This is a genomic window from Streptomyces sp. NPDC005281 (assembly GCF_040607495.1).
Classification (GTDB): Bacteria; Actinomycetota; Actinomycetes; order Streptomycetales; family Streptomycetaceae; genus Streptomyces.
This window is the reverse complement of the sequence record NZ_JBEXGX010000003.1, coordinates 1-228,664: the sequence shown is the minus strand read 5'-3', so window position 1 is coordinate 228,664 and position 228,664 is coordinate 1. Positions and strand designations below refer to the sequence as shown.

General features: G+C 70.4%; 202 protein-coding genes, 4 tRNA genes and 2 pseudogenes (1 of these 208 cut by a window edge). 112 read left to right on the top strand and 96 right to left on the bottom strand.

The window, feature by feature from the left end; translation table 11 throughout:
• Positions 1-185, top strand: partial view of a GNAT family N-acetyltransferase gene (locus ABZV42_RS06190; RefSeq protein ID WP_356050995.1) — the 3' portion only. It extends 682 nt beyond the left edge of the window; only the last 185 of its 867 coding nucleotides appear in the window; the start codon falls outside the window, past its left edge; it ends in the stop codon at positions 183-185.
• Between the two features lie 104 nt (positions 186-289).
• Here ABZV42_RS06190 and ABZV42_RS06185 read toward each other — a convergent pair whose 3' ends face one another.
• Both ABZV42_RS06185 and ABZV42_RS06180 read right to left on the bottom strand, forming a co-directional pair.
• Positions 290-730 carry a heme-binding protein gene (locus tag ABZV42_RS06185; protein ID WP_356050994.1) on the bottom strand — a complete coding sequence of 147 codons (441 nt, stop codon included), beginning with the start codon at positions 728-730 and terminating at the stop codon, positions 290-292.
• A gap of 101 nt (positions 731-831) precedes the next feature.
• Complete coding sequence (locus tag ABZV42_RS06180; RefSeq protein WP_355983565.1) at positions 832-2,040, bottom strand: MFS transporter; 1,209 nt, start codon at positions 2,038-2,040, stop codon at positions 832-834.
• A 138-nt stretch (positions 2,041-2,178) separates the two neighbouring features.
• On the opposite strand from ABZV42_RS06180, the gene ABZV42_RS06175 reads away from it, so the two are divergent.
• Positions 2,179-2,667, top strand: coding sequence for a MarR family transcriptional regulator (locus ABZV42_RS06175; protein WP_355983566.1), 489 nt, complete (start codon positions 2,179-2,181; stop codon positions 2,665-2,667).
• 9 nt (positions 2,668-2,676) lie between these two features.
• Complete coding sequence (locus tag ABZV42_RS06170) at positions 2,677-3,129, top strand: GNAT family N-acetyltransferase (protein WP_356050993.1); 453 nt, start codon at positions 2,677-2,679, stop codon at positions 3,127-3,129.
• Between the two features lie 69 nt (positions 3,130-3,198).
• Here ABZV42_RS06170 and ABZV42_RS06165 read toward each other — a convergent pair whose 3' ends face one another.
• Together ABZV42_RS06165 and dnaB are read right to left on the bottom strand one after the other, a co-directional pair.
• A complete protein-coding gene (locus ABZV42_RS06165) occupies positions 3,199-4,584 on the bottom strand; it encodes a serine hydrolase domain-containing protein (protein WP_355983568.1) in 1,386 nt (461 codons plus the stop codon).
• A gap of 72 nt (positions 4,585-4,656) precedes the next feature.
• Positions 4,657-6,126: a replicative DNA helicase gene (gene dnaB, locus ABZV42_RS06160; protein WP_355983569.1), complete on the bottom strand. Its 1,470-nt coding sequence runs from the start codon at positions 6,124-6,126 to the stop codon at positions 4,657-4,659.
• A gap of 459 nt (positions 6,127-6,585) precedes the next feature.
• On the opposite strand from dnaB, the gene ABZV42_RS06155 reads away from it, so the two are divergent.
• A complete protein-coding gene (locus ABZV42_RS06155) occupies positions 6,586-7,923 on the top strand; it encodes an MATE family efflux transporter (protein ID WP_356050992.1) in 1,338 nt (445 codons plus the stop codon).
• Between the two features lie 153 nt (positions 7,924-8,076).
• On the opposite strand, the gene rplI is transcribed toward ABZV42_RS06155, so the two are convergent.
• From rplI to rpsF, 4 genes are all read right to left on the bottom strand, one after another.
• The gene (gene rplI / locus ABZV42_RS06150; RefSeq protein WP_355983571.1) at positions 8,077-8,523 is read right to left on the bottom strand and encodes a 50S ribosomal protein L9; all 447 of its coding nucleotides are present in this window, start codon (positions 8,521-8,523) and stop codon (positions 8,077-8,079) included.
• A gap of 18 nt (positions 8,524-8,541) precedes the next feature.
• Positions 8,542-8,778, bottom strand: coding sequence for a 30S ribosomal protein S18 (gene rpsR / locus ABZV42_RS06145; RefSeq protein ID WP_003949403.1), 237 nt, complete (start codon positions 8,776-8,778; stop codon positions 8,542-8,544).
• 57 nt (positions 8,779-8,835) lie between these two features.
• Positions 8,836-9,438, bottom strand: a complete 603-nt coding sequence (locus ABZV42_RS06140; protein ID WP_355983572.1) for a single-stranded DNA-binding protein — start codon at positions 9,436-9,438, stop codon at positions 8,836-8,838.
• A gap of 74 nt (positions 9,439-9,512) precedes the next feature.
• Positions 9,513-9,803, bottom strand: a complete 291-nt coding sequence (gene rpsF, locus ABZV42_RS06135) for a 30S ribosomal protein S6 (RefSeq protein WP_037615007.1) — start codon at positions 9,801-9,803, stop codon at positions 9,513-9,515.
• A 287-nt stretch (positions 9,804-10,090) separates the two neighbouring features.
• Between rpsF and ABZV42_RS06130 the strand changes: the two genes are divergently transcribed.
• From ABZV42_RS06130 to ABZV42_RS06120, 3 genes are all read left to right on the top strand, one after another.
• Positions 10,091-10,402, top strand: a complete 312-nt coding sequence (locus ABZV42_RS06130) for a hypothetical protein (RefSeq protein WP_355983573.1) — start codon at positions 10,091-10,093, stop codon at positions 10,400-10,402.
• A 163-nt stretch (positions 10,403-10,565) separates the two neighbouring features.
• The gene (gene femX / locus ABZV42_RS06125) at positions 10,566-11,687 is read left to right on the top strand and encodes a peptidoglycan bridge formation glycyltransferase FemX (RefSeq protein ID WP_355983574.1); all 1,122 of its coding nucleotides are present in this window, start codon (positions 10,566-10,568) and stop codon (positions 11,685-11,687) included.
• Positions 11,688-11,867: 180 nt separating this feature from the next.
• Positions 11,868-12,899 carry an alanine racemase gene (locus tag ABZV42_RS06120; protein WP_355983575.1) on the top strand — a complete coding sequence of 344 codons (1,032 nt, stop codon included), beginning with the start codon at positions 11,868-11,870 and terminating at the stop codon, positions 12,897-12,899.
• A gap of 88 nt (positions 12,900-12,987) precedes the next feature.
• Here ABZV42_RS06120 and ABZV42_RS06115 read toward each other — a convergent pair whose 3' ends face one another.
• The gene (locus ABZV42_RS06115) at positions 12,988-14,502 is read right to left on the bottom strand and encodes a glycosyltransferase 87 family protein (RefSeq protein WP_355983576.1); all 1,515 of its coding nucleotides are present in this window, start codon (positions 14,500-14,502) and stop codon (positions 12,988-12,990) included.
• Between the two features lie 100 nt (positions 14,503-14,602).
• Positions 14,603-17,362: a transglycosylase domain-containing protein gene (locus tag ABZV42_RS06110; protein ID WP_356050991.1), complete on the bottom strand. Its 2,760-nt coding sequence runs from the start codon at positions 17,360-17,362 to the stop codon at positions 14,603-14,605.
• A 375-nt stretch (positions 17,363-17,737) separates the two neighbouring features.
• Between ABZV42_RS06110 and ABZV42_RS06105 the strand changes: the two genes are divergently transcribed.
• The 5 genes from ABZV42_RS06105 to ABZV42_RS06085 all read left to right on the top strand — a co-directional run bounded on the left by ABZV42_RS06105 (position 17,738) and on the right by ABZV42_RS06085 (position 22,566).
• Positions 17,738-18,421, top strand: a complete 684-nt coding sequence (locus ABZV42_RS06105) for a PadR family transcriptional regulator (protein WP_355983578.1) — start codon at positions 17,738-17,740, stop codon at positions 18,419-18,421.
• 44 nt (positions 18,422-18,465) lie between these two features.
• The gene (locus ABZV42_RS06100) at positions 18,466-19,548 is read left to right on the top strand and encodes an inositol-3-phosphate synthase (RefSeq protein ID WP_355983579.1); all 1,083 of its coding nucleotides are present in this window, start codon (positions 18,466-18,468) and stop codon (positions 19,546-19,548) included.
• Between the two features lie 80 nt (positions 19,549-19,628).
• On the top strand, positions 19,629-20,891 hold the full coding sequence (locus tag ABZV42_RS06095) for an MFS transporter (RefSeq protein ID WP_356050990.1): 1,263 nt from the start codon (positions 19,629-19,631) through the stop codon (positions 20,889-20,891).
• Positions 20,892-21,004: 113 nt separating this feature from the next.
• Positions 21,005-21,517, top strand: coding sequence for a hypothetical protein (locus tag ABZV42_RS06090; RefSeq protein WP_355983581.1), 513 nt, complete (start codon positions 21,005-21,007; stop codon positions 21,515-21,517).
• Positions 21,518-21,720: 203 nt separating this feature from the next.
• Complete coding sequence (locus ABZV42_RS06085; protein ID WP_356050989.1) at positions 21,721-22,566, top strand: hypothetical protein; 846 nt, start codon at positions 21,721-21,723, stop codon at positions 22,564-22,566.
• Positions 22,567-22,665: 99 nt separating this feature from the next.
• Here ABZV42_RS06085 and ABZV42_RS06080 read toward each other — a convergent pair whose 3' ends face one another.
• Complete coding sequence (locus ABZV42_RS06080) at positions 22,666-24,132, bottom strand: CCA tRNA nucleotidyltransferase (protein ID WP_355983583.1); 1,467 nt, start codon at positions 24,130-24,132, stop codon at positions 22,666-22,668.
• A gap of 222 nt (positions 24,133-24,354) precedes the next feature.
• Here ABZV42_RS06080 and ABZV42_RS06075 point away from each other — a divergent pair, with 222 nt between their 5' ends.
• The 7 genes from ABZV42_RS06075 to trxA all read left to right on the top strand — a co-directional run bounded on the left by ABZV42_RS06075 (position 24,355) and on the right by trxA (position 34,153).
• A complete protein-coding gene (locus tag ABZV42_RS06075) occupies positions 24,355-26,784 on the top strand; it encodes a DUF6049 family protein (protein WP_355983584.1) in 2,430 nt (809 codons plus the stop codon).
• 46 nt (positions 26,785-26,830) lie between these two features.
• Positions 26,831-29,074, top strand: coding sequence for a murein biosynthesis integral membrane protein MurJ (murJ, locus tag ABZV42_RS06070; RefSeq protein WP_355983585.1), 2,244 nt, complete (start codon positions 26,831-26,833; stop codon positions 29,072-29,074).
• A 118-nt stretch (positions 29,075-29,192) separates the two neighbouring features.
• A complete protein-coding gene (locus ABZV42_RS06065; protein ID WP_356050988.1) occupies positions 29,193-30,911 on the top strand; it encodes a protein kinase family protein in 1,719 nt (572 codons plus the stop codon).
• A 29-nt stretch (positions 30,912-30,940) separates the two neighbouring features.
• On the top strand, positions 30,941-31,672 hold the full coding sequence (gene sigM, locus ABZV42_RS06060) for an RNA polymerase sigma factor SigM (RefSeq protein WP_355983587.1): 732 nt from the start codon (positions 30,941-30,943) through the stop codon (positions 31,670-31,672).
• Positions 31,669-32,568: a hypothetical protein gene (locus ABZV42_RS06055; RefSeq protein WP_356050987.1), complete on the top strand. Its 900-nt coding sequence runs from the start codon at positions 31,669-31,671 to the stop codon at positions 32,566-32,568. The genes sigM and ABZV42_RS06055 overlap by 4 nt, the downstream gene beginning before the upstream one ends.
• A 248-nt stretch (positions 32,569-32,816) precedes the next feature.
• Entirely contained in the window at positions 32,817-33,776 is a 960-nt protein-coding gene (gene trxB / locus ABZV42_RS06050; protein WP_355983589.1) for a thioredoxin-disulfide reductase, read from the top strand.
• Positions 33,777-33,820: 44 nt separating this feature from the next.
• On the top strand, positions 33,821-34,153 hold the full coding sequence (gene trxA / locus ABZV42_RS06045) for a thioredoxin (protein WP_151471039.1): 333 nt from the start codon (positions 33,821-33,823) through the stop codon (positions 34,151-34,153).
• A gap of 148 nt (positions 34,154-34,301) precedes the next feature.
• Here trxA and ABZV42_RS06040 read toward each other — a convergent pair whose 3' ends face one another.
• The 9 genes from ABZV42_RS06040 to rpmH form a co-directional block, all read right to left on the bottom strand.
• Entirely contained in the window at positions 34,302-34,919 is a 618-nt protein-coding gene (locus ABZV42_RS06040; RefSeq protein ID WP_355983590.1) for a GNAT family N-acetyltransferase, read from the bottom strand.
• A gap of 326 nt (positions 34,920-35,245) precedes the next feature.
• Positions 35,246-36,340, bottom strand: coding sequence for a ParB/RepB/Spo0J family partition protein (locus ABZV42_RS06035; RefSeq protein ID WP_355983591.1), 1,095 nt, complete (start codon positions 36,338-36,340; stop codon positions 35,246-35,248).
• The gene (locus ABZV42_RS06030) at positions 36,337-37,410 is read right to left on the bottom strand and encodes a ParA family protein (RefSeq protein ID WP_355983601.1); all 1,074 of its coding nucleotides are present in this window, start codon (positions 37,408-37,410) and stop codon (positions 36,337-36,339) included. The genes ABZV42_RS06035 and ABZV42_RS06030 overlap by 4 nt, the downstream gene beginning before the upstream one ends.
• A 361-nt stretch (positions 37,411-37,771) precedes the next feature.
• Complete coding sequence (gene rsmG / locus ABZV42_RS06025; protein WP_356050986.1) at positions 37,772-38,488, bottom strand: 16S rRNA (guanine(527)-N(7))-methyltransferase RsmG; 717 nt, start codon at positions 38,486-38,488, stop codon at positions 37,772-37,774.
• 118 nt (positions 38,489-38,606) lie between these two features.
• Positions 38,607-39,119: a R3H domain-containing nucleic acid-binding protein gene (locus ABZV42_RS06020; RefSeq protein ID WP_355983593.1), complete on the bottom strand. Its 513-nt coding sequence runs from the start codon at positions 39,117-39,119 to the stop codon at positions 38,607-38,609.
• Positions 39,120-39,134: 15 nt separating this feature from the next.
• Positions 39,135-40,430 (bottom strand): membrane protein insertase YidC, encoded by a 1,296-nt coding sequence (gene yidC, locus ABZV42_RS06015; RefSeq protein WP_356050985.1) that lies wholly within the window; start codon positions 40,428-40,430, stop codon positions 39,135-39,137.
• Between the two features lie 3 nt (positions 40,431-40,433).
• Positions 40,434-40,787 carry a membrane protein insertion efficiency factor YidD gene (gene yidD / locus ABZV42_RS06010; RefSeq protein ID WP_355981756.1) on the bottom strand — a complete coding sequence of 118 codons (354 nt, stop codon included), beginning with the start codon at positions 40,785-40,787 and terminating at the stop codon, positions 40,434-40,436.
• Positions 40,784-41,155: a ribonuclease P protein component gene (rnpA, locus tag ABZV42_RS06005; RefSeq protein ID WP_356050984.1), complete on the bottom strand. Its 372-nt coding sequence runs from the start codon at positions 41,153-41,155 to the stop codon at positions 40,784-40,786. Before rnpA ends, yidD begins: the two co-directional genes overlap by 4 nt.
• Before the next feature lie 21 nt (positions 41,156-41,176).
• A complete protein-coding gene (gene rpmH / locus ABZV42_RS06000) occupies positions 41,177-41,314 on the bottom strand; it encodes a 50S ribosomal protein L34 (protein ID WP_100597229.1) in 138 nt (45 codons plus the stop codon).
• Between the two features lie 397 nt (positions 41,315-41,711).
• Between rpmH and dnaA the strand changes: the two genes are divergently transcribed.
• The 11 genes from dnaA to ABZV42_RS05945 all read left to right on the top strand — a co-directional run bounded on the left by dnaA (position 41,712) and on the right by ABZV42_RS05945 (position 55,875).
• Positions 41,712-43,688, top strand: a complete 1,977-nt coding sequence (gene dnaA / locus ABZV42_RS05995) for a chromosomal replication initiator protein DnaA (protein ID WP_355981758.1) — start codon at positions 41,712-41,714, stop codon at positions 43,686-43,688.
• Positions 43,689-44,803: 1,115 nt separating this feature from the next.
• The gene (gene dnaN / locus ABZV42_RS05990) at positions 44,804-45,934 is read left to right on the top strand and encodes a DNA polymerase III subunit beta (RefSeq protein ID WP_356050983.1); all 1,131 of its coding nucleotides are present in this window, start codon (positions 44,804-44,806) and stop codon (positions 45,932-45,934) included.
• Between the two features lie 189 nt (positions 45,935-46,123).
• The gene (gene gnd, locus ABZV42_RS05985; RefSeq protein ID WP_355981762.1) at positions 46,124-46,999 is read left to right on the top strand and encodes a phosphogluconate dehydrogenase (NAD(+)-dependent, decarboxylating); all 876 of its coding nucleotides are present in this window, start codon (positions 46,124-46,126) and stop codon (positions 46,997-46,999) included.
• A 142-nt stretch (positions 47,000-47,141) separates the two neighbouring features.
• Entirely contained in the window at positions 47,142-48,266 is a 1,125-nt protein-coding gene (gene recF, locus ABZV42_RS05980) for a DNA replication/repair protein RecF (protein WP_356050982.1), read from the top strand.
• Positions 48,263-48,838: a DciA family protein gene (locus ABZV42_RS05975; protein ID WP_355981765.1), complete on the top strand. Its 576-nt coding sequence runs from the start codon at positions 48,263-48,265 to the stop codon at positions 48,836-48,838. Before recF ends, ABZV42_RS05975 begins: the two co-directional genes overlap by 4 nt.
• Positions 48,839-49,523: 685 nt before the next feature.
• Positions 49,524-51,587: a DNA topoisomerase (ATP-hydrolyzing) subunit B gene (gyrB, locus tag ABZV42_RS05970; RefSeq protein ID WP_356050981.1), complete on the top strand. Its 2,064-nt coding sequence runs from the start codon at positions 49,524-49,526 to the stop codon at positions 51,585-51,587.
• A gap of 42 nt (positions 51,588-51,629) precedes the next feature.
• Positions 51,630-54,221, top strand: a complete 2,592-nt coding sequence (gene gyrA / locus ABZV42_RS05965; protein ID WP_356050980.1) for a DNA gyrase subunit A — start codon at positions 51,630-51,632, stop codon at positions 54,219-54,221.
• Between the two features lie 18 nt (positions 54,222-54,239).
• A complete protein-coding gene (locus ABZV42_RS05960) occupies positions 54,240-54,947 on the top strand; it encodes a DUF3566 domain-containing protein (protein WP_355981771.1) in 708 nt (235 codons plus the stop codon).
• 101 nt (positions 54,948-55,048) lie between these two features.
• A tRNA-Ile gene (locus tag ABZV42_RS05955) sits at positions 55,049-55,125 on the top strand.
• A gap of 72 nt (positions 55,126-55,197) precedes the next feature.
• Positions 55,198-55,365, top strand: a complete 168-nt coding sequence (locus ABZV42_RS05950) for a hypothetical protein (protein WP_355981773.1) — start codon at positions 55,198-55,200, stop codon at positions 55,363-55,365.
• Positions 55,366-55,512: 147 nt separating this feature from the next.
• On the top strand, positions 55,513-55,875 hold the full coding sequence (locus ABZV42_RS05945) for a hypothetical protein (protein ID WP_355981775.1): 363 nt from the start codon (positions 55,513-55,515) through the stop codon (positions 55,873-55,875).
• A 140-nt stretch (positions 55,876-56,015) separates the two neighbouring features.
• Here the strand turns inward: ABZV42_RS05945 and ABZV42_RS05940 are convergent, their stop codons facing one another.
• Both ABZV42_RS05940 and ABZV42_RS05935 read right to left on the bottom strand, forming a co-directional pair.
• Entirely contained in the window at positions 56,016-57,239 is a 1,224-nt protein-coding gene (locus ABZV42_RS05940) for an FUSC family protein (RefSeq protein WP_356050979.1), read from the bottom strand.
• Between the two features lie 629 nt (positions 57,240-57,868).
• Positions 57,869-58,291 carry a DUF6344 domain-containing protein gene (locus tag ABZV42_RS05935; RefSeq protein WP_356050978.1) on the bottom strand — a complete coding sequence of 141 codons (423 nt, stop codon included), beginning with the start codon at positions 58,289-58,291 and terminating at the stop codon, positions 57,869-57,871.
• Positions 58,292-58,618: 327 nt separating this feature from the next.
• On the opposite strand from ABZV42_RS05935, the gene ABZV42_RS05930 reads away from it, so the two are divergent.
• Entirely contained in the window at positions 58,619-58,747 is a 129-nt protein-coding gene (locus ABZV42_RS05930; RefSeq protein ID WP_003999697.1) for a DLW-39 family protein, read from the top strand.
• Positions 58,748-59,053: 306 nt separating this feature from the next.
• Entirely contained in the window at positions 59,054-60,550 is a 1,497-nt protein-coding gene (locus ABZV42_RS05925; protein WP_356050977.1) for a hypothetical protein, read from the top strand.
• A 25-nt stretch (positions 60,551-60,575) separates the two neighbouring features.
• On the opposite strand, the gene ABZV42_RS05920 is transcribed toward ABZV42_RS05925, so the two are convergent.
• Positions 60,576-62,600, bottom strand: a complete 2,025-nt coding sequence (locus tag ABZV42_RS05920; protein WP_356050976.1) for a protein kinase — start codon at positions 62,598-62,600, stop codon at positions 60,576-60,578.
• 126 nt (positions 62,601-62,726) lie between these two features.
• Entirely contained in the window at positions 62,727-63,275 is a 549-nt protein-coding gene (locus ABZV42_RS05915) for a transcriptional regulator (protein ID WP_037614940.1), read from the bottom strand.
• 181 nt (positions 63,276-63,456) lie between these two features.
• On the opposite strand from ABZV42_RS05915, the gene ABZV42_RS05910 reads away from it, so the two are divergent.
• Positions 63,457-63,529, top strand: a tRNA-Ala gene (locus ABZV42_RS05910).
• Positions 63,530-64,015: 486 nt separating this feature from the next.
• On the opposite strand, the gene ABZV42_RS05905 is transcribed toward ABZV42_RS05910, so the two are convergent.
• Positions 64,016-64,717 (bottom strand): DUF5324 family protein, encoded by a 702-nt coding sequence (locus ABZV42_RS05905; protein ID WP_356050975.1) that lies wholly within the window; start codon positions 64,715-64,717, stop codon positions 64,016-64,018.
• 491 nt (positions 64,718-65,208) lie between these two features.
• On the opposite strand from ABZV42_RS05905, the gene ABZV42_RS05900 reads away from it, so the two are divergent.
• Both ABZV42_RS05900 and ABZV42_RS05895 read left to right on the top strand, forming a co-directional pair.
• The gene (locus ABZV42_RS05900; RefSeq protein WP_355981787.1) at positions 65,209-65,742 is read left to right on the top strand and encodes a peptidylprolyl isomerase; all 534 of its coding nucleotides are present in this window, start codon (positions 65,209-65,211) and stop codon (positions 65,740-65,742) included.
• A 170-nt stretch (positions 65,743-65,912) separates the two neighbouring features.
• Complete coding sequence (locus ABZV42_RS05895) at positions 65,913-66,824, top strand: rhomboid family intramembrane serine protease (protein WP_356050974.1); 912 nt, start codon at positions 65,913-65,915, stop codon at positions 66,822-66,824.
• 313 nt (positions 66,825-67,137) lie between these two features.
• On the opposite strand, the gene crgA is transcribed toward ABZV42_RS05895, so the two are convergent.
• Entirely contained in the window at positions 67,138-67,392 is a 255-nt protein-coding gene (crgA, locus tag ABZV42_RS05890) for a cell division protein CrgA (RefSeq protein WP_355981791.1), read from the bottom strand.
• 142 nt (positions 67,393-67,534) lie between these two features.
• Here crgA and ABZV42_RS05885 point away from each other — a divergent pair, with 142 nt between their 5' ends.
• The 6 genes from ABZV42_RS05885 (at position 67,535) to ABZV42_RS05860 (ending at position 72,311) form a co-directional block, all read left to right on the top strand.
• On the top strand, positions 67,535-68,314 hold the full coding sequence (locus ABZV42_RS05885; RefSeq protein WP_355981793.1) for a DUF881 domain-containing protein: 780 nt from the start codon (positions 67,535-67,537) through the stop codon (positions 68,312-68,314).
• Between the two features lie 67 nt (positions 68,315-68,381).
• A complete protein-coding gene (locus ABZV42_RS05880; RefSeq protein ID WP_355982034.1) occupies positions 68,382-69,107 on the top strand; it encodes a class E sortase in 726 nt (241 codons plus the stop codon).
• A gap of 31 nt (positions 69,108-69,138) precedes the next feature.
• Positions 69,139-69,300 (top strand): hypothetical protein, encoded by a 162-nt coding sequence (locus tag ABZV42_RS05875; RefSeq protein ID WP_355981795.1) that lies wholly within the window; start codon positions 69,139-69,141, stop codon positions 69,298-69,300.
• Positions 69,297-69,935: an aminodeoxychorismate/anthranilate synthase component II gene (locus ABZV42_RS05870; protein WP_355981796.1), complete on the top strand. Its 639-nt coding sequence runs from the start codon at positions 69,297-69,299 to the stop codon at positions 69,933-69,935. Before ABZV42_RS05875 ends, ABZV42_RS05870 begins: the two co-directional genes overlap by 4 nt.
• Positions 69,932-71,464, top strand: a complete 1,533-nt coding sequence (locus tag ABZV42_RS05865; RefSeq protein WP_356050973.1) for a class E sortase — start codon at positions 69,932-69,934, stop codon at positions 71,462-71,464. Before ABZV42_RS05870 ends, ABZV42_RS05865 begins: the two co-directional genes overlap by 4 nt.
• 151 nt (positions 71,465-71,615) lie before the next feature.
• Positions 71,616-72,311 (top strand): class E sortase, encoded by a 696-nt coding sequence (locus tag ABZV42_RS05860; protein WP_355982038.1) that lies wholly within the window; start codon positions 71,616-71,618, stop codon positions 72,309-72,311.
• Between the two features lie 168 nt (positions 72,312-72,479).
• Here ABZV42_RS05860 and pknB read toward each other — a convergent pair whose 3' ends face one another.
• The 7 genes from pknB to ABZV42_RS05825 form a co-directional block, all read right to left on the bottom strand.
• The gene (pknB, locus tag ABZV42_RS05855) at positions 72,480-74,459 is read right to left on the bottom strand and encodes a Stk1 family PASTA domain-containing Ser/Thr kinase (protein WP_355981797.1); all 1,980 of its coding nucleotides are present in this window, start codon (positions 74,457-74,459) and stop codon (positions 72,480-72,482) included.
• A 169-nt stretch (positions 74,460-74,628) separates the two neighbouring features.
• Entirely contained in the window at positions 74,629-76,110 is a 1,482-nt protein-coding gene (locus tag ABZV42_RS05850) for a penicillin-binding transpeptidase domain-containing protein (protein ID WP_356050972.1), read from the bottom strand.
• Positions 76,107-77,543 carry an FtsW/RodA/SpoVE family cell cycle protein gene (locus tag ABZV42_RS05845; protein ID WP_355981801.1) on the bottom strand — a complete coding sequence of 479 codons (1,437 nt, stop codon included), beginning with the start codon at positions 77,541-77,543 and terminating at the stop codon, positions 76,107-76,109. Before ABZV42_RS05845 ends, ABZV42_RS05850 begins: the two co-directional genes overlap by 4 nt.
• A 26-nt stretch (positions 77,544-77,569) precedes the next feature.
• On the bottom strand, positions 77,570-79,150 hold the full coding sequence (locus tag ABZV42_RS05840) for a Stp1/IreP family PP2C-type Ser/Thr phosphatase (protein WP_355982040.1): 1,581 nt from the start codon (positions 79,148-79,150) through the stop codon (positions 77,570-77,572).
• Positions 79,151-79,240: 90 nt separating this feature from the next.
• On the bottom strand, positions 79,241-79,762 hold the full coding sequence (locus ABZV42_RS05835; RefSeq protein WP_037614909.1) for an FHA domain-containing protein: 522 nt from the start codon (positions 79,760-79,762) through the stop codon (positions 79,241-79,243).
• Between the two features lie 10 nt (positions 79,763-79,772).
• Entirely contained in the window at positions 79,773-80,621 is an 849-nt protein-coding gene (locus tag ABZV42_RS05830; protein WP_355981804.1) for a DUF3662 and FHA domain-containing protein, read from the bottom strand.
• Entirely contained in the window at positions 80,609-80,734 is a 126-nt protein-coding gene (locus tag ABZV42_RS05825) for a hypothetical protein (RefSeq protein ID WP_355981806.1), read from the bottom strand. Before ABZV42_RS05825 ends, ABZV42_RS05830 begins: the two co-directional genes overlap by 13 nt.
• A gap of 472 nt (positions 80,735-81,206) precedes the next feature.
• Between ABZV42_RS05825 and ABZV42_RS05820 the strand changes: the two genes are divergently transcribed.
• A tRNA-Leu gene (locus tag ABZV42_RS05820) sits at positions 81,207-81,293 on the top strand.
• A 197-nt stretch (positions 81,294-81,490) separates the two neighbouring features.
• Here the strand turns inward: ABZV42_RS05820 and ABZV42_RS05815 are convergent.
• Complete coding sequence (locus ABZV42_RS05815; RefSeq protein WP_356050971.1) at positions 81,491-82,144, bottom strand: NAD(P)H-dependent oxidoreductase; 654 nt, start codon at positions 82,142-82,144, stop codon at positions 81,491-81,493.
• Between the two features lie 209 nt (positions 82,145-82,353).
• Between ABZV42_RS05815 and ABZV42_RS05810 the strand changes: the two genes are divergently transcribed.
• The 4 genes from ABZV42_RS05810 (at position 82,354) to ABZV42_RS05795 (ending at position 86,209) form a co-directional block, all read left to right on the top strand.
• On the top strand, positions 82,354-82,722 hold the full coding sequence (locus ABZV42_RS05810) for a helix-turn-helix domain-containing protein (RefSeq protein WP_355981810.1): 369 nt from the start codon (positions 82,354-82,356) through the stop codon (positions 82,720-82,722).
• 169 nt (positions 82,723-82,891) lie between these two features.
• Complete coding sequence (locus ABZV42_RS05805) at positions 82,892-84,505, top strand: DUF2252 domain-containing protein (RefSeq protein ID WP_355981812.1); 1,614 nt, start codon at positions 82,892-82,894, stop codon at positions 84,503-84,505.
• Between the two features lie 376 nt (positions 84,506-84,881).
• Positions 84,882-85,826 (top strand): hypothetical protein, encoded by a 945-nt coding sequence (locus ABZV42_RS05800; RefSeq protein ID WP_356051054.1) that lies wholly within the window; start codon positions 84,882-84,884, stop codon positions 85,824-85,826.
• Positions 85,827-85,861: 35 nt separating this feature from the next.
• Positions 85,862-86,209 carry a rhodanese-like domain-containing protein gene (locus ABZV42_RS05795; RefSeq protein WP_355981814.1) on the top strand — a complete coding sequence of 116 codons (348 nt, stop codon included), beginning with the start codon at positions 85,862-85,864 and terminating at the stop codon, positions 86,207-86,209.
• A 77-nt stretch (positions 86,210-86,286) separates the two neighbouring features.
• Here ABZV42_RS05795 and ABZV42_RS05790 read toward each other — a convergent pair whose 3' ends face one another.
• The 6 genes from ABZV42_RS05790 to paaA form a co-directional block, all read right to left on the bottom strand.
• The gene (locus tag ABZV42_RS05790; RefSeq protein ID WP_356050970.1) at positions 86,287-87,420 is read right to left on the bottom strand and encodes an acyl-CoA dehydrogenase family protein; all 1,134 of its coding nucleotides are present in this window, start codon (positions 87,418-87,420) and stop codon (positions 86,287-86,289) included.
• A 119-nt stretch (positions 87,421-87,539) separates the two neighbouring features.
• Positions 87,540-88,604 (bottom strand): 2Fe-2S iron-sulfur cluster-binding protein, encoded by a 1,065-nt coding sequence (locus ABZV42_RS05785; RefSeq protein ID WP_356050969.1) that lies wholly within the window; start codon positions 88,602-88,604, stop codon positions 87,540-87,542.
• Positions 88,604-89,137 (bottom strand): 1,2-phenylacetyl-CoA epoxidase subunit PaaD, encoded by a 534-nt coding sequence (gene paaD, locus ABZV42_RS05780; protein WP_355981820.1) that lies wholly within the window; start codon positions 89,135-89,137, stop codon positions 88,604-88,606. Before paaD ends, ABZV42_RS05785 begins: the two co-directional genes overlap by 1 nt.
• The gene (gene paaC / locus ABZV42_RS05775; protein ID WP_355981823.1) at positions 89,131-89,850 is read right to left on the bottom strand and encodes a 1,2-phenylacetyl-CoA epoxidase subunit PaaC; all 720 of its coding nucleotides are present in this window, start codon (positions 89,848-89,850) and stop codon (positions 89,131-89,133) included. Before paaC ends, paaD begins: the two co-directional genes overlap by 7 nt.
• Positions 89,847-90,134 (bottom strand): 1,2-phenylacetyl-CoA epoxidase subunit PaaB, encoded by a 288-nt coding sequence (paaB, locus tag ABZV42_RS05770; RefSeq protein WP_164372737.1) that lies wholly within the window; start codon positions 90,132-90,134, stop codon positions 89,847-89,849. The genes paaC and paaB overlap by 4 nt, the downstream gene beginning before the upstream one ends.
• Complete coding sequence (gene paaA, locus ABZV42_RS05765) at positions 90,131-91,171, bottom strand: 1,2-phenylacetyl-CoA epoxidase subunit PaaA (protein WP_356050968.1); 1,041 nt, start codon at positions 91,169-91,171, stop codon at positions 90,131-90,133. Before paaA ends, paaB begins: the two co-directional genes overlap by 4 nt.
• Before the next feature lie 262 nt (positions 91,172-91,433).
• Between paaA and ABZV42_RS05760 the strand changes: the two genes are divergently transcribed.
• From ABZV42_RS05760 to ABZV42_RS05750, 3 genes are read left to right on the top strand one after another with little or no spacing between them, the layout of a single operon-like run.
• Positions 91,434-92,420 (top strand): DUF5819 family protein, encoded by a 987-nt coding sequence (locus ABZV42_RS05760; protein ID WP_356050967.1) that lies wholly within the window; start codon positions 91,434-91,436, stop codon positions 92,418-92,420.
• Positions 92,417-93,649, top strand: coding sequence for an HTTM domain-containing protein (locus tag ABZV42_RS05755; protein ID WP_356050966.1), 1,233 nt, complete (start codon positions 92,417-92,419; stop codon positions 93,647-93,649). Before ABZV42_RS05760 ends, ABZV42_RS05755 begins: the two co-directional genes overlap by 4 nt.
• On the top strand, positions 93,646-94,395 hold the full coding sequence (locus ABZV42_RS05750; protein ID WP_355981831.1) for a TrmH family RNA methyltransferase: 750 nt from the start codon (positions 93,646-93,648) through the stop codon (positions 94,393-94,395). The genes ABZV42_RS05755 and ABZV42_RS05750 overlap by 4 nt, the downstream gene beginning before the upstream one ends.
• Before the next feature lie 20 nt (positions 94,396-94,415).
• On the opposite strand, the gene paaN is transcribed toward ABZV42_RS05750, so the two are convergent.
• Positions 94,416-96,131: a phenylacetic acid degradation protein PaaN gene (paaN, locus tag ABZV42_RS05745; RefSeq protein WP_355981833.1), complete on the bottom strand. Its 1,716-nt coding sequence runs from the start codon at positions 96,129-96,131 to the stop codon at positions 94,416-94,418.
• A 148-nt stretch (positions 96,132-96,279) separates the two neighbouring features.
• Here paaN and ABZV42_RS05740 point away from each other — a divergent pair, with 148 nt between their 5' ends.
• Positions 96,280-97,794 carry a 3-hydroxyacyl-CoA dehydrogenase gene (locus tag ABZV42_RS05740; RefSeq protein ID WP_356050965.1) on the top strand — a complete coding sequence of 505 codons (1,515 nt, stop codon included), beginning with the start codon at positions 96,280-96,282 and terminating at the stop codon, positions 97,792-97,794.
• Positions 97,791-98,381 carry a TetR/AcrR family transcriptional regulator gene (locus tag ABZV42_RS05735; RefSeq protein ID WP_355981837.1) on the top strand — a complete coding sequence of 197 codons (591 nt, stop codon included), beginning with the start codon at positions 97,791-97,793 and terminating at the stop codon, positions 98,379-98,381. Before ABZV42_RS05740 ends, ABZV42_RS05735 begins: the two co-directional genes overlap by 4 nt.
• A 193-nt stretch (positions 98,382-98,574) precedes the next feature.
• Here ABZV42_RS05735 and ABZV42_RS05730 read toward each other — a convergent pair whose 3' ends face one another.
• The gene (locus tag ABZV42_RS05730; protein WP_355982044.1) at positions 98,575-99,060 is read right to left on the bottom strand and encodes an Lrp/AsnC family transcriptional regulator; all 486 of its coding nucleotides are present in this window, start codon (positions 99,058-99,060) and stop codon (positions 98,575-98,577) included.
• A gap of 189 nt (positions 99,061-99,249) precedes the next feature.
• Here ABZV42_RS05730 and pdhA (ABZV42_RS05725) point away from each other — a divergent pair, with 189 nt between their 5' ends.
• The 5 genes from pdhA (ABZV42_RS05725) (at position 99,250) to ABZV42_RS05705 (ending at position 105,802) form a co-directional block, all read left to right on the top strand.
• Positions 99,250-100,419 (top strand): pyruvate dehydrogenase (acetyl-transferring) E1 component subunit alpha, encoded by a 1,170-nt coding sequence (gene pdhA, locus ABZV42_RS05725; RefSeq protein ID WP_355981838.1) that lies wholly within the window; start codon positions 99,250-99,252, stop codon positions 100,417-100,419.
• Complete coding sequence (locus ABZV42_RS05720) at positions 100,416-101,420, top strand: alpha-ketoacid dehydrogenase subunit beta (protein WP_355981840.1); 1,005 nt, start codon at positions 100,416-100,418, stop codon at positions 101,418-101,420. The genes pdhA (ABZV42_RS05725) and ABZV42_RS05720 overlap by 4 nt, the downstream gene beginning before the upstream one ends.
• On the top strand, positions 101,420-102,970 hold the full coding sequence (locus ABZV42_RS05715; RefSeq protein ID WP_355981842.1) for a dihydrolipoamide acetyltransferase family protein: 1,551 nt from the start codon (positions 101,420-101,422) through the stop codon (positions 102,968-102,970). Before ABZV42_RS05720 ends, ABZV42_RS05715 begins: the two co-directional genes overlap by 1 nt.
• A 79-nt stretch (positions 102,971-103,049) precedes the next feature.
• On the top strand, positions 103,050-104,342 hold the full coding sequence (locus ABZV42_RS05710) for an NTP transferase domain-containing protein (RefSeq protein WP_356050964.1): 1,293 nt from the start codon (positions 103,050-103,052) through the stop codon (positions 104,340-104,342).
• Positions 104,339-105,802 carry a molybdopterin molybdotransferase MoeA gene (locus ABZV42_RS05705; RefSeq protein ID WP_356050963.1) on the top strand — a complete coding sequence of 488 codons (1,464 nt, stop codon included), beginning with the start codon at positions 104,339-104,341 and terminating at the stop codon, positions 105,800-105,802. The genes ABZV42_RS05710 and ABZV42_RS05705 overlap by 4 nt, the downstream gene beginning before the upstream one ends.
• 144 nt (positions 105,803-105,946) lie before the next feature.
• Here the strand turns inward: ABZV42_RS05705 and ABZV42_RS05700 are convergent, their stop codons facing one another.
• Entirely contained in the window at positions 105,947-107,056 is a 1,110-nt protein-coding gene (locus tag ABZV42_RS05700) for an NAD-binding protein (RefSeq protein ID WP_356050962.1), read from the bottom strand.
• Positions 107,057-107,120: 64 nt separating this feature from the next.
• Positions 107,121-108,113: a hypothetical protein gene (locus ABZV42_RS05695; RefSeq protein WP_356051064.1), complete on the bottom strand. Its 993-nt coding sequence runs from the start codon at positions 108,111-108,113 to the stop codon at positions 107,121-107,123.
• 190 nt (positions 108,114-108,303) lie between these two features.
• On the opposite strand from ABZV42_RS05695, the pseudogene ABZV42_RS05690 reads away from it, so the two are divergent.
• Positions 108,304-108,996: pseudogene (locus ABZV42_RS05690) on the top strand (NAD(P)-binding protein); the annotation flags it as partial.
• 30 nt (positions 108,997-109,026) lie between these two features.
• Positions 109,027-110,007: an NAD(P)H-quinone oxidoreductase gene (locus ABZV42_RS05685; RefSeq protein WP_355981850.1), complete on the top strand. Its 981-nt coding sequence runs from the start codon at positions 109,027-109,029 to the stop codon at positions 110,005-110,007.
• 133 nt (positions 110,008-110,140) lie between these two features.
• Here ABZV42_RS05685 and ABZV42_RS05680 read toward each other — a convergent pair whose 3' ends face one another.
• The gene (locus ABZV42_RS05680) at positions 110,141-110,959 is read right to left on the bottom strand and encodes a hypothetical protein (RefSeq protein WP_356050961.1); all 819 of its coding nucleotides are present in this window, start codon (positions 110,957-110,959) and stop codon (positions 110,141-110,143) included.
• Positions 110,960-111,187: 228 nt separating this feature from the next.
• Here ABZV42_RS05680 and ABZV42_RS05675 point away from each other — a divergent pair, with 228 nt between their 5' ends.
• Entirely contained in the window at positions 111,188-111,730 is a 543-nt protein-coding gene (locus ABZV42_RS05675) for a bacterial proteasome activator family protein (RefSeq protein WP_355981853.1), read from the top strand.
• A gap of 263 nt (positions 111,731-111,993) precedes the next feature.
• On the opposite strand, the gene ABZV42_RS05670 is transcribed toward ABZV42_RS05675, so the two are convergent.
• Positions 111,994-113,613, bottom strand: coding sequence for a protein kinase (locus tag ABZV42_RS05670; RefSeq protein WP_356050960.1), 1,620 nt, complete (start codon positions 113,611-113,613; stop codon positions 111,994-111,996).
• Between the two features lie 304 nt (positions 113,614-113,917).
• Between ABZV42_RS05670 and ABZV42_RS05665 the strand changes: the two genes are divergently transcribed.
• Entirely contained in the window at positions 113,918-115,486 is a 1,569-nt protein-coding gene (locus ABZV42_RS05665; RefSeq protein ID WP_356050959.1) for a protein kinase, read from the top strand.
• Positions 115,487-115,682: 196 nt separating this feature from the next.
• On the opposite strand, the gene ABZV42_RS05660 is transcribed toward ABZV42_RS05665, so the two are convergent.
• Entirely contained in the window at positions 115,683-116,348 is a 666-nt protein-coding gene (locus tag ABZV42_RS05660; protein WP_355981859.1) for a response regulator transcription factor, read from the bottom strand.
• Between the two features lie 412 nt (positions 116,349-116,760).
• Here ABZV42_RS05660 and pdhA (ABZV42_RS05655) point away from each other — a divergent pair, with 412 nt between their 5' ends.
• Genes pdhA (ABZV42_RS05655) through ABZV42_RS05645 form a run of 3 tightly spaced genes read left to right on the top strand, consistent with a single transcriptional unit; the run spans position 116,761 to position 120,464 of the window.
• Positions 116,761-117,990 carry a pyruvate dehydrogenase (acetyl-transferring) E1 component subunit alpha gene (gene pdhA / locus ABZV42_RS05655; RefSeq protein WP_355981861.1) on the top strand — a complete coding sequence of 410 codons (1,230 nt, stop codon included), beginning with the start codon at positions 116,761-116,763 and terminating at the stop codon, positions 117,988-117,990.
• Positions 117,991-117,992: 2 nt separating this feature from the next.
• Complete coding sequence (locus ABZV42_RS05650) at positions 117,993-118,973, top strand: alpha-ketoacid dehydrogenase subunit beta (RefSeq protein ID WP_355981863.1); 981 nt, start codon at positions 117,993-117,995, stop codon at positions 118,971-118,973.
• Between the two features lie 9 nt (positions 118,974-118,982).
• Positions 118,983-120,464, top strand: a complete 1,482-nt coding sequence (locus tag ABZV42_RS05645) for a dihydrolipoamide acetyltransferase family protein (RefSeq protein WP_356050958.1) — start codon at positions 118,983-118,985, stop codon at positions 120,462-120,464.
• Between the two features lie 197 nt (positions 120,465-120,661).
• Here ABZV42_RS05645 and ABZV42_RS05640 read toward each other — a convergent pair whose 3' ends face one another.
• The gene (locus ABZV42_RS05640) at positions 120,662-121,558 is read right to left on the bottom strand and encodes a D-alanyl-D-alanine carboxypeptidase (protein WP_355981867.1); all 897 of its coding nucleotides are present in this window, start codon (positions 121,556-121,558) and stop codon (positions 120,662-120,664) included.
• A gap of 202 nt (positions 121,559-121,760) precedes the next feature.
• Here ABZV42_RS05640 and ABZV42_RS05635 point away from each other — a divergent pair, with 202 nt between their 5' ends.
• Together ABZV42_RS05635 and ABZV42_RS05630 are read left to right on the top strand one after the other, a co-directional pair.
• Positions 121,761-122,447 carry a GntR family transcriptional regulator gene (locus tag ABZV42_RS05635; RefSeq protein WP_356050957.1) on the top strand — a complete coding sequence of 229 codons (687 nt, stop codon included), beginning with the start codon at positions 121,761-121,763 and terminating at the stop codon, positions 122,445-122,447.
• On the top strand, positions 122,444-123,742 hold the full coding sequence (locus tag ABZV42_RS05630; protein WP_355981871.1) for an MFS transporter: 1,299 nt from the start codon (positions 122,444-122,446) through the stop codon (positions 123,740-123,742). The genes ABZV42_RS05635 and ABZV42_RS05630 overlap by 4 nt, the downstream gene beginning before the upstream one ends.
• 137 nt (positions 123,743-123,879) lie before the next feature.
• Here ABZV42_RS05630 and ABZV42_RS05625 read toward each other — a convergent pair whose 3' ends face one another.
• Complete coding sequence (locus ABZV42_RS05625) at positions 123,880-124,704, bottom strand: maleylpyruvate isomerase family mycothiol-dependent enzyme (RefSeq protein WP_355981873.1); 825 nt, start codon at positions 124,702-124,704, stop codon at positions 123,880-123,882.
• A gap of 154 nt (positions 124,705-124,858) precedes the next feature.
• Here ABZV42_RS05625 and ABZV42_RS05620 point away from each other — a divergent pair, with 154 nt between their 5' ends.
• Entirely contained in the window at positions 124,859-125,674 is an 816-nt protein-coding gene (locus ABZV42_RS05620; RefSeq protein WP_356050956.1) for a carbon-nitrogen family hydrolase, read from the top strand.
• Between the two features lie 209 nt (positions 125,675-125,883).
• Here ABZV42_RS05620 and ABZV42_RS05615 read toward each other — a convergent pair whose 3' ends face one another.
• Entirely contained in the window at positions 125,884-126,378 is a 495-nt protein-coding gene (locus ABZV42_RS05615; protein ID WP_261706493.1) for an LURP-one-related family protein, read from the bottom strand.
• Complete coding sequence (locus ABZV42_RS05610; protein WP_356050955.1) at positions 126,375-127,574, bottom strand: helix-turn-helix domain-containing protein; 1,200 nt, start codon at positions 127,572-127,574, stop codon at positions 126,375-126,377. The genes ABZV42_RS05615 and ABZV42_RS05610 overlap by 4 nt, the downstream gene beginning before the upstream one ends.
• Before the next feature lie 51 nt (positions 127,575-127,625).
• Here ABZV42_RS05610 and ABZV42_RS05605 point away from each other — a divergent pair, with 51 nt between their 5' ends.
• Positions 127,626-128,036: a cupin domain-containing protein gene (locus ABZV42_RS05605; protein WP_356050954.1), complete on the top strand. Its 411-nt coding sequence runs from the start codon at positions 127,626-127,628 to the stop codon at positions 128,034-128,036.
• 83 nt (positions 128,037-128,119) lie between these two features.
• On the top strand, positions 128,120-129,943 hold the full coding sequence (locus tag ABZV42_RS05600) for an NHL domain-containing thioredoxin family protein (protein WP_356050953.1): 1,824 nt from the start codon (positions 128,120-128,122) through the stop codon (positions 129,941-129,943).
• Positions 129,944-129,949: 6 nt separating this feature from the next.
• On the opposite strand, the gene ABZV42_RS05595 is transcribed toward ABZV42_RS05600, so the two are convergent.
• The 4 genes from ABZV42_RS05595 to ABZV42_RS05580 all read right to left on the bottom strand — a co-directional run bounded on the left by ABZV42_RS05595 (position 129,950) and on the right by ABZV42_RS05580 (position 135,430).
• Positions 129,950-130,195: a hypothetical protein gene (locus ABZV42_RS05595; RefSeq protein ID WP_355981883.1), complete on the bottom strand. Its 246-nt coding sequence runs from the start codon at positions 130,193-130,195 to the stop codon at positions 129,950-129,952.
• Between the two features lie 128 nt (positions 130,196-130,323).
• Positions 130,324-131,979: a hypothetical protein gene (locus ABZV42_RS05590; RefSeq protein WP_356050952.1), complete on the bottom strand. Its 1,656-nt coding sequence runs from the start codon at positions 131,977-131,979 to the stop codon at positions 130,324-130,326.
• Positions 131,980-132,088: 109 nt separating this feature from the next.
• A complete protein-coding gene (locus ABZV42_RS05585) occupies positions 132,089-133,384 on the bottom strand; it encodes a M18 family aminopeptidase (RefSeq protein WP_356050951.1) in 1,296 nt (431 codons plus the stop codon).
• 219 nt (positions 133,385-133,603) lie between these two features.
• Positions 133,604-135,430: an acyl-CoA dehydrogenase gene (locus tag ABZV42_RS05580; protein WP_355981889.1), complete on the bottom strand. Its 1,827-nt coding sequence runs from the start codon at positions 135,428-135,430 to the stop codon at positions 133,604-133,606.
• A 142-nt stretch (positions 135,431-135,572) separates the two neighbouring features.
• Here ABZV42_RS05580 and ABZV42_RS05575 point away from each other — a divergent pair, with 142 nt between their 5' ends.
• The 3 genes from ABZV42_RS05575 to ABZV42_RS05565 all read left to right on the top strand — a co-directional run bounded on the left by ABZV42_RS05575 (position 135,573) and on the right by ABZV42_RS05565 (position 138,399).
• Positions 135,573-136,064 carry an SseB family protein gene (locus ABZV42_RS05575; protein ID WP_355981891.1) on the top strand — a complete coding sequence of 164 codons (492 nt, stop codon included), beginning with the start codon at positions 135,573-135,575 and terminating at the stop codon, positions 136,062-136,064.
• A 156-nt stretch (positions 136,065-136,220) separates the two neighbouring features.
• A complete protein-coding gene (locus ABZV42_RS05570) occupies positions 136,221-137,192 on the top strand; it encodes a pirin family protein (protein WP_355981893.1) in 972 nt (323 codons plus the stop codon).
• A 112-nt stretch (positions 137,193-137,304) separates the two neighbouring features.
• A complete protein-coding gene (locus ABZV42_RS05565; protein WP_355981895.1) occupies positions 137,305-138,399 on the top strand; it encodes an AI-2E family transporter in 1,095 nt (364 codons plus the stop codon).
• A gap of 84 nt (positions 138,400-138,483) precedes the next feature.
• Here the strand turns inward: ABZV42_RS05565 and ABZV42_RS05560 are convergent, their stop codons facing one another.
• Complete coding sequence (locus tag ABZV42_RS05560) at positions 138,484-140,829, bottom strand: SpoIIE family protein phosphatase (RefSeq protein ID WP_355981897.1); 2,346 nt, start codon at positions 140,827-140,829, stop codon at positions 138,484-138,486.
• A gap of 166 nt (positions 140,830-140,995) precedes the next feature.
• Between ABZV42_RS05560 and aspS the strand changes: the two genes are divergently transcribed.
• Entirely contained in the window at positions 140,996-142,759 is a 1,764-nt protein-coding gene (gene aspS, locus ABZV42_RS05555) for an aspartate--tRNA ligase (protein ID WP_355981899.1), read from the top strand.
• Positions 142,760-142,914: 155 nt separating this feature from the next.
• The gene (locus ABZV42_RS05550) at positions 142,915-143,868 is read left to right on the top strand and encodes an intradiol ring-cleavage dioxygenase (protein WP_356050950.1); all 954 of its coding nucleotides are present in this window, start codon (positions 142,915-142,917) and stop codon (positions 143,866-143,868) included.
• A gap of 98 nt (positions 143,869-143,966) precedes the next feature.
• Here ABZV42_RS05550 and ABZV42_RS05545 read toward each other — a convergent pair whose 3' ends face one another.
• Entirely contained in the window at positions 143,967-144,392 is a 426-nt protein-coding gene (locus ABZV42_RS05545; RefSeq protein ID WP_356050949.1) for an ATP-binding protein, read from the bottom strand.
• A gap of 40 nt (positions 144,393-144,432) precedes the next feature.
• On the opposite strand from ABZV42_RS05545, the gene ABZV42_RS05540 reads away from it, so the two are divergent.
• Both ABZV42_RS05540 and ABZV42_RS05535 read left to right on the top strand, forming a co-directional pair.
• A complete protein-coding gene (locus tag ABZV42_RS05540) occupies positions 144,433-145,044 on the top strand; it encodes a DUF5753 domain-containing protein (RefSeq protein WP_356050948.1) in 612 nt (203 codons plus the stop codon).
• A 3-nt stretch (positions 145,045-145,047) separates the two neighbouring features.
• Complete coding sequence (locus ABZV42_RS05535) at positions 145,048-145,230, top strand: DUF397 domain-containing protein (RefSeq protein ID WP_356050947.1); 183 nt, start codon at positions 145,048-145,050, stop codon at positions 145,228-145,230.
• A gap of 46 nt (positions 145,231-145,276) precedes the next feature.
• On the opposite strand, the gene ABZV42_RS05530 is transcribed toward ABZV42_RS05535, so the two are convergent.
• The 6 genes from ABZV42_RS05530 to ABZV42_RS05505 all read right to left on the bottom strand — a co-directional run bounded on the left by ABZV42_RS05530 (position 145,277) and on the right by ABZV42_RS05505 (position 155,848).
• On the bottom strand, positions 145,277-145,753 hold the full coding sequence (locus ABZV42_RS05530) for a hypothetical protein (protein WP_356050946.1): 477 nt from the start codon (positions 145,751-145,753) through the stop codon (positions 145,277-145,279).
• 240 nt (positions 145,754-145,993) lie between these two features.
• Positions 145,994-149,089, bottom strand: coding sequence for a VCBS repeat-containing protein (locus tag ABZV42_RS05525; protein ID WP_356050945.1), 3,096 nt, complete (start codon positions 149,087-149,089; stop codon positions 145,994-145,996).
• Between the two features lie 198 nt (positions 149,090-149,287).
• Complete coding sequence (gene metG / locus ABZV42_RS05520; RefSeq protein ID WP_356050944.1) at positions 149,288-151,012, bottom strand: methionine--tRNA ligase; 1,725 nt, start codon at positions 151,010-151,012, stop codon at positions 149,288-149,290.
• Between the two features lie 164 nt (positions 151,013-151,176).
• Positions 151,177-152,670 carry a VWA domain-containing protein gene (locus ABZV42_RS05515; RefSeq protein ID WP_356050943.1) on the bottom strand — a complete coding sequence of 498 codons (1,494 nt, stop codon included), beginning with the start codon at positions 152,668-152,670 and terminating at the stop codon, positions 151,177-151,179.
• A 299-nt stretch (positions 152,671-152,969) separates the two neighbouring features.
• On the bottom strand, positions 152,970-154,904 hold the full coding sequence (locus ABZV42_RS05510) for an FUSC family protein (protein WP_356050942.1): 1,935 nt from the start codon (positions 154,902-154,904) through the stop codon (positions 152,970-152,972).
• Positions 154,905-154,948: 44 nt separating this feature from the next.
• Positions 154,949-155,848 (bottom strand): hypothetical protein, encoded by a 900-nt coding sequence (locus ABZV42_RS05505; RefSeq protein ID WP_355981917.1) that lies wholly within the window; start codon positions 155,846-155,848, stop codon positions 154,949-154,951.
• Between the two features lie 304 nt (positions 155,849-156,152).
• Between ABZV42_RS05505 and ABZV42_RS05500 the strand changes: the two genes are divergently transcribed.
• Entirely contained in the window at positions 156,153-156,704 is a 552-nt protein-coding gene (locus ABZV42_RS05500) for an SH3 domain-containing protein (protein ID WP_356050941.1), read from the top strand.
• Between the two features lie 139 nt (positions 156,705-156,843).
• On the opposite strand, the gene ABZV42_RS05495 is transcribed toward ABZV42_RS05500, so the two are convergent.
• Entirely contained in the window at positions 156,844-157,278 is a 435-nt protein-coding gene (locus tag ABZV42_RS05495) for a hypothetical protein (protein ID WP_355981921.1), read from the bottom strand.
• Positions 157,279-157,423: 145 nt separating this feature from the next.
• Between ABZV42_RS05495 and ABZV42_RS05490 the strand changes: the two genes are divergently transcribed.
• From ABZV42_RS05490 to ABZV42_RS05480, 3 genes are all read left to right on the top strand, one after another.
• Positions 157,424-158,062, top strand: a complete 639-nt coding sequence (locus tag ABZV42_RS05490) for an NAD(P)H-binding protein (RefSeq protein WP_355981923.1) — start codon at positions 157,424-157,426, stop codon at positions 158,060-158,062.
• A gap of 115 nt (positions 158,063-158,177) precedes the next feature.
• Complete coding sequence (locus ABZV42_RS05485; RefSeq protein ID WP_356051052.1) at positions 158,178-159,275, top strand: PP2C family protein-serine/threonine phosphatase; 1,098 nt, start codon at positions 158,178-158,180, stop codon at positions 159,273-159,275.
• A gap of 123 nt (positions 159,276-159,398) precedes the next feature.
• Entirely contained in the window at positions 159,399-160,718 is a 1,320-nt protein-coding gene (locus tag ABZV42_RS05480) for a hypothetical protein (RefSeq protein WP_356050940.1), read from the top strand.
• 81 nt (positions 160,719-160,799) lie between these two features.
• On the opposite strand, the gene ABZV42_RS05475 is transcribed toward ABZV42_RS05480, so the two are convergent.
• Both ABZV42_RS05475 and ABZV42_RS05470 read right to left on the bottom strand, forming a co-directional pair.
• On the bottom strand, positions 160,800-162,047 hold the full coding sequence (locus tag ABZV42_RS05475) for an amidohydrolase (RefSeq protein WP_355981927.1): 1,248 nt from the start codon (positions 162,045-162,047) through the stop codon (positions 160,800-160,802).
• Positions 162,048-162,119: 72 nt separating this feature from the next.
• The gene (locus ABZV42_RS05470; RefSeq protein ID WP_355981929.1) at positions 162,120-162,302 is read right to left on the bottom strand and encodes a hypothetical protein; all 183 of its coding nucleotides are present in this window, start codon (positions 162,300-162,302) and stop codon (positions 162,120-162,122) included.
• 151 nt (positions 162,303-162,453) lie between these two features.
• Between ABZV42_RS05470 and ABZV42_RS05465 the strand changes: the two genes are divergently transcribed.
• Positions 162,454-163,797 carry a helix-turn-helix domain-containing protein gene (locus ABZV42_RS05465; protein WP_355981930.1) on the top strand — a complete coding sequence of 448 codons (1,344 nt, stop codon included), beginning with the start codon at positions 162,454-162,456 and terminating at the stop codon, positions 163,795-163,797.
• Between the two features lie 101 nt (positions 163,798-163,898).
• Here ABZV42_RS05465 and ABZV42_RS05460 read toward each other — a convergent pair whose 3' ends face one another.
• Both ABZV42_RS05460 and ABZV42_RS05455 read right to left on the bottom strand, forming a co-directional pair.
• On the bottom strand, positions 163,899-164,633 hold the full coding sequence (locus tag ABZV42_RS05460; protein WP_355981932.1) for a hypothetical protein: 735 nt from the start codon (positions 164,631-164,633) through the stop codon (positions 163,899-163,901).
• Positions 164,623-165,180 (bottom strand): SigE family RNA polymerase sigma factor, encoded by a 558-nt coding sequence (locus ABZV42_RS05455; protein ID WP_356050939.1) that lies wholly within the window; start codon positions 165,178-165,180, stop codon positions 164,623-164,625. Before ABZV42_RS05455 ends, ABZV42_RS05460 begins: the two co-directional genes overlap by 11 nt.
• Before the next feature lie 111 nt (positions 165,181-165,291).
• Here ABZV42_RS05455 and ABZV42_RS05450 point away from each other — a divergent pair, with 111 nt between their 5' ends.
• The 4 genes from ABZV42_RS05450 to ABZV42_RS05435 all read left to right on the top strand — a co-directional run bounded on the left by ABZV42_RS05450 (position 165,292) and on the right by ABZV42_RS05435 (position 167,653).
• Positions 165,292-166,248, top strand: coding sequence for a L,D-transpeptidase (locus ABZV42_RS05450; RefSeq protein ID WP_356050938.1), 957 nt, complete (start codon positions 165,292-165,294; stop codon positions 166,246-166,248).
• A 217-nt stretch (positions 166,249-166,465) separates the two neighbouring features.
• Entirely contained in the window at positions 166,466-166,720 is a 255-nt protein-coding gene (locus ABZV42_RS05445) for a hypothetical protein (RefSeq protein WP_356050937.1), read from the top strand.
• The gene (locus tag ABZV42_RS05440) at positions 166,690-167,055 is read left to right on the top strand and encodes a tyrosine-protein phosphatase (RefSeq protein WP_355981937.1); all 366 of its coding nucleotides are present in this window, start codon (positions 166,690-166,692) and stop codon (positions 167,053-167,055) included. The genes ABZV42_RS05445 and ABZV42_RS05440 overlap by 31 nt, the downstream gene beginning before the upstream one ends.
• 376 nt (positions 167,056-167,431) lie before the next feature.
• Positions 167,432-167,653 carry a hypothetical protein gene (locus ABZV42_RS05435; protein WP_037614735.1) on the top strand — a complete coding sequence of 74 codons (222 nt, stop codon included), beginning with the start codon at positions 167,432-167,434 and terminating at the stop codon, positions 167,651-167,653.
• 79 nt (positions 167,654-167,732) lie between these two features.
• Here ABZV42_RS05435 and ABZV42_RS05430 read toward each other — a convergent pair whose 3' ends face one another.
• Entirely contained in the window at positions 167,733-168,578 is an 846-nt protein-coding gene (locus tag ABZV42_RS05430; RefSeq protein ID WP_355981939.1) for a hypothetical protein, read from the bottom strand.
• Positions 168,579-168,778: 200 nt separating this feature from the next.
• On the opposite strand from ABZV42_RS05430, the gene ABZV42_RS05425 reads away from it, so the two are divergent.
• Entirely contained in the window at positions 168,779-169,093 is a 315-nt protein-coding gene (locus ABZV42_RS05425; RefSeq protein ID WP_355981941.1) for a MerR family transcriptional regulator, read from the top strand.
• Positions 169,094-169,372: 279 nt separating this feature from the next.
• On the top strand, positions 169,373-169,576 hold the full coding sequence (locus tag ABZV42_RS05420) for a cold-shock protein (protein WP_020871138.1): 204 nt from the start codon (positions 169,373-169,375) through the stop codon (positions 169,574-169,576).
• Between the two features lie 141 nt (positions 169,577-169,717).
• On the opposite strand, the gene ABZV42_RS05415 is transcribed toward ABZV42_RS05420, so the two are convergent.
• A complete protein-coding gene (locus ABZV42_RS05415) occupies positions 169,718-170,140 on the bottom strand; it encodes an ATP-binding protein (protein ID WP_355981943.1) in 423 nt (140 codons plus the stop codon).
• 193 nt (positions 170,141-170,333) lie between these two features.
• On the bottom strand, positions 170,334-170,792 hold the full coding sequence (locus ABZV42_RS05410; RefSeq protein WP_355981945.1) for a cupin domain-containing protein: 459 nt from the start codon (positions 170,790-170,792) through the stop codon (positions 170,334-170,336).
• A gap of 81 nt (positions 170,793-170,873) precedes the next feature.
• Here ABZV42_RS05410 and ABZV42_RS05405 point away from each other — a divergent pair, with 81 nt between their 5' ends.
• Positions 170,874-171,806, top strand: coding sequence for an FkbM family methyltransferase (locus tag ABZV42_RS05405; RefSeq protein WP_356050936.1), 933 nt, complete (start codon positions 170,874-170,876; stop codon positions 171,804-171,806).
• A gap of 81 nt (positions 171,807-171,887) precedes the next feature.
• Here the strand turns inward: ABZV42_RS05405 and ABZV42_RS05400 are convergent, their stop codons facing one another.
• From ABZV42_RS05400 to modA, 3 genes are all read right to left on the bottom strand, one after another.
• Positions 171,888-172,970, bottom strand: coding sequence for an ABC transporter ATP-binding protein (locus tag ABZV42_RS05400; RefSeq protein WP_356050935.1), 1,083 nt, complete (start codon positions 172,968-172,970; stop codon positions 171,888-171,890).
• Positions 172,971-173,058: 88 nt separating this feature from the next.
• The gene (locus tag ABZV42_RS05395) at positions 173,059-173,940 is read right to left on the bottom strand and encodes an ABC transporter permease (RefSeq protein ID WP_355981951.1); all 882 of its coding nucleotides are present in this window, start codon (positions 173,938-173,940) and stop codon (positions 173,059-173,061) included.
• A gap of 190 nt (positions 173,941-174,130) precedes the next feature.
• Entirely contained in the window at positions 174,131-174,973 is an 843-nt protein-coding gene (gene modA / locus ABZV42_RS05390) for a molybdate ABC transporter substrate-binding protein (RefSeq protein ID WP_356050934.1), read from the bottom strand.
• Positions 174,974-175,193: 220 nt separating this feature from the next.
• Here modA and ABZV42_RS05385 point away from each other — a divergent pair, with 220 nt between their 5' ends.
• Complete coding sequence (locus tag ABZV42_RS05385) at positions 175,194-175,724, top strand: molybdopterin-dependent oxidoreductase (RefSeq protein WP_356050933.1); 531 nt, start codon at positions 175,194-175,196, stop codon at positions 175,722-175,724.
• A 21-nt stretch (positions 175,725-175,745) separates the two neighbouring features.
• On the opposite strand, the gene ABZV42_RS05380 is transcribed toward ABZV42_RS05385, so the two are convergent.
• From ABZV42_RS05380 to ABZV42_RS05360, 5 genes are all read right to left on the bottom strand, one after another.
• Positions 175,746-176,141, bottom strand: coding sequence for a helix-turn-helix transcriptional regulator (locus ABZV42_RS05380; protein ID WP_355981957.1), 396 nt, complete (start codon positions 176,139-176,141; stop codon positions 175,746-175,748).
• 119 nt (positions 176,142-176,260) lie between these two features.
• Positions 176,261-177,622 (bottom strand): dipeptidase, encoded by a 1,362-nt coding sequence (locus ABZV42_RS05375; RefSeq protein ID WP_355982052.1) that lies wholly within the window; start codon positions 177,620-177,622, stop codon positions 176,261-176,263.
• A gap of 2 nt (positions 177,623-177,624) precedes the next feature.
• On the bottom strand, positions 177,625-178,062 hold the full coding sequence (locus ABZV42_RS05370) for a hypothetical protein (RefSeq protein ID WP_355981959.1): 438 nt from the start codon (positions 178,060-178,062) through the stop codon (positions 177,625-177,627).
• Positions 178,059-179,528: an APC family permease gene (locus tag ABZV42_RS05365; RefSeq protein WP_355981961.1), complete on the bottom strand. Its 1,470-nt coding sequence runs from the start codon at positions 179,526-179,528 to the stop codon at positions 178,059-178,061. Before ABZV42_RS05365 ends, ABZV42_RS05370 begins: the two co-directional genes overlap by 4 nt.
• Before the next feature lie 265 nt (positions 179,529-179,793).
• On the bottom strand, positions 179,794-181,326 hold the full coding sequence (locus ABZV42_RS05360) for a hypothetical protein (protein WP_356051050.1): 1,533 nt from the start codon (positions 181,324-181,326) through the stop codon (positions 179,794-179,796).
• A gap of 242 nt (positions 181,327-181,568) precedes the next feature.
• On the opposite strand from ABZV42_RS05360, the gene ABZV42_RS05355 reads away from it, so the two are divergent.
• Both ABZV42_RS05355 and ABZV42_RS05350 read left to right on the top strand, forming a co-directional pair.
• A complete protein-coding gene (locus tag ABZV42_RS05355) occupies positions 181,569-182,888 on the top strand; it encodes a molybdopterin-dependent oxidoreductase (RefSeq protein WP_356050932.1) in 1,320 nt (439 codons plus the stop codon).
• Positions 182,888-183,352: pseudogene (locus ABZV42_RS05350) on the top strand (hypothetical protein); the annotation flags it as partial. The gene ABZV42_RS05355 and the pseudogene ABZV42_RS05350, both read left to right, overlap by 1 nt.
• Here the strand turns inward: ABZV42_RS05350 and ABZV42_RS05345 are convergent.
• The 3 genes from ABZV42_RS05345 to ABZV42_RS05335 all read right to left on the bottom strand — a co-directional run bounded on the left by ABZV42_RS05345 (position 183,238) and on the right by ABZV42_RS05335 (position 185,974).
• Positions 183,238-184,122 carry a methyltransferase domain-containing protein gene (locus ABZV42_RS05345; protein ID WP_355981965.1) on the bottom strand — a complete coding sequence of 295 codons (885 nt, stop codon included), beginning with the start codon at positions 184,120-184,122 and terminating at the stop codon, positions 183,238-183,240. The pseudogene ABZV42_RS05350 and the gene ABZV42_RS05345 overlap by 115 nt on opposite strands.
• 242 nt (positions 184,123-184,364) lie before the next feature.
• Positions 184,365-185,138 (bottom strand): DUF2064 domain-containing protein, encoded by a 774-nt coding sequence (locus ABZV42_RS05340; protein ID WP_356050931.1) that lies wholly within the window; start codon positions 185,136-185,138, stop codon positions 184,365-184,367.
• On the bottom strand, positions 185,135-185,974 hold the full coding sequence (locus ABZV42_RS05335; RefSeq protein ID WP_356050930.1) for a glycosyltransferase family 2 protein: 840 nt from the start codon (positions 185,972-185,974) through the stop codon (positions 185,135-185,137). Before ABZV42_RS05335 ends, ABZV42_RS05340 begins: the two co-directional genes overlap by 4 nt.
• A 472-nt stretch (positions 185,975-186,446) precedes the next feature.
• On the opposite strand from ABZV42_RS05335, the gene ABZV42_RS05330 reads away from it, so the two are divergent.
• Together ABZV42_RS05330 and ABZV42_RS05325 are read left to right on the top strand one after the other, a co-directional pair.
• A complete protein-coding gene (locus tag ABZV42_RS05330) occupies positions 186,447-187,175 on the top strand; it encodes a response regulator transcription factor (RefSeq protein WP_355981969.1) in 729 nt (242 codons plus the stop codon).
• Complete coding sequence (locus tag ABZV42_RS05325) at positions 187,172-188,284, top strand: HAMP domain-containing sensor histidine kinase (protein ID WP_355981971.1); 1,113 nt, start codon at positions 187,172-187,174, stop codon at positions 188,282-188,284. Before ABZV42_RS05330 ends, ABZV42_RS05325 begins: the two co-directional genes overlap by 4 nt.
• A 341-nt stretch (positions 188,285-188,625) precedes the next feature.
• Here ABZV42_RS05325 and ABZV42_RS05320 read toward each other — a convergent pair whose 3' ends face one another.
• From ABZV42_RS05320 to ABZV42_RS05310, 3 genes are all read right to left on the bottom strand, one after another.
• Complete coding sequence (locus ABZV42_RS05320) at positions 188,626-189,636, bottom strand: NAD-dependent epimerase/dehydratase family protein (RefSeq protein WP_356050929.1); 1,011 nt, start codon at positions 189,634-189,636, stop codon at positions 188,626-188,628.
• Positions 189,637-189,732: 96 nt separating this feature from the next.
• Positions 189,733-190,080, bottom strand: coding sequence for a hypothetical protein (locus tag ABZV42_RS05315; protein WP_355981975.1), 348 nt, complete (start codon positions 190,078-190,080; stop codon positions 189,733-189,735).
• Positions 190,081-190,199: 119 nt separating this feature from the next.
• A complete protein-coding gene (locus ABZV42_RS05310) occupies positions 190,200-190,544 on the bottom strand; it encodes a MerR family transcriptional regulator (protein ID WP_355981976.1) in 345 nt (114 codons plus the stop codon).
• A gap of 798 nt (positions 190,545-191,342) precedes the next feature.
• On the opposite strand from ABZV42_RS05310, the gene ABZV42_RS05305 reads away from it, so the two are divergent.
• Complete coding sequence (locus tag ABZV42_RS05305; protein WP_356050928.1) at positions 191,343-192,017, top strand: hypothetical protein; 675 nt, start codon at positions 191,343-191,345, stop codon at positions 192,015-192,017.
• 140 nt (positions 192,018-192,157) lie between these two features.
• On the opposite strand, the gene ABZV42_RS05300 is transcribed toward ABZV42_RS05305, so the two are convergent.
• Positions 192,158-192,823, bottom strand: coding sequence for a DUF4142 domain-containing protein (locus ABZV42_RS05300; RefSeq protein WP_355981980.1), 666 nt, complete (start codon positions 192,821-192,823; stop codon positions 192,158-192,160).
• Positions 192,824-193,886: 1,063 nt separating this feature from the next.
• On the opposite strand from ABZV42_RS05300, the gene ABZV42_RS05295 reads away from it, so the two are divergent.
• Complete coding sequence (locus ABZV42_RS05295; protein ID WP_355981982.1) at positions 193,887-194,261, top strand: hypothetical protein; 375 nt, start codon at positions 193,887-193,889, stop codon at positions 194,259-194,261.
• A gap of 810 nt (positions 194,262-195,071) precedes the next feature.
• Here the strand turns inward: ABZV42_RS05295 and ABZV42_RS05290 are convergent.
• A tRNA-Gly gene (locus tag ABZV42_RS05290) sits at positions 195,072-195,145 on the bottom strand.
• A 519-nt stretch (positions 195,146-195,664) separates the two neighbouring features.
• On the opposite strand from ABZV42_RS05290, the gene dcd reads away from it, so the two are divergent.
• Together dcd and ABZV42_RS05280 are read left to right on the top strand one after the other, a co-directional pair.
• Entirely contained in the window at positions 195,665-196,240 is a 576-nt protein-coding gene (gene dcd, locus ABZV42_RS05285; protein WP_355981984.1) for a dCTP deaminase, read from the top strand.
• 10 nt (positions 196,241-196,250) lie between these two features.
• Entirely contained in the window at positions 196,251-196,748 is a 498-nt protein-coding gene (locus tag ABZV42_RS05280) for a phosphoribosyltransferase (protein WP_355981986.1), read from the top strand.
• A 115-nt stretch (positions 196,749-196,863) separates the two neighbouring features.
• Here the strand turns inward: ABZV42_RS05280 and ABZV42_RS05275 are convergent, their stop codons facing one another.
• The 3 genes from ABZV42_RS05275 to ABZV42_RS05265 all read right to left on the bottom strand — a co-directional run bounded on the left by ABZV42_RS05275 (position 196,864) and on the right by ABZV42_RS05265 (position 202,363).
• Positions 196,864-197,955: a Yip1 family protein gene (locus ABZV42_RS05275; RefSeq protein ID WP_356050927.1), complete on the bottom strand. Its 1,092-nt coding sequence runs from the start codon at positions 197,953-197,955 to the stop codon at positions 196,864-196,866.
• Between the two features lie 99 nt (positions 197,956-198,054).
• Positions 198,055-199,548, bottom strand: a complete 1,494-nt coding sequence (locus ABZV42_RS05270) for an FG-GAP and VCBS repeat-containing protein (protein WP_356050926.1) — start codon at positions 199,546-199,548, stop codon at positions 198,055-198,057.
• A 523-nt stretch (positions 199,549-200,071) separates the two neighbouring features.
• Complete coding sequence (locus ABZV42_RS05265) at positions 200,072-202,363, bottom strand: (Fe-S)-binding protein (RefSeq protein ID WP_356050925.1); 2,292 nt, start codon at positions 202,361-202,363, stop codon at positions 200,072-200,074.
• Positions 202,364-202,628: 265 nt separating this feature from the next.
• Here ABZV42_RS05265 and ABZV42_RS05260 point away from each other — a divergent pair, with 265 nt between their 5' ends.
• From ABZV42_RS05260 to ABZV42_RS05225, 8 genes are all read left to right on the top strand, one after another.
• A complete protein-coding gene (locus ABZV42_RS05260) occupies positions 202,629-203,744 on the top strand; it encodes an MraY family glycosyltransferase (RefSeq protein WP_356050924.1) in 1,116 nt (371 codons plus the stop codon).
• Positions 203,745-203,891: 147 nt separating this feature from the next.
• On the top strand, positions 203,892-205,736 hold the full coding sequence (gene dnaK, locus ABZV42_RS05255) for a molecular chaperone DnaK (RefSeq protein ID WP_355981995.1): 1,845 nt from the start codon (positions 203,892-203,894) through the stop codon (positions 205,734-205,736).
• Positions 205,733-206,395: a nucleotide exchange factor GrpE gene (gene grpE / locus ABZV42_RS05250; protein WP_356050923.1), complete on the top strand. Its 663-nt coding sequence runs from the start codon at positions 205,733-205,735 to the stop codon at positions 206,393-206,395. Before dnaK ends, grpE begins: the two co-directional genes overlap by 4 nt.
• 33 nt (positions 206,396-206,428) lie before the next feature.
• Entirely contained in the window at positions 206,429-207,616 is a 1,188-nt protein-coding gene (gene dnaJ / locus ABZV42_RS05245) for a molecular chaperone DnaJ (protein WP_355981999.1), read from the top strand.
• 7 nt (positions 207,617-207,623) lie between these two features.
• The gene (locus tag ABZV42_RS05240) at positions 207,624-208,076 is read left to right on the top strand and encodes a helix-turn-helix domain-containing protein (protein ID WP_355982001.1); all 453 of its coding nucleotides are present in this window, start codon (positions 207,624-207,626) and stop codon (positions 208,074-208,076) included.
• Between the two features lie 728 nt (positions 208,077-208,804).
• Entirely contained in the window at positions 208,805-209,929 is a 1,125-nt protein-coding gene (locus ABZV42_RS05235) for a substrate-binding domain-containing protein (RefSeq protein ID WP_355982002.1), read from the top strand.
• Positions 209,930-210,181: 252 nt separating this feature from the next.
• The gene (locus ABZV42_RS05230; RefSeq protein WP_356050922.1) at positions 210,182-210,844 is read left to right on the top strand and encodes a M15 family metallopeptidase; all 663 of its coding nucleotides are present in this window, start codon (positions 210,182-210,184) and stop codon (positions 210,842-210,844) included.
• Positions 210,845-211,209: 365 nt separating this feature from the next.
• The gene (locus tag ABZV42_RS05225) at positions 211,210-212,274 is read left to right on the top strand and encodes a helix-turn-helix transcriptional regulator (RefSeq protein WP_356050921.1); all 1,065 of its coding nucleotides are present in this window, start codon (positions 211,210-211,212) and stop codon (positions 212,272-212,274) included.
• A gap of 68 nt (positions 212,275-212,342) precedes the next feature.
• On the opposite strand, the gene ABZV42_RS05220 is transcribed toward ABZV42_RS05225, so the two are convergent.
• On the bottom strand, positions 212,343-213,335 hold the full coding sequence (locus ABZV42_RS05220) for a helix-turn-helix transcriptional regulator (protein WP_355982008.1): 993 nt from the start codon (positions 213,333-213,335) through the stop codon (positions 212,343-212,345).
• 266 nt (positions 213,336-213,601) lie between these two features.
• Here ABZV42_RS05220 and ABZV42_RS05215 point away from each other — a divergent pair, with 266 nt between their 5' ends.
• Both ABZV42_RS05215 and ABZV42_RS05210 read left to right on the top strand, forming a co-directional pair.
• Positions 213,602-213,859 carry a hypothetical protein gene (locus ABZV42_RS05215; protein WP_355982010.1) on the top strand — a complete coding sequence of 86 codons (258 nt, stop codon included), beginning with the start codon at positions 213,602-213,604 and terminating at the stop codon, positions 213,857-213,859.
• Positions 213,856-214,191 carry a hypothetical protein gene (locus tag ABZV42_RS05210; RefSeq protein ID WP_355982012.1) on the top strand — a complete coding sequence of 112 codons (336 nt, stop codon included), beginning with the start codon at positions 213,856-213,858 and terminating at the stop codon, positions 214,189-214,191. The genes ABZV42_RS05215 and ABZV42_RS05210 overlap by 4 nt, the downstream gene beginning before the upstream one ends.
• A gap of 161 nt (positions 214,192-214,352) precedes the next feature.
• Here the strand turns inward: ABZV42_RS05210 and ABZV42_RS05205 are convergent, their stop codons facing one another.
• Positions 214,353-214,766, bottom strand: a complete 414-nt coding sequence (locus ABZV42_RS05205) for a TIGR03618 family F420-dependent PPOX class oxidoreductase (RefSeq protein WP_355982014.1) — start codon at positions 214,764-214,766, stop codon at positions 214,353-214,355.
• A 128-nt stretch (positions 214,767-214,894) separates the two neighbouring features.
• Between ABZV42_RS05205 and clpB the strand changes: the two genes are divergently transcribed.
• On the top strand, positions 214,895-217,507 hold the full coding sequence (gene clpB / locus ABZV42_RS05200; protein ID WP_356050920.1) for an ATP-dependent chaperone ClpB: 2,613 nt from the start codon (positions 214,895-214,897) through the stop codon (positions 217,505-217,507).
• Between the two features lie 267 nt (positions 217,508-217,774).
• Positions 217,775-218,311, top strand: a complete 537-nt coding sequence (locus ABZV42_RS05195) for a YbjN domain-containing protein (protein WP_355982018.1) — start codon at positions 217,775-217,777, stop codon at positions 218,309-218,311.
• Positions 218,312-218,390: 79 nt separating this feature from the next.
• Here ABZV42_RS05195 and ABZV42_RS05190 read toward each other — a convergent pair whose 3' ends face one another.
• Complete coding sequence (locus ABZV42_RS05190; RefSeq protein ID WP_356050919.1) at positions 218,391-219,590, bottom strand: hypothetical protein; 1,200 nt, start codon at positions 219,588-219,590, stop codon at positions 218,391-218,393.
• A 574-nt stretch (positions 219,591-220,164) separates the two neighbouring features.
• On the opposite strand from ABZV42_RS05190, the gene ABZV42_RS05185 reads away from it, so the two are divergent.
• Positions 220,165-220,656, top strand: a complete 492-nt coding sequence (locus ABZV42_RS05185) for a hypothetical protein (RefSeq protein WP_355982022.1) — start codon at positions 220,165-220,167, stop codon at positions 220,654-220,656.
• A gap of 8 nt (positions 220,657-220,664) precedes the next feature.
• On the top strand, positions 220,665-222,026 hold the full coding sequence (locus ABZV42_RS05180; protein WP_356050918.1) for a hypothetical protein: 1,362 nt from the start codon (positions 220,665-220,667) through the stop codon (positions 222,024-222,026).
• Between the two features lie 49 nt (positions 222,027-222,075).
• Here ABZV42_RS05180 and ABZV42_RS05175 read toward each other — a convergent pair whose 3' ends face one another.
• The 3 genes from ABZV42_RS05175 to ABZV42_RS05165 form a co-directional block, all read right to left on the bottom strand.
• Positions 222,076-223,290, bottom strand: a complete 1,215-nt coding sequence (locus tag ABZV42_RS05175; RefSeq protein WP_355982026.1) for a pyridoxal phosphate-dependent aminotransferase — start codon at positions 223,288-223,290, stop codon at positions 222,076-222,078.
• Between the two features lie 278 nt (positions 223,291-223,568).
• Positions 223,569-224,831: an MFS transporter gene (locus ABZV42_RS05170; RefSeq protein ID WP_355982056.1), complete on the bottom strand. Its 1,263-nt coding sequence runs from the start codon at positions 224,829-224,831 to the stop codon at positions 223,569-223,571.
• 17 nt (positions 224,832-224,848) lie between these two features.
• The gene (locus ABZV42_RS05165; RefSeq protein ID WP_355982028.1) at positions 224,849-225,388 is read right to left on the bottom strand and encodes a winged helix-turn-helix domain-containing protein; all 540 of its coding nucleotides are present in this window, start codon (positions 225,386-225,388) and stop codon (positions 224,849-224,851) included.
• 926 nt (positions 225,389-226,314) lie between these two features.
• Between ABZV42_RS05165 and ABZV42_RS05160 the strand changes: the two genes are divergently transcribed.
• Both ABZV42_RS05160 and ABZV42_RS05155 read left to right on the top strand, forming a co-directional pair.
• Positions 226,315-226,845 carry a DUF2617 family protein gene (locus ABZV42_RS05160; protein ID WP_355982030.1) on the top strand — a complete coding sequence of 177 codons (531 nt, stop codon included), beginning with the start codon at positions 226,315-226,317 and terminating at the stop codon, positions 226,843-226,845.
• Positions 226,846-227,146: 301 nt separating this feature from the next.
• Positions 227,147-228,583: a polyamine aminopropyltransferase gene (locus tag ABZV42_RS05155; RefSeq protein WP_356050917.1), complete on the top strand. Its 1,437-nt coding sequence runs from the start codon at positions 227,147-227,149 to the stop codon at positions 228,581-228,583.
• The last annotated feature ends 81 nt before the right edge of the window (positions 228,584-228,664 follow it).

Sequence of the window (228,664 nt, the reverse complement as noted above, 5' to 3'; positions counted from 1 at the left end):
TCGCCGCACACACGGACCGTCCACTGCGCACCGACGTCGACGTCCGGCACGAAGACCTGCTGAGCTGGCTGAAGGAACGCGGGCTGGCCACCGTCGGCCTCAACGCGGTCATGACCCACAGGATCCCGGAACTGCCCGGTGACTGGACCCGCCGCTTCGCGCCGCTGACCGTGGCCGCCGGCTAGGAAGCCGGAACGGCCCCGGATACACGGAGTGCCGGTCCCCCGGGCGCATGGGGGACCGGCACAACCGGACCGTCGTACGTCTGACGATCGCCCGGCGGCGAGCGTCAGACGAGTGATTCGGCGGCGACGAGTGATTCGACAGCGGAGACGGCGAAGCCGTGGTCCTGGTCGGGCATACCGCCGCCGACCCCGATCGCGCCGATCAGACGGCCGTCGCGATGGACCGGAACGCCGCCCGCGATGAACAGCAGGGGACGGTCGAGCGCGGTGGGCAGGGTGTGGAAGAGACCGCCGGGCTGCACCGCGTCGACGAGATCGGCGGTGGCCGAGTCGAGCTGGAGTGCAGTGTAGGCCTTGCGTGTGCTGGTCTCTCCCGAGATCAGCACAGCCCGGTCATCCCGCCGGAAGGCGAGCAGGTGGCCGCCCGCGTCGAGGACGGTGGCGCTGATCCGGACACCGGCGGCTTCGGCGGCACGCCGGGCCGCCGTGACGAGGACCTCGGCGTCCTCGATGGTCAGGGGGGCGACGGCGGTGATGGTGCTCATCAGGGACTTCTCCTTGTGGGGGTGTTCTGTGTCGGGTCGGGAACGTGCTGGATCGAGACGCCGCGGGGACGGCCCCGGCCCCGCGGCGAACCCGGTCCCGGTCAGTGGCGGACGGCGGTCCGGGCTTCGGCGGCGGCGCCTGCGGCGACCACGAGGCCGGCCCGGGAGGTGCGGCGCTCCAGAGCTGCCGAGAGGACGGCCAGGACGAGCGCTCCGGCCGCGAGAGCCGCGCCCACCCAGTTGGGGGCGGTGTAGCCGAGGCCCGCGGCGATCACGACGCCTCCGAGCCAGGCGGAGAGGGCGTTGCCGAGGTTGAAGGCGCCGATGTTCACGGCCGAGGCCAGCGTGGGGGCGCCGTGCGCCTGGTCGAGAACGCGCTTCTGCAGGGGAGGCACGGTCGCGAAGCCCAGAGCGCCGATCAGGGCGATCGTGACGGCCGCCAGGATCTTGTTGTGCGCGGTGAGGGTGAAGAGGGCGAGCACGACGGCGAGGCCGCCCAGGGACACGTACAGCATCGGCATCAGCGCGCGGTCGGCGAACCTGCCGCCGATCAGGTTCCCGCCGACCATGCCGAGACCGAAGAGCACCAGCAGCCAGGTGACGGACCCGTCGGCGAAGCCGGCGACGTGCGTCATCATCGGCGCGATGTAGGTGACGGCCGCGAAGACACCGCCGAATCCGAGCACGGTCATCGCCATCGCGAGCAGGACCTGGACGTTCTTGAAAGCGGCCAACTCGTGGCGCAGACGCACTCCCTCGGGCTTCGGCATCTCCGGGACCAGTCTGGCGATTCCCAGCAGTCCGACGACACCGAGCGCGGCGACTCCCGTGAACGTGACGCGCCAGCCGGCGGACTGCCCGATCAGTGTGCCCAGGGGGACGCCGACGACATTGGCGACGGTGAGTCCGCTGAACATCATCGCGATGGCGCCGGCCTTCTTCTCGGGTGCGACCAGTTCGGCGGCGGCCACCGACCCGATGCCGAAGAAGGCACCGTGTGCGAGGGAGGCGACCACCCGGCCCGCGAACATCAGCCAGAAGGTCGGAGCCACGGCGGAGATCAGATTGCCGAGGACGAACAGCCCCATTAGCACCATCAGCATCCGCTTGCGGGACACCTTGGTGCCGAGCGCGGTCATGATCGGCGCACCGATCACGACCCCCAGGGCGTAGCCGGTCACCAGCAGTCCGGCCGTGGGAATGGAGACACCGAAGTCTCCGGCGACCTCGGGCAGGACGCCCATGATCACGAACTCGGTCGTTCCGATTCCGAAGGCCCCGATCGCGAGGGCCAGAAGCGCGAGAGGCATGTGGATACGCCTTCCAGAAGATTGCACGAGCACTTTGCCTGCGCTCACAATAGTTGCAGACGCGGGCTATGCGCAACAGCGGACTATTGCGCCCGTGCCCTATCCTGGTCTCAGCCGCTCCGGGACGGAGGAAACGCCATGACAGCCACGGACCCCGCGCTGACCGCCCTCGCTCAGGGCTGGTGCGCGCTCTCCCTGCTGCACGGGAGGATCGAGGCCCACATCGAGCGGGCCCTCCAGGCCGGGCACGGGCTCAGCGTGCGGGAGTACTCCCTGCTCGACGTGCTCAGCCGACAGCACGACGGGGAGGGCGGCCACCTCCAGATGAAGCAGGTCGCGGACGCGGTCGTCCTCAGCCAGAGCGCCACCACACGGCTGGTCACCCGCCTCGAGGACCGCGGACTGCTGGCCCGCTATCTCTGCCCCACCGACCGGCGCGGCATCTACACGAATGTCAGCGAAGCGGGACTGAGGCTTCTCGCCGAAGCCCGGCCCACCAATGACGCCGCTCTGCGCGAGGCGCTCGACGACGCGGCCGGAAACCCTGCCCTGGCATCCCTGGTCCGGGCCGTGGAGTCGGCGAGCACACCCGCCCACCCCGTGCCTTCCGCGAGCGTGCCCTCGTAGGCTGCCTTCATGGCTGATCTTGAGATACGAGCCGCAGTCGCCGACGACGTGCCCGCCATCGTCGCGATGCTGGCCGACGACCCGCTCGGCGCCCGACGCGAATCGCCCGACGACCTGACCCCGTACCTCGACGCCCTGGACCGTCTGGGCCGCGACCCGAACCAGCACCTGGTCGTCGCCGACCGCGACGGCCGCGTCGTGGGCACCCTGCAACTCACCGTGATTCCCGGCCTGTCCCACAGAGGGGCCACCCGCTCGGTCGTCGAGGCCGTTCGTATCCACGCCGACGAGCGGGGCGGCGGCCTGGGGACGCAACTCGTCGAGTGGGCGGTCGCGGAATCCCGGCGTCAGGACTGCCGGCTGGTCCAGCTGACCTCCGACGCCTCCCGCACCGACGCCCATCGCTTCTACGAGCGACTCGGATTCGAGGCCTCGCACATCGGCTTCAAGCTCCCGCTCTGAGGTGTTCGCCGCACGCGGCGAGAGGGGCCCCGTTTCACGTGAAACGGGGCCCCTCTCGTCCGGTGCCGCCTACCGGACTCCTCGCCAGCCTTCCGGGTCCACTCCGCCGGGCACCGGAGCGTCCTCGTCGTACGGCTGCCGCGTGAACACGAACGACCCGAGGTCCAGGTGGCTCACGGAGCCGTCAGGCCGTCGTACGGGCCGCAGAAGCTCGCCCGCGTAGTAGCCGTCGAGCCCCGTCCATGTCCCGTCGCCGTTCGCCCGGAAGCGGGCGCCCCTGCCTACGCCCGAGAGTGGGCCCAGCACCAACCCCCCGTCGGCCGGCAGCCGCAGCCCGAACGCCTGAGTCCCCCAGTACCACTGACCCGCCAACTCCAGGGCTTTCTGGTCCACTTCGGCCATCGGCTGCCAGGGTTCGGGGATCCGCGGCTCCGCCTCGGCGACGATCCGCACCAGATCGGCGGCCACGGTGAACACGGGCGGCCCCGAGGTGCAGTTGGACAGCACCACCGCCGCCACATCCTCCTCCACGTCGACCACCAGTCCGGCGAGGAAGCCCGGCAGGGAACCGGAGTGTCCGGCGAGGGTGCGGCCGGCACGATGCACGATCTGGAGGCCGAGTCCGTACGAGGACACCGCCGCCGGCTCCGCGGTCTCGGGCGGAGCGGCGGGCTCGCGCATCTCCCTGACGGACTCCGCACTCAGCACCCGGTCGTCGCCGTGGGCGAGGAAGACGGCGAAGCGGCCCAAGTCCCCTGTGGTGGACCACAACTGCCCGGCCGGAGCCATCCGCCCCAGGTCCTCCGCGGGTTCGGGCATCATCGCGTCCGCCCACGGATGGACGGCCCAGCCCCCGGCGTGCGGCGCCCGCGGGCGAGCGCTCGTACGGTGCAGGCCGAGCGGTTCGAGAATCTCGCGGCGCAGCACTTCTTCCCAGGGTGCGCCGCGCAACTCCTCGACCAGCGCGCCGAGCAGCGTGTAGCCGGGGTTCGAGTAGTGGTGCCGGCGTCCGACCGGATGCCGGAACGGCTGCTCGCCCAGCACATCGGCCAGTTCGGGACGCAGCGAACCGGATGTGCGCTCCCACCACGGCCCGGGTGACTCGGCGGCCAGACCTCCGGTGTGGGCGAGCAGTTGGGAGATGGTGACCTCGCCCGCGCCGGTGCCCGGCACATGCTTCTCCAGCGGATCACCGAGGTCCAGGACACCCTCGTCGCGCAACCGCAGCACCAGCACGGCGGTGAAGGTCTTGGTGATAGAGCCGATCCGGTACTGCACGTTCTCGTCCGGTCCGTGACCGTCCACCGAGGTCCGCGCCCCGGTCCATACCGCCTTCCCGCCCCGGACCACCGTCGCGACGAGTGACGGCGTCCGTCCCTCGCTCTGCGCGACGGCGATGCGATGCAGCAGGGCCCGGCGTGTGCCGGGAAGCAGATCATCGTGGGATGTCGTCATGGCACCAGTCCACCCGTCCTGACGCCGGACGTCGAGCGGATTGAACCGAAGCGGCCCCGCGGGGCCACCGGATCAGGTCTGTGCCATGTCCACGAAGCGCGAGTAGTGACCCTGGAAGGCGACCGTGATCGTCGCCGTCGGGCCGTTACGGTGCTTGCCGACGATGATGTCGGCCTCGCCGGCTCGGGGGGACTCCTTCTCGTACGCGTCCTCGCGGTGGAGCAGGATGACCATGTCGGCGTCCTGCTCGATCGAGCCGGACTCACGCAGGTCGGAGACCATGGGCTTCTTGTCCGTACGCTGCTCGGGGCCACGGTTGAGCTGGGACAGCGCGATCACCGGCAGCTCCAGCTCCTTCGCCAGCAGCTTCAGGTTTCGCGACATGTCGGAGACCTCCTGCTGGCGGCTCTCGGAACGCTTGCCGCCGGACTGCATCAGCTGGAGGTAGTCGATGACCACGAGCTTGAGGTCGGCGCGCTGCTTGAGGCGGCGGCACTTGGCGCGGATCTCCATCATCGACAGGTTCGGGGAGTCGTCGATGTAGAGGGGGGCGGCCGAGACGTCCGGCATACGGCGGGCGAGCCGGGTCCAGTCCTCGTCCGTCATGGTGCCGGAGCGCATGTGGTGCAGGGCCACCCGCGCCTCGGCCGAGAGCAGGCGCATCGCGATCTCGTTACGGCCCATTTCGAGCGAGAAGATCACGCTGGGCATGTTGTGCTTGATCGAGCAGGTCCGGGCGAAGTCCAGGGCCAGCGTCGACTTACCCATGGCGGGACGGGCCGCGATGATGATCATCTGGCCGGGATGCAGGCCGTTGGTGAGCGAGTCGAGGTCGGTGAAGCCGGTCGGCACGCCGGTCATCTCCCCCGAACGCGATCCGATCGCCTCGATCTCGTCGAGCGCGCCCTCCATGATGTCGCCGAGCGGCAGATAGTCCTCGGTGGTCCGCTGCTCGGTGACCGCGTAGATCTCGGCCTGGGCACTGTTGACGATCTCGTCGACGTCGCCGTCGGCCGCGTACCCCATCTGCGTGATGCGCGTGCCCGCCTCGACCAGGCGGCGCAGGACCGCCCGCTCGTGCACGATCTCCGCGTAGTACTCGGCGTTCGCCGCGGTCGGGACCGTCTGGACAAGGGTGTGCAGATACGGCGGGCCGCCGACCTTGGTGATCTCGCCGCGCTTGGTGAGCTCGGCCGCGACCGTGATGGGGTCGGCCGGCTCGCCCTTCGCGTACAGGTCGAGAATCGCGCCGTAGATGGTCTCGTGCGCCGGGCGGTAGAAGTCGTGGCCCTTGAGCACCTCGACGACATCGGCGATGGCGTCCTTCGACAGGAGCATGCCACCGAGGACGGACTGCTCGGCGTCGAGGTCCTGCGGCGGCACCCGCTCGAAGGACGAACCGCCGCTCTCCCAGGAACCGTTGTCCCGGTCGTGCTGCTCGTCGCGGCCTCGGCCGCCGTTCCCACGCCGACGGGACGAGGGCAGACGATCACTGGGACCGCTGTCCGCCCAGGGGTCGTCCAAGGGCTCGGAAATAGTCACCGAGCCACCTCCTCCCGTCCGCGGAGCGGACCTAGCAGTGCCTTCAATTTCTACGGCACGGCACTGACAAGTGAGCGGCCCGACTCCGGATCTCGCGCGTCGGTTTTGCGTGCTTTCCGAGGACGGAGAAGAGAACGGGCGCCGCACCACGTTAGGCCCGCGGGCACCGTCAGCCAATCTGGTTATCCACAGGCCATGTGGACGACGGCCCCTATGCTGTGGAGAACTCCGCGAAACCTGTGCACGACCCGGTGGACAGCCCTGTGAACAAGCCCTCAGGCCTTCTGAAGAACACGTCCTGACCTGGCATTTTCCCGTCCACCGGCTGTGCAGAAGAAAAACTTCTCCAGCGGGATCAAGTTCGCCTCGAACAGTGCGCCACAACACACCCCGCTCGCACAAAAGTAAGGGTCCTTAGCCGTTTGCATCTCTTACCTGTGGAAGATTAGATTGATGCTCATGACACAGGCTCCCCCGGCGCCCGGAACCGTCCGCCACCGGCACGACCGAGAGATCGTCGCACTGGCCGTTCCGGCGTTCGGCGCGCTCGTGGCCGAGCCCCTCTTCGTGCTGGCCGACAGTGCCGTCGTCGGCCATCTCGGAACCGCGCAGCTGGCCGGACTCGGCGTCGCCTCGGCCCTCCTCATGACAGCCGTCGGAGTCTTCGTCTTCCTCGCCTACGCCACGACTGCGGCGGTCGCCCGCAGGGTCGGCGCCGGGGATCTGCGGGCCGCGATCCGCCAGGGCATGGACGGCATCTGGCTCGCCCTGCTCATCGGCGTGGCCGTGATCGCCGTGGCGCTGCCCACCGCGCCCTCCCTCATGGAGCTGTTCGGCGCCTCCGACTCGGCCGCGCCGTATGCGACGACCTATCTGCGGATCTCGGTGCTCGGCATCCCCGCCATGCTCGTCGTGCTCGCCGCCACCGGAATTCTGCGTGGGCTCCAGGACACGAAGACCCCGCTGTATGTCGCCGTCGGAGGCTTCGTCGCCAACGCGGTCCTCAACACCGTCCTCGTCTACGGCGCCGGCCTCGGCATCGCCGGCTCCGCCTGGGGCACGGTCATCGCCCAGTGCGGGATGGCCGCCGTCTATCTCCACGTCGTCCTCCGCGGAGCGCGCAGTCACGGCGCATCCCTGCGACCGGACGCCGGCGGCATACGAGCCTGCGCCCGGGCCGGCACCCCCCTGCTCGTCCGGACACTGTCGCTCCGGACGATCCTCCTGATCGCCACGGCTGTCGCCGCGCGGCTCGGGGACGCCGACATGGCGGCACACCAGATCATTCTGTCGTTGTGGAGTCTGCTCGCCTTCGCGCTCGACGCCATCGCCATCGCGGGACAGGCGATCATCGGGCGCCATCTGGGCGCCGGCGACGCCCAGGGCGCCCGTGAGGCCTGCCGCCGCATGGTGCGGTGGGGGCTCGTCACCGGGCTCGTCCTCGGTCTGCTGGTCATCGCCGCTCGCCCCCTGTTCCTTCCCCTGTTCAGCGGTGACTCGGGTGTACAGGACGCGGCACTGCCCGCCCTGGTGATGGTGGCCGTCTCGCAGCCGATCTGCGGGATCGTCTTCGTGCTGGACGGCGTGCTGATGGGCGCGGGGGACGGCCCCTACCTGGCCTGGGCCATGCTCCTCACCCTGGCGGTGTTCACCCCCGCCGCTCTGCTCGTTCCCGTTCTCGGCGGCGGGCTGACCGCGCTCTGGGGAGCGATGACGCTGATGATGGCCATGCGGATGCTCACCCTGTGGCTGCGCTCCCGCTCGGGCCGCTGGATCGTCACGGGCGCCACCCGCTGACGTACGCCGACCGTTTCACGGGAAACGGGGGGTTTCACGTGAAACAGCGCTGCCGACATCCGGGGAGGACCCCGGCGGAGGCGCTCTTGGAAAGCAGAAGGGCCGCACCCCGAGGGGTGCGGCCCTTCCTCTCAGCTATGCCGAGTGCTGCACTCAGGCAGCGACAACCTCGATGCTGACCTTGGCGGCAACCTCGGGGTGCAGACGCACGGACGTCTCGTGGGCGCCCAGGGTCTTGATGGGCGAGCCCAGCTCGATGCGGCGCTTGTCGACCTCGGGGCCACCGGAAGCCTTGATCGCCGAAGCGACGTCGGCCGGGGTGACGGAACCGAAGAGACGACCGGCGTCGCCGGAGCGAACGGCCAGGCGGACCTTGACGCCTTCGAGGCGGGCCTTGATCTCGTTGGCCTGCTCGATGGTCGCGATCTCGTGGATCTTGCGAGCACGACGGATCTGCGCGACGTCCTTCTCGCCACCCTTGGTCCAGCGGATCGCAAAGTTCCGCGGGATCAGGTAGTTGCGAGCGTAACCGTCCTTGACGTCGACGACCTCGCCGGCGGCGCCGAGGCCGGAGACCTCGTGGGTAAGGATGATCTTCATGTGTCGGTCACCCTTCCTTTATCGCGCGGTGGACGTGTAGGGCAGCAGCGCCATCTCACGGCTGTTCTTCACAGCCGTGGCGACGTCACGCTGGTGCTGCGTGCAGTTGCCGGTCACGCGGCGGGCACGGATCTTGCCGCGGTCGGAAATGAACTTCCGCAGCATGTTCGTGTCCTTGTAGTCCACGTACGTGACCTTGTCCTTGCAGAACGCGCAGACCTTCTTCTTAGGCTTGCGCACAGGCGGCTTCGCCATGGTGTATCTCCTGTGTGATCAAGAAGTGGGAGTACGGCCCACCCCAGGCCCTGAGGCCTAGAAGGGGGGCTCGTCCGAGTAGCCGCCGCCGGAACCGCCGGAGGAGCTTCCGCCCCAGCCGCCGCCACCGCCACCGCCGCCGCCCTGGTTGCCACCGGCGGGAGCGCCGGTCGCCCAGGGATCTTCGGCCGGAGCGCCGCCGCCCTGCTGGGCGCCGCCGGAGCCACCGCCCCAGCTGCCGCCCTGCTGGGCGCCGCCGTTGCCGCCGCCGCCGTAACCGCCCTGACCGCCTCGGCCCGTGGTCTTGGTGACCTTGGCCGTGGCGCTCTTCAGGCTGGCGCCGACTTCCTCTACGTCCAGTTCGTAGACCGTGCGCTTGACGCCCTCACGGTCCTCGTAGGACCGCTGCTTCAGCCGGCCCTGCACGATGACGCGCATGCCTCGCTGGAGCGACTCGGCGACGTTCTCCGCCGCCTGACGCCAGACCGAGCAGGTCAGGAACAGGCTCTCGCCGTCCTTCCACTCATTGGTCTGACGGTCGAAGGTGCGGGGGGTGGACGCGACACGGAACTTCGCGACCGCCGCACCGGAAGGGGTGAAGCGCAGCTCGGGGTCGTCGACAAGATTGCCGACGACCGTGATGACGGTCTCGCCTGCCATGGGGGAACCTCTCGGCGGGTTTGCTGCTGGCTGCTGGTGCTACTCGATGCCCGAGACCAGCTGAGCTGGAGAGCTCAGTGGGTCTCGGGGCGGAGGACCTTGGTCCGGAGGACCGACTCGTTCAGGTTCATCTGGCGGTCGAGCTCCTTGACGACCGCAGGCTCGGCCTGCAGGTCGATGACCGAGTAGATGCCCTCGGGCTTCTTCTTGATCTCGTACGAGAGACGACGACGGCCCCAGGTGTCGACCTTTTCGACCTTTCCGGCGCCCTCACGGACGACGGAGAGGAAGTTCTCGATCAGGGGGGCGACAGCGCGCTCCTCCAGATCGGGGTCGAGGATGACCATCACTTCGTAGTGACGCATGTGGAACCCACCTCCTTTGGACTCAGCGGCCACGGTCGTTCCGTGGCAGGAGGGTTGTTATGCGTACGCAACGGTATCGGCCGCCACTGACAATCGGGTCTCCGATCGGCGAACCGAGCGGTGATCCCTGTCGTGACCTGGCTGTGAGCCTGGGCAGACACCGGTGCAGAGGCTACAGACTACCTGCACACCTGCTTCCGGTTGAAATCCGACCGGGTTGGCCGTCAATCTGTACACATCGGGTGTGTATGGCGCTACGATGCGCCGCCTTCCGCAGGAGGTGCCTTATGGCACAGACAATGCGTCCCAGCACCACCGGCTCACTCTTCGCCACGGACGGCAAGCCTCATCCGCTCCAGGACACCCTGCTCGTGGTGACCCTGGTGTTCGGAGTCCTGGCCTTCGTCACGTCGATGTTCCACAGCCTCCATCTGCTCAGCTCGTGGGCCGGTCTGATCGGGATCCTTGCCGGCGCCTACGGCCAGTTCATCTCCGCGACGACCCGGGAACGGTTCGGACTGATCGTCGGACTCGGTCTCTCGGGCGTCGGTTTCTACCTCGGTCTGGCCCACGGCGGCCTGTTCGGCGGTGTGATCTGAGCCGAACGTCCGTTTTCCCCTGACCTCGGGGCGCTTCGCACCGCGCCCCCGCGGTTCAGGTCCCATACGGCCATTCGGGGCGCTCGCAGGGCGCAGTAGGCTTCGGCGCGAGAGCCGGAGCCCTTGTACCCATGGGGACACACCAGCCCGAGGAGCCCCCCGAATGAGCCTGACCCTGAGGACCATCAGCCGAGAGCAGCATCTGGCATACATCCAGAGCCTGCCCGCGGCCAGCCACATGCAGGTCCCCGCATGGGCGGACGTCAAGGCCGAGTGGCGCTCCGAGAGCCTCGGGTGGTTCGACGACAACAGCGGCCAGATGGTCGGCGCGGGTCTGGTGCTGTACCGCCAGCTGCCCAAGATCAAGCGCTATCTCGCCTACCTGCCCGAGGGTCCGGTCATCAACTGGTTCGCACCGAACCTCGACGACTGGCTCCAGCCGATGCTCGCGCACCTCAAGCAGCAGGGCGCCTTCTCCGTGAAGATGGGCCCTCCGGTGATCATCCGGCGCTGGGAGGCCACGTCCATCAAGGGCGGCATCCAGAACCCGGACGTGAAGCGCCTGCGCGACATCGAGGCCGACTTCATCGAGCCGCGCGCCTTCGAGGTCGCCGACAAGCTGCGCCGCATGGGCTGGCAGCAGGGCGAGGACGGCGGTGCCGGCTTCGGCGACGTCCAGCCCCGCTACGTCTTCCAGGTGCCGCTGGCCAACCGTTCCCTCGAAGAGGTCCACAGGAACTTCAACCAGCTGTGGCGCCGCAACATCAAGAAGGCCGAGAAGGCCGGCGTCGAGGTCGTCCAGGGCGGTTACCAGGACCTGGAGGAGTGGCAGCGGCTCTACGAGATCACCGCGACCCGTGACCACTTCCGGCCGCGCCCGCTCTCGTACTTCCAGCGCATGTGGACGGCCCTCAACACCGAGGACCCCAACCGCATGCGGCTCTACTTCGCCCGGCACAACGGAGTGAACCTTTCGGCCGCGACGATGCTCGTCGTCGGCGGTCACGTCTGGTACTCCTACGGGGCCTCGGACAACATCGGGCGCGAGGTGCGGCCCTCTAACGCGATGCAGTGGCGCATGCTGCGCGACTCGTACGCCCTGGGAGCCACGGTCTACGACCTGCGCGGCATCTCCGACTCGCTGGACGAGACCGATCACCTCTTCGGTCTGATCCAGTTCAAGGTGGGCACGGGCGGAGAGGCCGCCGAGTACCTCGGCGAGTGGGACTTCCCGCTCAACAAGCTGCTCCACAAGGCTCTCGACATGTACATGTCTCGGCGCTGAGCCGTCCGGAACCCCGCCCCGGGCCCTTTGAACGGCCCCGATCGGCCCCGAATCGCCGCGAATCACGATCCCGGGCCGCCGAACCGGCCCGGGACCGCCCCATCGGCCCGGCGAATCAGCGACAATTCCATTTCATACCTCTGATACACCGCAGCCACGAGAAAGGTTCCGGGACCGGCCATGGCGCTCACGCTCTACGTCGACACCGCGCGCTGGCGGGCACACCACAAGCAGGTGTCCGAGCAGTTCCCGGGGCTCGTCCCCGTCTGCAAGGGCAACGGCTACGGCTTCGGCCATGAACGGCTCGCGGACGAGGCCACCCGCCTGGGCTCGGACATCCTCGCCGTCGGCACCACGTACGAGGCCGCCCGGATCAAGGACTGGTTCGGCGGCGATCTGCTGGTCCTGACGCCGTTCAGGCGCGGCGAGGAGCCCGTGCCGCTGCCCGACAGGGTCATCCGCTCCGTGTCGTCCATCGACGGCGTGTACGGCCTCGTGGGCGCCCGTGTCGTCATCGAGGTGATGTCCTCGATGAAGCGGCACGGCGTGAGCGAGGAGGACCTGCCGCATCTGCACTCCGCCATCGAGAACGTCCGGCTGGAGGGCTTCGCGATTCACCTGCCGCTGGACCGCACCGACGGCTCGGACGCCGTCGAGGAGGTCATCGGCTGGATGGACCGCCTCCGCGCGGCCCGGCTGCCCCTGCACACGATGTTCGTCAGCCACCTCAAGGCCGAGGAACTCGCGCGCCTTCAGCGGCAGTTCCCGCAGACCCACTTCCGCGCCCGCATCGGGACGCGGCTGTGGCTTGGGGACCACGAGGCCACGGAGTACCGCGGGGCCGTCCTGGACGTCACGCGCGTCTCCAAGGGCGACCGCTTCGGCTACCGGCAGCAGAAGGCGGCCTCGGACGGCTGGCTCGTGGTCGTGGCGGGCGGTACGTCGCACGGGGTGGGCCTGGAGGCCCCCAAGGCTCTGCACGGCGTCATGCCGCGGGCCAAGGGCGTCGCGCGCGCCGGCCTCGCGACGGTCAACCGGAACCTTTCTCCGTTCGTCTGGGCCGGCAAGCAGCGCTGGTTCGCCGAGCCTCCGCACATGCAGGTCTCGATCCTCTTCGTGCCCCACGACGCCACGGAGCCGAAGGTCGGCGACGAACTGGTGGCCCATCTGCGGCACACCACCACGCAGTTCGACCGCGTCGTCGAGCGCTGACCCCGCTCGGCGCACTCGGGAGCGACGAAAAGGCCGTACACGGACTCCGTGTACGGCCTTTCGCGTGGCACTTCCCCGTCCTGTTCGCTCAGAGCGAACGGTCTCCGGGTGCCGAGTCCTCGTGCCAGTCGGCCGGGGCAGCCCCCTCGAAGTGCGCCGCGTGCCGCGGCGGATGCGCGGCCGGGCCGAGGACGAAGACGTCCTCCGCGCCGTCGAGGATCCCTCCCGACGGGTCGTCGTCGCCCGCACGGCGCACCACGTCGTGCTCCGGCATGAAGATGTCCCGTACGACCACCGCGCACAGGTACAGCGTCCCCAGCAGGTGGACTGCGATGGCGACCTGGTAGCCGTCCGTCGGCAGACCCTTGTGGGCCTCACCGCTGGTCGTGTACGCGAGGTACATCCAGATACCGAGGAAGTACGCGACCTCGCACGCCTGCCAGATGAGGAAGTCCCGCCAGCGCGGCCGGGCCAGCACCGCGAGCGGGACCAGCCAGAGCACGTACTGCGGCGAGTAGACCTTGTTGGTGAGGATGAAGGCCGCGATGATCAGGAAGGCCAGCTGGGCGAAGCGGGGGCGGCGGGGGGCGGTGAGCGTGACGGCGCTCAGCCCCGCACAGATGATCACCATCAGGACCAGGGCCCAGGTGTTGGCCGTGTCGGGCGTGATCGCGATCTTCAGCCACTGCGAGACGAACAGGAAGACCGAGCCGAAGTCGACGCCGCGGTCGTGGCTGAAGCTGTAGAACTTCGCCCATCCCTCGGGCGCGAGGTACATGACGGGAAGGTTCACGGCCAGCCAGGCCCCGACCGTGCCGAGCAGCGCCGTACCGAACTCACGCCACCTGCCGGTGCGCCAGCACAGCAGGAAGAGCGGCCCGAGGATCAGGAACGGGTAGAACTTCGCGGCCGTGGCGAGCCCGATCAGGACACCGAAGGCCAGGGCGCGTCCGCGGGACCACATGAGCATCGCGGCGGCCAGCAGGGCCACGGCGAGGAGATCCCAGTTGATCGTGGCCGTCAGCGCGAAGGCGGGCGCCAGGGCGACCAGGAGGCCGTCCCAGGGGCGACGGCGGTGGGTGCGTGCGGTGCATACGGCGATGACGGCCGCGCACACCATCAGCATCCCCGCGTTGACCATCCAGTAGACCTGCTCCTGGTGCTGGATGCTCCCGCCGCCCGGGGTGAGCCAGGCCGCGACCTCCATGAACACGCCGGTCAGCACCGGGTACTCGAGGTAGTCCATGTCGCCGGGGATCTTGTCGAAGTACGGCACGAGACCGTCGGCGAAACCCCGCCCCTGATAGAGGTGCGGGATGTCCGAGTAGCACGCGTGCGTGTACTGCGAGCTGGCTCCGAAGAACCAGCCGCCGTCGTAGCAGGGCAGCTTCTGGATCATCCCGAGGGCGAACATGCCGATCATCACCAGCGCGACGACCCGCACGGGCGTCCACCAGGACGTCCCGAGCAGGGCCCGCCGCCCGATGGGGCCGCCGATCAGCTCACTGCCGCCGGCGGCGACCTCGTCATCCCTGGTCGGCCGCACCAGCTCCGGCTCGTGAACGCTCGCTCGCGTCGTCTCTGCACTGGGCATGCCGCACATCCTGCCGTACGTGTCTGAGAACGGAAGCGGGGACGACCCCTGAAACAGCTTCGCGCGTGCGCCCCGAGGGGGCGCACGCGCGAAGGGTGGTCGGCGACCGTCAGCCGGAGCCTCCGAAGAGGCCTCCGTTGCCGTTGCCTCTGCTGCTCCCGGTGGTGGCGGTCGCCGACGGTGAGGTCGTCACACCGCCGTCCGTGCCGCCGGCACCCGTGGCACCGGTGTCCGTGCCACCGGTGGGGGTCCCGCCCGTGGTCCCGCCGTTGTTGTTGCAGTTGAAGTCGAACTTCCTGCACGTCGACGTCGCGGAGGGCGTGGGAGACGGCAGGGTGGCGCTCGGGGTCGGGCTCGGGCTCTCGGTCACGCTCTCGGAGGCCGAGGGCGTCGGCGTCGGGCTCGGGGCGTCGTTGAGGATCGTCCCGATGTCCTCGGGCACCGGGAAGGACTTCGGCGCCGTCCCCTTGAGCGCGACCTCCATGTAGTCCCGCCAGATCTGGGACGGGAACGAGGCACCGTGGATGGTCTTCTCGCCACCCGTGCCGTACATCTGGAGGAACTCGCGGTTCTTGTTGGTCTCGTCGTCGTCCAGGCGGTACATGCCGATCGCCGTGGCCAGCTGCGGGGTGTACCCGACGAACCAGGCAGACTTGTTGCCGTCGGTCGTACCGGTCTTGCCCGCCACGTCACGGCCCTGGAGCTGGGCGTTGGTGCCCGTGCCCTTCTCGACCACGGTCTTCAGCACGTCGGTGACGTTGTCGGCGACGGCCGGGGTGAAGGCCTCCACGGCCTTCGCGATGCGGTCGTGCTGGAAGACGGTGCCGTCCTTGCTGGTCACCTTGTCGACCGAGTACGGGTCCCGCTGCGTGCCGCTCGCCGCGAAGGTGGCGTACGCCCCGGCCATACGGATCGCGCTCGGGGAGGAGGTACCCAGGGAGAACGACGGGAACCTGGAGCTGGCGAGGCTCGACTCCTTGATGCCCGCGCGCAGTACCGAGTCCTTCACCTTGTCCAGGCCCACGTCCATGCCCAGCTGGACATAGGCGGAGTTGACGGACTCACGCATCGCCTCACGCAGGTCGATCTGGTACGAGGGCGCGTTGTAGGACTGCTGGCCGTCGTTCTGCTGGAGCCACTCCTTGCCCTTGTCGTCCGTCCAGTCGGTTCCGTCGTAGTCCTTGATCTTGAGCTTGTTCTTGCCGCTGTACAGGCTCTTCGGCGAGACGACGGTGCGTTCGTCCTGCGCCTGCTCCGGACCCAGCTTGGGATCCTTGACGCCCCAGGACATGGCGGCCGCCAGCACGAAGGGCTTGAACGTCGAACCCACCTGAGCGCCGGTCTGGTCGGCGTTGTCGGTGAAGTGCTTGGTCGCGTCCACGCCGCCGTAGATGGCCTCGATCGCACCACTGTCCGGGTTGACGGACGCCCCGCCGAACTGGACGTACTTGTCGTTCTTCGGGCGCAGCTTGGGCTTGATGTTGGCCTTCTGCACCTTCTTCACCGCGGCCTCGAGCGCGTTGACCTTCTTCTTGTCGAAGGTCGTGTGGATCTGGTAGCCGCCCTGCCGGAGCTTGGTCTCGGTGATCCCGGTGTCTTTGCTGTTCGTCACCAGGTACGTGTTGGCGAGATCGACCAGATAGCCGACCTGTCCGCCGAGCGCGGCGTTCGACCGCGCGGACTGGATCGTGGGGAACTTCGTGTACCTGGCCCGCGTGGCCGCGTCCAGACGGCCGTCCTTGACCTCTTCGCCGAGGATCCACCGCCAGCGTTCCTCGGCACGCTTACGGTTCTTCTGCGGCGTGGCGTTGACCGAGTCGATCGACTCGGCACCGGCGGGGTCGTAGTACGTGGCGCCCTTGAGCACCGCCGCCAGGAACGCGCACTGACTCGGGTCGAGGTCGGTGGCGTCCTTGTTGAAGTAGGCGTGCGCGGCGGCCTGGATACCGTAGGCGTTACGCCCGTAGTACGCGGAGTTCAGGTAGCCCGCCATGATCTGGTCCTTGGGCATCTTGGCCCCGACCTTGATCGAGACGAACAGCTCCTTGAGCTTGCGGGAGACCGTCTGCGACTGGTCCTGGAGCATCGCGTTCTTCACGTACTGCTGGGTGATGGTGGAGCCACCCTGCGTCTGGCCGCCCTTGGCCATGTTCACGAAGGCGCGGGCGATACCCATCGGGTCGACGCCGCTGTCGGTCTCGAACGTCTTGTTCTCGGCCGACATCACCGCCCAGCGCATCTCCTTGGGGATCTGCGCGTAGCTGATGATCTGGCGGTTGGCCTCGCCGCCCGTGGCGACCATCTCGCTGCCGTCTGCCCAGTAGTAGACGTTGTTCTGGGCCTTGGCGGTCTTGCCGACGTCCGGGATACCCACGAGGGCGTATCCGACACCGGCGGCCGCGACCAGGCTGCCCGTGAAGCCGACGAACAGGCCCGTCACGAGCTTCCAGGACGGCACCCAGCGCGCGGCACCGTACCGGCCCGCGCGCGGGTAGTCGATGATTCGTTTCTTGGCGGGCTCGGGAGCGCGGCCCCGGCCGCGTCCAGGCCCGCCCGGACCCTGGGGACCACCGCGTCGGCCGCCCCCTCCTCCGGAGCCACCGGGGCCACCGGGTCCACCGGGACCGGCGCCCTCGGCGGCTCTGCGCCGGCCTCCGGCGCCTGCGCGCTGTGTGGCACGCCGCGCCTCGGCACGGCTGCCGAACGGGCTCTCTTCACCCCCCGGGCCGTACGGATCGGAAGGAGACCCGGTGGCGTCTCGCGGTGCATCGCGGCGGCCTGCGGACGGGCCTGCCTGCGGCTGGCCGCGCCGGGCCGCGGCACGCCCGCCGCCCTGCGGCTGCGGCGGTTTGCGACGGTGCTCGCTCATCGAACGATTACTCCTCGGGCAGGCGCACCTTTGCGCGCCTGGAAACGGCGGCTGGTTTCCGGTCCCCCCGAAGTACGGATGCGGTCGATTGCGCATTCACCCGTACTGCACCAAAGACGTTGACGTACTCAGACGTCACTCGGTTCCCGGTGGTTGTCCATCCCGCACAGAGTACGCACCGTCAAAACACACCTAGGGCCGAAGTTCACCCCAAATCAGGCAACTTGCTTCGTATGAATCGGTGATGTGACGCCGTTCACTCTGCTCCCTCTTGTCGCATCCGCAGAGCCGTTCTATCGTGCTGATGTATCGAGTCGATACATCAGCACGGCATAAAGGCCGGGCTGACGAGGCAGCGACAGGGAGGAGGCGACGATGAGCCGGCGTGCCGGGATCCTCGAGTTCGCCGTACTCGGCCTGCTCCGCGAGTCCCCGATGCACGGCTATGAGCTGCGCAAACGACTCAATACGTCACTGGGTGTGTTCCGTGCCTTCAGTTACGGAACGCTCTACCCCTGCCTCAAGACGCTGGTCGCCAACGGCTGGTTGATCGAGGAAGCAGGATCCACACCCGAAGACGCCCTGACGGCAACGCTCGCCGGACGTCGCGCCAAGATCGTCTACCGATTGACGGCGGAAGGTAAGGATCACTTCGAGGAGCTTCTCGCGCAGACGGGTCCCGACGCGTACGAGGACGAGCACTTCGCTGCTCGCTTCGCCTTCTTCGGGCAGACGTCACGCGATGTACGCATGCGCGTACTGGAAGGTCGCCGCAGCCGTCTGGAGGAGCGCCTCGAGAAGATGCGCGCCTCGCTGGCGCGCACCCGAGAGCGCCTCGACGACTACACGCTTGAGCTCCAGCGCCACGGAATGGAGTCCGTGGAGCGCGAAGTGCGCTGGCTGAACGAGCTCATCGAGAGCGAGCGGGCCGGACGGGACGTCAAGCGTCCCGGCTTCGAAGGCTCCGCTCAGCAGGACAACACATCTGGAGAGACGGGCGGCCTGCCCCGGCACCGGGACAGCCCCCGGCCGGATCCGTCCGACGACACCGCCACGTGAGACCCCGTCCGGGGTTTCACCGATAGACACAGGGAGCAATCGGAATGGGTTCGGTTCGCGTAGCCATCGTCGGCGTGGGCAACTGCGCCGCCTCGCTGGTTCAGGGCGTCGAGTACTACAAGGACGCCGATCCGGCGGCCAAGGTGCCCGGCCTGATGCACGTCCAGTTCGGCGACTACCACGTCCGTGACGTCGAGTTCGTCGCCGCGTTCGACGTCGACGCGAAGAAGGTCGGCCTCGACCTCTCCGACGCCATCGGTGCCAGCGAGAACAACACCATCAAGATCTGCGACGTCCCGAACAAGGGCGTCACGGTCCAGCGCGGTCACACCCTGGACGGTCTCGGTAAGTACTACCGCATGACCATCGAGGAGTCCGCCGAGGCCCCGGTCGACATCGTCCAGATCCTCAAGGACAAGCAGGTCGACGTTCTCGTCTGCTACCTGCCCGTCGGTTCCGAGGCCGCGGCGAAGTTCTACGCCCAGTGCGCCATCGACGCCAAGGTCGCCTTCGTCAACGCTCTCCCGGTCTTCATCGCCGGCACCAAGGAGTGGGCGGACAAGTTCACCGAGGCGGGCGTCCCGATCATCGGCGACGACATCAAGTCGCAGGTCGGCGCGACCATCACGCACCGCGTGATGGCGAAGCTGTTCGAGGACCGCGGTGTCCGTCTCGAGCGCACCATGCAGCTCAACGTCGGCGGCAACATGGACTTCAAGAACATGCTCGAGCGTGACCGCCTCGAGTCCAAGAAGATCTCGAAGACGCAGGCCGTCACCTCGCAGATCCCCGACCGCGAGCTGGGCGAGAAGAACGTCCACATCGGTCCCTCGGACTACGTGGCGTGGCTCGACGACCGCAAGTGGGCGTACGTCCGCCTCGAGGGCCGTGCCTTCGGCGACGTCCCGCTGAACCTGGAGTACAAGCTCGAGGTCTGGGACTCCCCGAACTCGGCCGGTGTCATCATCGACGCCGTGCGCGCCGCGAAGATCGCCAAGGACCGCGGTATCGGCGGCCCGATCCTCTCCGCGTCGAGCTACTTCATGAAGTCCCCGCCGGTCCAGTACTTCGACGACGAGGCTTTCGCCAACGTCGAGAAGTTCATCAAGGGCGAGGTCGAGCGCTAAGCACACTTCTGTGCTCGCTGCTGAGGAGGGTCCCCGGGCTTACTGCCAGGGGACCCTCCTCGTATGTGAGGCTGTGCCTCATGGCCGTCGTGCGTGACCTGCGCGTCCTCCTGCGCTTCCAGGGATTCAGACGCCTGCTCGGTGTGCGGCTGCTCTCCCAGGGCGCCGACGGTGTCTATCAGGTCGCACTGGCCACCTACGTGGTCTTCTCACCGGAGAAGCAGACCTCGGCGGCCTCCATCGCCTCCGCGATGGCGGTGCTGCTCCTCCCGTACTCCCTGATCGGTCCCTTCGCGGGCGTCCTGCTGGACCGATGGCGGCGCCGGCAGGTTTTTCTGTACGGCAATCTGCTGCGCGCGGCGCTGGCGTGCGTGACGGCCGTCCTGATCCTGAGCCGGATGCCCGACTGGCTCTTCTACACCTCCGCGCTCTGTGTCACCGCCGTCAACCGCTTCGTCCTGGCCGGGCTGTCCGCCGCGCTGCCCCGGGTCGTCGACGCGCACCGGCTGGTGCTCGCCAATTCGCTTTCACCGACCGCCGGAACGCTCGCGGCCACCGCGGGCGCGGCTCTCGCGTTCGCCGTACGGCTGGTCGTCGCGGACTCGGACGCGGCGGTGGTCCTCGTGGGAGCCGCCCTGTATCTGTGCGCGGCCCTCGCCTCGCTGCGTATCGCCCCGGAGATCCTCGGGCCCGACCAGGATCAGGTCCGCCCCTATGTGGGCACCGCTCTTGTCGGCACCGCGCGAGGGCTCGCCGGAGGTGTGCGCCATCTGGCGGAGCTCCCACGACGGGAGGCGGCCTGGGCTCTGCTGACGATGACCCTGATGCGCTTCTGCTACGGCGCCCTGACGGTCATGGTGCTGATGCTCTGCCGCTACGCGTGGGCGTCCGGTTCGGACGGCGGGCTGGCTCTGCTGGGACTGGCCGTGGGGGTCTCGGGAGCCGGCTTCTTCGTCGCGGCCGTGGTGACACCCTGGGCGGCCGGACGGCTGGGCCCCGGCCTCTGGATCGCCGTCTGCGCCGGCGCCGCCGCGGTCCTCGTGCCCGCGCTCTGTCTCCCGTTCGCTCCCACCCCCACACTGGGCGCCGCCTTCATGCTGGGCGTGACCACACAGGGCGCGAAGATCGCCACGGACACCATCGTGCAGTCCGCCGTGGACGACGGCTTCCGCGGCCGGATCTTCTCCGTCTACGACGTCCTGTTCAACGTCGCCTTCGTCGGAGCGGCAGCAGTGGCCGCGCTGATGCTGCCTTCTGACGGACGGTCCGTTTCTCTCGTCCTCACGGTGGCAGCTGTGTACGCATCAATTGCGGTCGCTATGGCCCGCTTTGAGCTTCAGTAAGTGTCACATCAGTGCCACAGAGCCACTTCTGGCCACTGCGTTGTCACAGAGGCCGGATAGCTTACGTGCGTCTTACGTTCGCGTCACGCACCTACGTTCCAGGGGGACCCCCAGTGACAACTCCGCCGCCCCAGGGCCAGAACCCGTTCGCACAGGGGCAGCAGCCCTACGGTCAGCCGCCCCAGGGCCAGGCGCCGTACGGGCAGCAGCCCCCGCAGGGTTACCCGCAGCAACCGGGTCAGCCCGGGTTCCCGCAACAGCCGGCCCCCGGCTACGCCCCGGTCCCCCCGCAGCGCCCGAAGCGCGGCATCAAGCAGTACCTGCGCATAGTCGTTGTCGTCGCGGGTCTCGGCGTCATCGTGGGCGGCTGGCTGATCCACAGCAACAGCGAGGACGCCAAGAAGTTGGCTGTCGGCGACTGCCTGTACAACAAGGGCACCGGCAACAACCCGGACGTCATCCAGGTGGACTGCACCGACTCCAAGGCAACGCACAAGGTCCTCAAGAAGGCGGACGGCGCATCGCTTCCCTCCCTCACGTGCCAGAACGTCGCGGGCACGACGGCAACGCTGACGTGGAAGGAAACCGGCGAGTCCTTCACTCTCTGTCTCGGATCGAACAAGTAGCCCGCGCAGACAGATATCAGCAGGGATGTTTCACGTGAAACATCACCGACCAGCGACCGGCGCCGTATCAGCTCCACGATGCAGCGCCGCCTGCATGCAGCCGCCTCTCCGCCGATCCTCAACACCACCTGTCGCTCTGAAGAACCTCAAATTCCTTGCTCCCGAGGCAGTTTGATTGAAAGCATCTTGTCTCGTGCCCGGCAATGACCAAGCCCAGCACGACGACTGAGAGATTTTCGCTTCAGAAATCGGGGAACAACGTGAAGACGCGCACCATGCATGGAATGGCGGCGGTACTCAGTGCCGTTGGTATCCTCACCGCCACCGCATCGCAGGTTTCCGCTGCCGAGGCTACACAGACCTCGACCAAGCAGATCGATCCCGCCGCCACGCCGGCCGCGTACGTCAACTACCTGCGCCACTCTCACGAAGACGGCGCCGCCGATGCCCTCAAGAAGTTCCGGCATCTGACACGGACCGAACAGGCCAAGTTCATCGGTTACCTGCACGACCCGGCGCTGCTCAAGTCGTTCCTCAACAAGGCCGCAGAACAGGGAAGCGGGCTGTCTGCCCGTTCACAGAACACCAGCAATACGACATCGCTGCGCAATGGCGACGTCACCATTGGGCAAGAGAGCACCATCAGCGGGATTTCCACCGCCGCGGCCCGTCCACTGCCCAGCGGAAACCACACGGTGACCTACACAACCTATGTGAAGTATCTGGGCATCAAGGTGATCAAGCTCAGCCTGTGGGAGAACTTCCATAGCAATGGGCGGGATATCACCAAGGTGAACTACGCCGACGCCGCCAAGAGGAACATCACCGGCGTCATCAGCATCTCCAAAGGCACCCCGAAGAAGGTACTGAGCAACTGGCGTTGGTGCCCACGCGGCGGCCGCTGCACGAGCGGCCACAACGCCGATGCTTCGGTCGTCTGGGAAGGCGGCGTGCTGATCAGGGGAAGCAACTGGCAGTTCGACAAGGAGCAATGGATGAGGGTCAACATATACGGCGAGCTCGAAAACTGCTCCCTGCGCAACGTGTAGGCCGGCTGAACAACACAATGGCTCGCTGACTCCTCGATCTCCTGTGAAGGGTCGCCATGTTTCACGTGAAACATGGCGACCCTTCACAGGTCTCAGCTCTCAGCCCTGCTCGGCCCACCATTCCTTCAGCGCCGTCACCGCGGCGTCACGCTCCATCGGCCCGTTCTCGAGGCGCAGCTCCAGCAGGAACTTGTAGGCCTGACCGATCGCGGGGCCGGGGTCGATGCCCAGGATCCGCATGATCTCGTTGCCGTCGAGGTCGGGACGGATCGCGTCGAGCTCTTCCTGCTCCTTGAGCTCGGCGATGCGGTCCTCCAGCCCGTCGTAGGCGCGGGAGAGCGCGGTCGCCCTGCGCTTGTTGCGCGTGGTGCAGTCGGAACGGGTCAGCTTGTGGAGACGGTCGAGGAGCGGACCCGCGTCGCGGACATAGCGGCGGACGGCCGAGTCCGTCCACTCGCCGGTGCCGTACCCGTGGAAGCGCAGATGCAGTTCGACCAGACGTGAGACGTCCTTGACGAGGTCGTTCGAGTATTTGAGCGCCGCCATCCGCTTCTTGGTCATCTTGGCGCCCACCATTTCGTGGTGGTGGAAAGAGACCCGTCCGTCCTGCTCGAAGCGTCGCGTCCGCGGCTTGCCGATGTCGTGGAGCAGCGCGGCGAGCCTGAGCGTCAGATCGGGCCCGTTCTCCTCCAGCGCCATCGCCTGTTCCAGAACGATCAGCGTGTGCTCGTAGACGTCCTTGTGCCGATGGTGCTCGTCCCTCTCCAGACGCAGGGCGGGAAGCTCCGGGAGCACGTGCTCGGCGAGCCCTGTGTCCACCAGCAGAGTCAGACCCTTGCGCGGGTGTGCGGACTGGATCAGCTTGTTCAGTTCGTCCCGTACCCGCTCCGCGGAGACGATCTCGATACGTCCGGCCATGTCCGTCATGGCGGCGACGACCTCGGGTGCCACCTCGAAGTCGAGCTGCGCGGCGAAGCGCGCGGCCCGCATCATCCGCAGCGGATCGTCGGAGAAGGAGGCTTCCGGGGTGCCCGGGGTGCGCAGAACACGGGCGGCAAGGTCGTCCCGGCCGCCGTACGGGTCGATGAACACCTTCTCCGGCAGCGCGACGGCCATCGCGTTCACCGTGAAGTCGCGGCGCACGAGGTCTTCCTCGATGGAGTCGCCGTAGGAGACCTCCGGCTTGCGCGAGGTCCGGTCGTACGACTCGGAGCGGTACGTCGTGATCTCGATCTGGAACGACTGCTCCACATCGCCCACGCGGGCTTCCTTCTGGGCCCCGACCGTGCCGAAGGCGATCCCGACCTCCCACAGCGCGTCCGCCCAGGGCCGGACGATCTTGAGTACGTCCTCGGGCCGGGCATCCGTCGTGAAGTCCAGATCGTTGCCGAGCCGGCCGAGGAGCGCGTCCCGGACCGACCCGCCGACCAGGGCGAGCGAGAACCCGGCCTCCTGGAAACGGCGGGCGAGCTCGTCGGCGACAGGAGAGACCCGCAGCAGTTCACTCACCGCGCGGCGCTGCACCTGGCTCAGGGCACTGGAATTGTCTTCGTTGGCGTTCGGCACAACAGAAAAGGGTACGTGGCCGCAGCCATGGGGGGCGCCTGGATAAATCCCACACCTGCTCCCACATCTTTTCCCGGGCAGAATAGGTACACATACAGGACAGTCGGCTCTCATTCCTGATCTTGCGGACCACTCCGCGGCACTTACTCTCAGCGCACCTCGTTACCATGCGTGGACGCACATTCCGACGACCACTGACGACGACGAGGGACGGGCGAGCGCGTGGCCGAGGCGGCAGACTTCCAAGGGACCAGTCCCTCACCTGCCCGCCGGTGGCTCCGGCGGGGCGGTGCACTGCTGGCCGGGGCGCCGCTGCTGGCCGGGCTGCTCCAGCTGCCCTTGAGCACGCCCTCCCAGGCCGCCGAGAAGGCCTCTGTGGCCACTGCCACGGGGTCGTCCGGTCCCGTGGACGTCAGTCTCGACTCGCTGAACCCCAGCACCCCCACCGACGGCGACACGATCACGGTCTCGGGCTCGGTCACCAACAAGGGCAAGCAGACGGTCACGGACGCCCATGTGGGCATCCGCGTCGGCCCGTCCCTGAACACCCGCTCCGCCATCGACACCGCCTCGAGGCGCACGAGCTTCCAGCCCGGCCTCGACCCGCTGGAGGTCGGCGGCAAATACGTCGCGAAGGTCACCAAGCTCGCCGCGGGCAGCTCGGAGCACTTCAGCATCTCGGTGCCCGCCAAGAACCTCGACCTCGGCGCGGACGGGGTCTACCAACTCGGTGTGTCGCTCACGGGCCGGACCACCGCGCAGCCGTGGGACCAGGTCCTCGGTATCGAGCGGACGTTCCTGCCCTGGCAGCCCGACGCGGCGGACACGAAGACGAAGACGACCTACCTCTGGCCGCTCATCTCCGCCGTCCACCTCACGGCGGAGACCGGTTCCGACGCCCAGCAGACGCCCGTGTTCAAGAACGACGATCTGGCCAAGGAGATCTCTCCGGGCGGACGCCTGGACCAGCTCCTGTCGCTGGGCAGTCAGCTCGACATCACCTGGGTCCTCGACCCGGACCTGCTGGCCTCCGTCGACGCGATGCGGGGCGGCTACCGGATCCAGCAGGAGAACGGCACGACTGTCGCCGGGAGGAACCAGGCGGTGGCCAACGCCTGGCTCGACAAGCTCGAGAAGACGGTCCGGGGCCAGAGCGTCGTCGCCCTCCCCTTCGCCGACCCCGACCTCGCCTCGCTCGCCCACCACGGCAAGGACGTCACCGGTTCCCTGAGCCATCTCAAGGACGCAACCGATGTGGCGGCCAGCACGGTGGAGACGGTCATCCATGTGAAGCCGAACACGGAGTTCGCCTGGCCCGCCGACGGCGCGGTGGACCCGTCGATCATCAAGGTGGCCACGTCGGCCGGCGCGGACAAGGTGATCGCCCGCAGCGACAGCCTGCGCGAGACGGGCGGCCTGTCCTACACACCCAGCGCCGCCCGCCCCATCGGCGGCGGAACCACGGCGGTGGTCGCGGACGAACGGCTGTCGACCGTGTTCCAGGGCGACATGATGAAGGCGGACGACTCGACACTCGCCGTCCAGAAGTTCCTCGCGCAGAGCCTGATGATCAACCTTCAGGAGTCGAAGAACGAGCGCAGCATCGTCGTCGCTCCGCAGCGCATGCCCACGGTGAGCCAGGCACAGTCCATGGCCGAGGGGCTGCGCGCCCTCCAGCAGGGGAACTGGTCGCAGTCCCAGGGCCTGACCGAGGCTGCCAAGGCCAAGCCGGACCCCGGCGCCACCACCCGGGTGCCGCCCACGTCCTCGTACCCCTCGTCGCTGCGCCACCGGGAGCTGCCGCGCTCGGCGTTCGAGAGGATCCAGGCGACGCAGGCCAAGCTCGACAAGTTCCGGACGATCCTGAGCGACGAGTCCCGGGTGGTCACGCCGTTCGGGCGGGCCGTAGACCGGGGGATGTCGGCGTCCTGGCGCGGCCGGACCGCGGAGGCGGCGGACTTCCGGCAGGGTGTGGAGACGTACCTCGACGGGCTCATGGGCCTGGTGCACCTCATCCAGAAGTCGGACGCGAAGCTCTCCGGGCGCAGCGCCACGATCCCCGTGACCGTCCAGAACAACCTCGTGCAGGGCGTCGGCCACCTGGTGCTGCGCCTCACCTCGCAGCAGCCGACCCGTCTCAAGATCGGCAACGGTCCGTACGACGAGCAGCGGATCCAGGTCGCGGGCGAGCACAGCCAGTCGGTCAAGTTCACGACATCCACCCAGGCCAACGGCCCCGTGCAGGTCGTCGCCCAGCTCTACACGGAGGACGGGCAGCCGTACGGTGACCCGGTCCCCTTTGAGGTGAAGGTCACCGAGATCACCTCCACCGTGATGCTCGTCATCGGCGGCGGCGTCCTGCTTCTCGTGCTCGCCGGTTTCCGGATGTACACGCAGCGTAAGCGTGCGGCGGCCCGGCAGGCCGAGGAGGACGGGGAGAACACGGAGAGCGGTCCGGAGGCAGGGGGCGGGAGCGAGGGCGCGGAGGGCACCGTGGACACTGACTCCACCGCAGACTCCGCGGCCGGACCCGAACGGGCTTCCGCCTCGGAGTCCGGGGCAGACGACCCGGAGCACCCGAGTGACCCAACACCGGACACCGCACCGGAAAGCGCCGACCCGTCCGGCACGGGTGAGAGAGTGGACCGTTGAGCGATGTCGTGGCCGGTGGGCCCGGGGACGATGAGGTGGGGTAACCATGAACGCGCCGTACGACGGTGACCGCGGCCAGGGCGCGGGATCCTCGGGCTACCCCGAGGACTACCCGGACCGGGACGCGGGCCGCTCCGGCCACCCCGAGGGCACGCCGGAGACCGCTCACATGCAGCAGGGGTCTCCCGCGGACATGTACCTCCAGGACGCCTACGACCAGGATCCCTACCGGGCCCAGGACCTCTCGGCCCAGGACCCGGTGGCCGAGGCGCTCTACGACCGTGCCGCGCACCCGCCGCCGGCGCCCGGAACGTACGCCCCCCAGCAGCCGCTGTACGCACAGCCGCCCTCGTCGCAGTACGCACCCGACCCCCGGCTGTGGGCCCAGACACCGCCTCCGGAGCCGGCCGGGCCGACGCGTCACCTGCCGTACGGGGACGACGCCCGGACCACCCAGTACGTGGGCGTGGACGACCTGGTCACCCAGGCCGGCGAGGAACAGCATGAGCCCGACGCCTTCGCTCATCTCTTCCGCGACCAGCAGCAGGGCGGCGTCCGGCATGCCTACGCCTCTTCCGCCTCCCCCGCGGTCCCCGCGCCGGCGCCCGAGCCGGCCCCGGCCGCGGTTCAGCCTCCCGCGGCCGCACAGGCGAAGTCCGGCGGCCGTGCTTCCGGCCTGCTGAAGTCGAGTGCGGTGATGGCGGCGGGCACCCTGGTGTCCCGTCTCACCGGCTTCGTCCGAACCATGATCATCACTGCGGCTCTGGGCGCGGCGACGCTCGGCGACGCCTGGACCGTCGCGTACACCCTGCCGACGATGATCTACATCCTGACCGTCGGCGGCGGCCTCAACTCGGTCTTCGTGCCCCAGCTGGTGCGCTCCATGAAGGAGGACGAGGACGGCGGTGAGGCGTACGCCAACCGCCTGCTGACGCTCGTCATGGTCGCCCTCGGCGTGATCGTCACCGCCGCGGTCTTCATCGCCCCGCTGCTGATCCAGCTGATGTCGGACTCCATCGCGAGCGACCCGGCGTCGAACAACGTGGCCGTCTCCTTCGCCCGCTACTGCCTGCCCACGATCTTCTTCATGGGCGTGCACGTGGTCATGGGCCAGATCCTCAACGCCCGCGGGAAGTTCGGCGCGATGATGTGGACCCCGGTCCTGAACAACATCGTCATGATCTTCACGTTCGGCATGTTCCTCTGGGTCTACGGCACCTCCCGGCACTCCGGAATGACGGTGGACAACATCCCGCCGGACGGCATCCGTCTGCTGGGCATCGGCACCCTGCTCGGCCTGGTCGTACAGGCCACCGCGATGGTCCCGTACCTGCGCGAGGCCGGGTTCCGGTTCCGTCCGCGCTTCGACTGGCGGGGCCACGGCCTCGGCAAGGCCGTCAAGCTCGCCAAGTGGACCGTGCTCTTCGTTCTCGCCAACCAGGCGGGCGTCCTCGTCGTCACGCAGCTGGCCACGGCGGCCGGCAAGGCCTCCGGCCGGGACGGAGCGGGCATCCTGGCCTACGCCAACGCCCAGCTCATCTGGGGCATGCCGCAGGCGATCATCACGGTCTCGGTCATGGCGGCCATGCTTCCGCGGATCTCGCGGGCGGCCCACGACGGAGACCCGGGAGCGGTCCGTGACGACATCTCGCAGGGTCTGCGGACCTCGGCGGTGGCGATCGTCCCGGTCGCCTTCATGTTCGTCGCCCTCGGCATCCCGATGTGCACCCTGCTCTTCGGCTCCAGCGGCATCCAGGCCGCCGAGTCCCAGGGCTATGTCCTCATGGCCTTCGCCCTCGGCCTGATCCCGTTCTCGGTGCAGTACGTCGTCCTGCGCGGCTTCTACGCCTACGAGGACACCCGCACCCCCTTCTACAACACGGTCATCGTGGCCGCCGTCAACGCGGCCGCCTCGGCCCTCTGCTACGTGGTGCTGCCGGCCCAGTGGGCGGTCGTCGGCATGGCCGGCGCGTACGGGCTGGCTTACGCCGTGGGCGTCGGAGTGGCCTGGCAGCGACTGCGCAGGCGGCTGGGCGGCGACCTGGACGGCGCCCGTGTGCTGCGCACGTACGCGCGCCTGTGCCTGGCCTCCGTCCCTGGCGCCGTGGTGGGCGGCGCCGTAGGCTTCGCGATCACCCGGGTGCTCGGGCACGGCGCGATCGGTTCGATCGCGGCGCTCGTCGCCGGATCGATCGCTCTGCTCGGTGTCTTCTACGTCGCCGCGCGCAAGATGCGCATCGAAGAACTCAACTCAATGGTCGGGATGGTCCGCGGGCGTCTGGGGCGCTGAGGCGGGGGTACGCGCACAACCATCGTCCGTCGCCGTGTGTCGTGCATAGCGCCGGACTATGGGCACAATTGGTTTCTGCGTCGGACAGCGCGCAATGGATGGGGAGGCAGGGACGACGGTGGCGGAACGGAGCACGGCTGCCGTCGACGTGGCAGACAACAGCGGTGACGAACCGCTGACCGCCAAGGCGGACCAAACCACGTCCGACGGGGTGGCCCTCAACCGGGAGCGGGAAACGGACAGCGAAGAGGCACAGGGGAGCGGCGGGACCGAGGGTCCCGGAAAGGCCTCACCGCCCGAACTGCACAGTGGTCACAAACTCGCCAGGCGCTATCGCCTGGAAGAGTGCGTCACCCGACTGGATGGTTTCAGCAGTTGGCGCGCGATGGACGAGAAACTCCGCCGTGCCGTCGGAGTCCATCTGCTGCCCGCCGATCATCCGCGAGCCCGCTCGGTACTGGCGGCGGCCCGTTCCTCCGCCCTGCTGGGCGATCCCCGGTTCGTCCAGGTCCTGGACGCGGTCGAGGAGAACGACCTCGTCTACGTGGTGCACGAGTGGCTGCCGGACGCCACGGAACTCACCGCCCTCATCGCCTCGGGCCCCCTCGAGGTGCACGAGGCCTACCAGATGGTCAGTCAGGTCTCGGGGGCCATGGCCGCCGCGCACCGCGAGGGCCTCGCCCATCTCAAGCTGACCCCGGGTGCCGTGCTGCGCACGTCCAGCGGTCAGTGGCGCATCCGTGGGCTCGCCGTGAACGCGGCGCTGCGCGGCATCACTTCGGAGACCCCGCAGCGCACCGACACAGAGGCGATCGGCGCACTCCTGTACGCCGCCCTCACCCAGCGCTGGCCGTACGAGAACGACGCCTACGGCCTGTCAGGGCTGCCCAAGGGTGTCGGTCTCATCGCACCCGACCAGGTGCGGGCCGGTGTCCACCGGGGCCTGTCGGAGCTCGCCATGCGCGCGCTCGCCAACGACGGTGCGACCGCCTCTCGCAACGAGTCCCCGTGCACCACGCCGGAGGAGCTCGTGAAGGCGATCGGCGAGATGCCCCGCATCCGCCCGCCGGAGCCCGCGTTCACCGCACCGCCCGAGTACCAGCGCACGACGTACCAGCAGGGCACGTACGGCCGGCAGTCGCCGCGCCCGGGCGTCACCCAGCCCCTGCCGACTCCGCCGCCTCCGCTGCAGAGCCGTACCGGCACGGCCCTGAAGTGGGCCGTCTCGGCTCTCCTCATCGCCGCACTGGGCCTGGGCAGTTGGCAGCTCGCGGACGCGCTGATGGACCACGGCAAGCCCGACGACACCAAGAAGACCCAGACGACGGACGGCAACGAGAAGAGCGGCGACAAGAGCAAGCCGGTCAGGCCGATCGCGATCAAGGGTGCGCAGGAGTACTACCCGGACGGGAAGCCCCAGCACCCCGCGGACGTGGGGCTCACCTACGACGGTGACAGCAGCACGTACTGGCGGACGTACTCCTACAGTGGCGGCCCCACCCTGGCGCCGTTCAAGGAGGGAGTGGGCGTCGTCTACGACCTCGGGTCCACGCAGAGCGTGTCGGCGGCCTCGATAGGGCTGAACTACGGCGGCAACCGGACGACGGCGTCTTTGTACGCCGCCGACTCGATGTCGTCCTCGACACCCATCGGCTCCATGAAGAAGATCACCGATCCCGCCGCCACCTCCGGAAGGCTCCTGAAGCTCTCCGCGGCCAAGCCGGTGGAGACTCGTTACGTGCTGGTGTGGATCACCGCGGCCCCCTACTCGGGCAAGGACCAGTACAGCGGCGCCGGCTACAAGCAGGGCATCACGGATGTGAAGTTCAGCGGCTGACGCTCGTCGACGGAGGGGAGGGGGGTCCGATGGCCGATGAAGCCGAACACGGCATAGCAAGCGATCAGGACCTCCTGGCCCGCCACGTCGATGGCGATCCAGACGCCTTCGGTGAGCTTGTGCGGCGTCATCGCGACCGCCTGTGGGCCGTGGCCCTGCGGACGCTGGGAGACCGCGAGGAAGCCGCTGACGCGGTCCAGGACGCACTTGTCTCGGCCTATCGGGCCGCCCACACTTTCCGGGGCCAGTCGGCCGTCACGACCTGGCTGCACCGCATCACGGTGAACGCCTGCCTGGACCGGGCCCGCAAGGCAGCCTCCAGGAAGACGTCCCCTGTCGATGACACCCAGCGCCTGGAGCAGCTGCTCGAACCTCACGAGTCGGCCGCGGCCCCGGCCGAGCGCAACGACCTCCACCGTGAACTCATCGGCGCTCTGGGGACCCTGCCCGCCGACCAGCGCGCCGCCCTCGTCCTGGTGGACATGCAGGGCTACCCCGTGGCGGAGGCTGCCCGCATCCTCGACGTCCCGACCGGCACGGTGAAGAGCCGCTGTGCCCGCGGGAGAGCCAGACTCCTTCCCTTGCTCGCTCATCTCCGGCCACGGAAGCCCGATGACGCGGAGACGAAGAAGTCGGGCAGCGGACGGAACCGGACTCAGGGGACATCCGTCCCACCCGCAGCGGGACCCCACGCATCAGGTCCCCGCGACCCAGGGCCAAGCGATTCAGCTGCTGTGAAGGGCGGAGGTGGGCGGGCGTGACATCCACGACGGACAAGGCCGGGCACCCCGACGTCGCGGAGATCGCCGACCTCTCCGCGGGCCTGCTCTCGCCTTCCCGGACCGCGGACGTTCGACAACACCTCGAGGGGTGCTCCCTCTGCTCCGAGGTCCATGACTCCCTGGAGGAGATCCGCGGTCTCCTCGGCACTCTGCCGGGTCCCCCGCGCATGCCCGACGATGTCGCCGAACGCATCGATGCCGCCCTCGCCGCGGAAGCCCTGCTGAGCGCAACAGCCCCCGATGACGCAGCCGATACCGATCGTGCTCATGTTTCACGTGAAACGTCGACTGCCGACAGTCCTTCAGGGCATCCCCGTGGGGCCACCGGCCCGGGTCGCTCCCATCGAGCACGCCGTGGACGCCGCAGGACGGTCCTTCTCACCACCGCCTTCGCGGCCGCGGCTCTGGGGCTGGGTGCGATCCTCGTCCAGTCCCTGGGCGGTGACAGCTCTGGCACTCCTCAGACGGCAAGCCGGCGCGAGTCGGGGTCGCTGAGCACCTTCTCCGAGAAGACACTGCACGGCGAGGTCTCGGACCTTCTCACGAAGAACAAGAAGTCGGGTGACAGTCCAGACAGCGCCAAATCCTGGGGTGTCCAGTCGCAGGACGCCGGAACCGACCCGGGCGATGTGAAGACCTTGATCACCCCTACGCCCGCCGTTCCGCAGTGTGTCGAGCAGGGCACAGGGGACCCGGGGGTGCTCCTCGCCGCGAAGGCGGGCTCGTTCCAGGGGAAGGGTGTCTATCTCCTCGTGGTGTCCGATGTCGCCGACAGGGCGAAGGTCACGGCCTACATCGTTGACGCCGCCTGCGAGAAGCAGGCCTCACCGTCGCCCGGCAAGCTGCTGCTGACGCGGTCCTACCCACGTTCCTGACCGCGACTGCTGCCGGCTTCCGACACATCGCCCACGGCCGTCCCGAGCGTCTCATCAGCACGCCTTGCCACTCAGGGGCACAGAGGTATGCCGCCCTCGGATGGCTTGGCGTCACCGTCCGGCATTCAGTCTCCGTGTGCCCTGACACAGCGGGAATTGAAGCCCCTTAGGATCCGTTGGGTGGGGTGAGAGTACTGAGAGTTGCTCCCACCGGTACGCAGCAGTCTCCAGAGACGAGGAATCAAGCCGTGAGCGACGTCCGTAACGTGATCATCATCGGGTCTGGGCCCGCCGGCTACACGGCGGCGCTCTACACCGCGCGCGCGTCGCTGAAGCCGCTGGTCTTCGAAGGCGCCGTCACCGCGGGCGGTGCGCTGATGAACACCACCGAGGTCGAGAACTTCCCCGGCTTCCAGGACGGGATCATGGGCCCGGAGCTCATGGACAACATGCGCGCCCAGGCCGAGCGCTTCGGTGCCGAGCTGGTCCCGGACGATGTCGTCGCCGTCGACCTGGCGGGCGAGATCAAGACCGTCACGGACACCGCCGGCACTGTGCACCGCGCCAAGGCCGTGATCGTCACGACCGGCTCGCAGCACCGCAAGCTCGGCCTCCCCAACGAGGACACGCTCTCCGGACGTGGCGTCTCCTGGTGCGCGACCTGTGACGGCTTCTTCTTCAAGGACCACGACATCGCCGTGATCGGCGGTGGCGACACCGCGATGGAGGAGGCCACCTTCCTCTCACGCTTCGCCAAGTCCGTCACCATCGTTCACCGCCGGGACAGCCTCCGCGCCTCCAAGGCGATGCAGGAGCGCGCCTTCGCCGACCCGAAGATCAAGTTCGTCTGGGACAGCGAGATCGCCGAGATCAAGGGCAACCCGAAGCTGGCCGGTCTGACGCTGCGCAACCTCAAGACCGGCGAGATCTCGGAGCTGCCGGTGACGGGTCTGTTCATCGCCATCGGTCACGACCCGCGCACCGAGCTCTTCAAGGGCCAGCTCGACCTGGACGGCGAGGGCTACCTGAAGGTCGCCGCGCCGTCGACCCGCACCAACATGACGGGCGTCTTCGGCGCCGGTGACGTCGTCGACCACACGTACCGCCAGGCGATCACCGCAGCCGGCACCGGCTGCTCGGCCGCCCTCGACGCCGAGCGCTACCTCGCCGCCCTCGCGGACAGTGAGACCGCAGCCGCCACCGTCTGATCGCCCCCTTCCTCCCCACCGAAAAACAGATTAAGGAGCCCGCCGTGGCCGGCACCCTCAAGAACGTGACCGACGACTCCTTCGAGCAGGACGTCCTCAAGAACGACAAGCCCGTCCTCGTGGACTTCTGGGCCGCCTGGTGCGGTCCGTGCCGCCAGATCGCTCCGTCGCTCGAGGCCATCGCCGCGGAGCACGGCGACAAGATCGAGATCGTCAAGCTCAACATCGACGAGAACCCGGCGACGGCCGCCAAGTACGGTGTCATGTCTATCCCGACCCTGAACGTCTACCAGGGTGGCGAGGTCGCCAAGACCATCGTCGGTGCCAAGCCGAAGGCCGCGATCGTGCGTGACCTCGAGGAGTTCATCGCCGAGTAGGCGTCGACGGCCGCACACGCGGCGTTGTGTTTCACGTGAAACACGGATGGGCCGGCCCTGGTGGGCTGGCCCATTTGTTTTGCTCGAGAGATGCCGGGGCGCAGGAAGCGTGCCAGCCCCGCATACCCTTGCGGTCGTCGGCCGCCCCTCACAGAGGGCGAAGCGCGGGCTCCTTCTGTACCGCTCCGAGGAGCCGGTCCAGCGCCATCTCCACGTCTTCCTTCCAGGAGAGCGTGGTCCGCAGTTCCAGCCTCAGTCGTGGGTACCTGAGGTGAGGACGCACGGTCTTGAAGCCCACCGCGACGAGATGGTCGGCGGGGAGAACACAGGCGGGGTCCTTCCACCGGGCGTCTCCGAAAGCCTCGATCGCCTTGAATCCCCGGCGAAGCAGATCCTTAGCCACCGTCTGGACAAGCACCCGGCCGAGCCCCTGACCCTGATAGCCCGGCATGATGAACGAGGTCATGAGCTGAACGGCGTCCGGAGCGACGGGGCTCGTGGGGAACGCCGTGGAGCGGGGGACGTAGGCCGGCGGTGCGTAGAGCACGTAACCCACCGGCACATCGTCCACGTAGGCGACACGGCCGCAGGATCCCCAGTCCAGCAGAACCGAGGAGATCCAGGCTTCCTTCTCCATGGCGCTTGTGCCCGCTTTTACCGCGGCTTCACCGCTGACAGGATCCAGTTCCCAGAAGACGCACGCACGACAGTGGTTGGGAAGGTCCGGAAGGTTGTCCAGCGTGAGCGGTACGAACCGGCGCCCCATGAAGGATGTTCCTCGCTTCGTTCGCCCGCGGCGTCACGGGCGGCTGTCAGATGGCTCCGCTCTCTGAGCAGGCTGCCGACGAACCCGCCGACCGCTCCCAGGCCCAGACCTGCGGTCACCAGTCCGGTACGGCTCACGGTCTGCATGACCCCCGCCTCCCCGATGAAGGTGCTTCCAGGTGGATCGCCATACCCATCGCATCGTATCCACGATGCGATTCCATCGATACCGCCGGAAAGCAAAGAGCGGGCCGTGTTCCGGCTCTTACCGGACACGGCCCGCTCTTCCGGTGGACCGATCGCAGATCGGTCCACCGGTACGCAGACTCAGCCTTCAGCGTCGTCGGAGTCGTCGTCCAGAAGGCTCTTCTGAAGGACCGGTCCCTCGCCCGGGGCGAGGGATCCGAGGATGCGCTCAAGGTCTTCCATCGAAGCGAACTCGACAGTGATCTTGCCCTTCTTCTGGCCCAGGTCGACCTTCACCCGGGTCTCGAAGCGGTCCGAGAGGCGCGTCGCCAGATCGCTGAGCGCCGGTGAGACCAGGCTGCCGGCCCGCGGTCCCTTGGAGCGCTGAGCCGACTGCGGACGCGACCCCATGAGAGTCACGATCTCCTCCACGGCTCGCACCGAGAGCCCCTCGGCGACGATGCGGTGAGCCAGGCGGTCCTGCTCCTCCGAGTCGTCGACCGAGAGAAGCGCCCGCGCATGCCCTGCGGAGAGAACCCCGGCAGCCACACGACGCTGAACCGAAGGGGAGAGCTTCAGCAGACGCAGGGTGTTGGAGACCTGAGGACGCGACCGTCCGATCCGGTCCGCCAGCTGATCGTGCGTGCAGTTGAAGTCCTTGAGCAGCTGGTCGTAGGCCGCCGCCTCTTCCAGCGGGTTCAGCTGAGCCCGGTGGAGGTTCTCGAGGAGCGCGTCCAGGAGGAGCTTCTCGTCCTCTGTGGCTCGCACGATCGCGGGAATGGCCTCGAGCCCCGCCTCACGGCAGGCCCGGAAGCGGCGCTCTCCCATGATGAGCTCGTAGCGCCCGGGGCCCACCTGGCGGACGACGACGGGCTGGAGGAGACCGACCTCCTTGATGGAGGTGACCAGCTCGGCGAGAGCGTCCTCGTCGAAGATCTCACGCGGCTGGCGCGGGTTCGGCGTGATGACGTCGAGGGGCAGCTCGGCGAAGTGGGCGCCGACGGGAGCCTGAAGCGTCTCCGGCGATCCGCTCGACGCCCCGTCCTCTGTTTCATGTGAAACGAAGGGCAGCGTGGTCACCTTCGCAGCCGCCACCCCGCGCTCCGCCGTGAGCACGGGGCCGGCAGGCGGGGCGATGGGTGCCCCACTCGCCGAACCAACCGGACGCTCACCTGTCGGAGCCGCAGGGATCAGTGCGCCAAGGCCCCGCCCCAGACCCCGTCGTCGGTCGCTCACTGGATCCCCTCCACCAAGTTCTGATCGTTCTGTCCGCCCACATGGGCATGTTGCGCGTCGTACGCCACTCCGACTCCTCGCAGGGCGATTTCGCGCGCGGCCTCAAGATACGAGAGAGCACCGCTCGAACCCGGATCGTAAGTCAGAACCGTCTGCCCGTAGCTCGGGGCCTCCGAAATTCGTACCGAGCGCGGGATGCTCGTCCGCAGCACCTCCTTGCCGAAGTGGCTGCGCACCTCCTCCGCGACCTGGGATGCGAGGCGGGTTCGACCGTCGTACATCGTGAGCAGAATCGTCGAGACGTGGAGGTCGGGGTTGAGATGCCCGCGCACCAGGTCGACGTTGCGCAGAAGCTGCCCCAGGCCTTCGAGTGCGTAGTACTCGCACTGGATGGGGATGAGGACCTCCGCGCCGGCGACCAGAGCGTTGACCGTCAGCAGGCCGAGCGACGGCGGGCAGTCGATGAGGATGTAGTCCAGCGGCTGCTCGTACGCCAGGATCGCCCGTTCCAGTCGGCTCTCACGGGCCACCAGCGACACCAGTTCGATCTCCGCACCGGCGAGATCGATGGTGGCGGGGGCACAGAAGAGACCCTCGACATCAGGAACCGGCTGAACGACTTCGGAGAGCGGCCTGCTGTCGATCAGCACGTCATAGATCGACGGAACCTCGGCGTGGTGATCGATACCCAGCGCCGTGGAGGCATTGCCCTGAGGATCCAGGTCGATCACCAGGACCCGGGCGCCGTGCAGGGCCAGCGAGGCGGCAAGGTTGACCGTGGTCGTGGTCTTACCCACCCCGCCCTTCTGGTTGGCGACCACCATGACTCGGGTCTGCTCGGGCCGTGGCAGGCCCTCACCGGCGCGACCTAGCGCCTCCACAGCAAGTTGGGCAGCACGACCGATAGGAGTGTCGTCCATCGGGGGCGGTGTTTCACGTGAAACATCCTCCCCCATCGACTCGGTACGGGGACCGGGGACCGGATCGGTCATCGGTCCCGCGATGTTGGCGTCGGACCGCAAGGATTCACTCTCCTCGACTTCAGGCTCGCAATGCACAGAGCCTCCCATGCCTTTGGGGTCGTGAACCAGCGAGGCCCGTTGTTCTGTGGAGAAATCCACCTCTGTGGACAACTTCCCACCCCCTCCGAGTGACCCGAGAGGCCTCCGATCGCGGGGTTCGGCCGCAGCTCGGCCGCGACTGATGATGCCGTGCAACAGTGAGCGACGTTTCACGTGAAACACGATGCCGAGCCCGCTGGGACCATCGGGGCGCGACACTCCGATATGCACTGCTTTGGAAGCTTTTGCGCAATAGGTCGCATCATCGGGATCGATCCGCTAGAAGTGAGAAACAACTCCTGGCTCCGAACAGCGGAACTCCCGGCCCTTGCGCGGGAACCGGGAGTCGCGACACTCACATCGTCCAGGGTCAGCGTCGACGACGCGTCCGGACCGTCCTGGCGGCCTTGGCCCGCTTCGCCGCGAAGCGCACACCTCCGGGGCTCTCGCCCACCTCCACCCGCACCACGGTGGACATCGGATCCACGATGCCCTCACCTACGTGTAGGACGGAGGTCTCCACCGCACCGAGCTTGCTCAGTGCGGTGGCGGAGGCCTTCAGCTCCTCTTCGGCGGTGTCGCCCTTGAGGGCCAGCATCTCGCCGTACGGCCGCAGCAGCGGGATACCCCACGCCGCCAGCCGGTCGAGGGGGGCGACCGCCCTGGCGGTGACCACGTGAACCGGCTGAAGCGTCCCCATGACCTCCTCGGCGCGGCCTCGCACCACGGTCACATGGTCGAGACCGAGCAGCTCGACGACCTCCGTGAGGAAGTTGGTCCGGCGCAGCAGCGGCTCCAGCAGGGTGATCTTGAGATCCTCGCGGACGAGCGCCAGGGGAATGCCGGGCAGCCCCGCACCCGAACCGACGTCGCACACGGTCACGCCCTCGGGGACGACCTCGGAGAGCACCGCGCAGTTCAGCAGGTGCCGCTCCCACAGCCGGGGCACCTCGCGCGGGCCGATCAGCCCACGCTGCACTCCCGCCTCGGCCAGCAGTTCCGCGTACCGGACCGCGTCCGCGAAGCGATCACCGAATACTTCGCGCGCCTGCTCGGGCGCGGGGGGAAGCTCAGCTGCCTCCGTCACGGGGGACCGTCCTTCCGTACCGCTTGAGCGCACTGAGCGCTGATCACCAGGACTATCAGGCTGACAAAATTCGGCCCCGTCTGCGCAACAGACGGGGCCGAAGGAACGTACGTACCGATCAGGCGGGGAGCACGACGACGAAGCGCTGCGGCTCCTCGCCCTCGGACTCGCTGCGCAGACCCGCGGCCTTGACCGCGTCGTGCACGACCTTGCGCTCGAAGGGCGTCATCGGGTCCATCTTGACCGGCTCACCCGAGCTCTTGACCTCGGCGGCGGCCTTGGCGCCCAGCTCGGAGAGCTCTTCGCGCTTCCTGGCCCGGAATCCCGCGATGTCCAGCATCAGCCGGCTGCGGTCCCCGGTCTCCCGGTGAACGGCCAGGCGCGTGAGCTCCTGGAGTGCTTCCAGCACCTCGCCGTCACGGCCGACCAGCTTCTGCAGATCGCGGCCGGCCGAGTCGCTGATGATCGAGACAGCGGCGCGGTCGGCCTCGACGTCCATGTCGATGTCGCCGTCGAGATCGGCGATGTCGAGCAGACCCTCGAGGTAGTCCGCAGCGATCTCGCCTTCCTGCTCCAGGCGGGTCAGGGTGTCGCCCTCAGCGGCGGCGGAGGTGGTGGTGCCTTCCGTCACGGGATGGACTCCTTCTTACTTCTTGGACGGGGACTTGGGCCGCTGCGGACCCTTGCGTTGTCCGGACTGGGCCTTGCTGCGGGTACCGGTGCCGGGCTTGTTGCCGGTTCCGGTGGCCGGCTTCGCGGCGGAGGGCTCGGCGTCCTCGGGCTCGTCGGACTTGCTCAGCGAAGTCTTCGGCTCCGGCTCGTCTGCCGGTGCGCTGCCGGAGGTACCCGACTGACGCTGCGCCTTGGACTGGCGCTTCGGCTGCTGGCGCTTGGGAGCGGCGGCAGCGGTGGTCGTCGTGGTGCCGTCCTCGGACTCGACGACCACCGCGGTGTCGCTGGTCATCACCAGGCCGTCGGGCTGGGCCACGAGGCCCGCCTTGGTCAGGCTGTTGATGAACTTGCGCTCGAACTCGTTGCGGTCGCGGCCCTTGGAGACGATGGCCTTGACGATGGCCTTCTCGCCGCGTCCGCGCGTCTTGCCGTGCTGCGTGACGTGCTTCTGGAGGCGCTCCAGGTAAGCGGCCTGAGCCTTCGAACCCGGGGTCGGGTTGTTGCGGATGACGTACATCTGCTGGCCCATGGTCCACACGTTGGTGGTCAGCCAGTAGACGAGGACACCGACCGGGAAGTTGATGCCGAAGACGGCGAACATGACCGGGAAGACGTACATCAGCATCTTCTGCTGCTGCATGAAGGGCGTCTTCACCGTGGTGTCGACGTTCTTCGTCATCAGCTGACGCTGGGTGTAGAACTGCGATCCCGACATCATCACGATCATGATCGCGGTGACGACACGGACGTCGGTCAGCGTGGCGCCGAGCTGGGCGACCGTCTCGGCGCTGTCGGTGAACTTGGCCGCGAGCGGGGCACCGAAGATGTGGGCCTTACGGGCGCTGGCGAGCAGCTGGTCGTCGATGACGCCGATCGTCGTGCCCGTCGCGATGCCGTTGAGCACGTGGTACAGCGCGAAGAAGAATGGCGACTGGGCCAGGATGGGAAGGCACGAGGAGAGCGGGTTGGTACCCGTCTCCTTGTACAGCTTCATCATCTCTTCGGACTGGCGCTGCTTGTCGTTCTTGTAGCGCTCCTGGATCTTCTTCATCTCGGGCTGAAGCGTCTGCATCGCCCGAGTGGCCTTGATCTGCTTCACGAAGAGCGGGATCAGGCAGATTCGGATCAGGATCACCAGGGACACGATGGACAAGCCCCAGGCCCAGCCCGTATCGGGACCGAAGATCTTCCCGTACACGGCGTGGAACTGGACGATGACCCAGGAAACAGGTGTCGTGATGAAGCTGAAAAGACTGGCAATCGTGTCCACTAATCAAGCTCCTTGAGCATGGGACGGGGTCTCTGCGGCCGGGCCCGGGGAAGTGGTGTCCCCGGTGGCCGGTACGGCGGCGGAGGTCCCGCCCTTGCGTGCACGCCAGGCGTTACGCAGCAATTCGTGCCATCGCGGGCGCTTGCGCTGCGGAACATGGTCCACACCGCCCAGCGACCACGGATTGCACCGGAGGATGCGCCAGGCGGTGAGTGCCGTTCCCTTGATCGCACCGTGCCGGTCGATGGCTGTGTAGCCGTAGCGGGAGCACGACGGGTAGTACTTGCAGACCGGCCCGAGCAACGGGCTGATCGTCCACTGGTAGAGCTTGATGAGAGCAAGCAGTGGGTACTTCATCGCGCGCCCCCTCCCAGCAGCCGCTGAAGGGCGGCATCCAGGTCTCGGGCCAGCTGTTCATGGTCGGCGTCACCCGCACCGGGCAGCGCTCGTACGACTACCAGGCTACCGGGGGGCAACAGGGCGACTCGGTCGCGCATCAGATGGCGAAGTCTGCGCTTCACCTTGTTGCGCACGACCGCTCCACCCACGGCTTTGCTCACGACGAAACCCGCACGCGTCGAGGGAGCGCTCTCCCCAGGCGCGTGCGGGTCCGGTGCACCGCTATGTAGATGGACGACGAGAAGCGGGCGTCCGGCCCGGCGTCCTCGGCGTACCGCGGTCGCGAAGTCTTCGCGCCGCCTCAGCCGATGCTCGGTAGGCAGCACGAGATCATGACCTGTTTGCTATCAGGCGGACAGTTCGGCGCGACCCTTGCCACGACGGTTCGCGAGAATCGCGCGGCCGGCACGGGTGCGCATCCGCAGGCGGAAGCCGTGGGTCTTGGCGCGACGACGGTTGTTCGGCTGGAAGGTGCGCTTGCTCACTAGGGGGCTCCAGAAAGAATCGGTGGTGGCGGGGTGCCGTCCTGGCTGTCACCGTGCGCCCACGAGGAAACTCGCATTACGCCCGAGTGCACCGCTTCCCGATCGCTCTTCGCGATCTGTGCCCATCGGAGGCAGGCGGCAGCAGCCATCGACAACTCGACCTGGTTACGGTACGCGCGGCTACGCCATCCGGTCAAACCAACCCCCGACGGGGGACACTATCCACAGGCTGGGGACAACAACTTGAACCGCACGGGTCGCCCTGACTACCGTGGCTGAACTCCGATTCGTTCCCACCCCGCCGCCCCAGCGGCTTTGTTCCCCCGCCCCAAGCGACTGACTTCCCAACCTGTTCCCAGAACCACACGTTCGTGGGACCCGTGAGAGAGCGTGCCCCGTGGCTGACGTACCTGCCGATCTTGCCGCAGTGTGGCCACGCGTACTGGAACAACTTCTGGGCGAGGGCCGCGGGCAGGGTGTCGAGGTGAAGGACGAGCACTGGATCAAGCGCTGCCAGCCCCTGGCGCTGGTCGCGGACACCGCTCTGCTCGCCGTCCCCAACGAATTCGCCAAGAACGTACTGGAAGGCCGTCTCGCCCCGATCGTCAGCGAGACCCTGAGCCGCGAGTGCGGCCGCCCCATCCGTATCGCCATCACCGTCGACGACTCCGCGGGCGAGCCTTCCATGCCCGCCCCGCCCCGCTACGAGGAGCCCGAGCTGCCCGCCGGGCCCGGCCAGGGCCGTGACCCCTACGAGAACCAGGGCCGCGACGACCGGGGCACGTACGACGGCGGCGGGTACGACGGCGCCCAGCCCAGGGACGACCGCGGTGGCTACGAGAGCCAGGGCCGGGACGACCGTGGATCGTACGAGCCGCAGGGCCGCGACGACCGATCTCCCTACGCCTCCCGTCGCGACGGGTACGAGGGCTACGGCCGCCACCGCGCCGACGACCACCGCGGCGGGCGCGCCGAACCACTGCCCGGCGCCCCGGGCGACCAGCTGCCGACCGCACGTCCCGCGTACCCGGACTACCAGCGTCCGGAGCCGGGCGCCTGGCCCCGCCACTCCCAGGACGACTACGGCTGGCAGCAGCAGCGCCTCGGCTTCCCCGAGCGGGACCCGTACGCCTCGCCGCCGCAGGACTACCGGCCCCAGCCGGTGGAACGCTCGCCCTACGAGCAGCGCCAGGACTACGACCAGCGCTCCGACCGCCGTGATCCGAACGACCACTCCGACAACGGCCCGGGACGCAGGGGCGGCCCCTCCCTGCCGTCCGCGGGCGGTGCCCCCGGCCCGAAGTCCTCGCAGCCCGCGCCGGCGTCGGGTCCCGCTGAGCCCACCGCGCGGCTGAACCCGAAGTACCTCTTCGACACGTTCGTGATCGGCGCCTCGAACCGCTTCGCGCACGCCGCCGCCGTGGCCGTCGCCGAGGCGCCGGCGAAGGCGTACAACCCCCTCTTCATCTACGGGGAGTCGGGACTCGGCAAGACGCACCTGCTGCACGCGATCGGGCACTACGCCCGCAGCCTCTACCCGGGCACCCGGGTGCGGTACGTGAGCTCGGAGGAGTTCACCAACGAGTTCATCAACTCCATCCGCGACGGCAAGGGCGACAGCTTCCGCAAGCGGTACCGGGAGATGGACATCCTGCTCGTCGACGACATCCAGTTCCTCGCGGACAAGGAGTCGACGCAGGAGGAGTTCTTCCACACGTTCAACACCCTGCACAACGCGAACAAGCAGATCGTGCTGTCCAGCGACCGGCCGCCCAAGCAGCTGGTCACCCTGGAGGACCGGCTGCGCAACCGTTTCGAGTGGGGTCTGATCACCGACGTCCAGCCACCCGAGCTGGAGACCCGTATCGCCATCCTGCGCAAGAAGGCGGTCCAGGAGCAGCTGAACGCCCCGCCGGAGGTGCTGGAGTTCATCGCGTCCCGGATCTCGCGCAACATCCGCGAGCTGGAGGGCGCGCTGATCCGGGTGACGGCCTTCGCGTCGCTCAACCGGCAGCCGGTGGACCTCGGTCTGACGGAGATCGTCCTCAAGGACCTGATCCCCGGCGGCGAGGACTCGGCCCCCGAGATCACCGCGACCGCGATCATGGCGGCGACCGCCGACTACTTCGGGCTCACGGTGGACGATCTGTGCGGGTCCTCGCGCAGCCGCGTCCTGGTGACGGCACGGCAGATCGCCATGTACCTGTGCCGTGAGCTCACCGATCTGTCGCTGCCGAAGATCGGCGCGCAGTTCGGCGGTCGCGACCACACGACCGTGATGCACGCCGACCGCAAGATCCGCGCGCTGATGGCCGAGCGCCGCTCCATCTACAACCAGGTCACCGAACTCACGAACCGCATCAAGAACGGCTGACGGAGGCCGGCGCCGACCAGCGGCCGTACCCGTCCGAGGGCGCCCCGGGACACCTCCCGGGGCGCCCTTCGCCGTTCCCGGCCACGCGTTCCCGCCGACGCGCTCAGCCGCGTCCTTCGAGCGGTCCGGACGCGTCCGAGGCCTCCCACCGACGCACCAGGTGAGGTCCGCGGCCGCACTCTGCGAGGTTCGAAAGCCGCCCCTGCTGAGGTCCGGAGACGCCCTCCGCCGGCTTAGGAGCCGCGTCTTGAGGGCTTGGGACCCGCGTCTTGAGGGCTTCGCGACCGCCTTCCGGGAGTTCGCGCCCCGTTTTCGGCGCTACCGACCCGACACCTGCTGTTCGAATCCGGGCCGGGTTACGGCCACTCTCCACAGATGTGGTGACTTTTTTCCGTCCACACCCTGGGGACTGAGAAGTTGTCCAGATCGTTTCCACAGGCAGCACTGTTGAAAGACCATCAGACCAGGTCAACCGCCTGTGGATTCGTGGACAAACACTCTCCACAGGCTGTGGACAAAGAAAAGATCCACAGCCTGTGGGCGAAGTTGTCCACCGGCGGCCCACAGACCTGGGTCGATTGTCCCCAGCGATCGCTGGCTTCTCCACACCTCTGTCCACTGTTCGGCAACCCACCGAGCCATCTCACCGCGTCGAGTGAAAGGCGTCACATCAAGGTGCCGGGTTGGGCTGTGGGGAACCCGGGCAAAGCTGGGGACGAAGCTGGGGAGAAGTCGCCCTCAGCTGTGGACCGAGTGTGCAGAACTTTTCGTCGTCCACAGATACCCCTGGTTGTCCACCGCCTCCACCCACAGGACCGGTGGACAAAAAACCGCCTCTGAGCTGCGAAAACGGGGTTATCCACGGTTTCCACAGGCCCTACTACTAAGACCAACTAGAGAGAGCTTGAGAACCGTTTCGAAGTGGGGGCTGTGCACAACTTGCTCTCGGACGCTCGACTGCCGCCCGGTACGACTTGACCCCGAGGGGCAACGACTGTCAGCGCGGTGCGTCAGACTGGTCCCCGGTGTCCTTCCCCTCAGCGGTGGAACGACACCGAGTCAGACGACGAAGGCCAGCAGGGCGAGAGCGCCGGCAACAGACGGAGGCGGCAACGGTGAAGATCCGGGTGGAACGCGACGTACTCGCGGAGGCAGTGGCCTGGGCGGCACGCAGCCTCCCGGCCCGTCCGCCGGCTCCTGTCCTCGCCGGCCTCCTGCTGAAGGCCGAGGAGGGCGCACTGAGCCTCTCCAGCTTCGACTACGAGGTCTCGGCACGGGTCTCCGTGGACGCGGAGATCGACGAGGAGGGCACGGTCCTCGTGTCCGGCCGTCTCCTCGCGGACATCTGCCGCGCACTCCCCAACCGGCCGGTGGAGATTTCCACAGACGGTGTACGGGCGACCGTGGTCTGCGGCTCCTCGCGGTTCACACTCCACACCCTGCCTGTGGAGGAGTACCCGGCACTGCCCCAGATGCCGTCGGCGACCGGCACCGTCCCCGGTGAGGTCTTCGCCTCCGCCGCCGCCCAGGTGGCCATCGCCGCCGGGCGCGACGACACCCTCCCCGTGCTCACCGGCGTGCGCATCGAGATCGAGGGCGACAAGGTCACCCTGGCGTCCACCGACCGCTACCGCTTCGCGGTCCGCGAGTTCCTGTGGAAGCCGGAGAACCCGGAGGCGTCCGCGGTCGCCCTGGTGCCCGCCAAGACGCTCCTGGACACCGCCAAGGCCCTCACGGGCGGCGACAGCGTGATCCTGGCCCTGTCCGGCTCCGGCGCGGGCGAGGGCCTGATCGGCTTCGAGGGCGCCGGGCGTCGTACGACCACCCGTCTGCTCGAAGGCGACCTCCCGAAGTACCGCTCGCTGTTCCCGACGGAGTTCAACTCCATCGCCGTCATCGAGACCGCCCCCTTCGTGGAGGCCGTCAAGCGCGTGGCCCTGGTCGCCGAACGCAACACCCCCGTGCGGCTGAGCTTCGAGCAGGGCGTGCTGATCCTGGAGGCCGGTTCCAGCGACGACGCACAGGCTGTGGAAAGGGTCGACGCCAAGCTGGAGGGCGACGACGTCTCGATCGCCTTCAACCCGACGTTCCTGCTCGACGGCCTGAGCGCCATCGACTCGCCGGTGGCCCAGCTCTCCTTCACGACGTCCACGAAGCCGGCGCTGCTCAGCGGCAGGCCCGCCATGGACGCCGAGGCGGACGAGGCCTACAAGTACTTGATCATGCCGGTGCGCCTGTCCGGCTGACCCCGGAGCTCGCCGGTCCCCGGGGCCGGCGAGCGCACCGAGGGCTGGGCATGCGTTTGAGCGGTTGTGCCCACAGATGTGCGTGAGTTCCACCCGTGCCCGAAAGGCGTGGGTGGTACCCCCCGGTTTAGGCTCGGACCAGGTACGAGAGTGCCCTCACGCCACGTCGCAACCCCTAAGGAACAACTGATGGAGCTCGGTCTCGTCGGCCTCGGCAAGATGGGCGGCAACATGCGCGAGCGGATCCGCCGCGCAGGTCACACCGTCATCGGATACGACCGCACCCCGGACCTCGCCGATGTCCACAGCCTCGAAGAACTTGTGGGCAAGCTCAAGGGCCCGCGCGTGGTGTGGGTGATGGTCCCCGCGGGCGCCGCCACCCAGTCCACCATCGACGAGCTGGCCGCCCTGCTGGAGCCGGGCGACGTCGTCGTGGACGGCGGCAACTCGCGCTGGACGGACGACGAGAAGCACGCCGTCGAGCTGGGCATCAAGGGCATCGGCTTCGTCGACTGCGGTGTCTCCGGCGGGGTCTGGGGCCTGGAGAACGGCTACGCGCTCATGTACGGCGGCCACGCCGAGCATGTCGCCAGGGCGCAGCCGATCTTCGACGCGCTCAAGCCCGAGGGCGACTTCGGAGCGGTGCACGCCGGCAAGGTCGGCGCCGGCCACTTCGCGAAGATGGTCCACAACGGCATCGAGTACGCCATGATGCAGGCCTACGCCGAGGGCTGGGAGCTGCTCGAGAAGGTCGACTCCGTCACGGACGTGCGCGAGGTCTTCCGTTCCTGGCAGGAGGGCACGGTCATCCGCTCCTGGCTGCTCGACCTCGCCGTCAACGCGCTGGACGAGGACGAGCACCTGGAGAAGCTCAGGGGCTTCGCGCAGGACTCGGGCGAGGGCCGGTGGACCGTGGAGGCCGCCATCGACCACGCGGTGCCGCTTCCCGCGATCACCGCGTCGCTCTTCGCCCGCTTCGCGTCGCGGCAGGACGACTCGCCGCAGATGAAGATGATCGCGGCGCTGCGCAACCAGTTCGGCGGCCACGCCGTCGAGAAGGCCTGATCGACGCCCCGGGGTCTTCGCACTCCGGGGTGACCCGGTTGTCCACAGCCGGGGAACAGCCTGGGGACCGGGTCCGCCCGGACCCCGGGAGAGAAACCCGCAACACCCGAAACACCACGCTGGGGGAGGTCGGCGAACGACCATGCACGTCACGCATCTGTCGCTGGCCGACTACCGCTCGTACGCCCGGGTCGAAGTCCCGCTCGACCCGGGCGTCACCGCGTTCGTGGGCCCCAACGGGCAGGGCAAGACCAACCTGGTCGAGGCCGTCGGCTATCTCGCGACCCTCGGCAGCCACCGGGTCTCCTCGGACGCGCCGCTCGTCCGCATGGGCGCCGACCGGGCGATCATCCGGGCCAATGTCCGCCAGGGAGAGCGCCAGCAGCTCATCGAGCTCGAGCTGAACCCCGGAAAGGCGAACCGCGCCCGCATCAACAGGTCCTCCCAGGTCAGACCCCGTGACGTTCTCGGCATCATCCGAACGGTCCTGTTCGCGCCCGAGGACCTCGCCCTGGTCAAGGGCGACCCAGGGGAGCGGCGCCGGTTCCTCGACGAGCTGATCACCGCCCGCTCCCCGCGCATGGCGGGCGTCCGGTCCGACTACGACCGGGTGCTCAAGCAGCGCAACACCCTCCTGAAGTCGGCCGCGCTGGCCCGCCGTCACGGCGGCCGCACCATGGACCTGTCCACGCTCGACGTGTGGGACCAGCACCTCGCGCGTGTGGGAGCCGAGCTGATGGCCCAGCGGCTCGACCTGGTCGCCGCGATCCAGCCGCTGGCCGACAAGGCCTACGAGCAGCTGGCGCCCGGGGGCGGGCCCGTCGCCCTGGAGTACAAGGCGTCCTCGCCCGGCATCGTCGGCCATGCCCGTGATGAGCTCTACGCACAGCTGATGGCCGCCATGGAAGAGGCCCGCAAGCCCGAGATCGAGCGCGGCGTGACCCTCGTGGGGCCCCACCGGGACGACCTGCTCCTCAAGCTGGGCCAGCTGCCGGCCAAGGGATACGCCTCGCACGGCGAGTGCTGGTCGTACGCGCTCGCCCTGCGCCTCGCCTCGTACGACCTGCTCAAGGCGGAGGGCAACGAACCGGTGCTGATCCTGGACGACGTCTTCGCGGAGCTGGACAGCCGCAGGCGCGAGCGCCTCGCGGAGTTGGTCGCCCACGGCGAGCAGGTGCTCGTGACGGCCGCCGTGGACGACGACGTACCGGATGTTCTGGCCGGGACGCGGTACGCCGTGTCCGAAGGCACGGTGGAGCGGCTATGACGGAGAACACATCGGGAACGGGTGCCGAGGGCTCGTCCGGTCCCGCGTCCGGCAAGAAGACCCCGGAGCCGTCCGGCGTCGACCTCGCGCGCGTGGCGCTGCGCGCCGCGAAGGAGCAGGCACGCGCGCGGGGGGACGCGGCGCAGCAGAAGAAGCAGGCGCGCCGCGGTGGTGGCCTGCGCTCCGGTTCCGGCGCCGACGGACGTGACCCCATGGCGCTCGGCTCCGCGATCAACCGGCTGCTCACCGAACGCGGCTGGGAGACCCCGGCCGCGGTGGGCGGCGTCATGGGCCGCTGGCCGCAGATCGTCGGCGAGGACCTGGCCAAGCACTGCGTTCCGCTGCGCTACGACGACGACCCGGCCGAGCGGGTGCTGACGGTGCAGTGCGACTCGACCGCCTGGGCGACCCAGCTGCGCCTGCTGGCACCGCAGCTGGTCGCGCGGCTGAACCAGGACCTAGGTCACGGCACGGTGCGCCTGCTCAAGGTCCAGGGGCCGACGGGCCCCCCGCGCCGGTACGGGCCGCTGCGCGCGCCCGGCAGTACGGGTCCCGGCGACACCTACGGCTGACCCGCCGACGCCGGTCCGGTTCGGCGGTGCATCCGCGCGGACGCCGCTCAGCCGCTGGTGATGGATCAATTCCGGCCGTCGTCCACGGCTGAGCCGGACCGTTCCGCGCCCGGGTCCGGGGTACCTGCCGGTGCCGTAGTGCCTCGGCGGCGGCCGATCGCCGCGCGTCCGGGCCCCTCACCGATCCCGCCCGTGTGTGAGCCCCTGTTCCACCGGGGCCCCGGTGGTCGTCGCCCGTGGGACGTGCCGCCCTGCGCCACTCCCTGCCCGAGGTTCCGTGCAGGCGTCCATGTCTGCTGGTCAGAGGCGTATCAAGAGCTGCCCGAAGCCGGCCTCGGGCACCCGGTGGAGCCCCGCTCGGCGGGCTCCGGCCGACCGTCGGGGGCGCCCGCGCGCGGCGGTCGGCGGCGGCCCGGCACGTCGGTAGCCGAGGGTTGACACTCGGAAGGGCTGAGTGCCGCTGTAAGCCTCTTTGGGCCCGGGTCCACATATGGGGAGTCGGACGAGACCGGTTCAGGGCGGCACATGCGGACTCAGGTACCGGCAAACCCCCATCACTGTCGGCGCTACCGGTAGACTGGGAGCTAATCCCGCCCCACTAGTGGGACGCACCGAGCAACGCTGACCAAGGCTTACCACCGCAACACGCCGCAGCCGTTCCGGCCACCCGCCGGGAGTTCGGCTTGTGCTGTGCCAGAAAGGGCGCTTCGTGGCCGATTCCGGCAACCCCAACGAGAACATCCCGTCCACCGACGCCGGCGTGAACGGCGAGGTCACATCCTCGTACGACGCCAGTGCCATCACCGTCCTCGAGGGTCTGGACGCGGTCCGCAAGCGACCTGGCATGTACATCGGCTCGACCGGTGAGCGTGGACTGCACCACCTTGTGTACGAGGTGGTGGACAACTCGGTCGACGAGGCGCTGGCAGGTCACGCGGACACGATCGAGATCACGATCCTCCCGGACGGTGGCGTGCGCGTCATCGACAACGGCCGCGGCATCCCGGTGGGCATCGTCGCCTCCGAGGGCAAGCCGGCCCTCGAGGTCGTGCTGACCGTGCTGCACGCGGGCGGCAAGTTCGGCGGCGGCGGCTACGCGGTCTCCGGCGGTCTGCACGGTGTCGGCGTCTCCGTCGTGAACGCCCTGTCGAGCAAGATCGCCGTCGAGGTCAAGACCGACGGCCACCGGTGGACGCAGGACTACAAGCTGGGCGTCCCGACGGCCCCGATTGTGAAGCACGAGGCCACGAACGAGACCGGCACATCGGTCACCTTCTGGGCCGACGGCGACATCTTCGAGACCACGGAGTACTCCTTCGAGACACTCTCGCGGCGCTTCCAGGAGATGGCGTTCCTCAACAAGGGTCTGACGATCCAGCTCACCGACGAGCGGGAGTCGGCGAAGGCCACCTCCGGGGCGGACGAGGCGGGCGCCGACGAGAAGGCCGAGGTCAAGGCCGTCACGTACCACTACGAAGGCGGCATCGTCGACTTCGTGAAGTACCTCAACTCCCGCAAGGGAGAAGCGGTGCACCCCACCGTCATCGACCTTGAGGCGGAGGACAAGGACAGGAGCCTGTCCCTCGAGGTCGCGATGCAGTGGAACAGCGGCTACAGCGAGGGCGTGTACTCGTTCGCCAACATCATCCACACCCACGAGGGCGGTACGCACGAGGAGGGCTTCCGTGCGGCGCTGACCTCGCTCATCAACAAGTACGCGCGCGACAAGAAGCTGCTGCGCGAGAAGGACGACAACCTCACGGGCGACGACATCCGCGAGGGTCTGACCGCGATCATCTCGGTCAAGCTGAGCGAGCCCCAGTTCGAGGGCCAGACCAAGACCAAGCTGGGCAACACGGAGGCCAAGACCTTCGTCCAGAAGGCGGTCTACGAGCACCTCAACGACTGGCTGGACCGCAACCCGAACGAAGCCGCGGACATCATCCGCAAGTCCATCCAGGCGGCCACCGCGCGCGTGGCGGCCCGCAAGGCGCGTGACCTCACCCGCCGCAAGGGCCTCCTGGAGTCGGCGTCCCTGCCGGGCAAGCTCTCCGACTGCCAGTCGAACGATCCCATCAAGTGCGAGATCTTCATCGTCGAGGGTGACTCCGCCGGCGGCTCGGCCAAGTCCGGCCGCAACCCGCAGTACCAGGCGATTCTCCCGATCCGGGGAAAGATTCTCAACGTCGAGAAGGCGCGGATCGACAAGATCCTGCAGAACCAGGAGATCCAGGCACTGATCTCCGCCTTCGGCACCGGAGTCCACGAGGACTTCGACATCGCGAAGCTCCGCTATCACAAGATCATTCTGATGGCGGACGCCGACGTCGACGGCCAGCACATCAACACCCTGCTGCTGACCTTCCTGTTCCGCTTCATGCGGCCGCTGGTCGAGGCCGGGCACGTGTTCCTGTCCCGCCCGCCGCTCTACAAGATCAAGTGGGGCCGGGACGACTTCGAGTACGCGTACTCGGACCGCGAGCGCGACGCCCTCATCGAGATCGGCCGCCAGGCCGGCAAGCGCGTCCGTGAGGACTCGATCCAGCGCTTCAAGGGTCTCGGTGAGATGAACGCCGAGGAACTGCGCATCACGACCATGGACCAGGAGCACCGCGTGCTCGGCCAGGTCACGCTCGACGACGCCGCCCAGGCCGACGACCTGTTCTCGGTCCTCATGGGCGAGGACGTCGAGGCGCGCCGCGCGTTCATCCAGCGCAACGCCAAGGACGTCCGCTTCCTCGACATCTGAGTCGGTCTCAGCTGACCGCGTCAGAAAGGATCTTCACCAGCAATGACCGACCAGAACGCTCCGAGCACTCCTGAAGACGGCGAGATCGTCCTGCGTATCGAGCCCGTCGGGCTCGAGACCGAGATGCAGCGCTCGTACCTCGACTACGCGATGTCCGTCATCGTGTCGCGCGCCCTGCCCGACGTGCGAGACGGTCTCAAGCCCGTCCACCGCCGTGTCCTGTACGCCATGTACGACGGCGGCTACCGGCCCGAGAAGGGCTTCTACAAGTGCGCCCGCGTCGTCGGCGACGTCATGGGCACCTACCACCCGCACGGCGACTCCTCGATCTACGACGCGCTGGTCCGCCTCGCGCAGCCGTGGTCGATGCGCATGCCGCTGGTGGACTCGAACGGCAACTTCGGCTCTCCCGGCAACGACCCGGCCGCCGCCATGCGGTACACCGAGTGCAAGCTGAAGCCGCTGTCCATGGAGATGGTCCGCGACATCGACGAGGACACCGTCGACTTCACGGACAACTACGACGGCCGCAACCAGGAGCCGACGGTCCTGCCGGCCCGCTTCCCGAACCTGCTGATCAACGGCTCGGCGGGCATCGCGGTCGGTATGGCCACCAACATTCCGCCGCACAACCTGCGCGAGGTCGCGGCCGGCGCCCAGTGGTACCTGGAGAACCCCGAGGCCTCCCACGAGGAGCTTCTGGACGCGCTGATCGAGCGGATCAAGGGTCCCGATTTCCCGAGTGGCGCACTGGTCGTGGGCCGCAAGGGCATCGAGGAGGCGTACCGCACGGGCCGTGGCTCCATCACGATGCGCGCGGTCGTCGACGTCGAGGAGATCCAGAACCGCCAGTGCCTGGTGGTCACCGAACTCCCCTACCAGACCAACCCGGACAACCTCGCCCAGAAGATCGCCGACCTGGTCAAGGACGGCAAGGTCGGCGGCATCGCGGACGTCCGGGACGAGACCAGCTCGCGTACCGGCCAGCGCCTCGTGATCGTGCTCAAGAGGGATGCGGTCGCCAAGGTCGTCCTGAACAACCTCTACAAGCACACCGACCTTCAGACGAACTTCGGCGCGAACATGCTGGCGCTCGTCGACGGCGTGCCGCGCACCCTCTCCCTGGACGCGTTCATCCGCCACTGGGTGACGCACCAGATCGAGGTCATCGTCCGCCGTACGAAGTTCCGGCTGCGCAAGGCCGAGGAGCGCGCGCACATCCTGCGCGGCCTCCTGAAGGCCCTGGACGCCATCGACGAGGTCATCGCGCTCATCCGGCGCAGTGACACCGTGGAGATCGCGCGAGAGGGCCTGATGGGCCTCCTGGAGATCGACGAGATCCAGGCCAACGCGATCCTCGAGATGCAGCTCCGCCGGCTGGCCGCCCTGGAGCGTCAGAAGATCATCCAGGAGCACGACGAGCTCCAGGCCAAGATCCGCGAGTACAACGAGATCCTCGCCTCGCCGGTGCGTCAGCGCGGCATCATCAGCGAGGAGCTCGCCGCGATCGTCGATAAGTTCGGCGACGACCGCCGCTCCAAGCTGGTGCCCTTCGACGGTGACATGTCCATCGAGGACCTGATCGCCGAAGAGGACATCGTCGTCACCATCACGCGCGGCGGCTACATCAAGCGCACCAAGACCGAGGACTACCGCTCGCAGAAGCGCGGCGGCAAGGGTGTCCGCGGCGCGAAGCTGAAGCAGGACGACATCGTCGACCACTTCTTCGTGTCGACGACGCACCACTGGCTGCTGTTCTTCACGAACAAGGGCCGGGTCTACCGCGCGAAGGCCTACGAACTCCCGGACGCAGGCCGTGACGCGCGTGGCCAGCACGTCGCCAACCTGCTGGCCTTCCAGCCGGACGAGGCGATCGCCGAGATCCTCGCGATCCGCGACTACGAGGCGGCGCCCTACCTGGTGCTGGCCACCAAGGGCGGACTGGTCAAGAAGACACCGCTCAAGGATTACGATTCGCCCCGTTCCGGCGGTGTCATCGCGATCAACCTGCGCGAGACGGAGGACGGATCCGACGACGAACTGATCGGAGCCGAGCTCGTATCCGCCGAGGACGATCTGCTTCTGATCAGCAAGAAGGCCCAGTCGATCAGGTTCACCGCGACGGATGACGCTTTGCGACCGATGGGCCGTGCGACCTCGGGTGTGAAGGGGATGAGCTTCCGCGAGAGCGACGAGCTTCTCTCGATGAATGTTGTTCGACCCGGTACGTTCGTGTTCACTGCCACAGACGGTGGGTACGCGAAGCGGACCGCCGTCGACGAGTACCGCGTCCAGGGTCGCGGCGGCCTCGGTATCAAGGCCGCCAAGATCGTCGAGGACCGCGGTTCTCTCGTCGGCGCGCTGGTGGTCGAGGAGACCGACGAGATCCTCGCCATCACACTGTCCGGTGGTGTGATTCGTACGCGAGTCAACGAGGTCAGGGAGACGGGCCGTGACACCATGGGCGTCCAACTGATCAACCTGGGCAAGCGCGATGCCGTGGTCGGCATCGCTCGTAACGCCGAGGCCGGCCGTGAGGCGGAGGAGGTCGACGGCGACGATGCCGTGGACGAGACCGCCGAAGGCGTCGAGGCCGTCGGTACGGAAGAGGGCGAGCCGTCCTCGGCCGAGTAGCGCGAGGAGTGAGTCGTCGTGAGTGGAGCCACGGGCGCCGGATCGACCGGTACGGAAACGGACGGCGGCCGTGGCACCGCCATGGAGGGGACTGACTCCCATGACTCTCATGGATCCCAGGGGGGAACTGTGACGGACACCCGAGGCCAGCAGGCCCAGCAGCACGCGGGCGGGCAGGCGGCCCCGGTCGCTCCGGGCGCCCCGCCCGTGGCGCCGGCGGCGGCATCGCCGCTGCCGGGCGAGCGGCAGGGGCAGCAGCCCGCACAGCCGTATCACCCGCCGCAGGCGTACCCGGCGCAGCAGCAGCCCGCGGGCGCCGTCCGCCGGCCGCGCACGGGCGCGCGCACGACGCCGCGTGTGCGCAAGGCGCGGCTGCGGGTGGCCAAGGCCGACCCGTGGTCGGTGATGAAGGTCAGCTTCCTGCTCTCCATCGCGCTCGGCATCTGCACGATCGTGGCGGCCGCGGTGTTGTGGATGGTCATGGACGCGATGGGCGTCTTCTCGACGGTCGGCGGCACGATCTCCGAGGCGACCGGTTCGAACGAGGCCAACGGTTTCGACCTCCAGTCGTTCCTCTCGCTCCCGCACGTCCTGATGTTCACGTCGGTCATCGCGGTCATCGACGTGGTCCTCGCGACCGCACTGGCGACCCTCGGGGCGTTCATCTACAACCTCTCCGCAGGCTTCGTCGGCGGAGTGGAACTGACCCTCGCAGAGGACGAGTGAGGGCGCGTCCAAACGCCCTCCGACTATCGATTTTGGGACTGGCCGCGTCGTGCGCTAATCTTCAGAGGTCAGCGCGCGGGACACACTCCGCAAAGCGCGGCGGGGCTATAGCTCAGTTGGTTAGAGCGCATCCCTGATAAGGATGAGGCCACAGGTTCAAATCCTGTTAGCCCCACCAGTACGAAGGCCCCCGGTCCACACGGACCGGGGGCCTTTGACATCTACGGCTGACATCGACCCAAGAGACGCGATGACCGATCCCGACGACGTCGACCCCCGTTACGACGACCCCTACGAACGCGGGAAACTCGATCGGGCCTCCTGCGGCAGGATCTTCATGGGCGGATGCCTCCTCGTGGTGCTCGCGTCGATTGTGATGCTGGGGGGGTTCGTGGCGGCGATGGGTACCCAGCGCTGACCGATGAGTGGATCTTCGAGCAGCACGGGAAGGCGACATGGCTGCATGAGCGAGGGGCGAAGGACAGGCGGCTTGACGGCAGCGCTCCGCGCCGCCGAGTCGGAGTCATGGTCTTGCAGAGCTTTCGCAGGCAGGCAGCTTGCGCCGATGGCAGGCCAGGAAGAAGTCGCGCCGGCCCTTGAACGGCTGCTGTTGGACCCGCACGACACTGGTGTCACGCAAGAAACGGCCGAGGCGCTGCTGCAACGACGGGATCTTGTCGGTCTGCGTATCGTGCTTGCGGCGCTGTCACGGGCTGAGGAGTGGTCGACTGCTGACCAGCTCGACGGCGAGGTGTTCAACCATCAAAGCTGGATGATCGCCGATGGTCGGCGGGACCGGTTCGTGCAGCAACTCGAAACGCTTGCAGCCGACGAGGATGCCGGCGTGCGCGAGGAGGCTGTGCGGTTCCTCCGGAGCGGCCCAGAAGCGGTAGCACCTACGCCTCTCAAGAGGAAACCGGTCGGCTGACATCAGGGGCTGACACCAACAAGCGTGAACAGTGGCGATCGGCGCCGGAATCTCAGCGAACGACTGCTCAAGGCAAGAAGCCGGTTGACACAGACCCTCGGCACCTTGTGATCGACCCTGATAGGGATGAGGCCACAGGTTCAAATCCTGTTGGCCCCACCAGTACGAAGGCCCTCGACCGGTTCAGGTCGGGGGTCTTCGTCGTCATCGGGGTGGCGGGCCGCCGGCGTCAGACCGGTCGCCGTGGTGCCCTGGAGGCGCGCTTGGTGAGTGTCTGCCAGCAGCAGTGCGAGCAGGCCGATCCCCACCCCGCACAGCGTCCACAGCACCCGGTAGCCCTCGGCCGCCTGGTCGGAGGGCCCCGGAAGGTCCACCAGGACGAGAGCTCCGGCGGCGATGGCCGCGGTGCGGTACGTACGGCTCCAGAAGCGGATCCCCGCCCCGTGCGCGAACAGGACGAGCGCCACCACCTCCAGGCCGCGTTCGACCGCGAACAGCCTGATTCCGTGTTCACCCGGCGGCACCGACAGCAGCAGCGTGGCGACGGCGGCGCCGATCAGCGCTCCCGTGAGCCGTTGCGCGCCGACGACCGTCGCCTGCTCCAGGCTCGGCTTCATCGCGATCACGGCCACGACCGGGATCCAGCTTCCGTGCGGCAGATCAAGTCCGTACGCGAGCGCGACGGTGCCGGCGACGACCAGGGCGCGGATCACCGCGAACCGGATCAGTGGCGGGGCCGGCTTCCTCCGGCGCGTGTTCCCGTGAAGCTCTTGGAAGGGCTGGGACCGGCCCGTGCGCCCATGGACCAGCCGGCGCAGGAACGTCACCAGGATCCACAGTGCCGCCCCCGCGGTCCAGGCGAGCACCTGGGCCCAGGTCTGGCTGCTGACGCGGTCCGAATCGCTGAGGCCGGACTCCAGCGCGATCGCGACGACGAACCAGGTGTCGAGAAGCGCGGCGTCGGCGAATCCGCGGGCCCAGAAGACGGCCGCCAGTCCGCTCGCCAGCATGACCACGAACGAGGCGAGCGCGAGCGGGACCCAGGCGTCCGCCCCGATGCCGAAGGCCGACGCGGTCACCCCGGCTCCGAACAGCGCGAGAACAGCGAGGTCGAAGGCGCGGTGCCGGTGGTCGCCGCCTGGATCGGCCAGGGCCGCGAACAGCAGCCCGACGAGCGCGCTGAGCAGGTACTGCTCGTACCCGATCGCCCAGAAGACGAACAGCGGCACCAACGCGACATCCAGGAACAGCACCCCTCGCGGCCAGTCGAGCCCGGCGGGGTTGCGCTCGAACACCTTCGACAGCCAGTCCCCGGCCTTCCCCGTGTGAACGGGCTCTGCTGCTCGACTGCTCCCACCGGCCATGACCGCCGCCTCACTTGAATGCCAGATGTGTCGGTTTAGTGGTGAATTCTCTGATTCCTTCGTGCGTGGGGCCGGGGCGACCCGCCGTGAAGTCGCCGAGGAGAGGGCCGCACGCCCACCGGTCGGCCGCCGCGGGTTCTCCGGCCCGCGCACGCAACGTCGAAGGCCCGGCGACTCTTCCGAGTCGCCGGGCCTGTGCCCTGGGTGCTTTGTACGCAAGTTCGCCGCTACGTCAGGGTGTCTGTGAGGGGGGTACGGGCCACGAGTTACGGGCCAGGGGTTGCGGGCCACGCGTCACGGAATGCGCGACGGGGCGTGGAGGGGCGGGGACAGTGAGGGACCGGGAGCGGCTGGAGGCCGTGGGTCCGGAGAGAGGCAGGGGCCTAGGACCGCGGACTCATGGAGCGAGCGGCCGGGGCGTGCGGTGGTGGCCGGGGGCGGTGTCCCGTGCTTTTCCGCCCGTCGCCGGTACCGACTTCTCGTAACTGCTTCCCGTCTGCCGCGGCGTCTGCCGCGGTGTTCGTCCTGCTGTCCGGCCTACGCCTTGCGGCGTCTGTCCGGCATCAGCCCGGCGCCTGTCCGGGTGCTGGGGATCGGCGCCTGTCGTGGCGCCCGGAGCGGAGCCCGGCTCAGCGCTGGAGCTGCGCCACGGGCGTGAGGGCCCCCAGGAGCTCCGTGCCGGTCGCCGTGAGGTCCTCCGGGCCGGAACAGGTGCCGGGTTCCGCCAGGCCTTCCGGGCTGCCGAGAGCGGCGGGGTCCGCCGAGTCCTCGTCCGCCGGTGTGCGGTGGCGGCAGCTCGGCGAGGAGCCGTGCGCCTCGGCCCGGATGCGTTGCTTCATCGTTGGGGGCAGGGCCCGATTGTGGGACCAGGTCCAGGAGGCCAGGGCCGGAGCGATCGCCTGGGCGGCCACCGAGGTCTCGGTGTTGCGGGCCCGGCCGGCCTGCGGTACCGCGGCCACCGCGGTGGTGGTGACGAGTCCGAGCGTCGTGCACAGCGCCAGGAAGGCGGTGACGATCGCGCTCCACAGCTTCATGACCTTGTTCTGGGTCACGGCCCCTCACTTTCGGGTCGGGCGATTTGCGTACTTTCCTCATGATGTGTATGCAGACCGCGAAGTGGTGGACCTACGCTCGTGGCGCGTTGATGTTCAGATGAACACCACCCGGATGGCCTCAAGTGACCGGAAGAGTCCGTAGATGCGCATAAAAGTCGCTTTCTGTGACGTGTGATCACCATGAGATCGGAGCGGCTGCGTCCCGTCCTATCGCTGTGCTCGGGGCCGTAGTTGAGGGCCGATCCAGGTCACCGATCGATATCGGTCGGTGTGTATAGTCGGGCGCCAGAAGTCCCCTACGTCAACGAAGGACGAGGTCGCGCGGTGAAGAAGCTTCTCCTGGTCGCACTGGCCGCCATCGGCGGGCTCCTCGTGTACCGCCAGATCCAGGCGGATCGCGCCGAGCAGGATCTGTGGACGGAGGCGACCGACTCCGTGCCCACGGGTTCGTGAGGATCGACAACAGTCTCGGAGCAGACCCCGGCCGCCTCGCGGTCGGGGTTTTGTGTTTCCCGGACCCCCCGGTTCACGAAAGCAAGCGAATCGGTCGCAGAGGCAAATGCGGCGGGAGCTGTGGTGAGAGCCGTGGTGGGAGTTCGGCCGCTTCCTTTCGGCCGCTCCCGCCGATAGCCCCGGTGTAGCGGTGGCCGACGGGGCAGGATGGTCTGCCAGGGCTACGACGGGGGTGGGCGCGTGATGGGGCGGCGCACGGAGGGGCGACGGGCCGAAGGCCGGTGTGCGAGGCCGTGGCGCGGCCGGGTGCCCGCGCTCGCGGCAACGGCGGCCGCGCTGTGCCTGACCCTGGCACCCGCGGCCCGGGCCGCCCCCCTTCAGCGGACCGACGGTGCTCCGGCCACCGCCGAGGAGGTGAGGACGGCTCCCGACGGTCCGTCCGGGCCGTACGCCTTCGCCGAGGACGCCGTCACCGCGAAGGGTGCGACCGGTACGACCGACTCCGTACTCCTGCGGCCGGGCCGGACGTACAAGAGCTCTGTCGGAGTCGCGGGAAGGGACGGCAGGCTGTACTACCGTCTCGAACTCGACGCCGTGTCCGATACGTACGTCTCCGCCACCGCCGTCCCCCGGTCCGGTGCGACGGTCTCCTACGCGGACGGCCTCAAGGTCTCCCTCCAGGACGCCAACGGCCGCAACTGCTCCTTCACCGGCACCGTCCACTTCGGCGCCACCCAGAGCCCGCACCCGATCACCGCCTCGGCGGCCCGTGAGACGAGCGGCGAGCAGTACGCCTGCAAGCCGGCGGGAACGTACTACGTGGTCGTCGAACGCACCGGAGCGGCGGGTACGGCGAGGGGTTCGTCCGGTACGGAGCCTTCCGCGTCCCTGCCCTGGGACCTGGAACTCGGCTATGTGTCGGAGCCCGCTCTGAAGAAGGCGTCCGGCCCGACGAGCGCTCCGGAGGTCTGGAACTCGGCGTCGCCGGAGGCGCTCCTGGGAGAAGCGAGGCGACGCGACGGCGGGGCGGGATTCAGCCGGGCCGTCCAGCTCCGACAGGGAGTCTGGAAGGACGGCATCAGCCCGGGGCAGACCCGCTTCTACAAGGTGCCGGTCGACTGGGGACAGCAGGTCTACGCGACCGCGGACCTGGGCAGCGCGAGTCGTGGGGAGGGTTCGGTCGGCACCGCCCTCGTCATGTCCCTCTACAACCCGGTACGCGGCTTCGTCGACGGTGTCGGCGCCGGGTACGACGGCCGTCAGCGTTCCGCCGCGCTCGACCCCCTGCCTCCCGTCGCCTACGAGAACCGCTACGCGCTCAACGACCAGGTGAGCGGGATGCGGTTCGCCGGTTCCTACTACCTCGTGGTCCATCTCGCCGCGCAGGTCGCCGACCGCTTCGGCGAGGGACCGTTCGGGCTGACACTGCGGGTGCGCGTGACCGGAGCGGCGGGGACGGGACCCGCCTACGCCGGGAGACCGACACCCCGGGACCTGTTCGCCGTTCCGGTGGGCGGCTCCGACGACGCGGCAGGCGGCAAGGAGACGGACCGCACGGCGGGCACCGGGAACGGCGTCGGCGACACCGGCCGCGGCGGAGTCATGAAGGTGGTCGCCGCGGGCGGCATCGGCGCCGGAACCCTGCTGACGCTGACGCTCGGAACGTGGACCGTGATCGCGCGCCGCCGTGCGGCGCGGACCCTGGGGCCCGCGCCGGAGGACGCGGACACGGCCTCGGTCTCGCTGCCCATGGCGGCACCGGCACCGGCACCTTGGGAACACGGGGCGACACGGGGCCGCTAGCTCCCGGTGCCGCCTTCGCCCGGGCTCAGATCTGGGTCAGCGCCCAGAACCCCACCGCGAAACAGGCCAGTGCGAGCAGCAGCATCGGCACGGCGACCGCCGCGGGTGGCCCAGGACGCGGCCGTGCGCGCCTTCTCCGGTGTCCCTTGGGCGCCGCGGTCCCGGGGGTCCCGGGCGGAACCTGAACGGACCGAGCGGTGTACGAAGCGGTGGAGGCGTACGCGTGCTGGGGCATCGCGGCGGGCGGGACCGGGGACCGGTCGGAGGAGGACACGTACGACGGAATGGGCGCCGTCGGGGGAGTCGGTGTCGGGGTCGGATCGAAGGGCGGGGGACTGAACGGCGCGGACGCCGGCGGGGGGAGCTGGACCGCGGTGGGGGGAGTGGGCGCCTGCGCGTCCGGCCAGGGCTCCTGGGGCCGCGGTGTCCATGGGCGTGCGGACCGGACGCCGGAGGACCCGGTCCGGGGTTCCCGCCGGGGGTCAGCAGCGGCGGCGGGCCGCGGCGGAGGCAGATGGAAGCTTCCGGTGTCCGACATCGAGGACGGACGGGCGGCGATCCCGGGAGCGGGGTCCTGAGGTGTGTCGTCCGGTGCGACGGGAGAGGGGTCGTCCTCGGACGTGGGCCGAGCCTGTACGCCGCCGGGTGAGGCCGACGGTCGTACGTGCTCACGGCCGGGATCGGCAGCCGACTCCGCGCGGCCCGGACGGGCGGGTGCGCCGGCCTCTGCCGACGGCTGCCCTGCTTCGCCCCGCGCGGAGCCTCGCTCGGACCGCTGCTCGGCCCCCTGCTCCGCACCGGCGGGACGCGATGCCGCGACCGCGCCCACGGACCCGGGGCCGATGCCGGGGTACTCGCCCTGGGGGCGGGGCTCGCGATATCCGGTGCCGGTGCCGGTCCCAGTGCCGGTCTCGGTCCCGATGTCGGTCCCGGCCCTGATGTCCCCCGGAGCGCCCCGCAACTCCCGTGGCTCCTGAGGCCCGTTCAGTCCCGGACCGGGCCCGGAGCCCGTTTCCTCGTCCGGGCCGGGCACGCGGGACGAAGTCGGAAGAACATGGGAGCCGTCGGAGTCGCCGGAGCCGTCCGACGCGTGTGCGGCCGCGGCCGTGGTGTCCGCGAGCCCGCGGGAGGACAGGGTCCGCGCACTCCCCGGCGAGGCTGCCCCCGGTCCGAGGGGTCCCGTGGGGCCGAACCCCTCCGGCAGCGGACCGAGTTGGTCGAACACCTCGATCAGTTCGTCGTCGGGCCCGGGCTCGGGCAGCAGCTCGACAGCCGCGGCGAGGGCCTTGCGTGCCCCTGTGGCGGTCCGGAAGCGGGCGCGCGGATCCGGCTGGAGCAGCATCGCCACGACCTGCCACAGGGGCTCGGGTATGCCCCGCGGCGCGGACGGCGTGCCGTGCTCCGCGAAGTACTCGATCAGCGCCTTGGCGTCGGGCTTGGAGCCTTCCAGAAGGTACAGGGCGACCAGGCCGACGGCGAACAGGTCGGCGGGGAAATCGGGCTCGGAACCGAGCATCTGCTCGGGCGCGAAGTAACCCGGCGTCCCCACCACGTAGTTGGTCTCGGTGAGCCGTGGTTCGCCCAGCCGCATCGCGATGCCGAAGTCGGACAGGCGCAACCGGGGCCGTCCCGTGCCGGTCGCTTCGAGAAGCACGTTCGCGGGCTTGATGTCACGGTGCACCACCCCCTCCGCGTGCACGGCGGCGAGACCCGCGAGCAGCTGATCGGTCAGGGTGCAGACGAAGGAAGGGGGCAAGGGGCCGTAGTCGTTGACCAGATGGACCAGGGAGCCCCCGGCGACCAGATCCATGGTGAACAGGACCTTGTCGTCGTCGGCGGCCCAGCTGGCGGGAGCGAGCACATGAGGATGGTCGATCCGCAGCGCCTGTTCCCGCACGAACCGCAGCAGGGCGTGCGCGTCGCTCTGCTGGAGCACCTTGGCGGCCACATAGCGGCGGCGCCGGTGGTCCCAGGCGCGCCACACGGCACCGACTCCCCCGCGCCCGATCGGGTCGACCAGTTCGTACCGGCCTGCGAAGACCTCACCCATGGTCGTACGTCGCTCCCCTTCGGCGGTCGGTCCGGAGACCTCTTCCGAGGTGCCCGGCTGCATGACGTGCGGCGGCTGGAAGGCGTCACTGCCTCCAGCGCCGCGCGGTCGGCGGCCGGGCTCGGCTCAGCTCTGGTGGGACTGGTAGTGCGCGACCGCGTCGGACGTACGGCCGGCACCGTAGACCCGGAGGAACTCTGCCAGTTCCGGGTGCGTCGGGGCGAGGGTGTCCGCCGCGTCGATGATGTCCCCGGCGGCAGCCACCGAACGCAGCAGTGACTGGATCTCGCGGACCACCCGCTTGACCGTCGGGGCTCCCGAACTGGTCGTGGACTGCGTGGTGTTGCTGAGCACCGATCCCCCCTGGGACTTCTTGATCTCGTCCATCCGCTCGGTCGCCTCGGCGGCGCTGACACTCCCGTCGGCGACCTGCCCCGCCAGGTCCTGAAGGAGCTGGACGCGCTGGACCACGGCCGGATTGCCGATCTTGGCCCGCTGACCGCTCATCAGCTGCGACAACATGGGCGCGGACAGCCCCAGCACCCCGGCAAGACGTGCCTGGTTCAGACCCAGGTCCTCTATGAGCCTACGGAAGAGCGCCCCCAGCGGCTCCCCGTACCAGTTCCGCTGCAGCTCCCGGGCTCTCGCGGTTGCTTCCTGCTGTGCGGCGTCCATTGCGTCTCCCCATCGCTTCCCCAAGTACCGCGGTTCGCGACAGCGAACCACGTCGAGCATCTTACGGAGAGTGGTCGTCCACGGGGACCCCCAATATTTTGCGAGATCCCCTGGGTGACCCGGTACTCTGGTCTGCGGCGCCCGTCGACAGATGGTTCCTGTGGTCGGACGCTCCTCTTACGGGGCCTTAGCTCAGTTGGTAGAGCGCTGTCTTTGCATGGCAGATGTCAGGGGTTCGACTCCCCTAGGCTCCACACACCGGACCGGCCGGACGCCCATAGCGGCGTCCGGCCGGTTCTTTTCATGCCCGCCGCGTCCGCGTGCGCGGCCCTGGTGGGGCGGCTCCGGGTCGGATGACACGGACGCGGGGCACTCCCGTGACGTGAGTCACAGGAGGGGCTTTGCAGGCATTGCATTTCTTTGCGCAAACGGCATGGTCGGTGCAGGGCCTGTGGACCCGCCGTGCGTGCGCGTGGCACGGGCGCCGACGGCGCTGCGACGCTGCCAGGACCCTTGTGTGAGCTGCCGCGCGAGCTGTCGGGTGATCGGTTCGACGCATTCCGTCAACAACATCTCCATGGATGCTGCACACGGAAACCGTTGCAAACGTCATCGCGGGCACTGCCGGTAAATCCTCCGCGGAGCGCTCGCGGCCTCATGGACCGTTGTTCCACGTGAAACATCGCCGCGGGGCGGGAGACCTTCAAGTCTCCCGCCCCGCGGCGATGTTGGGCGTCGGTTCAGCGGCGGTCGTCGCGCTCCGCCGCCTTCTCCTCGGCTTCCTTGACCTGTACCTCGGGGTCGAGGTCGGACCGGCCACTGCCGTCGACCGACGACAGGTGCCCTCCTTCGGGCACCTCGGTCGCGGCCGGAGGCTCGACGAGCCAGTCGGGGTTGGCCTGCTTGTCCCACCACTTCCAGGCGGCGAAAGCACCACCCGCCAGGAGTCCCAGCACGGCCAGCCCCTTCACGAGGTGGCCGGCCCTCGCCCGGCGCTCGTGCTTGCGGAGCAGCTTCTGGATCTCCCGCGGTGTGACCTGGCCGCGCAGGGCGGCGATGGCGGCCACACCGCGTGCGGCCGCCTCGTCCCGAACGGGCTGGGCCGCGGCCACCGCCTGTTCGATCCTGGGCCTGGAATAGTCGGCGGCCTGACGAGCGGCCTTGCGGGTGCGGACGGCCGCCTCCTGGGCGACCTGGTCGACCTTCGGTGGCACATGGGTACGAGCCTGCTCAAGGCGCGGCGCGAGATAGGCGTCGTACTGCACGCGGGCCTGTTCGGCGGCCTGCGAAACCTTCGGCGCGAGCCGTACTCGTGCCTCGGTCGCGTAGTACGAGGCCCTGTCCTTGGCCGTGTCGGCGTAAGGCGCCACCACTTCCGCGGCGTGCAGCACGCTGTCCTTCGCCGAGCCGGTCGCGGCGCGCACGCTGTCGATGCGGGTCACGGGTCTCCTCCTCCTCGGTGGCGTACGTCGGGGGTACCAGGTACCCCCAAAGACACACAGTTCACCTTTCCACCCCTAGGGGGATCATGCCCGCCCAAGGGGTCCGGGGCATGTGAGGGCGGGCATCCGTGTCACGGGTGCCGACTCCCGGAGACTCCTGGGACGGAGCCGGTCAGGTGTCGATCAAGTGAGATAGCGGATCAATACGGGGCAACGAGAGCTTGTCGTCGACAATGCCACGGATCGCCTCGGCCCGCTCCTGTCCGGCGCGACTCGACGGGATTTCCGTAGGCACGACTTTCCGGAAGAACGACTTTTCGTACGCACGGCCTTCCGTGCTCACGGCCTTCTGTACGTGCGCCGTTCTCTCCGTGGGACGTTCTTTCCTCGGGACGGCGTCCGCACGTGCGTCCGGAGGTGGCGGTCGGGGGTCGGGCGGCCCGGTCCGTGCGAGGATCAGGCCGTCAAGAGAAGGCAACGGAAGGCAGATCGTGGCCGAGCAGCTTTACGCCACCCTGAAGACCAGCCAAGGCGATATCGACATCCGGCTCCTGCCGAACCACGCGCCGAAGACGGTCCGGAATTTTGTCGAACTCGCCACGGGTGAGCGCGAGTGGGTCAACCCGGAGACGGGTGTGACGTCCATGGACAAGCTGTACGACGGCACGTTCTTCCACCGGGTGATCAGCGGCTTCATGATCCAGGGCGGCGACCCGCTGGGCAACGGCACCGGGGGCCCGGGCTACCAGTTCGAGGACGAGTTCCACCCGGACCTGCGGTTCGACAAGCCCTATCTGCTGGCCATGGCCAACGCCGGCCCGGCCACCAACGGATCGCAGTTCTTCATCACCGTCGCCCCGACGGCCTGGCTGACCCGTAAGCACACCATCTTCGGTGAGATCACGGACCCGGCCGGCCAGAAGGTCGTGGACGCCATCGCCGGGGCCCCGACCAACCCGCGCACGGACCGCCCGGTCGACGACATCGTGATCGAGTCGGTCGTCGTCGAGACCCGCGAACGCTGAGCCCGGCGCGGGCTCCCGCCGGATCCCGCCGAGCTCTCCCTCCCCGGGCCCGAAGGCTCCCGCAGGGAACCAAACGCCCCGTTCATCCGTAAGGATGGACGGGGCGGTGCGTTGCACCCGGACCCGTCGTGACCGTGTGCGAACCGCCGTACGGAGATTGTGGGGACCCCATGGACCAGCAGCCGCCCGGCAGCCCGCAGGGCCCGCCGGATCAGGGACCGCAGGACTCCCGGAGCCTGCCCGGCTGCTATCGGCACCCGGACCGCGAGGCCGGCGTGCGCTGTACCCGCTGCGAGCGTCCGATCTGCCCCGAGTGCATGGTCAGCGCCTCCGTCGGTTTCCAGTGCCCCGACTGCGTCCGAGGCGGCTCCGGCACCGGCCACGCCCCGACGGCCAATCAGCCCCGCACTCTCGCGGGCGGCACCGTCGCGGCCGACCCCCGGCTCGTCACCAAGGTGCTGATCGGCCTCAACCTCGCCCTCTACCTGATCCAGGTCGCGGTGGGCGACGCCTTCACCAACAACTTCGACCTGTTCGGCCGCGCCTGGCTCTCCGGCGAGGTCCAGGGCGTGGCCGAAGGCCAGTGGTACCGGATGCTGACGTCGATGTTCCTGCACGGCAGCGTCATGCACATTCTCTTCAACATGGTCAGCCTCTGGTGGATCGGCGGTCCGCTGGAGGCAGCGCTCGGCCGCGCCCGCTACATCACGCTCTACTTCGTCTCGGGCCTGGCGGGCAGCGCGCTCTCGTATCTGCTCGCGGGCCCCGACCAGCCGTCGCTCGGCGCCTCCGGCGCGATCTTCGGTCTGTTCGGCGCCACCGCGATCCTGATGCGCCGGCTCAACTACGACATGCGGCCGGTCATCGGTCTGCTGGTGGTCAACCTGATCATCAGCTTCTCGCCCGGCTTCAACATCGCCTGGCAGGCGCACGTCGGCGGCCTGATCGGCGGTGTGGTGGTCGGCTACGCGATGGTCCACGCGCCGCGCGAGCGGAGGAACCTCGTCCAGTACGGGGTCTCCACGCTGATGCTTCTCGCGGTGGTCGTCGCGACCCTGCTCAGAACGGCTCAGCTCACCTGACAGAGCCTGTCCGGCTCACCTGAGAGAGCCCGTGGCTCTCCTGAGAAGTGATGTTGTCCACAGATCGTGGCGGATCTTGTGCACGCAGCGCGGGAACAGCTGTGCCCCCTGTCACTGACCCGAGTTTCCCCAGGTCGGACAGGGGGCGAACACTTTTGCGGGGACCGGCGGACCGGTCACACCGGCGTCAACCGTGGATTAGTTATCCACAGATCGTCTTTCTTTTCCACCTGTGGATAAGTCTTGTGGATAACTCAGTGGACAGCTGTGGGCAGAGCTCGCGCCCGCGTAGCTTCCGTATGAGCGAAGACGGTCACTTCCACTGCGTGGAGACGCCGAACCCGCCCGCGATGAAGCCGAAGCCGACCACGATGTTCCAGTTGTCGAGCGCGTCGATCGGTAGGGAGCCGTCCGTCACGTAGAAGAGGACGATCCAGGCGAGACCGATGAGGAACATGGCCAGCATGGCCGGTGCCACCCAGGTGTTGCTGGTCAGCTTGATGTTGGTCGCCTGCTTCGCCGGGGGCGGCGTGTAGTCGGCCTTCTTGCGGATACGTGACTTCGGCACGAGGGTCTCTCCTGTCGATGCGCTGCGTGGCCGCGCAGGGAACTGGGGCGGGCTCCGGGGCAGCGTACAAGGGGACACTGAGTGCTCCCCCGGGCGTCCGTTAGCGTAGTGCTTCCGCGCCGCCGAAGGAGATAAGGGTACGTTGAGCAATTCTGCCGACTCCCCCGGGACGAATTCCAGTCCTGGCGGTACGCACCGTTTCCGGCCGGTACGTGTTCTCACGGTGGCCGTCTTCGCCCTCGCGGGCCTCATCTTCTTCACGAGCTTCGACACGGCCAAGGGTACGAACATCCGTACGGACTCGTCGTTGCTGAAGCTCTCCGACCTGATTCAGGAGCGCAGCCACAAGAACGCGACGCTGGACGAGTCCAACGGCGCCCTGCGCCGCGATGTGGACGGCCTCGCCGGCCGCGAGGACGGCAGCAGCGCCGCCGGGGACGCCAGGCTGGCGACGCTGGAGAAGGACGCGGGTACCAAGAAGGCCAAGGGTGAGGCCGTCACGGTCACGCTGAACGACGCCCCGCCCAACGCCACGGCGAAGCTTCCCGGCTACCCCGAGCCGCAGCCCGACTACCTGGTCATCCACCAGCAGGACCTCCAGGCGGTGGTGAACGCCCTGTGGCAGGGCGGCGCCAAGGGCATCAAGGTGATGGACCAGCGGCTGATCTCCACCAGCGCCGTGCGCTGCGTCGGCAACACCCTGATCCTCCAGGGCCGCGTCTACTCGCCCCCCTACAAGATCACCGCCATCGGGGACCCGGCCAAGCTCCAGAAGTCGCTCGCCGCCTCCCCGGCGATCCAGAACTACATGGTGTACGTCAACGTCTACGGGCTCGGCTGGAAAGTCGAGGAGAACGGGACGGTGACTCTTCCCGGCTACTCGGGCACAGTGGATCTCCACTACGCGAAGCCCGTCGAGTAGAAGCCGGACCTCGCGGAGCAGTGGGCGAAGCCTGTGGAGCGAACTGCCGCCGGGGGGCCTTGTGTCGGTGCGAGTGGTCGTCAGGACGATCAGTGAGTTGTGCCTGACCGTCGGCACCCTGATCGTGCTCTTCGTGGTCTACGTACTGTTCTGGACGGGCGTCAAAGCCGACAGCGCGATGAACCACCAGATCGAGGTGCTCCAGAAGCAGTGGTCGAAGAACGCGGTGGCCACGTCGCCGAAGAGCGGCTCCCACTCCTCGGGAGCGCCGGGCAGCGGCGGCGGGACGGCCACCGGAAGCCCGAAGGCGCCAGGCCCCTATAAGTTCGGCGGCCCGTTCGCGGTCATGTACATCCCGCGTCTTGGTTTCACGTGGAACAAGCCCGTGCTGGAAGGCACGGCCACACAGGTGCTCAAGAACGGGCTCGGTCATTACCGGGGTACCGCCCAGCTCGGTCAGGGGGGAAACTTCTCGGTCGCCGGTCACCGGCGTACGTACGGAGATCCCTTCAAGGACTTTCCCGAGCTCCGCCGGGGTGACGCGGTGGTGCTGACGGACGGGACCACCTGGTTCACGTATCGGATCGACAAAGGGCCCTACAAAACCGTGCCCTCCGACATTGAGGTGATCGACCCTGTGCCACGTAAGTCCGGGTATACGCGTCCGGGGCGCTATCTCACGCTGACCACGTGCGATCCGGAGTGGGGGCACAGCCACCGGTTGATCGTCTGGGCACACCTTGATTCCACACAGCCTGTGGAGGCAGGGAGACCGGCGGCTCTGCGCCGTTAGTCTGTTGGCGTACGGCGACGGAAGGGACGGCATGTACGGCTGGATCTGGCGGCATCTGCCGGGGAACGTATGGGTGAGGGCGCTCGTCTCACTCGTGCTCGTCCTGGCGGTGGTCTACGTGCTCTTCCAGTACATCTTCCCGTGGGCCGAACCGCTGCTGCCCTTCAACGATGTGACGGTGGACAACCAGTGAGCACGCGCATCCTCGTCGTGGACAACTACGACAGCTTCGTCTTCAACCTGGTCCAGTACCTGTATCAGTTGGGCGCGGAGTGCGAAGTGCTGCGCAACGACGAGGTGTCGCCCGCGCACGCCCAGGACGGCTTCGACGGTGTGCTCCTGTCCCCGGGACCCGGCGCTCCCGAACAGGCCGGTGTCTGCATCGACATGGTCCGGCACTGCGCCGCGACCGGGGTCCCCGTCTTCGGTGTCTGCCTCGGAATGCAGTCGATGCAGGTCGCCTACGGGGGTGTGGTCGACCGGGCGCCCGAGCTGCTGCACGGGAAGACCTCGCTCGTGGAGCACCACGGCAAGGGCGTCTTCGCCGGACTGCCCTCACCCTTCACGGCGACCCGCTACCACTCGCTGGCTGCCGAGCCGGAGACCGTCCCGGCCGAGCTGGAGGTCACCGCCCGAACGCACGACGGAATCGTCATGGGTCTCAGACACCGTGAACTGCCTGTCGAGGGTGTGCAGTTCCACCCGGAGTCGGTGCTGACCGAGCACGGCCACAGGATGCTCGCGAACTGGTTGCTCGAGTGCGGCGACAAAGTGGCCGTAGCGAGGTCGGCGGGGCTCGCCCCGGTGGTGGGCAGGGCCACGGCGTGACCGCGCTGCGCCCCGAGCGCGACAGCTCCCCCTACGGCGGCGAGGCCGCGTACGGGGGCGCCGGCGCGTTCGAGGCGGAGGTCGGAGGACTCGCGGACCCCCTGACGGATCCGCTGCCCGGCCAGGGACAGGGCGTACAGCAGCAGGGCTACGACCACGGCGGGTACGGACCCGACTGGTACGCGGCACAGCAGCACGAGCAGGCGGCCCGGATGCAGGCCGCGCAACTTCAGGCAGCCCACCAGGCTCAGGCACAGGCGGCTCAAGCGCGGTCCGCGCAGGCCCAGCAGGCGCAGGCCCAAGCACAGGCCCAAGCACAGGCACAGGCGTACGCCGCTCAGGCCCAGGCGGCCCGGACACAGGCTCCGACGCAGGCGATGCCCTCCACCCCGGCGTCGGCACCGTCGTACGCCGACGAGTACGAGCGGACGTACGCGCCGCCTTACCAGGAGCCCGCGGCGGGCCATTACCGCGGACAGGCGCCCGGCCACGCTTCCGTGGCCGCCCCCATGGCCGCCCCCATGACCGCCCCCATGACCGCGCCCATGGCCCCTCCCGTGACCGCTCCGATGACCGCTCCCATGGCGGAACCGGTCGTGCCGGGCCTGTCGTTGGACGACGAGACGGTCGCGTTGCGCCTTCCCGGTTCCTCCGCGAGGGCGGAGCGCCGCGTGCGTGCGGCCGACGACGGGGCCTCTCCCGCCTCCGGAGGCCGTGCGGCCCGCCGTAGGGCCGCCGGACGCCGTGGGCGGCACGGAGGACCACAGGACCCCCACGAGCCCCAGGAGGCGGCTCAGGAGGCCGCTGGGACCCCTCGGAGCCGGATGGACGCCCGGCGCGCGGCGCGGGCGTCGAAACCCGGTGCGGTGGTCCTCGTCAGCCGGATGGTCGGCGAGGTGTTCATCACCGCCGGCGTGCTGATGCTGCTGTTCGTCACCTACCAGCTGTGGTGGTCGAACGTGCTGGCGCACGCGGAGGCGGGCAGCGCCGCGAACAGCCTCCAGCAGGACTGGGCGAGCGGGAAGCGGAACCCGGGGACGTTCTCGCCCGGGCAGGGCTTCGCCATTCTGCACATCCCGAAGCTGGACGTGATCGCGCCGATCGCCGAGGGCACCAGCAAGACGAACGTGCTCGACCGCGGCATGGTCGGGCACTACGGCGAGGCCCCCCTCAAGACGGCGATGCCCGATGCCAAGACCGGCAACTTCGCGCTCGCGGGGCACCGCAACACCCACGGCGAACCGTTCCGCTACATCAACCGCCTCAAGCCGGGCGACGAGATCGTCGTCGAGACGCAGGACGACTACTACGTCTACAAGATGGCGTCGATCCTGCCGGTGACGAGTCCGAGCAACACGAGCGTGCTCGATCCGATTCCCAAGGGCTCGGGTTTCACCGCGCCGGGCCGCTACATCACACTGACCACCTGCACACCGGAGTTCACCAGTAAGTACCGGATGATCGTCTGGGGCAAGATGGTCGAGGACCGGCCGCGCAGCAAGGGCAAGCCCGACGCGCTGCTCGGCTGAGGACGGACGCCGGCGCTGGGACGAGCGCGCGGGCGTCACGTGCACGAGAGACAACCTGAGACAGACCAGACGGGGCAGATGAACAGTGGCAGCGAGGACCGACCACGACGAACGCGCCGGATCGGAAGCCGGATACGCGGCCCCCGGTGAGATGCCCGGCGGACGTCGGCGCATGGGATGGTTCGCGATGACGGTCAGCGTCTTCGGCGAGCTCCTCATCACGGTGGGACTGGTGCTCGGCCTGTTCGTCGTCTACTCGCTGTGGTGGACGAACGTCGTGGCCGACCGGGAGGCGCACAAGCAGGGCGACAAGGTCCGCGACCACTGGGCCCAGGCCCCGAGCGGTCCGGGCGCCCTGGACACCAAGGACGGCATCGGCTTCCTGCACGTCCCGGCGATGAAGAACGGCGAGGTCCTCGTGCAGAAGGGCACGGCGACGAAGGTCCTCAACGAAGGTGTCGCCGGCTACTACACGGAACCCGTCAAGGCGTCCCTGCCGATGACCGGGAAGAACGGCAACTTCACCCTCGCCGCCCACCGGGACGGCCACGGCGCCAAGTTCCACAACATCGACAAGATCGGCAAGGGCGACGCGATCGTCTTCGAGACCCGGGACAAGTGGTACGTCTACAAGGTCTTCGACATCCTTCCGGAGACCTCGAAGTACGACGTCAAGGTTCTCCAGACGGTCCCGAAGCAGTCGGGCAGAACGAAGCCCGGCCACTACATCACCCTGACGACCTGCACCCCGGTGTACACCTCTCGCTACCGCTACGTGGTGTGGGGCGAACTGGAACGCGTCGACAAGGTCGACAGCGCCCGGACACCACCGAAGGAACTGAGCTAGCGCCGGTCGGTCCTCCGACCGAAGGAACCGAGTTGGCGCCGGTCGGTGTCCGGCCGTTGGTATGGCACCCGCGCCCGTTGGTCTCCGGACCACGGAAAGGGCCCCGGCACTCAAGAGTGCCGGGGCCCTTTCCGTCAGTCGCCCGGGTGGGCGGTTCTCCGGTGGGGACTATCCGTTGTTCCCGCCGAGGAAACCGCCGCCGTTGTTGCCGTTGCCGAGCTTCACCGTGGTCAGCGTGATCGTGGTGTTGTCCGGGCTGTCGACCGGGCTGTTGGCGAGCGGGTCCTGGGCGATCACCCTCGCGTCGTCGCTTCCGTCACTGCCCGGCTGGAACTGGATGTTGTTGAAGCCGGCGCCCTGAAGGATCTGCCTCGCCTCGGCCACGGTCTTGCCGACGACGCCCGGGACCGTCGTCTGCTGCTTGGCCTTGCCGATCTGGATCTGGACCGTGGAGCCGGGGTCCGCCTGGGCGTTGGCGTTCGGTGTCGTCTGGATGACCTTGCCGACCAGGTTCTGGTCGTCGGTGTCCGTGTCGACGCACTGGCCGACGAGGCCGTTGGCCGTCATCTGCGCCTTGGCCTCGTCACAGCTCTTGCCTGAGACGTCCGGGACGATGGACTGCTTCTTCAGCTTGGACACGGTCAGGGTGATGTCCGAACCCTTCTCCACCTCGTCACCGAGGTTCGGGTTCTGTTCCAGGACGAGGTTCGGGGTCCCCGTCGACTCCTCGAACTTCGTCTTCACATTGAGCTTGTACTTGTCGCCCTCGAGGATCTCCGTGGCCTTGTCCAGGGTCTTGCCCGTGACGTTCGGTACGGCCACCTTCGGCGCCCCGGTGGACACGACCACGTTGATCGTGTCGCCCTTGTGCACCGTCGAGCCGAGCGGCGGATCCTGCGAGCAGATGTTGCCCTTGGGTTCCTTGTCGCACGGTTTGCGCGTGGGGGAGAGCTTCAGCTCACGGTTGTCCGCCATCTTCCTGGCGTCCGGCAGCGTCTGGCTCACGAAGTTGGGCACGTCGAACGCTTCGCCGTTCGTGCCCTTGCCCGAGAACGCGTACTTCCCGATCAGGATCGCGCCGATGAGCACCAGGACACCGGCGACGACCAGGAGGATCGTCGAGGTGTTGTTCTTCTTCTGACGGCGGCGGTCGGGGCGGTCGTCGTAGCCGTAACCGCCGTCGTCCGGGTTCATGGGCGGCAGCATCGACGTGGCCTGGGCGTCCGCGGAGCGCAGGGCGGTGGTCTGCTGGTCGTCGCCGTATCCGCCGTAGCCGACCGAGCCCATGGCGGCGCTGGCCGCGACGGGCTGGCCGTCGAGGCAGGCCTCGATGTCGGCTCGCATCTCGTCGGCGGACTGGTAGCGGTAGTCCGGGTCCTTCACGAGAGCCCTCAGCACGATCGCGTCCATCTCGGGCGTGATCTCGGGGTCGAAGACCGACGGAGGCTGCGGCTCCTCGCGGACGTGCTGGTACGCGACGGCCACCGGGGAGTCGCCCACGAAGGGCGGGCGCACGGTCAGCAGCTCGTACAGCAGACAGCCGGCGGAGTAGAGGTCCGAGCGGGCGTCGACCTGCTCGCCCTTGGCCTGCTCCGGCGAGAGGTACTGGGCCGTGCCGATCACGGCGGCGGTCTGCGTCATCGTCATGCCGGAGTCGCCCATGGCGCGGGCGATGCCGAAGTCCATGACCTTGACCTGGCCGTTGCGCGTCAGCATCACGTTGGCGGGCTTGATGTCGCGGTGGACGATGCCGGCGCGGTGCGAGTACTCCAGGGCCTGGAGGATGCCGATCGTCATTTCCATGGACCGCTCGGGCAGCAGCCTGCGTCCCGAGTGCAGCAGCTCGCGCAGCGTGGATCCGTCGACGTACTCCATCACGATGTACGGGATGGAGGTGTTGTCGATGTAGTCCTCACCCGTGTCGTAGACGGCGACGATCGCGGGATGGTTGAGCGAGGCGGCCGACTGGGCCTCCCGGCGGAACCGGGCCTGGAACGACGGGTCGCGTGCGAGGTCGGCCCGCAGCGTCTTCACCGCTACGGTACGGCCGAGCCGGGTGTCATGCGCGAGGTAGACCTCCGCCATGCCACCACGGCCGAGCACGTGGCCCAGCTCGTACCGGCCGCCTAGGCGACGCGGCTCTTCCATAGCTACCTACCAGCCCTCTCCGTCGGTCCCGACCGCACCTTGTGTGGTCCGGCGGTGTGCTGTCCGGGCATACCGTACCCGGATCGCCTTCTGTGACCTGGCCTGGACCGTCACCCGTGACAGGACCGGTATCGCAACGTGCACCGATGTGATGGGGACGTGAGCGGGGTCACTTCTTGCTGTCGATGACTGCCTTCATCACGTCCCTCGCGATGGGGGCGGCCAGACCGCCACCGGTGATGTCGCCGCGGTTGGCGCTGCCGTCCTCGACCACCACGGCCACGGCGACCGGAGAGCTGCCGTCGGGAAGCTTGGCGTAGGAGATGAACCACGCGTACGGCTTCTCGCTGTTGGCCACACCGTGCTGGGCGGTACCGGTCTTGCCGCCCACGGTGACACCGGAGATCTGCGCCTTCGTGCCCGTGCCCTCCTTGACGACCGTCTCCATCATCGACTGAAGGATCTGGGCGTTGGCCTCGGAGAGAGGCTGGCTGAGCTTCTGCGGATCGGTCTGCGAGACGACGTCCAGGTTCGGCGCCTGGAGCTTGTCGACCATGTACGGCTTCATGAGCGTGCCGTTGTTCGCGACGGCGGAAGCCACCATGGCCATCTGAAGCGGGGTCGCGGCGGTCTCGAACTGGCCGATGGAGCTGAGCGCGGTCTGCGGCTGGTCCATCTTCGTGGGGAAGACGGAGGCGTTGGAACGCACCGGGGTGAGCTGCTCGGAGTTGAAGCCGAACTTCTCGGCCTCCGAGAGCATCTTCTCCTTGCCGAGGTCGGCGCCGATCTTGCCGAAGACGGTGTTGCACGAGAAGCGGAGCGCGATCCGCATGGTCGCGTTCTTGCAGGGGATGTTCCCCTCGTTCTTCAGCTCGGTCCGGGTGGTCGGCAGGGTGTAGGGCAGCGGGGTGGTGGTGTGTTCGTCCGCTGTCTTGTACAGGCCGTTCTCCAGGGCCGCGGCCGCGGTGACCACCTTGAAGGTGGAGCCGGGCGGGTATGTCTCGCGCAGCGCCCGGTTGAGCATCGGGTCGTCGGCGTTGTTCTTCTTCTGGAGCTTGTTCCAGGCCGTCGCGTCGGTGTCGGAGTTGCCGGCGAAGGCGGAGGGGTCGTACGACGGGGTCGAGGCGAGCGCCAGGATCGCGCCGGTCTGCGGGTTGATCGCGGCGACGGCGCCCTTGCCCCGGCTCAGCAGGCCCTTGTACGCGGCCTTCTGGGCGGCGGCGTTGAGGGTGGTGACGACGTTGCCGCCCTGCTTCCCCTTGCCGGTGATCATGTCGAGGGTGTTGCGGAAGAACAGCCGGTCGTCGTTGCCGGTGAGTATGCCGTCGTCCAGCTTCTCCAGCTGGGAGGCGTCGAAGGCCTGGGAGGCGTACCCGGTGACCGGCGCCCACATGGGGCCGTCCTTGTAGGTGCGCTTCCAGACGAAGTCGTTGATGCCGTTCTTCTTCGACTTGGTGGCCCCGGTGATCGGGTCGCCGTCGACGATGATGTCGCCGCGCGGAGTGGCGTACCGCTCGATGGCGACACGGCGGTTGTTCGAGTCGGACCGCAGGCTGTCCGACTGCACGTACTGGACGTAGTTGTCGCGGAGCAGCAGGGCGAGGACGAGGAGCCCGCAGAAGATCGCGATCCGGCGCAGGGGCTTGTTCACGGGCGGACCACCTGGGTCATCTCGGCGTCGGGGCTGGGGGCGGGTGCGGGCGCCGGGCGGCGGGCGGTGTCGCTGATGCGGATCAGGATGCCCATCAGAGCCCAGTTGGCGATGACGGAGGAGCCTCCGTAGGCGACGAACGGCATCGTCATACCGGTCAGCGGGATCAGGCCCATGACGCCGCCCGCGACGACGAAGACCTGGAGCGCGAAGCCGCCGGACAGACCCACGGCGAGGAGCTTGCCGAAGGGGTCGCGGGCCGCGAGCGCGGTGCGGATGCCGCGTTCCACGATCAGGCCGTAGATGACCAGGATCCCCATGATCCCGGCGAGGCCCAGTTCCTCGCCGAAGCTGGCGAGGATGAAGTCGGAGTTGGCGGCGAACCGGATCAGTTCGGAGTGGCCCTGGCCCCATCCGGTGCCGAGCGTGCCGCCGGAGCCGAAGGCCCACAGCGCCTGCATGGACTGCTCGGTGTGGCCGCCGACGTTCTGCCGGCTCAGCATGAACTCGTGCATGGGGTCGAGCCAGGCCTGGACACGCTGCTGGACGTGCGTCTCGAAGGTCGCCACACCGACCGCGCCGGCCGCCGACATCAGCAGACCGAAGACGATCCAGCTGGTCCGCTCGGTGGCGACGTACAGCATGACGATGAACATTCCGAAGAAGAGCAGCGACGTACCGAGGTCGGTCTCGAACACGAGGATCAGGATCGAGATGAACCAGACCACGAGGATCGGGCCGAGGTCGCGGCCGCGGGGCAGGTACAGCCCCATGAAGCGGCGGCTGGCGAGGGCGAGCGCGTCCCGCTTCACCATCAGATAGCCGGCGAAGAAGATCGCCAGGACGATCTTGGCGAACTCACCGGGCTGGATGGAGAAACTGCCGATGTGGATCCAGATCTTGGCGCCGTAGATGTTGGCGCCGAGGCCCGGCACCAGCGGCAGGAGCAGCAGCACCAGGGCGCCGACCATGGAGATGTAGGTGTAGCGCTGAAGGACGCGGTGGTCCTTCAGGAAGAACAGCACGCCGACGAACAGGGCGATGCCCAGGGCCGTGTACATCAGCTGGCGGGGCGCGGCCGTGCCGGCCTGCTGGATCGACTGGAGCAGCTTGGACTGGTCAAGCCGCCAGATCATCACCAGCCCGAGGCCGTTCAGCAGCGTGGCCAGCGGCAGCAGCAGCGGGTCCGCGTACGGGGCGAACTTGCGCACGGCGAGATGGGCGACACCGGCCAGCAGGGCGAGGCCCAGGCCGTAGCTCAGCAGGCCGGCGGGCACCTTCTTGTCGATGGCGAGGCCCACGTTGGCGTAGGCGAACACCGGGATGACAACGGCGAAGACCAGCAGGGCCAGTTCGGTGTTGCGTCGGCTCGGTGTGCCGATCGATCCGATCGTGGACGTGTGGTGCGTCGGCGTGTTCGTACTACTGCTCATCGTGTGACAGGGCCCCTCACGGCTTCTTACTGCTTACCGCACAGCGAGACCAGCTTCTGCTCCTCGTCGGAGAGGCTGGGGCCGGGTGTGGGAGTGGGTGCGGTCGTGGACTTGGAGGACGAGGGTGCCGAGCTCGAAGGGTTCGGGCTCGGGCTGGACGTGGCCTTGGACGTCAGGGAGGTCTTTGTGGTTCCCGTGGTTCCGCCGGCCTTGCCGGTACTGGGCTTCGCGCTGTTCTGGCTCTCGGCCGCGCGGCGCTCGGCGTTCTTGCGGCAGGCGGAGGCCTGCACGGCGAGTTCGTCGATCTTCGCCTGTGCGTCGGAGATGCCGCCTTCGGCGATGGTGGCCTTGACCTGCTTCTGCTGGTACGGCGGAAGGTACTTGAGTTCGATCTCGGGGTGGTTCTTCTCCACCTTCGAGAGCGAGACCCAGGCCAGGTCCTGGCTGATGCCGCGGTAGAGCGCGACGTGCTCGTCCTGGGCGCCGACGTAGTACTGCGTCTGCGTCCAGCGGTAACCGCCGTACAGGCCGCCGCCGATGACGGCGAGCGTCAGGACGACGTAGAAGGACCGCTTCAGCCACCTGCGTCCGCTGCGGGGCTTGACGAAGTCCTCGTCCGTGTAGTCCCCGAAGCTGCCGTCGGAGACGTAGCCGGTGGTGTCGCCGCTGCCGGGCGGGCCGAATTCGCCGCCGCCACCGCCCTGTCCGGGCACGGGCCGGCCGAGGCCCGAGGCACGGCCGGCGGGGGTCTGCATGGCGCCGTTGTCGTGCAGCTGGTGCTGATGCTGGTTCTCGGCGACCGCGCCGACCACGACCGGGGTGTCGGAGAGCTGTGCGGCGAGGGTGTCGCCGGAGTCGATGTCGAGGACGTCGGCCACGATGACGGTGATGTTGTCCGGGCCGCCGCCGCGCAGTGCGAGCTGGATGAGCTCCTGCACGGTCTCCTGCGGGCCCTGGTAGCTGGCGAGGGTGTCTTCCATCGTCTGGTGGGAGACGACGCCGCTGAGGCCGTCGGAGCAGATGAGATAGCGGTCGCCGGCGCGGACCTCGCGGATCGAGAGGTCGGGCTCGACATGGTCGCCACTGCCCAGCGCGCGCATCAACAGGGAGCGCTGCGGGTGGGTGGTGGCCTCCTCCTCGGTGATGCGGCCCTCGTCGACGAGGCGCTGCACCCAGGTGTGGTCCTGGGTGATCTGCGTCAGCACGCCGTCCCGCAGCAGATACGCGCGGGAGTCACCGACGTGCACGAGACCGAGCCGCTGGCCGGTCCACAGCAGGGCGGTGAGCGTGGTGCCCATGCCCTCGAGCTGCGGGTCCTCCTCGACCATCATCCGGAGCTGGTCGTTGGCCCGCTGCACGGCGGTGCCGAGCGAGGTGAGGATGTCGGATCCGGGTACGTCGTCGTCGAGCGCGACGATGGTGGAGATCACCTCGGAGCTGGCGACCTCACCGGCGGCCTGGCCGCCCATCCCGTCGGCGATCGCGAGCAGCCGGGGACCGGCGTAGCCCGAGTCCTCGTTGCCCTCGCGGATCATGCCTTTGTGCGATCCGGCGGCGAAGCGCAGTGACAGACTCATGCGCACCTCGCCCGTCGGCTCCGGGTACATCCGCACGGTGCCCACCCTCCGGTCGGGAGCGCGCCGGGGTCGCTGGTGTGGACCGCCGCTGCGTGCTCGCTCCGCTCGCTCATTGTCGTACTACTTCCGCAGCTCGATGACGGTCTTGCCGATGCGGATCGGCGCGCCCAGCGGTACGGGCGTCGGGGTCGTCAGCCGGCTCCGGTCGAGATACGTGCCGTTGGTGGAGCCGAGGTCCTCGACGATCCACTGGCCGTCCCGGTCGGGGTAGATCCTGGCATGCCTGCTGGAGGCGTAGTCGTCGTCCAGCACGATGGTGCTGTCGTGCGCCCGGCCCAGAGTGATGGTCTGGCCCTGCAACGCCACGGTGGTGCCCGTGAGGGTGCCCTCCGAGACGACCAGCTTGGACGGTGCGCCTCGGCGCTGCCGGCCACCGCTCGCGGGCGCCTGCTGTTGGCGCTGTTGAGGAGGCGCGGCCTGTCGCGCGGCCTGCTGGGGCCTCGCGGCTTCCCTGCGGGAGCCGCGCTGTGTGACACGCGTTCCGAACAGGTCGCTGCGGATGACCTGCACGGCCACGATCACGAACAGCCACAGAACGGCCAGGAAACCCAGCCGCATGACCGTGAGGGTCAGCTCTGACATTGCCCCCGCTTCACCCTTCGGCTTGCCGGTAAATGATGGTGGTGCTGCCCACGACGATCCGCGAGCCGTCGCGGAGCGTAGCGCGGGTTGTGTGCTGCCCGTCCACCACGATGCCGTTGGTGGACCCGAGATCCTGGATCGTCGAGGGCGTTCCGGTCCGGATCTCACAGTGCCGGCGCGATACGCCGGGGTCGTCGATCCGCACGTCGGCTTCGGTGCTGCGGCCCAGCACCAGCGTCGGGCGGGAGATCTGGTGGCGTGAGCCATTGATCTCGACCCAGTGCCGCATACGGCCACCCGCCGCCGGGGCGGCCGGGGGCCGGGCACCCATGGGTGCCGCGCCCGGACGGCCGCCGGGCGGCGGCGCGGACGGCATGGGGGGAGCGGCCGAGGGCGGGTAGCCGTAGCCACCCTGACCCTGGGCTCCGCGGGGGCCCGCCGGGGCGGGGCCCGCGGGGGCGCGCTCGGGAGACTGCTGGTTGGCGGAGGAGGCGAGCGTACGGCTGCGGACCCGGTACAGGCCGGTGTCGAGGTCGTCCGCCTTCTCCAGATGGACCTTGATGGGGCCCATGAAGGTGTAGCGCTGCTGCTTGGCGTAGTCGCGGACCATGCCGGCGAGCTCGTCGCCGAGCTGGCCGGAGTACGGGCTGAGGCGCTCGAAGTCCGGCGTGCTCAGCTCGACGATGAAGTCGTTCGGGACGACGGTCCGGTCGCGGTTCCAGATCGTGGCGTTGTTGTCGCACTCGCGCTGAAGCGCGCCGGCGATCTCCACGGGCTGGACCTCGGACTTGAACACCTTGGCGAAGGTGCCGTTGACCAGACCTTCGAGACGCTGCTCGAACTTCTTCAGGACTCCCATGGGGCACCTCCTCCGTCGTTGCCGTCCTGGTACAGCTTGCTGTCGTCTTCCTGGCCCTGCTGGACCAGCCCGGCCGGTAGGCCTCGCTGGTACTGCTTACTGATCGTATCCACGCGTCGGGAAATCGGCTGGTTCCCCCTGTCGGCACGGTCGACGGGTTGTCGACACCTTCCGAAGTCCCCTCCCGAAGTTCCCTGAGAGGCCCCTCTTCGAACTCTTCCCGGCACTGCTTCTGCCATGGATCGTAGAGGCGCCCCACGACCAGTGTCCCGCACCTGACTGTGCGGCCCGCCCGACTCCTGGAGAGATGCGCCGGACCGGTACGAGGTTGATACGTGAACCGGTTCTGTCTGAAACCTGTGACGCGGGCCGGGGTGCTGGTGGGGCGGGGGACGCGGAGCCGCTCGGGCCGGGAGGCCGGGCAGGGCAAGGGCACCGGGCCCGCGGTCGTGGGGCCTGCCGGGGGCGCCGGACGGGCGGTGGGGCCAGGGGAAAGTGATGTGATTCCACCCCTGCCAGCGTGCTAATCTTCTGCATGTCGGAAGGCGCCCGCGGCGAAAGCGGGAGACGGAAGACACACCCAATGCGCGGGTGGCGGAATAGGCAGACGCGCTGGATTCAGGTTCCAGTGCCCGAAAGGGCGTGGGGGTTCAACTCCCCCCTCGCGCACCAGCCGAAAGCCCCTCAGGTCCTCGACCTGAGGGGCTTTCGCGTTGTCCGGGGCTCCTCCGGTGCCGCTCCCCGCCCCGGCCGCTTTCCCACCTTCCGGTGTGAGGTCGCGTGCCGGGGAGTGCGGCTCGTCACGGGTCGCGCGGACGGCCGGCGGCCGCTGTGAAGTGTGACGATGCTCTCATGCGGGTGCGCCGTGGTCAGGCGGCGAGGCGCGCGGCGACCTTCTTCGCCCGGGCGGCCGCGTCGTCGAGGGCCTTGCTCCGGGACGCCTCGAAGAGCGGGACCAGGTCGGACATCGCCGGGTTGTGCGGGGCCATGGTGAGCTCCGGGACGATGAATTCGACGTCGAGGGCGAGCATGTCGCCCAGTACCGCCCCCAGATAGTTCTGCACGTACTCGAAGCCCTCGCGCGGAGTGCCCGGCGCGTACGAGCCGCCACGGCTGGCGACGACGGTGACCGGGGTGCCCTTGGTCTTCGCGTCCTCGGCCATGGCGGTGCGCCCGATGAGGACGATGTTGTCCAGCCATGCCTTCAGGGTCGAGGGGATGGAGAAGTTGTACATGGGGGCGCCGATCAGGATCGCGTCCGCGTTCTCCACCTCCTCGATCAGCTTCAGGCGTGCGGCGAAGGCCTCGGCCTGCCCGGGGGTGTGCGTGTCAGGGGCGGCGAAACCGGCGGTGTGGGCATCGGCCGTGATGTGCGGCACGGGAGTCGCGGCGAGGTCGCGGTAGACGACCGTGCCGTCGGGGTGCTGTTCCTCCCAGGCCGCGCGGAAGGCGTCCGTCACGGCACGCGAGGTGGAGGCGCCGTCCGGGGAGACGGACGAGTCGATGTGGAGGAGGGTGGCCATGGTGATCTCCAGGCAAAAGGGATGTATAGGGGCGGGCGTCGACATCAGGAGTGGGACCGGGTCCCGGATGGGGGGCTGTGAAGCGGATCAGGGCAGGGCTGTCGCAGGGGCCGAGTCGCCCTGACGAGCTTCTCTTTCGTTCCTAACTAGAGATAACACAGGAACTTACTTTTTTTCATCCCCTTGTATGGGCGCAGTACCCTGGGCACATGGCAGAACCGGGAAGCCACGCGGCGGGTCCGTGTCAGAAGGTCGACGACGGCATGACCCGTGTCTTCACGCTGCTCGGAAAGCGATGGACGGGTCTCGTCGTCGCGGTCCTGATGCAGCAGCCCGTCCATTTCGCCGATCTGCGCCGGGCCATCCCCGGCATCAGCGAGCGGATGCTCTCGGACCGGCTCACCGAACTCGGCGCGGCCGGACTGGTCGTGCGCAAGGTCAACGAGGGTCCGCCGCTGAGGGTTTGCTACGCCCTGACGGAGGCGGGCGCGGCGCTCGAACCGGCCCTGAAGGAGCTCGGGTCCTGGGCGGAGAGGCATCTGCCGGAGGGCGGTCCCTGCCAGGAGCGGCTGCGATAGCGCGCGAGGGCGCGAGGGCGCGAGGCGGCTCGCTCGAGCTGTGCGCGCGGGTGCGTTCGCGGCTTCTCCCCCGGGTGCGGGCGAGTTGTCCACAGGGTCTGACACGTTTTCCCGACCGGCTGTACGGTCAGCACGAGTTGATGTTCGTGCGCGGGGGGAGGCGGTCGTGATGACCGAGGTCGGTACAGCGGGGGCGGAACGACGGACGGCGCCGACGGAACGGGCCGGGCTGGTCGAGCAGGCCGGTTCGGAACGGCAGGAGGGCGCCGACGGGCAGTTGGCGGGTGCGTCCTCGCAGGCGCCCGGGAGCGCGTCCGTGCCGGAGCGCGGGGGTGCGTCCGTGCCGGAGCCCGGGACGCTGCCTTCGTCCGGGGACGGGCCGGCGGCCGAGGCGTTCGGGGTCCGGTCCTTCGCGGTTCCCGGGTTCTCCGCCTGGCCGGTGAAGGGGTCGCCCAAGGAGGCGGGGAAGGCCCTGCGCGGGCGGGTCCCGCGCGCGGCGCACGCCGAACTCCTGACGGATGCCGACCGGCCGGACGCCGTCGCCGCGGTCGAGGAGTCGAACCGGGGCCGGATCCCCGAGCTCACCCCGATAAGGGTCGGCAGGATGGCGGCCACCCCCTTCGCGTTCCTGCGCGGCAGCGCGGGCCTCATGGCGTACGACCTCGCCCGCACCCCCATGACCGGCGTCAGCGCCCAGATCTGCGGTGACGCGCACGCGGCGAACTTCGGCCTGTACGGCGACGCCCGCGGCGGCCTGGTCATCGATCTGAACGACTTCGACGAGACGGTGGACGGCCCCTGGGAGTGGGACCTCAAGCGCCTCGCCACCTCCCTCGTGCTCGCGGGCAGGGAAGCCGGAGCGGACGAGGACACCTGTCGCGACGCCGCGCGGGACTGCGTGGGCGCGTACCGCCGCACCATGCGACTGCTGGCCAAGCTGCCGGTGCTGGACGCCTGGAACGCCATCGCCGACGAGGAACTCGTCTCGCACACCGACGCCCATGACCTGCTCGGCACTCTGGAGCGGGTCTCCGAGAAGGCGCGGGCCAATACCAGCGGACGCTTCGCCGCCAAGTCGACCGAGGCCGTGGAAGGCGGTGGCCGCCGGTTCGTCGACGCGGCACCCGTGCTGCGCCGCGTTCCCGACAAGGAGGCGGCCGCGGTCGCGGCGTCCCTGGAGCACTATCTGACGACCCTCTCCGAGGACCGTCTGCCGTTGCTCGCCCGCCACGCGGTGCACGACGTCGCCTTCCGCGTCGTCGGCACCGGCAGCGTCGGCACCCGCTCGTACGTGGTGCTGCTCCTGGACCACCGCGGCGAACCTCTGGTCCTCCAGGTCAAGGAGGCCCGTGCCTCGGCGCTGCTGCCGCATCTGGCGACCATCGGCCATCCGGTGCCCGAGGTCGCCCACGAGGGTCGCCGTGTCGTCCTCGGCCAGAAGCGGATGCAGGTCGTCAGCGACATCCTTCTGGGCTGGACCTCGGTCGACGGCCTGCCCTACCAGGTACGCCAGTTCCGCAACCGCAAGGGCAGCGTCGACCCTGCCGCGCTGCCCGCCGACCACATCGACGACTACGGCCGCATGACCGGCGCCCTGCTGGCACGCGCCCACAGCCACAGCGCCGACCCGCGCCTGATAGCCGGTTACTGCGGCAAGAACGAGGAGCTGGACGAGGCCGTCGCCTCCTTCGCCGTCGCCTACGCGGACCGCACCGAGGCGGACCACGCGGCCCTGACGACGGCGGTCCGCAACGGACGGATCGCTTCCGAACCGGGGGTGTGACCGGGGGAGAGACGGTGGCGATGCCGGTGGGGCTGCCCGTGTCTCTGCCTGTGTCCCCGCCTGTGCCGTCTGTATCCCTGCTCGTGCCGGTACCAGCACCGTTGCGTGTCGGCGTCGGCGTCGGCGTCGGCGTCGGTGCCGGCTCCGGGGTCGGGATGATCGGGGTGGTTGGGGTCAATGGGGTCGTTGTGGCCGGTCAGGTGGATGTAGGGGCGGGGAAGGCAGTGAGCCCCGGGGGAGTGTGGCCTACGCTGGTCGGGTGACGACCCCGGAAGCCGATCAGAGTCAGCCCGAGCCCGCCTTCGAGGGGGGCCGGGAGCACTCCGGTGCCCCGGAGGGCGAGACGACCCACACCTCCCCCGGCGACGACGGCCGCATCGCCGGCGCGGAGGGCGCGGACGCCGCTTCCGGCGCCCCTTCCAACGCCTCTTCCGACGCCACGTCCGGGTCCCGGACGCCTGAACAGGGCGAAGGGCAGCCCGACGGGCAGGGCGAGGCTCCGGCCGATGAGGGCGGGAGCCCGGCTCCGCGTGGGGAGGACCGGCCCGAGGCACGCCTCGAGCGGGCCGTGCGAGCGGCCGAGCAGGCGTTGATCGAGTTCGAGATCGCCGTGGAGACCTTCCGCGTCGAGGTCGAGAACTTCTCCCGCCTGCATCACCAGAAGCTCGGTCCGATGTACTCCCGGCTCGACGAACTGGAAGCCCAGATCGCCGAGGCGCGTGCCGCGCGCACGGGCGACCCGGAGGACATATTCAAGGCGCACGAGGCACGGGCGCGAGTCATGCCCATGCCCGGTGTCGAGGAGCTGTTCCACGGCTGGATGGACTCCGACGGTCTGTTCCCCGAGGCCGTGGCCATGCTCACGGACCAGCCCGTCCGGCCTCCGCAGCGCGTGCGTCCGAGCGAGGAGGCCCGCAAGCTCTTCCGCGAGCTGGTGCGCAAGGCTCACCCGGATCTCGCGCAGGACGACGGCGAGCGCAAGCGGCGTGACGAGTTCATCTCCCGTGTGAACACCGCGTACGCCCGGGGCGACGAGGCGTTGCTGCGGGAGCTGGCCGCGGAGTGGGCCGCCGGTCCCGCGCCCGAGGAGTGGAAGCCGAGCCGCAGCGAGGAGCTCTACGCCCGCCTCGAATGGCTGTCCCAGCGCAAGGAGATGCTCACCCTCGTCGCCCGCGAGCTGGAGGAGGGCGCCATCGGCGCCATGCTCAAGCTGGCGCCGGAAGACCCGGACCGTCTTCTGGAGGAGATCGCCGAACAGCTGCTGACGCAGGTCGGTGAGCGCGAGTACGAGCTGGCGACGCTGATCTCCCAGGCTCCCTGACCTTCGCACCGGCGCGGTCGGGTAGCGTCGGAGGCATGAGTTTCGGAGCTGGTGTGCCCACGGTCGGGGTCGGCAATCTCGCGGTCGACGACTTCCTGCTGGACGTCCGGGAGGACGACGAGTGGGAGGCGGGTCACGCCCAGGGGGCGCTGCACATTCCCATGAGCGACTTCGTCGCCCGGTTCGGCGAGCTGACCGAGGCGGCCCCTCAGGACGGCCGGGTCAACGTGATCTGCCGTTCCGGCGGCCGTTCGGCCCAGGTGACCATGTACCTCGTCCAGCAGGGCATCGACGCCGCGAACGTCGAGGGCGGCATGCAGTCCTGGGAGACCGTCGGCCGCCCGGTCGTGAACGCCAAGGGCGAGCCCGGCTTCGTGCTGTAGCCCGGGCCCGCTCACTCCGGGGACGCAGGGCCGGGTTTCGGGCCGGCCCTGTCACCTCACTCCGGCGAGTGCGCCGCTCACCCCAGCGAGTGCGCCGCCAGCAGGTCGCCCAGGGCTTCCTCGTGTGCCGCCGCCGGGCCGAGCGACAGTTCCAGTTGCTTGGCCCAGGCGTGGTACCGGTGCAGCGCGTACTCGGTGTCGGCGCCGAACCCTCCGTGCAGATGCTGGGCGGTCTGCACGACCCGGCGCACCCCTTCGGACGCCCAGATCTTCGCCACGGCCACATCACCGCCGGCCGGCAGCGCGCCGTCGGCTCCCGTGCTGATCCGCCACGCGGCCTGCCAGAGCGTCGCCTCCATCGCGCGCAGGTCGATGTAGCGGTCGGCGGCCTGGACGGCGACCGCCTGGAACGTGGCGACCGGGAACCCGAACTGCTCCCGCCGGCTCGTGTACGCGCTCGTCATCCGGAGCACTTCCTCCCCGAGTCCGAGCGCCAGCGCGCAGGTCCCGGTGGCCAGCAGGTCGCGCAGCCACTCCCACGCCCCCGGCGCGTCGATGACGTACCCGGCGGCGATCCGGGCGGACTCCAGCCGCAGTTCGCCGAGCCGTTCACCGGTCGTGGAGATCTGCTCGCCGAGTACGGCCCCCTCGTGGTCGCGGGGAATCAGGGCGAGGACGGTCCGGTCGGCGTCCGTGTGCGCGGGCACGACGACGAAGTCGGCGTCGAAGGCCCAGGGGACCGCCGTCTGTACACCGTCCAGCACCCACCCCGCACCGTCCTGGCGTGCGGTCACGGCGAGTTCGGCCGGATCGTGACCGGTCCTGCCGTTGGCGGCGACGGTCAGTACGAGTTCGCCCCGGCCGGCCCGAGCCGCCACCGCCGTCCGCAGCTCCTTGCCGCCGTGGCGTTGCACCGCTGCGGTCGCCGCGCTGTTCTCCAGCAGCGGTACCCGTGCCAGCACCTTCGCCGACTCCCGCAGCACGAGACACAGCGCGATCGCGTCGAGGCCCGCCCCGCCGGACTCCTCGTCGAGCAGCAGGCTCAGCAGGTCCGCGTCGGCGAGCCGCGCCCACAGGGGCCGGTCGAAGTCCTCGGCGACCGCGCCCGGGGTGAGCGCGGGACTGGGCACCTCGTCGGGAGAGACACCGGAGAACACCCCCTGCGCCGCCTCGACCGCCGCCTGCTGCTCCTCGGTGAAGGTGAAGTCCACGATCCCGTCCTCCCGCACACGCGCCGGACCAACGACCAGACAGAAAGCCTGATCTGACGGTGCGTCAAGATAGAACAGGTTCTACGAGAAGGGAACGGCCGACGAGCGGCCGCTCCTTCTCAGCGGTCGAAGTCCAGCTCGACCTTCTCCGTGGCGGGATGGGACTGACAGGCCAGTACGTACCCGGCCTCCGTCTCCTCCGGTTCCAGCGCGAAGTTGCGGTCCATCCGCACCTCGCCCGAGACCAGGAACGCCCGGCAGGTGCCGCACACGCCCCCCTTGCAGGCGTAGGGCGCGTCCGGACGGTTGCGCAGGACCGCGTCCAGCAGCGACTCGCCGTCCTGGACGGGCCAGGTGCCGCCGCGACCGTCGAGCCGTGCGGTCACCGTGCTGTGCGCGGGAGCCGGTATGGCGGAAGGAGCCGTGGTGGCGGCGTCCACGTGGAAGATCTCCTGGTGCACGCGCGTCCGGGACACCCCGAGCTCACGCAGCGCCCCCTCGGCGCCCTCCACGAGCCCCAGGGGGCCGCACAGGAACCATCCGGCCACCCGGTCGACGGGAAGCAGCGCCGGAAGCAGCCCGGCCAGCCGCTCCCGGTCGAGCCGGCCGGACGGCAGCCCGGCCTGCTGTTCCTCCCGGGAGAGGACGGTCACCAGCTGGAACCGCTGCGGATAGCGGTCCTTGAGGTCGGCGACCTCCTCCAGGAACATCGTCGAGGCCGTCGTGCGGTCGCTGCGGATCAGGCAGAAGCGCGCGTCGGGCTCCCGCGCCAGCAGCGTCGAGACGATCGACAGCACCGGGGTGATCCCACTGCCGCCCACCACCGCCGCGTACAGGCCGGCCGAGGGGTCCAGCGTGAAGCGTCCCGCCGGAATCATCACCTCCACCTCGTCGCCGACGGCGATCTCCTTGAGCGCGTACGTCGAGAACGCGCCTCCGTCGACCAGGCGAACGCCGACCCGCAGGGTGCGCGGCGCCTCGCCGTCGGGGGAGGGTGCCGGTGAGCAGATGGAGTACGTGCGGCGGATCTCCGCGCCGTCGACCGTGCGGCGCAGCGCCAGATGCTGGCCCGCGGCATGGCGGTAGTCCTCGCGCAGTTCGGCGGGCACCGTGAAGGTCAGGGCCACGGAGTCGTCGGTGATCCGGTCGACCGCGGCCACCGTGAGCGGGTGGAAGCGGGCCATCACAACTCCTTGAAGTGGTCGAACGGTTCGCGGCAGGACAGACAGCGGCGCAGCGCCTTGCACGCGGTGGAGGAGAACCGGCTGAGCAGTTCGGTGTCGGCCGATCCGCAGGACGGGCAGCGGACGGGCTCCAGTTCCGGTTCGGCCGTGACCGTCCGGGTCGGCCCCAGGTCGAGAGCCACCGGTCCGGCCGGGCGGGTGCCCCGTGGCGGCGCTATCCCGAACTCCCGCAGTTTGCGGCGGCCTTCGTCCGAGATGTCGTCGGTCGACCAGGCGGGGCTGAGGACCGTGCGCACGGACACCTCGCGTACGCCGTGCTCGTGGAGCACCCGCTCGATGTCCGCGGACATGGCCTCGACGGCCGGGCAGCCGGTGTAGGTCGGGGTCAGTTCGACCTCGACGCTGTCCGTGCCGCGGACGTGCACGGCACGCAGTACCCCGAGGTCCTCCAGGGTGAGAACGGGCAGCTCGGGGTCGAGCACGGAGCCGGCCAGCCGGCGCAGCTCCTCCTCGAGGGCGGTGGTCGTCACCATGACGCCCCCGGGTGGCTGCGGTGCAGGTGCTGCATCTCGGCGATCATCCGCCCGAAGGACTCGGTGTGCAGACCCTGGCGTCCGGCACCGGCCGCCCAGGCCCCGGACTGCGGACCCTCGGGGACCTTCAGGGTGGCGCGGCGCAGGGTGGCCCCCACGGACTCCAGCCAGGCGGCCCGCATCCCGTCCCAGTCGATGCCGACGCCGTCGAGCGGCTGGAACATCTCGCCGGTGAAGCGCCACAGCGCCAGGCACGCCCGGCTCATCCGCTCGTGGCTCTCGTCCGTGCCGTCGCCGAGGCGCAGGGTCCACTGCTCGGCGTGGTCCTGGTGGTAGGCGACCTCTTTGACGGCCTTGGCGGCGAGGGGGGCGAACTCGCTCTCCCCGGATGCCAGTTGTGTGTAGAGAAGCCGCTGGTAGGTGGAGAAGTAGAGCTGCCGGGCGATGGTGTGCGCGAAGTCGCCGTTCGGCTGCTCGACGAGCTGGAGGTTGCGGAAGGCCCGCTCCTCGCGGAGATACGCCAGCTCGTCCTCGTCGCCGGCCATGGACAGCAGGACGCGGGCCTGGCCGAGCAGGTCCAGCGCGATGTTGGCCAGGGCGACCTCCTCTTCGAGGACGGGCGCGTGGCCGGCCCACTCCCCCAGCCGGTGCGAGAGCACCAGGGCGTCGTCGCCGAGGGCCAGGGCGGCCGTGGTGTTCACGGTGAGCGTCACAGGTGCTTCACCCCTTCCGGGATCTCGTAGAACGTCGGGTGGCGGTAGGGCTTGTCGGCGGACGGCTCGAAGAACGGGTCCTTCTCGTCGGGCGAGGAGGCCGTGACGGCGGCGGACGGGACCACCCAGATCGAGACGCCCTCGCCGCGGCGCGTGTACAGATCGCGGGCGTTGCGCAGGGCCAGCTCGGCGTCCGGCGCGTGCAGGCTGCCGGCGTGGGTGTGCGAGAGCCCGCGGCGCGAACGCACGAAGACCTCCCACAGCGGCCAGTCGGTGTTCGTCATGCTCGGGTCGCTCCTGTCTCACCGGTCGTGCTCGTCGAGCCGACGGCGTGGCTCGTGTGCTTGTCCGCGTAGACCGCGGCCGCCTCCCGTACCCACGCGCCCTCCTCGTGGGCGCGCCGGCGCTGGGTGATCCGTAGGTCGTTGCACGGGCCGTTGCCCTTGAGGACCTCCCAGAACTCCGTCCAGTCGATGGCGCCGAAGTCGTGGTGTCCCCGCTCCTCGTTCCACACCAGGTCCGGGTCGGGCAGGGTCAGGCCGAGGGATTCGGCCTGGGGCACGGCTATGTCGACGAAACGCTGGCGCAGCTCGTCGTTCGAGTGGCGCTTGATCTTCCACGCCATCGACTGGGCGGAGTGCGAGGACTCGTCGTCGGGCGGGCCGAACATCATCAGGGAGGGCCACCACCAGCGGTCGACCGCGTCCTGCGCCATCGCGTGCTGCTCGGGGGTGCCCTGGCTCAGGGCGAGCAGCAGCTCGTACCCCTGCCGCTGGTGGAAGGACTCCTCCTTGCACACGCGGATCATGGCGCGCGCGTACGGGCCGTACGAGCAGCGGCACAGGGGGACCTGGTTGGTGATCGCCGCGCCGTCCACGAGCCAGCCGATGGCGCCGACGTCGGCCCAGGTCAGCGTCGGGTAGTTGAAGATCGACGAGTACTTCTGGCGGCCGGAGTGCAGCTTGTCCAGCAGTTCGTCGCGGCCGACGCCGAGGGTCTCGGCCGCGCTGTACAGGTACAGGCCGTGGCCCGCCTCGTCCTGGACCTTCGCCATCAGGATCGCCTTGCGGCGCAGCGAGGGCGCGCGCGTGATCCAGTTGGCTTCCGGCTGCATGCCGATGATCTCGGAGTGGGCGTGCTGGGCGATCTGGCGGACCAGGGTGGAGCGGTAGGCGTCGGGCATCCAGTCGCGGGGCTCGATGCGTTCGTCGGCCGCCACCGCGGCGTCGAAGACCGCCTCGTATGCCGCTGTGCGCGCCGCTTCGTCGGCGGCTTCGTCCGCCTCTGTGCGGGCCGTTCGGTGCGCTGATGCTGTCGCCATGCGGTCCCCCTCGACCTCTCGCTCCCGACCGACCGATCGTTCGGTCCATTCGCAACAATGGTCGGCCGAGCGCCGTACGGTGTCAACCGCTGTGGATAACCTCATGCGCGCCCATGCGGCCGTTGTGACACATGGGGCTGTGCCGGATGGTCGGCTCTGAGTACGGTTCGCTTGCGAACGTCGTGGCGCGAGGCGACGCGGCGGTACGGTGCCCGCAGTCCGGCGGCCCGCCGTCGGATTCGGGATCGTGAATCGGGGCGGGATGGACGCGAAGGACGAGGGCTCGAAGCGGGAGCCGGGTTCGGTCGCGCCCGAGGGGGGCGCGCCGGGCGGGGCCACCGGCGGTACGCCGTTGCCCGGCCCGCGGCCCGCCGAGGAGGAAGCGGCGACCGACGAGGGGTCCACCGGCGAACCGCGGGCGGGCGTTCCGCCGACCGGGGCGGAGGTTTCCCCGGAGTCCGGGGGCAGTGGCCCCGAAGGCGCCGGGTCCGGACCGGCGACCGGTCCGGAGCCCGAGGCGACCGGGTCCGACGCGCGTGCCTTCGCCGAGTACCCCGCGGAGGACGGCTGTCCCGGGGACGGGGCTCCCGTGGGGCTCGCCGCGCTGTCCCTCGGCCATCAGATCGTCGCCGCCCTCGCCCTCGCCGCCGTGGCCGTCGCCGCCTGTGCGCACCTCGGGATGGTGTTCCTGCATGTCGCGCCCTCGAACACGGTGACGAAGCAGCACGGCCGCGCGATCGACGACTGGATCTACCCCGAGTTCGAGCAGAACTGGAAGCTCTTCGCCCCCAACCCCTTGCAGCAGGACATCGCGGTCCAGGTCCGTGCCCTGGTCCGCGCGGCGGACGGCACCAGCCGCGAGACCGGCTGGTACGACCTGTCCGCGCTCGACGGGCTGGCCATCGACGGGAATCCGGTGCCGAGCCACACCCAGCAGAACGAACTGCGCCGCGCCTGGGACTTCTACGCGGCCACGCACGACGGCGAGAACCGTCCCGTGGGCCTGCGCGGCGACCTCTCGGAGCGTTATCTGGGCCGCATCGGCGTGCTGCGTCTCGACCGCGAGCACGCGGGCGGTGAGGGCGCCGTCGTCGAACGCGTCCAGTTCCGCTCCCTCACTACGGACGTGCCGCCTCCACGGTGGAGCGACGAGAAGGTGTCCGGCCGGCCCGTCGTCCGTGAGCTGCCCTGGTGGGCCGTTCCCGGGAGCGACCGCCCGGACGCGCCGACGGAGGCGAGCGCCCGGTGAGCCGCCCCGTTCCGACGATCGCGCGCGGCATCGCCCGGGTCACCGAGTCCGCCCTCGGCCCGTACCAGAGCGCCGTGATCCGTATCGGCTTCGCCGCCACCTGGCTGCTGTTCCTGCTGCGCGAGTACCCCCACCGCCAGGAGATGTACGGGCCCGACGGGCCCTGGAGCTGGGACCTCGCCCGGCAGCTCGTCGCGAGCAACCACGCCTTCACGGTCCTGATGTGGTCCGACAGCCGGGTGTGGTTCGAGACCGTCTATCTACTCGCCGTCCTCGCCAGTGCCCTGCTCCTGGTGGGATGGCGGACCCGCGCCGTGTCGGTGCTCTTCATGATCGGCGTGCTGTCCCTTCAGAATCGCAGTGTCTTCATGGGGGACGGCGGGGACAACGTCCTCCACCTGATGGCGATCTACCTGGTGTTCACCCGCTGCGCCCAGGTGTGGTCCCTCGACGCGCGCCGGGACCGCCTCGTCCGCGAGGCACGCGCGCGTGGTGAGCTGACGCGGCCGGACCGAGCAGGCCCCGTGCTGTGGGCGGGGCTCGGGACCGTGCTGGCGGTGGCGACGGGAGCGGGAGGGATCGACGGGGGTGTCCTGGGCGGCTGGCTGACCGTCCTCTGGGGGCTGTGGGCGGTGCAGGCCCTGTGGTGGGCCGCCGGCCGCCTCGCCCGCACCCGGGAGCCGCGCGTCCTGCTGGACGTCATCGGCAACGTCGTGCACAACACTGCACTGATGATCATCATGGCCGAGGCGTGCCTGATCTACGCGACCGCCGGCTGGTACAAGATCCAGGGTTCTCGCTGGCAGGACGGCACCGCCGTCTACTACCCGCTCCACCTGGAGTCCTTCTCCCCGTGGCCGGCCCTGTCCGATCTGCTGTCCGCGCACGGCACGATCGTGATGCTGGTGACGTACGGGACGGTCGTCGTCCAGGTCGCCTTCCCCTTCACCCTGTTCAACCGGCGGGTCAAGAACGTCCTGCTGGCGGCCATGATGACCGAGCACGCCGTGATCGCCGTGGTTCTCGGGCTGCCGTTCTTCTCGCTCGCGATGATCGCCGCCGACGCCGTGTTCCTGCCGACGTCCTTCCTTCTGCGCCTGGGCGGACGGGCGGCACGCGTGCGTGAGTGGCTGTTCTCCGGCCGCCGCCGTGCGGTGCAGGCGCTCCGGGAGCCGGAGCCGGACGTTTCGGAGGAGGCCGGGCACACGCACGTAGGCTTCACCGCATGAATGACCCGGTACGTGCCTGGCGCCAGCTCTTCGACGACTCCGTCCTGCTCGACGGCTTCCACGCCCTCAAGCACGCGGTGCGCTTCGGAGCGAGCGTCCCGGCCGCCGTGACGACCGACCGGCGGGCGGTCCTCGAACTGGCCGACGAACTCGCCCCCGATGTACGCGCCGCTCTCGACGAGATGCTGACCGAGGTCCCGGAGACGGTGTTCACCACCCTCGTGCCGCGCCCGCATCCCACCTCGGTGGCGGCTCTCGCCGTACGTCCCTCACGTGCCGCCAACCTGGAGGCGCTGGCCAGCACGCCCCGTACCGCGCCCGTGGTCGTCCTCGACAATCCGCGCAACCTCGGGAACGCCGGTGCCGTGATCCGGCTCGCGGCCGGCTTCGGCGCGACCGGTGTGGTCACGACAGGCACGCTCGACCCCTGGCACCCCACGGTCGTACGGGGCGGGGCCGGTCTGCACTTCGCGACCGCCGTGGAGCGCCTGACGGTGGACGAGCTGCCGGGGGGCCCGGTGTTCGCGCTCGACCCCGAGGGGGAGGACATCCGGGGAACGAAGCTTCCCGACGACGCCCTGCTCGCCTTCGGCTCGGAGCGCAGCGGGCTGTCCGCCGAACTGCGCTCCCGGGCCGACCACCTGGTCTCGCTGCCGATGCGCCCCCAGGTCTCCAGCTACAACCTCGCGACCAGTGTGGCCATGACGCTGTTCCACTGGAGCGCCGCGGGAGACGCACCGGCGTAGGCGCCCGAAGGCGCCGGGGCTCACGCCTCCCGGCGCACCTCGATCACCCGGAAGCGGTTCGCCACGAACGCTCCGTCGCACAGCGCCGCGTTGGCCGCGGCGTTGCCGCCCGAGCCGTGGAAGTCCGAGAACGCGGCTGTCTGGTTGACGTAGACGCCGCCCGTGAGGTTCAGGGAGAGCTGGGCGCACTCCTCCAGGCAGGCCTCCTGCACCTCGCGCTCGAACACCTCGTCGGTGGTGTACGCGCCGACGGTCATCGCGCCCTTGTCCCGGGTCGTGCGGCGCAGCAGCTCCACGGCGTCCGCGGCCGAGTCGACCGCGACGGCGAAGGAGACCGGACCGAAGCACTCGCTCATGTAGGCCGCCTCGTCGTCGGCGCCCCCGGCGTTCTCCCAGTACTTGCGCGCGCCGTCGAGCTTCACGATCAGCGGCGAGCGTACGACGGCACCCGGGAACTCCGGGTTCTCGATCTGCCGTGAGGGCAGGGCCACGTCGCCGAGTCCGGCGGCGGCCTCCAGGCGGGCCTTCACGTCCGGGTTCACGATGGCGCCGAGCAGCGCGTTCGCGCGGGCGTCGTCGCCGAGGAGTCCGCCGACAGACTTCGCGAGGTCGGCGACCACCTCGTCGTAGGACTTGTGGCCCTCGTCCGTGGAGATGCCGTCGCGCGGGATGAGCAGGTTCTGCGGGGTGGTGCACATCTGGCCGCTGTAGAGCGACAGGGAGAACGCCAGGTTGGACAGCATCCCCTTGTAGTCACCGGCCGACTCCACGATCACCGTGTTGACGCCGGCCTTCTCCGTGTAGACCTGCGCCTGGCGGGCGTTGGCCTCCAGCCAGTCGCCGAAGGCGGTGGAGCCTGTGTAGTCGATGATGCGGATCTCGGGGCGGGTGGCCAGCGCCTTCGCGATGCCCTCGCCGGGACGCTCGGCGGCGAGCGCCACCAGGTTCGGGTCGAAGCCCGCCTCGGTGAGCACCTCGCGCGCGACCTGCACGGTCAGCGCGAGCGGGAGCACCGCGCGCGGGTGGGGCTTCACCAGGACCGCGTTGCCCGTCGCCAGGGAGGCGAACAGGCCCGGATAGCCGTTCCACGTCGGGAAGGTGTTGCAGCCGATCATCAGCGCGATGCCGCGCGGGACGGGCGTGAACCGCTTGGTCAGCGTGAGCGGGTCCCGCTTGCCCTGGGGCTTGCTCCACTCCGCGGCGTCGGGGGTGCGGACCTGCTCCACGTACGCGTAGGCCACCGCCTCCAGACCGCGGTCCTGCGCGTGCGGGCCGCCCGCCTGGAACGCCATCATGAAGGCCTGGCCGCTGGTGTGCATGACCGCGTGCGCGAACTCGTGGGTGCGGTCGCTGATCCGCTTGAGGATCTCCAGGCAGACCACGGCGCGGACCTCCGCGCCCGCGTCGCGCCAGGCGCGCTGCCCCGCGCGCATGGCGGGCAGGAGCGTGTCGATGTCCGCGTGCGGGTACGTGACGCCCAGCTCGATGCCGTACGGCGACACCTCGCCGCCGACCCAGTCGTCCGTGCCGGGCTGGCCCAGGTCGAGGCGGGTGCCGAGGAGGGCGTCGAAGGCGGCCTTGCCCTCGGCCATGCCCAGGCTGCCGTGCTCGCCGTACGCCTTGGGGTGCTCGGGATGCGGGGACCAGTACGCGCGCGTGCGGATCGCTTCCAGCGCCTGGTCGAGGGTGGGCCGGTGCTGGGCGATCAACTGGTGCGCGGTGAGTTCGGCGGCCATCAGGGACCAACTCCTCGTCTCAAGAGCTCCTCGTCGAGCTCGCGAGCTGGGCAGGAATGGACAGTCAGGGTTAGAGTAACCGAACGATCGGTCGGGACAAGGGGGTCCGCCGCATCTGTGGAAAACGCCGTGCGGGAGGATCGCGCACATGACAGCACTCGACCTCAGCAGCCCCGTGGCAGTCGTCGGCACCGGCACCATGGGCCAGGGCATCGCCCAGGTCGCGTTGGTGGCCGGCCACCCCGTGCGGCTCTACGACGCCGCTCCCGGGCGTGCCGCGGCGGCGGCCGAAGCGATCGGCGCCCGCCTGGACCGGCTCGTCGCGAAGGACCGGCTCACCGGGGCCGACCGGGATGCCGCGCGCGCCCGGCTCCAGCCGGCCGAGAGCCTCACCGACCTCGCCGACTGCACGCTCGTCATCGAGGCGATCCTCGAACAACTCGACGTCAAACAGCGGCTGTTCGGCGACCTCGAGGACATCGTCGGGGACGACTGCCTGCTGGCCACGAACACCTCCTCGCTGTCGGTCACGGCCATCGGCGGCGCGCTGCGCAACCCGGGCCGCCTCGTCGGACTGCACTTCTTCAACCCGGCGCCGCTGCTGCCCCTCGTGGAGGTCGTCTCCGGCTTCGCGACCGACGTCACCTCGGCCACGCGCGCGTACGAGATGGCGCGCTCCTGGGGAAAGACGCCCGTCGCCTGCGCGGACACCCCCGGGTTCATCGTCAACCGCATCGCGCGGCCCTTCTACGCCGAGGCCTTCGCGGTCCACGAGTCCCAGGCGGCCGACCCCGCCACCATCGACGCGGTCCTGCGCGAGTGCGGCGGCTTCCGGATGGGCGCCTTCGAACTCACCGACCTGATCGGCCAGGACGTCAACGAGTCCGTCACGCACTCGGTGTGGCGGTCGTTCTTCCAGGACGTGCGTTTCACCCCCTCGCTCGCCCAGCGGCGGCTCGTCGAGTCGGGCCGGCTCGGCCGCAAGACGGGACACGGCTGGTTCGACTACGCGGACGGTGCCGAGCCCTCCGAGCCGCACACGGCGGAGAAGGCGCAGCCGCCCGCGTACGTCGTCGCCGAGGGTGACCTGGGCCCCGCGGCCGATGTCCTCACGCTTATTCGCGAGGCGGGCATCCAGGTCCGGGAGGACGAGGAGGACCACGGCACCCGCATGGTGCTGCCGAGCGGCGGCCAGCTGGTCCTCGCCGACGGCCAGACCTCGGTCGAGTTCCGCGACGTCGTCTACTTCGACCTCGCGCTCGACTACCGCAGGGCCACCCGGATCGCCCTGTCCGCGTCGCAGGAAACCGCTCCCCAGACCCTCTCCGAGGCCATCGGCCTCTTCCAGGCGCTCGGCAAGGACGTCAGCGTCATCGGGGACTGCCCCGGCATGATCGTCGCCCGCACGGTGGCCCGGATCGTCGACCTCGCCTACGACGCGGTCGCCAAGGGCGTGGCCACCGAGGAGGACATCGACATCGCGATGCGCCTCGGCGTCAACTACCCCCTCGGCCCCTTCGAGTGGAGCCGCGGGCTCGGCGTGAACTGGTCGTACGACGTCCTGGAGGAGCTGCACGTACGCGATCCCTCCGGGCGCTACGCCCCGTCGCTCGCGCTCTACCGCCACGCGTACGCCGACGAGAAGCGGGAGGGCACCAAGTGACCACCGCCAAGCGGGACACGTACACCCCCGAGACCCTGCTCTCCGTCGCCGTCCAGGTCTTCAACGAGCGCGGCTACGACGGCACCTCCATGGAGCACCTATCCAAGGCGGCCGGCATCTCCAAGTCGTCGATCTACCACCATGTCTCGGGCAAGGAGGAACTGCTGCGGCGCGCGGTGAGCCGGGCGCTGGACGGCCTCTTCGAGATCCTCGACGAGGAGCACGCGCGCGTGGGACGTGCCGTGGAGCGCCTGGAGTACGTGGTGCGGCGCATGGTCGAGGTGCTCACGTCCGAGCTGCCCTACGTGACGCTGCTCCTCCGGGTGCGCGGCAACACGGCCACCGAGCGGTGGGCCCTGGAGCGGCGCCGCGACTTCGACCACCGGGTGGCCGAGCTCCTGAAGGCCGCGGCCGCCGACGGGGACGTACGCGGTGACGTGGAGGTCCGGCTCGCGACCCGGCTCGTCTTCGGAATGATCAACTCGCTCGTCGAGTGGTACCGCCCCGACGCGCGGGGCATGGGCGCGCGTGAAGTGGCCGACGCCGTGGTGGTGCTGGTCTTCGGAGGGCTGCGGCGGGAGTCGTGAGGCGCCGATGGGCCGGGAGGCTCGGGTCGGAGCCGTGAGGCACCGGCGGTCCGGGACCATCGGGCGGGAGTCGTGAAGCGCCGGCGGTCCGGGACCATCGGGCCGGAGTCGTGAAGCGCCTGCGGTCCGGGAGGTTCAGGCGGGAGCGAGGGCAGGGACGCTCCGGCCGGAGTGAGGGCCGGGGGCGGGCGGTTCAGCCCTCCGGTTCCAGGTCCTCCTCCTCGAAGACCAGCAGTGTCCTGCTGCTGAGCACCTCAGGGATGGACTGGAGCCGGGTGAGCACCAGTTCGCGCAGCGCCCGGTTGTCCGGGGTGTGCACCAGGAGAAGTACGTCGAAGTCGCCGCCCACGAGGGCGATGTGCGAGGCCCCGGGGAGCACCCTCAGCCGTTCCCGCACCGTGCGCCAGGAGTTCTGCACGATCTTGAGGGTGATGTACGCCGAGGTGCCCTGCCCCGCGCGCTCGTGGTCGACGCGCGCCCCGAAACCGCGGATCACTCCGTCCTCGATGAGGCGGTTGATCCGCGCGTAGGCGTTGGCCCGCGAGACATGGACCCGCTCGGCCACCGAACGTATGGAGGCACGGCCGTCCGCTTGCAGCATGTGCAGGATGTCCTGGTCGATCGCGTCGAGCGGACGGACGGGCGGTGCGGGGGGTCCGGCCTCCGGCGGCTCGGCCATTTGTTCAGGTGCCATGTCCCCCCGCCTCCCTACCATGGACGTAATGCATCCATCTCAGGCTGTGCAGGACCGTTTGTCCACAGCCTGGCGGCGCCTGTAGCCAAAATGTGCCGACGACCGAACAATCGGTAGGTGAGGCGCGTCACACCCGTGGCGCGTCCGAAGCCGCTCCCACGAGGAGGTGCCGTCATGACGGTCATGGAGCAGCGAGGGGCCTACCGGCCCACGCCGCCGCCCGCCTGGCAGCCCCGCACCGACCCCGCGCCGCTGCTGCCCGACGCGCTGCCCCACCGCGTCCTCGGCACCGACGCCGCCGCCAAGGTCGACCCGGCCCTGCTGCGCCGTCTGCACACGGAGCTGGTGCGTGGCCGCCGGTACAACGTCCAGGCCACCGCGCTCACCAAGCAGGGCCGTCTCGCCGTGTACCCGTCCAGTACAGGACAGGAGGCCTGTGAGGTCGCCGCCGCGCTCGTGCTGGAGGAGCGCGACTGGCTCTTCCCGAGCTACCGCGACACCCTCGCCGCCGTCGCCCGCGGCCTGGACCCGGTCCAGGCCCTCACCCTCCTGCGCGGCGACTGGCACACCGGCTACGACCCGCGCGAGCACCGGATCGCCCCCCTGTGCACCCCGCTCGCGACCCAGCTCCCGCACGCCGTGGGCCTCGCGCACGCGGCCCGCCTCAAGGGCGACGACGTGGTCGCGCTCGCCCTGGTCGGCGACGGCGGCACCAGCGAGGGCGACTTCCACGAAGCGCTGAACTTCGCCGCCGTGTGGCAGGCGCCCGTCGTCTTCCTCGTACAGAACAACGGCTTCGCCATCTCCGTCCCGCTCGCCAAGCAGACCGCCGCCCCGTCGCTGGCCCACAAGGCCGTCGGCTACGGGATGCCGGGCCGCCTGGTCGACGGCAACGACGCGGTGGCCGTGCACCAGGTGCTGAGCGAGGCCATCGCCCACGCGCGCGCGGGCGGCGGTCCGACCCTCGTCGAGGCCGTGACCTACCGCATCGACGCCCACACCAACGCCGACGACGCCACCCGCTACCGGGGCGACGCCGAGGTCGAGACCTGGCGCGCACACGACCCGGTCACGCTGGTGGAGCGCGAGCTGACCGAGCGCGGGCTGCTCGACGAGGCCGCCCTCCAGGCGGTGCGCGACGACGCCGAGGCGATGGCCGCGGACCTGCGTGAGCGCATGAACCAGGACCCGGTGCTCGACCCCATGGATCTGTTCGCCCATGTGTATGCCCAACCCACTACTCAACTGCTTGAGCAGGAGAGCCAGTTGAGAGCGGAGCTGGACGCCGAGGCGGACGGCGAGCTCGGAGCGGGCCCGCACGGCCCGGAAGGAGCCGGGCGATGACCACGGTTGCCCTCAAACCGGCCACCATGGCGCAGGCACTCGGACGCGCCCTGCGCGACGCCATGGCCGCCGACCCGTCCGTCCATGTCATGGGCGAGGACGTCGGCACCCTCGGCGGAGTCTTCCGGGTCACCGACGGGCTCGCCAAGGAGTTCGGCGAGGACCGCTGCACGGACACCCCGCTCGCCGAGGCGGGCATCCTCGGCGCGGCGGTCGGCATGGCCATGTACGGCCTGCGGCCGGTCGTCGAGATGCAGTTCGACGCGTTCGCCTACCCGGCGTTCGAGCAGCTGATCTCGCACGTGGCGAAGATGCGCAACCGCACGCGGGGCGCCATGCCCCTGCCCATCACGATCCGCGTCCCCTACGGCGGCGGCATCGGCGGCGTCGAGCACCACAGCGACTCCTCCGAGGCGTACTACATGGCGACTCCCGGCCTCCATGTCGTCATGCCCGCGACCGTCTCCGACGCGTACGGACTGCTGCGGGAGGCCATCGCCTCGGACGACCCGGTGGTCTTCCTGGAGCCCAAGAGGCTGTACTGGTCGAAGGATTCCTGGAACCCGGAGGAGCCGCCGGCCGTTGAGCCGATAGGCCGCGCCGTGGTGCGGCGCCCGGGCCGGAGCGCCACCCTGATCACGTACGGGCCGTCCGTGCCCGTCTGCCTCGAAGCCGCCGAGGCGGCGCGGGCCGAGGGCTGGGACCTCGAGGTCGTCGACCTGCGCTCCCTGGTGCCGTTCGACGACGAGACGGTCGCGGCATCGGTGCGGCGGACCGGCCGAGCGGTCGTCGTGCACGAGTCGGGCGGGTTCGGAGGACCGGGCGGGGAGATCGCGGCCCGCGTCACGGAGCGCTGCTTCCATCACCTGGAGGCGCCGGTGCTGCGCGTCGCCGGGTTCGACATCCCGTATCCGCCGCCGATGCTGGAGCGGCACCACCTGCCCGGCGTCGACCGGATCCTGGACGCGGTGGGTCGTCTGCAATGGGAGGCGCAGAGCTGATGGCAAAGGTGCTGGAGTTCAAGCTCCCCGATCTCGGGGAGGGCCTCACCGAGGCGGAGATCGTCCGCTGGCTGGTGGAGGTCGGTGACGTGGTCGCCGTCGACCAGCTCGTCGTCGAGGTCGAGACGGCCAAGGCGATGGTCGAGGTCCCCTGTCCCTACGGCGGTGTGGTCACCGCCCGTTTCGGCGAGGAGGGCACGGAACTGCCCGTGGGGGCACCGCTGCTGACCGTCGCCGTGGGCGCCCCGGCCGGAGCCGAGGACGACGTGACCGGCGAGGACGACCCGGGCGACGAGGGCTCGGGGAACGTGCTGGTGGGCTACGGCACGGGTGCGCCCCCGGCACGGCGGCGCAGGGTCCGCCCCTCCGGCGGTGCCGCGGCCGGAGTGCCGGCGGGGGCACCGTCCCGTGCGGGCACGGGCGCCCAGCCCGCTCGGGACGAGCAGGCCCGCCCCGAGCAGGCCCGTCCCGAACCCGTCGCCGCCGAGCCGCCTGCCGTGGCAGGGGGCTCGCGGGGCGCCCGCAACGGCGTCGCCCCGTCGCGCGGCGACGGCCCCGTGGCGGTCATCTCGCCCCTCGTGCGAAGGCTCGCCCGGGAGAACGGCGTGGACCTGCGGGAGCTGGAGGGCTCCGGCCCCGAAGGGATCATCCTGCGGGCCGACGTCGAGTACGCGCTGCGCGCGGCGGCGAAGGGCCGGCTGCGGTCGTCCGCCACCGCCGAGCCGCATGTCTCGACGGCCGGACCCGACGCGCCCGTCGGGGCGCCCTCGTTCGACGGCAGGCCCGATCAGGTGACCTCGTACGCGGACATCGCGTCGGTGGTGCCCGGTGGGTCCGGCGTCTCGCGTGGCACGGCCCCGCAAGGCGTCCGTGTCCCTCTCCGGGGTGTCCGGGGCGCCGTCGCCGACAAGCTCTCGCGCAGCCGGCGTGAGATCCCTGACGCGACCTGCTGGGTGGACGCCGACGCGACCGAGCTCATGCAGGCTCGCAGGGCGATGAACGCGGCCGGCGGCCCGAAGATCTCCCTGCTGGCTCTGCTGGCTCGGATCTGCACGGCGGCTCTGGCCCGTTTCCCCGAGCTCAACTCGACGGTCGACCTGGACGCCCGCGAGATCGTCCGGCTCGACCAGGTGCACCTGGGCTTCGCGGCCCAGACCGAGCGCGGGCTCGTCGTGCCCGTCGTGCGGAACGCGCACACACGGGACGCGGAGGGCCTGAGCGCGGAGATCGGCCGGCTCACCGAGGCGGCAAGGACGGGGACGCTGACGCCCGCGGACCTCACGGGCGGCACGTTCACGCTGAACAACTACGGCGTGTTCGGTGTCGACGGCTCCACGCCGATCATCAACCACCCCGAGGCGGCCATGCTCGGCGTCGGCCGCATCATCCCCAAGCCCTGGGTCCACCAGGGCGAGTTGGCGGTGCGTCAGGTCGTCCAGCTCTCGCTCTCCTTCGACCACCGGGTCTGTGACGGCGGTACGGCGGGCGGTTTCCTGAGGTATGTGGCGGACTGCGTGGAACAGCCGGCGGTGCTGCTGCGCACTCTGTAGGACGTGGGGTCCGGTCGCGCCGGTACCCGTGCCGTGCCCCGGGGGTGGCACCGAATCCCCGGGCGCCCATACTCGGGGCATGACCGCGTACGAGCCCGAGAGCGCGAGCGGGCGACCGGGCTCTTCCGGTGCCGGCGCCGGGTACGACGCCGTCGTGCTCGCCGGCGGTGCCGCCCGGCGGCTCGGCGGCGAGGACAAGCCCGGTGTGCGGGTGGGCGGCCGGACACTGCTGGACCGGGTGCTGGCCGCGTGTGCCGATGCCACCCGCACGGTGGTCGTGGCCGAACCCAGGCCCACGGCGCGCCCCGTGGAGTGGGCCCGCGAGGACCCGCCGGGAGGGGGACCGCTCGCCGCGCTCGACGCCGGACTGCGGCACACCCGGGCGCCGTACGTGCTCGTCCTCTCGGCCGACCTGCCGTTCCTGGAGGAGAAGACGGTCCGGCGCCTGCTGGACACCCTTCACACCGGCGGCACCCCGCAAGCCACCCCGACCGCTCCCGAAACGACCCACCCGCCCCAGACCGACACCGACACCGCCGAGGCCGACACCAGCACCCGCGACGCCGTGAACGGCACCCGCGACGCCGACACCAGCACCCGCGATGCCGCGAACGGCACCGGTCCCGCCAGGCATGCCCGCGAGGACGGCCCCGGCACCGGCGACGGCAGGGACGGCGCCCGGCGCCACGGCCACGACCGGAACTACACCGGCCCTGCCGGCCCCGCCAGCCCCGGCACCCACGACAGCGGGAACGGCATCGGCGAGGACGGTCGCGGTGCCCGTGGTGACCGCCGCAGTTTCCGGTCCCAGCCCGACGGAGTCCTCCTCACCGATTCCGGTGGGCGGGATCAGCCGCTCGTGGCTGTCTACCGGGCGGACGCGCTGCGCCGTGAGCTGGCCGTGCTCGCCGCCGAGCGCGGGGGCCTTTCCGGGCTGCCACTGCGGCGGCTCGTCGCCGCCCTCGATCTCACTCGCGTCACCGACCCCGTCGCGTCCTTCGACTGCGACACCTGGGGCGACATCGCCGCCGCACGAGCACGCATCAGGGAGCATGGTCACGTGCTGGATGAATGGATTTCCGCAGTCAAGGACGAGCTGGGCATCGACCTGGACGTCGACACCGGCGTACTGCTCGACCTGGCCCGCGACGCCGCGCACGGCGTCGCCAGGCCGGCCGCGCCGCTGACCACGTTCCTCGTCGGATACGCCGCCGCGCGGGCCGGCGGAGGCCCGGAAGCGGTCGCCGAGGCCGCCCGCAAGGCCGCCGCGCTCGCGGTCCGCTGGGCCGACGAGGACACCCCCGACGCGCAGGGGGACACCGCGCCGCCCGCCACTCCCGCGTCGCCCGCCACCGAGCCGGACGCCGGATGACCGCCGCCCGCTCCACCCGGGACGGCCAGGACAGCCGGGACACCGAGGACGCCGACGACTTCGACGTCGAGGAGGCACTCGCCCTGGTCAGAGGCGAGAGCGCACGCGCGTCCGGCGAGCCCGGCCGCGCGGAGCGTGCCGTCCCGGGCCCCCAGGGAACCGACCCGGCGGTCCTGGTGCCCGGCGCCCAGGACGGCGGCGAGGGCAAGCACCCCCGTCACCGGTCCACCCCGTGGCCGGAGGCCCGGGCGATCGCCGAGCGGGCCGCCCGCTCGCTGTCCCGTCGTACTCCCGTCCCGGTCCCCCTCGACGCCTCCCTCGGCCTCGTCCTCGCCGCTCCCCTGACCGCGCTCACCGACCTCCCCTCCTTCGACACCTCCGCCATGGACGGCTGGGCGGTCGCGGGACCTGGGCCCTGGGAGGTGCGGGAGGACGGCGTACTCGCCGGGCACGCGGAGCCGGAGCGGCTCAGTGACGGCGAGGCGGTCCGGATCGCCACCGGGGCGCGCGTCCCGCGGGACGCGACCGCCGTTCTGCGTAGCGAGCACGGCCGCCTCGACGACAAGGGACGGCTGCACGCGGGCGTCGCGCAGGAGCAGGGCCCCGCACGCTCCCGGGGCGTCCTGGCGCTCGCGCACGGGCAGGACATCCGTCCCCGCGGCCAGGAGTGCCGCAGCGGCGATCAGCTGTTGCCGCCCGGAGCTCTGGTCACTCCCGCCGTGCTGGGCCTGGCGGCGGCCGCCGGCTACGACACGCTCGCCGTCGTCCCCCGCCCGCGCGCCGAGGTTCTCGTCCTCGGCGACGAGCTGCTCACCGGGGGACTGCCCCGGGACGGGCTCATCCGGGACGCGCTCGGGCCCATGCTGCCGCCGTGGCTGCGGGCGCTGGGCGCCGAGGTCGTCGCCGTACGCAGGCTCGGTGACGACGCCAAGGCGCTGCACAAGGCGATCACCGGCTCCCGGGCCGATCTGATCGTCACCACCGGCGGCACCGCCGGCGGCCCCGTCGACCATGTCCACCCCATCCTGAGCAGGATCGGCGCCGAACTTCTGGTGGACGGCGTCAAGGTGCGGCCGGGGCACCCGATGCTGCTGGCCCGCACCCAGGAGAACCAGCACCTCGTCGGCCTGCCCGGCAACCCCCTCGCCGCCGTCTCCGGACTGCTCACGCTCGCCGAGCCGATGCTGCGCACGCTGGCCGGACGCACGGCCCCGGAGCCCTACACGCTGCCTCTCGGGGAAGCCGTGCAGGGGCACCCGTACGACACCCGGCTCATTCCCGTCTCGCTGCGCGGTGAACGTGCCACGCCGCTGCACTACAACGGCCCGGCGATGCTGCGGGGCATCGCCGCCGCCGACGCGCTCGCCGTCGTACCGCCGGGCGGGGCGCGGGCCGGGCAGGAGCTGGACCTCATCGATCTGCCGTGGGCCGCCGCGGGGATCGACGCGTGCTTCGTCTGAACCGGTCCGGACGTCGGCGGCACGAATCCGAGCGGGGAGTGTTTCACGTGAAACACTCCCCGGCGGTGACACGATCGCCCGCCAGGCGGACGAACCTCTCGTGCCGCCCGGCCCATCGGCATCCGGTCGGCGCGTGCCGCCCGATCAGCGGGTGGGTACCGCCTGCCTGATCGAGATCACGCGGTCTCCGGCCCGGAGGCTGGCGGCTTCCGGTGCGGTGTAGTCGAAGACGTTCTTCCGGCGGACGATGGCCACGACCAGGTCCGTGCACTCCCTAGGTGACCGGCCGATCTCATCCGCGGCCACGGGCCGCTCCACGAGGTCGAGTCCATGCCCGTACGTCATCAGATCCTCGAGCGTGTCCGCGAGATGAGGGTTGGACATGGATACGCCGAGGAGGCGTCCCGCGGAACTGGAACTGGTGACGACCGTGTCGGCGCCGCTCTGTTTCAGCAGCGGAAGGTTCTCGTCCTCCCGTACCGCGGCGACGATGGTCGCGTGCTTGTTGAGCTGGCGTGCGGTCAGGGTGACCAGAGCGGCGGTGTCGTCCCGCTGCGGGGCGACGATCACTCGTGTGGCACTGTGCAGCTCGGCCTTTCGCAGAGTGTCCGACCGGGTGGCATCGCCGAGCACCGACACCAGCCCGTCACTGCTGGCGGCCTCCGCGGCCCTCGGTTCGGGATCGACGACAACGATCTTGTCCTTGTGGATGCCCTGTCCCAGAAGCACCTCGATGGCGTGCCGGCCCTTGGTCCCGTAACCCACGACGACCACGTGATCCCGCAGATGGGAGCGCCAGCGATGGACGCGCACCTGTTGGCGGGTGCGCTCGGTGAGCACTTCGAGCGTGGTGCCGACCAGGATGATCAGGAACAGGACGCGCAGGGGCGTGATGACGAAGATGTTGACGAGTCGTGCGGTGTCGCTGACCGGGGTGATGTCGCCGTATCCGGTGGTGGAGAGGGTGACGGTCGCGTAGTAGGCGGCATCGAGGAAGTCGACGCTGCCGTTCGCGTTGTCGTTGTAGCCGTCACGGTCGAACCAGACCACGAGTGTCGTGACGAGAAGGATCACCAGGGCCATGGCCAAGCGCCGCAGAACCTGCTGGAGCGGCGGCACGCTGCGCGCGACGGGCATCGTGATGGAACGTCCGGCCTCGGCGTCGTCCAGGGCCTCGGCCCTCGACCGGTACCAGAGTGACCGGAAGATCGAGAACCTGTTCGTCCTGGACGATGGTCCGTTCTCGTCCTTCATCGATCGCCCCCTGTGACAGTGATCCGGTCGGACAGCACGGTGACCATGGTCCACGACGAGGCTGTCACAGGCGGACCAGGACGAGAGCGGTGTCGTCGCGGCCGCCGGCCGTGAGTCCGAGGTCGCCGAGCACGGTGTCGGCCAAGGGCCCGGGGGCGAGTCGGCTGTGGGCGGTGAGGACGTCGGTCAGGCGGCCCAGGCCGGTGTCGACCGTGACGGAGAAGTCACCGTCGGCTCGGTCGGCCACGTCGTACCAGTCGCCGCACACGTTGAGCGATTGGACCGCGGGAAGGTAGCGCACGGCGATGTCCTGGTGGTGGGGCAGATCCGGTGAGTAGAGCATGGACTGCTGGAGGGTCACGGCGACCTCGCGGGTACGGGCATGCGCCTGCCGCAGTTCGGCATTGACCTTGGTCAACTCCTCCGTCACGCGCCGCTGTTCGGCGTACAAGCGGGCGTTGTCGATGTGCAGGGCTCCGCGGCTGACGAGTTCGTCGATGAGCGCGCGGTCCTGGTCGTCGATCGGCTCCCGGGCGCGAGAGCGGGTGACGACCACGAGGCCCGGCGCCGTGCCGCGGGCGGTCAGCGGGATCATGCGGGCCGAACCGGCCCGAGCGCGCAGGTAGCTCCGCAACGGCTCGCTGAGCGGATCGGCGAGCAGTCGGGAGAAGTCGGCCCTCCGCAGGTCCATGGGCCGCGCTTCGGTGAGCACCTGCTCGTACACCGAGCCCGGAGGGATGGGGAAGGTCATGCCGGGAGCCAGCGCGTCGGCGGGCGCCGACGGGTCGAGGTAGTGGACCATCAGGCGCTGCACCGTGGTCCTCCCCGGGGGGCGGGCCGTGCCGGGTTCGAGTATGTCCGTCAGAAGGTGCACGCCGGCGGAGTCCGCCGGCCCGGGCACGAGCACCTGCACCAGTTCCATGGCCGTCCGGCGCAGATCGAGCGTGGTCCCCATGCGAGTGCTTGCTTCGGCCAGGGTCTCGAACCACTGGCTCGTCTGCCTGGCCGGCGCGACCGGCCGATCAGGCAGGCCCCGCACCGAAGAGCTGTCGTTCACGGATCACCCGTCCTCGGGCCGCGGCCGGTACGCCCTCCTGATCAGGCTAGGCGCGACGAGCCTGAACGGCTCCCGGAGCGGGACGGGACCCGGTCACGGGCCGGAACGCGGGCTCGGCGTCGGTGCTGCCGGTAGCGTCGTCGGCAGTGGCCGCGATGCCATCGGTCGACCAGAGGTACTTTCGAGAAAACGCTGGAGGGCGGCCTTGAGGGATCACACTGTCGTTGTCGGCTTCGGGACCAAGGGGCGGTCGGCCGTCGAGACGCTCTGTGCGACCGGGCTCAGGAAGGAACAGGTCGTGGTCGTCGACCCGAGCTCCGGAGTGGTCGACGCGGCGGCGGCCGAGGGATACGCGGGAGTGACCGGGGACGCCACGCGCAGCGATGTGCTGATGCGGGCCGAGCTCCACAGGGCACGGCAGATCATCATCGCCACCCAGCGGGACGACACCGCGGTGCTGGTCACCCTGACGGCACGGCAGCTCAATAGCGGGGTGAAGATCGTCGCCGCCGTCCGCGAGGAGGAGAACGCGCCGCTGCTCCGCCAGTCCGGCGCCGACGCGGTCATCACCAGCGCCAGCGCGGCCGGCCGGCTGCTCGGGCTCTCCGTGCTCAGCCCCGCCGCGGGCATGGTGATGGAGGACCTGATCCATCAGGGCAGCGGGCTCGACATCGTGGAGCGGCCCGTCACGAAGGCCGAAGTGGGCCTGGGCGCCCGCGAGACCACCGACCTGGTGGTCAGCGTCGTACGCGGGCATCGCGTGCTCGGATACGGCGATCCGGACGTCGGCACGCTGGAGTTGACGGACCGGCTGATCACGATCGCGCGGGTCGAGCGGGGCAACCGGACGGCCCCGGGCATTCGGCCCCTGCCGCGGGAGTAGACGGCACCTGCCAGGAGTAGCGTCCCTCTCATGTACGCGATCACGATTCCCGAACCTGGTGGGCCCGAGGCGCTGGTGTGGGACGAGGTTCCCGATCCGGTGCCGGCCGAGGGCGAAGTGCTGGTCGAGGTGGTGGCCGGCGCGGTCAACCGAGCCGATCTGCTCCAGCGGCAGGGCATGTACAACCCGCCGCCCGGCGCCTCCCCCTACCCCGGACTCGAATGCTCGGGGCGTATCGCCGCGGTCGGCCCGGGCGTCCTCGGCCGGTCGGTCGGCGACGAGGTGTGCGCGCTGCTCTCGGGCGGCGGATACGCCCAGAAGGTCGCCGTTCCGGCCGGGCAGTTGCTGCCCGTGCCCGCGGGCCTGGACATCCGGCAGGCGGCGGCGCTGCCCGAGGTGACGTGCACCGTCTGGTCGAACGTCTTCATGGTCGCCCATCTGCGCCCCACCGAGACCCTGCTCGTGCACGGCGGCTCCAGCGGCATCGGCACGATGGCGATCCAGCTGGCGAAGGCCGTCGGCGCGAAGGTCGCGGTCACGGCGGGTACGAAGGAGAAGCTCGACTTCTGCGCGGAGCTCGGCGCGGACATCCTGATCAACTACCGCGAGCAGGACTTCGTGGAGGAGATCAAGCGGGCCACCGGCGGGGCGGGCGCCGACGTCATCCTCGACAACATGGGGGCCAAGTACCTCGACCCGAACGTACGCGCCCTCGCCGTGAACGGACGCCTCGCCATCATCGGCATGCAGGGCGGCGTCAAGGCGGAGCTGAACATCGCCGCCCTCATGAACAAGCGCGCCGCCGTCAGCGCGACCTCGCTCCGCGCCAGGCCGCTCAGCGAGAAGACGGCGATCGTGGCGGCCGTACGTGAGCACGTGTGGCCCCTGCTCGAATCCGGCCACGTCCGCCCGGTCGTCGACCGCGAGCTGCCCATGAGCGACGCGGCGGAAGCGCACCGGGTGCTGGAGGCGAGCAGCCACATCGGAAAGGTGCTGCTCATCGCGCCCTGACTGCCGACGACGACAACGCCCGTGCTCGGTGCACCGGGGGTCCGTCCGCGAACAGTCCTGATCGGTGCACCGGGGTCCGTCCGTGAACGCTCGTGCTCGGTGCACCCGGGGGTCCGTCCGCGCCGGGACTGTCTCAGCCGCGGCGTACCCGCAGGCCCAGGAAGGCCAGCGCGAAGCCCAGGCCGATGAGGATCAGGCCGCTGCCCAGCGGCAGGATCGCCAGGTCCGCGTCGGGTGTGGAGCCGGGGCCCACGACACTCTGCTGGACGGGGACAGCGTTGTCGCGCGAGGGCTCGGGGGCCGTACTCGGTTCCGTGAGCCCGGTGTCGGCGGCGGGGGCGGTGTCCTGGAGCCCGGAGCCGGCGGTGCCGTCCGGGTCCGGGCTGCCGGGGCCGTCCTGGCTGTCCGTGGTGTCCGGCTCCGCCGTCCGGCCCGGCCGCTCGCGTCCCTCGCCCGCGTAGCTGCCCGCGCGGGACGGGTCCGCCGTGGTGGTGGGCCGAGCGGGATCGGAGGCGGTGGGGCCGGGCGCCCCGGGGCCCGCGGATCCGTGGGCGGACGGAGCCGGCGAAGCGGTTCCCCCGGCCGGAGGAACCGGTGAAGTGGTCCCCCGGGCCGACGGAGCCGCCGAGGCGCTCTCATCCGCCGACGGAACCGGCGTGCCGCCGTGCGAGGGACCCGCGGAGCCGGTGGGGGTGCTGTCCGAGGGAGTCCCGGAGCCGGTGAGGGTGCTGTCCGCGCGGGTGCCGGTGCCTGCGGTGGTCGTGGCCGAGCGGGCCCCGGAGACGGCGGAGCCGGCGGGGTCGGCGCGGGAGAGGTTTCCGGAGCGCGCCGGGACTGCGGACGAAGGGCCTCGCGAGCCCGCCGGGGCGGCGTTCGCGAAGGGACCGGCGCCGTTCAGCAGGACGGCCGCGAGGAGCCCGGCCGTGGGCAGGGTGCGCAGCCATGGAGTCACGTCGGTGACCCCCTCCCGGAACGGTTCGCCAAGACGGGTGCCGTGATCGACGGAACCAGCCTCACATGACGCGGTGATCCCGGCATCTCGGCAGAAAGTGACGCCATTCGCGCACTTCAGAGGCCGTGGAACCGCGTCGATTCGCCAATTGGGCCGGTCCAGGTGGTGGATCACCGTGTACGGGGGGCACCACCGTGATGGAGTACGTGGGTGCGAGAGAATGGCGGCATGGAGATGCCGAGGAACGAACGGTCGCCGGAGAACCCTCAGATCCTGGTTGTCGGCCAGGACGGAATGGCGCTCGGCGGTACCGGGGACGAGGACTCCCGCGAGATCCCGGTGACGGAGATGGTGGAACAGCCCGCCAAGGTGATGCGCATCGGCAGCATGATCAAGCAGCTGCTGGAGGAAGTGCGCGCCGCACCCCTGGACGAGGCCAGCCGGGTCCGCCTCAAGGAGATCCACACGAGTTCCGTCAAGGAGCTGGAGGACGGCCTCGCACCGGAGCTGGTGGAGGAACTGGAGCGGCTCTCCCTGCCCTTCACGGACGAGGCGACCCCCAGCGACGCCGAACTGCGGATCGCGCAGGCTCAGTTGGTGGGCTGGCTGGAAGGGCTCTTCCACGGGATCCAGACGACCCTGTTCGCCCAGCAGATGGCGGCCAGGGCGCAGTTGGAGCAGATGCGCCGTGCGCTTCCGCCGGGTGTGGGCGGTCTGGAGGGCGACGAGGACCCCCGCACTGGGGGCCGTTCGGGCGGACCGTACCTGTAACCACGTGGGTGGCCGCCCGGCCACCCACGCCACCCGGCGATCCCGCGTCGCGAACGCCACCCCGGCGACCCGCGTCACCCGGCGATCCCGCGTCGCCACGCCACCCCGGCGATCCCACGCCCCCCCGGCAACCACCCTCGCGATCCCGGGTCACCCCGGCACAGACAGACAGACGGGCCCGGCACTCAAGTGCCGGGCCCGTTCACGCGTGTGCCGCCGGAGCGCGCACGGACATCCCGGCCGACCGGGAGCGTCCGGGGACGCTAGGAGGGGTTGCCGCTGGACACCTTGAGCTCGATCTCGGGCATGTTCTTGGGGTCGACGTCGTCACCGGCGGAGGGGAACTGGTCCATGACCGAGTCCTCGCCGTAGGTGTTCTCGTCCACGCGTGTGATCTTCATCTGCCAACCGGCGGCCTGGAAACAGGACTTCACCGAGCTGAGGTCCTTGTACTGGAAGCTCGGGACCTGGATCTTCTTGGGGTCGTCGTACGACTCCGTCGGGTCCGTGCACTTCTCGGTGTCGATCGTCTTCGACGTGTCCGGGCCCTTGTGTCCCGCGACCGCGGTGGTCGACGTGCTCGCGGTGCTGTGCCCGCCGCCCTTGTTGTCGTCGCCGGACCCGCCGCTCATGACGAGCGCCGTGATCAGGCCGCCGACCGCCACGAGCGCGACCACGACAGCGCCGATCACGACCGCCTTGTTGCTCCTGCCACCGCCCGGGCCGCCGGTGGCGGGCTGGGGCGAGAGGTTGTAGGGGGGAGGCGTGGAGGGACCGCCGTGCTGCCCGGCGTACGCGGAGGTCTGCGGGGGCTGGTAGCCGCCCTGCTGCGGGTAGCCGTACGCCGGGGCGGGCGTCGGCGTGCCGTACGGGCCGGGCTGGTACGGCGTCTGCACGGGGCCGGGCGCCGGGGCGGCCTGGTCGACCGGCGGGAACACGGCGGAGCCGACGCCCGAACCGCTCGGCATCGGGGCACCCGGCACGATGTTCGGCGCGGCCGGCTGGAACGACTGGGCGACCCGCAGGCACTCGTCCCGCATGATCTCGGCGCTCGGGAAGCGCTCGTTCGGGTTCTTCTTCAGCGCCCGGGCGATCAGCGCGTCCACGGCCGGCGGCAGCGAGCGGTTGACCGAGGAGGCCGCGACCGGCTCCTCCTGGACGTGCGCGTAGGCGATGGCCAGCGGGGAGTCCGCCTCGAACGGCAGCCGCCCGGTGACCAGTTGGAACAGCATGATGCCGACCGAGTACAGGTCGGACCGGGCATCGACGCCCCGGCCGAGGGCCTGCTCCGGGGAGAGGTACTGCGGGGTGCCGACGACCATGCCGGTCTGGGTCATCGAGGTGACGCCGGACTGCATGGCGCGGGCGATGCCGAAGTCCATGACCTTGACCACGTTGCGCTTGGTCATCATCACGTTGCCCGGCTTGATGTCCCGGTGGACCAGCCCCATCTCGTGGCTGATCTCCAGGGCCGCCAGCACGTCCGCGGTGATCTTCAGGGCCTTGTCGGCGGGCATCGCGCCGTACTGCTGGATGTCCGCGTCGAGGACCGAGCCGAGCGGGTTGCCCTCGATGTACTCCATGACGATGTACGGCGTCGTCATACCGTCGAGATCGTCCTCGCCGGTGTCGAACACCGACACGATGTTCGTGTGCGTGAGCTTGGCCACCGATTGGGCCTCGCGGCGGAAGCGCTCGCGGAAGGCCTGTTCCCGGCCGAGTTCGGTGTGCAGCGTCTTGATGGCGACCTGCCGGTCGAGCACCGAGTCGTAGGCGAGGTGCACCGAGGCCATACCGCCCTCGCCGAGCAGATCGCGCAACTGGTAGCGGCCGCCGGCGACCGCGCGCCCCGCGTACCGGCCCTGTGCGCCGTCCTGGCTCATGTTCTGCGTCCCCCGCGGCATCGGTGATCGATTGGCTTATTCCGGGCCAAGTCTGCCCGAGGGCACGGACACGTCAAGCTCGGTGCCCGTTCCGTGACCGTCTGAGAAAGAAGCGTCGCGGAAGCGTTACAGGTGACGTACGGCCGGTACACGGAATTTGCACCTACGGGCCTCCGGCGGGTTGGATGCCGGTCCATCTCACGCTCATCTCGGACCGGCGCCAGGCGTGGAGCCTGTAGCGTGGCCCGACGGAGACCGTAACAACCACCGCGCAGACCGCGGGCAGAAACGACGGCGAGGACTGATGGCACAGCAGCAGCGCGCTCAGGGCCCGTCCGACCCCGAGGCGACTGGCGGCGGTATGTCGGATGCGCCGGAGCTGTGGGGCAACGGCGGGCTGGTCGGCGACGGCCGGTATCGGCTGACCCACAGGCTCGGCCGGGGCGGCATGGCCGAGGTGTTCGCCGCCGAGGACGTGCGCCTGGGGCGGACCGTGGCGGTCAAGCTGCTCCGTTCCGACCTGGCCGAGGACCCCGTGTCCAAGGCGCGTTTCACACGTGAGGCACAGTCGGTCGCGGGGCTCAACCACCATGCGGTCGTCGCCGTGTACGACTCCGGCGAGGACGTCGTCGGGCACGGGGTCGTCCCGTACATCGTCATGGAGATCGTCGAGGGTCACACGATCCGCGATCTGCTGATCAACGCCGAGGCCCCCGGGCCCGAGCAGGCGCTGATCATCGTCTCCGGTGTCCTGGAGGCCCTGGCCTACTCGCACCAGCACGGGATCGTGCACCGGGACATCAAGCCGGCGAACGTGATCATCACGGAGACCGGCGCGGTCAAGGTGATGGACTTCGGCATCGCGCGTGCCCTGCACGGCGCGCAGTCGACGATGACCCAGACCGGCATGGTCATGGGCACCCCGCAGTACCTCTCCCCGGAGCAGGCGCTCGGCAAGGCCGTCGACCACCGTTCCGACCTGTACGCGACCGGCTGTCTGCTCTACGAACTCCTCGCGCTGCGGCCCCCGTTCACCGGCGAGACGCCGCTGTCGGTGGTCTACCAGCACGTCCAGGACATCCCGCTGCCTCCCTCGGAGGTCTCGGGCGAGGTGCCGCCGGAGCTCGACGGACTCGTCATGCGCGCCCTCGCGAAGGATCCGGACGACCGCTTCCAGACCGCCGAGGAGATGCGCGGACTGGTCCAGTACGCGCTCCAGATGCTGTACGACCAGGGCAGCCACACCGGCACCTGGAACACCGGCCCGGTCACCATGCACGAGGGGATGCACGGCCAGGGAGCCGGTTTCGCCGGCACGGCCGCGCTGCCGCACCCCGGCGACTACGGCACCACGCAGATCCCCGCGCCGCTCATCCCGCAATACGGGGCCGGCGGCGACGACGGCGGCTTCGAGGGCCACGGCAACCGGGGCGGCGGCCGCGGCAAGCTGTGGATCCTCGCGGTCTTCGCGATGATCGCCATCGCCGGCGGTGTCGCGCTGGCGCTCCACAACACCGGCAACCACACGGGTACGGGGACCGGCAGCACGCCGTCGCCGACCGTCTCGCACTCCAGCAAGAGCGACCAGTCCACCGAGCAGCCCACCGACGACTCCACGGACCAGTCCACGGGCGACAGCACCTCGGACGACTCGACCAACACCGGCGGCAACCCGGACTACACCCCGTCGTACCAGCCGACCCGGAACACCACCACCCAGGCGCCGACGGACGAACCGACCGACGAGCCGACGAAGACCACGCCGACCACGGCGTCGCCGACGAGCGAGCCGACCACGCCGACGTCGGAACCGACGACCGGTGATCCGGCCGGCGGCGGCACCGAGTCCCCCGCCACGGGGGCCGTGGGCTGACCTGATCTTCCCGGGGCCGGACGGACCTGGGAAAGCAGACCTTCACGCGCGCGGGGAGCCCACGACGGGCTTCACGCGCGCGTGCTGCGTGTGACCCGGGTACTGCGTGCGGACCCCGCTACCGCGTGCGGTGCGCGGCGTGCGTGCCGTCTCCGGTACGCCTGCCGGACCATTCACGCGCGGCGTCCGGATTCCCTCAATGGTGCTGTCGTTCCGCCTGTTTGCGCGCCACATAGGCGGCTGCCTGCGAACGGCGCTGCATTCCCAGTTTGGACAGCAGGCTCGACACGTAATTCTTGATCGTTTTCTCGGCGAGGTGCAGTCGCTCCCCGATCTGGCGATTGGTGAGCCCTTCGCCGATCAGATCGAGAATCCTGCGTTCCTGGTCGGTGAGCCGGGCGAGCCGGCCTTCGTCCTTGGCGCCTCCGCCGTCCCGCAGCCGTTCCAGGACCCGTGCGGTGGCCGCCGGGTCGAGCAGGGACTTTCCGGCCGCCACGTCCCGTACGGCCGAGAGCAGCTCGTGGCCGCGGATGGCCTTCAGGACATAGCCCGAGGCGCCCGCCATGATCGCGTCGAACAGGGCCTCGTCGTCGGCGTACGAGGTCAGCATCAGGCATTTGATGTCCTCGTTCGCCGAGCGGATCTCGCGGCAGACCTCCACGCCGCTGCCGTCCGGGAGGCGCACGTCCAGAACGGCCACGTCCGGGCGGGTGGCCGGGATCCGTACCAGTGCGTCGGCCGCCGTACCCGCTTCTCCGACCACTTCGATGTCGCCCTCGACCGAGAGCAGTTCGTGGACACCGCGGCGGACCACTTCGTGGTCATCGAGGAGGAATACAGTGATTTTCCCGATTTCACCCACAAAGTCAGTGTCACACACGATCATGGGCATTGCCCCAGGTGAACTCTTCCCGAGCCTGGGGTGGCCGGGATAACGTGCCGGTGTTCCGGCCCCCTGCAAGGCTGTTACCAGTGCTGTGACCAGCGACTGTTCCGATCTGCTCGATCTAGTAGGAAATCCACGTTTCCAAGTACTTGGATTTCCTATAAAAATCGCAGGTCAGGAGGGGTTTCACAGAAATGTGAAGCACTGGGTAACGTGGCAGTTGCAGGGCGCTCGCCGGGGCACCTGTCACGCCTGTTCCCGGCCGAGTGGCACCCACCCCGTGCACGGGTGCCGGAACAGGCGAGCCGCTCTCCCGAGCTCGAACCGCGAGCGAGGGGGACCCCAGCCTTCCGGCAACCCCGGGGGCCGGACCGACGGAGGAGCACACGTGACCGTGGAGAGCACTGCCGCGCGCAAGCCGCGACGCAGCGCCGGTACGAAGAGCGCCGCGAGCGCCAGTACGACCGGTACCAGGAGCGCCGCGAGCAAGAGCGCCGGCGCGGCCGCCAAGAAGTCGCCCGGTGCGACGGGCGGCGAGCCGGAGCTCATTCAGCTGCTGACCCCGGAGGGCAAGCGGGTCAAGGACGCCACGTACGACCCGTACGTCGCCGACATCACCCCCGAGGAGCTGCGCGGCCTGTACCGGGACATGGTCCTGAGCCGTCGCTTCGACGCGGAGGCCACCTCCCTCCAGCGCCAGGGCGAGCTGGGCCTGTGGGCCTCGATGCTCGGCCAGGAGGCCGCCCAGATCGGTTCGGGCCGGGCCACCCGCGACGACGACTACGTCTTCCCGACCTACCGCGAGCACGGCGTCGCCTGGTGCCGCGGGGTCGACCCGACCAATCTGCTCGGCATGTTCCGGGGTGTGAACAACGGCGGCTGGGACCCCAACAGCAACAACTTCCACCTGTACACGATCGTCATCGGCTCGCAGGCGCTGCACGCCACCGGCTACGCCATGGGCGTCGCCAAGGACGGCGCCGACTCGGCCGTGATCGCGTACTTCGGTGACGGAGCCTCCAGCCAGGGCGACGTCATGGAGGCGTTCAACTTCGGGGCGGTCTACAACGCGCCGGTCGTGTTCTTCTGCCAGAACAACCAGTGGGCGATCTCCGAGCCGACCGAGCGCCAGATGCGCGTGCCGCTGTACCAGCGCGCGCAGGGCTTCGGCTTCCCCGGCGTCCGCGTCGACGGCAACGACGTCCTCGCCTGCCTGGCGGTCACCAAGTGGGCGCTGGAGCGGGCCCGCAACGGCGAGGGCCCCACCCTGGTGGAGGCCTTCACCTACCGCATGGGCGCGCACACCACCTCCGACGACCCGACCAAGTACCGGGCCGACGAGGAGCGCGAGGCGTGGGAGGCGAAGGACCCGATCCTGCGTCTGCGCGCCCACCTGGAGGACGCGAACCACGCGGACGAGGCGTTCTTCGCGGAACTCGAGACCGAGAGCGAAGCGTTGGGCAAGCGGGTGCGCGAGGTCGTACGGGCCATGCCGGACCCGGACCACATGGCCATCTTCGAGAACGTGTACGCGGACGGGCACGCGCTCGTCGACGAGGAGCGCGCCCAGTTCGCCGCCTACCAGGCGTCGTTCGCGGACGCGGGGGAGGGCAAGTAGCCATGGCGACAGAGAAGATGGCGCTGGCCAAGGCGATCAACGAATCGCTGCGCACGGCCCTGGACGCCGACCCCAAGGTCCTCATCATGGGCGAGGACGTCGGCAAGCTCGGTGGAGTCTTCCGGGTCACCGACGGACTCCAGAAGGACTTCGGCGAGGAGCGGGTCATCGACACCCCGCTCGCCGAGTCGGGCATCGTCGGCACCGCGATCGGCCTGGCCCTGCGCGGCTACCGCCCGGTCGTGGAGATCCAGTTCGACGGATTCGTCTTCCCGGCGTACGACCAGATCGTCACCCAGCTCGCGAAGATGCACGCGCGGGCGCTCGGCAAGATCAAGCTCCCCGTCGTCATCCGTATCCCCTACGGCGGCGGCATCGGCGCCGTCGAGCACCACTCGGAGTCCCCCGAGGCGCTGTTCGCGCACGTGGCGGGCCTGAAGGTGGTCTCTCCCTCGAACGCGGGCGACGCCTACTGGATGATGCAGCAGGCCATCCAGAGCGACGACCCGGTGATCTTCTTCGAGCCGAAGCGGCGCTACTGGGACAAGGCCGAGGTCGACAAGGAGGCCATCCCCGGTCCGCTGCACGGGGCGCGGGTGGCACGCGAGGGCAGCGACCTCACCCTGGTCGCCTACGGCCCGATGGTGAAGGTCTGCCTGGAGGCCGCCGCGGCCGCCCAGGAGGAGGGCAAGTCGATCGAGGTCCTGGACCTGCGCTCGATGTCGCCGATCGACTTCGACTCCATCCAGGCCTCGGTCGAGAAGACCCGCCGCCTGGTCGTGGTGCACGAGGCCCCGGTGTTCCTCGGCACGGGCGCGGAGATCGCGGCCCGCATCACCGAGCGGTGCTTCTACCACCTGGAGGCGCCCGTCCTGCGGGTCGGCGGCTATCACGCCCCGTACCCGCCGGCCCGCCTGGAGGAGGAGTACCTTCCGGGCCTGGACCGGGTGCTCGACGCCGTCGACCGCTCGCTGGCGTACTAGGAGAGAGTCGTGACGACGATGACTGAGAACGCGTCGGGACTCCGCGAGTTCAAGATGCCCGACGTGGGCGAGGGGCTCACCGAGGCGGAGATCCTCAAGTGGTACGTCCAGGTCGGTGACACGGTCACCGACGGCCAGGTCGTGTGTGAGGTCGAGACCGCCAAGGCCGCGGTCGAACTGCCGATCCCGTTCAACGGTGTGGTGGCCGCGCTCCACTTCCCCGAGGGCACGACGGTGGACGTCGGCCAGGTGATCATCGCGGTGGACGTGGCCGGTGGGGCCGCGCCCGCGCAGGCGGCCCCGGCCGCCGAACAGGCACCTGCCGCTCCTGCGGTTCCGGCTGCTTCCGCCGCTCCTGCGGTGGAGGCGGCCCCCGCCGAGGAGGCCAAGCCCGCGACCCGCACGCCGGTCCTCGTGGGGTACGGCGTGGCGGTGTCGTCCACCAAGCGGCGCCCCCGCAAGGGAGCCGAGGTCCCGGACCGGCCGAGCGAGACGCTCTTCGCGGCCACCGCGATCCAGGGCGAGCTCAACGGCCACGGGCCCGCCGTCCGTGAGCGGCCGCTCGCCAAGCCCCCGGTCCGCAAGCTGGCCAAGGACCTCGGGGTCGACCTGGCGACGGTCACCCCGTCCGGCCCGGAGGGCATCATCACGCGGGAGGACGTGCACGCTGCGGCCGCCCCGGCGCAGGCACCCGCTCCGGTCGCGGTCCCGCACGCCCCGGCTCCGGCCGCGCAGGCACCCGCCAGCGTCCAGCCTCAGGTTCCGGCCCCGGCCGCGTCGTACGACGGCGCGCGGGAGACCCGGATCCCGGTGAAGGGTGTCCGCAAGGCGATCGCCACCGCGATGGTGGGTTCGGCGTTCACCGCGCCGCACGTCACCGAGTTCGTGACGATCGACGTGACGCGCACGATGCGCCTGGTCGAGGAGCTCAAGCAGGACAAGGACATGCAGGGGCTGCGGGTCAATCCGCTGCTGCTCATCGCCAAGGCCCTGCTGGTCGCGATCAAGCGCAACCCGGGCGTCAACGCGTCCTGGGACGAGGCCGAACAGGAGATCGTCCAGAAGCACTATGTGAATCTGGGCATCGCCGCCGCCACCCCCCGTGGCCTGATCGTGCCGAACATCAAGGACGCCCACACCAAGACCCTGCCGCAGCTGGCCGAGTCGCTGGGCGAACTGGTGGCCACGGCCCGCGAGGGCAAGACCTCACCGGCCGCGATGCAGGGCGGCACGGTGACGATCACCAACGTGGGCGTCTTCGGCGTCGACACGGGCACGCCGATCCTCAACCCCGGCGAGTCCGCGATCCTCGCGGTGGGCGCGATCAAGCTCCAGCCCTGGGTCCACAAGGGCAAGGTCAAGCCCCGCCAGGTCACCACGCTGGCGCTCTCCTTCGACCACCGCCTGGTCGACGGCGAGCTGGGCTCCAGGGTCCTCGCCGACACGGCGGCCGTCCTGGAGCAGCCCAAGCGGCTGATCACCTGGGCGTGAGCCGGCCGGCCGTGCGGGCGTGAGTCCGCCCGGCCGCAAGCGATCCGTATCCGCCGAGGGCGCCTCCTCTTTTACGTGAGGAGGCGCCCTCGGCATGTCCGTGCCGGGTCTCCCGGACGGCCAGGAACACCAGAGGGGCCCGCCGCGCACCGCCCGGCAGGCCCCTCTGGTGTGTCTGTTCTCGCTGTCCGCGCGACTTATCGGGCGAAGGCGTAGTTCATCAGCTTGGTGGCGTCCGACGTGCGCTGGGTGATCGACGTGGAGGCGAGGACGGTACCGATGACCGTCTTGCCGTTGCGGGTGGCGGCGAAGACGAGGCAGTACTTCGCCTCGGGGCCCGAACCCGTCTTGATGCCGATCGTGCCGGAGTAGCCGTTCAGCAGCGGCTTGTTGGTGTTCTCCCACGTGTAGTAGCGGTAGCCGCCACTCGCGGTCGTCACCTTCTGCTTGGTGGACACGGTCTTGACGACCGCCTTGAACGTCGAGTTCTTCATGGCACTGCTGGCGATCTTCGTCAGGTCGCGGGGCGTCGACCAGTTGTTGCCGTTGCCGATGCCGTCGAACGAGTCGAAGTGCGTGTGCGTCAGGTGCAGGCTCGTCGCGGCCGAGTTCATCTTGCCGATGAACGACTTCACGCGGGCGGCGCGCGTCGTGCCCGAGCCGAACTTGTCGGCGAGCGCGTAGGCGGCGTCGCAGCCGGACGGCAGCATCAGACCGTAGAGGAGCTGACGGACGGTGACCTTGTCGCCGACGATCAGGTGGGCCTGCGAGGCGTTGTTCGCGACCACGTAGTCGCTGTACGCCTTCTGGATCGTGACCTTGGCGTCCAGGTTCAGGTTCGTCTGGGCCAGCACGACCTTGGCCGTCATGATCTTCGTGGTGGAGCCGGTGGACAGCTTCGTGTCCGCCGCCTTGCTGTACAGGGACGCGGCCGTCCCGTTGTTCATCACATAGCCGCCCTTGGCGGCGATCGTGGGTGTGGCGACGGCGCCCGCGGGTGCGGCGCCGAAGGCTCCGGCTGCCAGCACGGCGCCGGTCGTGAGGGTCACAGCGGCGGCCCTGCGGAAACGCGTGCCCTTAATGCCGGTAATCAAAATAAACGCTCCGTATGCGCGAAATGCCCCTGGGAGAACGGCACATAGCGATGCCGTCCCACGTTCAGACTCCCGGGGCGCGCAAAGGGATGCACAGCAAACGGGCGAAATTCATGTGACCTGGGTTACAGGCGAGGGCTGTTGGGGTCCGCATGCTGACATGCCCCCGGGCATGCGTACGTGTTGTATCTATGATGTGCGCATGCCTTCAGCCCCACCCGCGCCCGTACAACCCCCCGGACAACCTCCCCTGAAACAGCCGCCGGCGGCCGACCGCGTGTACGCCCACGTCAAGGACGGTGTCCTGGAACGCCGTTACGAGGGCGGGGCCCTGCTCACCGAGGGCGAGCTCGCCGACGCCGTGGGCGTGTCCCGCACCCCGGTCCGCGAGGCGCTGCTCCGCCTGGAGGCCGAGGGGCTGATCAGGCTCTACCCGAAGAAGGGCGCGCTCGTCCTGCCGGTCTCCGCCCAGGAGATCGCGGACGTGGTCGAGACCCGCCAGCTCGTCGAGGAGCACGCCGCGCGCAAGGCCGTACCGGCGTCGCCGCGGCTCCTGGCCCGGCTGGAGGAACTGCTCGCCCAGCAGAAGGAGCAGGCCGCCGCCGGGGACCTGGCCGCCGCCGCCGTCACCGACCGCTGCTTCCACGCCGAGATCGTCCGCAGCGGCGGCAACGAGATCCTCTCCCGGCTCTACGACCAGCTTCGCGACCGGCAGTTGAGGATGGGAGTCGCCGTCATGCACGCGCACCCCGACCGGATCACCAAGACGCTCGTCGAGCACGAACAGATCCTCCAGGCGCTGCGCTCCGGCGACGCCGACGCGGTCGTCGGCCTCATCCACGGACACGTCAGCTGGTTCTCCAACCTGGCCCGGGGCGAGGTCCGATGAGCTCCTCGGCCACGCTGCCCGGCGACCCGCCCGGCGGCCGGCGCGCCATCGCCGTCTGGGGCATCGGCGTCTCGGTCTACTTCGTCGCGGTCATCTTCCGTACGTCCCTGGGGGTGGCCGGGCTCGACGCGGCCGACCGCTTCCACGTGGGCGCCTCCGCCCTGTCCACGTTCTCCATCCTCCAGCTCCTCGTGTACGCGGGCATGCAGATACCCGTCGGGCTCCTGGTCGACCGGCTCGGCACCAAGAAGGTGCTGACCATCGGCGTCCTGCTGTTCACGGCGGGGCAGCTGGGCTTCGCGTTCTCCTCCTCGTACGGCATGGCGCTCGGCTCGCGCGCCCTTCTGGGCTGCGGTGACGCGATGACGTTCATCAGCGTGCTGCGGCTCGGCACGCGATGGTTCCCCGCCCGGCGCGGACCGCTCGTCGCGCAGTTCGCCGGCCTGGCCGGCATGGCCGGCAACCTCGTCTCGACGCTCGTGATCGCCCGGCTGCTGCACGGGGTCGGCTGGACCGCCGCGTTCGCGGGCAGCGCCGCCGCCGGTGTGCTCGTCCTCGTCCTGCTCCTGCTGTTCCTGAAGGACCACCCCGAGGGCCACGAACCCGAGCCGTTCCCGCACCGGGGCGCCGCGTACGTCCGCCGGCAGATCGCCGCGTCCTGGCGGGAGCCCGGCACCCGGCTCGGTCTGTGGGTGCACTTCACCACGCAGTTCCCCGCGATGGTGTTCCTGCTGCTGTGGGGGATGCCGTTCCTCGTCCAGGCGCAGGGTCTGAGCCGGGCCACGGCCGGTGAGCTGCTGACCCTCGTCGTCCTGGCCAACATGGGCGCCGGGCTGGTGTACGGGCAGATCGTCGCCCGGCACCACACCGCGCGGCTGCCGCTCGCGCTGGGCACCGTCGCGGCGACGGCCGTCGCGTGGGCCGGGGTGCTGGTGTACCCCGGCGCGCACGCGCCGATGTGGCTGCTGGTCGTGCTGTGCACGGTGCTCGGGTTCTGCGGGCCGGCCTCGATGCTCGGCTTCGACTTCGCCCGTCCGGCGAATCCGCCGGAGCGTCAGGGCACCGCGTCCGGAATCACCAACATGGGTGGTTTCGTCGCCTCGATGACGACGCTGCTGGCCATCGGTGTCCTGCTCGACGCCACCGGCGACAACTACCGGATCGCCTTCGCCGCCGTGTTCGTGCTCCAGGCGGCGGGGCTGAGCCAGATCTTCCGGCTGCGCAAGCAGGCGGCCCGCCGGGAGCGGGAGCGGCTCGTGGCCAGCCGGGTGGAGACGGTGCACGTACCGGCGTAACCGCCGGAAGGCGCACCGCCTTTGTGCCGGTGCCGGTGCCGGTGCCGAGGTCGGGAAGTGGGGAGCGGGAGCGGGACGGAGGGGCGGGGGCAGGCCCCGCCCCGTCGCCGCGTGCGGAACCGCCCCGCGGCCGTCGGCTACGGCGTGACGGCGAGGCTGCGCAGGATCGCCGCGGCCAGTTCGGGATCGCCCTCGGCCTTGATGCGGTCGGACACGGTGTCGGGGTGGACGCGGCCGCAGGCGAGCCGGACGAAGGTCTCCCAGTCGAGACCGAGGGTCACCGCGGGCCCGAGGGAGGGCGAACCGTCTATCGTCCCGCGCCCGTCGGCGTCGACACGGACGGTGCGCAGGAACTCGACCGGACCGTGCACGTCGAAGACGACCGCGGAGTTCGCGGGCGCCCCCGCGTTCCTGGCGACGGCCTTCGGCAGCGCCGCCAGCAGCTGGTCCCGCACGATCAGGGAACCGGGGGAGTCGAGGTTCCCCGGCCGGCCCAGCGTGTACCGCAGGTCCTGCTCGTGCACCCACACGTCGAACGCGCGGTTGCGCATCGCGTGTTCCAGGGTGACCTCGGTGCCGAGCGGGCCGCGCACCTTGGCGTCGGGCTGCCGGGACTCGTTCCGCAGCTGCCGGTTGCGGCGGATGATCGTGTACTCCAGCTCGGAGGTCATCTCCGGCGCCGTGTGGTGGCGGCGCACGTCGACCTGCATCTCCATGTACCGCTGGTGTTCGTTCGTCACGTGGTAGAGGTCGCGGGGAAGGGTGTGGATCGGCCGCGGGTCGCCGAGCATCTCGCAGTCCAGGCCGATGACATGCGAGACGATGTCACGGACCGACCAGCCGGGGCACGGGGTCCGCCGGTTCCACTCGCCCTCCACAAGCGGCTGCACCAGCTCGGTTATCGCTTCGATCGAGTGGGTCCAGGCGTCGGCGTAGGACTGAAGACTCGGATGCAGACTCACGGAACGGGACCCCTCGGGCGGTTGGACGCGGGCAGTGCACAGGCAGCGGGTGTCTTGGGACGCTAAGTTACGCTGCTGTGAGGCACCCCGGCAGTGCTTTCGTGTGACGATCGTAGGCCCGTATCGACGGCTCGAATGCCAGGACGGTGGTAGTGTGCGCGCCTCGCTCCTCCAGATCGACGTAAACGACGACGAATCGGTCACTTCCCGCAGAGGTCGCGTGGCTGACCTGGTACGGGATCAAGCCGGAGTCGATCTCGTCGTCCTCCCCGAACTGTGGACCACCGGCGCCTTCGCCTACGACGGGTTCGGGGCGGAGGCCGAGCCGCTGGACGGGCCGACCCACGAGGCGATGAGCAAGGCGGCGAGCGACGCGGGTGTGTGGCTGCACGCCGGCTCGATCCCCGAGCGCGCCGCGTCCGGGACCGGCTCCGCGGCCGAGTCCCCCCTCTACAACACCTCTCTCGTGTACTCCCCCGCCGGCGAGCTCGTCGCCGCCTACCGCAAGATCCACCGCTTCGGCTTCGACAAGGGCGAGGCCGTGATGATGGGCGCGGGCACGGAACTGGTGACGGTGCGTCTGCCGGAGACCGTCCTCGGCGTCGCCACCTGCTACGACCTCCGGTTCCCCGAGCTCTTCCGCGGGCTCGTCGACGCGGGGGCGCAGACCTTCGTCCTCCCGGCCGGCTGGCCCGAACGGCGCCGCGCCCACTGGACCCTGCTCGCGCAGGCACGCGCCGTCGAGAACCAGGCGTACGTCCTCGCCTGCGGAACGGCCGGTACGCACGCGGGAGTTCCCCAGGCCGGTCACTCGATCGTGGTCGACCCGTGGGGTGAGGTCCTCGCCGAGGCGGGTCCCGGCGAGGAGATCCTCACGGTGGACTTCGACCCGGCGAAGGTCGCGGCGACAAGGGAGCAGTTCCCGGCCCTGAAGGACCGCAGACTGGGCCTGGACACCCCCACCCACTGACCGGCACCCGCCCCGCCCGCACCGGCACCCGCCCCACCCCTTGACCTGCGCCGGGGCCCCCGCACCGGCACCCGTCCCGCCCACTGACCGGCGCCGGGGCCCGCGCACCGGCGCCCGCCTCGCCCCTGACCGGCACCCGCCCCGCCGGGGACCCGCCACCGCGTGTCCCCGGCGCCGCTCGCCGGACCGCTGTCCCGCTTCCCGTGCCGTCAGTCGTCCCCCCGTTCCTTCTCGGCGAGATGGATCACGCACACGGCGACAGCGATCAGCAGCGCCGGATCGGCGTCCTCCCGTACGACGTCGACGCCGTAGGTGTCACGCAGGTGCAGCCAGCGCCGGGAGATCTGGGCGAGGAGTTCGTTGTCGTAGTCGACGGCGAACTCACGGTCGAGGATCTTGCCGCTGACGTCGAGTTCGGTGCCGTCGACCAGCGACACGCGATAGTGATTGCGGAGCAGGGACAGCCGCTTGCGCTTGATGGTCGCGAGCGGATCGCCGTCCCGCTCGATGATCATCGTGTCGCGCAGCGCGAGCATCTTCTGGTGGATGTCGATCAGGACGCGTCCGCGGGTGTCCTTCAGCTGGAAGGTGTCCCGCAGCCGCATGGCCTTGCCGTCGACGAGGAAGACCTTGTTGCCGTGGTCGTCCTCGATCCAGTAGTCGTCACCGAAGCCGAGCAGCCGGTCGCGCACGAGGTATCTCATGCCGTCACCGGTTCCCCGGAGGGCGGTCCGAAACGCCGCCGGTAGGCCGACGGGCTGAGTCCGGTCACCCGGCGCACCCGCTCCCGCAGGTTCGCGGCCGTCCCGAGCCCGCTGCGTTCGGCCACCACGTCGAGCCGGACCTCGCCCCGTTCGATGAGCCGGCAGGCGAGGGCGACGCGGTGCGCCGTCAGCCAGGCCAGCGGTGTCGTGCCGAGCTGGGCGCGGAAGCGGCGGTGCAGGGTCGCCGGGCTGACCGCGGCGTACGCGGCCAGGTCGCCGACCGTCAACGGTTCACCGAGCCGCTCCTGCGCCCAGGCCAGCAGGGGTGCCAGCGACTCTCCCGGCACATCGGGCAGCGGCCGTCGCACGAACTGGCGCCGGCCCCCGTCGCGGTGCGCGGCGAAGACCAGCCGGCGTGACACCGCGCCCGCGACCTCCGCGCCGTGATCACGCCGTACGAGGTGCAGCCCGAGATCGAGCGCGGCCGCACTGCCCGCCGCGGTCAGTACGTCCCCCTCGTCCACGAAGAGCACGTCCGGATCCAGCAGCACACCCGGGTGCAGTTCCCGGAAGACGTCCGTCCAGCGCCAGTGGGTGGTGGCGCGCCGCCCGTCGAGGAGCCCCGCCTCGGCGAGCGCGAAGGATCCGGTGCAGAAGCTCACCACCCGGGCCCCGCGGGCGTGGGCGCGCCGGATGGCGGCGAGGACGGCGGCCCGGCGCGGAACGACGTTGTCGGGACGCCCGGGGACGACGAGCGTGTCGGCGTCGTCCACCGCGTCGAGACCGGGCACTCCGCTCAGCGTGAAGAACCCGTGGTTCATCCGGACACCGGGCGTGGGGGTGCACAGGGTCAGCTCGTACAGCGGCTCGGGCCGCTCCAGTTCGGGGCGGGGAAGCCCGAACAGCTCGGTGGCGACGCCGACTTCGAAGGGGTTCGTCCCCTCGTCGACGATGACGGCGACGCGATGCGGCCGGCGCGAAGGCGGATGTCCCCCTTCGGTCGCGGAGCGGGGTTCTCCGGGCAGCGCCCTGCGGAGCTCCCCGGGCGGCGCCGAGCGGGGTTCCCCGAGGGGCGCGGAGCGAAGTTCTCCGGGCAGCGCCGAGCGAAGCCCCCCGGAAGGCGTCGAGCGGGGCTCCGAGGACGGCGCCGCGCAGGGCTCCTGAGGAGCCGGAAGGTGCGAGGATCCTTGCGGCATACGCGATTTCTAGCACTCGCGGGGGCGCCGCCGGGCGCGGACGATGAACGCATGACCAGCGCACCCGCCCGACGCGGCGAACCCGTCTCCCTCTCCGCCGCCCTCGCCTCCTTCAGCGAACTGTGGAGCCCCCGCATCGTCACCGCCATCAACGACTACGACGTGCGCGTGGCGAAGGTGGAGGGCGAGCACCTCTGGCACACGCACGACCACACGGACGAGTTCTTCCTGGTCCTGGAGGGCGAGTTGAGCATCGCGCTCCGCGAGCCGGCCGGCGAGCGGACGGTCGTCCTGCCCAAGGGCTCCGTCTTCACCGTCCCGCGCGGAACCGAGCACAAGCCGTCCGCCCCCGGCGGCGCCGCGATCCTCCTCTTCGAGCCCACCGGCACCCTCACGGTCGGCGACCACCACGAAGAGATCCCCACCCACGTGGACGCGACCACGGGCCACGCCCTGGACTGACGTCCGGCTGTCCGTCCGACCCCCGGCCGTACGGCGGTCCCAGGATTTCTGGAGCGGAGCGCCCCGGTGGCACCCTTGACCCCATGAACGCTGCGTCCCCCGCCCCGCGCCGTGTCCGCGTCCGTGCTCCCGAGCTCGTGGGCAAGGGCGGGTGGCTCAACACGGGCGGGAAGGACCTGAAGCTCGCCGACTTCCGGGGCCGCGTTCTGATCCTGGATTTCTGGACCTTCTGCTGCATCAACTGCCTGCATGTCCTGGACGAGTTGCGGGAGCTTGAGGAGAAGCACCGGGACACCGTGGTCGTCGTCGGGGTGCACTCGCCGAAGTTCGTGCACGAGGCGGAGCACCAGGCGGTCGTCGACGCGGTGGAGCGCTACGGGGTGGAGCACCCGGTCCTCGACGACCCGGAGCTCACGACCTGGAAGCAGTACGCCGTACGGGCCTGGCCGACGCTCGCGGTGATCGATCCCGAGGGGTACGTCGTCGCCCAGCACGCCGGTGAGGGGCACGCCCACGCCATCGATCGGCTGGTGCAGGAGCTGGAGGCCGAGCACGCGGCGAAGGGCACCCTGCGCCGCGGCGACGGGCCGTACGTGGCGCCTGAACCCGAGCCGACCGTGCTGCGCTTCCCGGGCAAGGCCCTCGCCCTGCCGAACGGCAATCTGCTGGTCAGCGACACGACCCGGCATCAGCTCGTGGAGCTGGAGGAGGACGGCGAGACGGTCGTCCGGCGCATCGGGTCCGGGGTCCGGGGCTTCGTGGACGGCGGCGCCGAGGAGGCGGGGTTCAGCGAGCCGCAGGGGCTCGCGCTGCTGGACGAGGGCGCGGTCGTCGTCGCGGACACCGTGAACCACGCCCTGCGCCGGGTCGAGCTCGCCACCCGCGCGGTCTCCACCCTCGCGGGCACCGGCCGCCAGTGGCGGCGGGGGTCGCCGACGTCGGGACCGGCCCGCGAGATCGATCTGTCCTCGCCCTGGGACGTTGCCCTGTTCGGCGGAAGGGTCTGGATCGCCATGGCCGGTGTGCACCAGCTGTGGGCGTACGACCCGGGGACGGGGACCGTCGAGGTCACCGCGGGCACGACGAACGAGGGGCTGGTCGACGGGCCGGGACCCGAGGCCTGGTTCGCGCAGCCGTCAGGGCTCGCCGCCACCGCGGACCGGCTCTGGCTCGCCGACTCCGAGACCTCGGCGCTGCGCTGGGTCGACCCCGACGGGAGCGTGCACACCGCCGTCGGCACCGGGCTCTTCGACTTCGGACACCGTGACGGAGCCGCCGGACAGGCCCTGCTCCAGCACCCGTTGGGGGTCACCGCGCTGCCCGACGGCTCGGTCGCGGTCAGCGACACGTACAACCACGCGCTGCGCCGCTACGATCCCGCGACGGGTGAGGTGACCACGCTGGCCACGGATCTGCGGGAGCCGAGCGACGCCGTGCTCGTCGGGGACGACATCGTGGTGGTGGAGTCGGCCCGGCACCGGCTGACCCGGCTGCGGCTGCCCGAGGAGGCCGTACGGGTGGAGTCGGTCGCCCGTCGCACTCGGCGCGCGGCCACCGATGTCACCCCGGGGGCCGTCCGGTTGGACGTGATCTTCCAGGCGCCCGCCGGGCAGAAACTGGACGACCGATACGGTCCTTCCACCCGGCTGCTCGTCTCCGCCACCCCGCCCGGGCTGCTGCTCGCGGGCGAGGGGGCCGGCACCGGTCTCTCGCGGACCGTCGAGCTGAACCCCGCCGTCACGCAGGGCGTGCTGCACGTGTCGGCGACGGCGGCGTCCTGCGACGACGATCCGGACAACGTGTATCCGGCCTGCCATGTACACCAGCAGGACTGGGGTGTTCCGGTCCGCCTCACCGAGAGCGGGACGGACCGGCTGCCCCTGGTCCTCGCGGGCATGGACGCCTGACCCGGCTCAGACGCCGTAGCCGTCCGAGTAGCCGTCGCGGTGGCGCCGGTCGTCGTTCACGACGGTCGCGGTCGGCGGTACGACGACGCGCCTGCGCCGCGCGATGCTGCTGAAGGTCGTCACGCCGATCAGTCCGACGATCATGAGGATCACGCCGACCAGATGAAGGTTGACCCCCTGCATGTGCCAGTCGGTCGCGAACGTGAGGATCGCCCCCGCGGCGATCAGGATGATGCATCCGCCCAGGCCCATGGGTGTCGTCTCCTTGTATAGCAACTCCGAGTCGTACCGGACCCGTTCCGGGTACCCGGGACCTCGCGGGCCATGCGGAGGCGATCCCTCACGTCGCAACGCGCCGCCGCTTCCGACGGCGGCGCGCGTCACGTCACGTCGACGTAGTCCTCGCGGCCCGAGCTCACCAGATGCGTGCTGTTCGGGTAGAGGAGAACCGCGACCCAGGTGCCGTCCTTCGAGGCTGTGAAGCCCTTGCTGAACGTGCCGTCCGTGCGGGTGGTCGCGTTGCCCATGTCGTACCAGCCGGTGGAGCCCTTGGGCTTGAAGAGGATCTTCACCTGCTGGCCCGCGTAGGCCTTCCAGGCGCCCGAGGTGTAGTGCTGGAGCTTGCCCTTGTAGGTGATCGTGCGGCCCTTGCGGACCGGCTCCGGCGCGGCGTTGCCGTCGACGATCCGGGTCGGCGTGCGCGTGGCGTGCGCGACGGAGCTGTACGACTCCTGCCAGTTGCGGCTGCCCTTGAAGTGCGCCCGGTAGTAGCCCTTGTAGGGGGCGTCGAAGGTGCCCTTGAAGGACGCGCCGGACTCCGGGTCGGAGCTGCCCGGCGTGACGGTCTTCATCGTCTTCCAGCCGGTCTTCCCGTCGGCCGAGTACTGGAGCTCGACCTTGTTGTCCGCGCCCGCGGGGACACTAGAGCCGGTGTGCAGCCTGCCCTTGGCGGTCAGCCCGGCGTACTTGTCCAGCGTCGCGGTGAAGCCGGTGAGGGACGTCTTGCTCGCGACGTACACCTTGACCTGCTGCGACGGACTCCAGTTCAAGAAGGTGCCGCTGCGGACCTGTACCTCGACCGAGCCGGACTTCGGCAGCGTCAGCTGTCCGCTGAAGCGGCCGTCGGCGCCCGTGACGGGCCGCGAGGCCACGCCGCCGAACTCGTCGGACCAGATCTCGTCGACCGTGGCCCCGGCCAGCGGTTTCCACGCACCGCCGACATACACCTCGGCGGTCCCGGAGACGGTCGCCGCCTGCCCGGCCCTGACGTCCAGGTCGGCGGCGTTCAGGGTCACGCGGGTGTTCGACTGGACGGCCCTGACCTCGACGCTCTCGTTGGCCCTGGACTGGTACCAGGGCTCGTCCGGCCGCAGCCAGGCGTTGACGGTGTCGCTGGACGCGCTGTTGACGTGGTAGGTGTAGGTGAAACGGCCGTCGGCGTCGGTCCTGGCCGTCGCGTCCGGGTCGCCGGAGATCTCCAGGTCCACGCGCGTGTTCGCCGCGGGCGTCGTCCTGCCGGTGCGCGGGTCGGTGACCGTGAAGCCGCCGGTGACGGTGACGTCCTGGTGCGCGTAGTCCGGGTGCTGCGGGGTGGCCCGCAGATCCGTGAGGTTCGCTTCGAGCTCGTACTCGTACCCGTACGTGCTCTGGGCGGTGGTGGTGTCCCCGTCGGCGTCGGTCAGGTCGACCACGACACGGTAGGCGCCGAGGTCGGCCAGGCGCAGCGGGGTGGTGGTCCGCCACATGTTCGCGAAGCTGGTGCTGGAGTCAGGGGTGAAGTCGCTGACCTGGGTGATCTCCGGGGCGTCGGCGGCGGAGCCCGGTGCGTACAGGTGTGCGGTGATCGACGTGATGGCGGTGTCGGACGAGGCGGACAGCCACACCAGGCCGTCACCGGGGTGGTCACCGCTGCCGACGCCGTACAGCACCGGCGCCACCGCCGCGTGCGCGGCGGGCACCGGGCCGAGCAGCAGGCCGGCCGCGACGGAGGCGCAGGCGAGCGCCAGGGATCTTTTCGCACGTGTGAGTCCCCCCACGAGACTGTTTCAGGGCGTGGATCGTTGAAGATCGGATCGTACGTCGAGGAAACCATCTTTGAACAGGTTCAAAACCAACGGTTTCGTGGAGGGGACCAGGACGGCGGACTCAGCCTTCCAGGAACGCTGTCAGCGCGTTGGCCAGCAGGAACGGGTCCTGATCGCCGCACAGTTCGCGGGCGCTGTGCATGGACAGGATCGCCACGCCGATGTCGACGGTCCGGATGCCGTGGCGGGCCGCGGTGATCGGGCCGATCGTTGTGCCGCACGGCATGGAATTGTTGGAGACGAAGGACTGGAAGGGCACGCCGGCTCTCTCGCAGGCCGCCGCGAAGACCGCGCGGCCGGTGCCGTCCGTGGCGTAGCGGTTGTTGACGTTGACCTTGAGGATGGGGCCGCCGTTGGCCCGCGGGTGGTGCGTCGGGTCGTGCCGCTCGGCGTAGTTGGGGTGCACGGCGTGGCCGGTGTCGCAGGAGAGGCAGACGGTACCGGCGAACGCGCGTGCCCGGTCCTCGTAGGAGCCGCCGCGGGCGAAGACAGAACGTTCCAGCACACTGCCGAGCAGCGGTCCGTCGGCGCCGGTGTCGCTCTGGGAGCCGTTCTCCTCGTGGTCGAAGGCGGCGAGGACCGGGATGTAGGACAGTCCGGAGCCGGCCGCCGCGACCGCCGCCAGCGCGGCCGTGGCCGCGTGCACGGACAGCAGGTTGTCCATGCGCGGCCCGGCGAGCAGTTCCTTGTCGCGGCCCAGGTAGGCGGGCGGCTCGACGGAGTGGGTCATCAGGTCCCAGCCGGTGACCTGGCCCGCGGGCACCCCCGACTCCTCCTCCAGGAAGGAGATCAGGTCGCCCTCGCGGGCGTCGCCGAGTCCCCAGACGGGCTGGAGGTGGCGCTGCTTGTCGAGCTTGAGCCCGTCGCTGCTGACGGAACGGTCCAGGTGGATGGCGAGCTGCGGCACGCGCAGCAGGGGGCGGTCGATGTTGACCAGGCGGGTCGAGCCGTCCCGCAGGGACAGGCGTCCGGCCAGGCCGAGGTCCCGGTCGAGCCAGGAGTTCAGCAGCGGTCCGCCATAGATCTCCACGGCGACCTGCCGCCAGCCGTGCGCTCCGGTGTCCGGCAGCGGCTTGACCCGCAGGTTCGGGGAGTCGGTGTGCGCGCCGATGATCCGGAACGGGGTGTGCGCCTCGGCGTCATTCGGCACGTACCAGGCGATGATCGCCCCTCCGCGCAGTACGTACTTCCCGCCGCTGGTCCCGTCCCACGCGTCGGTCTCGGCGACCTGACGGAACCCGGCCTTCTCCAGCCGCTCGGCGGCGGTCGCCACGGCGTGGTACGGCGTCGGGCTCGCCGCGAGGAAGGACATGAGGTCGTCGGTGTGGCCGCGGTCGAAGCGGGTGGGTGCACTCATGGGTTCACCTTAACGACGCACGAGAGCCCGCTCCCTGGGTTGGGAACGGGCTCTCGTAAGGGGGATGTGAAGGGCGGACACCTTGGGACACCTGAACGGTGGGACAGGTGCCGGGTCGGTGCCCGGCCGGTCGGCCGGGGCGCCGGAGCGGTGTTCCTCCGGTCGGCCGGGGGGCGCCTGGGCGGTACCCGCCCCGGCCGGACAGGGGCCGGTCGTCCTTTAGAAGGCGGCCTCGTCCAGCTCCATCAGGTCCAGGCCGACGTTCTCGGCGAGCTTGCGGGCGCCGGTGACGCCCGGCAGCACGTTGGCGGCGAAGAACTTCGCGGCCGCGATCTTGCCGGTGTAGAAGGGCTTGTCCTTGGCGGAGGCCGTCTCCAGCTTCTCGGCGGCGACGGCGGCACCGCGCAGCAGCAGATAGCCGACGATCACGTCACCGGAGACCATCAGGAGGCGGGTGGTGTTGAGGCCCACCTTGTAGATGTTCTTGACGTCCTGCTCGGTGGCGGCCAGGTCGGTCAGCATCAGGCCGACGATGGCCTCCAGCTCCACGGCGGCCTTGGCGAGCTGCTCGCGGGCGGCGGACAGCTCCTCGCCGCCCGTGCCGATGGCCAGGAACTTCTTGATGTCCTCGGCGAGGGAGTTCAGTGCCGCGCCCTGGTTGCGGACGATCTTCCGGAAGAAGTAGTCCTGGCCCTGGATGGCGGTCGTGCCCTCGTACAGCGTGTCGATCTTGGCGTCGCGGATGTACTGCTCGATCGGGTACTCCTGGAGGAAGCCCGAACCGCCGAAGATCTGGAGCGACTGGGCGAGCTGCTCGTAGCCCTTCTCGGAGCCGTAGCCCTTCACGATCGGCAGGAGAAGGTCGTTCAGGGCCTCGGCGGCGGCGGTGTCCTCGCCGGCGGCCTCCTTGACCTGGATCTCGTCCTGGATCGCGGCGGTGTGCAGGACCAGGGCCCGCATGCCCTCGGCGTACGCCTTCTGCGTCATGAGCGAGCGGCGCACGTCCGGGTGGTGCGTGATGGTGACCTTGGGCGCGGCCTTGTCCATGAAGTTCGCCAGGTCGGTGCCCTGGACGCGCTCCTTGGCGTACTCCAGCGCGTTCAGGTAGCCGGTCGACAGCGTGGAGATGGCCTTCGTGCCGACCATCATGCGGGCGAACTCGATGATGCGGAACATCTGGCGGATGCCGTCGTGCTTGTCGCCGATCAGCCAGCCCTTGGCGGGGTGGCGGTCGCCGAAGGTCATCTCGCAGGTGTTGGAGGCCTTGAGGCCCATCTTGTGCTCGACGTTCGTCGCGTACGCGCCGTTGCGCTCGCCCAGCTCGCCGGTCTCGAAGTCGAACTCGTACTTCGGGACGAGGAAGAGGGACAGGCCCTTGGTGCCGGGGCCGGAGCCCTCGGGGCGGGCGAGGACGTAGTGGAGGATGTTCTCCTCCATGTCGTGCTCACCCGAGGTGATGAAGCGCTTCACGCCCTCGATGTGCCAGGAGCCGTCCTCCTGCTGGATCGCCTTGGTGCGGCCGGCGCCCACGTCCGAACCCGCGTCCGGCTCGGTGAGCACCATGGTCGAGCCCCAGCGCTTCTCGACGGCCACCTTCGCGATGTGCTTCTGGACCTCGTTGCCCTCCTCGAAGAGGATGCCCGCGAACGCGGGGCCGCTGGAGTACATCCAGACCGCCGGGTTCGCGCCGAGGATCAGTTCCGCGAACGCCCAGATCAGGGAGCGGGGCGAGGTGGAGCCGCCGATCTCCTCGGGCACGCCGAGACGCCAGTACTCGGAGTCCATGAACGCCTTGTACGACTTCTTGAAGGAGGCCGGGACCGGCGCCGTGTTGGTCTCCGGGTCGAAGACCGGCGGGTTGCGGTCGGCGTCCACGAAGGACTCGGCCAGCTCGTTCTCCGAGAGGCGGGTCAGCTCCTCGAGGATGGTCTTGGCGGTGTCCGTGTCCATCTCCGCGAACGGGCCGGTGCCATACAGCTTGTCGCGGCCGAGCACCTCGAAGAGGTTGAACTCGATGTCGCGGAGATTCGACTTGTAGTGCCCCATGGCCACGGCTCCCTTAAGGGATCGGCGAGGCACTGTCTCCTCGCAACAGTTCACTTACCAGCAAGTAGCTACGATGATGCTACCCGCCAGTAATAAGAAGCAACCCCGGGTGGGCCATATGTGGCCCACTACTCTTTGACGCATGTACGGCTACGAGCAGAACGCAGGCGCCCAGCAGGGGTACGTCCCGCCGCAGCAGCAGATGCCCGGCCAGATGCCGGACGGGCAGATGTCCGGCGGGTACGGCCAGCAGCCGCCCCTGTACCCCGAGCCGTCCCCGCCCTCCCTGCCGGACGCGGTCCGCGCCTTCACCACGGGTGCCCTGGCGGCCGAGGACTTCCAGCAGGTCTTCGCCACCTCGAAGGTCTACTGCCCGCGCGGTGACAACCCCGGATTCCTGGCGCTGCACAACACCCAGCAGCCCGTCATCCCGATGTTCACCTCGCTCAAGGAACTGCGCAGGTACGCGGGCAAGGAGTCCAAGTACTTCGTGATCACCGGAGCCGAGGTGATCGACCTGCTGCCCACGGGCTACGGCTTCGTCATCGACATGGAGGGCAAGCACCGCATGGTCTTCGACGCGAAGGCCGTGGAGCAGATGGTGGACTTCGCGATGCGCCGTATGTACGGCTGACGGTCCGCCGCGGGTGCCGCCGGCGCCCCGGTGTCCGCTCGGCCGGATGCCTCCCGAACCTTTGACGCCCGGAGGGAATGCCCTCCGGGCTCACGTCGTTACGGGTAGCAGAAAGTTCAATCCTCAACTAAACTCGAAGCACAAGGAGGTACCGACATGCCCGCAGTGACTGTCGAGAACCCGCTGGCCCTGCCCCGTGTGGCCGTGGCGGCCGACGCGGTGGAGCGTCCCGTGCTGACCGTGACGACCGCGCCCGGTGGCTTCGAGGGCGAGGGTTTCCCGGTCCGCCGCGCGTTCGCCGGGATCAATTACAAGCACCTCGACCCGTTCATCATGATGGACCAGATGGGTGAGGTGGAGTACGCGCCGGGCGAGCCGAAGGGCACCCCCTGGCACCCCCACCGCGGCTTCGAGACCGTGACCTACATCATCGACGGCATCTTCGACCACCAGGACTCCAACGGTGGCGGCGGCACGATCACCAACGGTGACACCCAGTGGATGACGGCCGGGTCCGGCCTGCTCCACATCGAGGCGCCGCCGGAGCACCTCGTGGTGTCGGGCGGTCTCTTCCACGGGCTCCAGCTCTGGGTGAACCTGCCGGCCAAGGACAAGATGATGGCCCCGAGGTACCAGGACATCCGCGGCGGCACCGTGCAGCTGCTCAGTACCCCGGACGGCGGCGCGCTCCTGCGTGTCATCGCCGGTGAGCTCGACGGCCACCAGGGACCGGGCATCACGCACACCCCGATCACCATGGTCCACGCCACGCTCCGGCCGGGCGCCGAGATCACCCTGCCGTGGCGCGAGGACTTCAACGGCCTCGCCTACGTGCTGGCCGGACGCGGCAGCGTGGGCGCGGACCGGCGGCCGGTCCACACCGGCCAGACCGCCGTCTTCGGCGCGGGCTCCTCGCTGACCGTCCGCGCGGACGAGAACCAGGACTCCAACACGCCGGACCTGGAGGTCGTCCTGCTCGGCGGCCGGCCAATCCGCGAGCCGATGGCCCACTACGGCCCGTTCGTGATGAACACCCGCGACGAGCTCCAGCAGGCCTTCGAGGACTTCCAGAAGGGCCGCCTGGGGACGATCCCGGCGGTGCACGGGATGTCGGAGGGCGGGCTGTAGGGCCACTCCGGGGCCTTCCCGGGCCTTGATACGACCGGCGCCCCGCGAGGCCCACTCCCCCGTTCGGCCTTCGCGGGGCGCCGGTTCTGCTGACGCATGGTCAGCTTGCAGGGTGCAGCTACTCCCCGAGGGTGCCCGGCGGCTGGCGGCCTGGTGTGTCGTGATCCTCCTGGCCGCCGGAGTGGGATGGGTGGGGATCCTGCTGTGCGGGGAGTTCCGTACGGCGGTGGTGCCGGTGCTGCTCGCCCTGCTCGGGACCGCCCTGCTCGGACCGCTGTACCGGCGGATGGTCAAGGCGCGGCTCAACCGCTCGCTGGCCGCCGCCCTGACCTGCGTCGCGGTGGCCGTCGTGGTCGGCGGTGCCGTCTACGTCGTCGTCGCCGCGCTCATCCATACCGGCGCCCAGATCGTGTCCTCGCTGCGACAGGCCGCGCGTTCCGTCGCCGAGCACTTCGGCGCGGCGGGCACCTCGCTCGACGACATCGCCGCCAACTCCAAGGAACTGCTGGCCAAGTTCGGCGGCACGGCCGCGTCCAACGTCGTCAGCGGTGTCAGCGTCGTGGCCGAGACCCTCGCCATGGGCTTCCTCGCCCTGCTGCTCGTGTTCTTCTTCCTGCGCGACTCGCACCGGGTGGCCGGATCACTGCGCTCGATCGCGCCCCGGGGCACGGCCGACGTCGTCGAGGCCATGGCCCGGCGTGCCTACGGGGCGGTCGAGGGCTTCATGCGCGGGACGACGATCATCGCCCTCATCGACGCCCTCTGCATCACCGTCGGACTCCTGGTCCTGCGTGTCCCGGGCGCGGTCGGGCTCGGCGCGCTGGTCTTCGTGGGGGCGTACATCCCGTATCTCGGCGCGTTCCTCTCCGGCACGGTGGCCGTCCTGGTCGCCCTCGCGGACCGGGGATTCGTGATCGCCCTGTGGACGCTCGGGGTCGTGCTCGCCATCCAGATGCTGGAGGGGTACGGCCTCCAGCCGATGATCCAGAGCCGGCAGGTGCAGATGCACCCGGCGGTGGTGCTGCTCGCGATCACGGCGGGCGCGTCCGTGGCGGGCGTCCTCGGCATGCTGCTCGCCGTTCCCCTGACGGCGGCGGCCTTCGGCGTCGTGCACGAACTCCGTGTGCGCTACGCGCCGGGAGAGCCGGAAGGACCATCGGGGGCGGCTGGGCCATCGGGGGCGGCGGGGCCGTCCGCGGACTCGTAGCTGTCGTCGGACCCCGGGTCCCCTGCGGACTCCCGGTCCCTGTGGACTTCCGGTCTCCTGTGGACTCCAGATCCCCGCGGACTCCTAATCTCCTGGGGAGCCTCGGTCTCCTGTGGAGTCCAAGTCCCCGGTGGACTGTCGGTCCCCTGCGGACCCCAGGTCCCCCGCAGGGTCCGTTTCCCCCGGTCCGTCGAAGTCCGTCTCCTCGGCGAACGTCTCCCACGCGTCGAGCAGCGCGGAGTCGTCCACGGCCCCGGCCTCGCCGGGATCGGTGTCCGGTGCTGCCTCGGAGAACTCGAACCAGATGCTCTTGCCCTGGCCCCGCGGGTCCACTCCCCACACGTCCGCGAGCATCTCCACGAGCACGAGCCCGCGTCCGGACGACGCCAGCTCCCCGGGATGGCGCCGGTGCGGCAGGTCGTCGCTGGCGTCGGTGACCTCGACGCGCATCCGCCGCTCGCCCGGCACACCCGCCACCTCGGCGACGAGGAGCGCGTCCGCGTCGGTGTGCACGAGGACGTTGGTGACCATCTCGGAGACGAGCAGGACCGCGGAGTCGAGCTGGTCGGCCGAGGCCCAGTCGTGCAGGAGCTCCCGCAGCTGCTGCCGGGCCTCCGCGATGCGCTCGGGCTCGGCCTGCGCCACGGTCAGCATCGTGCGGCGGGCGGGCGGCCGTACGGGTGGGGCCGCGTCGTCGCCGGCGCCCTCCAGCGGCAGCCGGGACAGCAGCAGCACCGCTATGTCGTCCTCGCGCCGGTCGGCCAGCGGACCGGTGGTGTGATGCGACGAGGGCCCGTGCACGGCCTGGACGAGGGCGTCGGCGAGAGTCTCCATGTCGCCGTCGTGGGATTCGAGGGTCCGGCGGATACGGCGCCAGCCGGTGTCGAGGTCGTGGCCGCCGGTCTCGATGAGCCCGTCGGTGCAGATCAGCATGGTCTCGCCCGGCTCCAGGACGAGCCGGGTGGTCGGGTAGTCGGCGTCCGGGTCGATACCGAGCGGCAGCCCGCCCGCCGTGGGCCGCATCAGCACGGTCCCGTCCGCCATCCGTATCGCGGGGTCGGGGTGTCCGGCGCGGGCGATGTCCAGCGTCCCGGTCGCCGGGTCGACCTCGACGTACAGACAGGTCGCGAAGCGCACATCGGCGGGGTCCGCCGGTTCCTCGCTCGCGTCGGCGCCGCCGCTCGACCCGTAGGTCACCGAGTCGGTGACCCCGTAGAGGAAACGCGCCGCCCGTGACAGCACCGCGTCGGGGCGGTGGCCCTCGGCGGCGTAGGCGCGCAGGGCTATCCGGAGCTGGCCCATCAGCCCCGCCGCGCGGACGTCGTGGCCCTGCACATCTCCGATGGCCAGGGCGTAGCGGCCGGCGGGCAGCGGGATCACGTCGTACCAGTCGCCGCCGACCTGGAGGCCGCCGCCGGTCGGGACATAGCGCGCGGCGACGCTCATGCCCGGCATCCGAGGGCCGAGCGTGGGCATCATCGAGCGCTGGAGGCCGTCGGTCAGCTCGCGGGCGGTCTCGGCGGCTCCGGCGCGGGAGAGGGCCTGGGCGAGCATGCGGGCCACGGTCGTCAGGACCGACCGCTCGTCGGGCGTGAAGGTGACGGGGTAGGTGAAGGCCGCCATCCAGGTGCCCATGGTGCGCCCGGCGACCGTGAGCGGCAGGAACGCCCACGACTGTCGTCCGAAGTGCTGGGCGAGCGGCCAGGAGGCCGGGTAGCGGTCCTTGTAGTCCTCGGGGGAGGAGAGGTAGACCGCTCGGCCCGTACGGACGACCTCCGCGGCCGGATAGTCCGTGGCCAGCGACATGTGCGAGAAGGGGTCCTCGTCGCCGGGCTGGTGCCCGTGATGGCCGATGATCGTCAGCCGGTCGCCCTCCGCGCCGAAGACGGCCAGTCCGTCCGGCGAGAACCCGGGCATCGACAGCCCCGCCGCCACCCGCAGCACCTCCGCCGTGGACCGCGCCTCGGCCAGCGCCCGTCCCGCGTCCAGCAGGAACGCCTCCCGTGACCGGCGCCAGTCCCCGGTGACAGGGGTGCGGGCGGCGGCGTCCGGCGGCTGCTCGCTGACCTCCTGAAGGGTGCCGATCAGTTCGTACTCGCCGGTCTCGGGGTCGACGAACGGCTTGGAGCGGCTGCGGACCGTGCGGAGCACCCGGCCGTGCCCGTCCATGATCCGCATCCGGGCCTCGGCGAGCGTGCCCTCGGCCACCGCGAGCTGCACCACCCCGTCCATCTCGTTCCAGTCGACGGGGTGGACATGGGAGCGCGCGCCCGCCTCGGTGAGCGTCGTCAGCTCCGCGGGCATGCCGATCAGCCGTGCGGCTTCCGCGTCGAAGGTGACCAGTCCCGAGGCGTTGTCCCAGCGCCACACGCCGGTGGCGAGAGTGGACAGGACGTCCCCCACAGCGGGCAGGGGCTCACCAGTGCGCATGCGCCCACTGTAGGAACAGGTGATCGGTGCCTGCCACCGATGCCGTCCAGGGCGACGGGCCGCGGCCGAGCGGTCAATGATGGGGAGGTGATCCTGGGCTGCCCGGTACCCTGGGGGTGTTTCACGTGAAACAGGCCCCCAATCCGCGAAGACTGGATGAACCTCGATGCATCGGTACAGGTCCCACACCTGCGGCGAGCTCCGCGCCACTGACGTCGGCAGCGACGTCCGGCTGAGCGGCTGGCTGCACAATCGCCGAGACCTGGGCGGCATCCTCTTCATCGATCTGCGCGACCACTACGGCATCACGCAGCTCGTCGCCCGCCCCGGCACCCCTGCCTACGACGCCCTGGACAAGGTCTCCAAGGAGTCGACCGTCCGCGTCGACGGCAAGGTCGTCTCGCGCGGTGCGGAGAACGTGAACCCGGAGCTGCCGACCGGTGCGGTCGAGGTCGAGGTGAGCGAGGTCGAGCTGCTCGGCGCCGCGCAGCCGCTGCCGTTCACGATCAACGCCGAGGACGGGGTCAACGAGGAGCGCCGCCTCGAGTACCGCTTCCTCGACCTGCGCCGCGAGCGCATGCACCGCAACATCCTGCTGCGTACGGCCGTGATCTCCGCGATCCGTCACAAGATGACGACGCTGGGCTTCAACGAGATGGCGACCCCGATCCTCAGCGCCACCTCTCCCGAGGGCGCGCGCGACTTCGTGGTCCCCTCCCGGCTGAACCCGGGCAAGTTCTACGCGCTTCCGCAGGCGCCGCAGCAGTTCAAGCAGCTGCTGATGATCTCCGGCTTCGACCGCTACTTCCAGATCGCGCCCTGTTTCCGCGACGAGGACGCCCGCGCGGACCGTTCGCCGGGCGAGTTCTACCAGCTCGACGTGGAGATGTCCTTCGTCGAGCAGGAGGACGTCTTCCAGCCGATCGAGAAGCTCATGACGGAGCTGTTCGAGGAGTTCGGCGGTGACCGCCACGTCACCTCCCCCTTCCCGCGCATCCCGTTCCGCGAGTCGATGCTGAAGTACGGCTCCGACAAGCCGGACCTGCGGGCCCAGCTGGAGCTCGTCGACATCACCGACATCTTCGAGGGCTCCGAGTTCAAGGCCTTCGCCGGCAAGCACGTGCGCGCGCTGGCGGTGCCGGACGTGTCCGGTCAGTCGCGGAAGTTCTTCGACGGTCTCGGTGACTACGCGGTCGAGCAGGGCGCGAAGGGCCTGGCCTGGGTGCGCGTGGGCGAGGACGGTTCGCTGACCGGCCCGATCGCCAAGTTCCTCACCGAGGAGAACGTCGCCGAGCTGACCAAGCGCCTCTCGCTGGCCCCCGGCCACGCGGTGTTCTTCGGCGCGGGCGAGTTCGACGAGGTCTCGAAGATCATGGGCGCGGTGCGGGTCGAGGCCGCGAAGCGCTCGGGCAACTTCGAGGAGAACGTCTTCCGCTTCTGCTGGATCGTCGACTTCCCGATGTACGAGAAGGACGAGGACAGCGGGAAGATCGACTTCTCGCACAACCCGTTCTCGATGCCGCAGGGCGGTCTGGAGGCCCTGGAGACCCAGGACCCGCTGGACATCCTCGGCTGGCAGTACGACATCGTCTGCAACGGTGTCGAGCTGTCCTCCGGCGCGATCCGCAACCACGAGCCCGAGATCATGCTCAAGGCCTTCGAGATCGCCGGCTACGACCGGGAGACCGTCGAGGAGCAGTTCGCGGGCATGCTGCGCGCCTTCCGCTTCGGCGCCCCGCCGCACGGCGGGATCGCCCCGGGCGTCGACCGCATCGTCATGCTGCTCGCGGACGAGCCGAACATCCGCGAGACGATCGCGTTCCCGCTCAACGGCAACGCGCAGGACCTGATGATGGGCGCGCCCACGGAGCTGGACGAGACGCGGCTGCGCGAGCTGCACATCTCGGTGCGCAAGCCGCAGCCGAAGTAGGCGGCGCACGCCGGACTCGGCGTCGTACGACGGCAGGCGATCGTGTGTGGGAGTGGCTCGGAACCGGCGACGGTTCCGAGCCACTTTTGCGTGGACTTGCCAAACCACAGTCCGCACCCACGCTGCTGACAGGTCGGCTCCCTACGGTCCGGGGCATGACTGAGACCCAAGGACCCGCGCACAAACGGAACATGACCCGGCGCAAAGTCGTCATCGCAGGTGGAGCGGCCGTGGCGGCCGTGGGTGTCGGCGGCGGTATCGCCGTGACCGCGTCGGCGGACGAGGTCACGAGCGGCACCGCGGCGTCCGCGTCGAGCGCGGAGACCTGTTACACGCTGACCTCGGAGACCACCGAGGGCCCCTACTACATCGACGCGGACAAGATCCGCCAGGACATCACCGAGGACCAGGAGGGCATCCCCCTGACCCTCAAGCTCAAGGTGATCGACGCGGAGACCTGCAAGCCGGTCAAGAATGCCGCGGTGGACATCTGGCACTGCACGGCGATGGGCGTGTACTCCGGCTACGAGGCGATGAGCAACGGCGGTGGCGGCGGCGCTCCGTCCGGCGGGCCCACGGACATGCCGACCGGCACGCCCACGGACATGCCGACCGGCGAACCCCCGTCCGGCGGGCCCTCCGGAGGCACCGGTGGCGGCCACTCCGAGCCCACCGACGACGAGCGGTATCTGCGGGGCACCTGGAAGACCGACCGGCACGGCTACGTCACCTTCAGGACGGTCTTCCCCGGCTGGTACCAGGGCCGTTGCGTCCACATCCATGTGAAGGTCCACGTGGACGGCACCTGGACCGACGCGGGCTACGAGGGCGGCCACACCTGCCACACGGGCCAGCTCTTCTTCTCGGAGAAGTCGGTCCTGGCGTCGGCGGAGGTCTCCCCGTACTCCACGAACACGACCACCCGCACGAAGCTGGACGAGGACACGATCTACCCGGGCAGCGGCCACGAGGGCGGGCTGCTGTACCTCTCGTACAACAAGAAGCACATGGCCAAGGGCGTCCACGCCCACCTGACGATGGGCGTCGCCCCGGACGAGACCCACGACAGCACGGACACCCAGCCGAGCGCGTCGGCCTCCTCGTCCTGACCCCTCGACACACAGGGCCCGGAATCTGCCGGGTTCCGGGCCTCTTGACTCCCTGACAGGCGGAGACCCGGAACCCCGGCGACGGTTCCGGGGCCCGTTCACGCCGCCGTGGTCAGTTCGCACCAGATGAACTTGCCCGTGCCCCTTGGGTCCTGGGCTCTGCCGAGGAGGTGCCAGCCCCAGCCGTTCGCGCAGTCCTGTACGAGCGCGAGGCCGCGTCCGCGTTCGTCGAGGGCTCCCGGCCGAGCAGGATCCGGCGGGGTGGGGTCCGCGTCCCACACGCCGACGCGGAGCACTCCACGGGCCCAGCGGAGGCGTATGGCCGCCGGGCCCTCGGTGTGCTGCACGGCGTTGGTGACCAGCTCGGTCGCGACGAGTTCGGCGACCTCCGCGAGATGCGGCAGACCGTGCAGGGTGAGGATCAGACGGAGGGCGCGGCGGCAGATCGTGACGGCACGGGGGTCGTTGGGGACGGAGAGGGTGTACTCCCAGCGGGAGTCGTCGGACTCGCCTGTTTCGGGCATGCGGAGCTCCTGGTCAAGGAGGGCGGGCGGTCGTCGGGCGGTGGCAGTGTCGCGCGGCTGGTGGGAACGGGACGCGGGGGTCCTGCCGGCGGTGTTCCGCGACCTGGCGGAGCTGGAGCATCACGCGCGCTTCATGCAGGTGATCGCCACCGCGCACGTACCCGGTCTGCTTCAGACCGAGGACTATGCCCGCGCTGTGCTTGCCTACCGGGTTCCCGAGCTTCCGGACCGTGAGCTGGGGCCCAGGCTGACGCACCGGATGCGCCGACAAGCGGTCCTCGCGAGAGAGGATGCGCCTCCCTACGAGGCGGTCGTCCACGAATCCGCCCTGCGCACCCGGGTCGCGGACCGGCGAGTGGCCCGTGCCCAGCTCGACGCGCTGCTGCGGGCATCGGAGCGGTCCAACGTCTCGGTACGGGTGATTCCGTTCGACGTCGACGGATTCGCCGGGGCCAGTTCGATGATGTTGTACACGGGCGGTCAGGTCACGGCGTTGGACACCGCGCAGAGGGACGCCCCGTACGGCTCGGTCTTTCTGGATGCCTCCGCTCAACTCCTGGCCATGCGAACCCTTTTCCATAAGGTGGAGGCGGCATCTCTGGAGCCCGCCGAGTCGCGGGACTTCATGCACCGAATGGCGAAGGAGATCTAAGGCGTGACCCAGTGGCAGAAGTCCTCGTTCTCCGGACCCGGCGACGGCAACGAGTGCGTGGAGCTCGCCCTCGGCGCGGGCACCGTGCTGCTCCGGGAGAGCGAGGAGCCGGAGCGAATACTTTTCGTCGGTCGGGCGGGGCTGGCCGGGCTTCTGGGGCGGCTCCGGGCGGATCGTTCCGGGTGACGTGACCCCGGTGAGGGGTGGGTGTCACCCGAGAACGGGGATTCGCTCAGGTGTCGTACGTGCCGTCCCACGGCTCGGAGAAGCCGAGGCCGTCCGGGTACAGCTCGGCCCAGCCCTCGCCCTCGTCCACGCCCGTCATCAGGCCGAACCGGACGCCGTCGACGGTCAGCTGGAACGGGCGTATCGCGATGTTCGTGTACGAGCGCCCGGGCAGGCTGCGCAGCAGTTTCGCCAGGTGCACGCGGGCGCGTGACAGTACCGAGTATTCGCCCTGGGCGGCTCGTTGCTGTTCGGCCCAGGTGCCTGCGCACCAGACCTCCGAGTCGCGGTAGCGGCCCTCGGCGCTGAAGGTGTGGAGAACCACGTACAGACGTTTGCGGTCTTCCCAGCCGTCATCGGGACGGAACCCTTCGGGGAAGGCGTACGTGATCGACGCCAGGAACTGACCGTCCGCGTACCGGCCGATGGTCTCGGTGCGGTGCTTCGGTTCGTAGGCGATCGGAATGACCTCGGGGACTGCCATGGCGGAAACCATACGGGTGACCGGGGGCCTTGTGGCGCCGGGGTCCATTACGGATCGGCGGCATTGGACAGACGATGCCTTTCCCGGCTCTTTGCCCGGTCTTCACCGGCCCCCATCTGGTCTTCCGTGCCTTCCCGCCGGTTCCGGACGCACGTGTGGCGGCCTCGGCCGGCGGGCCCGGGGACGGCGAAAGGGGGCACCGGACGAGTCGTCCGTGCCCCCTTTCGCGGGTGAGGAGCCTCAGGAGATCGACCGGTATCCGCTCCAGCCGGTGGCGATCTTCGTGCGTGAGCCGAACGAACCCTTGCCGTCCCCGCTGTTGCGGTACAGATTGCCCGAGGTGTCCCGGGAGACCAGGTCGGCCCTGCCGTCGTCGGTGATGTCGCCGACGCCGACGACGGCGTTGTAGGAGCCGCCCCAGTCGCCGAACACCTTCACGCGGGCGGCGAAGGTTCCGTCGCCCTTGCCCTTGTAGCGGTAGAGGGTGTTCGACGTGTCCTGGGCGAGCAGGTCGCTGATGCCGTCGCCGTCGAGGTCACCGGCCCCGACGATCTTCTTGTAGCTCTTCCAGTTGTCGTAGAGCCTCACGCGGGCGGACAGCGTGCCCGTGCTCGTCCCCTTGTAGAGGTAGACGGTCCCGGTGGACGCGACACGCGCGATCAGGTCGGGCCGGCCGTCGCCGCTCACGTCACCGGGCGACGTCAGGACGTCGTACTGCGTCCAGCCGCTGCTCGCGAGGGTGGTGTACGACGTCTTCGGGGTGACCGCCGCGCCGCAGCGCGGCTTGTAGAGACGCAGGGCGCCGCTGCCGAGCCGCACGAGGACGTCGTTGCAGCGGTCGCCGCCGAGGTCCCCGAACGGGACCGCCTTCACGGTGGTGGCCCAGCCGGAGCCACTGACCTTCTCGCCGAACGTGCCGCGGCCGGTGCCCGACTGGAAGGTCAGGCCGCCCGACGCGTTCAGGGTGAGGAGGTCACCGCGGCCGTCGGGTCCTTCCGGGCTGGAGAAGTCGTGCCGCACCGGCGCGCCCGCCTCCAGGTAGCCCTTTCCGGTCGCCACGGTGACCGCCGAGGCCGTGCCGGTGCCGGTGGCCTTGAGGGTCCAGGTGAACTGCCCGTTGGGGAAACGGGCGTTGTCGACCGTCGTGCCGTACCAGTCCGTCGCCACCGAGGCCGTGGACGCGCCCCCGGTGACGGTGCGGGTCGCCTTGCCCTGCGCGCCGCTCTGGACGGAGGTGAAGGTCGCCGACCAGGAGGTGGCCGGGCGGGACAGCAGCCAGGAGCCGTGGAACGGCGTGCCGGCGCCGACGAAGTCCCATACCTCGGACCTGAAGGCCGTCACGGCCGACGGAGTGGCACCTGTCCTGGCGATGTGCGTGCGCTCGTACAGGTCGGTCCAGGCCACCAGGCCGGTGTACTCGTCCACGGTCCACTTGAAGCGACGGTCCATGGCGAGGCCGGTGTCGGCGACATCGGTCGCGAGCACGCGACTGGTACCGGTGGCCGCGTCCGTGAGGACCAGGGTGCCCCCGGCGTGGTCGTGGCGGACGGTGAAGCCGTCGCCGAGCAGCACGTCGCCGCCGCCCACCGCACGGGAGGCGGCGGCCTTGGTGTCGTACACACCGGCCGAGCCGTCGCCGCACGTCCAGTAGACCCAGCGGCCCGCCGCCTGGAGCTCGCCCGGCACGCAGGACATGCCCGGAACGGTCACCGTCGCGAGGGTCTTGTCCTCGGTCAGGCTGTACGAGGTGAGCCTGCCGGTCGTCGAGGCGCTCCAGAGGGTCGAGCCGTTCAGCGCGGCGGCGCGCACCGACCGCTTCAGCTTCTGTCCCTGGCCGAACTCGCCGATGTACTGCGTCGGGGCCGAGCCGCCCGAGTTGTAGACGGCGTAGTCGTCGGAGACGTCGACGATCGCGCCGCCCGCGGTGTGGAACTCGAGGGGGTTGTAGCCGATCGTGACCAGCCGGTCCGCGTCGGACAGGCCGCTGCCGCCCTCGTCGCCGTCGTAGTAGGTGTCGAGATAGACGTCCCTGGGCCCGTTGACGTAGTTGCCCCACATCGCCGAGCAGGTGGTGCCGGCGTACGGGCACTTGGGGCTGACCGAACCGCTCTCCGTGGCGGCGGTCGCCGTCAACTGGCCGCCGACGCCGGCGATGGTGCGCCACGAGGTGGTGTCGGAGGTGCTGGAGGGGTTGTCCTCGGCAACGCGGAGGTAGCCCCGGCTGAGCGCCAGGCCGGTCTTCGCGTTCTCCATCGCCGGGATCTGCGTCAGCTGCTCAAGACCGGGCGTGCCTTCCGCGGCCTCGGTGAAGCGCCGCACCCACCAGTCGCTCGCGCCGGTGCCACCGGTGACGAGGGCGGCGTTGCCGGACGCGCCGAGCACGTACGCCCCGGCCTTGGCCGCCTGGGTGCGAGACGAACCGTCCTTCAGGGAGACGGCCCGCAGCTCGCTGGTGCCGGTGCCGGTGTGCAGCGGGAGCAGCAGCCAGTCGCCGGAGAGCACCGGGGCGCCGTCGAGCTGGGCACCGGGCGCGGGCAGGTCGATCACCTGCTCGGCGGCCTCGGGGTCCGTGCGGGGCTTGACGTGCAGGTCGCCGCCGGCCGGGTCGTACCAGCCGATCCGGTCGTCACCGAGGACGGTGTACGGCCGGGCGGCCATGCCGGAGAAGACCTTCGTGGCGGTGGCCGTCGCCAGGTCGAGGTAGTACAGGTAGCTGTCCACCTTGAACAGCACGCCGTGCGCGTCGGCGGCGGTGACGGCGAGCGAGGTGATCCGGGTGCCCTCGGGCTTGATGGCACGGGAGCGCCAGGTGCCGTCGACGAGGTCGTGCACGGCGTACTCGGTGAGGACCGTCCGTCCGGCAAGCCCCCGGTACGCCTCGTCCGAGGTGAACGAGGTGGTCGTCCGGGTCGCCGGGTCCCACAGGGCGACGGAGCCGGCCGACGGCAGTGCGACCAGGTCGCTGTCGCTGCCGTACCAGGCGACCGCGCAGTTCGGCCCGCCGAGGTTCGCGCAGGCACCCGTGGGCGCGTACACGCCGTCGCCGGTCCGGACGACCGTGCTCGTGCCGGCGGCGTAATCCGTCCACAGCAGCCCGGCGATCCCGGTCTGCCGGTGCAGGAAGCCGCTCGCACCGGCCACCAGCGGGCGGTCGGCGCGCGGCTGCGTGTCGGCGGGGTCGGTCAGGGTGATCTCGGAGGCGGATCCGGCCGGTGCGGCCGGGTCCGCCGAGGCGCCGTTCTGTGGCAGAACGGCGATGGCTGCGGCCGCCAGGGCGACCGCGAGTGCGGAGACGAGGGCGGCGGTGCCGCTTCGTCTCGGGGCGTTTCTGCCCACGTGAACTGTCCCTCCCCGCGAGGGCCCCCGCCCTCGCACAAGTGCGCGGATGCTAACAGGAGGTGACGGCGGGTCGGAAGGTCAGGGTACGGTAAAGCCGCTGGTGGGCCTGGTCGTTTCGGTCCGCCGCCGCAGGCTTCTGATACGCGAGGAGCCCGGGAACGGTGCGTTCCCGGGCTCCTGTCGAGCGGTTGTCGGCTACTCCGGCGCGCCGCCGAAGCGCTCCTTGTACGACTCCAGGTCCTCGTCCGTGATCTTGGCGAAGAGGACCGGGGGAACGGTGAAGGGGGTTCCGGCGGGGAGGAAGGCGAGGGCGCGTGCCTCGTCCGCCGTCACCCAGGCCGCCGTGTCGTCGGCGAGCGCGAAGGCCGAGCGCATCGCGCGGGCGGACGCCGGGATGAAGGGTTCCGAGACCACCGAGTAGAGGTGGATCAGGTTCATCGCCGTGCGGAGCGTCAGCGCCGCGCCCTCGGGGCTGGTCTTGATCTCCAGCCAGGGGGCCTTCTCCTCCAGGTAGGAGTTGCCCGCCGACCACAGGGCGCGCAGCGCGGCGGCCGCCTTGCGGAACTGGAGGGCCTCCATCTGGGACTCGTACTCCGCGAGCAGGCCCGCGATCTCCACGCCCAGCTTCGCCTCGGCCTCGCCGACCTCGGCGCCCGCCGGGACCTCCTCGCCGAAGCGCTTCTTGGAGAAGGACAGGACGCGGTTGACGAAGTTGCCGAGGGTGTCGGCCAGGTCCTTGTTGACCGTGGTGGTGAAGTGCTCCCAGGTGAACGACGAGTCGTCCGACTCGGGGGCGTTGGCGATGAGGAAGTAGCGCCAGTAGTCGGCGGGCAGGATGTCCAGGGCCTGGTCGGTGAAGACACCGCGCTTCTGGGACGTGGAGAACTTCCCGCCGTAGTACGTCAGCCAGTTGAAGGCCTTGACGTAGTCGACCTTCTTCCACGGCTCGCGCACGCCCAGCTCGGTGGCCGGGAACATCACGGTGTGGAAGGGGACGTTGTCCTTCGCCATGAACTGCGTGTAGCGGACCGGGTTCTCGCCGGAGTCCGCGTCGTACCACCAGGACTTCCAGTCGCGGTTCTCGGCATCCTGGTCGGACCACTCCCTCGTCGCGCCGATGTACTCGATCGGGGCGTCGAACCAGACGTAGAAGACCTTGCCCTCGGCCGCCAGCTCCGGCCAGGTGTCGGCCGGGACCGGGACGCCCCAGTCCAGGTCACGGGTGATGGCGCGGTCGTGCAGGCCCTCGGTCAGCCACTTGCGGGCGATGGAGGAGGCGAGCTGCGGCCACTCGGACTCGTGCCGGGCCACCCACTCCTCGACCTCGTGCTGGAGCTTGGACTGGAGGAGGAAGAGGTGCTTCGTCTCGCGGACCTCCAGGTCCGTCGAGCCGGAGATCGCCGAACGCGGGTTGATCAGGTCCGTGGGGTCGAGGACACGCGTGCAGTTCTCGCACTGGTCGCCGCGGGCCTTGTCGTAACCACAGTGCGGGCAGGTGCCCTCTACATAGCGGTCCGGGAGGAAGCGGCCGTCGGTGGGCGAGTACACCTGACGGATCGCGCGCTCCTCGATGAAGCCGTTCTCGTTCAGGCGGCGCGCGAAGTGCTGGGTGATGTCGCGGTTCTCCGGGCTGGAGCTGCGGCCGAAGTAGTCGAAGGCCAGCTCGAAGCCGTCGTACACGGCCTTCTGCGCGTCGTGCGCCTGGGCGCAGAACTCGGCGACCGGCAGACCGCGCTCCTTGGCGGCCAGCTCGGCGGGGGTGCCGTGCTCGTCCGTCGCGCAGATGTACAGGACCTCGTGGCCACGCTGGCGGAGGTACCGGGAGTACACGTCCGCCGGGAGCATGGACCCCACCATGTTGCCCAGGTGCTTGATCCCGTTGATGTACGGAAGGGCGCTGGTGATGAGGTGTCGAGCCATCGCGGGCTGCTCCCAGGTCGCTACGTGGGGCGACGATCGCGTCCGGTTTCCGGTGGGCCGGTCGTCGCCGGTGAACCTTGAAATCGTAGCCGACATGGGTGGGCCGCCCGCTTCCCGTTTTAAGGCGTGGGAAGGGGGCGGCCGTTGTCCGGTCGTACGGGAGGTTACGGGCGCCAGTTCTCCAGCACGCCGTCGTAGACCTCGACGTCCGTCAGCTCGCGCGGGGCCGGGCCCGCGTGGAAGAAGGCCGTGTTCCCGGTCTTCAGCTTGCGCAGGTAGTCGAACGCCTTGTTGTCGTGCTCACCGAAGGCGACGAACGAGAAGAAGACGCCCGGGTGGTCCTTCGCCGCGTCCGTGAGGGACTGGGTGGCGGGGGTCTTGGCGTCCGGGGCGCCGTCCGTCTGGAAGATCACCAGGGCGGGGGCGCCTCCACCCGAGCGCTGGTGGTGGGTGACGACCTCCTCCACGGCCACGTGGTAGCTCGTACGGCCCATGCGGCCGAGGCCGGCGTGCAGGTCGTCGACCTTGTTCTCGTGCTCGGCGAGCGTGAGGGCGCCGGTGCCGTCCAGCTCCGTGGAGAAGAAGACGACGTGGACGGTCGACTCCGGGTCCAGGTGGGCGGCGAGGGCGAGGGCCTGCTCGCCCAGGGCCTGGGCGGAGCCGTCCTTGTAGTAGGCGCGCATGGACGACGAGCGGTCGAGAACGAGGTAGACCTTGGCGCGTGTGCCGGTCAGGTCCCGCTTCTGGAGCGCGGTACCCGCTTCCTCGTACGCCGTTGCCAGGGCCGGGGCCTCGTCCTTGACCTGGGTCAGCGACACCGCGGAGTCACCCATGGCCGTGACGACCGGCTCCGCCTCTGTCACGGGCTCCGGCTCGGCTTCGACGACGGGCTCGGCCGAGATGGCCGGCTCCGCCTCGGCTTCGCCTTCGGCGTCGTCGTTCCCACCCGCACCACCCGTGCTGACTTCTTCGACGAGCTCGGGTGCTGCATGCGGGGCCTCGCCGCCGTCGGCGACCGCGGGCTCGTCCACCTGCGGGACCTCGGCCGCAACCACCTCAGCGACAACCGGCTCGGCAGCCACTACCGGCTCCGGCTCAGCCTCAACAACCGGCTCGGCAGCCACTACCGGCTCCGGCTCGGTTTCGACCACCGGTTCGGGCTCGGCGGCGGCGACCGGCTCGGCCTCGGCGGCGGGCTCCGCTTCAGCGGCAGCCTCGGGCTCGGCCTCGGTGACCGGCTCGGCCTCGGCCGCGGGTTCAGCCTCAACCTCGGCGGCCGCGACCGGCTCGGCCTCCTCGGCGGTGACCGGCTCGGCCTCCGCCTCGGGCGTGGGTTCAGGTTCGGTCTCGGCGACCGGGGGTACTTCTCTGGTGGGCTCCGCCGGAGGCGTCTGCCTCGGCACCGTCACGTTGTCGAAGGCGGCCGAAACCAGCTCGTCGACCACGGAGGGCTCGGGCTCGGACGCGGGAGCCGGAATCCTCGGCTCGGCCTCCGGCGCGGAGGTCGAGGCCGGTTCGGCCTCGGGGGAAAGCGTCGGCTCCGCCGCGGGAGCCGGGACCGTCGCGGTCGACGTGGCCTCTCGCGAGGTCTCCGCGTCCGCGTCACGACCCTTGCGTGAGCGGCCGAACGCATTCCGCAGGAGAGTGAGAATGCCCATGTGCGCAACCCTTCGCGTGAGTTGATCCCGTCAATCCCTGGCCAGGACGGACACGTAAGGTTAGCGGCCACAGATGGTGATCTTCGGCAGGGGCGGCGCACCGTACGACGGTCGCGTCAACCCCCTTACAGCGCCCACGGGTTCACTTTCCTACGACGAGGATTTGTCGGAATTGGAAGTTCCGCCACGCACCTTCCCCCGGCGTCACCCTTGTGTCAAGGGAGAGCAAGGGGACAGTAAAGCCGTCTCGCGCGTGGATCGGGACGGTGGCCGAATAGTCGGTGCCGGAAGCGTCCGTGTCAATGCGGTGAGGCGATCGCCCTGGCCGCGGCGACCTCCTGCCGCACCGGTTCGAGCACGCTTTGGGCGGGTCCGGTGAGGTCCGTGCGGACGGCGAACAGCACGTCCGTCTCACGCAGTCCCTCCGACAGCTCCCGCAGCTGGCGCGCGATGGTGGAGATCTCGGCGGCGGACGGTTCGACCGCGCCCTGCCGGACCCGGACCCGGGCGGCGGTGGTCGCGTCCACGATCCGCTCGACGGCGACGACGAGCGGCAACCAGGCCGCGGCCCGGCGGCCGTTCGGCGGCGGTTCGGTCAGCGCGCGCTGGAACTCCGTACGGATGGAGGAGAGGTCGCGGTACAGCCTGCGCCTGCTGCGGGCGCGGGCCGCCGGATCGGCCGCGTTCCCGAAGGCCAGCTCGACATAACCGGCCGTGTCCGCGACCGCGTCGGCGAGCCGGTCGCCGACCCGGGCGTGCCAGCTCTCCGGCCACAGCAGGTACCCGGCCACCAGGGCGATGGCGCAGCCGATGAGGGAGTCGACGAGCCGGGGCACGATGAGTCCGGTGCCCTGGTGGTTGAGGTTGTCGGACAGCAGCAGGATCACCGGGGTGATGGCGGCGGTCTGATAGCCGTAGCCGCGCGGGGTCAGGGCCGGGATGAGCGCGGCGAGCACCATCAGCACGGGCACGTCCCACCAGCCGCGCGGCACCACGGTCAGTACGGCCGCCGTGACCACCAGGCCGGCGACCGTGCCGAGGGCGCGCAGCAGGGCTCGGGAGAAGACGGACCCGTAGTCGGGCTTCATGACGAACGTGATGGTGAGCGCGACCCAGTACGAGCGCGGCACCGCGACGGTCGAGACCAGCACCTGGCCGAGGCCGATGCACAGGGCGAGGCGGGTGCCGTAGCGCCAGGAGGCGGCCGACAGCAGGACGTTGCGGGTGGCGCGGGCCGCGCGGACGCGGGGCGCGGCGGGCCGTCCGAGGCGGTCGTCGAGGGCGTGCGCGTCGGGGGACCGGTCGGTCACGACACGGGCGGCGTGCCGCAGGGCGTGGTCGACGGCGCGCGCGGTCTCGTCGGCCGGGGCGGGAAGCCGCAGTTCGACCGGGCCGGTGCCGCCGGTCTCGACGGTGTCGGCGAGCAGGCGTACGGCGGCGGGGATCTCGGCGGGCAGCGGCTCGCCCCGCTGGTGGGCGACGGGGGCGGCCTCGACGACGGGGGTGACGGCGTTCAGCTGGGCGAGCAGCCGGACGAGGTCGGGACTGCGGCCGTGGTGGAAGGCGCGCCGGGCGAGGACGAGGTCGTAGGACTCGTTGAGGGACCGGGTGACGGCGAGGCGGAGGCGTTCGTAGTCGTCGGTGCCGCCGGCGGCGAGGAGGTCCGCGGCCGTCCGGTAGGTGTCCGCGACGGCGGACCGCTCCGGCACCCCGGAGCGCAGGGGCCAGGCGAGCAGGGTCAGCGCGAGGACGAGGAGCCCGCCGCCGGACATCAGCAGCGGCGCGAGCCACCAGGCGCCGGGGAGCGGAAGTCCGGCGCCGATCACGCAGTTGAGGAGCAGCAGCAGTCCGGTGACGGAGGCGACGGCGCCGATCGACGAGATCATCCCGGAGACCAGGGCGACCAGGGTCACCGTCACGACGGCGGTCCAGCCGTGCCCGAAGACCGCGGCGCCGATCGTGACGCCGATCGCGCCGAAGAGCTGCGGGACGGCGATGTTGAAGATCCGCATGCGGTACGCGTCCGCGGTGTCGCTGATGACTCCGGACAGCGCGCCCATGGAGGCCAGGGCGCCGTACGCGGGCTGTCCGCAGGCGAGGCCGACGGCCAGCGGGAGCGACAGGGCGACGGCGGCGCGGGCGGCGGCGGCCTTGTTGACGGGGGCCCGCTGCGGTTGGAGGTTCCTGACCAGCCAGTCGGGAGGGGTGAGGCCGACGGGGAACTCACGGGACATGTCCCGAGTATGGCGGTTTCCCTGGAACGGCCCCCGGCGCGGGGTCAGGCTCCCACGTGGGTCGACGGTTCCGCGGGAGTCGGCCTGGGTGCCTCGGCCGGCCGGCGCCGGCGGGCGTACGCGCCGGCCAGCGCCGAGGTCAGCGCGACCGTCAGCCCCATGGCCAGCAGCAGCCAGCTGACGAACCGAAGGGTCTCGGTGAGGGCGTCGTACACCGCGCCCGCGGCCGTGCGGGACACATCGGGCGGCAGGTCGGCGAGGGTGAGCCTGCGGCCGACGGTGATCGCGACCCCGAGCAGCGCGGCGCCCAGAGCGGTGCCGAGGCCCGTCGCGAGAACCGCCCGGCGGCGGCGGACGGCGATGGCGATGCCGGTCGCCGCGAAGACGACCGACGCCGACGGGAGCCAGAATCCGGCGACTTCGAGCACGTGGAACCCCTTCCGGAGCCGGGCCAGGTCCTCCGCCTCGAGCACGGTGATCTCGGCGTGCTCGATGGGGATCCGGTCGGCCAGCGGCATGTGGTCGTCGGCGAGCCGGCGTTTGACCCGCTCGGTGAGGGGCGCGAGGTCGACGGTCACCGCGCCCTCGCGGTCCTCGCGCAGCGCCCGCATCACGGCGTCGTGCGCGGCCAGGTTGGCGGCCTCCCACGCGGTGCGGTACGCCTCGGTCTCGGTGAACGAGCGCACGGCGTCCCGGACGAAGTGGTTCACCGGCCCCTGGAGCCGCGGCCGTACGTGGACCTCGCGCAGGATGTCGTCGGTGACCCCGGCCGCGATGGCGTCACGGACGTCGTCGTCGGCGGCGAGCGGCGCCATCGTGGCCTCGTACCGCTCGGAATCGCCGAGGCCGTACGTCGCCCACGCCGACAGCGCGCCGAGCGGCGCGAGGAGGCAGGCGAGCGCGATCAGCACGGCCGACACGGCGCTGCGGACACGAGAGGTCACGTCTCCAGGCAAGGCCTCCTTCGCCCCGCGGGCGACCGGGCCGACTGCAAATGGGCGTATACGACAAGTCGTACGGGGAGCCGCCGCACCTCTCCCGCGCGGCCGGCTCCGAACCGTGCCCGGAGCCGCCAGCAGCCTCGCCGGGCCCGTCAGCACCCCGTCAGATCGCCCTCCGGGCCCGGGTGGCGGCCCCCCGGCCCCGCCGCAGGCCCCGCGCATCCCAGCGGCACCAAGGGTTTTGGCCGCTCGGGTGGAGCCCTCACCCGAACGGGTGTTTCCTGGATCTGGGGAGAAGGAGGCCGATATGCGCACCACCCCAGCCCTGCGGACCCTCGCCGGGGCCCTGCTCAGCGGCGGTGTACTGACCGCTCTGGCCGCCGGTCCCGCCATGGCCGTGACCGAGTCGGCGCACGCCGGAGACGGCTCCGGCAGCCCCGTCTGGGGCACCGTCATCTCCCGCGGGGAAATGAACCTGCGGCTTCAGCCCAGCACGGTCTCGCCCGTCGTCGGCGCGCTCTCGTCGGGCAGCCAGGACCGCGTCCAGTGCGCGGTGAACGGGCAGAGCGTGCTCGGCACCAGCGTCTGGTACTGGCTCGTCGGTGCCCACGCGTGGGCCAGCGCCGCCTTCGTCGACACCGGCGGCCGGTCGGTGCCGAGTTGCTCGGACCCGTGCCCCGACCAGAAGGACGGGACGTGGCACAACGCGCACTGGGACAACGGCCGCAGCCCGCGCAACGATCCCGGCTGGAGCGTGAGTGCCTCCGGCTCCTGGAGCTTCACCGTCTCCAGCGCGTGGAGCTGGACCGTGTCCGGCTCCTCCTCGAACTCCTGGGACTGGGTCCCAGGTGGCAGGTGAGTAGGTGAGTGAGGGAGACGCGTGAGGCCCCGGCTGTCCGCCGGGGCCTCACGTGCGCGTGCGCCATGTGCGCCATTTGCGTCGTGCGCGTCGTGCGCGCCGTTCCGGCGTACTACGACGGAACGGCGCGCATACGACGTCAGCTCGCCTTTCCCGCCGCGTCCTCGTGCGTGTAGTAGCGGTAGAAGGCCACCGCGTACACGCCCGCCGCCACCGGCAGCGACATGAACACGGACCGCAGAATGGTCGCGTCGGTCTGGCTGTACAGGAAACCGAACGCGCAGCCCGCGAACACGGCCCACACCAGCGCGTGCATCTCGCGCCGCATCAGCGGCGCCACCGTCCGGGCGCCCATGTAGGCCGCCGCGAACGCGATGGCGCACACGAAGCCGAACAGCACGTTCCAGCCCGTGATGGCGCCCGCGTCCCGGTTGATGGCGGCGGCCCAGTAGCCGTAGACGAGTCCGCCGGCAACGGGGATGCCCCACTTCGCGATCGTGTGGGTCTGTTCCCCGAAGACGTCGGTCGATCCGGATGTACGTGGTGTCCCTGACACGGGTGCGGCTTGAGCCATGGAAGGACTCCTTTCTGCTCGCCCCCGCCTTCCAGGTCACACCTCGCCGCAACCCCTGGCAAGTCGGGACAGGCCCCCCTCATGGCACCCCCGCGGCACTTTCGCCGGGATGCGGTGATCATGGGCGCGTGCTTCGCTGAGGTGCATGAAGCTCGTACTTTTTGGTGCCACCGGCATGGTCGGCAGCCGCATCGCCACGGAGGCCTCGGCGCGCGGACACCAGGTCGTCGCGGTCAGCCGGTCCGGGCAGTCCCCGGTCCCCGGGGTCGCCGCGACGGCGGCGGACGCCTCGGACTCGGCGAAGGTCGCCGAGCTGGTGGCCGGCGCGGACGCGGTGGGGTCGGCGTGTGTCCCGCCCCGCGACGGCTCGGATCCCCGCGAACCCTTCCTCGCCCTCAACCACTCCCTGGTGGAGGGCGTCCGCACGGCCGGGGTGCACCGGCTCGTGATCGTCGGCGGCGCGGGCACCCTGGAGGTCGCGCCCGGCGAGGCCGCGTGCGACCAGCCGGACTTCCCCGAGGCCTACCTCCCCGAGGCGCTCGCCCACCGGGACGCGCTGGCCTATCTGCGGAGCGACGTCGAGGACCTCGACTGGACCTACATCTCCCCCGCGGCCGAGATCGGACCCGGCGAACGCACGGGCGACTTCCGGATCGGCGGGGACCGCATGCTCACCGACGCGGGCGGCCTGAGCCGGATCAGCGCCGAGGACTACGCGATGGCCTTCGTCGACCAGCTGGAGATGCCCGTTCACCCGCACGGCCGGATGTCGGTCGCCTACTGAACGGGAGGCGGTACGGCGCGTGGCCGACCGGAGATCCGTACTCGACCGGGTTCGGCACGCCCTCGGACCGCGCGGCGGGCTGCCGGAGGCCTTCCAGCGGCCGAAACCGCTGAGGATGCGCGGGCGCAACCTCGCCTGGCTGCCCCCGCTGCTGCTGCTCATCGGCATCGCGCTGCTCGACGTCAACACCTCCGGCCGGTTCCGGATCATCTCCTGGCTCGTGCTGGTACCGGTCATCGCGGCGGCGATCTGCGGAGTGCTGGGCACGCTGGCCTTCGCCGCGCTGTCGCTGCTCACCTACGGCGCCGTGGACACGTCGTGGCCGCACCAGTACCAGAACGGCCTGCCCGATTTCGTCCTCGTCGTGGTCGGCAGCGGCCTCGCGGCCCTCGCCTGTTCCGTCAGGCTGCGGGCCGAGCGGCACATGCTGCACATGCGGGACGTCGCCGAGACGACCCGGCGTACCGTGCTGCGCCCGATGCCACCGGGCTGGGGCGGCCTCGACCACGCGGCCGTCTATCTCGCCGCCGACAGCGAGGCCCGGGTCGGCGGCGACTTCTACGACATCCAGCCCGGCCGGCACGGCACCCGGCTGCTGCTCGGAGACGTCCAGGGCAAGGGGCTCGCGGCGGTCGAGGCGGCGGCCGCGCTGCTCGGCACCTTCCGGGAGGCGGGGTACCACGAGCCGGCGCTGGCCACGGTCGCCGCCCGGCTGGAGGTCAGGATGCTGCGGCACAACCGCTACCGCGTGGCGCTCGGCCGCGACGACGGCGACCGTTTCGCGACCGGCGTCCTCGTCGCCTTCCCCGAGGACACGTCGGTCACGGTCGAGGTCGTCAACTTCGGCCACGAACCTCCCCTCGTCGTCACCCCCGACGGATTACGGAGCCTGGATCCCGGGCACGGACGCCCGCTCGGCATGGACGAGCTGGTGTCCACACCGCCACCGGTCCTCCGTGTTCCGCTGGCTCCCGGCGAGACACTGCTCCTGGTCACGGACGGGGTGACCGAGGCCCGCGACGGGGTCGGCGACTTCTTCCCGCTCCGGGAAACCCTCACGAAGGCGCTGGCGCGGGACCCGCGCACCGCCGACCCGCAGCGGCTCGTCCGCCTCGTGCGCGACGGCACACTCGAACACTGCGGCGGACGGCTCGCCGACGACACCACGATCTTCGCCGTACGGCGCCGGGCGGAGGGCGCGCGGCGGCCGTAGCCGGGGTGGCGGACGCGGACCCGGGGCTCCCCGGCCGGCCGGGGCGTTCGTCTCCTCGCGTCCCCGCTTTGCATGCGCAGCCGTTACGGTGCTGAGGTGTCAGATCGATGGGGGAGGCAACCTGTGCCCGGAACCGTGCTGCTCCTCGCGGCCTCGCCGGTGGGCAGGGGGTGTCTGGTGGACGCGGCCTCCGTGCTCCCGGTGCTCGCGGCCGTCGCCCCGCCGGTGCTGTCGGGCACCGAGACGGCGAACGTCGTCGAACTGGCCGACCCGCTGGAGCCGCAGGCCGTGCTGACCCGGCTGCGGGCGGCCGCGACGGCCCCCGGGCCGTTGACCATGTTCGTGACGGGGCAGCTCCAACTGGACCGCCGCCAGCGGCTTCCGCACCTGGCGCTGGCCCGCACCACCCCGGCGACGGTCCGTTACACCGCCTTCCCCTGGCGCTGGTTCGCCGATGAACTCCGGCTGCGGCCACCGGGTTCCACGACCGTCTTCGTCGACCTGCACGCGGACCAGGACGCCTGGGAGTTCCTCGCCGGGCGCCCTCTCACGGTGGGCCCCCCGGCCGAGCTGTACGGCCGTGTCGCCCCGCCGCCTTCCCGCCGTACGGTGGCGCAGCCGACGTACATGCGAGCGGTCGCCACCCTGCTCCGCAGCGGACACCGGCCTCCCCTCGACCGGCTCCACCAGCAGGCTCTGGCGAGGGTGTCGGGGGAGGAGAACGCCCGGACGGCAGCGACGGACCTCGTACTGTCACCCGGACAGTCGTGGGCGGGACAACCCTGGCCTCCGGCACCGGAGTTCACGACCGTCACGGCTCCGCCCCGCACCCCCGCGCCGCCGCCGCACCCAGCGGTTCCACCCGCTTCGGTGCCCGCGCCCCGCGTGACACCCGCCCCCTCCGCGACACCCATCCCCTCCGCGACACCCACCCCCTCCGCGACACCGGTTTCCTCCGCGATGCCCCGGCCCTCCGTGACGCCTCCCGGCCGGGCGGGTCGGCGGGACGGTTCACCCGCCTCGGATCCACACGAGGAGATCACCGAGGCTGTCCGCGACGGACGTCACGACGACGCCCTCGCGCTGGCGGAGCGGTGCGGGCGGGAGGCGCTGGCGACGCACGGGCCCGGGTCCGAGCAGGTGCTGCACTGGATGGAGGTACGGGCCGACCTGGCGATGTTCGCCGGGGACGCCGAGCGGAGCTGCCGCGGCTGGCTGGCTCTCGCGGCGACCCGGCTGGACGCGGGGCAGGAGCCGGGCGCGCCGGAGGTGGAGTCGGCCGTGGACCGCGCGCACCACCAGTGGGGCCGCATCGCCGATCCGGCGCGGGTCCGCGAACTCGGGGCGGAACTGGCCCGGTTGAGGCTGTGCGTGCCCGGACGCCAAGAGGGCGCGCTCGATCATGTCCGGCGGCAGTTGAGCCAGTTGCAGACACAGGCCTGATCACGCTTCACCCCCTGCGGTGCCGCGGCCGGTGGAGCGCCCGCACCTGCCCGGATCGACTGGGCACCGGTCAGGGGGAGTTCAGCTCCCGGCAGCCAGTGACACCAGTGCCCCCGACACCAGGGTCCGTACGCCCGGCGCGACCGTGGACAGGTCGGGGGCGAAGTGCGGACTGTGGTTGCTGGGGACCGAGGCGAGCCTGGTCATCAGGTCGTCCGCGCCGGGGGCCGCGTTCCAGACGTCGGCCGGGGTGCTGGTCACGAACCAGTAGGAGTAGGGGATCCGGCCGGCCGCGAGCCGGGGAAAGTCCTCGCTGCCCATGGCCGGACCGGGGTCGAGGATCGTTCCGGCGCCGAAGACCTCGCCGTGCACGGCGGCGATCCGGCGGTCGGTCTCCGCGTCGTTGACGGTCACCGGGAAGTCGTTGCCCACGGTGACCGTGGGCTCGGCCGGGCAGCCGGCCGCCGCGCACTCGCCCGCGGCGACGCGCCGCACGGCCGCGATCATCCGTTCCCGTACGTCCTGCGACTGCGTCCGCAGGTTCAGGGCGATCCGGGCCTCGGACGGGATGATGTTGTGCCGGGTGCCGGCCTCGATCCGCCCCACCGTCAGGACGGCGGACTCCCGGGCCGCGATCTCCCGGCTGACGACCGTCTGGAGCCGCGTGACGATGTACGCGGCCGTGACCACAGGGTCGACGGTCGCCTCGGGCCGTGAACCGTGGCCGCCCCGGCCGTGCACGACGATGTCGATGTCGGTCGAGGCGGACATGATCAGGCCGGGGGAGTGCGCGTACAGCCCGGCGGGACCGGGCGCCACATGCTGGCCGAGCAGGACGTCGGCCCGCGGGAAGCGTTCGTGGAGACCGTCCGCGACCATGCGGGCCGCGCCCTCGCCGGTCTCCTCGGCGGGCTGCCCGGCCAGCACCAGCGTGCCGGACCAGGTGTCCCGCCCGGCGGCGAGCGCCTCCGCCGCGCCGGTGAGCCAGGTGACGTGCAGATCGTGGCCGCAGGCGTGCATGACCCCGTCGGTCCCCGAGGCGTACGGCAGCCCGGTCTCCTCGGTGACGGGCAGCGCGTCCATGTCGGCGCGCAGCAGCACGGTGGGCCCGTCCCCGTTGCGCAGGACGCCGACGACGCCCGTACCGCCCACGCCCTCGGTCGTGTCGTACCCGGCCTTGCGCAGCCGCTCCGCGAGGGCGGCGGCCGTACGGTGTTCGCGCAGCGACAGTTCGGGATGCCGGTGCAGATCCCGGTAGAAGTCCTCGAGGGCGGGGACCGGGAGGTCGGCGGTGAGGTCCAGCGCGGTTCGGGCGGCGGTAGAGGTCACCGCTTCAGCGTAGGCGCGATGTCCTCGCCGTACGGGGGATTCGCCGCTCTCACGAGGCCGCGGGAGAGCCGGTCACCGGGCCGCGGGGAGTCCCTGGTGGCCCGTCGTGTGTGTGGTCGTCGCGGTCGTGTGTGCCGCGGGGGCCTCTTCGGCCGCTTTCGCCGGGCCGATGTTCGCCGCCGTGACCAGCGCGGCGACCGCGAAGAGGGCGGCGAGAAACCCTCGGGAGTAGCGCGCGGAAATACGTCGGAGCACGGTGACCTCGCAACAACAGCGGCGTATTAAGCATGCTTAATCCGGCGCTTAACGTAGAGGCTCCCGGGCTCACATCGCAAGAGCCGTCTGTCGTCGGACAGGTAGTCAAAAGCTGGACTGAACCAAGTCGGCTTGATGGCATGCTTGACCCATGGCGGAGCGGGACGACCCTGAGATCATCGGGCGCAGGGTGCAACAGCTGCGCACAGAACGAGGCCTGACGCAGCGACAGCTCGCGGAACCGGTGTACACACCCGCGTACATCTCCACTCTGGAGGCCGGCCGGGTCAGGGCCTCCGAGCCCGCGCTGCGGCACATAGCCGGCCGCCTCGGGGTCGCGTTCGAGGAGCTGGCGACGGGGCGGCCAGCCCATCTCGCCACCGACCTGCGGCTGCGGCTGACGGACGCGCAGCGCACACTCTCCACCGGAGAGGCGGAGGTGGCCGCCGGGACCTACGCCGCCCTGCTCGCGGAGGCGGAGGCCCACGGGCTGGTCGCCGAGCAGGCGGCGGCCCTCCTCGGACTCGGCGAGTGCGCTCTGGACACGGGGGACCTGGAGACGGCACAGCGGCGCTTCGAGGAGTCCGAGCAGCGGCTGGGGGACGCGCCGCTGCCGCAGCGGGTGCCCGCCGTGCGCGGCCGGGCGGTCTCCCACTATCTCGCCGGTGAACTCCGTTACTCCTGCTACCTGTTCGAGTCCACCCTCGACGAGCTGAACCGGACGGGCCTGCACGATCCCGAGGCGCTGCTTCTCCTCTACACGGGAGTCATAGCGCCCTACATGGACATGGGCGCGCACGCCAGGGCCGCCCAGGCCGCCGAGTTCGCGCTCGCCCTCGCGCCGCAGGTCCAGGACCCGGCCCTGGTGGCGCGGATGCACCGGTCGGTGGCCCGGACGATGATCGCCGAGGGGCGGATCGCCGAGGCCGACGTCTCCCTCGCCAAGGCCGCCGAGCTGTACCGGCAGCTCCAGATCCGCACCGAGCTCGCCAACTGTCACTGGATGCGCGGCTATCTGTACGCCCAGAACGGTGAACTGGAGCGTGCGGAGGACGAGTTGCGTGAGGCGCAGGCCATGCTCTCCGCGAAGCGGGCCGCGCTCTATACCAGCCAGGTCGCGGTGGAACTGGCCGATGTGCTGCACCGGCGCGGCAAGTCCGACGAGGCGGACGAGCTGCTGCGGCAGGTGCTCGGCGACCTGAGTTCCGAGCGGGGCGCCATCCACGCGGCCGCCGCGCACCGTCTGCTCGGGATCATCGCGGAGGACGCCCGGGACACCGAGGCGGCCGAGGAGCACTACGTGCGGGCGATGAGCCTGCTGGAGCGGGCGGGCGCGGCGGGCGACCTGGCGGACCTGTGCCGGCTGCTGGGCGACCTGCTGCGGCGCACCGGCCGGGTGGAGGCGGCCCTGGACGCCTACCGCACGGGCCTCGGCCACCGCACGGCACCGGGCACGACGACCCTCGGCCCGGCCCCGGCCCAGCCGCCGCTGTGACGCCGGGCGGGAACTGACGGGTGCCGCTGGGCTTCCGGACGGAGGGGCCCCGACGGGTGCCGCACGTCGCGTACGGGACCCGCCGGTCGGGCCTCGGCCCGCTAGCCGCCCGACGTTCCCGCGTCCGACGTTCCCGCGCCCGGGCTTCTCGTGCCGGTGGTCACGCCCGTGCCCCCGGTCGTCTTTCCCCCGTGCACCGACGAGGGAGCCGAGGCGTTCGCCGAGGGCCGGATCTCGACCACCGCTCCCGGCGCGAGGCGGTCGTACAGCAGCTTGGCCTCGGTCATGTCCAGGCCGATCCAGCCGTGGTCCGGGTCGGAGAAGCCCTGGCCGCCGGAATCCACGGAGCCGACGTAGTCCGTCGTGCCGTCGGGCGCGGTGAGCTCGACCGCCCAGGAGGCCTTGAAGGCGTAACCGCCGCTCAGACCGACCGTCTTGGAGGAGACGTTCCTGACGGCGTTCTTCGCGGTGACCGTGGTCCGGACCGTCGGTGTGTACCCGGGCAGGCTGTCGAAGTTGAGTGTGAGTCGCAGGCCGGCGACGGAGATCACCCGCCTGCCCAGATCGATCGTGGCGTCCGGCGACGCCACCGGCAGGCTCGCGGTGACGCCGGGGCTCGCGGCCGGCGGAGGCTTCTGCCGCGCCCCGCCGTCCGGGCTCACCACGAGGACGAGAGCGAGAGCGGCGGCGACGCAGGCACCGGCAGCGGCCCAGGCCGTACGGCGGCGCCGCCGGCGGACCGTGGCCCGGCCGCGGATCTCCGCACCGGTCAGCTCGGGAGACCGCTCCCCCTCGGTCGCCAACTCGCACAGCGCGGAGGTGAGTTCATCGGACACGGTCGTCCTCCCTCTCCTCCGTGCCCGCCGCGCGCGCTGAGCCCGACGGGCGCGCGGAACCGGCCAGGTCCGCCGAATCCTCCGAGAGCACCCGCGCCAGCGCCGCCCGGCCCCGCGAGAGCCGGGCCTTGACCGTGCCGACCGGGGCACCGGTTTCGGAGGCTACCTGCTCGACACTCAAGTCGCACAGATGGTGCAGAACGATCGCCATCCGCTGCGCCTCGGGCAGCGTGCGCAGCGCGGCCACGAGCGCGGTGTGCTCGGGCCCGGGGCCCGCGACGTGGTCGGCAGGCGGTGTGCGCCGCACCAGTTCCAGCCAGCGCCGGGCCCGGCGCCAGCGGCTCACCGCGAGCCGGGTCGCCACCGTCCGTATCCACGCCTCGGGAGCGCCGTCGGCGAGGAACTCCCGCCGCCGGTCCCAGGCGCGGACGAACGCCTCCTGGACGACGTCCTGCGCCTCGCCGTGATCCCCCGTGAACGCGTAGAGCTGGCCGGTCAGCCGGGGGAACGCGGTCGCGTAGAACGCGTCGAACTCCTCCTCGGTCATGCCCCCCGCCCGAATCTCCGCAGTTTCTCCGGCCTTGTGCAACCGGGCCGCCCCCGCCGCGCGTACAGGCCCCGTAGGTCGCACATCGAAACACACCACAGGGGGATCACCATGACCACGGGACGGAGAGGCGGCCGGGGCCGGACGGCCCGCGCCTGGAGCGCGGCGGCCTTGTGCGTGCCGGCGCTCGCCGGATGTTCGGCACAGGCGGTGGCCGACGGCGGGGGCGAGGGAGGCGGGCCGGGGGGCCGGCCCGCGGCCACCGGAACCGCCGGTGCCACGGGCAAGGCCCGGCCGAGGCCCTCCGCCACACCGCTCAGGTCCCTGCCGGGCGCGCACGTCAACATCGCCGACGGACAGACCGTGGGCGTCGGCATGCCGGTCTCGGTGACCTTCGACCGCCCGATACCGGTGGCCGGACGGGCGGGTGTGGAAAGGCAGTTGAAGGTGACCGCTGCGGCCGAGGGGTCCTGGGGGTGGGTCAGGGACCGTAACCTCGTCGACGGGCAGCGCGTCGACTTCCGGCCCCGCAGGTACTGGAAGCCCGGAACGGCGGTCACCGTCCGGGCCGGAGCCGGAATCACAAGGCATTTCACGGTGGGCCGCTCCCTCGTCGCCACAGTGGATGTCCGTACACACTTCATGACGCTCGAAACCGCCGGATCGTCGCGCCGTGTCCCGATCACCGCGGGCGCGCCGGGCATGGACACCTGGAACGGCACGATGGTCGTCTCCGACAAGGCGGCCAAGGTCTTCATGAACTCCCGGTCGGTCGGCTTCGGCGACGCGTACGCGGATTACTACTACTACTACGCCGTCCACCTCACCGCCTCGGGCACCTACCTCCACCAGAACCCGAAGGCGAACGTCTACGGCGGCCGTCGGAACGTCACGCACGGCTGTGTCGGACTGGCCGTCGGCGGGCCCGCGAAGCGGTTCTTCGACGAGGTCGTCCCCGGTGACGTCGTCAAGGTCGTCGGCTCCCGGGACACGGTCGCGGTCGGCAACGGCTACGGCGACTGGAACCTGCCCTGGGAGCAGTGGCGAGCGACGAGCGCGCTCGGCTGACGCGCGTCCGCGCGGAAGATCTCCGGCCGGTGCCGTCCGGCCGGCGGGCGCCGGGAGTCCGCACGGGGCGACGGCACCCCTGAACCGTCCGAACATCGTCTCCATCAAGAGGAGTTGCCCCTCCGCCCGCGCCGCCTCCCAGCGCACCCCCTTCACGGCCGCGACCGTCACCGCCGGCGACGACGGCTCGTACCGCATCGTGTGGAAGGCCCCCGGGGTGCGCCAGGTCCTAGTGCGCGCCGCCGGGCGAGTCGTCGCGCGGGGCGGTGCCACGGTTGACGTGACCGTGCGCGGACTGTCCGCAGCCGACCGCCAGTGGTTCGACCTGGCCCCGCGGCGCGGTGGCTCCCTGCGCCTCGCCGACCGGCTCATCGAGCTCGACGGCGCGGTCGACTTCCGTGACGCGGGCGGCTACCGCATCGCGGACGGCCACTGGTCAAGATGGGCGAGATCCACCGCTCGGACGCCCTGAACAGGCTCAGCGACGCCGACCTCGCCAAGCCGAAGCGGCTCGGCGTCCACGCGGTGTACGACCTGCGGATGGAGTCGGAGCGCGCCTCGGCCCCCGACCGGGTGCCCGCCGGCGCCTCCTGCACCGTCGCCGCCGACGCGGCCACGCTCGCGGCCATGCCGCCGGCCGGGGCCGCCGTCCACAAGCCGCTGCTCGACGTGCGGCCCGAGTACCTGAACTCGGGCTTCGACGAGGTCCGCGCCGAGTACGGCGACTTCCGCTCGTACCTGAAGGACGGCCTGCACCTCGACGCCCGGGAACTGCGCGACCTGAAGCGCGAACTCCTGGCGGGCTGACCCGGGCGGGCCGGCCGCCGCGCCGTGTCCGGCCGTCCGGTGGGACGGACCGACCGGGGGCGCGCGGGCGTACGCCCCCCTGTGTCACCGCCGTCCCGGCGGTCCGCGGTGCCGGATCCGGCGCGTCCGGAACCCACCGTAACGGGTTGTCCGGTCCGCGACAGGCTCGCCCGGCGGACGGCTCCGCGCACCGGAGAGATCGCGGAGCCGACGCCCCGACGGCTGACCTCGGGGAACGCCCGGCCGGCCGGGCGGGGACCGGACGGGAGGGCGCGGGGCCGCCGTGATCCGGAGTGCCCGGGGAGGCCGAGTCGGAGCGGGATCGAGACCATCAGGCTCTACCGTCCGACGGAATAGGGCCCATACTGGAATCACGATGAGTAAATCCTCCGCGCCCCGGCGCCACCTGCCCACCAGCCCCTTCGCTGCACCCGTCGTCCCTGTGGCCAAGGAGTTCAGCCTCGGAGACCGCGTCTCCCACGACCAGTACGGCCTGGGCACGATCGTCGGCGTCGAAGAGGGCATCGCGATGCTCGTCGACTTCGGCGCCCGCCAGGTCCGCGTCCTGAGCCCCTACACACGGATGGACCGGCTCTGAACCGCACTCACTGACACACCCCCGGCCCCGGGCAGCCGCTGACAGACTGCCCGGGCCGCGGTGTGTCCGGGGGCCCCGCTCAGCCCTGTGTCGGGGCGGGCGACTTCCCCGCCAGGACGGCCTTCAGCCGGTTCGTGCCCGCCTGGACGGCCTGCTCGGTGGACTGGTGCTGGGTGCCCGAGAGGCCGCCGTTGGTGAGGGACAGGGCGCTGTCGCCGACCGTCACCGCCGCGAAGTCGAGCGTCAATGTCTCGGGGTCGCCCTCCAGCGCACCGCTCATCGTCACCTGGAAGCCCTGGCGGGCGTCCCCCACATCGGGCAGATGTGTCGAGACGACCTGGACCGTCTGCCGGTCGCCCTTGCCGTCGACGGCCGTGAACTGGTCGCAGATGTCCGGCAGTGTCTTCAGCCAGTTCAGCCGGGTGTCCAGGGAGCTCTTCCCGTACGAGGCGACCTCGTAGCGCATCTGGGCGTCGTTGCCGCTGTCGTCGAAGCCGGTGACGGCGCTGCCGCCCTGCGGCTTGCCCAGCAGGTCCTCCGAGTACAGGCCGTCCAGCAGCTTCTGGCACTCCTTGGCGTTCCCCTTGTCGGTGACGAAGGCCGACGCGTCCACCTTGCTCCTGAGCAGCGTGTCGTGCCAGGCCGCGACGCCCTTCGACTCGTCCCACTGCGACCCCAGGTCGGAGTTGGTGATCAGCGCGAGCTGCGCCTCGGTCTTGGTGAGAGTACGGACGGAGGCTGAGGGCGAGGGGGTGGCGGCGCCGGGCTCCTCGGCCACGGGAGAGGCCGGGACCGTGGAGGCGGGGGACGCGGTGGAGTCCGTACGGCCGGAGCCGCTGTCGTCCGCGCCGTTCGAGCAGGCGGCCGTCGAGAGCAGCATCCCCGCGGTCAGGGCGGATGCGAGGAGACAGGACGGACGGATCATGCGAGGGCCTCCCGAGGACGGTCCCGAGGTCGGGCTGTGTCCCTCCACGCCACCACCGGCCACGGCCTCCCACCAGCGCACCGGTCCGTCCGGGTGAGTGCGGCGCGGGGATGTCACCGGGCCGCCACCGGGTGCCCCCGGCCGGTACCGGCCGGGATCTGCCAGAGTGGGAGGTGATGCACGCGCCCCTGGGAAGCACCATGAGCCCCACCGACCGAGTCGAAGACGACGACTACCCCGCCTACACGATGGGCCGGGCGGCCGAGCTGATCGGCGCCACCCCCGCGTTTCTGCGGGCCGTCGGGGAGGCCGGGCTGATCACGCCCCTGCGCTCCGACGGCGGCCACCGCCGTTACTCCCGCAACCAGCTCAGGCTCGCCGCCCGCGCCCGGGACCTCGTCGATCAGGGCACGCCCGTCGAGTCCGCGTGCAGAATCGTCACGCTGGAGGAGTGCCTCGACGAGGCCCTGCGGATCAACGAGGAGCTGCGCGGCTCGACACCGCAGGACGCGTGAGCGGGACGTCGGACGATCCCCGGGGGGAGTTTCTCGGCGGGACCTGGATACCTGTTCCGGCCGATACAGAATTTGGTGCACGGGCCCGCGAGGTTTTGGTATTCCCCACGCCGGGGTGAGATAGTGCGCGTCCTCCGGGGCCCGCAGCGTGCTAGTGTCGATTTCAGTTGCAGTTGTGGTTCCCAGAGTTTTTCCGGTGCATTCCGGTGGGGCAATCATTGCGGCGACGCAGGTCCACACAGTGTGGACCTTCGAGCTTTGCCCCGAAGGAGATTTGACATGGCTACTGGCACCGTGAAGTGGTTCAACGCGGAAAAGGGCTTCGGCTTCATCGAGCAGGACGGCGGCGGCGCCGACGTCTTCGCCCACTACTCGAACATCGCCACCTCTGGCTTCCGTGAGCTCCAGGAAGGCCAGAAGGTGACCTTCGACGTCACGCAGGGCCAGAAGGGCCCGCAGGCGGAGAACATCGTCCCCGCCTAGTCCGGGACACCGGATGGCCGGCGTTCGCACCGCAAGGTGCGGGCGCCGGCCATCTGTTTTTTGCGGTCACTGAAATTGCGATGAATTTTTGGTGCTCATTCCCGTTTCCGGTGGCGCTGAACCCGGAGCGGGCCCGGCCCGCTACCGCACCGCCAGGACCGCGCGCACGGTCTTGCCGCCGAAGCCTGTACTGACGATCTCCAGACTGTGGGCGAGCTGCTGGACCATGGCCAGGCCCCGGCCGCTCTCCGATTCCGTGTCCAGTACGCCGATCCGCGGCCGTCCGGGACTGTCGTCGTGGACCTCGACCGTCACGCGCCCGTGGCCCAGTTGCAGACGCAGCCGGCAGCCGCTGCGGCCGTACCGTACGGCGTTGGCGACGAGCTCCGAGGCGATCAGCGTGGCGTCGTCCACCTGGTCCGCCGTCGGCGGGGCGAACCGCGGCCGCGGCCGGGTCAGGAACGCCGTCGTCAGCTTGCGGGCCCTGCCCGCCGAGACGGCCGTACGCGGCAGTGTGTACTCCACGCGGGCGGTCGGCCGGACGGTGCGCTGGTGCGCACGCATGACTGACACCTCTCTTCCCCCTCCCAGGACAACCGGCACCCGGCCGACGGCTCCGTCCCCGCCGGCCGGGACCCCACGCGAAACGGTGCGTGGCCGGTCCTGCCCTCGGGTGATGCCCCACCCGGGCGATCCGCAACCAACGACCCGCGTCACAAAGGCGCCACAGGCCTTTCCGGGCCGCTCGACTGCCTGTTCAGCGGCCGGAGTCCAGCAGATGGAAGTCGTCGTAGTCGAAGCCGGGCGCCACCACGCAGCTGACGAGAACCTCCTCGTCGCCGGCCGGCCGGGCGGACTGCCAGACCCCGCCCGGGACGAGGATCTGAGGGCGCTCCCCGGCCTCGACACGGGGGCCGAGGCGGACCACCTGCGGGATGGACTGGGGGCCGTCCCCGTCGCCGCCGAGCAGGAGGTCGAGGGGGCCGCCGCGGTGCCACAGCCATAGTTCGTCCGAACGGACGGTGTGCCAGGCGGAGGTGTCACCGGGTGCGAGGAGGAAGTAGATGGCGGAGGCGGCGGCGCGGGGTCCTGGGTAGCCGTCGGGCAGGAAGGCCTGCGGCGCCGTCCAGGTCTCGACGAACCAGCCGCCCTCCGGGTGGGGACGCATGTCCAGGGCGGCGGCCAGCGCCGGGATGCCGGTTTCAGGAGAGGTCATCCCCTGCCTCTATCACGCGGCCTGAAGGGGGTTCAACCAACTCCCGGTGGACACGCGTGCATCTCTGACAGGGTGTGGGCCATGGCGACCCTTCACAGAAAGCTGCTAGGTCTGCTTCCCCGTATCGGGGTGCAGGTGCTGGACCTCGGATCGGGAGCCGCGGTGGTCTACCGGCGCGGTGTGCGCAGACGCGTCGCCCTGGGCAAGGGCGCCGATCTGGTGCTGCGCGGGCGGACGGCGGCCTGGAAGCACGTGCCGCTCGGCGGCACCGGCGCCCGTCTCCTGCTCGACGAGAAGGAGACGGCGGCCGACGAACGCAAGTTCCAGCTGTCGGCCGCGTCCTATCTCTGCGGGCAGCACGTCACCGCCCTGCTCGACAGATACGAGGTGAACTGCGTCTTCGACGTGGGCGCCAACTCCGGTCAGTACGGACGCCAGTTGCGCCGCCTCGGCTACACCGGCCGGATCGTCTCCTTCGAGCCGACCGCGGAGGCCTTCGGCAAGCTCCGGCAGGCGGCCGAGGACGACCCCGACTGGCAGGTGCATCGGATCGGCCTCGGGCGGGAGGACACCACCCAGTCCATCCATGTGGGCTGGAACACCATGAACTCCCTTCTCCCGCCCAGCGATTACGGCAGGGACCGCTACAAGCGTTTCGCCAAGACCCGTACCGAGGACATCGAGGTCCGCCGTCTCGACGGGATGATGGACACGGCACTCGCCGGGATCGACGACCCCCGCCCCTACCTGAAGATGGACACCCAGGGCTACGACCTCGAGGTGTTCGCGGGCGCCGGGGAACGCGCGGCGGAATTCGTCGGAATGCAGTCGGAGGTCGCGACGCTGCGGCTGTACGAGGGCAGTCCCCGCATGGGCGAGGCCATCGCCGTGTACGAGGAGAGCGGCTTCGAGATCACCGGCATGTACCCGGTCTCGCGCGAGGAGGCGACCGGCCGGGTGGTGGAGTTCGACTGCGTGATGGTCCGGGCGACGGCGGTCCCGGCGGCCACGTAGCGGAGTGGCGGCGCTTCTGCGGTGGGTGCGGCCGGTGCCGTAGCTGTCGTTGTGCGCCCGCCGGGGACTACGGGACAGCCCTCAGGCCGGATAGGCGTGTGTCTGGGCCGCCTTCACCGTGGCCCAGACGGGGGAGCCCGGATGCAGGCCGAGTTCCGCCGCGGCGACCGTCGTCAGATCGGCGGCGAGCGGCAGTTCGCCGGTCAGGTCCACCCGGATCTGGTCGCCGTGCGTCTCCAGACCCGCGACGCGGCACTGCCACAGATTGCGGGCACTGGAGCCGGTGGGCCGGTCGCGGTGCAGCGTCACGGCGCTCGGCGGGAACGCCACGAAGACGGGCCCGTCGAGCCGCTCGGTCGTGGTGATCTCCGGGCCAGCCTCCAGCCGTACGCCGTGGCCGTCGGCGGCGCCCCGGTAGAGGTTGAGCCCGACGAGCTGGGCGATGTAGTCGGTGCGGGGTCTGCGGGCGATGTCGGAGGGGCCGCCCTCCTGGACCACCCGGCCGTCCTCGACCACCACGAGCCGGTCGGCCAGCACCATCGCGTCCAGCGGGTCGTGTGTCACGAGGACGGCGACGGCCTCGAAGTCAGCCAGGTGGTGCCGCAGTTGGGCCCGCACGTCCAGCCGCGTACGGGCGTCGAGCGCGGCGAGCGGTTCGTCGAGCAGCAGCAGGCGGGGACGGGTCGCGAGGGCCCGGGCGAGCGCGACCCGCTGCGCCTGCCCGCCGGAGAGCCTGCGCGGCCTGGTCCCGGCGAACTCGGCGAGGCCCATGCGCTCCAGCCACGCGGCTGCCTGGGCCCGTGCCTCCGCCTTGGGCACACCCTGGCAGCGCGGCCCGAAGGCGACGTTGTCGAGCGCGGACAGATGCGGGAACAGCAGGTAGTCCTGGAACACGACACCGACGGGGCGGGACTCCGGCGGCGTACGGTCCAAAGGGACGCCGTCCAGCCGCAGCCGGCCGCCCTCGGACAGCGGGGTGAGCCCGGCCAGCGCGCGCAGCGCCGTCGTCTTGCCCGCGCCGTTCGGACCGAGCAGCGCCACGACGTCACCGGGGGCGGCGCTCAGTTCGATGTCGAGGCGGAACGAGCCGCGCCGGACGACGAGCCGGGCGTCCAGGCCCTTGCCGGAAGCCGTGGGCGTCGCCCCCGGGTTCGCCTCGGTCATGACGCGATCACCTCACCCTCGTCCCGCCGCCGTCCGCCGGCCTCGTCCCGGCGCCGTCCGTCGTCCCCGTACGCCTGTCGGTCATGCCTCATGAGGCCGCCGTCATCCAGCGGTCCCGCAGTCCGGCGAGAACCGCGATGGACACCAGGAGCAGGACGAGACTCAGGGCGATCGCGGCGTCGGGGTCGCTCTGAAGGGCCAGATAGACGGCCAGCGGCATGGTCTGGGTGCGGCCCGGGAAATTGCCCGCGAAGGTGATCGTCGCGCCGAACTCGCCGAGGGCGCGGGCCCAGGCCAGGACCGAACCGGCGGCGATGCCGGGCGCGATGAGCGGCAGGGTGACCCGGCGGAACGCGGTGAAGCGGGAGGCGCCGAGGGTCATGGCTGCCTCCTCGTACCGAGGATCTGCGGCCCGTAGCGTGCCTTCCACGCTGATCACCAGGAAGGGCATCGCCACGAAGGCCTCGGCCACGACCACCCCGGCCGTGGTGAAGGGCAGCGTGATCCCGAACCACGAGTCGAGCAGCTTGCCCACGACGCCGTTGCGGCCGAGGGCCAGCAGCAGCGCGACACCGCCGACCACCGGGGGCAGTACGAGGGGCAGGGTGACCAGGGCCCGGACGAGTCCGCGTCCGGGGAACTCCGTACGCGCCAGCAGCCAGGCGAGCGGCACCCCCAGCACCAGGCACACCGCGGTGGCCGCCGTCGCCGAGAACAAGGACAGCCGGAGTGCCTGCCAGACCTCGGGCTTGGCCAGCTGGTCCGGAAGGCTGCTCCAGGGCGCCCGCACGAGCAGCGCGAACAGCGGGAGGAGCAGGAACACGAGCCCGGCGAGGGCGGGCAGCAGCAGGGGAAGCGGTGTCCGGCCCCGCACCCGGCCCGGCGTCCGGCCGCGCCCGCGCCGCGGCCCACCCATGAGGGTGTCGGCCGGGGCGCCGGACTTGTCGGGCGAGGTCACGGGATCACTCATGGCTTCAGGAGACGGGTTCGGGGCGTCCGCTTCAAGGGGTACGCCGCACGGGACGGGTGGCGAGCGGCGCGCGCCGGACGGCGGACGCATGCCGCGAGGCGCGCGCGGACGGGCGGTCGAGGCACGCGCCGGAGGGTGGACAGACGGTGGCGACGCGTGCCTGGACAGGGGCCGTCCGGGGCGGCGGGTGTCAGGAGGTGGGCTTCAGGAAGCCGGCCTCCGTCAGCGTCCTCCGGCCCTCCGGAGACTGCACCAGCTCGATGAACGCCTTGGCCGCGGCCGAGTTGGGGGCGTCCTTGAGCAGGGCGATCGGGTAGTCGTTGACGGCGTCGGCGGACTCGGGGAACTCCACGCCCTCCACCTTGTCACCCGCGGCCTTCACATCGGTCTTGTACACGACCGCCGCGTCGGCCTCCTTCAGCTCCACCTTGGTCAGGGCGCTCTTGACGTCCTGCTCGTAGGAGACGGGGGTGAGCTTCAGCTTGCTCGCGTCCAGCGCCTTCTGCGCGGCGGCGCCGCACGGCACGGTCCTGTCGCACAGGACGACCTTGAGGCCGGACTTGGTGAGGTCCTTCAGGGAGGCGACCTTGTGCGGGTTGCCGGGCAGGGTCGCGATCTCCAGCTGGTTGCGCACGAAGGTCGCGGGGGTGGTCGCCGCGTCGCCCTTGCCGGTCACGATGGCCATCGTCTTCGGGCTGGCCGCGGCGAAGACGTCCGCCGGGGCGCCGCCCGTGATGCTCGCGGCGAGAGTGTCGCTGCCGCCGAAGCTGAAGGTGACCTCGGTGCCCGGGTGGGCCTTCTCGAACTGCCGGCCGAGGGCCGTGAAGCTCTCCTTCAGGGAGGCGGCGGCGAACACGGTCACCGTGCCGGAGAGCTTCGGCGGGGAGGACGCGGAGGACTTCGTCGTGTCCGAGGAGCCGGACGCGCCGTCCGAGGAGGAGCAGGCGCTCAGGGCCAGCAGCGCGGCGGCACCGGCGCCGGCCACCTGAAGGGTCCGGGTGGTGCGGCGGGTCCGGCGCGCGGATCGGGTCATCACGGATCTACTCCCTCGAAGACTCTGAGGCTCGCTGAAGCCTCCGTCGTGATCCTCAGTCCTGGGCTCACGTTCTGCCATGGCCTGATCATACTTCCGCATATGCAAGCTGTAAGTCTCCTGTCGCATCGCATGAGCTGTGCCCAGTGGCTTCGGATGTACGCATGTGCGTTTGCCCCGGGCCGCCCGCGGGGTACGGTCCACCGGGAGGTGCTGTCCAGTGAGCCAGTCCCTGACGCAGCCGACACCGCCGGCTCCCCCGCTCGCGGAACTCGCGCTGACCGGTGACCTCGCCCGGCCCGCCCTGCTGACCGTGCCCGACCTGCTCGCCTGGCCCCAGCACCGGGTGCGGGTCGCCTTCGAGTGCGCCGGCAGCGGAGTTCGGCACCACGGCTTCGAGGGCCCGCTGCTGCACGACGTGCTGCGGGACGCCGGCCCCCGCTTCGATCCGGCCCGCCGCAAGGACCGGCTGCGCTTCCTCATCGCGGTCGCGGGCGCGGACGGCCACCACGCGCTGCTCACCTGGGCCGAGATCGACCCCGACTTCGCGGACGCCCCGGTGTTGCTCGCGGTCGGCATCGACGGCACCCCGCTGGACCGGGCCGGCCCGCAGCTGGTCCTGCCGCAGGACCGGTGCGGGGCCCGGCACATCAGCGGCATCAACACCATCAAGGTGGACGGCTGTTACCCGTCCCGGCCGGGCGGGATCACCGGCTGGACGGCCGCGCAGCCGGGCGGGACCACGGGCTGAGCGGCCGTGCCCGGAGGCCGGTCAGGCGCGGTCGATGTGCACGTTGGTCGATTTGACCCTGGCGGTCGCCTCCACGCCGACCTCCAGGCCGAGTTCCTCGACGGCCTCCCGGGTCAGCAGGGAGACCAGCCGGTGGGGGCCCGCCTGGATCTCCACCTGGGCCGCGACATCGCCGAGTTTGACGGCGGTGACGATGCCGGGGAAGGCGTTGCGGACCGAGGTGTGCGAGGTGACGCCCTCCTCACCACCGGCTCCGGCCAGTTCCACCGAGAACGCGGCGAGGTCGCGGCCCTCGATGAGGCGGCGCCCGCTGTCGTCCCGGTGCGTGGCCACCCGTCCGGCGTCCGCCCAGCGGCGGGCGGTGTCGGGGCTCACGCCGAGGAGCCGGGCGGCCTGGCCGATGGTGTAGGACTGCATGGGCGCGACGATAGGCAGGTGCTCCGCGCCCCTGCAAGCCGAACCCCGGGCGCGGCGCGAGCCGTTGCGCGGCGGGCGCGAAGGCTCTCCGCCCGCGCCCACGGCGCCGGGGGACATGTTCAGCGGCCGCGGGCCCCGGCGTCCGCGTAGGCGCGGAGGAAGAGCGCCTCGACGTGGGCCATGTGCTCGATCTCGGTCGGGTCGACGCTCTCGTCGGGGGCGTGGATGAGGCACTTGGGTTCCTCCACGCCCATGAGGATGATCTCGGCGCGGGGGTAGTTCTCGGCGAGGACGTTGCACAGCGGGATGGAGCCGCCCTGCCCGAGGAACGCCATGGGCCGGCCGTAGACCTCGTTCATGGCGCGGCCGAGCGCCGCGTAGGCGGGGCCGTCGGTGGCCGCCTCGAAGGGGGCGCCGGCGCTCTCGTCCTCGACGCTCACCCGGGCTCCCCAGGGCGCGGCCTCGGTGAGATGCCGGGTGAGGGCGGCGCGGGCCACCGCCGGGTCCGTGCCGGGCGGGATCCGCAGGCTCACCCGGGCCCGCGCGGTGGGCGGTACGGCGGCGGCCGACCCGACCACCGGGGGGCAGTCGATGCCGAGGACGGTGACGGCGGGGCGGGCCCACAGCCGGTCGGCGACCGTGCCGGTTCCGGTGAGCCGGACGCCCTCCAGCACTCCGGCGTCGGCGCGGAACCGCTCCTCGTCGTAGCCGACGCCCTCCCACGAGCCCTCGCAGTCGAGTCCGTCGACGCGGGTGGCGCCGGTGGCCGGGTCGCGCAGGGTGGAGAGCATCTGGATCAGCGCGGCGAGCGCGTCCGGGGCGGGGCCGCCGAACATGCCCGAGTGGATCTCACCGGCCAGTGTCCCGACGGTGACGACGACGTTGGCGAGGCCGCGCAGGGTGATGGTGGCGGTGCCCGTGCCGACCTCCGCGTTGCCGGTGTCGCACACCAGCAGGGCGTCGGCCAGGAACTGCTCCGGGTGCTGGGCCACGTAACTCTCCAGGCCGCCCGTGCCCTGCTCCTCCGACCCCTCGGCGACGAACTTCAGGCCGACCGGGATGTCGTCGCCGAGCGCGCGCAGGGCGGTCAGGTGCATCACGATGTTGCCCTTGCAGTCCGCGGTGCCGCGCCCGTACCAGCGGCCGTCGCGTTCGGTGAGGGCGAAGGGCGGTGTGGTCCAGGCGTCGTCGTCCAGCGGCGGCTGCACGTCGTAGTGGCAGTACAGCAGGACGATGGGGGCGCCGGGCGGGGGCGGGCGGTGGCCGATGACCGCGTGGCTCCCGTCGGGTGTCTCGGCGAGATGGACGTCGTGGAGGCCCGCCTCGGTGAAGGCGTCGGCCACCCACTGCGCGGCCCGCCGGCACTCCTCGGGCGGGTACTGGCGCGGGTCCGCGACGGACGGGATCGCGACCAGTTCGGCCAGGTCCGCCCTGGCCCGTCCCATCAACCCGGCGATCTTCCCGGCGAGTTCGGAGGACATGGTCACCGCCTCACCGTGTCGTCGGTCTTCAGGTCGTCGAGCCTGTCCTGGATCTTGTCCAGCTTCTCCGGGCAGTAGATCTCGATGATCGTGGCCTCCGCCCGGAGCGACCTGCCGTCGCCGATGACGGGCCGCTGGCCGACGAAGGCGGCGCCGTTGGAGACGTTGATCTTCCACAGCGCCGACTTGAGGGCGCTGGCCGGATCGTCGCAGACCAGGCCGCCGTCGGTGCCGAGGACACTGGCGATCAACTCGGTGTCGGGGCGCGGAAGTCCGGCCTCGACCGCGGCGTCGGCGAGCTGGTTGGCCTTGCTCACGGCCTTGTTGTTCGACGTGATGGCCGAGTAGCGCACGAGTCCGGCCACGACGAGACCGAGCAGCACGACGATCGCGCCGTAGTAGATCCACTTGTGCTCGGACGCGAACCGGGTGGGACTCATGCCCCCGCCTCCTCCTGGCGCGCGGCTTCCGTCTGCCAGCCGGGCTTGCGGAACCTCAGGAACGCCCAGGGGATCAGCAGGCCGAGGATGCCCAGACCGGAGCCGATGATGACGACGTACACGAGCACGCTGTTGCTGCCGAACTGGGAGGGCGGCACGAAACCGATGACCATGGCCGCGGCCGAGGCGAGCAGACCGGTCACGCACACCACGTTCAGGGCCGGGACGCGGTAGCCGCGCGGGTGGTCGGCCTGGTTCTTGCGCAGCCGCATCGCCGCGACGAACATCAGCAGATAGACGATGAGGTACACCTGCGTGGTGATCGTCGAGAAGATCCAGTACACGTTGGAGACGTTCGGGATGAATGCGTAGCCCAGTGCGATCACCGTGGTCACGACGCCCTGGGACACCAGGATGTTCTGCTGGATGCCGAACCGGTTCAGCCGCTGGAGGTACGGCGGCAGATAGCCCTCGCTCCGGGAGATCTCCAGCAGGCCCTTCGACGGTCCGGCGAGCCAGGTCAGCATGCCGGCCAGCGACGCGGAGATCAGCATCACCGCCGCGATGGGTGTCATCCAGCCGATGTCGAAGTACGAGAAGAACGCGTCGAACGCCTGCATGACACCGGCGGTGAGGCTGGTCTGGTCGGCGGGCACCACCCAGCTGATGGCCAGCGCGGGCAGGATGAAGATCAGCAGCACCAGGCCCATCGCCAGGAACATCGACTTCGGGTATTCCTTCGCCGGGTTCTTCAGCGACGACACATGGACGGCGTTCATCTCCATGCCGGAGTACGACAGGAAGTTGTTGACGATCAGCACGAGGCTGGCCAGGCCCGTCCAGGCCGGCAGCAGGTGACTGGCCGTCATGGGTGCCGCCGAGGGGTTGCCCTGGGCCAGGAAGACCATGCCGAGCACGACGAGGATCGTGCCGGGCACCAGGGTGCCGATCACCAGGCCCCAACTGGACAGTCCGGCCAGGGCCTTGGTGCCACGCGAGGAGACCCAGACGCCGGTCCAGTACAGGACCACGATGACGATCGCCGTGTAGAGGCCGCTGGAGGCCAGGGCCGGGTCGATGATGTAAGCGATGGTGCTCGCCACGAAGGCCAGCAGGCTCGGGTAGTAGAAGATCGTCATCGCGAACTGGCACCACACGGCGAGGAATCCGAGTGGCTTGGACAGTCCCTCGCTCACCCAGCGGTAGACGCCGCCGTTCCAGCCCGAGGCCAGCTCCGCCGAGACCAGGGCGGTCGGCAGCAGGAACACGATCGCCGGGACCAGATAGAGGAACACGCAGGCCAGCCCGTACACCGCCATCGTGGGGGCGGCCCGCAGGCTCGCGACCGAGGCGGTCGTCATGAGCGCCAACGTCAGCCAGGTGAGTCTCGGTGCCGCCGGGACCGTGGCCCGGGCGGCCTGCGTCGTCTCCCGTGGCGCGTCCGCGGGCATGTCCATCGAGCTCATCGGACGCCTCCTGGTTCCCGAGTCGAAAGCGATGCCGCCAGCCTCCGCGCGCCGCCCTGTCCCCGCGCGCCGGGTGACCCGTCCGAGTGACCGCCGACGCCCCCGATTTCCGGCGCCCGGCGCCCGGTCCGATCGGGCTCCGGCGCACGGCGGGGTCCGTGGCCGATTGGGCTCCGGCGCACGGCGGGGTCCGGCGCTTGGCGCCCCGTCCGGTTGGGCTTCAGCGCGGCCGTGCGATGAGCGCCGCTCCGGACCGGCCCGGCGGTCACCAGCCCGTCAGCAGAAGGTGGTTGAGGAGCAGGGCCGTCACCGCCTGGGCGACGAGCCAGGCCCGGGCCCGGGGGAGGAACGCCCCCGCAGGGAGCAGCCACATCGCGAACGGCAGCCAGATGCGTTCGGTCTCGGCCTTACTCATGCCGGACAGGTCGGCGACGAGCAGGGCGAGCAGCGCCGCGACGACGAGGACGGCGAGCCGCGGGGCGGTGCCCTGCGCGGGAGCCCGGCCCGCCGACGCGGCGGCCGCCCGGAGCCGTACCGGCGTCCGCGCGTCAGCGGCCCGGAGCCCGGCCGGTGTCCGGGCCGCAGCCGCCCGGACACCGGCCGGCGCCGTTGCGCCCCGGACGGCCGCCGCCGCGATCCGTACGGCCGCCGTCCCGGCCCTGCGCAGTCCCGCCACGGTGGCCGGTCCCGCGATCAGCACCGTGCAGGCGAGATTCGCCCAGACCCAGTAGCCGTACGGCCGTACACCGCCCGCGCCTTCGTAGTAGCGCAGGACCAACAGGCGGTACGCCTCGAACCAGTTGAAGCCGAGCAGCGTGAACACCGTGGGTACGACGGCGAGTCCGGCCAGGACGTACGGGAGCGGGCGGAGCCGGGAGCCGCGCCCGAGCAGCAGGACGGCGCAGGCGATCACGGAGATCAGGGTCAGGCCGTACGAGAGATACGCGGTGAGGCCGAGGAGGAGGCCGGAGCCGAGTCCGAACGTCCGCGGCCGGTGTCCCGTGACCGCGAGGGCGAGCAGAGCCAGGGCCCAGGCGGCGACCGCCGCGAAGTAGCCGTCCGCCGAGGTGCCCATCCACACGGCCGCCGGGGCGAGGGCGAGGAAGGGCGCGGCGCGGCGGGCGAGTGACTCCCCGGCCAGGACGCGCACCGTCACGAGCACCGCCACCCCGGCCGTCGCGCCGACGGTGACGCACCAGACGCCCGCCCAGGCGCCGCCGCCCAGCCCGGCCCGGTCGAGGAGGACGAAGGTGAGGGTGGCGGCCGGCGGATGTCCGGCGATGTGCGCCGGCCAGTGGCCGGGGGAGTGCAACAGGATGTGGTGGGTGAAGTCCCGCAGGGCGGCGGGGATGTCGTGGAAGCGGTTGACCGGGGTGATGACCTGGAGATATTCGTACCGCGTGGTGAGGCGCCGGGCCACGCCCCGCTCCCAGCCGTCGACCAGCGCGAGGGAGAACGTCCACACCGTCGTCGTGCCCCACACGACCGGCAGCAGCAGGCGCCAGGGCAGCCGGGCGGCGACGAGGGGCCCGTACGCCACGACGGCGACCGCCACGGCGATCGCGGCCGGAGTGCCGGGTCCCGCGTGCGGCCCCCAGTGCCCGTACAGCGGGGCGGCGCTGACGAACAGTGTGCCGTAGCGCTGCTCGATGACATGGCCGACGACCGCCGCCGTCAGCACGAGCAGCGCGCAGGCCAGGGCGGCGGCCAGATCGCGCCGGACGGCTTCAGGACCGTCGCTCAGCAGGGTGCGCGCGAGGCCGGGGGACGCGGCCCGGGATCTGGCCCGGGACAGCATCGCCGACAGGCCCCGGGGAGCCGCCCGGGGAGGAGGTGCGGCGGGAGACGCGGGGGCAGCCTCAGGGGTGAGCGGGGAAGGGCCTTCGAGGCCGTCGGGGAGCAGTTCGCGGGGGAGGTCGCGGTTCACCCTCGCACGCTAGGCCGGAAGGCCTCGGCGACAGTGGCCTTGGAGGGGGACGTCAGAGTTTCGTCATGGTTCGTGAACCCGTTCGGGGGGTGCCCCCGGCCTACGGTCGGGACATGCCTCGGCCTCCCTCCTCACCCGCCTTCTGGCGCAGCCCGCTGCGCGGCCCCTGGTTCACGTCCGTGCTCGGAGTGGTGCTGCTCGTCGGGATCACGGTGCTGTTCGTGACCGGGCTCCTGTCGTACGCGGCCTACAACCCGGACCTCTCCGCGGTGAACGACAAGACCCCCGACAAGGGGATCCTCGGGTTCTATCTCTTCCCCTGGCCCACCCGTCCGGTCTGGCTGTACCGCCTCACCCAGGGTGTCCACGTCACGCTCGGCATCATGCTGATCCCCGTCCTGCTGGCGAAACTCTGGTCGGTCGTGCCGAAACTGTTCGCGCTGCCGCCGGCCCGCTCCCTCGCGCACGCCCTGGAACGGCTCTCGCTGCTGCTTCTGGTCGGAGGCGCGCTCTTCGAGTTCACCACCGGCGTGCTGAACATCCAGCTCGACTACGTCTTCCCCGGCTCCTTCTACACACTGCACTTCTACGGAGCCTGGGTGTTCATCGCGGCGTTCGTGACGCACGCGGTGCTGCGGGTGCCGACGGCCCTGCGGAACCTGAGCCTGATCGGCCGCCCGGGCCCGCGGACGGACCGGGCGAGCGCGTCACAGGGCGCATCACCGGGCGCGTCATCGGATGCGTCACCGGACGCGGGTGAACCGGAGCGGCCCGAGGACGGGCTGGTGTCCCCTGACCCGCTGCCGCCCACCGTCTCGCGGCGCGGTGCCCTCGGCTTCGTCGGAGGCGGGTCCGTGCTCCTCGCGGCCACCACGGCGGGCCGGAGTTTCGACGGACCACTGCGCGAGACGGCGCTGCTGACCCCGCACGGCGGCGCCGAACCCGGCTCAGGACCGGGGGGCTTCCAGATCAACAAGACCGCCGCCGCACGCGGCATCAGTGCCACGGAGACCAGCGAAGAGGCCTGGCGGCTGGTCGTCTCCGGGAAGGGCCGGACGGTCCGGCTGAGCCGTGCGGAACTGAGCGAACTCCCCCTGCACAGCTCCGCTTTGCCCATCGCCTGCGTCGAGGGCTGGTCGACGTCCGACCAGTGGTGGCGGGGGGTGCGGCTGCGGGACCTGGCGGGGCTCGTCGGCTACGAGGTGGAAGCGGCCCCCGCCGTACTCGTGGAGTCGCTTCAGCGGCACGGGGCGTTCCGGGTGGCCGCCCTGCGCGACAACCAGGTGCGCGATCCTCGTTCGCTGCTCGCGCTGTCCGTCAACGGCGCAGAGCTGTCCCCCGATCACGGCTACCCGGCGCGGATCATCGTTCCGGCCGCGCCCGGTGTGCTGAACACCAAATGGGTGGCCCGGATGACGTTCGGAGAGCTGTGATGCGACGCCTTGACCGGGGAGGAGCCGGAGTGCGTAGGGGTTTCCGGGATCTGATCGGCAGTCCCTTCCAACTCCTCCTGCTCGCCTGCTCGTTCACGCTGGCCGCCTACGCGGGGGTGCGGCTGCTCTCCGCCGAATGGTCCCGGGTCGCGCTGTGGTTCGTGGGCGCGGCGGTACTGCACGACCTTGTGCTCGTGCCGTTGTACGCCGGTGCGGACCGGGCCGTCTCCACGGTGCTGGCCGCGAGAGGCCACCGGGACCGGACCATGTACGTCCGTGTTCCGGCGGCGCTCTCCGGGCTCCTGCTGCTGGTGTGGTTCCCGCTGATCAGCGGGCAGGTCGCCGGCCACTACCGGTCGGCGACCGCCCTGCCGGCCGACGGCTTCCTGGCCCGCTGGCTGCTGATCACGGCGGCACTGTTCGCCGGGTCCGCGCTGCTGCTCCTCGTGCGGTCCCTTCGGGCCTCCCGCCGTGGCCCGTTGCGCAGGGCCACGAAGGAACGTCCGCCCGCCGTCCACTGAGCGTCGGGGCGCCATCCGGCGCGTGCCGCGTGCCGGAGCAGGGCGGGGGTGCCGAGCCGGGCCCAGGGGAAGACGGCCCGGTCGTCCGGTGCGCCCTGGGCCCCGCCCCTGCTCCTCCCGCCGGACGCCTCCTTCATGCCACCGGCGAAACCGGCGCCACCAGCTTCGTCGGCCTCGTCGGCTTCGTCGCCGTGGGCGGCGCGGACGATACGGACGTCGACGCGTTCGTCCACGTCCGCGCCCGCCACGGTCTCGGCGATCAACAGGCCTCCCGGGGACAGCAGTTCGGCTGTGCGGCGCAGGAGTGCCGCCGGGTCCCCGCCGATGCCGATGTTGCCGTCCACGAGGAGTGCGGTGCCCCAGCGGCCCTCGCCCGGGAGCGGCTCGAAGACGGACCGGCGCAGGGCCTGACCGCCGAGCCGCACCGTGCGGGTCACGGCGGCCTCGCTGACGTCGATGCCGAGAGCGGGCCGGCCCCGTGCCGCGAGTTCCGCGACGAGCCGTCCCGGCCCGCATCCCACGTCGAGCACGGTGCCCTCGCAGTACGCCAGCACCCGCAGGTCGACCGCGTCGGCGCCGGCGCACCAGCGTTCCACTTCCAGCGGGAGCAGCCAGCCGTCCGTCCGCCGCAGATACAGCGGTCCCCGGCCGGCGCCCAGCGCGTCGGCGTAGGGATCCGCGGTCCACGCACGAGCGGCCCGCCCGGCCACCACCTCCGCACCGGCGCCGCTTGCCCGCCCGGGCCGGGCTTCTGTGCTGGTGCTGCTTGCTCGTCCGTACAGGGCTTCTGTACTGGTGCTGCCTGCTCGTCCGTGCGGGGCTTCTGTGCTGGTGCTGCTTGCCCGCCAGGGTCGGGCTTCCGTACCGGTGCCGCTTGCCCGTCCGGGCAGGGCCTCCGTACCGGTGCCGCCGCCCGTTCCGCCCGGATCCCGGGCGGTCGTTCTCCGCGCGCCGCTCATCGGCCTGCACCCCGCCGTCCTGCGGCCGGACCGGGATCCGCGTCGGTGCCGGTCCGTGCGGCTCGGAGGGCCCTGACGGCCGCGAGCCCGGCGACGAAGCCCGAGTCCGGGCCGGTCACGCGCCCTTCGTCCTGGTCGGGCAGCCGCCCTGCGGCAACCGCCGCCGTCGCGAGCCGGGCCAGTTCCGCCGCGAAGGTGCTCTCGGGCGCGGCCGTCGCGACCTCCCTGGCGTCCGGGGCCGTGTCGACGTCCCGCAGACAGGGCAGATCCCGGACCCTCAGCCCGGCCCCGACGAGCCGTTCCCGTTGCACGGCACCCGTCGTGTGCGTCGACATCGGCACCCCCCGCAGCAGGTCCGGGCGGGGTTCGGCGAGGCCCAGCGCCCAGAAGCCGCCGTCCTCGGCGGGCCCGAAGTACGCGTCGCAGTCCGCGAAGTCCACCGTGAGCAGGGCGGGTGTCACCTGGGGCGTGTCCATGCCGATGAGCAGCGCGGGCCCGTCACAGCCCGCGAACGCCGCGGCCAGCCGCTCGTCCAGGCCGCCGGCGCACTGTCGTACGACGTCGAAGCCCGCCGGCAGCCAGGGTCCTGGCGCCCCGTCGAGCACGAGGACCCGGCGCCGTGCGGGTGCCGCGGCCACCGCGCGCAGGGTGTCCACGAGGGCCGCCTCCGCGAGCGTCGCCGCCTCCCGGGGAGTGAACGGCGGTGTGAGCCGGGTCTTCACCCGTCCAGGGCGTGGCTCCTTGGCGATGACGAGCAGGGTGACGCTCACCGGACGGTTCCTCCTCGGGACGGAGCTGGGCCCGGCGCGGGTGCCAGTGCTTGTGCAGGTGCTTGTGCGGGTGCGGGTGCGGGGACCGGTGTCGGAGACGGGACCGGTGCCGGGGTCGTCATCCGGGCTCCCGTCCGTGCCGCGGCAGGCACGGGCACGGGCGGTTCGGCCAGGACGCGGCGCATGTCCCGGACCGCCTGCCAGGTACCGCGCCAGGTTCCGGTGACCTTGGAGACACCGGTGCGGGCCAGATACGGCACGTCGTGCTCGGAGACACGCCAGCCGGCGTCGGCGGCGCGGACGACCATCTGGAGCGGGTAGCCGCTGCGCCGGTCACTGAGCCCGAGGCCGAGCAGCGCCTCACGCCGGGCCGCGCGCAGCGGACCGAGGTCGTGCAGGCGCAGGCCGGTACGGCGCCGGAGCAGCTGGGCCAGCGCGATGTTGCCCGCACGGGCGTGCGCCGGCCAGGCGCCGCGCCCCCGCGGTCTGCGCCGGCCGAGGACGAGGTCGGCCTCGCCGGCCCGGACCTCGGCGACGAACGGCAGGAGCAGGGCCGGGTCGAGGGAACCGTCGCAGTCGCAGAAGCAGACGATGTCCGCGGTGGCGGCGCTCAGGCCGGCGTGGCAGGCGGCGCCGAACCCGCGGCGCTCCTCACGTACGACGGTGGCGCCGAGCGCGCGGGCGAGATCCGCGGAGCCGTCCGTGGAACCGTTGTCCACGACGAGCGCGCGCCAGCCGGACGGGATCCGGGAGAGCACCCAGGGCAGGGCGCCGGCCTCGTTCAGACAGGGAAGGACCAGGTCGACGTCCGGGTCCGGTACGGGAAAGGTCGTCACGGCCCTCACCTTACGAACGGGAAAGGGATATACCGGACTTCATGTCCTTACGAAACTCGGACGCCGGTCCGCCGGAGCCGCACGGGACCCGGCCGGGTGCCACGCTGGAGCCATGGATCAACCGCAAGCATCCCCGGGCACCGAACCCGAGCCGAACCCGGCCGGGAGCCGGGGACCCGAGCCGAGCCTGGACGGGGGTCGGGGACCCGCACCGAGCGCGGCCGGGAGCCCGGGATTCGCACCGAGCGCGGAGGGGAGTCCGGGACCCGCGCCGAGCGCGGACGGGAGTCCAGGATTCGCGCCGAGTCCGGACGGGAGTCCGGAGCCCGCACCCAGCGCTGACGAAAGCCCTGGACCCGCACCCAGCCCGGCCAGGAGCCCAGGACCCACGCCCACCGCGGCCGGGAGTGCGGAACCCGCACCCAGCCCCCGCGGAGAGACCGCCGGGTCCCCTCGCCAGGCGACCACCCGTGTGCTCGTCGTCGACGACGACCCGACCGTGGCCGAGGTCGTCTCCGGGTACCTCGGCCGCGCGGGGTATCTCGTGGACCGGGCCGGGGACGGCGTCGCCGCCCTCGCCCGTGCCGCCGCCCACCGGCCCGACCTGGTGGTGCTCGACCTGATGCTGCCGGGCATGGACGGCCTGGAGGTGTGCCGCCGGCTGCGCGCCCAGGGGCCCGTTCCGGTCATCATGCTCACCGCGCGCGGCGACGAGGACGACCGGATCCTCGGCCTGGAGGTCGGGGCCGACGACTACGTCACCAAGCCGTTCAGCCCCCGGGAACTGGTCCTGCGGGTCGAGTCCGTGCTGCGCAGGAGCCGGCCGGTGGCCGCCGCCCGCCCGCTGCGCGCCGCGGGTCTCGCCGTCGACCCGTCGGCCCGCCGTGCCACCAAGAACGGGAGCGAACTCGCCCTCACCCTGCGCGAGTTCGATCTCCTCGCCTTCTTCCTCCGCAACCCGGGCCGGGCGTACGCCCGCGAGGACCTGATGCGCGAGGTGTGGGGCTGGGACTTCGGCGACCTGTCGACGGTCACCGTCCATGTACGCCGGCTGCGCGGCAAGGTCGAGGACGATCCCGCGCGGCCCCGTCTGATCCAGACGGTGTGGGGGGTGGGCTACCGCTTCGACAGCACGGAGGCAGCGGGCAGTCCCGCCGCCGCACCGGTCGGTTCCGCATCCGAGGAAGAGGCCCGGTCGTGAAAGACATACTGGTCATGGCCCTGTTCGCCTTCCTGGGCGCCGCCGCGGCCGGCCTGCTCGGCGCCGGTGCGCTCCGGCTGCTGCGGCGCCGCTCGCTCACCGCGTCCGTCGCCGTCGTCGCCGCCGTGGCCGTCTGCGCGATGCTCGCGGGAACGCTGGCGGTGGCGTGGGCGATGTTCCTGTCCCCGCACGACCTGAGCGTGGTCACGACGGTCGTCGCCATGGCGGCCGTCGTCTCCCTGGCCACCGCGCTCCTGCTGGGCCGCTGGGTCGTCGCCCGCAGCAGGGCGCTGACGCTGGCCGCCCGCTCCTTCGGCGACGGCGGCGACTTCGCCGCCCCCGACGGACCGGCGACCGCCGAACTGTCCGCCCTCAGCCGGGAGCTGGCGGCCACCAGCCGCAGACTGGCCGAGTCCCGTGACCGCGAACGGGCCCTTGAGACCTCGCGTCGCGAACTCGTCGCCTGGATCTCGCACGATCTGCGGACCCCGCTCGCCGGACTGCGCGCGATGTCCGAGGCGCTGGAGGACGGTGTGGCGGCGGACCCCGACCGCTATCTGCGCCAGATGCGTACGGAGGTCGAGCGCCTCAACGGCATGGTCGGCGATCTCTTCGAACTCTCCAGGATCCACGCGGGCGCTCTCGCCCTCTCCCCCTCCCGGATCTCCGTGTACGACCTCGTCGGTGACGCTCTCGCGGGCGCGGACCCGCTGGCCCGCGAGCACGGGGTGCGTCTGGTCGGGAGCCGTATCGAACAGTTGCCGGTCGAGGTCGACGGCAAGGAGATGAGCCGCGTGCTCGGCAATCTCCTCGTCAACGCGATCCGCCGTACGCCCGCCGACGGAACGGTCGCGGTCGCCGCCGAACGCTCCGCCGCGGGGGTCGTCCTGTCCGTCACCGACGGCTGCGGGGGCATCCCGGAGGAGGACCTCCCGAGGGTCTTCGACACCGGCTGGCGCGGTACCCACGCCCGTACGCCGCCCGCCGGAGCGGGCCTCGGCCTCGCCATCGTCCGAGGCATCGTGGAGGCGCACCGGGGCATGGCCGCCGTCCACAACGTCCCCGGCGGCTGCCGCTTCGAGGTCACCCTCCCGATGGCGGGGGCGTGAGGGCCTCCCGGCAGGGGGCACCAGGGTCTCCGTGGCCGGGGATGTCGAGGCCTCCTGGGCCGGGGGCGCCTTGACCTCCTGGGCCGGTTGCACCAGCGCCGCCCCGGCCGGGGGCATCAGGGTCTGCTGGGCCGGGAGCACCAGCGCCGTCCCGGCCGGGGCCACCAAAGCCTCCTGGGCCGGGGTGCCTTGACCTCCTGGGCCGGGAGCACCAGCGCTTCCCCGGCCGGGGGTGTCAGAGTCTCCTGGGCCGGTTGCACCAGCGCCGCCCCGGCCGGGGGCATCAGGGTCTCCCCTGCCGGGGCCACCAGTGCCTCCTGGGCCGGGGCCAATTGGGCTTTCTAGGCCGGAGACGGCGAGGACTCCCGCAACGGCGCCGCCGCGAACTCCCGCATTCCCTCCGCGAATCCGATCCCGGCCTTCCAGCCGAGTCCGGCCCGCAGCCTGGCCGAGTCCGCGGTGATGTGCCGTACGTCGCCCAGCCGGTACTCCCCGGTCACGACCGGCTCGGGTCCGCCGTACGCCTCCGACAGTGCCCGTGCCATCTCGCCGACCGTACGGACCTCACCGCTGCCGGTGTTGTAGACCGTGAGGGTTCCGTCCCCTGAACTCGCCTCCAGCGCGGCCACGTTGGCGGCGGCCACATCCGAGACGTGGATGAAGTCCCGCCGCTGTCCGCCGTCCTCGAAGACCCGCGGGGCCTCGCCGCGGGCGAGCGCGGACCGGAAGAAGGAGGCGACGCCCGCGTACGGGGTGTCGCGGGGCATCCCGGGACCGTAGACGTTGTGATAGCGGAGCGACACCGCGGTGCCGCCCGTCGAGCGGACCCACGCCGCCGCGAGATGTTCCTGGGCCAGCTTGGTCGTCGCGTACACGTTGCGCGGGTCGACGGGCGCGTCCTCGCCCACCACGCCGGGCGACAGTTCCTCACCGCAGCGCGGGCACCGCGGCTCGAAGCGTCCGGCGTCCAGATCGGCGACGGCCCGCGGCCCGGGCCGCGCCACTCCGTGCCGCTCGCACGCGTACCGGCCCTCCCCGTACACGACCATCGACCCGGCGAGCACGAGCCGTCGCACGCCCGCGTCCGCCATCCCGGCGAGCAGTACGGCCGTACCGAGGTCGTTGCGCGACACGTACTCGACCGCGTCGCCGAACCCGGAGCCGAGGCCCACCATCGCGGCCTGATGGCACACCGCGTCCACGCCGTCCAGCGCTGCCGCGACGGCTCGGGCGTCCCGCACATCGTCTCCGTGCCGCAGGTCGAACACGACCGCCTCGTGCCCCCGCGCGCGCAGCGCCGAGACGATCCGACCTCCGATGAACCCGGCTCCGCCGGTGACCAGTACACGCATGGGACGAACGCTAGAACCGCCGCCCCGTCCGGCGGCACCACCACGCCCGCCACGTCACCGCACCGTAAGACCCCGGCCGCCGGCCCCCGCGTGCTTTCACATGCGCAGCAGCCGCTGGGTGATCTCGCGGTACTGGCGCAGCGCGTGGCGCAGTTCCTCGCCCTGGGTCTCGGGGTCCTGGCCGTGCCAGCCCGCGTGGAGAGCGCGCCGGCGTTCCGTGAGGGCGCTCATCACCTGGGCCGCGGCCTCGTCGAACGCGGTCTCGGCCTCCTCGAGCGCGTCGAGCGGGCTGTGCGCGAACGTGTTGAGCGCGTGGTTGAGCCGCTGGGTGACGTCGGCCCGTTCGTCCGCCCCGAGCAACGGCTCCGGGCCCGGCGTACGACGGGCGGCGGAGCCGGGCTGCCTGTCCGGGGGCTGTTGGGCGCGTGTCTGGTCGTACATCATCGTTGGCCACTTCCTGTACGTCGTACCGGCGGGGCGCGTTGGGGAGTTCGGGTGGCGACGATCGGGGCGGACGTTCCGGAAGGTCGCGGACGTTCCGGAAGTTCACCGCGGTGACGGGTTCAGCAGGCGTTGGATCCCTCTGGCGTCGCCTGTGCGGCGCGCCGGTACTCGGCGTTGATGCGCTGTGCTTCTTCGAGCTGGTCCTCGAGGATGACGATGCGGCAAGCGGCCTCGACCGGGGTCCCCCGGTCGACGAGTTCCCGCGCGCGGGCGGCGATCCTCAGCTGATATCGGGAGTAGCGACGGTGGCCGCCCTCCGAGCGAAGCGGAGTGATCAGGCGGGCCTCCCCGATCGCCCGGAGGAAGCCGGGCGTCGCGCCGAGCATCTCGGCCGCCCTGCCCATCGTGTACGCAGGATAGTCGTCGTCGTCGAGACGACCACTGAGTGGAGTGTCCGCTGTCATTTCACCTCGTCGTGGCACGCGTCGAGGGGCCCCGTTGCCGTACGGCACCAGGGCCCCGAAGGAAATTGAACACCATCTGCCGGCTCTACTGCGGAGCCGACCTTCTGTTTCCGCTACCGGGCCCGAACGCGGGCGGGTGAGCGGGGATCGTGTATGCCGTGACCGGGAACCACCGTCCATTCCGGGTTCTTGCGTACCCGGCCGTGATGCTCCGGGGCCGGGCGATCCTGATGGCGTCTGCTTCCTCCGTCCTTTGCTCGGGGTCGATCTCTCGCCGGACCGGGAGTGAACTCCACCGGGCCGACGAGGTCTGTACAGGAAACCCTAATCACGCCGACGTCCGATGTCTACCGTGACAAAGACAGATTTCGCGATGCTCAAGGGTGAGATTTTCTGCGGCACGCAGCGATCGTCACGACCGTGGACCGGGCGGGCGGTGAAGTGACCGACGCGGGCGGTGAGGTGGCCGGCTCGGGCGGTGAGGTGGCGGGGTGGCCGGATCGGGCGGAGAGACAGTGGGGTGGCCGGCGCGGGCGGAGGACGGCGGGGGTGGTGGGGCGACCCGCGCCTCCGGCCACCCGGCGGGCGGCCTGCGCGCGGAACCGAGACCATCCCGCGTCCTTCTCCCCGCAACTTCCGGGCGGTCCGGTGCCGTCCTGTGGGGCAGAACCCGCGGCCGGGCGACCGACGGCCGTCTGCCGTGGTCGCGCGTGCCGTGACCATGACTTCGCCGGTCGAGGAGACCGAGGGGACCGACGAGAGCCGGTCGGGCGAGGTCGCCGAGAACGAGGATGGGTCATGTCCGGTCTCAGACGTACGTCGGCGATCGCGCTGGCGGGCGGGATCCTGCTGCTGACGGGGTGCCAGGACTCGGCGGGCGCGAGCTCCGCCGGCGGTACCCCCGCCTCCTCCGGGAGCGCCTCGGCCCGAGCGGCCGCACCGACAGCACCGTCGGACGCCCCGGCCGCGTCACCCTCGTCGAGCCCCGCCGGCACGGGCACGTCGACGCCCGGCTCGGCCACCGGCTCCACGGGCCCGGGCACCGGCTCCGGCTCGGCAGGCCCGGCCACGGGTGGGGCTCCCTTCCCGGCCGGCCACCCGCCCACGACCGCCGCGGGCTGCCGCAACCTCACCGCCGGTGACGCGGTGAAGGCCGAAGTGACCCGGACGTACCGGCACGACGTCACCCGCTTCGAGCACATCGGTCCGGTGCCGCACGTGTTCTTCTACGGCCGGTGCGGCACCGTCCGCTACGCCGCCACCCGATTCCAGCCGCTCGCGGGTGCCACCCAGGCGGAACTCGTGGGCATGCAGGACGAGGGCAGCGTCACCAAGTACTTCCGGGACTCGGGCGGCGGCTGGGCCTACATCGCGAGCGACGGCCTTCCCGCGGGCCCGCACGGCTGCGGCGACATCCCGGCGATACCCCACGCTCTCTCCACCGCCTGGGGAAACTGCTCGATCGCGCCCTGAACCGCCGAGCCCGGCCCTCGCATCCGGATTCCCGGCCGGTCCGCGCGTGCGGATTCCCGGCGGGTTCTCGCACGCGATCCCGCGACCGCCCCTCGCACGTGATTTCCCGCCGCGCCGCGTACGGGCGGGGCCGCGGGAACTCACGGTGACGACGGTGCCGGAACCTCCGTCGGAACCGCCGCCGGAGACGCCGTCGCCTGGAGCGCGATCTCGTCGAAATCCACGTAGCCGGTCTTCTCCAGGACCGAGATGTGGGCGAGCTCGGTCTGATTGGTGACCGTGGCCAGGTCCCGCACCAGCGTGTTGCGGGTGCTGCTGCGCACCTGCGCGAGCTCCTGGAACGTCCTGCCGTGCTCTTCGCGCAGCAGATTCGCGAACTTCTGCCGGTAGTCGTCGCCCTGGGCGGCCGTCAGCTCGGCGAGCCAGCCCTGCTGCTCCACTGTCGGCCGGGTCGGCAGCACGATGGCGAGGTCGGCCGCCACGGTGCGGATGCGCTTGTCGAGCTCGGTGTGGCCGGTCACCAGGCGGGCGCCCGCCTCTTTGATGGCCTTCGTGGGAGCACGGTCGATCGCCTGCCGGCCCGCGGATATCTCCCACAGCCCGTCCGACTCCACCTGCACCACGAGGTCGCGGTCGGCGGCGCTCAGCGGTCCCCAAGGTGTGCTCACCAGGGGTCCGGGGTCGGCGATGGAGGCCTTCACCGCGTCGAAGCGGTGAGGGTAGGAGTAGAACACCGGGTACGCGAGTGAGCCGATCGTGCCGCCGATCGCCAGCACCATGAGGATGGTGATGAAGCTTCGCCGCAACTGAGCCTCCCTGAGGACCGGCTGTGCTTGGGCAACCTGTACGCGGCCGGTGCGGTCCGTACCGGCCGGAGCCGTTCTTGGCGCGTACCGAGTGCTCCGGCCCTTCCCGTACGGGGGAACGGGAGTTGTGTGGGCGGGGGCACCCGGCCGCCGGGCCAGAAGATCACTTCGCCGCCCGGGACCGATAGGGCCGAACGGCCCCAGCTGCCAGGGCCGGACGGACACCGGAGAGTGACACGTCCGGATGCGCCCCCTTTCCCGCTGTGCGCCCCATCTTCACGTCACCACGCGGCAGTTGGCGGGCCCGCCCATCGCGCGAGCCGGCATCCGCACTCGCCGGAGAGAGGCCCGCGCGGGAACGGCGCGGGGCACGGACCCGTACCCGGGCGACGTCCCCGGCCGTAGCGGGTGACCGTCCGGCGGTCCGGGCCCCTGCCGCAGAAGCCGTTCCCATGTCGGCCTGTCGAGACTGCCTTCGGCGGGCCATTCGCTGGAGCCGGCTCGGACACCTGCCCCTTTCGCTGAGGGGAAGCAGCGAAAACAGGGGTACAAGCCCTGCGGCACGACCGGATCGCCGATGCGGGCGGCCGGCACCGCCCAGCGCAGCCGCTCCCAGCCCGGGCCGGAGTGTTCGTCGCGGCTCTGACTGTCGTTGACCGAATCCCCCGAGGCATCCCGCGTTCGTACATGCCGCCGAGCACCCGGGCGGCGTCAGGCAACCCGGGTGCCGCATAACCGGTGAGGCCGTCGTCCTGGGCGAGCGAGGCGAGCCAGTCGGTCTCGGAGACGGGGACAAGAGGCCACGGGGCGAGGATGTCGTCGGCCATCCGACCAGGCTAAGGACACACACCCGCCCAGCACCGCCGGTGCCGATGAACGCTGCTGACTGAGGCGGAATCCGAGACGCGCCCACGGAATCGCTGCCGCGTGGGTGAACCTGCCAACCGCATATGCGTGTCCCGAAGAAATGTCCGAAAACCCGATTCGTAGCCGGGATAGATGTGGTGCCGCTCGCACAAGGTGCGACGCCGCTTTCCCCTCGAATCGAGCGAAGGACGACCCTGTGTTCAAGAAGTCTCTGGTAGCTGTCGCAGCGCTGGCAGGTGTGTTCGGAGCCGCCGGCGCGGCGCAAGCCGACGATGTGGTGCGCGTAGTGCAGGGCACCCCGGTGACCATTCCGGTGGCCTCCGGCGGCTTCGGCGGCACGGCCGCTGCGGTGGCCGGGTGCGCGGACGGAGAAACCCGTGTCGGCGGCGGAGCTTTCGTGATCGCCGGAAACTCGCACTCGGAGCGGTACAACCTGTCATCGAGCGGGCCGATCAGCGGCGAGCGCTGGTGGGCCTTCGCGACGAACACGGACACGGCCAACCCGGGCACACTTCAGGCGTACGCCATCTGCGCGAAGGTGGTGAAGACGACGGTCCTCTCGACTCCCTGACGCCCGTCCGTTCCAGTAGCCAAGAAGCACGCCTCGCGGGACCAGAAATGCCCGGGAGCTGACAGTGGGTCCCCGCCGCAAGAACACGGCCGGGACCCACTCCGGTGCGGGGGCTACGGAGACAGAGATCGCGTTCGTGGGGTCTCTCGCAGGCTCCTCTGGTGTCAGGCACGGATGTCAGGAGAACCCTCGGCTTGACTCCCCGCCGCTAGAACGGTCCGGGGATTCGCCGGTCGTAACGCTGGTGTCCGCACTCCAACGGGCTCCCCCCCTAGCGACCAATCACCATGCTCTGACCGGAACGGCGCCCCTTCCATGAGGGCCGTGGCGGGTCGGCGGGTTGCTGTGTTTCGCTGCCGTACGAGACTTGCGCTCGGGGTGGCCAGTCGTGCCGACTACGCTGCGCTCGTGTGGAAAGAAGCTGCTGTCGGAGTCCTGCCCAGCGTGGCATTTCGACCGCATGTTGACAGGGCCGCTCTCGCTGAGGCGGAGCAGCGCCTCGAACGGGGCTTGCCGACGCAACTGGCTGCTCTGCTGCTGGAGTCGGACGGGGTGGTCGGCGCCCGGGGGAAGACCATCGTCTGGTCGCTGGACTGCCTTCTGGTTCTGCTGTCCGTTCTGGGTGATTGTTTGGCTGCTGGCCCTGCCGCTGGGGCTGGCCGGCTTCGTCCGGGGCGTCATCGAATACCGCGCTGCCTCACGTGAAGGCGCCGGCCGTGCCCGGCCTCTGCTCGGACTACTGCTTTCGACCCTGGGTACAGCCGAGCTGGACAGCAAAAAGGCCCGGGTCGATGACCTGGGCCTATGGCATGGAGCGGGTGACGAGAATCGAACTCGCACTCTCAGCTTGGGAAGCTGATGTTCTACCACTAAACTACACCCGCGTAAGACGCCGGTTGGACCGGTGCCGAATGCCTCGTCACTCTACCTCATGGCCGGCCCCCGGCGTCGAAGCCGCGGGGCCCGTGCGCGTTCCTGAGAGCGGATGCGGCTGCGGGGGGCCGGAGTTGGGGCGTACGGTGGGGGTGTTGAAGTGGGTCCGGGCGGGGTCGGAGTGCCGCTTGGAGAGCCGTCCCTTTCATCCCGTAACGTGGCTTTCGTTGTCAGGGCATCAGCCTGGCAACGGCTCTTGGGGAAGGGACTCTGGGACTTGATGGAGCACACCGTCGTCCGTTGTGCCGAGGGGCACGTGTTCAGCACCGCTTCGTTCCCGATGCAGCAGGCCGAGCGGCTCGGCCCCGGCCGGCTGCTCAGGTGTCCACGGTGTGCCCGGCTCCGCAGTGTGGTGCCGGTCGCCCTGGAGAAGGCAGCGTCGGAGCGGTAGGACGCAGTGAACGAGTGGCGCGGGCGCGCTGGGCCGTCGCGATTGTGGTGGCTCCGTGCGCCTTGCGTATCCTCAGGACGTGCTTCTCTCAGACAAGGACATCCGGGCCGAGATCGACGCCGGGCGGGTCCGGATCGATCCCTACGACGAATTCATGGTGCAGCCGTCGAGCATCGACGTGCGGCTCGACCGCTACTTCCGGGTGTTCGAGAATCACCGCTACCCCCACATCGACCCCGCGGTCGAGCAGGCGGACCTCACGCGGCTCGTCGAGCCCGAGGGCGACGAGCCGTTCATCCTCCACCCCGGAGAGTTCGTCCTCGCCAGTACGTACGAGGTCATCTCGCTGCCCGACGACCTCGCCTCGCGGCTCGAGGGCAAGAGCTCCCTGGGGCGGCTGGGTCTTGTCACCCACTCCACCGCCGGGTTCATCGACCCCGGGTTCTCCGGGCACGTCACCCTTGAGCTGTCGAACCTCGCGACCCTGCCGATCAAGCTGTGGCCGGGGATGAAGATCGGGCAGCTGTGCATGTTCCGGCTCAGCACGCCGGCCGAGTTCCCGTACGGCAGCGAGCGGTACGGCTCCCGCTACCAGGGCCAGCACGGGCCGACCCCCTCGCGGTCCTACCTGAACTTCCACCGCACCCAGGTCTGAGGCGATTCCCATGTCTCCCGTGCGCGAGAACCTCACCTACGAGAAGTTCGGCGTCGCCGTACGCGAACTCGCCCAGACCATCGCCGACGACGGGTACGAGCCCGACATCGTCCTCTCGATCGCCCGTGGCGGAGTCTTCGTCGCGGGCGGGCTCGCCTACGCGCTCGACTGCAAGAACATCCACCTGGTGAACGTCGAGTTCTACACAGGGGTGGGGACGACGCTGGAGATGCCGGTCATGCTGGCCCCCGTCCCCAACGCGATCGACTTCTCCGACAAGAAGGTCCTGATCACCGACGACGTCGCCGACACGGGCAAGACGCTCAAGCTCGTGCACGACTTCTGTGTCGGCGAGGTCGCCGAGGTCCGCAGCGCCGTGATCTACGAGAAGACCCAGTCGCTCGTGAAGTGCGAGTACGTCTGGAAGCGCACCGACGAGTGGATCAACTTCCCGTGGAGCGTCGAGCCTCCCGTCGTCCGCCGGGCCGGGCAGGTGCTCGACTCGTAGGGGTGACGTGCCGCCGCGACGGGTTCGCGGGCGTGACGAAGCGAGAGGGGCTCCCGGCGATGTGCCGGGAGCCCCTCTCGTATGCCCTGGGCGGGCGCGTGTGCCGTCGTCGGCGTCAGAACGTGCCCAGCTTGATGATCGACAGGATGGCGATCAGCTGAATGGATGACGCGGCGAGGGCCTTCGGCCACGGGAGGTCGTGGGACTTGCCGACCATCAGGGTCAGCAGGGCGCCCGCGGCGACCCAGGTGATCCAGCCGAGGAGCTTGACGAAGGACGCGTCGCCGCCGAGGAATATGGCGAAGAGCAGCCGCGGGGTGTCCGTGATGGACATGATCAGCATGGAGAGGCCGACCGTGGGCTGCCAGGCGCCGTCCCCGCCGAGCTGGCGGGCCAGGGTGTGGGTCACCACGCCCAGGACGAACGTGCTGAGCACGAGGGCGACAGCGGTCGTCAGGACGATCGGGACGGCGTTGGAGAGGGTCGCGTTGATCGCGTCCTCGCGGGCGCCGTCGAAACCGAAGACCGCCAGCAGGCCGTAGAGGAACGTCACGATCAGGGCCGGGGCCCACATCGTGTAGTCACGCATCTGGAGGAAGGTCCGGTTGGGGGCCGTCACCATGCCCTTGAGCAGGTCCTTCCAGCGCAGCCGGGGTCCGACCGGCGGAGCGGCCGCCTGGCCCGCCCGGTAGGTGTCCCCCTGGTTGTAGGGGTCCTCGCCGATCGAGAAGGCCTGCGTGTGGCCGGGGCTGTTCGCGGCGTACGGGTCCGGGCCCTGCTGCGGGTGACCGTCGCCGAAGTACTCCGGCTCGCCCTGTCCGCCGCCCTGTCCGCCGTTCTGGGGCCAGCCGCCCTGCTGTCCGCCGCGGTAGGCCTGTCCGTCCTGCCGGCCGCCGTACTGCGACTGGCCGCCGTACGGCTGCTGTCTCCCGTACTGCGGCTGCGACGGCGCGGGCGGATAGCCGTACGGCTGCTGCCCGCCTCCCTGGGGGGACTGCTGCCCGCCTCCCCGGGGGGACTGCTGCCCACGTCCCTGGGAGGACTGTCCGTACGACGGTTGTTGTTGCGGTCGCCCTTGCGGGGCTCGGTTGTCCCGGCCCCCGCGTCCGATCCTGAATCCAGCCACGTTATCGAACGTACCTGGTCCCGAAGAGTGACGTGCGGGGGCCGGGGCAACGGGCCCGGCATCGGTGCCGAGCTGTGACATCCCCTAAGGGCCACAGCGGGTGGCCCCTACGGGGGCTCGTGTTCGGCCGAATGCCGGGGTGGAGAGGCCGCCCGGGGACGGGCGGCCCCTCCGGGAAGGTCAGTCGGCGAAGACGGCGCCGAACTGCGGGGTGCCCGAGGTGGAGAGGCCCGAGGTGCTCGGCGAGACGGTGCGCGAGCCGGTCGTGGTGATCTTGCTGCCGTTGGAGGGCAGGTACGTCACCGCGCCGTTGCCGGCGTTCTCGTACGAGCCGACGATCAGGTCGGCCTTGCCGTCACCGGTGACGTCGTCGAGCTTGACGTCCGCTCCGAACAGGTCGCTCTTCTCGTCGTCGCCGGGGACGCCCGCCGTGCTCTGCGCGAACGCCTGGGTGCCGGAGGAGACGTTGAGGCCGGCCGCGGAGCCGTACAGGACGGTGACCATGCCGGTGTTGGTGACACCGTCGATGTCCTCGTCCGGGGCGGACACGACCAGGTCCTGGAAGCCGTCGCCGTTGATGTCGCCCATGTCCAGGTCCCAGCCGAAGCCGTCGCCCTTCTCCGAGGTGCCCGGGACACTGCCGCTGTTCTGGGTGACACCCGTCGTGCCGGCCGGACCGGAGGCCGAGCCGTAGGTGATGTTCACCTTGCCGCCGTTGGCGGCGTCGGGGACCGGGGTGCCGTCGTCCAGGGTGGCGTCCCAGCCCGCGCCGCTGACGATGTCGCCGAAGCCGTCGCCGTTGATGTCGCCGATGCCGGTGATGATGCCGGGCTTGAGGGCCTTGGCGGACGCCACGTTCAGTCCGCTCGCGGTGCCGGGCACGAAGTAGTTCGTGTTCCAGCCGTAGTCGGACTGCGTCTCGAAGCCGTCGATGATCAGGTCGGTCCTGCCGTCGCCGTTCACGTCGCCCGCGGTCAGGCTGAGCGGGCCGAACGGGTGGTCGTTGGTGCCCGACTGGATCGGGGGCTTGATCGTCGTACGGCCGCCGGGGGCGCCGGACGTGCTGAAGCCGCCCTTGTAGACGTAGATCGTGCTCGACGAGCTGCCGACCGCGAGGTCGGCCTTGCCGTCGCCGTCGAAGTCGCCGGCGGCCAGGTCCTTGGCCCAGAGGTCGTGCGAGGACGGGGACGGGTCCGGGACGTCGCTGCTCTTGCCGGTGAGGCCGCTCGCGGAGCCCCAGAGGATGGCGAGGGCACCGCCGTTGGTGTCGGTGCCGACCTTCTCCCACGGGGAGGCCACGGCGAGGTCGTCGTAGCCGTCGCCGTTGAAGTCGGCGTACGCGGTCTCGGCGCCGAAGCCGTCCCCGGCCTCGGCGGTGCCCGGGACACCGGTGGTGTTCTGGCTGATGGTGGAGCGCTTGGCGGACGAAACGCCGGTGGCCGTGCCGTAGAGGGCGACGATCTGGCCGGCGCCCGCGTGGCCGCTGACGTAGGCGCCGTGGGCCGAGACGGCCACGTCGCCGATGCCGTCACCGTTGAAGTCGGCCTGCGGGACCCTCATGGAGTCGGCGGCGGTCGCGGTCGCGGCGGAGAACGTGAGCAGACCGCCGGTCAGCGCGGCGGCCGTCGCCGTCGCGAGGGCGAGGCGCACGTGGTGCGGGTGACGCTTGTGCATGCGGGATTCTCCTGCGGCATGCGGGGACGCTGGACGCGCGTCCCCTGTCGATGGGGAGCCGACCGCTTTCGTTCGCCGCGAGTTGTACGGCAGTTCACTTGGCGATCGGCGAACAGGAGACCGCCGAGGGCGGGTAAGGGTTGTACGTGAGTTCGAAGGTTTTTTGATGACCCCCGTGACCTCCGTGGCCCCCGTGACCCCCGTGGCCCATGACCCTTGTGGCCCTCGTGGGCCCCATGGCATCCGTGACCCTCGTGGCCCCCGGATCCCGCCCGTGCCCTCCGTGCCCTCCGTGCCCCGAGACTCTCGTGACCCGCGGGACAGCCGGAGCCGGCGAGGCGGCCCGGAGACGGCGACACCCCCGCGCTCCTGGGAGCACGGGGGTGTCGGTCGTACCGATCCGGATCGGGCCGGTCGGCGGTGCCTGACGGCCGGGTCAGGCGGCTGTGTCAGACAGTCGTGTCGGACGGTGGTGCCGGAAGATCCTCCGGACGGCTCCGGCTCCGGCTCCGGACGGCTCCGGCTACTTCACCGGCTCCGGCTCCGGCTCGCTCTCGGACTCGGCCGCGCCCGCCGGGGGCTCTTCCTCGACCGGGGTCCTGACCGAGTCGAGGAGCAGCTGGGCGACGTCGACGACCTGGACGGACTCCTTGGCCTGGCCGTCGTTCTTCTTGCCATTGACCGAGTCGGTCAGCATGACGAGGCAGAACGGGCAGGCGGTGGAGACGATGTCGGGGTTCAGCGACAGAGCCTCGTCGACACGCTCGTTGTTGATGCGCTTGCCGATCCGCTCCTCCATCCACATCCGCGCGCCACCGGCGCCGCAGCAGAAGCCGCGCTCCTTGTGGCGGTGCATCTCCTGCTGGCGCAGGCCCGGGACGGCCGACATGATCTCGCGCGGGGGCGTGTAGATCTTGTTGTGACGGCCCAGGTAGCACGGGTCGTGGTACGTGATCAGGCCCTCGACCGGGGTCACCGGGAGCAGCTTGCCCTCGTCGATGAGGTGCTGGAGCAGCTGGGTGTGGTGGATGACCTCGTAGTCGCCGCCGAGCTGCGGGTACTCGTTGCCGATCGTGTTGAGGCAGTGCGGGCAGGTGGCGACGATCTTCTTCGCCGTCCGCGGCTTCTTCGACTCGGCGGTGACGTTGCCCTCGTCGTCCGTCTCCTCACCGAACGCCATGTTCAGCGCGGCGACGTTCTCCATGCCGAGCTCCTGGAACAGGGGCTCGTTGCCGAGGCGGCGGGCGGAGTCACCGGTGCACTTCTCGTCGCCGCCCATGATCGCGAACTTGACGCCCGCGATGTGCAGCAGCTCCGCGAAGGCCTTCGTGGTCTTCTTGGCGCGGTCCTCCAGGGCGCCGGCGCAGCCGACCCAGTAGAGGTACTCGATCTCGGAGAGGTCCTCGATGTCGCGGCCGACGACGGGGATCTCGAAGTCGACCTCCTTGGTCCACTCCAGCCGCTGCTTCTTGGCCAGACCCCAGGGGTTGCCCTTCTTCTCCAGGTTCTTGAGCATCGTGCCCGCCTCGGACGGGAACGCGCTCTCGATCATCACCTGGTAGCGGCGCATGTCGACGATGTGGTCGATGTGCTCGATGTCGACCGGGCACTGCTCGACGCAGGCGCCGCAGGTGGTGCAGGACCACAGGACGTCCGGGTCGATGACGCCGTTCTCCTCGGCGGTGCCGATGAGGGGGCGCTCGGCCTCGGCGAGAGCGGCCGCGGGGACGTCCTTGAGCTGTTCCTCGGACGCCTTCTCCTCGCCCTCCGCGTTCTTGCCGCCGCCGGCCAGCAGGTACGGGGCCTTGGCGTGCGCGTGGTCGCGCAGCGACATGATGAGGAGCTTGGGGGAGAGGGGCTTGCCCGTGTTCCAGGCGGGGCACTGCGACTGGCAGCGGCCGCACTCGGTGCAGGTGGAGAAGTCGAGCAGGCCCTTCCAGGAGAACTGCTCGACCTGGGAGACGCCGAAGACGTCGTCCTCACCGGGGTCGGTGAAGTCGATGGCCTTGCCGCCGCTGGTCATCGGGAGCAGTCCGCCGAGGGCGGTCGCGCCCTGGGCGTTGCGCTTGAACCAGATGTTGGGGAAGGCGAGGAAGCGGTGCCAGGCGACACCCATGTTGGTGTTCAGGCCGACCGTGATCGCCCAGCCCATGGTGACGCCGAGCTTGATCATGGCGGTGAGGTAGACCAGGTTCTGCAGCGTTCCGTAGCTCAGGCCCTTGAAGGCGGCGACCAGGGGGTACGAGGCCCAGTACGCGGCCTCGTAGTGGTCGACACCGTGGATCGCGCCCTCCAGGCCGCGCAGGGTCATGATCGCGAGGCCGATGACGAGGATCACGGCCTCGACGAAGTACGCCTGGCCGGTCTTGGAGCCGGCGAAGCGGGACTTGCGGCCCGGCCTGGACGGCCGGTTGAGCTGCCGGACGGCGATCAGCACGAGGATGCCGAGCGTGGTGAACAGCGCGATGAACTCGGTGTACAGCTCGTACGGCAGCCAGCCGCCGAGCACCGGGAGCGTCCAGTCGGCCTTGAACAGCTGACCGTAGGCCGTGACGATCGTCAGGCCGAGGGTCAGGAAGCCGACGGCCACGAACCAGTGCGCGACGCCGATGATCCCCCACCGGTTCATACGGGTGTGGCCGACGAACTCCTTGGCCAGCGTGACGCTGCGGGCCTTCCAGTCGTCGGTGCGGCTGCCCGCGGGTACGGGCTGGCCGAGCTTGATGAACCGGTAGATCTGCGCGACGGCCCGCGCGATCAGCGCAACGCCGACCACGGTCAGGACCAGCGACACAATGATCGCGGCGAGTTGCATTCGGGGGCTCCTCGGGCCTGCGAGGTGTTCTCCGAGGGTGACCTCGAAGGTGATTACTAAGCGGTAACTTATGCAGTCCGTCTGAGACTACCCACTTCCTTCGCCGCACTGTAGCCAGAGGTGCGGTGATCTGCGTCGCTGAGGGAACCCTGAGTGACCGTGCGGGCGGCGGGCGCCGGGTCCGGTGCGTCCGGGGACGACAGGACACGTAAACCCGATCGTGTTATTCACCCAATACTGTGACAAGTACCCCTAAATTGGCGATGTGCTGTACGGAATCACGGCCGCCACCGCCGCTCTGCTCCTGACCGCCACGCTCACCGCGCTGCTGCGGTCGTTCTCCCTGCGCCTCGGCCCGGCCGACGGGACGGGACCTCCCGCTCGCCGGGCGAAACCGAGGGCCCCCGCGAGAGCGAGGCCTGTTCCGCTCCTCGGCGGGGTCGCCGTGGCTGGCGCGACGGCGCTCGTCGGCTGGACCGGGGACTGGACCGGCGCCGCCCCGCTCGGGCCGGACGCCGGGCGGCTGCTGGTCGCCGGGATCGCGGTCGCCCTGCTCGGTCTCGCCGCCGATCTGCTGCCCGTCCCCCCGCCGATGTGTGTGGCGGGCGTCGCCGTCGCCGCCGCGCTGACCGTCCCCTACGGCGAACTGGGCGGGCCGGCCGGCGTGCTGGCGGTGGCCTGGATCGTCCTCGTCACACAGGCCTTCCGCTCGCTCGACCACGCCGACGGGGTGATGGGGACGGTCGGCGTCATCACCGCCTTCGCCCTCAGCGGGTGCGCCGCCGCCGGGCTCATGGATGGGCTCGCGGCGCTGCTCAGCGTGCTGGCCGCCGCCCTCACCGGCTTCCTGATGCACGGATGGCCCCCCGCCCGGATCGCGCCGGGGCGGTGCGGGTCGCTGTTCACCGGCTTCCTGCTGGCCTCGGCGGTCGTGCAGGTGCACGCGGAGCGGCCCGCCGGTCCCGGTCTCGGCGCCGCCTTCGCGCTGACGGCCGTGGCCAGCGCGGACGCCGTCCTGGTCCTGGTGTCGCGGCGACGGGCCGGGTGGCCGCTGCTGCGCCCGGCGCCCGACCATCTGGTGCACCGGCTGCGCCGGGCCGGGCTCACCCGGCAGGGGGTCATGCTCGTGACGGGCCTGGCCGCGTTCGCGGCTGCGCTCGTGGGGCTGTGCATCGACCTCGGCTGGCTGGGAGCGGGCGCCGCCTGGTGGGTGGCGGGCGCCGTGGCGGCGGTCGCCGTCGCCGGGGCCCTGCGTCCCGGAATCCGTCCGCGCCGTGCCCATCCGCATGCCATCCCCGCCCCCGGGGGACCCGTCCCGAGGTCCCTCGGGCGTCCGGGACGTCCTCGTCCGGAGGCTCCTGGGGCGGTGAAGGTGCACTGACTCTGCGCGAAAGCCGCAGCTCAGAGGCTCCTTGCGTGTAAGGAGCGGATAAGAGTTGAGCCCCCACGACTCAGGTCTGTTGACCACGGGCCGGACGTCGTGCACACTTGAGTCCGTTCCACTCAAGTCATTGCTGGAGGAATCGAAATGGCACGTGCGGTCGGCATCGACCTGGGCACGACTAACTCCGTCGTCAGCGTTCTCGAAGGCGGCGAGCCCACCGTCATCACCAACGCCGAAGGCGCCAGGACCACGCCGTCCGTCGTCGCCTTCGCGAAGAACGGCGAAGTGCTCGTCGGCGAGGTCGCCAAGCGCCAGGCGGTCACGAACGTGGACCGGACCATCCGTTCGGTGAAGCGTCACATGGGCACGGACTGGAAGATCGAGCTCGACGGCAAGAGCTTCAACCCGCAGCAGATGAGCGCCTTCATCCTGCAGAAGCTGAAGCGCGACGCCGAGGCGTACCTGGGCGAGAAGGTGGCCGACGCGGTCATCACCGTCCCCGCGTACTTCAACGACTCCGAGCGCCAGGCGACGAAGGAAGCCGGTGAGATCGCCGGTCTCAACGTCCTTCGTATCGTCAACGAGCCCACCGCGGCCGCGCTCGCGTACGGCCTCGACAAGGACGACCAGACGATCCTCGTCTTCGACCTCGGTGGCGGCACCTTCGACGTGTCCCTCCTGGAGATCGGCGACGGCGTCGTCGAGGTGAAGGCCACCAACGGTGACAACCACCTCGGTGGTGACGACTGGGACCAGCGCGTCGTCGACTACCTGGTGCAGCAGTTCCGCTCCGGTCACGGTGTGGACCTCGCCAAGGACAAGATGGCGCTCCAGCGTCTGCGCGAGGCCGCCGAGAAGGCCAAGATCGAGCTGTCCTCGTCCACCGAGACCTCGATCAACCTGCCTTACATCACCGCTTCCGCCGAGGGCCCGCTGCACCTGGACGAGAAGCTCACGCGCGCCCAGTTCCAGCAGCTGACGGCCGACCTCCTGGAGCGCTGCAAGACGCCGTTCCACAACGTCATCAAGGACGCCGGCATCCAGCTGTCCGAGATCGACCACGTCGTTCTCGTCGGTGGCTCCACCCGTATGCCCGCCGTCGCCGAGCTCGTCAAGGAGCTGACCGGTGGCAACGAGGCCAACAAGGGCGTGAACCCGGACGAGGTCGTCGCCATCGGCGCCGCCCTCCAGGCCGGTGTCCTCAAGGGTGAGGTCAAGGACGTCCTGCTCCTCGACGTGACCCCGCTGTCCCTCGGCATCGAGACCAAGGGAGGGATCATGACCAAGCTCATCGAGCGCAACACCACGATCCCGACCAAGCGGTCCGAGATCTTCACGACGGCCGAGGACAACCAGCCGTCCGTGCAGATCCAGGTCTACCAGGGCGAGCGCGAGATCGCGGCGTACAACAAGAAGCTCGGTATGTTCGAGCTGACCGGTCTGCCGCCGGCCCCGCGCGGTGTCCCGCAGATCGAGGTCGCCTTCGACATCGACGCCAACGGCATCATGCACGTGACCGCGAAGGACCTCGGCACGGGCAAGGAGCAGAAGATGACCGTCACCGGTGGCTCCTCGCTGCCGAGGGACGAGGTCGACCGCATGCGCCAGGAGGCCGAGAAGTACGCGGACGAGGACCACGCCCGCCGTGAGGCGGCCGAGACCCGTAACCAGGGCGAGCAGCTCGTCTACCAGACGGAGAAGTTCCTCAAGGACAACGAGGACAAGGTCCCGGGCGACATCAAGACCGAGGTCGAGGCGTCCATCGAGGAGCTGAAGGCCGCGCTCAAGGGCGAGGACACCGCCGAGATCCGCACCTCCACCGAGAAGGTCGCCGCGGTCTCGCAGAAGCTCGGCCAGGCCATGTACGCCGACGCCCAGGCCTCCCAGGCCACCGGCGGCGACGCCCACGGCACCGAGGCCCCGAAGGCCGACGACGACGTCGTCGACGCCGAGATCGTCGACGAGGACCGCCGGGACGGTGCCGCGTGACGGAGGAGACCCCGGGCTTCGAAGAGCAGCCCGACGTCCCTTCCGGCGCCACCTCTGACGACGCCGAGCCGCAGACCGCCACCCCCTCTGCGGAGGGGGCGGCGGCCCCGGACGGGGACGCAGCAGCACAGTTGACCGGCCTGACGGCCCAGCTGGACCAGGCACGCATGGCGCTCTCGGAGCGCACCGCGGACCTCCAGCGGCTCCAGGCCGAGTTCCAGAACTACCGCCGCCGTGTCGAGCGCGACCGGATCGCGGTCAAGGAGCTCGCCGTTTCGAGCCTCCTGACCGAACTCCTGCCCGTGCTCGACGACATCGGCCGCGCGCGGGACCACGGGGAGCTCGTCGGCGGATTCAAGTCCGTCGCCGAATCCCTGGAGACCGTCGCGGCGAAGATGGGGCTCCAGCAGTTCGGCAAGGAGGGCGAGCCCTTCGACCCGACGATCCACGAGGCCCTGATGCACTCGTACGCGCCGGACGTCACGGAGACGACGTGCGTGGCGATTCTGCAGCCGGGGTATCGCTTCGGCGAGCGCACCATCCGCCCCGCGCGGGTGGCTGTCGCCGAGCCGCAGCCCGGGGCGCAGACGGTCAAGGCCGAGGATTCGGCGGCCGCGACGGCCGATGACAAGGAGAGCGGTGGCCCGGACGAGGGCTGAGCTTGAACGGACGTGGGAGGAGGGACGTCGGGGATGAGCACCAAGGACTTCATCGAGAAGGACTTCTACAAGGTCCTCGGCGTCCCCAAGGACGCCACCGAGGCCGAGATCAAGAAGGCGTACCGGAAGCTCGCCCGCGAGTTCCATCCGGACGCCAACAAGGGCAACGCCAAGGCCGAGGAGCGCTTCAAGGAGATCTCCGAGGCGAACGACGTGCTCGGCGACCCCAAGAAGCGCAAGGAGTACGACGAGGCACGCGCCCTCTTCGGCAGCGGTGGCTTCCGTCCGGGTCCCGGCGCGGGCGGCGGCAACTTCAACTTCGACCTGGGCGACCTCTTCGGAGGCAACCCCCAGGGCCAGGGAGCGGGAGGAGCCGGCGGCTTCGGCGGCGGCATAGGTGACGTCTTCGGGGGCCTGTTCAACCGCGGCGGCGCCACCACGGGCACGCGTACGCAGCCCAGGCGCGGTCAGGACATCGACACCGAGGTCACGCTCTCCTTCACGGAGGCGGTGGACGGCGCGACCGTTCCGCTGCGCATGACCTCGCAGGCGGCCTGCAAGGCCTGTTCGGGCACCGGCGACAAGAACGGCACACCGCGTGTGTGCCCCACCTGTGTCGGCACCGGCCAGGTGGCGCGGGGCTCGGGCGGCGGATTCTCGCTCACGGACCCGTGCCCGGACTGCAAGGGCCGCGGTCTGATCGCCGAGCACCCCTGCATGGAGTGCTCGGGCAGCGGACGGGCCAAGTCGTCCCGCACGATGCAGGTCCGGATCCCCGCGGGCGTCAGCGACAACCAGCGGATCCGGCTGCGCGGCAAGGGCGCTCCCGGAGAGCGGGGAGGTCCGGCCGGTGACCTGTACGTCACCGTCCATGTCGACGGCCACCCGGTCTTCGGCCGCAAGGAGGACAACCTCACCGTCACCGTGCCCGTCACCTTCGCGGAGGCGGCACTGGGCGGCGAGGTGAAGGTGCCGACGCTGGGCGGTCCTCCGGTGACGCTGAAGCTGCCGCCGGGCACCCCCAACGGACGCACGATGCGCGCCCGGGGCAGGGGCGCGGTCCGCAAGGACGGCACCCGGGGGGACCTGCTGGTCACCGTCGAGGTGACGGTTCCCCAGGACCTGTCCGACAAGGCTCGTGACGCTCTGGAGGCGTATCGCGAGGCGACCGCGGGTGAGGATCCGCGGGCGGAGCTGTTCCAGGCCGCGAAGGGAGCATGACGGAGCCATGGACACGACCGGTCGTCGGCGCAACCCCTATGAACTGACCGAGGAGACCCCGGTCTACGTCATCTCGGTGGCGGCCCAGCTGTCCGGACTGCACCCGCAGACCCTGCGTCAGTACGACCGGCTCGGTCTGGTCTCTCCCGACCGCACGGCGGGCCGGGGCCGCCGTTACTCGGCCCGCGACATCGAGCTGCTGCGCACCGTCCAGCAGCTGTCGCAGGACGAAGGCATCAACCTGGCCGGCATCAAGCGGATCATCGAGCTGGAGAACCAGGTGGCAGCGCTCCAGTCCCGTGTCGCGGAGCTGGAGTCGGCCCTCGACGGCGCCGCGGCCGCCATGCAGCAGCGCGAGGCCGCCGTGCACGCCTCCTACCGGCGCGATCTGGTCCCGTACCAGGAGGTCCAGCAGACCAGCGCCCTGGTGGTGTGGCGGCCCAAGCGGGCGTCCGAGTAGTTCCGTGCGAAGGGGCCCGGCGGTTCTTCCGAACCGCCGGGCCCCTTCGCGTGTTCACGGCGCGAGGATCGCGCAGCCGGTGCCACCGCCCGGGTTCCGGCGGAAGAACAAGTGGCTTGATTTCGTCGGTGCCGGAGAAGGTGCCGAACCGAGGGCCGGATTTGCAGCCGAAAGCGATGTTTGCCTTTCCTGTCCGGTTCACGAAATCGACGCGCAGTGTGTGCTTTCCGGACGGAATGGCGAGGTTGACCGTTTTGGACGGAGTGGCCGGGACGTTCTTTCGGATGTCGACTTTGCGCGTGTTCGCGTGGAACTGCCGCTCATGGGGCCGGTGGTGTGCGGTTGGTCACTGCGGGAGCGGCTGTGGCGGCGGTGCCGAGCGGTCCGCCCGCGGCGGCGGGCACGCGGGACGGGGTGGGGGCGCTTGGGTGCCGATGGCTCTGTGCTGCGTTCCTCGGCGTCCGGCTGATCGTCAACGGCGGTTAAAAACCGTGGGCGATCGCGACCCCTGTGAACGGAAGTTGGTTGTACCTGTGAATGACGGAAGGTGAAGCTGAGGGGATCGGTCCATGGATGGGCGTAGTCTTTTCCCGTCGTGTTCACTTGTGGAACACGAAACGCCGTTGCCATCTCGTTAAGTGGTTACTCCTTGACGCTGAGGTGATCGCCGCGTTGGCTTTCAGCCACCTGGGTCGCAATGCTGCAACCTCGCCCGGAAGGCACCTGATGTGAAGACTCGTAACACCGGCCTCCGCCGTACCGCCATAGCCGTGGCGTCGTCCGCCATGGCCGTCACCGTCGCCGGCTGCGGCATGGGCGGCATCGGGGGGAGCGGCTCCACGGCAAGCCCTACGAAGGGCGACGACATCAAGGTCGGCCTGCTCCTTCCGGAGAAGCAGAACACCCGTTACGAGAAGTTCGACTACCCGATCATCAGGGATCAGGTGCAGAAGCTCACCGAGAAGAAGGGTGATGTCGTCTACCTGAACGCTGAGCAGGACGCTGCCAAGCAGCTGCGTCAGATGCAGCAGATGATCGACGACAAGGTCGACGTCATCCTCGTGGACGCGGTGGACTCGGTGACGATCGCCAAGGGCGTGCGCAAGGCCAAGGCCGCCGGTATCCCGGTCATCGCCTACGACCGCCTGGCGCAGGGCCCGATCGACGCGTACATCTCCTTCGACAACGAGCTGGTCGGCGAGACCCAGGGCAAGGCCCTGGTCGCCGCGCTGGGCACCAACTCGGCCTCGAAGAAGATCATCATGATGAACGGGTCGCTGACCGACCCGAACGCCGCGCAGTTCAAGAAGGGCGCCCTGTCCGAGCTCCAGGACAAGGTGATCATCTCGAGCGCGTACGACACCAAGGACTGGAACCCGGTCAACGCCAAGGCCAACATGGAGAAGTCCATCCAGGCCGTCGGGCTGAGCAACATCGCCGGTGTCTACGCCGCCAACGACGGCATCGCGGGCGCGGTCATCGACGCCTTCAAGGCCGCGGGTGTCAGCAAGGTGCCGCCGGTCACCGGCCAGGACTCCGAGCTCGTCGCCGTGCAGCGGATCATCAAGGGCGACCAGTTCATGAGCGTGTACAAGTCGTACCCGCAGGAGGCCAACGCCGCCGCCGAGATGGCGGTCGCCCGGGTCCAGGGCCGCTCGATCGAGTTCGACGCGCTCACCCGCGACAAGGTCAGCAGCCCCACCAACAAGGACATCCCGTCCCAGCTCGTGCCCGTGGTGGCCCTGACCAAGGACAACATCGAGAACACGGTGGTCCAGGACAGCATCTACCCCGTCAACAAGATCTGCACGACGCCCTACAAGGCGCTCTGCACCTCGCTCGGCATCAAGTAGGACGCTCCGCCCCGCCGTCCCGGACCGGGACGGCGGGCAGGGAGAGGCACGGTCACGGCCCCGCTCGCGGGTGCGCGCCCAAGGCGCACGCCCCCGCCCGGGGCCGTTCCGTTCGCCCCACCCCCCCGAAGGCCCTCAGGGGCCTCACGCGGCCCTCCAGCCACCCGGCACCCATGGATGCGCCCGAAGTGCGCGCCGACCCCTCACGCCGCCGTCCGTGGCCGCACGCCCCTCTCCGGCATGATCGGGCCCATGCCCTCGATCGTGTTGATGTCGGACCCGAAGATCGCCGCGATACCCGTCGTGGACTGCGGCGAGCCGCTTCTCGACGTACGGACGCGAGAGCCGTTCCCGGTCGACGCCCGCAGGAGGGACGACACCGGAGCCTTCGCGCATCTGCGCGAGGGAGTGCTGAACCGGCTCGTGGCGGCCGGCGGCCTGCTGCCGGACGGCATGCGGCTGCTGTTCGTCGAGGGCTACCGCCCGCCGTCGTCGCAGCGGCTCTACTTCGAGCGGTACGCCGCCGGGCTGCGCGCGCGGCACCCCGGGTGGGACGACGGGCGCCTGCGGGACGAGGCGAGCCGTTATGTGTCGCCGCCCGAGATCGCCCCGCACAGTGCGGGTGCCGCTGTCGACCTCACTCTCGTCGACGCCGCCGGGCGGGAGCTGGACATGGGCACACCTGTGAACGCGAGCCCCGAGGACAGCGAGGGCGCATGCTATACCGCCGCGGACGGCATCAGCGGCGCGGCGCGGGAGCACCGGCGATTTCTGGCCGCCGCGCTGAACGCCGTCGGGCTCGTCAACTACCCGACCGAGTGGTGGCACTGGTCCTACGGCGACCGTTACTGGGCGCTCGCCACGGGTGCCGCTCACGCGATCTACGGACCCCGTGAACTTTCCGTCACCGGGTAGCGTCCGGCGTGGCTTCCGCCTACGGTCCGCAGCCGCGGCCGGCGCCTCCGCCCCGGTGGCGTGGTTACAGCAAGTCCCGTGGGCGTGACTGGAGTTGTGTCTTCGAGGCTGAGCCGGGCGAGGGGCCGGCCGGACTCGTGGGGGCTGTTCCGCGGGGAGCCCGGGCGCCCCGGCTCCGGGTCTTCAGCTTGTTGCAAGGGGCGCGGCGGAGGTCACGATTTATGGTGATGAGCAGGGGCGAACGGACGTTCTTCGGCGACGCAGCCTTGTTGCGATGCCGGACGCGTCCGCGCATAGTTGCGCTGCGGAGGACGCCCTGACGCGGGGCTCACGCCAGGGGTTGGAGCTGGAGCCAGGGGTGGGAGATGGCCGGGCACGGGACGGACAGGCATCCGCACGGCGCTGACCGGCTGTGCGATGCGGGCGACCGGGTGTACTCCCGGGCCGTGCGGCGGGGCCGGGTGCCCCGCGAGGACGCCGAGCCGGTGCCCTGCCTGCTCGAACTGGCGCTGCTGCACCCCGATCCCGACGACATGGGCTGGCTGGTGCCGACCTCGCCGCAGGAGGTCATGACCCGGCTCCTGCGGGGCGTGTACCAGGAAGTCAGCGCGAGCCAGGCGCGGGTGGGCGACGCGGTGTCGGCCTTCGAGTGGTACGCGGGCCTCGGCGGCCGGGTGCGGGCGCCGGCCGAAGGCGTGGCGATCAGGGTCCTCGACGGTCTGCCGCGTATCCACGCCGCCATGGACAAGGCGACCGAGGAGTGCACCCGCGAGGTCCTCACCGTGCAGCCGGGCGGCATCCGGCGCGAGGACGAACTCGTCGAGGGTCTGCACCGGGCGCTGGAGATGCGCCGGCGCGGGGTGCGCATGCGCGACCTGTACACCCATGTGGCCCGGCACGGCCAAGGCCTCCTGAACTACATGGAGTTGATGGGCGACGCGGCCGAGGCCCGTACCCTCGACGAGGTCGTGGAACGGCTCATCCTCTTCGACCGTACGGTGGCCTTCATCCCCGCCAACTCGGACCGCACGATCGCGCTGGAGCTGCGCCACCCCGCGCTGGTGGACTACCTGGTGACGGTCTTCGAACGGCTGTGGCGTCTCGCGATCCCGCTGACCTCGCCCATGCCCGCGACGGGCATCGAGGGCATCACCCACCGGGAGCGGTCGATCGCCGAGCTGCTGGCCGAGGGCCATCAGGACGCGGTCGTCGCGGAGCGCCTGGGCATCAGCGTGCGGACGTGCCGGGCGCACATTGCCCGGCTGTCGGAGACGCTGGGCGCGGCGAGCCGGACGCAGTTGGGCGTGCGGATCGCCCAGGCGGGGCTCGACGGGCCGCAGCGGTCGCCGGGTCCGGAGGCCGTCACCGTCGCGGAGGTCGTGCCGACGGCCCCCGCCGTCCCCGACCGCGGCTCCCCGGCGGGCCGTTGACGGCGGTGGTCCGGGCGCGGCTCCTGGAGCCCGCCCGGGCGCGTCGCGCGAGGTGTTGCCGACCGGGGTCACTCCCTTCCCTCGGGCTGGTCCAGGAGCCTCGACTGCGCTATCAGGAAGCCGAGTTGGGCCCGGCTCCCGCTGCCGAGGGCGGAGGCCAGCTTGGCGATGTGCGCGCGGCAGGTACGGACGTTCATGCCCAGCCGGCGGGCTATGGCCTCGTCCACATGCCCCTCGATGAGCAGTTTGGCGATGGAGCGCTGGACGCCGGTGATGCCGTTGGGGCCGACGTCGTTCGGGACGTCCTCGGTGAGCGGGACCGCGCGCTGCCAGAGCTGCTCGAAGACCTTGCTCAGGTACAGAACGAGTCCGGGGTGGCGGAGTTCGAGGGCCACCCGCCGGTCGTCGCTGGCCGGAATGAAGGCCACGGTCCGGTCGAAGACGATCAGCCGCTCGATGAGTTCCTCGAGGGTGCGGACCTGGATCCGGCCGCCGGATATGCGCTCCACGTAGGCGAGCGTCCCCTGGCTGTGCCGGGCGGTGTGCTGGTACAGCGTGCGGATGCGCACACCCCGGTCGGTGAGCGGCCTGTCGCGCTCCAGGGCCTGCATCAGGGCGTCGGCGGGCCGGCCGCCGCCCGGCTGGATCGTCAGCATCTCCGTCTGGCACTCGGCGGTGGCCGAATTGAGTGCCGCGTTGATCCGGTCGAATCCCTCCAGGACGGTGATCGCGTGGATGCTCGCGGTGCTCTGTGTGCTGATCGCGATGAACGGGTCGAAGGAGTCGGTCAGTTCGATCGCGAGCCGCCTGCGTTCCTGGATCTCCCGTTCCAGGGGCTGGAGGCGCTGGGCGAGCGCGACGGACGGCGGAACGGGGCGCAGCCACTTCTCGTCGTCGGGGTCGGGATGAAGCAGTGCGAACTCCAAGAGGCAAGGGGCCGTTTCCACTTCGACCCGTGTGATGCGGCCGGAGTGCAACGCACTGGCGTAAAGGCGTGTTCCTTCGTCACACAACGTGGTGACAGCGTGGGGATGTGTCGGTTGTGAGTTCTTTGTGGGCAAATCTCCACCCCCCAGGGTCCTGAACGTGCAGGAACATGATGCATCGCTGCTGTGGCATTGACGTGCCTGAATGAGCCATCGTCTTGTGACGACGGGGGAGAAGATTCCATCAAGTGAGGACGAAGCCGACTATGCGAGCGAGATTGCTTGGTTCAGTGCTTGCCGCAGTCTTCTCTGTCGCTGTGGCGTCCGGCTCCCTGGGGGCCTCGGGTCTTGATGCCGGGGGTGCCCGGAGCTGGGCCGGCCCGGACAGCGGTTGGACCAGCGTGAGGGCGACCGTGGCGGACAGCGGCTGGACCGCTGTCGAGACGGCGGTCCCGGGAGACAGCGGCTGGACCGACATCCAGGCCGCGGCGGTCCCGGGTGACAGTGGCTGGACCGACATCCAGGCCGCGGCGGCCCCGGGTGACAGTGGCTGGAACATCGTGAAGCCGGCCCTGGCGGACAGCGGCTGGAACGCTGTCGAGGCCTCGGCCCTGTCGGACAGTGGCTGGACGATCGTCTCCGCGAGCGCAGAAGCATGACCATTCCTCCCGACGACCGCTCCTTCCGCCGTGAGATGGCCACCGCCTACCGGTCCGGCTGGCACTTCATCGACCTGGTCACCGCCATCCCCTACAGCGGTGACTCGCTGATGGTGACCGTCTTCGGAGAACCCGTCGTCGTCACCCGCGACGACGACGAGGACGTACGGGCCTACCGGTGTCTGCGGCGGCCTCGGGGGGCGCCGCAGCCCGTCCGGTGCGCCATCCGGTACGGCATGATCTTCGTGAACCTCGACCAGCGTGACCACCAGCTCACCGGACCTGACGTCCCCGACGTCGAGACCATCGCAGCCACCCCCCGCAGTGCCTGACGCGATTCCCCCGTCGTAGTAGATCGCGCAGGTACTTCCCCCCGCAGCGGCGTCACCGTGACCTGAACACGGTGACGCCGCTGCAGTTTCAGGGGAGATCTCCGGATTTCGGCCCGTCCCCGTAAGGGCCGGAACCGTTCGCGGGACGTCCGGCGGCGGTCTCATCCGCGGCCCATCGCCGCCGTGAGCTCGATCTCGATCGCCACGCGCGACGGGTTCGGCGACGGCGTGCGCTCGTAGCGCTCCGCGTAGCGCCGCACCGCCTCCGCGACGTGCACCGGGTCCGTGGAGACCCGGGCCCGCCCCTCGAGCGTCGCCCAGCGCGCCCCCTCCACCTGGCACACCGCCACCCGCGCCCCGTCGGGTCCGGCCGCCAGGACGTTGGCCACCTTCCGGCTGGACTTGTTCGTGATGACCCGAGCGAGACCGGCCTCGGGGTCGTATGTAACGCCGACGGGCACCACGTGCGGGCTGCCGTCGGACCGGAGGGTGGTCAGCGTGCACAGGCGGCGCTCGCGCCAGAAGCTCAGGTAGGCGGCGTCGGGATGCCGCGGGTCCACCGTATGGGAAGCCATGAGGCCTGAATCTACGCCTGGTGGGTGTCCATTTTCCGGCTCTTCCAGCCTTGAGTGGAATAGGCTCAACTTTGTGTACGCTGGATGAGTCAGGGAACGGTCGGGAACATCAGGAGGAGAACGCGAACGTGGACGCCGAGCTGACCAACAGGAGCCGGGACGCGATCAACGCGGCCGGCAACCGCGCCGTACGGGAGGGGCACCCGGACCTCACCCCCGCCCACCTGCTGCTCGCTCTGCTCGAGGGGCAGGACAACGAGAACATCATCGATCTGCTGGTGGCCGTGGACGCCGACCAGGCCTCGGTCCGCTCCGGCGCCGAACGCGTGCTCTCGGGCCTGCCCAGCGTGACCGGCTCCACCGTCGCGCCCCCGCAGCCGAACCGCGAGGCGCTCGCCGTCATCGCGGACGCCGCCGAGCGCGCCAAGGAGCTGGGCGACGAGTTCATCTCCACCGAACACCTGCTGATCGGCATTGCCGCGAAGGGCGGGGGGATCGCCGACGTACTCTCCCAGCAGGGCGCGAGCGCGAAGAAGCTGCTCGACGCGTTCCAGAAGACCAGGGGAGGGCGCCGGGTGACGACCGCGGATCCCGAGGGCCAGTACAAGGCGCTCGAAAAGTTCGGCACGGACTTCACCGCCGCGGCCCGCGCGGGCAGGCTCGACCCCGTCATCGGCCGGGACCACGAGATCCGCCGGGTCGTTCAGGTCCTGTCCCGCCGCACGAAGAACAACCCCGTCCTCATCGGCGAGCCCGGCGTCGGCAAGACCGCCGTCGTCGAGGGCCTCGCCCAGCGGATCGTGAAGGGCGACGTACCCGAGTCCCTGAAGAACAAGCGGCTCGTCTCGCTCGACCTGGGCGCGATGGTGGCCGGCGCGAAGTACCGGGGCGAGTTCGAGGAACGGCTGAAGACCGTGCTCGCGGAGATCAAGAACTCCGACGGGCAGATCATCACCTTCATCGACGAGCTGCACACCGTCGTGGGCGCCGGCGCGGGCGGCGACTCCGCCATGGACGCGGGCAACATGCTCAAGCCCATGCTGGCCCGCGGCGAGCTGCGCATGGTCGGCGCCACCACCCTCGACGAGTACCGCGAGCGGATCGAGAAGGACCCGGCGCTGGAGCGGCGCTTCCAGCAGGTGCTGGTCGCCGAGCCGACCGTCGAGGACACCATCGCCATCCTGCGCGGACTCAAGGGCCGCTACGAGGCCCACCACAAGGTCCAGATCGCCGACTCGGCGCTGGTGGCGGCCGCGACCCTGTCCGACCGGTACATCACCTCCCGCTTCCTCCCCGACAAGGCCATCGACCTCGTAGACGAGGCCGCTTCGCGGCTGCGCATGGAGATCGACTCCTCCCCGGTCGAGATCGACGAGCTCCAGCGGGTCGTCGACCGGCTCAAGATGGAGGAGCTGGCGATCGGCAAGGAGACGGACGCCGCCAGCAGGGAGCGCCTGGACCGGCTGCGCCGCGACCTCGCCGACAAGGAGGAGGAGCTGCGCGGTCTCAACGCCCGCTGGGAGAAGGAGAAGCAGTCCCTCAACCGCGTCGGCGAGCTGAAGGAGAAGCTCGACGAACTGCGCGGCCAGGCCGAACGCGCCCAGCGCGACGGGGACTTCGACACCGCCTCCAAGCTGCTCTACGGCGAGATCCCCACCCTGGAAAGGGACTTGGAGGAGGCCTCGCAGGCGGAGGAGGAGGTCGCCAAGGGCACGATGGTGAAGGAGGAGGTCGGGCCGGACGACATCGCGGACGTCGTCGGCGCCTGGACCGGAATCCCCGCCGGCCGCCTCCTCGAGGGCGAGACACAGAAGCTCCTGCGCATGGAGGCGGAGCTGGGCCGCCGGCTGATCGGCCAGGCCGAGGCCGTCGGGGCGGTGTCCGACGCCGTGCGCCGCACCCGCGCCGGGATCGCCGACCCGGACCGGCCCACCGGCTCCTTCCTCTTCCTCGGCCCGACGGGCGTCGGCAAGACCGAACTCGCCAAGGCCCTCGCCGACTTCCTCTTCGACGACGAGCGGGCGATGGTCCGCATCGACATGTCGGAGTACGGCGAGAAGCACAGCGTGGCCCGCCTGGTCGGCGCGCCGCCCGGGTACATCGGCTACGAGGAGGGCGGTCAGCTCACCGAGGCCGTACGCCGCCGCCCGTACAGCGTGATCCTGCTCGACGAGGTGGAGAAGGCGCATCCCGAGGTCTTCGACATCCTGCTCCAGGTGCTGGACGACGGGAGGCTCACGGACGGCCAGGGACGGACGGTCGACTTCCGCAACACCATCCTGATCCTCACCTCGAACCTGGGCAGCCAGTTCCTGAGCGGGCAGAGCCTCGCCGACCCGTCGGCCTCCGAGGAGGAGCGCAGGCGGCAGGTCCTGGAAGTCGTCCGTGCCTCCTTCAAGCCGGAGTTCCTGAACCGGCTGGACGACCTGGTCGTCTTCTCCGCCCTCGACCAGCAGGAGCTGGAGCGCATCGCCAGGCTCCAGATCGACTCCCTGGCGAGACGGCTCGCCGAGCGCCGGCTCGGCCTGGAGGTCACCGACGCGGCCCTGGCCTGGCTCGCCGCGGAGGGCAACGATCCGGCGTACGGAGCGCGACCGCTGCGGCGCCTCGTCCAGACCGCCATCGGCGACCGGCTGGCCAAGGAGATCCTGGCCGGCGAGGTCAAGGACGGCGACACGGTCCGTGTGGACGCCTTCGGCGACGGCCTGATCGTGGGACCGGCCACGGGCAAGACGCTGTAGCAGGAGCAGGAGCAGGAGCAGGAGCAGGAGCAGGAGCAGGAGCTGTAGCAGGAGCCGGAACCCTGACCGGAGCCCGGCATCAGCACCCGGCATCAGCACCCTGTGGAGGGCTCGCGGCGGTCCGCCGCGGGCCCTCCACTTTTGCCGGTCCGATGCCCGTACGTGACCGGATCTTGTCAGCCCCCGGCGGACAGGGCCCGTCAGAGGTTGCCACTCCCCGCCCCCCATGAGGGAGGATGGCGGTATCCGTACGAAGGGAAATACACGGTGAGCATCGACCCGTCCTCGATTCCGAATTTCGGGGGCCAGCCCGAGCCGCAGTCCGGCGGCCCCGCCGGCCCCGTGGTCCCGGATCAGGACCTCGTGAAGCAGCTTCTGGAACAGATGGAGCTGAAGTACGTCGTCGACGACGAGGGTGACCTCGCGGCGCCGTGGGAGGAGTTCCGTACGTACTTCATGTTCCGCGGCGAGGCGGACCAGCAGGTCTTCTCGGTGCGGACGTTCTACGACCGGCCGCACCAGCTCGAGGAGAAGCCCGCGCTCCTGGAGTCGATCGACGACTGGAACCGCCGCACGCTGTGGCCCAAGGTCTACAGCCACACCCACGACGACGGCACCGTCCGCCTGATCGGCGAGGCGCAGATGCTGATCGGCACCGGCGTCGCCCTGGAGCACTTCGTGTCCTCGACGGTCAGCTGGGTACGCGCAGCCATCGAGTTCGACAAGTGGCTCGTCGAGCAGCTCGGCCTGGAGCAGGAGATCAACGAGACGGACAAGCCCGGGGACGACGAAGAAGAAGAGTAGATCCGTCCTCGCAGCGGCGCTTTTTTCACCGTGCGCACCGACCCTTGGGGCAGGTCCGGGACAAGGCCCGGGACCCGTCCTAGAGCGGGGTGTGCGCGATCACGACCAGATACGCGCCGTAGGCGAACGAGAGCCCGGCCAAGGCGCCGACCACCAGGGTCGCGTGCCAGGGCCGGGCTCTCGCCGTTCGTACCAGGGCGCGGGCCAGCGGCAGCAGCAGCGGGAACGCCGGGAGCAGGAAGCGCGGCTTCGACTCGAAGAAACCCGAGCCGCCCAGCGCGATCAGCAGCAGGATGCCGCTGTGGACCAGCAGCGGCAGGGGCGGCCGGTCCGCGATCAGCAGCCCGTACAGGAGCACGGCCACGGCGACGATCACCATCGTCATGGGGAACACGAACCTGTCCCCGTGCAGCAGCAGGTGCCTGACGAAATGGAGCGATCCCTCGCCCAGGTCGAAGCGCGAGCCCCACAGCCGCTGCACCTGGAAGTAGCCGCCGAGCAGGGCGCCCTCGCGGTGTCCCACCCACAGTACGTAGCCGGTCCAGCCGAGGGGTGCGAGCGCGGCGCCCGTCCACACCCTGTGGGAAACTTTTCCGCGGTTCCGCCAGATCTCCTGCGCCGCCCCCACGAGGACCGCCGCGGCCACCGCGAAGCCGTTCGGCCTTGACAGCCCCGCGAGCGCGGCCAGCGAGCCGGCCCACACCCAGCGTCCGTCGAGCACCGCGTACAGCGACCAGGCGGCGAACGCGGTCAGTACGGGCTCGGTGTACGCCATCGACAGCACCACCGAGTGCGGCAGCAGCCCCCACAGCAGCACCAGCGTCGTACCGACCGCCCGGCCGTGCAGCCGGGCCCCGATCGCGTACACCCCGCACGCGGCCGCAGCCGCCGCGGCCCAGGAGACCAGCAGGCCCGCGGAGCCCCCGGTCAGCGGTGTCAGCCTCGTGACACCCCGTACGAGGGCCGGGTAGAGCGGGAAGAACGCGAGGTCGCTGTGGACGACCGTGGGGTGGAAGTGGAGTGTCCTGCCGTAGCCGTGCGCGGCGATCCCGAGATACCAGGCCGAGTCCCAGGAACGTGCGAGCAGGGCGACCGGGTGTCTGCCGGTGGCCCAGGCCGTCCCGGCGAGCACGAGGAGGCCGGCCAGGCGCGCGGCGGCGAACAGCCCGAGCGCCGTGATCGCGGCGTACGGCAGGCTGCGTGCGGCGCGGGACGGACGGACGGCACGGTCGCCGGGCTCCGGGAGAGCGGGGCGAGCGAGGGTACTCGGGTGGGTCACACCCCGAACTGTGCGTTCCCCACGGGGTATTCGCGAGCTTTGATCGTCCGTGCGGGTTCCGTTGCGGGGCCCCCGGCGCGCCGCCCGCACCGGGGCTGCCAGCAGTGCTAGACGGCTGCGTGCCCGGCTGCCGAGGGCGCCTGGTGCCGAGGCCGGCGGGCGTCGAGGGCGCCTGCCGTCGAGGGCGGTGGCCATCGAGGGTGCCGGGCATCGAGGGCGGCGCGGGAGCTTTCGCGGGGTTGCCCGGGAAGCCCATTGCCGGGGCGAGAGCTTGCGCGGGGTTGCCCGGGAAGCTCGCTGCCGGGGTGGGAGCTTCGCCGGGTCGCTCGGGATGTCCGTTGCCCGGGCGGGAGCTTTCGCTGGGTTTCTCGGGAAGCCTGCTGCCGGGGTGGGCGTCCAGCCGGGCCCAGTGGCCGGGACGTCTCCTCCGGTCCCTCTCCCGAACTGCTGTCCTCGGGCAGTTCCGGGGCCCGGACGACTGCCGTCCCCGGGCAGTGGTGAGCGGGAGGCCGTACCGCGTAATCCTCGCGTGTCAGAGACTCCGGCCCCGATACCGGCCCCGATACCTGCCCCTTTGCCGTCCCGTTCCGTTCCCGCGGACACGCCCGTCTGGTCCTCCGGGGAAGCGGCCCGGTGGTCGCACGCCCGCCCCGCGCCCTGGGCCCGCGCCTTGTGGTCCGTGACGGCGCTGCTGATCACCGTGGTGTGGGCGATCGCGGCGGCACCGGAACCGCCGTGCACCGACGCCGCGCCCTGCGGTGCGGACTGGCTCGGCATGGCGGAGATGGGACTCGCCCTGGGGCTGCTGTACTGGCTCGCCCGGCTGCCCGAACTGACACTGGTCGCGGCCCCCGCGCTGGCGGCGGTCGTGGCCCGGCTGGAGCTGCCGGACGCGGGACCGAACTCCCTGGCCGCGAACCTGTGCGTCCTCGCCGCCCTGGGCTTCGGCTGGCCGCCGCCCGCGAACGGCTCGCCGGCCGCCGTCGGCAGCGCGACCTGGCGGAGGGCACCGCGGACGTACGGCACCCGCTTCCCGAACCCGTCGCGCCCCTGCGGCGCGGGCTGATCCCGATCGTGGCGGGGCTGGTGCTCGTGGCCGTCGCCGCCTTCTGCGGGGCCCAGGGGCTCGCGGGCATCCACGACGACCGGCAGCACGCGGACCGTGCGGTCCGTACCGGGGCGAAGGTGACCGGCCGGGGCGACGAGTCGGTCCGGGTGCGTACCGGCGACGGTCGGCGACTGACGCTCGGCTCGTCCTATCCGGAGGACCACCGCGTCGGCGCCACGTCGACCGTGCTGGAGGACGGATCCTGGCGGCGGCTGGCGTCCGAGCCGTACGACGCCATGGGCCCGCAGCTGGGGCTCCTGGCCGCCGGGCTTCCGGGGCTCTCCCTGCTCGTCACCGGTCTGCTCGCCCGACGCCGTGCCGCCGTGCTGCGCCGCGGGCCGGTTCCGGTCCTGCGGGTGCTGGAACGCATGGGCCGCGACGGTCTGATGTGGATCTACGCGGGAGACGACACCGCCACCCGCCGGCCCGTTCTCGCCGCGCGCTTCGTCGCCGAGGTGCCCGACGCGGAAGAGGAGGGATCGCGGTCGGCACACTCCGCCGGTGCCGGTGCAGGTGCCGGTGCAGGTACCGCTGCCGAGGACAAGGGGGAACGGGTCCCGGGCGCCGTGCTCCCGCGCGAGGCCGTCATGTTCGGCGCCCCCTGCGACGGCGGTGAACTGCTCCTCGTCACCACGTTCCGCGACGGCGAGCCGGCCGTCCTGCGCACGAGCGGCCCCGTCCGGTTGCCCGGCCCCGGCAGGGAACCGGAATTCACCCCGGAAGCGGTGGCGCGCATCGCGACCGACGGGGTCCACGCCACCGCCGCCCCGGTCCCCGCGACGCTGATCACGACGGGACGCCCGCTGAACTGGGGACCCGGCTCCCTGGCGCGCGCCGGTGGTGCGGCCGTGGCGCTGGCCACGATGGCGGGCGCCGCGTTCATCACCCGCGATCTCGTCACGGACGGGTTCAGGCTGAGGGGGCTTTTCCTGCTCTTCCTGCCGGTATGGGGCGGGACCGCCGCGGAGCTGCTCAACTGGCGTGTCACCGCGGACAGTTCCGGGTTGTGGCTGGCCGGGGGCTGGCGGGTGCGGCACCTGCCGTGGGATCGCCTGCGTTCGGCCCGCTACACCCGGGACGGGAGCGTGGAGATAGGGATGCCCGACGGCGGTGCCTGGCGACTGCCCGGCCTGGGCATGCCGAAGCTGGAACGACGCCTCGGCCGCAACCCGTCCTACGTCCGCATGACCGAGGAGGTCACCGCGCTCCGCGACCACCCGGAACTGCGGCCCACCGAACCGGTATCCGGGCGCGGCCGGGGTTTCCCGCTCGGCCCCGTCCTGCTCGCCCTCACCGTCGTCGTGGCTCTGGGCCGGGTCTTCCACTGAAGCAGTGGGGGTTCTCCGCCGGCCCAGGTGCCCCTGGGCCGAGAGGAGTTCAGGACGACAGCCTGCCCAGCCGTCCGGCGGCCTCGTGCAGCACCTCGTCCCGCTTGCAGAACGCGAACCGTACGAACGGCGCCCCCGCCTCGCGATGGTCGTAGAAGACGGCGTTCGGGATGGCCACGACACCGGCGCGTTCGGGCAGGGCGCGGCAGAACGCGAAGCCGTCCGTCTCCCCGAGCGGCCTGATGTCGGTGGTGATGAAGTACGTGCCCGCGGACCGGAAGACCTTGAACCCCGCCTCCGCGAGCCCCGCCGCCAGCACGTCCCGCTTGCGCAGCATGTCCGCGCGGAACCCCTCGAAGTACGCGTCCGGCAGCGCGAGCGCCTCGGCGACGGCGTACTGGAAGGGCCCCGACGCCACGTACGTCAGGAACTGCTTCGCCGACCGTACGGCGCCGACCAGGGCCGGGGGCGCGGTCACCCAGCCCACCTTCCAGCCGGTGAACGAGAACGTCTTGCCCGCGCTGCCGATGGTGACCGTCCGCTCGCGCATCCCCGGCAGACTCGCCAGCGGCACGTGCTCGGCGTCGTCGAAGACGAGGTGTTCGTAGACCTCGTCCGTCACCACGAGCAGATCCCGCTCGACGGCGATCCGCGCGATCTCCGTCAGCTCCGCGCGCGTGAGGACGGTGCCGGTCGGATTGTGCGGGGTGTTGATCAGCAGCAGCCGCGTCCGGTCGGTGACCGCGTCGCGCAGCTCGTCGAGATCGAGCCGGAACCGCCGGTGGCCGTCCCCGTCGCCGGTGCCCTCGTCGGGGCGCAGGGTCACGGGTACGCGCGTCCCGCCCGCCATCGCGATCGAGGCCGCGTACGAGTCGTAGTACGGCTCCAGGGCGATCACCTCGTCGCCGGGCTCGAGGAGCGCGAGCAGCGCGGCGGCGATGGCCTCGGTGGCGCCCGCCGTGACCAGGACCTCGGTGTCGGGGTCGTAGGACAGTCCGTAGTGGCGCTTTTGATGTGCGGCGATCGCGGTGCGCAGCTCGGGGACGCCGGGACCCGGCGGGTACTGGTTGCCGCGTCCATCCCGCAGCGCCCGCACGGCCGCCTCCCGGATCTCCTCGGGACCGTCCGTGTCCGGGAAGCCCTGCCCGAGGTTGATCGAGCCGGTGCTCAACGCGAGGGCGGACATCTCCGCGAAGATCGTCGTCCCGAACTCGGCGAGCCGGCGGTTCAGAAAGGGGCGCGCGCTGGAGGTCATACCGGCCATCCTGCGCCCAAGCTCCGGAGTTCCTCAACTCACCTGCACCGACGGGCACCTGCGCAAGTACCCGTCGCGGCCACCCCTGAGCAGCGCCACCGCTGCCGCCGACTGCCGCCGGCCGTCGACACCGACCACCCCCGGACGGCCCAGAGACGGTGCGGGGCGCCGGATGTGCGGTACCGCGCGATGGTCGACATCGGCGCCGGTCGAGGCCTGCGACAGGGCGAGGTCTTCGGGCCGGCCGAAGACGCACCGGCGGAGATCGCGCCCCCTCCGCGGAGGCGTCACGACAGTTCGCCTGCGCCTTCCCGCGCGGGATCCCTGGATTCCGGGTGGTCCGGGGCGGCGCGACGCAGGGCTGCCTCGACCCGGTGGTTGCTGGTCATGGTTGCCGTGACGGCGGTCATGGCGAGGAGGAGGCCGGCTGCCGCGTAGAGCGGGGTGCGTACGTCGTAGGTGGTGGCCAGCCAGCCGCCGAGGAAGGCGCCGAACGGGGCGGCGCCCATGGCGAGCATGCGGGAGGTGGAGGCGACCCGGCCCATCAGGTGGGCGGGGACGATCGCCTGTCGGAGGGAGGGACCGAGCACCATCGTGGCGCCCATGCCCGCCCCGCAGACGGCGAGCGCGAGGCCGGCCAGGTAGGGATTCGGCGCGGCGGCAAGCCCCAGGATCGCAAGCCCCTCCACCGCGGCCGTGCAGGTCAGCGCGGTGCCGGTGCCGAGTCGTCGGCCGAGGAAGGACGCGATGCCCGCGCCGAGCAGGCCGCCGGTTGCCTCCACGGTGAGGAGCAGGCCGAAGCCGAAGGCGCCGATGCCGAGACGGTCGTGCGCGAAGAGGGCGAGGACCGTCTCCACGGCGAGGAAGGCGATGTTCCCGATCGCCGGACGCAGTGCGAGCCCGAGCAGCAACTGATCCCGGAACACGTACGAGGCGCCGGCCCGCGCCTGGCGGAGCAGCGACTCGCGGGCCTGTGGTGCGGGCCGGGGCGTCGCGGGCAGCGACCGTACGAGCAGTGCGGAGAGTGCGAACGACACGGCGTCGGCGAGCAGCGGAACCGCCCGCCCGAGGGCGAGCAGCGCACTGCCCGCGGGTGGCCCCGCGAAGCCGGATGCGGCGGTCTGGGTGCCGCGCAGGCGGGAGTTGGCGCGCTCCAGGAGCGCGGGGTCGCGGCCGAGCAGATCCGGCAGATAGGCCGTGGCGGCCGTGTCGAAGAAGAGTCCGCCGAGGCCGAGCAGGAAGGCGACGACCGCGAGCACCGGAATGCTCAGCAGATCGAGCACGGCCGCTGCCGCGGGTATCGCGAGCAGCACCGCACGCGCCGCGTCCGTGACCCACATCGTGCGCCGACGGTCCCAGCGGTCCACCAGCGCACCGCCCAGCACCCCGAAGAGCAGCGACGGCAGTGTTCCGGCGGCCGTGACGACGGCGAGCGCCATCGGATCCCGGGTCAAGGTCAGCGCGAGCAGCGGCAGCGCGGCGTGCGACACCCCGTCACCGAGCGAGGACACGGTCTGCGCAGTCCACAGCCGCCCGAAGCCGGTCGGCAAGTCCTCTGTTCCGGAGGTCACTTGGCATCCCCTTCAGACTGCTGACGGGGGGCCGGGTGGAACAGCGCGAAGACGAATGACGTGTCCGGCAGCGACGGATCGGACAGCTCCCGGTACTCGTCCACCAGTGTCTGAAGCCGTGCCCCGAGCTCCGTGAACTGCTCCTCGGTGAGCCGCAGATGAGCCATCCCCACGTGCCGCTCGGCGTCCGCCGGCGATGCCTCCAGGTCCGCCACCGCGTGCCGCATCAGCACATCCGGTCCTCCCTCGCCCGGATCCGGCAGCACGATCGATCGCGCGGCCATCGCGTAGTACCGCTCGGTGACTCCCCGGACCTTCCGCGTCCGCACCACCTTGACCAGGCCCGCTCGCTCGAGCAGCCGTACGTGGTAACTGGAACTCCCCTTCGCGAGGCCCACCCGCTCGGCGATCTGCGTGATCGTGGCGGGCTCGAAGCGGAGCACGGCCATGATCCGGTGACGCGTGAGGTTGGAGACGGCGCGTAGCTGGTCGTCCGTGGTGACGTGAAACGTCTCGGGAAGATCACCGGTAGGCATGGCTCCAATGGTCAACGTTTCTTGACCATTGCGCAAGAGGGTTCGGCGCCCTTCCGGAAATTCGCTGCCCCGGCGCGAGAGGGCATTTACATGCTCAGGAGTTCCTCAACTCTGCTTTGGGCCGTGAGGGGGGAGGGCATCCCCCTGTCACGCAGGACCGGAATCGAGAAGCACGCCCACGGGGGGCCGCTTCGGGGGAACGGAAGGAGGGTGACGTCATGATCTTCGGCATCATCCTGGGGGTTGTCGTGCTGGTCGTGGTCGTCAAGGCCGTCGGCGGGTCCCGGAAGGGAAGGCGCGGCTCCGACGGCAGCGGTGGCGGCGGCGACAGCAGCTGGTGGGCCGGCGGTGCGGGCGGCGCCTCGTCCGGCGGGCACCACGGAGGACACGGGGGTCACTCCTGCGGGGGGCACTCGTCGTGCGGAGGCTCGTCCTGTGGAGGTGGGTCCTCGTGCGGCGGGGGCGGCTGCGGCGGAGGCAACTGACCCGGGCCCGGCACGGGTGACACGGGCGGGTGGCATCCCGGCGGGAGACGCGTCCGGCGTACGGACGCGGTTTCCCGCGAAACACGTCCCGCGCACGAATGTGCCCGTCGGCCGGCGACTGCCGACAGGCACGTTCGTACGCCGGGCGCACATCGTGGTTGAACAGTTGAGCTGTGGAGCCCTCGGGGGGATGGAAACCCCACGAACTTGGGTAAAAACGCTGTGGCGGCAGCACAGTTCATGATTCCCTCTAAACCACCAAAGCGGCCCTGGTGCATCACCAAGCAGCCCTGGGCCGACAGGCCTCGTAAGACCATCGGATGGTCCTATCGGACGCGTCCGCCGGATGCCCTTCCGGCCGGACCGGCCAGGCCGTTCCCCCGGTGTTGACCGGGTGCGCAGGAACCCCACCTCACCTTTGCGTGCTAGCGGAGCCGACCCATGCTCACGACCCTGAAAACCTCGTACACCGACACGCGCGCGGCCGATCTCGCCTGGGCGCTGGGCCGCGAACCGCTGCCGGCCCTCGCCACCCTCGATCTCGAACTGGCCGGGGCGAAACTTCAGTTGAGACTGCTCGGCGCGTCCCACCAGGTCCTTCTTGAGGAGGAGCGGGGCAGTTGTTCGGAGACCGTCGCGTGCATCGCCGGCAGCAGCATGCCCCTGCCGCTCGGCGTCGCGAAGAGATTCGACGACTGGGAGTACGAGTTCGCGGCCCGCGTCGAGATCCTGTCCCCCGGCTCCTTCGCGGGCCGGGCACAGGAGTTGCTGGCCCTCGTCTCCGACCACCCCCAGGGTCTCGCCGGTGTCTTCCCCGGCAGCCCGCACGCGTTCACGGCGTTGCTCGCCCAGCGTCATGAGGGCCAGGTCCACTGGCGTACGTGGCACGCGTACCCGCAGGACGGCCAGTTGGTCGCGACGCGAACGCGAGTCGGCGTACGGACGGAAGCCCTCAGCGCCTCCGGCGTCTGACGGTGAAGCGAGGCCCTCCGGCGTCTGACGGTGAAGCGAAGCCCTCAGGTGCCGTAGGGCGAAGCAAGGTCCTGCGATGTCGTACGGCGAAGCTAAGCCCTCAGGTGTCCGACGGCGAAACGTGCGAGCGGGCATGTCGACGTGTCCGGCGCCGGGGAGCGGGCGGAACGCCCACGGACCCGGGGTTCGCGCGCCGGGTGCCGGGGAGATGCCCAAGTCAACTCCGTACACCATGAAGAGCAAGAGTTTCCACACGTGTGGGTGACGAGACGTAGTGGTTGCGTGACGTAGCGTTCACGGCGTGATCGAACCGCACACGCCAGCCCCACCCGGCGTGCCGCCGCCCTGGGGTGTCCAGGGCCAGGCGCGGCTGCCCGTCCGTCCGGGCACCGGCAGGTTCCTCGTCCTCGTGGGAGTGTTCGTCTGCGCGGCCTGCGGACTCGTGTACGAGCTCGAACTCGTCGCCCTCGCCTCGTACTTGATCGGTGACTCGGTCACCCAGACATCCGTCGTGCTCTCCGTCATGGTCTTCGCCATGGGCGTCGGCTCCCTCGCCGCGAAGCGGCTGCGCCCGTTCGCGGCGGCCGGCTTCGGCGCCGTCGAGGCGGCGCTCGCCCTGGTCGGCGGATGCAGCGCGATGGCCCTGTACGCGGTGTTCGCCTGGACGGGCGGCTGGGGCGGCCTGTGGACGGACGGCCCCCGCTGGCTGCTGGTCGTCTTCTCCCTCACGATCGGCCTGCTCATCGGGGCCGAGGTCCCGCTGCTCATGGAGCTGATACAGCGCATCCGCCGCCAGGACCCCGGCGGCGCGGTCGCGGACCTGTTCGCCGCGGACTACGTCGGCGCCCTCTTCGGCGGCCTCGCGTTCCCGTTCGTGCTGCTGCCCCTGCTCGGCCAGCTGACGGGCGCGCTGCTGACCGGGACGGTGAACGTGATCGCCGGCGGCGCCCTCGTACTCGGCCTGTTCCGCGGCGACCTGACCCGCCGCGCGCGCTGGACCCTGGTCGTCGCCAACGTCGTCGTGCTCGGCCTCCTCGCCTCGGCCGCGATGCTGGTCGACGACTTCGAGCGGGCCGCGCGCCACGCGCTGTACGGGGCGGACGCGCGCGTCGCCCCGCGCACCGGCATCCAGGAGGCCGTCCTGACCGGAGGCACCCACGGCCGTCCGCTCCGCTTCTTCCTCGACGGCCGGCTGCGGTTCAGCGGCCGCGACGAGCGCCGCTACCACGAGGCGCTCGTCCACCCCGCGATGAACGGTCCGCACGCGCGCGTGCTCATCCTCGGCGGCGGTGACGGCCTCGCCGCCCGCGAGGTGCTGCGCCACGCCGGTGTGCGCCGCGTCGACATCGTCGAGCCCGACCCTGACGTGGTCCGGCTGGCACGCGACGACGCCGCGCTGTCCGCCCTCAACCACCATGTGTACGACGATCCCCGGGTCCACCAGGTGACCGCGGACGCGTTCGGCCTCCTGCGCGAGGACCGTTCGTCGTACGACGTCGTCATCTCGGACCTGCCCGACCCGTGCGTCACCGCCGCCACCAAGCTGTACTCGCAGGAGTTCTACGGCCTCGCCCGCCGCGCGCTCGCCCCCGGCGGGCGGCTCGTGGTCCACGCGGGCCCGTCGGCCGGCCCGCACCCGGCCTTCTGGACGGTCGACGCGACGATCCGCGCGGCGGGCCTGTTCACCAGGCCCTACCGCGTCGGCCGGCCGGACTCCGGCCCCGCAGGACCCGCATGAAGATCGCGGGCATCAACATGACCTACGAGGGTCTGATCCCGCGGATCCAGAAGTCGATGCTCTCCAAGGACAAGGAGGCGA

Bases quoted from the DNA above. Each gene is read 5' to 3' on its own strand.
- ABZV42_RS06030 (WP_355983601.1), bottom strand. From the start codon at position 37,410: ATGGGAGGCTCTGTGCATTGCGAGCCTGAAGTCGAGGAGAGTGAATCC.
- ABZV42_RS05575 (WP_355981891.1), top strand. From the start codon at position 135,573: ATGTACGGCTACGAGCAGAACGCAGGCGCCCAGCAGGGGTACGTCCCG.
- ABZV42_RS05280 (WP_355981986.1), top strand. From the start codon at position 196,251: ATGTCTCCCGTGCGCGAGAACCTCACCTACGAGAAGTTCGGCGTCGCC.
- ABZV42_RS05205 (WP_355982014.1), bottom strand. From the start codon at position 214,766: ATGGCTTCCCATACGGTGGACCCGCGGCATCCCGACGCCGCCTACCTG.
- ABZV42_RS05560 (WP_355981897.1), bottom strand. From the start codon at position 140,829: ATGCGCACTGGTGAGCCCCTGCCCGCTGTGGGGGACGTCCTGTCCACT.
- ABZV42_RS06170 (WP_356050993.1), top strand. From the start codon at position 2,677: ATGGCTGATCTTGAGATACGAGCCGCAGTCGCCGACGACGTGCCCGCC.
- ABZV42_RS05315 (WP_355981975.1), bottom strand. From the start codon at position 190,080: ATGATGTACGACCAGACACGCGCCCAACAGCCCCCGGACAGGCAGCCC.
- ABZV42_RS05175 (WP_355982026.1), bottom strand. From the start codon at position 223,290: ATGGCCGGTATGACCTCCAGCGCGCGCCCCTTTCTGAACCGCCGGCTC.
- ABZV42_RS05225 (WP_356050921.1), top strand. From the start codon at position 211,210: ATGGCCGGGCACGGGACGGACAGGCATCCGCACGGCGCTGACCGGCTG.
- ABZV42_RS05465 (WP_355981930.1), top strand. From the start codon at position 162,454: ATGGCGGAGCGGGACGACCCTGAGATCATCGGGCGCAGGGTGCAACAG.
- ABZV42_RS06085 (WP_356050989.1), top strand. From the start codon at position 21,721: ATGACCAAGCCCAGCACGACGACTGAGAGATTTTCGCTTCAGAAATCG.
- murJ (WP_355983585.1), top strand. From the start codon at position 26,831: ATGAACGCGCCGTACGACGGTGACCGCGGCCAGGGCGCGGGATCCTCG.
- yidD (WP_355981756.1), bottom strand. From the start codon at position 40,787: ATGAAGTACCCACTGCTTGCTCTCATCAAGCTCTACCAGTGGACGATC.
- ABZV42_RS05610 (WP_356050955.1), bottom strand. From the start codon at position 127,574: ATGCCGCAAGGATCCTCGCACCTTCCGGCTCCTCAGGAGCCCTGCGCG.
- ABZV42_RS05365 (WP_355981961.1), bottom strand. From the start codon at position 179,528: ATGAGCTCGATGGACATGCCCGCGGACGCGCCACGGGAGACGACGCAG.
- ABZV42_RS05230 (WP_356050922.1), top strand. From the start codon at position 210,182: ATGCCCTCGATCGTGTTGATGTCGGACCCGAAGATCGCCGCGATACCC.
- paaA (WP_356050968.1), bottom strand. From the start codon at position 91,171: ATGGCGACAGCATCAGCGCACCGAACGGCCCGCACAGAGGCGGACGAA.
- ABZV42_RS06040 (WP_355983590.1), bottom strand. From the start codon at position 34,919: ATGGGGCGCCGGTTCGTACCGCTCACGCTGGACAACCTTCCGGACCTT.
- metG (WP_356050944.1), bottom strand. From the start codon at position 151,012: ATGGCTCGACACCTCATCACCAGCGCCCTTCCGTACATCAACGGGATC.
- ABZV42_RS05420 (WP_020871138.1), top strand. From the start codon at position 169,373: ATGGCTACTGGCACCGTGAAGTGGTTCAACGCGGAAAAGGGCTTCGGC.
- ABZV42_RS05515 (WP_356050943.1), bottom strand. From the start codon at position 152,670: ATGGGCATTCTCACTCTCCTGCGGAATGCGTTCGGCCGCTCACGCAAG.
- ABZV42_RS05700 (WP_356050962.1), bottom strand. From the start codon at position 107,056: ATGAAGGACGAGAACGGACCATCGTCCAGGACGAACAGGTTCTCGATC.
- ABZV42_RS05305 (WP_356050928.1), top strand. From the start codon at position 191,343: ATGTCCGGTCTCAGACGTACGTCGGCGATCGCGCTGGCGGGCGGGATC.
- ABZV42_RS05405 (WP_356050936.1), top strand. From the start codon at position 170,874: ATGGCGACCCTTCACAGAAAGCTGCTAGGTCTGCTTCCCCGTATCGGG.
- ABZV42_RS06130 (WP_355983573.1), top strand. From the start codon at position 10,091: ATGGCACAGACAATGCGTCCCAGCACCACCGGCTCACTCTTCGCCACG.
- ABZV42_RS05650 (WP_355981863.1), top strand. From the start codon at position 117,993: ATGGCGACAGAGAAGATGGCGCTGGCCAAGGCGATCAACGAATCGCTG.
- ABZV42_RS05795 (WP_355981814.1), top strand. From the start codon at position 85,862: ATGAGTTTCGGAGCTGGTGTGCCCACGGTCGGGGTCGGCAATCTCGCG.
- ABZV42_RS05940 (WP_356050979.1), bottom strand. From the start codon at position 57,239: ATGGCCGGTGGGAGCAGTCGAGCAGCAGAGCCCGTTCACACGGGGAAG.
- rpsR (WP_003949403.1), bottom strand. From the start codon at position 8,778: ATGGCGAAGCCGCCTGTGCGCAAGCCTAAGAAGAAGGTCTGCGCGTTC.
- ABZV42_RS05580 (WP_355981889.1), bottom strand. From the start codon at position 135,430: ATGGGGCACTACAAGTCGAATCTCCGCGACATCGAGTTCAACCTCTTC.
- ABZV42_RS06110 (WP_356050991.1), bottom strand. From the start codon at position 17,362: ATGAGCGAGCACCGTCGCAAACCGCCGCAGCCGCAGGGCGGCGGGCGT.
- ABZV42_RS06105 (WP_355983578.1), top strand. From the start codon at position 17,738: ATGAGCCGGCGTGCCGGGATCCTCGAGTTCGCCGTACTCGGCCTGCTC.
- ABZV42_RS05950 (WP_355981773.1), top strand. From the start codon at position 55,198: ATGACCGATCCCGACGACGTCGACCCCCGTTACGACGACCCCTACGAA.
- ABZV42_RS05760 (WP_356050967.1), top strand. From the start codon at position 91,434: ATGGACGCGAAGGACGAGGGCTCGAAGCGGGAGCCGGGTTCGGTCGCG.
- pknB (WP_355981797.1), bottom strand. From the start codon at position 74,459: ATGGAAGAGCCGCGTCGCCTAGGCGGCCGGTACGAGCTGGGCCACGTG.
- ABZV42_RS05685 (WP_355981850.1), top strand. From the start codon at position 109,027: ATGTACGCGATCACGATTCCCGAACCTGGTGGGCCCGAGGCGCTGGTG.
- ABZV42_RS06115 (WP_355983576.1), bottom strand. From the start codon at position 14,502: ATGTGCGGCATGCCCAGTGCAGAGACGACGCGAGCGAGCGTTCACGAG.
- sigM (WP_355983587.1), top strand. From the start codon at position 30,941: ATGGCCGATGAAGCCGAACACGGCATAGCAAGCGATCAGGACCTCCTG.
- ABZV42_RS06120 (WP_355983575.1), top strand. From the start codon at position 11,868: ATGGCGCTCACGCTCTACGTCGACACCGCGCGCTGGCGGGCACACCAC.
- ABZV42_RS05835 (WP_037614909.1), bottom strand. From the start codon at position 79,762: ATGTCAGAGCTGACCCTCACGGTCATGCGGCTGGGTTTCCTGGCCGTT.
- ABZV42_RS05270 (WP_356050926.1), bottom strand. From the start codon at position 199,548: ATGCACAAGCGTCACCCGCACCACGTGCGCCTCGCCCTCGCGACGGCG.
- rplI (WP_355983571.1), bottom strand. From the start codon at position 8,523: ATGAAGATCATCCTTACCCACGAGGTCTCCGGCCTCGGCGCCGCCGGC.
- ABZV42_RS05720 (WP_355981840.1), top strand. From the start codon at position 100,416: ATGACCACGGTTGCCCTCAAACCGGCCACCATGGCGCAGGCACTCGGA.
- ABZV42_RS05240 (WP_355982001.1), top strand. From the start codon at position 207,624: ATGGACACGACCGGTCGTCGGCGCAACCCCTATGAACTGACCGAGGAG.
- ABZV42_RS05785 (WP_356050969.1), bottom strand. From the start codon at position 88,604: ATGGCCCGCTTCCACCCGCTCACGGTGGCCGCGGTCGACCGGATCACC.
- femX (WP_355983574.1), top strand. From the start codon at position 10,566: ATGAGCCTGACCCTGAGGACCATCAGCCGAGAGCAGCATCTGGCATAC.
- ABZV42_RS05510 (WP_356050942.1), bottom strand. From the start codon at position 154,904: ATGTCCCGTGAGTTCCCCGTCGGCCTCACCCCTCCCGACTGGCTGGTC.
- paaB (WP_164372737.1), bottom strand. From the start codon at position 90,134: ATGACGAACACCGACTGGCCGCTGTGGGAGGTCTTCGTGCGTTCGCGC.
- ABZV42_RS05920 (WP_356050976.1), bottom strand. From the start codon at position 62,600: ATGGGTGAGGTCTTCGCAGGCCGGTACGAACTGGTCGACCCGATCGGG.
- ABZV42_RS05945 (WP_355981775.1), top strand. From the start codon at position 55,513: ATGGCAGGCCAGGAAGAAGTCGCGCCGGCCCTTGAACGGCTGCTGTTG.
- ABZV42_RS05450 (WP_356050938.1), top strand. From the start codon at position 165,292: ATGACCACGGGACGGAGAGGCGGCCGGGGCCGGACGGCCCGCGCCTGG.
- ABZV42_RS05485 (WP_356051052.1), top strand. From the start codon at position 158,178: ATGCGCGGGCGCAACCTCGCCTGGCTGCCCCCGCTGCTGCTGCTCATC.
- ABZV42_RS05550 (WP_356050950.1), top strand. From the start codon at position 142,915: ATGACTGAGACCCAAGGACCCGCGCACAAACGGAACATGACCCGGCGC.
- ABZV42_RS05495 (WP_355981921.1), bottom strand. From the start codon at position 157,278: ATGGCTCAAGCCGCACCCGTGTCAGGGACACCACGTACATCCGGATCG.
- ABZV42_RS05425 (WP_355981941.1), top strand. From the start codon at position 168,779: ATGAGCCCCACCGACCGAGTCGAAGACGACGACTACCCCGCCTACACG.
- ABZV42_RS05395 (WP_355981951.1), bottom strand. From the start codon at position 173,940: ATGAGTGATCCCGTGACCTCGCCCGACAAGTCCGGCGCCCCGGCCGAC.
- ABZV42_RS05210 (WP_355982012.1), top strand. From the start codon at position 213,856: ATGACCATTCCTCCCGACGACCGCTCCTTCCGCCGTGAGATGGCCACC.
- ABZV42_RS05750 (WP_355981831.1), top strand. From the start codon at position 93,646: ATGAATGACCCGGTACGTGCCTGGCGCCAGCTCTTCGACGACTCCGTC.
- ABZV42_RS05670 (WP_356050960.1), bottom strand. From the start codon at position 113,613: ATGAGCCAGGACGGCGCACAGGGCCGGTACGCGGGGCGCGCGGTCGCC.
- pdhA (WP_355981838.1), top strand. From the start codon at position 99,250: ATGACGGTCATGGAGCAGCGAGGGGCCTACCGGCCCACGCCGCCGCCC.
- ABZV42_RS05605 (WP_356050954.1), top strand. From the start codon at position 127,626: ATGACCAGCGCACCCGCCCGACGCGGCGAACCCGTCTCCCTCTCCGCC.
- ABZV42_RS06100 (WP_355983579.1), top strand. From the start codon at position 18,466: ATGGGTTCGGTTCGCGTAGCCATCGTCGGCGTGGGCAACTGCGCCGCC.
- ABZV42_RS05665 (WP_356050959.1), top strand. From the start codon at position 113,918: ATGGCACAGCAGCAGCGCGCTCAGGGCCCGTCCGACCCCGAGGCGACT.
- ABZV42_RS05615 (WP_261706493.1), bottom strand. From the start codon at position 126,378: ATGAGATACCTCGTGCGCGACCGGCTGCTCGGCTTCGGTGACGACTAC.
- dnaJ (WP_355981999.1), top strand. From the start codon at position 206,429: ATGAGCACCAAGGACTTCATCGAGAAGGACTTCTACAAGGTCCTCGGC.
- ABZV42_RS05415 (WP_355981943.1), bottom strand. From the start codon at position 170,140: ATGCGTGCGCACCAGCGCACCGTCCGGCCGACCGCCCGCGTGGAGTAC.
- ABZV42_RS05570 (WP_355981893.1), top strand. From the start codon at position 136,221: ATGCCCGCAGTGACTGTCGAGAACCCGCTGGCCCTGCCCCGTGTGGCC.
- ABZV42_RS05815 (WP_356050971.1), bottom strand. From the start codon at position 82,144: ATGGCCACCCTCCTCCACATCGACTCGTCCGTCTCCCCGGACGGCGCC.
- ABZV42_RS05310 (WP_355981976.1), bottom strand. From the start codon at position 190,544: ATGACAGCGGACACTCCACTCAGTGGTCGTCTCGACGACGACGACTAT.
- ABZV42_RS06095 (WP_356050990.1), top strand. From the start codon at position 19,629: ATGGCCGTCGTGCGTGACCTGCGCGTCCTCCTGCGCTTCCAGGGATTC.
- ABZV42_RS05360 (WP_356051050.1), bottom strand. From the start codon at position 181,326: ATGCTGTCCCGGGCCAGATCCCGGGCCGCGTCCCCCGGCCTCGCGCGC.
- ABZV42_RS05805 (WP_355981812.1), top strand. From the start codon at position 82,892: ATGACCGAGGTCGGTACAGCGGGGGCGGAACGACGGACGGCGCCGACG.
- ABZV42_RS05600 (WP_356050953.1), top strand. From the start codon at position 128,120: ATGAACGCTGCGTCCCCCGCCCCGCGCCGTGTCCGCGTCCGTGCTCCC.
- aspS (WP_355981899.1), top strand. From the start codon at position 140,996: ATGCATCGGTACAGGTCCCACACCTGCGGCGAGCTCCGCGCCACTGAC.
- ABZV42_RS05895 (WP_356050974.1), top strand. From the start codon at position 65,913: ATGGACCAGCAGCCGCCCGGCAGCCCGCAGGGCCCGCCGGATCAGGGA.
- ABZV42_RS05840 (WP_355982040.1), bottom strand. From the start codon at position 79,150: ATGTACCCGGAGCCGACGGGCGAGGTGCGCATGAGTCTGTCACTGCGC.
- dnaK (WP_355981995.1), top strand. From the start codon at position 203,892: ATGGCACGTGCGGTCGGCATCGACCTGGGCACGACTAACTCCGTCGTC.
- ABZV42_RS05490 (WP_355981923.1), top strand. From the start codon at position 157,424: ATGAAGCTCGTACTTTTTGGTGCCACCGGCATGGTCGGCAGCCGCATC.
- gnd (WP_355981762.1), top strand. From the start codon at position 46,124: ATGGAGCTCGGTCTCGTCGGCCTCGGCAAGATGGGCGGCAACATGCGC.
- ABZV42_RS05630 (WP_355981871.1), top strand. From the start codon at position 122,444: ATGAGCTCCTCGGCCACGCTGCCCGGCGACCCGCCCGGCGGCCGGCGC.
- ABZV42_RS05810 (WP_355981810.1), top strand. From the start codon at position 82,354: ATGGCAGAACCGGGAAGCCACGCGGCGGGTCCGTGTCAGAAGGTCGAC.
- ABZV42_RS05430 (WP_355981939.1), bottom strand. From the start codon at position 168,578: ATGATCCGTCCGTCCTGTCTCCTCGCATCCGCCCTGACCGCGGGGATG.
- ABZV42_RS05730 (WP_355982044.1), bottom strand. From the start codon at position 99,060: ATGGCCGAGCCGCCGGAGGCCGGACCCCCCGCACCGCCCGTCCGTCCG.
- ABZV42_RS05845 (WP_355981801.1), bottom strand. From the start codon at position 77,543: ATGAGCAGTAGTACGAACACGCCGACGCACCACACGTCCACGATCGGA.
- ABZV42_RS05355 (WP_356050932.1), top strand. From the start codon at position 181,569: ATGCCTCGGCCTCCCTCCTCACCCGCCTTCTGGCGCAGCCCGCTGCGC.
- ABZV42_RS05500 (WP_356050941.1), top strand. From the start codon at position 156,153: ATGCGCACCACCCCAGCCCTGCGGACCCTCGCCGGGGCCCTGCTCAGC.
- ABZV42_RS05710 (WP_356050964.1), top strand. From the start codon at position 103,050: ATGACCGCGTACGAGCCCGAGAGCGCGAGCGGGCGACCGGGCTCTTCC.
- gyrA (WP_356050980.1), top strand. From the start codon at position 51,630: ATGACCGACCAGAACGCTCCGAGCACTCCTGAAGACGGCGAGATCGTC.
- ABZV42_RS06155 (WP_356050992.1), top strand. From the start codon at position 6,586: ATGACACAGGCTCCCCCGGCGCCCGGAACCGTCCGCCACCGGCACGAC.
- ABZV42_RS05435 (WP_037614735.1), top strand. From the start codon at position 167,432: ATGAGTAAATCCTCCGCGCCCCGGCGCCACCTGCCCACCAGCCCCTTC.
- paaD (WP_355981820.1), bottom strand. From the start codon at position 89,137: ATGGTGACGACCACCGCCCTCGAGGAGGAGCTGCGCCGGCTGGCCGGC.
- ABZV42_RS06165 (WP_355983568.1), bottom strand. From the start codon at position 4,584: ATGACGACATCCCACGATGATCTGCTTCCCGGCACACGCCGGGCCCTG.
- ABZV42_RS05635 (WP_356050957.1), top strand. From the start codon at position 121,761: ATGCCTTCAGCCCCACCCGCGCCCGTACAACCCCCCGGACAACCTCCC.
- ABZV42_RS05320 (WP_356050929.1), bottom strand. From the start codon at position 189,636: ATGCGTGTACTGGTCACCGGCGGAGCCGGGTTCATCGGAGGTCGGATC.
- ABZV42_RS05740 (WP_356050965.1), top strand. From the start codon at position 96,280: ATGACAGCACTCGACCTCAGCAGCCCCGTGGCAGTCGTCGGCACCGGC.
- ABZV42_RS05830 (WP_355981804.1), bottom strand. From the start codon at position 80,621: ATGGGAGTCCTGAAGAAGTTCGAGCAGCGTCTCGAAGGTCTGGTCAAC.
- ABZV42_RS06140 (WP_355983572.1), bottom strand. From the start codon at position 9,438: ATGGCAGGCGAGACCGTCATCACGGTCGTCGGCAATCTTGTCGACGAC.
- ABZV42_RS05675 (WP_355981853.1), top strand. From the start codon at position 111,188: ATGGAGATGCCGAGGAACGAACGGTCGCCGGAGAACCCTCAGATCCTG.
- ABZV42_RS05410 (WP_355981945.1), bottom strand. From the start codon at position 170,792: ATGACCTCTCCTGAAACCGGCATCCCGGCGCTGGCCGCCGCCCTGGAC.
- ABZV42_RS05370 (WP_355981959.1), bottom strand. From the start codon at position 178,062: ATGAGTCCCACCCGGTTCGCGTCCGAGCACAAGTGGATCTACTACGGC.
- ABZV42_RS05440 (WP_355981937.1), top strand. From the start codon at position 166,690: ATGGGCGAGATCCACCGCTCGGACGCCCTGAACAGGCTCAGCGACGCC.
- modA (WP_356050934.1), bottom strand. From the start codon at position 174,973: ATGACCCGATCCGCGCGCCGGACCCGCCGCACCACCCGGACCCTTCAG.
- ABZV42_RS05530 (WP_356050946.1), bottom strand. From the start codon at position 145,753: ATGGCAGTCCCCGAGGTCATTCCGATCGCCTACGAACCGAAGCACCGC.
- ABZV42_RS05975 (WP_355981765.1), top strand. From the start codon at position 48,263: ATGACGGAGAACACATCGGGAACGGGTGCCGAGGGCTCGTCCGGTCCC.
- ABZV42_RS05455 (WP_356050939.1), bottom strand. From the start codon at position 165,180: ATGACCGAGGAGGAGTTCGACGCGTTCTACGCGACCGCGTTCCCCCGG.
- ABZV42_RS05275 (WP_356050927.1), bottom strand. From the start codon at position 197,955: ATGTCACAGCTCGGCACCGATGCCGGGCCCGTTGCCCCGGCCCCCGCA.
- ABZV42_RS06180 (WP_355983565.1), bottom strand. From the start codon at position 2,040: ATGCCTCTCGCGCTTCTGGCCCTCGCGATCGGGGCCTTCGGAATCGGA.
- ABZV42_RS05375 (WP_355982052.1), bottom strand. From the start codon at position 177,622: ATGTCCTCCGAACTCGCCGGGAAGATCGCCGGGTTGATGGGACGGGCC.
- ABZV42_RS05160 (WP_355982030.1), top strand. From the start codon at position 226,315: ATGCTCACGACCCTGAAAACCTCGTACACCGACACGCGCGCGGCCGAT.
- ABZV42_RS05585 (WP_356050951.1), bottom strand. From the start codon at position 133,384: ATGAGTGCACCCACCCGCTTCGACCGCGGCCACACCGACGACCTCATG.
- rpsF (WP_037615007.1), bottom strand. From the start codon at position 9,803: ATGCGTCACTACGAAGTGATGGTCATCCTCGACCCCGATCTGGAGGAG.
- ABZV42_RS05380 (WP_355981957.1), bottom strand. From the start codon at position 176,141: ATGCAGTCCTACACCATCGGCCAGGCCGCCCGGCTCCTCGGCGTGAGC.
- ABZV42_RS05705 (WP_356050963.1), top strand. From the start codon at position 104,339: ATGACCGCCGCCCGCTCCACCCGGGACGGCCAGGACAGCCGGGACACC.
- ABZV42_RS05595 (WP_355981883.1), bottom strand. From the start codon at position 130,195: ATGGGCCTGGGCGGATGCATCATCCTGATCGCCGCGGGGGCGATCCTC.
- ABZV42_RS05715 (WP_355981842.1), top strand. From the start codon at position 101,420: ATGGCAAAGGTGCTGGAGTTCAAGCTCCCCGATCTCGGGGAGGGCCTC.
- ABZV42_RS05265 (WP_356050925.1), bottom strand. From the start codon at position 202,363: ATGCAACTCGCCGCGATCATTGTGTCGCTGGTCCTGACCGTGGTCGGC.
- ABZV42_RS05915 (WP_037614940.1), bottom strand. From the start codon at position 63,275: ATGGACGCCGCACAGCAGGAAGCAACCGCGAGAGCCCGGGAGCTGCAG.
- ABZV42_RS05165 (WP_355982028.1), bottom strand. From the start codon at position 225,388: ATGCCTACCGGTGATCTTCCCGAGACGTTTCACGTCACCACGGACGAC.
- recF (WP_356050982.1), top strand. From the start codon at position 47,142: ATGCACGTCACGCATCTGTCGCTGGCCGACTACCGCTCGTACGCCCGG.
- paaN (WP_355981833.1), bottom strand. From the start codon at position 96,131: ATGGCCGCCGAACTCACCGCGCACCAGTTGATCGCCCAGCACCGGCCC.
- ABZV42_RS05860 (WP_355982038.1), top strand. From the start codon at position 71,616: ATGCCCGGCGGACGTCGGCGCATGGGATGGTTCGCGATGACGGTCAGC.
- ABZV42_RS05875 (WP_355981795.1), top strand. From the start codon at position 69,139: ATGTACGGCTGGATCTGGCGGCATCTGCCGGGGAACGTATGGGTGAGG.
- ABZV42_RS06175 (WP_355983566.1), top strand. From the start codon at position 2,179: ATGACAGCCACGGACCCCGCGCTGACCGCCCTCGCTCAGGGCTGGTGC.
- ABZV42_RS05400 (WP_356050935.1), bottom strand. From the start codon at position 172,970: ATGACCGAGGCGAACCCGGGGGCGACGCCCACGGCTTCCGGCAAGGGC.
- ABZV42_RS06185 (WP_356050994.1), bottom strand. From the start codon at position 730: ATGAGCACCATCACCGCCGTCGCCCCCCTGACCATCGAGGACGCCGAG.
- ABZV42_RS05545 (WP_356050949.1), bottom strand. From the start codon at position 144,392: ATGCCCGAAACAGGCGAGTCCGACGACTCCCGCTGGGAGTACACCCTC.